At 71.3% G+C, this 204,217-nt stretch carries 176 protein-coding genes, 9 pseudogenes and 1 riboswitch; of the genes and pseudogenes, 82 read left to right on the forward strand and 103 right to left on the reverse strand.

From position 1 onward, the window contains the following. Window positions 1-54: 54 nt before the first annotated feature. Together ACTYVM_RS21370 and ACTYVM_RS21375 are read left to right on the forward strand one after the other, a co-directional pair. Window positions 55-2,160: an ISAzo13 family transposase gene (locus ACTYVM_RS21370; RefSeq protein ID WP_445527459.1), complete on the forward strand. Its 2,106-nt coding sequence runs from the start codon at window positions 55-57 to the stop codon at window positions 2,158-2,160. Window positions 2,161-2,173: 13 nt separating this feature from the next. Continuing rightward, a pseudogene (locus ACTYVM_RS21375) lies at window positions 2,174-2,644 on the forward strand (transposase); the annotation flags it as partial. A 446-nt stretch (window positions 2,645-3,090) separates the two neighbouring features. Here ACTYVM_RS21375 and ACTYVM_RS21380 read toward each other — a convergent pair. Beyond that, window positions 3,091-3,723 (reverse strand): HAD family hydrolase, encoded by a 633-nt coding sequence (locus ACTYVM_RS21380; RefSeq protein ID WP_445527460.1) that lies wholly within the window; start codon window positions 3,721-3,723, stop codon window positions 3,091-3,093. Between the two features lie 266 nt (window positions 3,724-3,989). Then, complete coding sequence (locus tag ACTYVM_RS21385) at window positions 3,990-6,038, reverse strand: tetratricopeptide repeat protein (protein WP_445527461.1); 2,049 nt, start codon at window positions 6,036-6,038, stop codon at window positions 3,990-3,992. A gap of 179 nt (window positions 6,039-6,217) precedes the next feature. On the opposite strand from ACTYVM_RS21385, the gene ACTYVM_RS21390 reads away from it, so the two are divergent. After that, on the forward strand, window positions 6,218-6,442 hold the full coding sequence (locus ACTYVM_RS21390) for a dTMP kinase (protein WP_445527462.1): 225 nt from the start codon (window positions 6,218-6,220) through the stop codon (window positions 6,440-6,442). Between the two features lie 123 nt (window positions 6,443-6,565). Here ACTYVM_RS21390 and ACTYVM_RS21395 read toward each other — a convergent pair whose 3' ends face one another. Next, the gene (locus ACTYVM_RS21395) at window positions 6,566-7,642 is read right to left on the reverse strand and encodes a tyrosine-type recombinase/integrase (RefSeq protein WP_445527463.1); all 1,077 of its coding nucleotides are present in this window, start codon (window positions 7,640-7,642) and stop codon (window positions 6,566-6,568) included. A 355-nt stretch (window positions 7,643-7,997) separates the two neighbouring features. On the opposite strand from ACTYVM_RS21395, the gene ACTYVM_RS21400 reads away from it, so the two are divergent. The 10 genes from ACTYVM_RS21400 to ACTYVM_RS21445 all read left to right on the forward strand — a co-directional run bounded on the left by ACTYVM_RS21400 (window position 7,998) and on the right by ACTYVM_RS21445 (window position 21,325). Further along, window positions 7,998-8,141 (forward strand): hypothetical protein, encoded by a 144-nt coding sequence (locus tag ACTYVM_RS21400; RefSeq protein WP_390877456.1) that lies wholly within the window; start codon window positions 7,998-8,000, stop codon window positions 8,139-8,141. A gap of 343 nt (window positions 8,142-8,484) precedes the next feature. Then, window positions 8,485-9,636: a helix-turn-helix domain-containing protein gene (locus tag ACTYVM_RS21405; protein WP_445527464.1), complete on the forward strand. Its 1,152-nt coding sequence runs from the start codon at window positions 8,485-8,487 to the stop codon at window positions 9,634-9,636. A gap of 310 nt (window positions 9,637-9,946) precedes the next feature. Then, entirely contained in the window at window positions 9,947-13,237 is a 3,291-nt protein-coding gene (locus ACTYVM_RS21410) for a Tn3 family transposase (RefSeq protein ID WP_445527465.1), read from the forward strand. A 92-nt stretch (window positions 13,238-13,329) separates the two neighbouring features. Next, the gene (locus tag ACTYVM_RS21415; protein WP_445527466.1) at window positions 13,330-16,347 is read left to right on the forward strand and encodes an NACHT domain-containing protein; all 3,018 of its coding nucleotides are present in this window, start codon (window positions 13,330-13,332) and stop codon (window positions 16,345-16,347) included. 145 nt (window positions 16,348-16,492) lie between these two features. Beyond that, window positions 16,493-17,092, forward strand: coding sequence for a recombinase family protein (locus ACTYVM_RS21420; RefSeq protein WP_445527467.1), 600 nt, complete (start codon window positions 16,493-16,495; stop codon window positions 17,090-17,092). Further along, the gene (locus ACTYVM_RS21425; protein ID WP_445527468.1) at window positions 17,089-17,664 is read left to right on the forward strand and encodes a hypothetical protein; all 576 of its coding nucleotides are present in this window, start codon (window positions 17,089-17,091) and stop codon (window positions 17,662-17,664) included. Before ACTYVM_RS21420 ends, ACTYVM_RS21425 begins: the two co-directional genes overlap by 4 nt. A gap of 117 nt (window positions 17,665-17,781) precedes the next feature. Further along, entirely contained in the window at window positions 17,782-17,922 is a 141-nt protein-coding gene (locus ACTYVM_RS21430) for a hypothetical protein (protein WP_445527469.1), read from the forward strand. A gap of 115 nt (window positions 17,923-18,037) precedes the next feature. After that, on the forward strand, window positions 18,038-18,343 hold the full coding sequence (locus tag ACTYVM_RS21435; RefSeq protein ID WP_445527470.1) for a hypothetical protein: 306 nt from the start codon (window positions 18,038-18,040) through the stop codon (window positions 18,341-18,343). A gap of 180 nt (window positions 18,344-18,523) precedes the next feature. After that, the gene (locus ACTYVM_RS21440) at window positions 18,524-20,047 is read left to right on the forward strand and encodes a serine/threonine-protein kinase (protein ID WP_445527471.1); all 1,524 of its coding nucleotides are present in this window, start codon (window positions 18,524-18,526) and stop codon (window positions 20,045-20,047) included. A gap of 600 nt (window positions 20,048-20,647) precedes the next feature. Next, window positions 20,648-21,325, forward strand: coding sequence for a hypothetical protein (locus ACTYVM_RS21445; RefSeq protein ID WP_445527472.1), 678 nt, complete (start codon window positions 20,648-20,650; stop codon window positions 21,323-21,325). A gap of 216 nt (window positions 21,326-21,541) precedes the next feature. Here the strand turns inward: ACTYVM_RS21445 and ACTYVM_RS21450 are convergent, their stop codons facing one another. The 13 genes and pseudogenes from ACTYVM_RS21450 to ACTYVM_RS21510 form a co-directional block, all read right to left on the reverse strand. After that, entirely contained in the window at window positions 21,542-22,267 is a 726-nt protein-coding gene (locus ACTYVM_RS21450) for a hypothetical protein (RefSeq protein ID WP_445527473.1), read from the reverse strand. 111 nt (window positions 22,268-22,378) lie between these two features. Then, window positions 22,379-22,837: a hypothetical protein gene (locus tag ACTYVM_RS21455; protein WP_445527474.1), complete on the reverse strand. Its 459-nt coding sequence runs from the start codon at window positions 22,835-22,837 to the stop codon at window positions 22,379-22,381. A gap of 275 nt (window positions 22,838-23,112) precedes the next feature. After that, window positions 23,113-24,120: a thiopeptide-type bacteriocin biosynthesis protein gene (locus tag ACTYVM_RS21460; protein ID WP_445527475.1), complete on the reverse strand. Its 1,008-nt coding sequence runs from the start codon at window positions 24,118-24,120 to the stop codon at window positions 23,113-23,115. Next, on the reverse strand, window positions 24,102-25,334 hold the full coding sequence (locus ACTYVM_RS21465; RefSeq protein WP_445527476.1) for a lanthionine synthetase C family protein: 1,233 nt from the start codon (window positions 25,332-25,334) through the stop codon (window positions 24,102-24,104). The genes ACTYVM_RS21460 and ACTYVM_RS21465 overlap by 19 nt, the downstream gene beginning before the upstream one ends. Then, complete coding sequence (locus tag ACTYVM_RS21470; RefSeq protein WP_445527477.1) at window positions 25,331-28,396, reverse strand: lantibiotic dehydratase; 3,066 nt, start codon at window positions 28,394-28,396, stop codon at window positions 25,331-25,333. Before ACTYVM_RS21470 ends, ACTYVM_RS21465 begins: the two co-directional genes overlap by 4 nt. Before the next feature lie 88 nt (window positions 28,397-28,484). Continuing rightward, complete coding sequence (locus ACTYVM_RS21475) at window positions 28,485-28,676, reverse strand: FxLD family lanthipeptide (RefSeq protein ID WP_445527478.1); 192 nt, start codon at window positions 28,674-28,676, stop codon at window positions 28,485-28,487. Between the two features lie 51 nt (window positions 28,677-28,727). Continuing rightward, complete coding sequence (gene fxlM / locus ACTYVM_RS21480) at window positions 28,728-29,963, reverse strand: methyltransferase, FxLD system (RefSeq protein ID WP_445527479.1); 1,236 nt, start codon at window positions 29,961-29,963, stop codon at window positions 28,728-28,730. 179 nt (window positions 29,964-30,142) lie between these two features. Beyond that, complete coding sequence (locus ACTYVM_RS21485; protein ID WP_445527627.1) at window positions 30,143-30,277, reverse strand: hypothetical protein; 135 nt, start codon at window positions 30,275-30,277, stop codon at window positions 30,143-30,145. Window positions 30,278-30,293: 16 nt separating this feature from the next. Beyond that, a pseudogene (locus ACTYVM_RS21490) lies at window positions 30,294-30,446 on the reverse strand (DUF6302 family protein); the annotation flags it as partial. Further along, on the reverse strand, window positions 30,446-30,862 hold the full coding sequence (locus ACTYVM_RS21495) for a DUF6415 family natural product biosynthesis protein (protein ID WP_445527480.1): 417 nt from the start codon (window positions 30,860-30,862) through the stop codon (window positions 30,446-30,448). The gene ACTYVM_RS21495 and the pseudogene ACTYVM_RS21490, both read right to left, overlap by 1 nt. Before the next feature lie 8 nt (window positions 30,863-30,870). Continuing rightward, window positions 30,871-31,359, reverse strand: a complete 489-nt coding sequence (locus ACTYVM_RS21500) for an ATP-binding protein (protein WP_445527481.1) — start codon at window positions 31,357-31,359, stop codon at window positions 30,871-30,873. A gap of 181 nt (window positions 31,360-31,540) precedes the next feature. Then, complete coding sequence (locus tag ACTYVM_RS21505; RefSeq protein ID WP_445527482.1) at window positions 31,541-31,705, reverse strand: hypothetical protein; 165 nt, start codon at window positions 31,703-31,705, stop codon at window positions 31,541-31,543. Window positions 31,706-31,873: 168 nt separating this feature from the next. Then, window positions 31,874-33,091, reverse strand: coding sequence for a helix-turn-helix domain-containing protein (locus ACTYVM_RS21510; RefSeq protein ID WP_445527483.1), 1,218 nt, complete (start codon window positions 33,089-33,091; stop codon window positions 31,874-31,876). Window positions 33,092-33,266: 175 nt separating this feature from the next. Here ACTYVM_RS21510 and ACTYVM_RS21515 point away from each other — a divergent pair, with 175 nt between their 5' ends. Continuing rightward, entirely contained in the window at window positions 33,267-33,902 is a 636-nt protein-coding gene (locus ACTYVM_RS21515) for an HAD-IA family hydrolase (protein WP_445527484.1), read from the forward strand. Between the two features lie 290 nt (window positions 33,903-34,192). On the opposite strand, the gene ACTYVM_RS21520 is transcribed toward ACTYVM_RS21515, so the two are convergent. Further along, window positions 34,193-35,398 carry a site-specific integrase gene (locus tag ACTYVM_RS21520; RefSeq protein ID WP_445527485.1) on the reverse strand — a complete coding sequence of 402 codons (1,206 nt, stop codon included), beginning with the start codon at window positions 35,396-35,398 and terminating at the stop codon, window positions 34,193-34,195. 249 nt (window positions 35,399-35,647) lie between these two features. Between ACTYVM_RS21520 and ACTYVM_RS21525 the strand changes: the two genes are divergently transcribed. Then, the gene (locus tag ACTYVM_RS21525) at window positions 35,648-36,091 is read left to right on the forward strand and encodes a hypothetical protein (RefSeq protein WP_445527486.1); all 444 of its coding nucleotides are present in this window, start codon (window positions 35,648-35,650) and stop codon (window positions 36,089-36,091) included. A gap of 1,380 nt (window positions 36,092-37,471) precedes the next feature. On the opposite strand, the gene ACTYVM_RS21530 is transcribed toward ACTYVM_RS21525, so the two are convergent. Together ACTYVM_RS21530 and ACTYVM_RS21535 are read right to left on the reverse strand one after the other, a co-directional pair. Beyond that, a complete protein-coding gene (locus ACTYVM_RS21530) occupies window positions 37,472-37,621 on the reverse strand; it encodes a hypothetical protein (protein WP_445527487.1) in 150 nt (49 codons plus the stop codon). Window positions 37,622-38,451: 830 nt separating this feature from the next. Then, window positions 38,452-39,090, reverse strand: a complete 639-nt coding sequence (locus ACTYVM_RS21535) for a hypothetical protein (protein ID WP_445527488.1) — start codon at window positions 39,088-39,090, stop codon at window positions 38,452-38,454. Between the two features lie 141 nt (window positions 39,091-39,231). Here ACTYVM_RS21535 and ACTYVM_RS21540 point away from each other — a divergent pair, with 141 nt between their 5' ends. Further along, complete coding sequence (locus ACTYVM_RS21540; protein ID WP_445527489.1) at window positions 39,232-39,936, forward strand: hypothetical protein; 705 nt, start codon at window positions 39,232-39,234, stop codon at window positions 39,934-39,936. Between the two features lie 236 nt (window positions 39,937-40,172). Here ACTYVM_RS21540 and ACTYVM_RS21545 read toward each other — a convergent pair whose 3' ends face one another. The 3 genes from ACTYVM_RS21545 to ACTYVM_RS21555 all read right to left on the reverse strand — a co-directional run bounded on the left by ACTYVM_RS21545 (window position 40,173) and on the right by ACTYVM_RS21555 (window position 42,614). Further along, window positions 40,173-40,727, reverse strand: a complete 555-nt coding sequence (locus ACTYVM_RS21545) for a GNAT family N-acetyltransferase (RefSeq protein WP_445527490.1) — start codon at window positions 40,725-40,727, stop codon at window positions 40,173-40,175. 115 nt (window positions 40,728-40,842) lie between these two features. Continuing rightward, the gene (locus ACTYVM_RS21550) at window positions 40,843-41,979 is read right to left on the reverse strand and encodes a site-specific integrase (RefSeq protein ID WP_445527491.1); all 1,137 of its coding nucleotides are present in this window, start codon (window positions 41,977-41,979) and stop codon (window positions 40,843-40,845) included. Then, a complete protein-coding gene (locus ACTYVM_RS21555) occupies window positions 41,976-42,614 on the reverse strand; it encodes a hypothetical protein (protein ID WP_445527492.1) in 639 nt (212 codons plus the stop codon). Before ACTYVM_RS21555 ends, ACTYVM_RS21550 begins: the two co-directional genes overlap by 4 nt. A gap of 111 nt (window positions 42,615-42,725) precedes the next feature. Here ACTYVM_RS21555 and ACTYVM_RS21560 point away from each other — a divergent pair, with 111 nt between their 5' ends. Then, window positions 42,726-42,950 (forward strand): hypothetical protein, encoded by a 225-nt coding sequence (locus ACTYVM_RS21560; RefSeq protein ID WP_445527493.1) that lies wholly within the window; start codon window positions 42,726-42,728, stop codon window positions 42,948-42,950. 98 nt (window positions 42,951-43,048) lie between these two features. On the opposite strand, the gene ACTYVM_RS21565 is transcribed toward ACTYVM_RS21560, so the two are convergent. After that, window positions 43,049-43,738, reverse strand: coding sequence for a hypothetical protein (locus ACTYVM_RS21565; RefSeq protein ID WP_445527494.1), 690 nt, complete (start codon window positions 43,736-43,738; stop codon window positions 43,049-43,051). A 443-nt stretch (window positions 43,739-44,181) separates the two neighbouring features. On the opposite strand from ACTYVM_RS21565, the gene ACTYVM_RS21570 reads away from it, so the two are divergent. Both ACTYVM_RS21570 and ACTYVM_RS21575 read left to right on the forward strand, forming a co-directional pair. After that, window positions 44,182-44,823 (forward strand): hypothetical protein, encoded by a 642-nt coding sequence (locus ACTYVM_RS21570; RefSeq protein ID WP_445527495.1) that lies wholly within the window; start codon window positions 44,182-44,184, stop codon window positions 44,821-44,823. A 373-nt stretch (window positions 44,824-45,196) separates the two neighbouring features. Next, the gene (locus ACTYVM_RS21575) at window positions 45,197-45,499 is read left to right on the forward strand and encodes a hypothetical protein (protein WP_445527496.1); all 303 of its coding nucleotides are present in this window, start codon (window positions 45,197-45,199) and stop codon (window positions 45,497-45,499) included. A 4-nt stretch (window positions 45,500-45,503) separates the two neighbouring features. Here the strand turns inward: ACTYVM_RS21575 and ACTYVM_RS21580 are convergent, their stop codons facing one another. The 7 genes from ACTYVM_RS21580 to ACTYVM_RS21610 form a co-directional block, all read right to left on the reverse strand. After that, window positions 45,504-48,170: an ABC transporter substrate-binding protein gene (locus ACTYVM_RS21580; RefSeq protein WP_445527616.1), complete on the reverse strand. Its 2,667-nt coding sequence runs from the start codon at window positions 48,168-48,170 to the stop codon at window positions 45,504-45,506. A gap of 291 nt (window positions 48,171-48,461) precedes the next feature. Beyond that, the gene (locus tag ACTYVM_RS21585; protein ID WP_445527497.1) at window positions 48,462-48,584 is read right to left on the reverse strand and encodes a hypothetical protein; all 123 of its coding nucleotides are present in this window, start codon (window positions 48,582-48,584) and stop codon (window positions 48,462-48,464) included. A 385-nt stretch (window positions 48,585-48,969) separates the two neighbouring features. Then, window positions 48,970-49,818 (reverse strand): hypothetical protein, encoded by an 849-nt coding sequence (locus tag ACTYVM_RS21590; protein WP_445527498.1) that lies wholly within the window; start codon window positions 49,816-49,818, stop codon window positions 48,970-48,972. Between the two features lie 235 nt (window positions 49,819-50,053). Further along, complete coding sequence (locus ACTYVM_RS21595; RefSeq protein ID WP_445527499.1) at window positions 50,054-50,947, reverse strand: hypothetical protein; 894 nt, start codon at window positions 50,945-50,947, stop codon at window positions 50,054-50,056. Continuing rightward, window positions 50,937-51,710 carry a hypothetical protein gene (locus tag ACTYVM_RS21600; protein ID WP_445527500.1) on the reverse strand — a complete coding sequence of 258 codons (774 nt, stop codon included), beginning with the start codon at window positions 51,708-51,710 and terminating at the stop codon, window positions 50,937-50,939. The genes ACTYVM_RS21595 and ACTYVM_RS21600 overlap by 11 nt, the downstream gene beginning before the upstream one ends. Window position 51,711: 1 nt before the next feature. Next, entirely contained in the window at window positions 51,712-51,951 is a 240-nt protein-coding gene (locus tag ACTYVM_RS21605; RefSeq protein WP_445527501.1) for a hypothetical protein, read from the reverse strand. A gap of 108 nt (window positions 51,952-52,059) precedes the next feature. Further along, window positions 52,060-52,881: a hypothetical protein gene (locus tag ACTYVM_RS21610; protein WP_445527502.1), complete on the reverse strand. Its 822-nt coding sequence runs from the start codon at window positions 52,879-52,881 to the stop codon at window positions 52,060-52,062. Between the two features lie 316 nt (window positions 52,882-53,197). On the opposite strand from ACTYVM_RS21610, the gene ACTYVM_RS21615 reads away from it, so the two are divergent. From ACTYVM_RS21615 to ACTYVM_RS21630, 4 genes and pseudogenes are all read left to right on the forward strand, one after another. After that, window positions 53,198-53,416: a hypothetical protein gene (locus tag ACTYVM_RS21615; RefSeq protein WP_445527503.1), complete on the forward strand. Its 219-nt coding sequence runs from the start codon at window positions 53,198-53,200 to the stop codon at window positions 53,414-53,416. Beyond that, window positions 53,382-53,555: pseudogene (locus ACTYVM_RS21620) on the forward strand (NUDIX hydrolase); the annotation flags it as partial. The gene ACTYVM_RS21615 and the pseudogene ACTYVM_RS21620, both read left to right, overlap by 35 nt. Before the next feature lie 683 nt (window positions 53,556-54,238). Beyond that, window positions 54,239-56,248 (forward strand): S9 family peptidase, encoded by a 2,010-nt coding sequence (locus ACTYVM_RS21625; RefSeq protein WP_445527504.1) that lies wholly within the window; start codon window positions 54,239-54,241, stop codon window positions 56,246-56,248. 295 nt (window positions 56,249-56,543) lie between these two features. Continuing rightward, window positions 56,544-56,807 (forward strand): hypothetical protein, encoded by a 264-nt coding sequence (locus tag ACTYVM_RS21630; protein WP_445527505.1) that lies wholly within the window; start codon window positions 56,544-56,546, stop codon window positions 56,805-56,807. An 84-nt stretch (window positions 56,808-56,891) separates the two neighbouring features. On the opposite strand, the gene ACTYVM_RS21635 is transcribed toward ACTYVM_RS21630, so the two are convergent. Together ACTYVM_RS21635 and ACTYVM_RS21640 are read right to left on the reverse strand one after the other, a co-directional pair. Next, window positions 56,892-57,440, reverse strand: coding sequence for a hypothetical protein (locus tag ACTYVM_RS21635; RefSeq protein ID WP_445527506.1), 549 nt, complete (start codon window positions 57,438-57,440; stop codon window positions 56,892-56,894). 150 nt (window positions 57,441-57,590) lie between these two features. Then, entirely contained in the window at window positions 57,591-57,854 is a 264-nt protein-coding gene (locus tag ACTYVM_RS21640) for a hypothetical protein (RefSeq protein WP_445527507.1), read from the reverse strand. A 778-nt stretch (window positions 57,855-58,632) separates the two neighbouring features. Here ACTYVM_RS21640 and dhaK point away from each other — a divergent pair. From dhaK to ACTYVM_RS21665, 5 genes are all read left to right on the forward strand, one after another. Next, a complete protein-coding gene (gene dhaK, locus ACTYVM_RS21645) occupies window positions 58,633-59,625 on the forward strand; it encodes a dihydroxyacetone kinase subunit DhaK (protein WP_445527508.1) in 993 nt (330 codons plus the stop codon). 44 nt (window positions 59,626-59,669) lie between these two features. Continuing rightward, a complete protein-coding gene (dhaL, locus tag ACTYVM_RS21650) occupies window positions 59,670-60,275 on the forward strand; it encodes a dihydroxyacetone kinase subunit DhaL (protein ID WP_445527509.1) in 606 nt (201 codons plus the stop codon). Between the two features lies 1 nt (window position 60,276). After that, a complete protein-coding gene (locus ACTYVM_RS21655; RefSeq protein WP_445527510.1) occupies window positions 60,277-60,687 on the forward strand; it encodes a PTS-dependent dihydroxyacetone kinase phosphotransferase subunit DhaM in 411 nt (136 codons plus the stop codon). A 335-nt stretch (window positions 60,688-61,022) separates the two neighbouring features. Continuing rightward, window positions 61,023-61,973, forward strand: a complete 951-nt coding sequence (locus ACTYVM_RS21660) for a fibronectin type III domain-containing protein (protein WP_445527617.1) — start codon at window positions 61,023-61,025, stop codon at window positions 61,971-61,973. 207 nt (window positions 61,974-62,180) lie between these two features. Continuing rightward, the gene (locus ACTYVM_RS21665) at window positions 62,181-62,771 is read left to right on the forward strand and encodes a hypothetical protein (protein WP_445527511.1); all 591 of its coding nucleotides are present in this window, start codon (window positions 62,181-62,183) and stop codon (window positions 62,769-62,771) included. A 6-nt stretch (window positions 62,772-62,777) separates the two neighbouring features. Here ACTYVM_RS21665 and ACTYVM_RS21670 read toward each other — a convergent pair whose 3' ends face one another. From ACTYVM_RS21670 to ACTYVM_RS21680, 3 genes are all read right to left on the reverse strand, one after another. Beyond that, window positions 62,778-63,329 (reverse strand): PadR family transcriptional regulator, encoded by a 552-nt coding sequence (locus ACTYVM_RS21670; RefSeq protein ID WP_445527512.1) that lies wholly within the window; start codon window positions 63,327-63,329, stop codon window positions 62,778-62,780. Between the two features lie 65 nt (window positions 63,330-63,394). Further along, on the reverse strand, window positions 63,395-65,410 hold the full coding sequence (locus tag ACTYVM_RS21675) for an oxidoreductase (RefSeq protein WP_445527513.1): 2,016 nt from the start codon (window positions 65,408-65,410) through the stop codon (window positions 63,395-63,397). Between the two features lie 87 nt (window positions 65,411-65,497). Beyond that, a complete protein-coding gene (locus tag ACTYVM_RS21680) occupies window positions 65,498-65,869 on the reverse strand; it encodes a hypothetical protein (RefSeq protein WP_445527514.1) in 372 nt (123 codons plus the stop codon). 252 nt (window positions 65,870-66,121) lie between these two features. On the opposite strand from ACTYVM_RS21680, the gene ACTYVM_RS21685 reads away from it, so the two are divergent. Beyond that, the gene (locus ACTYVM_RS21685; protein WP_445527515.1) at window positions 66,122-68,200 is read left to right on the forward strand and encodes a SpoIIE family protein phosphatase; all 2,079 of its coding nucleotides are present in this window, start codon (window positions 66,122-66,124) and stop codon (window positions 68,198-68,200) included. Between the two features lie 44 nt (window positions 68,201-68,244). On the opposite strand, the gene ACTYVM_RS21690 is transcribed toward ACTYVM_RS21685, so the two are convergent. Next, window positions 68,245-69,099 (reverse strand): putative protein N(5)-glutamine methyltransferase, encoded by an 855-nt coding sequence (locus tag ACTYVM_RS21690; RefSeq protein WP_445527516.1) that lies wholly within the window; start codon window positions 69,097-69,099, stop codon window positions 68,245-68,247. A 268-nt stretch (window positions 69,100-69,367) separates the two neighbouring features. On the opposite strand from ACTYVM_RS21690, the gene ACTYVM_RS21695 reads away from it, so the two are divergent. Beyond that, window positions 69,368-69,856, forward strand: coding sequence for a MarR family winged helix-turn-helix transcriptional regulator (locus ACTYVM_RS21695; protein ID WP_445527517.1), 489 nt, complete (start codon window positions 69,368-69,370; stop codon window positions 69,854-69,856). A 149-nt stretch (window positions 69,857-70,005) separates the two neighbouring features. Then, a complete protein-coding gene (locus tag ACTYVM_RS21700) occupies window positions 70,006-70,974 on the forward strand; it encodes an acetylxylan esterase (protein WP_445527518.1) in 969 nt (322 codons plus the stop codon). Window positions 70,975-71,070: 96 nt separating this feature from the next. Here ACTYVM_RS21700 and ACTYVM_RS21705 read toward each other — a convergent pair whose 3' ends face one another. Beyond that, on the reverse strand, window positions 71,071-73,191 hold the full coding sequence (locus tag ACTYVM_RS21705) for a peptidoglycan recognition protein family protein (protein ID WP_445527618.1): 2,121 nt from the start codon (window positions 73,189-73,191) through the stop codon (window positions 71,071-71,073). Window positions 73,192-73,699: 508 nt separating this feature from the next. Between ACTYVM_RS21705 and rho the strand changes: the two genes are divergently transcribed. Then, a complete protein-coding gene (gene rho, locus ACTYVM_RS21710) occupies window positions 73,700-74,848 on the forward strand; it encodes a transcription termination factor Rho (RefSeq protein WP_445527519.1) in 1,149 nt (382 codons plus the stop codon). 157 nt (window positions 74,849-75,005) lie between these two features. Beyond that, a complete protein-coding gene (locus tag ACTYVM_RS21715; protein WP_445527520.1) occupies window positions 75,006-76,193 on the forward strand; it encodes a D-alanyl-D-alanine carboxypeptidase family protein in 1,188 nt (395 codons plus the stop codon). Window positions 76,194-76,240: 47 nt separating this feature from the next. On the opposite strand, the gene ACTYVM_RS21720 is transcribed toward ACTYVM_RS21715, so the two are convergent. From ACTYVM_RS21720 to crcB (ACTYVM_RS21740), 5 genes are all read right to left on the reverse strand, one after another. Beyond that, on the reverse strand, window positions 76,241-77,173 hold the full coding sequence (locus ACTYVM_RS21720) for a glutaminase (RefSeq protein WP_445527521.1): 933 nt from the start codon (window positions 77,171-77,173) through the stop codon (window positions 76,241-76,243). A gap of 87 nt (window positions 77,174-77,260) precedes the next feature. Then, window positions 77,261-78,097: an undecaprenyl-diphosphate phosphatase gene (locus tag ACTYVM_RS21725; RefSeq protein WP_400034876.1), complete on the reverse strand. Its 837-nt coding sequence runs from the start codon at window positions 78,095-78,097 to the stop codon at window positions 77,261-77,263. A 124-nt stretch (window positions 78,098-78,221) separates the two neighbouring features. After that, window positions 78,222-78,590, reverse strand: coding sequence for a fluoride efflux transporter CrcB (gene crcB / locus ACTYVM_RS21730; RefSeq protein WP_400034874.1), 369 nt, complete (start codon window positions 78,588-78,590; stop codon window positions 78,222-78,224). Further along, window positions 78,587-78,949 (reverse strand): DUF190 domain-containing protein, encoded by a 363-nt coding sequence (locus ACTYVM_RS21735; RefSeq protein ID WP_400035210.1) that lies wholly within the window; start codon window positions 78,947-78,949, stop codon window positions 78,587-78,589. The genes crcB (ACTYVM_RS21730) and ACTYVM_RS21735 overlap by 4 nt, the downstream gene beginning before the upstream one ends. Beyond that, window positions 78,949-79,410 carry a fluoride efflux transporter CrcB gene (gene crcB / locus ACTYVM_RS21740; RefSeq protein ID WP_400034872.1) on the reverse strand — a complete coding sequence of 154 codons (462 nt, stop codon included), beginning with the start codon at window positions 79,408-79,410 and terminating at the stop codon, window positions 78,949-78,951. The genes ACTYVM_RS21735 and crcB (ACTYVM_RS21740) overlap by 1 nt, the downstream gene beginning before the upstream one ends. A gap of 399 nt (window positions 79,411-79,809) precedes the next feature. On the opposite strand from crcB (ACTYVM_RS21740), the gene ACTYVM_RS21745 reads away from it, so the two are divergent. Then, window positions 79,810-80,154, forward strand: a complete 345-nt coding sequence (locus tag ACTYVM_RS21745; protein WP_445527619.1) for a VOC family protein — start codon at window positions 79,810-79,812, stop codon at window positions 80,152-80,154. 69 nt (window positions 80,155-80,223) lie between these two features. On the opposite strand, the gene ACTYVM_RS21750 is transcribed toward ACTYVM_RS21745, so the two are convergent. The 3 genes from ACTYVM_RS21750 to ACTYVM_RS21760 all read right to left on the reverse strand — a co-directional run bounded on the left by ACTYVM_RS21750 (window position 80,224) and on the right by ACTYVM_RS21760 (window position 83,147). Then, window positions 80,224-80,631 (reverse strand): SseB family protein, encoded by a 408-nt coding sequence (locus ACTYVM_RS21750; RefSeq protein WP_445527522.1) that lies wholly within the window; start codon window positions 80,629-80,631, stop codon window positions 80,224-80,226. Window positions 80,632-80,804: 173 nt separating this feature from the next. Further along, window positions 80,805-81,896, reverse strand: a complete 1,092-nt coding sequence (locus tag ACTYVM_RS21755; protein ID WP_445527620.1) for a PP2C family protein-serine/threonine phosphatase — start codon at window positions 81,894-81,896, stop codon at window positions 80,805-80,807. Between the two features lie 243 nt (window positions 81,897-82,139). Next, window positions 82,140-83,147, reverse strand: coding sequence for a LacI family DNA-binding transcriptional regulator (locus ACTYVM_RS21760; RefSeq protein WP_445527523.1), 1,008 nt, complete (start codon window positions 83,145-83,147; stop codon window positions 82,140-82,142). Between the two features lie 188 nt (window positions 83,148-83,335). On the opposite strand from ACTYVM_RS21760, the gene ACTYVM_RS21765 reads away from it, so the two are divergent. Next, a complete protein-coding gene (locus ACTYVM_RS21765) occupies window positions 83,336-84,490 on the forward strand; it encodes a Gfo/Idh/MocA family protein (RefSeq protein ID WP_445527524.1) in 1,155 nt (384 codons plus the stop codon). Window positions 84,491-84,501: 11 nt separating this feature from the next. Here ACTYVM_RS21765 and ACTYVM_RS21770 read toward each other — a convergent pair. Then, window positions 84,502-84,801, reverse strand: a pseudogene (locus tag ACTYVM_RS21770) (GNAT family N-acetyltransferase); the annotation flags it as partial. Window positions 84,802-84,926: 125 nt separating this feature from the next. Here ACTYVM_RS21770 and ACTYVM_RS21775 point away from each other — a divergent pair. Both ACTYVM_RS21775 and ACTYVM_RS21780 read left to right on the forward strand, forming a co-directional pair. Next, window positions 84,927-85,733, forward strand: a complete 807-nt coding sequence (locus tag ACTYVM_RS21775; RefSeq protein ID WP_445527525.1) for a thioesterase family protein — start codon at window positions 84,927-84,929, stop codon at window positions 85,731-85,733. Window positions 85,734-85,865: 132 nt separating this feature from the next. Further along, on the forward strand, window positions 85,866-86,891 hold the full coding sequence (locus ACTYVM_RS21780) for an alcohol dehydrogenase (protein WP_445527526.1): 1,026 nt from the start codon (window positions 85,866-85,868) through the stop codon (window positions 86,889-86,891). A gap of 43 nt (window positions 86,892-86,934) precedes the next feature. On the opposite strand, the gene ACTYVM_RS21785 is transcribed toward ACTYVM_RS21780, so the two are convergent. Continuing rightward, on the reverse strand, window positions 86,935-87,882 hold the full coding sequence (locus ACTYVM_RS21785) for an MIP/aquaporin family protein (protein ID WP_445527527.1): 948 nt from the start codon (window positions 87,880-87,882) through the stop codon (window positions 86,935-86,937). A gap of 475 nt (window positions 87,883-88,357) precedes the next feature. Here ACTYVM_RS21785 and ACTYVM_RS21790 point away from each other — a divergent pair, with 475 nt between their 5' ends. From ACTYVM_RS21790 to sbnA, 5 genes are read left to right on the forward strand one after another with little or no spacing between them, the layout of a single operon-like run. Beyond that, window positions 88,358-90,886: a Pls/PosA family non-ribosomal peptide synthetase gene (locus tag ACTYVM_RS21790; RefSeq protein ID WP_445527528.1), complete on the forward strand. Its 2,529-nt coding sequence runs from the start codon at window positions 88,358-88,360 to the stop codon at window positions 90,884-90,886. 14 nt (window positions 90,887-90,900) lie between these two features. Then, window positions 90,901-94,176 (forward strand): non-ribosomal peptide synthetase, encoded by a 3,276-nt coding sequence (locus ACTYVM_RS21795; protein WP_445527529.1) that lies wholly within the window; start codon window positions 90,901-90,903, stop codon window positions 94,174-94,176. A gap of 53 nt (window positions 94,177-94,229) precedes the next feature. Next, the gene (locus ACTYVM_RS21800) at window positions 94,230-95,234 is read left to right on the forward strand and encodes a TauD/TfdA family dioxygenase (RefSeq protein WP_445527530.1); all 1,005 of its coding nucleotides are present in this window, start codon (window positions 94,230-94,232) and stop codon (window positions 95,232-95,234) included. After that, the gene (gene sbnB, locus ACTYVM_RS21805; protein WP_445527531.1) at window positions 95,231-96,310 is read left to right on the forward strand and encodes a 2,3-diaminopropionate biosynthesis protein SbnB; all 1,080 of its coding nucleotides are present in this window, start codon (window positions 95,231-95,233) and stop codon (window positions 96,308-96,310) included. The genes ACTYVM_RS21800 and sbnB overlap by 4 nt, the downstream gene beginning before the upstream one ends. A 37-nt stretch (window positions 96,311-96,347) precedes the next feature. After that, complete coding sequence (gene sbnA / locus ACTYVM_RS21810) at window positions 96,348-97,400, forward strand: 2,3-diaminopropionate biosynthesis protein SbnA (protein ID WP_445527532.1); 1,053 nt, start codon at window positions 96,348-96,350, stop codon at window positions 97,398-97,400. A gap of 134 nt (window positions 97,401-97,534) precedes the next feature. Here sbnA and ACTYVM_RS21815 read toward each other — a convergent pair whose 3' ends face one another. Both ACTYVM_RS21815 and ACTYVM_RS21820 read right to left on the reverse strand, forming a co-directional pair. Next, a complete protein-coding gene (locus ACTYVM_RS21815) occupies window positions 97,535-99,274 on the reverse strand; it encodes an MFS transporter (RefSeq protein ID WP_445527533.1) in 1,740 nt (579 codons plus the stop codon). 52 nt (window positions 99,275-99,326) lie between these two features. Further along, a complete protein-coding gene (locus ACTYVM_RS21820; protein ID WP_445527534.1) occupies window positions 99,327-99,785 on the reverse strand; it encodes a MarR family winged helix-turn-helix transcriptional regulator in 459 nt (152 codons plus the stop codon). A gap of 383 nt (window positions 99,786-100,168) precedes the next feature. On the opposite strand from ACTYVM_RS21820, the gene ACTYVM_RS21825 reads away from it, so the two are divergent. The 4 genes from ACTYVM_RS21825 to eno all read left to right on the forward strand — a co-directional run bounded on the left by ACTYVM_RS21825 (window position 100,169) and on the right by eno (window position 104,546). After that, on the forward strand, window positions 100,169-100,912 hold the full coding sequence (locus ACTYVM_RS21825) for a CAP domain-containing protein (protein WP_445527535.1): 744 nt from the start codon (window positions 100,169-100,171) through the stop codon (window positions 100,910-100,912). 161 nt (window positions 100,913-101,073) lie between these two features. Further along, a riboswitch (Fluoride riboswitch) is annotated at window positions 101,074-101,136 on the forward strand. A gap of 35 nt (window positions 101,137-101,171) precedes the next feature. Next, the gene (locus tag ACTYVM_RS21830; protein WP_445527536.1) at window positions 101,172-102,587 is read left to right on the forward strand and encodes an MFS transporter; all 1,416 of its coding nucleotides are present in this window, start codon (window positions 101,172-101,174) and stop codon (window positions 102,585-102,587) included. Window positions 102,588-102,725: 138 nt separating this feature from the next. After that, the gene (locus tag ACTYVM_RS21835; RefSeq protein WP_445527537.1) at window positions 102,726-103,229 is read left to right on the forward strand and encodes an inorganic diphosphatase; all 504 of its coding nucleotides are present in this window, start codon (window positions 102,726-102,728) and stop codon (window positions 103,227-103,229) included. A gap of 39 nt (window positions 103,230-103,268) precedes the next feature. Next, a complete protein-coding gene (eno, locus tag ACTYVM_RS21840) occupies window positions 103,269-104,546 on the forward strand; it encodes a phosphopyruvate hydratase (RefSeq protein WP_445527538.1) in 1,278 nt (425 codons plus the stop codon). A 211-nt stretch (window positions 104,547-104,757) separates the two neighbouring features. On the opposite strand, the pseudogene ACTYVM_RS21845 reads toward eno, so the two are convergent. The 6 genes and pseudogenes from ACTYVM_RS21845 to ACTYVM_RS21870 form a co-directional block, all read right to left on the reverse strand. Further along, window positions 104,758-105,300 (reverse strand): annotated as a pseudogene (locus ACTYVM_RS21845) (dioxygenase family protein); the annotation flags it as partial. Window positions 105,301-105,306: 6 nt separating this feature from the next. Continuing rightward, entirely contained in the window at window positions 105,307-107,454 is a 2,148-nt protein-coding gene (locus ACTYVM_RS21850) for a zinc ribbon domain-containing protein (protein WP_445527539.1), read from the reverse strand. Next, window positions 107,447-108,097 carry a recombinase family protein gene (locus ACTYVM_RS21855; protein ID WP_445527540.1) on the reverse strand — a complete coding sequence of 217 codons (651 nt, stop codon included), beginning with the start codon at window positions 108,095-108,097 and terminating at the stop codon, window positions 107,447-107,449. The genes ACTYVM_RS21850 and ACTYVM_RS21855 overlap by 8 nt, the downstream gene beginning before the upstream one ends. Window positions 108,098-108,243: 146 nt before the next feature. Next, a pseudogene (locus ACTYVM_RS21860) lies at window positions 108,244-108,645 on the reverse strand (dioxygenase); the annotation flags it as partial. Further along, entirely contained in the window at window positions 108,642-109,697 is a 1,056-nt protein-coding gene (locus tag ACTYVM_RS21865) for a maleylacetate reductase (RefSeq protein WP_445527541.1), read from the reverse strand. The pseudogene ACTYVM_RS21860 and the gene ACTYVM_RS21865, both read right to left, overlap by 4 nt. 125 nt (window positions 109,698-109,822) lie before the next feature. After that, entirely contained in the window at window positions 109,823-111,157 is a 1,335-nt protein-coding gene (locus ACTYVM_RS21870; RefSeq protein WP_445527542.1) for an MFS transporter, read from the reverse strand. Between the two features lie 114 nt (window positions 111,158-111,271). Between ACTYVM_RS21870 and ACTYVM_RS21875 the strand changes: the two genes are divergently transcribed. Beyond that, a complete protein-coding gene (locus ACTYVM_RS21875) occupies window positions 111,272-112,156 on the forward strand; it encodes a LysR family transcriptional regulator (RefSeq protein ID WP_445527543.1) in 885 nt (294 codons plus the stop codon). On the opposite strand, the gene ACTYVM_RS21880 is transcribed toward ACTYVM_RS21875, so the two are convergent. The 4 genes from ACTYVM_RS21880 to ACTYVM_RS21895 form a co-directional block, all read right to left on the reverse strand. Next, window positions 112,128-113,282 (reverse strand): PP2C family protein-serine/threonine phosphatase, encoded by a 1,155-nt coding sequence (locus ACTYVM_RS21880; RefSeq protein WP_445527544.1) that lies wholly within the window; start codon window positions 113,280-113,282, stop codon window positions 112,128-112,130. The genes ACTYVM_RS21875 and ACTYVM_RS21880 overlap by 29 nt on opposite strands. Window positions 113,283-113,363: 81 nt before the next feature. Further along, on the reverse strand, window positions 113,364-114,860 hold the full coding sequence (gene fumC / locus ACTYVM_RS21885) for a class II fumarate hydratase (protein ID WP_445527545.1): 1,497 nt from the start codon (window positions 114,858-114,860) through the stop codon (window positions 113,364-113,366). After that, the gene (locus tag ACTYVM_RS21890) at window positions 114,857-116,530 is read right to left on the reverse strand and encodes an NAD-dependent malic enzyme (RefSeq protein WP_445527546.1); all 1,674 of its coding nucleotides are present in this window, start codon (window positions 116,528-116,530) and stop codon (window positions 114,857-114,859) included. The genes fumC and ACTYVM_RS21890 overlap by 4 nt, the downstream gene beginning before the upstream one ends. 226 nt (window positions 116,531-116,756) lie before the next feature. After that, on the reverse strand, window positions 116,757-117,962 hold the full coding sequence (locus ACTYVM_RS21895; protein ID WP_445527547.1) for an MFS transporter: 1,206 nt from the start codon (window positions 117,960-117,962) through the stop codon (window positions 116,757-116,759). A gap of 38 nt (window positions 117,963-118,000) precedes the next feature. Between ACTYVM_RS21895 and ACTYVM_RS21900 the strand changes: the two genes are divergently transcribed. Together ACTYVM_RS21900 and ACTYVM_RS21905 are read left to right on the forward strand one after the other, a co-directional pair. Then, window positions 118,001-118,645, forward strand: coding sequence for a CGNR zinc finger domain-containing protein (locus ACTYVM_RS21900; RefSeq protein ID WP_445527548.1), 645 nt, complete (start codon window positions 118,001-118,003; stop codon window positions 118,643-118,645). Between the two features lie 89 nt (window positions 118,646-118,734). After that, window positions 118,735-119,343, forward strand: coding sequence for a TetR/AcrR family transcriptional regulator (locus tag ACTYVM_RS21905; protein ID WP_445527549.1), 609 nt, complete (start codon window positions 118,735-118,737; stop codon window positions 119,341-119,343). Window positions 119,344-119,599: 256 nt separating this feature from the next. On the opposite strand, the gene ACTYVM_RS21910 is transcribed toward ACTYVM_RS21905, so the two are convergent. From ACTYVM_RS21910 to ACTYVM_RS21925, 4 genes are read right to left on the reverse strand one after another with little or no spacing between them, the layout of a single operon-like run. Beyond that, on the reverse strand, window positions 119,600-120,886 hold the full coding sequence (locus tag ACTYVM_RS21910; RefSeq protein ID WP_445527550.1) for an FAD-dependent oxidoreductase: 1,287 nt from the start codon (window positions 120,884-120,886) through the stop codon (window positions 119,600-119,602). A 33-nt stretch (window positions 120,887-120,919) separates the two neighbouring features. Beyond that, a complete protein-coding gene (locus ACTYVM_RS21915) occupies window positions 120,920-121,627 on the reverse strand; it encodes a maleylpyruvate isomerase family mycothiol-dependent enzyme (protein WP_445527551.1) in 708 nt (235 codons plus the stop codon). Beyond that, on the reverse strand, window positions 121,627-122,475 hold the full coding sequence (locus ACTYVM_RS21920) for a fumarylacetoacetate hydrolase family protein (protein ID WP_445527552.1): 849 nt from the start codon (window positions 122,473-122,475) through the stop codon (window positions 121,627-121,629). Before ACTYVM_RS21920 ends, ACTYVM_RS21915 begins: the two co-directional genes overlap by 1 nt. Beyond that, entirely contained in the window at window positions 122,472-123,641 is a 1,170-nt protein-coding gene (locus ACTYVM_RS21925; RefSeq protein WP_445527553.1) for a cupin domain-containing protein, read from the reverse strand. The genes ACTYVM_RS21920 and ACTYVM_RS21925 overlap by 4 nt, the downstream gene beginning before the upstream one ends. 306 nt (window positions 123,642-123,947) lie before the next feature. Between ACTYVM_RS21925 and ACTYVM_RS21930 the strand changes: the two genes are divergently transcribed. Next, window positions 123,948-125,591: an MFS transporter gene (locus tag ACTYVM_RS21930; RefSeq protein WP_445527554.1), complete on the forward strand. Its 1,644-nt coding sequence runs from the start codon at window positions 123,948-123,950 to the stop codon at window positions 125,589-125,591. Window positions 125,592-125,647: 56 nt separating this feature from the next. Here ACTYVM_RS21930 and ACTYVM_RS21935 read toward each other — a convergent pair whose 3' ends face one another. Continuing rightward, a complete protein-coding gene (locus ACTYVM_RS21935) occupies window positions 125,648-127,306 on the reverse strand; it encodes a penicillin-binding transpeptidase domain-containing protein (RefSeq protein ID WP_445527555.1) in 1,659 nt (552 codons plus the stop codon). Between the two features lie 346 nt (window positions 127,307-127,652). Here ACTYVM_RS21935 and ACTYVM_RS21940 point away from each other — a divergent pair, with 346 nt between their 5' ends. Then, window positions 127,653-128,354, forward strand: a complete 702-nt coding sequence (locus tag ACTYVM_RS21940) for a haloacid dehalogenase type II (protein ID WP_445527556.1) — start codon at window positions 127,653-127,655, stop codon at window positions 128,352-128,354. A gap of 133 nt (window positions 128,355-128,487) precedes the next feature. Continuing rightward, on the forward strand, window positions 128,488-129,003 hold the full coding sequence (locus ACTYVM_RS21945) for an HPP family protein (protein ID WP_445527557.1): 516 nt from the start codon (window positions 128,488-128,490) through the stop codon (window positions 129,001-129,003). A 44-nt stretch (window positions 129,004-129,047) separates the two neighbouring features. Here the strand turns inward: ACTYVM_RS21945 and ACTYVM_RS21950 are convergent, their stop codons facing one another. After that, the gene (locus tag ACTYVM_RS21950) at window positions 129,048-129,749 is read right to left on the reverse strand and encodes a hypothetical protein (RefSeq protein ID WP_445527558.1); all 702 of its coding nucleotides are present in this window, start codon (window positions 129,747-129,749) and stop codon (window positions 129,048-129,050) included. 121 nt (window positions 129,750-129,870) lie between these two features. Further along, the gene (locus tag ACTYVM_RS21955; protein WP_445527559.1) at window positions 129,871-130,353 is read right to left on the reverse strand and encodes an RrF2 family transcriptional regulator; all 483 of its coding nucleotides are present in this window, start codon (window positions 130,351-130,353) and stop codon (window positions 129,871-129,873) included. A 32-nt stretch (window positions 130,354-130,385) separates the two neighbouring features. On the opposite strand from ACTYVM_RS21955, the pseudogene ACTYVM_RS21960 reads away from it, so the two are divergent. The 10 genes and pseudogenes from ACTYVM_RS21960 to ACTYVM_RS22005 all read left to right on the forward strand — a co-directional run bounded on the left by ACTYVM_RS21960 (window position 130,386) and on the right by ACTYVM_RS22005 (window position 140,396). Further along, a pseudogene (locus ACTYVM_RS21960) lies at window positions 130,386-131,477 on the forward strand (FAD/NAD(P)-binding protein). A 116-nt stretch (window positions 131,478-131,593) separates the two neighbouring features. Next, window positions 131,594-132,142, forward strand: coding sequence for a GNAT family N-acetyltransferase (locus ACTYVM_RS21965; protein WP_445527560.1), 549 nt, complete (start codon window positions 131,594-131,596; stop codon window positions 132,140-132,142). 64 nt (window positions 132,143-132,206) lie between these two features. Then, window positions 132,207-133,115 (forward strand): IS982 family transposase, encoded by a 909-nt coding sequence (locus ACTYVM_RS21970; RefSeq protein ID WP_445527561.1) that lies wholly within the window; start codon window positions 132,207-132,209, stop codon window positions 133,113-133,115. A gap of 520 nt (window positions 133,116-133,635) precedes the next feature. After that, entirely contained in the window at window positions 133,636-134,505 is an 870-nt protein-coding gene (locus tag ACTYVM_RS21975) for a class I SAM-dependent methyltransferase (RefSeq protein ID WP_445527562.1), read from the forward strand. After that, window positions 134,492-134,908 (forward strand): SCO4983 family protein, encoded by a 417-nt coding sequence (locus tag ACTYVM_RS21980; protein WP_445527563.1) that lies wholly within the window; start codon window positions 134,492-134,494, stop codon window positions 134,906-134,908. The genes ACTYVM_RS21975 and ACTYVM_RS21980 overlap by 14 nt, the downstream gene beginning before the upstream one ends. A gap of 193 nt (window positions 134,909-135,101) precedes the next feature. Next, a complete protein-coding gene (locus ACTYVM_RS21985) occupies window positions 135,102-136,190 on the forward strand; it encodes a substrate-binding domain-containing protein (protein ID WP_445527564.1) in 1,089 nt (362 codons plus the stop codon). After that, complete coding sequence (locus tag ACTYVM_RS21990) at window positions 136,187-137,359, forward strand: toxic anion resistance protein (RefSeq protein ID WP_445527565.1); 1,173 nt, start codon at window positions 136,187-136,189, stop codon at window positions 137,357-137,359. Before ACTYVM_RS21985 ends, ACTYVM_RS21990 begins: the two co-directional genes overlap by 4 nt. After that, window positions 137,356-138,900 (forward strand): substrate-binding and vWA domain-containing protein, encoded by a 1,545-nt coding sequence (locus ACTYVM_RS21995; RefSeq protein WP_445527566.1) that lies wholly within the window; start codon window positions 137,356-137,358, stop codon window positions 138,898-138,900. The genes ACTYVM_RS21990 and ACTYVM_RS21995 overlap by 4 nt, the downstream gene beginning before the upstream one ends. Beyond that, complete coding sequence (locus ACTYVM_RS22000) at window positions 138,887-139,489, forward strand: hypothetical protein (protein ID WP_445527567.1); 603 nt, start codon at window positions 138,887-138,889, stop codon at window positions 139,487-139,489. The genes ACTYVM_RS21995 and ACTYVM_RS22000 overlap by 14 nt, the downstream gene beginning before the upstream one ends. Window positions 139,490-140,024: 535 nt before the next feature. Beyond that, the gene (locus ACTYVM_RS22005; protein ID WP_445527621.1) at window positions 140,025-140,396 is read left to right on the forward strand and encodes a GNAT family N-acetyltransferase; all 372 of its coding nucleotides are present in this window, start codon (window positions 140,025-140,027) and stop codon (window positions 140,394-140,396) included. Between the two features lie 8 nt (window positions 140,397-140,404). Here the strand turns inward: ACTYVM_RS22005 and ACTYVM_RS22010 are convergent. Beyond that, window positions 140,405-140,888, reverse strand: a pseudogene (locus ACTYVM_RS22010) (transposase); the annotation flags it as partial. 155 nt (window positions 140,889-141,043) lie between these two features. On the opposite strand from ACTYVM_RS22010, the gene ACTYVM_RS22015 reads away from it, so the two are divergent. Continuing rightward, complete coding sequence (locus tag ACTYVM_RS22015; protein WP_445527622.1) at window positions 141,044-141,565, forward strand: GNAT family N-acetyltransferase; 522 nt, start codon at window positions 141,044-141,046, stop codon at window positions 141,563-141,565. 288 nt (window positions 141,566-141,853) lie between these two features. Here ACTYVM_RS22015 and ACTYVM_RS22020 read toward each other — a convergent pair whose 3' ends face one another. Both ACTYVM_RS22020 and ACTYVM_RS22025 read right to left on the reverse strand, forming a co-directional pair. Continuing rightward, entirely contained in the window at window positions 141,854-142,429 is a 576-nt protein-coding gene (locus ACTYVM_RS22020) for a DUF1990 domain-containing protein (protein ID WP_445527568.1), read from the reverse strand. A gap of 189 nt (window positions 142,430-142,618) precedes the next feature. Then, the gene (locus tag ACTYVM_RS22025) at window positions 142,619-142,828 is read right to left on the reverse strand and encodes a hypothetical protein (RefSeq protein WP_445527569.1); all 210 of its coding nucleotides are present in this window, start codon (window positions 142,826-142,828) and stop codon (window positions 142,619-142,621) included. Window positions 142,829-142,958: 130 nt separating this feature from the next. Here ACTYVM_RS22025 and ACTYVM_RS22030 point away from each other — a divergent pair, with 130 nt between their 5' ends. Then, window positions 142,959-144,341, forward strand: coding sequence for an MFS transporter (locus ACTYVM_RS22030; RefSeq protein WP_445527570.1), 1,383 nt, complete (start codon window positions 142,959-142,961; stop codon window positions 144,339-144,341). 55 nt (window positions 144,342-144,396) lie between these two features. Here the strand turns inward: ACTYVM_RS22030 and ACTYVM_RS22035 are convergent, their stop codons facing one another. From ACTYVM_RS22035 to ACTYVM_RS22060, 6 genes are all read right to left on the reverse strand, one after another. Then, window positions 144,397-146,337, reverse strand: a complete 1,941-nt coding sequence (locus tag ACTYVM_RS22035; RefSeq protein ID WP_445527571.1) for a helix-turn-helix domain-containing protein — start codon at window positions 146,335-146,337, stop codon at window positions 144,397-144,399. Between the two features lie 80 nt (window positions 146,338-146,417). Then, window positions 146,418-147,212 carry a 3-hydroxybutyrate dehydrogenase gene (locus ACTYVM_RS22040; RefSeq protein ID WP_400029764.1) on the reverse strand — a complete coding sequence of 265 codons (795 nt, stop codon included), beginning with the start codon at window positions 147,210-147,212 and terminating at the stop codon, window positions 146,418-146,420. A gap of 54 nt (window positions 147,213-147,266) precedes the next feature. After that, a complete protein-coding gene (locus ACTYVM_RS22045) occupies window positions 147,267-147,746 on the reverse strand; it encodes an NUDIX hydrolase (RefSeq protein WP_445527572.1) in 480 nt (159 codons plus the stop codon). Window positions 147,747-147,824: 78 nt separating this feature from the next. Then, entirely contained in the window at window positions 147,825-149,435 is a 1,611-nt protein-coding gene (gene lnt / locus ACTYVM_RS22050) for an apolipoprotein N-acyltransferase (RefSeq protein ID WP_445527573.1), read from the reverse strand. A gap of 72 nt (window positions 149,436-149,507) precedes the next feature. Beyond that, on the reverse strand, window positions 149,508-150,047 hold the full coding sequence (locus tag ACTYVM_RS22055; protein WP_445527574.1) for a hypothetical protein: 540 nt from the start codon (window positions 150,045-150,047) through the stop codon (window positions 149,508-149,510). Window positions 150,048-150,155: 108 nt separating this feature from the next. Further along, the gene (locus tag ACTYVM_RS22060; RefSeq protein ID WP_445527575.1) at window positions 150,156-150,941 is read right to left on the reverse strand and encodes a glutamate racemase; all 786 of its coding nucleotides are present in this window, start codon (window positions 150,939-150,941) and stop codon (window positions 150,156-150,158) included. Between the two features lie 39 nt (window positions 150,942-150,980). On the opposite strand from ACTYVM_RS22060, the gene ACTYVM_RS22065 reads away from it, so the two are divergent. Then, complete coding sequence (locus ACTYVM_RS22065; RefSeq protein ID WP_445527576.1) at window positions 150,981-152,180, forward strand: glycosyltransferase; 1,200 nt, start codon at window positions 150,981-150,983, stop codon at window positions 152,178-152,180. 11 nt (window positions 152,181-152,191) lie between these two features. Here ACTYVM_RS22065 and ACTYVM_RS22070 read toward each other — a convergent pair whose 3' ends face one another. Beyond that, window positions 152,192-153,601: a TerD family protein gene (locus ACTYVM_RS22070; RefSeq protein ID WP_445527623.1), complete on the reverse strand. Its 1,410-nt coding sequence runs from the start codon at window positions 153,599-153,601 to the stop codon at window positions 152,192-152,194. A gap of 296 nt (window positions 153,602-153,897) precedes the next feature. Here ACTYVM_RS22070 and ACTYVM_RS22075 point away from each other — a divergent pair, with 296 nt between their 5' ends. The 3 genes from ACTYVM_RS22075 (at window position 153,898) to ACTYVM_RS22085 (ending at window position 156,021) form a co-directional block, all read left to right on the forward strand. Continuing rightward, on the forward strand, window positions 153,898-154,377 hold the full coding sequence (locus ACTYVM_RS22075; protein WP_445527577.1) for a DUF6643 family protein: 480 nt from the start codon (window positions 153,898-153,900) through the stop codon (window positions 154,375-154,377). Between the two features lie 41 nt (window positions 154,378-154,418). Further along, the gene (locus ACTYVM_RS22080) at window positions 154,419-155,243 is read left to right on the forward strand and encodes an MOSC domain-containing protein (protein ID WP_445527578.1); all 825 of its coding nucleotides are present in this window, start codon (window positions 154,419-154,421) and stop codon (window positions 155,241-155,243) included. A gap of 178 nt (window positions 155,244-155,421) precedes the next feature. Next, a complete protein-coding gene (locus ACTYVM_RS22085; protein ID WP_445527579.1) occupies window positions 155,422-156,021 on the forward strand; it encodes an Rv1733c family protein in 600 nt (199 codons plus the stop codon). A gap of 52 nt (window positions 156,022-156,073) precedes the next feature. Here ACTYVM_RS22085 and ACTYVM_RS22090 read toward each other — a convergent pair whose 3' ends face one another. Next, window positions 156,074-157,291, reverse strand: coding sequence for an RNA-guided endonuclease InsQ/TnpB family protein (locus tag ACTYVM_RS22090; RefSeq protein ID WP_445527580.1), 1,218 nt, complete (start codon window positions 157,289-157,291; stop codon window positions 156,074-156,076). 233 nt (window positions 157,292-157,524) lie between these two features. On the opposite strand from ACTYVM_RS22090, the gene ACTYVM_RS22095 reads away from it, so the two are divergent. Then, entirely contained in the window at window positions 157,525-159,960 is a 2,436-nt protein-coding gene (locus ACTYVM_RS22095) for a right-handed parallel beta-helix repeat-containing protein (protein ID WP_445527581.1), read from the forward strand. Here the strand turns inward: ACTYVM_RS22095 and ACTYVM_RS22100 are convergent. Further along, window positions 159,930-162,338: a hypothetical protein gene (locus ACTYVM_RS22100; RefSeq protein WP_445527582.1), complete on the reverse strand. Its 2,409-nt coding sequence runs from the start codon at window positions 162,336-162,338 to the stop codon at window positions 159,930-159,932. The two genes, ACTYVM_RS22095 and ACTYVM_RS22100, sit on opposite strands and share 31 nt — an antisense overlap. 309 nt (window positions 162,339-162,647) lie before the next feature. Here ACTYVM_RS22100 and ACTYVM_RS22105 point away from each other — a divergent pair, with 309 nt between their 5' ends. Then, window positions 162,648-163,475 (forward strand): DeoR/GlpR family DNA-binding transcription regulator, encoded by an 828-nt coding sequence (locus tag ACTYVM_RS22105; RefSeq protein ID WP_445527583.1) that lies wholly within the window; start codon window positions 162,648-162,650, stop codon window positions 163,473-163,475. Between the two features lie 64 nt (window positions 163,476-163,539). On the opposite strand, the gene cds1 is transcribed toward ACTYVM_RS22105, so the two are convergent. Beyond that, entirely contained in the window at window positions 163,540-164,664 is a 1,125-nt protein-coding gene (gene cds1, locus ACTYVM_RS22110; protein ID WP_445527584.1) for an L-cysteine desulfhydrase Cds1, read from the reverse strand. Window positions 164,665-165,065: 401 nt separating this feature from the next. Here cds1 and ACTYVM_RS22115 point away from each other — a divergent pair, with 401 nt between their 5' ends. Both ACTYVM_RS22115 and ACTYVM_RS22120 read left to right on the forward strand, forming a co-directional pair. Then, complete coding sequence (locus ACTYVM_RS22115; protein WP_400029734.1) at window positions 165,066-165,389, forward strand: hypothetical protein; 324 nt, start codon at window positions 165,066-165,068, stop codon at window positions 165,387-165,389. A 182-nt stretch (window positions 165,390-165,571) separates the two neighbouring features. Next, window positions 165,572-166,114, forward strand: a complete 543-nt coding sequence (locus tag ACTYVM_RS22120; RefSeq protein WP_445527585.1) for an ATP-binding protein — start codon at window positions 165,572-165,574, stop codon at window positions 166,112-166,114. A gap of 145 nt (window positions 166,115-166,259) precedes the next feature. On the opposite strand, the gene ACTYVM_RS22125 is transcribed toward ACTYVM_RS22120, so the two are convergent. The 5 genes from ACTYVM_RS22125 to ACTYVM_RS22145 all read right to left on the reverse strand — a co-directional run bounded on the left by ACTYVM_RS22125 (window position 166,260) and on the right by ACTYVM_RS22145 (window position 172,140). Beyond that, a complete protein-coding gene (locus ACTYVM_RS22125) occupies window positions 166,260-168,821 on the reverse strand; it encodes an ABC transporter permease (RefSeq protein WP_445527586.1) in 2,562 nt (853 codons plus the stop codon). Continuing rightward, on the reverse strand, window positions 168,818-169,519 hold the full coding sequence (locus ACTYVM_RS22130) for an ABC transporter ATP-binding protein (RefSeq protein ID WP_445527624.1): 702 nt from the start codon (window positions 169,517-169,519) through the stop codon (window positions 168,818-168,820). The genes ACTYVM_RS22125 and ACTYVM_RS22130 overlap by 4 nt, the downstream gene beginning before the upstream one ends. A 101-nt stretch (window positions 169,520-169,620) precedes the next feature. Further along, window positions 169,621-169,926 carry an SHOCT domain-containing protein gene (locus tag ACTYVM_RS22135; RefSeq protein WP_445527587.1) on the reverse strand — a complete coding sequence of 102 codons (306 nt, stop codon included), beginning with the start codon at window positions 169,924-169,926 and terminating at the stop codon, window positions 169,621-169,623. A gap of 264 nt (window positions 169,927-170,190) precedes the next feature. Continuing rightward, the gene (locus ACTYVM_RS22140; RefSeq protein WP_445527588.1) at window positions 170,191-171,429 is read right to left on the reverse strand and encodes an ROK family protein; all 1,239 of its coding nucleotides are present in this window, start codon (window positions 171,427-171,429) and stop codon (window positions 170,191-170,193) included. A 60-nt stretch (window positions 171,430-171,489) separates the two neighbouring features. Continuing rightward, entirely contained in the window at window positions 171,490-172,140 is a 651-nt protein-coding gene (locus tag ACTYVM_RS22145; RefSeq protein ID WP_445527589.1) for an alpha-ketoglutarate-dependent dioxygenase AlkB family protein, read from the reverse strand. A gap of 67 nt (window positions 172,141-172,207) precedes the next feature. On the opposite strand from ACTYVM_RS22145, the gene ACTYVM_RS22150 reads away from it, so the two are divergent. Continuing rightward, entirely contained in the window at window positions 172,208-173,341 is a 1,134-nt protein-coding gene (locus tag ACTYVM_RS22150; protein WP_445527625.1) for a methyltransferase, read from the forward strand. On the opposite strand, the gene ACTYVM_RS22155 is transcribed toward ACTYVM_RS22150, so the two are convergent. Together ACTYVM_RS22155 and ACTYVM_RS22160 are read right to left on the reverse strand one after the other, a co-directional pair. Beyond that, window positions 173,331-174,203, reverse strand: a complete 873-nt coding sequence (locus ACTYVM_RS22155; RefSeq protein WP_445527590.1) for a ketose-bisphosphate aldolase — start codon at window positions 174,201-174,203, stop codon at window positions 173,331-173,333. The two genes, ACTYVM_RS22150 and ACTYVM_RS22155, sit on opposite strands and share 11 nt — an antisense overlap. A gap of 38 nt (window positions 174,204-174,241) precedes the next feature. Next, a complete protein-coding gene (locus ACTYVM_RS22160; protein ID WP_445527591.1) occupies window positions 174,242-175,123 on the reverse strand; it encodes an SIS domain-containing protein in 882 nt (293 codons plus the stop codon). 130 nt (window positions 175,124-175,253) lie between these two features. Between ACTYVM_RS22160 and ACTYVM_RS22165 the strand changes: the two genes are divergently transcribed. After that, window positions 175,254-176,033 carry a DeoR/GlpR family DNA-binding transcription regulator gene (locus tag ACTYVM_RS22165; protein WP_445527592.1) on the forward strand — a complete coding sequence of 260 codons (780 nt, stop codon included), beginning with the start codon at window positions 175,254-175,256 and terminating at the stop codon, window positions 176,031-176,033. A 20-nt stretch (window positions 176,034-176,053) separates the two neighbouring features. Here the strand turns inward: ACTYVM_RS22165 and ACTYVM_RS22170 are convergent, their stop codons facing one another. Next, complete coding sequence (locus tag ACTYVM_RS22170) at window positions 176,054-176,434, reverse strand: luciferase domain-containing protein (RefSeq protein ID WP_445527593.1); 381 nt, start codon at window positions 176,432-176,434, stop codon at window positions 176,054-176,056. 214 nt (window positions 176,435-176,648) lie between these two features. On the opposite strand from ACTYVM_RS22170, the gene ACTYVM_RS22175 reads away from it, so the two are divergent. After that, window positions 176,649-177,221: an Rv1733c family protein gene (locus ACTYVM_RS22175; RefSeq protein WP_445527594.1), complete on the forward strand. Its 573-nt coding sequence runs from the start codon at window positions 176,649-176,651 to the stop codon at window positions 177,219-177,221. 140 nt (window positions 177,222-177,361) lie between these two features. Beyond that, a complete protein-coding gene (locus ACTYVM_RS22180; RefSeq protein WP_445527595.1) occupies window positions 177,362-177,934 on the forward strand; it encodes a MarR family winged helix-turn-helix transcriptional regulator in 573 nt (190 codons plus the stop codon). A 39-nt stretch (window positions 177,935-177,973) separates the two neighbouring features. Here the strand turns inward: ACTYVM_RS22180 and ACTYVM_RS22185 are convergent, their stop codons facing one another. The 10 genes from ACTYVM_RS22185 to ACTYVM_RS22230 form a co-directional block, all read right to left on the reverse strand. Next, window positions 177,974-178,690 carry a gamma-glutamyl-gamma-aminobutyrate hydrolase family protein gene (locus ACTYVM_RS22185; protein ID WP_445527596.1) on the reverse strand — a complete coding sequence of 239 codons (717 nt, stop codon included), beginning with the start codon at window positions 178,688-178,690 and terminating at the stop codon, window positions 177,974-177,976. After that, window positions 178,687-180,177, reverse strand: coding sequence for an aldehyde dehydrogenase (locus ACTYVM_RS22190; RefSeq protein ID WP_445527597.1), 1,491 nt, complete (start codon window positions 180,175-180,177; stop codon window positions 178,687-178,689). Before ACTYVM_RS22190 ends, ACTYVM_RS22185 begins: the two co-directional genes overlap by 4 nt. Window positions 180,178-180,229: 52 nt before the next feature. After that, window positions 180,230-181,681, reverse strand: a complete 1,452-nt coding sequence (locus tag ACTYVM_RS22195) for an APC family permease (protein ID WP_445527598.1) — start codon at window positions 181,679-181,681, stop codon at window positions 180,230-180,232. 169 nt (window positions 181,682-181,850) lie between these two features. Beyond that, entirely contained in the window at window positions 181,851-182,555 is a 705-nt protein-coding gene (locus ACTYVM_RS22200) for a TetR/AcrR family transcriptional regulator (protein ID WP_445527599.1), read from the reverse strand. 28 nt (window positions 182,556-182,583) lie between these two features. Further along, complete coding sequence (locus tag ACTYVM_RS22205) at window positions 182,584-183,429, reverse strand: fumarylacetoacetate hydrolase family protein (protein ID WP_445527600.1); 846 nt, start codon at window positions 183,427-183,429, stop codon at window positions 182,584-182,586. A gap of 11 nt (window positions 183,430-183,440) precedes the next feature. Continuing rightward, window positions 183,441-184,376, reverse strand: coding sequence for a 3,4-dihydroxyphenylacetate 2,3-dioxygenase (locus ACTYVM_RS22210; protein WP_445527601.1), 936 nt, complete (start codon window positions 184,374-184,376; stop codon window positions 183,441-183,443). Further along, window positions 184,369-185,835: an aldehyde dehydrogenase gene (locus ACTYVM_RS22215; protein WP_445527602.1), complete on the reverse strand. Its 1,467-nt coding sequence runs from the start codon at window positions 185,833-185,835 to the stop codon at window positions 184,369-184,371. The genes ACTYVM_RS22210 and ACTYVM_RS22215 overlap by 8 nt, the downstream gene beginning before the upstream one ends. A gap of 34 nt (window positions 185,836-185,869) precedes the next feature. Continuing rightward, complete coding sequence (locus ACTYVM_RS22220; RefSeq protein WP_445527603.1) at window positions 185,870-186,676, reverse strand: acetoacetate decarboxylase family protein; 807 nt, start codon at window positions 186,674-186,676, stop codon at window positions 185,870-185,872. 12 nt (window positions 186,677-186,688) lie between these two features. Continuing rightward, window positions 186,689-187,897 (reverse strand): NAD(P)/FAD-dependent oxidoreductase, encoded by a 1,209-nt coding sequence (locus tag ACTYVM_RS22225; protein WP_445527604.1) that lies wholly within the window; start codon window positions 187,895-187,897, stop codon window positions 186,689-186,691. Between the two features lie 3 nt (window positions 187,898-187,900). Continuing rightward, the gene (locus tag ACTYVM_RS22230) at window positions 187,901-188,089 is read right to left on the reverse strand and encodes a ferredoxin (protein WP_445527605.1); all 189 of its coding nucleotides are present in this window, start codon (window positions 188,087-188,089) and stop codon (window positions 187,901-187,903) included. A 358-nt stretch (window positions 188,090-188,447) separates the two neighbouring features. On the opposite strand from ACTYVM_RS22230, the gene ACTYVM_RS22235 reads away from it, so the two are divergent. Together ACTYVM_RS22235 and ACTYVM_RS22240 are read left to right on the forward strand one after the other, a co-directional pair. Then, complete coding sequence (locus tag ACTYVM_RS22235) at window positions 188,448-189,803, forward strand: glutamine synthetase family protein (protein WP_445527606.1); 1,356 nt, start codon at window positions 188,448-188,450, stop codon at window positions 189,801-189,803. Window positions 189,804-189,946: 143 nt separating this feature from the next. Continuing rightward, the gene (locus tag ACTYVM_RS22240) at window positions 189,947-191,233 is read left to right on the forward strand and encodes a cytochrome P450 (RefSeq protein ID WP_445527607.1); all 1,287 of its coding nucleotides are present in this window, start codon (window positions 189,947-189,949) and stop codon (window positions 191,231-191,233) included. A 31-nt stretch (window positions 191,234-191,264) separates the two neighbouring features. Here ACTYVM_RS22240 and ACTYVM_RS22245 read toward each other — a convergent pair whose 3' ends face one another. The 4 genes from ACTYVM_RS22245 to ACTYVM_RS22260 form a co-directional block, all read right to left on the reverse strand. Then, window positions 191,265-193,775: an ATP-dependent Clp protease ATP-binding subunit gene (locus tag ACTYVM_RS22245; protein WP_445527626.1), complete on the reverse strand. Its 2,511-nt coding sequence runs from the start codon at window positions 193,773-193,775 to the stop codon at window positions 191,265-191,267. Window positions 193,776-194,063: 288 nt separating this feature from the next. Further along, complete coding sequence (locus tag ACTYVM_RS22250) at window positions 194,064-194,729, reverse strand: response regulator transcription factor (protein ID WP_445527608.1); 666 nt, start codon at window positions 194,727-194,729, stop codon at window positions 194,064-194,066. Beyond that, the gene (locus ACTYVM_RS22255; RefSeq protein WP_445527609.1) at window positions 194,726-195,958 is read right to left on the reverse strand and encodes a sensor histidine kinase; all 1,233 of its coding nucleotides are present in this window, start codon (window positions 195,956-195,958) and stop codon (window positions 194,726-194,728) included. The genes ACTYVM_RS22250 and ACTYVM_RS22255 overlap by 4 nt, the downstream gene beginning before the upstream one ends. A gap of 129 nt (window positions 195,959-196,087) precedes the next feature. Next, the gene (locus ACTYVM_RS22260) at window positions 196,088-196,777 is read right to left on the reverse strand and encodes a TetR/AcrR family transcriptional regulator (RefSeq protein WP_445527610.1); all 690 of its coding nucleotides are present in this window, start codon (window positions 196,775-196,777) and stop codon (window positions 196,088-196,090) included. A gap of 144 nt (window positions 196,778-196,921) precedes the next feature. On the opposite strand from ACTYVM_RS22260, the gene ACTYVM_RS22265 reads away from it, so the two are divergent. Continuing rightward, entirely contained in the window at window positions 196,922-197,371 is a 450-nt protein-coding gene (locus ACTYVM_RS22265) for a nitroreductase family deazaflavin-dependent oxidoreductase (RefSeq protein WP_445527611.1), read from the forward strand. Here ACTYVM_RS22265 and ACTYVM_RS22270 read toward each other — a convergent pair. After that, entirely contained in the window at window positions 197,361-198,605 is a 1,245-nt protein-coding gene (locus tag ACTYVM_RS22270) for a geranylgeranyl reductase family protein (RefSeq protein WP_445527612.1), read from the reverse strand. The genes ACTYVM_RS22265 and ACTYVM_RS22270 overlap by 11 nt on opposite strands. Window positions 198,606-198,821: 216 nt before the next feature. Between ACTYVM_RS22270 and ACTYVM_RS22275 the strand changes: the two genes are divergently transcribed. After that, window positions 198,822-200,177, forward strand: coding sequence for a dipeptidase (locus tag ACTYVM_RS22275; protein ID WP_445527613.1), 1,356 nt, complete (start codon window positions 198,822-198,824; stop codon window positions 200,175-200,177). 156 nt (window positions 200,178-200,333) lie between these two features. Here ACTYVM_RS22275 and ACTYVM_RS22280 read toward each other — a convergent pair whose 3' ends face one another. Continuing rightward, the gene (locus tag ACTYVM_RS22280; protein ID WP_445527614.1) at window positions 200,334-201,374 is read right to left on the reverse strand and encodes an NUDIX hydrolase; all 1,041 of its coding nucleotides are present in this window, start codon (window positions 201,372-201,374) and stop codon (window positions 200,334-200,336) included. 475 nt (window positions 201,375-201,849) lie between these two features. Here ACTYVM_RS22280 and ACTYVM_RS22285 point away from each other — a divergent pair, with 475 nt between their 5' ends. Beyond that, window positions 201,850-203,802, forward strand: a complete 1,953-nt coding sequence (locus ACTYVM_RS22285; RefSeq protein WP_445527615.1) for a S9 family peptidase — start codon at window positions 201,850-201,852, stop codon at window positions 203,800-203,802. A 49-nt stretch (window positions 203,803-203,851) separates the two neighbouring features. Further along, window positions 203,852-204,070 (forward strand): annotated as a pseudogene (locus ACTYVM_RS22290) (hypothetical protein); the annotation flags it as partial. Between the last annotated feature and the right edge of the window lie 147 nt (window positions 204,071-204,217).

Here is a 204,217-nt window from a genome sequence, read left to right on the forward strand (position 1 = left end):
GAAGCTGTAAAGAATCAAGGTGTTGCTTCTCGTCTGTGGGCTCGTTGCCTTGGTATGGCGGTTCCAGAGGATGTCTGCTCCCAACTCCGTTGCAGATTCGCCGTGTTGTTGCCGCATCTGAACGAGAGACAGCGGCGACTGGCCCTGGCGACGGAGGCCCGGCTGCTCGGGCACGGCGGCATACGCACGGTGGCGCGGATCGCCGAGGTCAGCGAGACCACCGTGCGCCGGGGAGTGTCGGAACTCGATGCGGGTGCCGGGTTGCCCAGCGGTCGTATCCGTGCGCCGGGTGGTGGCCGCAAGCGGGCCGAAGAGATCGATCCTGCACTGTTGAAGGCGTTGCTGGGGCTGGTCGAGCCGGACGAGCGGGGTGATCCGGAATCTCCGTTGCGGTGGACGACGAAGTCCCTGCGCAATCTGGCCGAAGAGCTGAGCAGGCAGGGGCACCCGGTGTCCGCGCCGACGGTGGGCCGGCTGCTGCGGCAGGAGGGCTTCAGTCTGCAGGCGAACGTCAAGACCCTCGAAGGCGCCCAGCACCCGGACCGGGATGCTCAGTTCCGCTACATCAACGAGCAGGTCAAGCAGCACCAGGCCGACGGCGAGCCGATGATCAGCGTGGACACGAAGAAGCGGGAGCAGATCGGGCGGCTGCCGATGGCTGGGCGGGAGTGGCGCCCGAAGGGCGAGCCGGTTCAGGTCGAGGACCACCACTTCTTCTTCAGCGGCCCGGATGTGCAGCAGGCGATCCCGTACGGGATCTACGACATCACCCGCAACACAGGCTGGGTCAACGTCGGCGTCGACCACGACACCTCCGTCTTCGCCGTGGAGTCGATCCGCCGCTGGTGGCAATCACGAGGCAGCCTCGACTACCCCCACGCCACCCGGCTGCTGATCACCTCGGACGCAGGAGGCTCCAACGGCTACCGCTACCGGGTCTGGAAGAGTGAACTGGCCGCCCTGGCCGCAGAGACGGGCCTGAGCATCACGGTGTGTCACTTTCCTCCGGGTACCTCGAAGTGGAACAAGATTGAGCACCGGCTGTTCTCGCACATCACCCACAACTGGCGTGGGCGCCCGCTGACCAGCCACGAAGTGGTCGTCAAGACGATCGCAGCGACCCGCACCCGCGGCGGTCTGCGCGTCGAAGCCGTCCTCGATACCGATGACTACCCCACCGGCATCGCCATTAGCAAAGAGCGTTTCCAGGCCCTACCGCTGGAACGGCATGCCGTCCATAGCACCTGGAACTACACCCTCCACCCTCAAGACGCCTCCGACGCTGCCGCCCCGGCTCCCGTCGGCGAGGCGGGCGGCCCCGCCCGGCGCCGCCAGGCCATGTTGCACCGCCTGGCCGATGAGCGGCTGACCGGCCTGAGCAGCGCACGGCTTGAGGAACTCGCCACCGCCCTGGCTCCGGCGCAGGCCGCCCGCGCCCACCAGCGATACAGCGAACAACGCGGCGGCCGGGCCCGCCGCGCGACTGGCAAGCTGCGAGGCAGCAAGCCCCTGTTCGATGATGCCGCCCGCCTGCTGCTGACACTCCTCTACCAGCGCCAGGTGTGCTCCTTGAACGTGCTCGCCGACCTGCTGGAGGTCACCGCCACCTGCATCGCCGACCACGTCAAGGAGACCCGCGAAGTCCTCGAAGACCACGATCACGATCCCGGCGTGGCCGCCGTCCGCTTCCCCACCACCGATGCCCTGCTCACCTTCCTGGACAGCGATCAACGACCGGCCCGATACGGGATCATCGAGCGGCTGTCGCATCCCGTGCTGACTGGTCTCACCCGAGACGAACTGCACCAGCTCACCCAGCGGCTCGCTCCACGGCAGACCGCCCTGGCCGAGCGCCTCGGCCATCAACGACGCGGCGGCCCGCGCCAGCCCGGTACCCGCAGCGGCGTCTTCCCCCAGAAGATCAGCAACAGTGAACGCGTCCTGCTGACCATCCTCTACATGCGGAAGCTGTGCACACTCGACGTCCTCACCGAGGCACTCGGCGACGTCTGCCGATCCTCGACCGGCAATGCCGTCCGCGAAACTCGCCCCCTCCTCCAGCAGGAAGGACACACCCCTGTCCCCGCACCTACCCGCTACCGCACCGCGGACGAACTCTTCGCCGCAGTCCCACCGGATAGCGACACGCCAACAGGTTGATTCTTTACAGCTTCACTACGCCCGCAATCTGCTGAGCCAGGTCCCAAAATCGGCCCAGCCCTGGGTCGCCACCCTGCTGCGGACCGTCTTCGAACAGCCCGACACCGACGCGGTGAAGGCCCAGATGACACACGTCCTGGACGCACTGGAGGCCAAGTTCCCCAAAGCCGCCGCCCACTTGGACGCCGCCCAGCACGACCTGCTGGCCTTCACCGCCTTTCCCCGCGAGATCTGGCGGCAGATCTGGTCGAACAACCCGCAGGAGCGGCTGAACAAGGAGATCCGCCGTCGCACCGACGTGGTCGGCATCTTCCCCGACCGCACCGCCGTGATCCGGCTCGTCGGCGCGGTCCTGGCCGAGCAGAACGACGAGTGGACCGAAGCCCGCCGCTACATGGGCCGCGAACTCCTCGCCAAAGCCCGCCTCCACCCGATCGAGTCAGAAACCGACGAGACCGCCCTGCCCACCGAACTCACCGCATAGCCTCAAAACGAGATCACCGAGTGGCCGTCGATACACCACGCCAGCGGACGTGACCTCCACCAGGACCCCGTCTACGTCGAAGAGCACAGCAGAAATCGTCATACCGGCATGATCCCAGGCAAGGACAGGCACCAGGGGGCGACGTCATTTCTCGTGAAGATCCCCGCTTCTGAACGTGAATACCTGCCGTCCGAACCCATTGTCCCTTCTCATTCGATCTTGCCGGTGGTCGGTGCTGTGACGTGGGCGGATGCAACGATGCGTGAGACGGACTCGGGGCCGCGTCTCAGTTGATGTTGTCTCTCAGACGTACCTTGGCGACGTTGTCTCACTTGACGTTGTCGGTGAATGAGGCGGTGGGCTACGCCGTGCGTTCGCGCCAGGCCGGTTTCCTGCATCGAGGTGAGCACTAACGGTCACGGCACCTGTCGGTCGCTGTGGCGCTCTCAGCTGTTCAGCAGGAAGCTCAGCGACTCGCGGAGATCAGCAGGTCCGCGGTAGTGAACGCTGGTCATCCCGAGCGCGACTGCCGCTTCGATGTTCTCCAGCCGGTCATCCACGAAAAGGCACCGGTCCATGGTGACACCCGCCCGCTCGGCCGCGATCTCGTAGATCTTCCGGTCCGGTTTGACCGCCTGCACCCGCGCACTGCTGACGACGTGGTCCGCGAGATCCGCCAGCCCCATCGACGCCAGGTCGTTCTCCAACTCCAAGGTTGCGTTCGTCACCAGGACCAGGGGCATGTGTGCCCGCACCCGGCGAAGCAGGGCCACCACGACGTCGTCCGCCCGGAACGGTGCCCTGGCGAGTGCCGTACCCAGCTCACGCGCCTGCACCTCCGGCACCTGGCCCGCAAGGCCGACCACGATGGACTCCACCCACTGCTGCTGAGTGATCTTGCCTAGGAGCAGTGGCAGATCTATCTCAGGTGCATAGGCCACCTTCGCGGTCGTGCCCTCCGCCAACCCCGCAGCACGCTCCAGTTCTGCCAGCTGGCTCGAGTCGTAGAAACGGATCACGTTGTCGAGGTCGCACAGCACCGCGTCGAAGGGGCGGCTGGGGATCTTGAAAGTCGTCACTGCCCTTGGATAGCACAGCGATCAGCGAGCGGTCGGTGTCTCGTGTGACCTTGTCCCTCACGCGCGAATCGGACAACGTCAGATGAGACAGAGGCAAGGTCGCATGAGACAGGACACCCATCAAGAAACGCTGTCACTCGAGGTCAACGAAGCCACCCGTTTCATTGCGTGTCCAACAACCGATCGGTTGATGGACAAGGGACTCGCTCGCCCCTGCGGGCTGCGGCGTGTGTGCAACAAGGGTGTTCAGCGGCACGGTGAGCCGGTTACGGACGCCGCAGCCAGCTCGCCTTGGCACGAGGGCGGGCCCGACTTGCTGTGTCCCCCTCCCGCCAGCGAGCCAGCTCGTGCTGGGCGGCGAGGGTGTTGTGGTGCTCAGGACCGAGCACCCGCTCCCAGAGGGGCAGCAGCTCGGCGAACGCAGCGGCGGCCCCGGACACGTCCCCCGCCTTCCCCCGCCAGCGAGCCAGCTGGTGCCGGGTGGTGAGGGTGCCGGGGTGCTCAGGACCGAGCACCCGCTCCCAGAGGGGCAGCAGCTCGGCAAGCGCGGCGACGGCCCCGGACGCATCCCCCGCCTTCCCCCGCCAGCGAGCCAGCTGGTGCCGGGTGGTGAGGGTGCCGGGGTGCTCAGGACCGAACACCCGCTCCCGGAGGGGCAGCAGCTCGGCAAGCGCGGCTACGGCCCCGGACGCATCCCCCGCCTCCCCCCGCCAGCGAGCCAGCTCGTGCCGGGTGGCGAGGGAGTTGGGGTGCTCAGGACCGAGCACCCGCTCCCAGAGGGGCAGCAGCTCGGCAAGCGCGGCTACGGCCTCGGACGCATTCCCCGCCTCTCCCCGCCAGGCGGCCAGGTTGTGTCGGGTAGTGAGGGTGTTGTGGTGTTCAGGACCGAGCACCCGCTCCTGGAGGGGCAGCAGCTCGGCAAGCGCGGCGGCGGCCTCGGACGCATCCCCCGCCTGCCCCCGCCAGCGAGCCAGCTCGTGCCGGGTGGCGAGGGTGTTGTGGTGTTCAGGACCGAGCACCCGCTCCCGGAGGGGCAGCAGCTCGGCAAGCGCGGCTACGGCCTCGGACGCATTCCCCGCCTCTCCCCGCCAGGCGGCCAGGTTGTGTCGGGCGGTGAGGGTGTTGTGGTGTTCAGGACCGAGCACCCGCTCTAGGAGGGGCAGCAGCTCGGCAAGCGCGGCGGCGGCCTCGGACGCATCCCCCGCCTCCACCCGCCAGGCGGCCAGGTGGTGCCGGGCGGCGAGGGTGTTGGGATGCTCGGGACCGCGGAGGCGCGTGGTGGCGTCGACAAGGGCGGTGTACAGCGAGATGGCCTTGCGGTGGTCGGCTGCGGCTGCGGCTGCGGCCTGCAGGATGGGCAGGTTGTCCGCGGTGATGGGGCCGGACACGGGGTTGTCCGGCAGGTTGTCCCGGACAACCGCGTCCGCAGGGGGGTCTGGGATGAGGTCGTAGGTGATGCGCTCCAGCACCTGGTCGTCCTGGTCGTTGACCGCAGCGGCCCGGGCCAGAGCCTGGTCGATGTCGTCACCGACCGGATCGCCGGACATGGCGGACTGTGCGTGCCGGCGGACCAGGAGGTCGTCTCCGGTGTCGGTCGTGTCGTGGGTCGTGCCGGTGCGGAGCCGGTCGAGTTCGTCGGTGAGCTGGTCGACCTGGGCCTGGACCCGCGCGGCGAGTTCTTCGGCCTGGCGTTGTTTCTCCTGCGCGCGCTGGAGTTCCTGCTCGGCGCGCTTTTCTTGTTCCTGCGCGCGGGTGAGCTGCTGTTGGGTCTGGCGCAGGGTGTCGGGGTCGGCATGTGCTGCGCGGAGCTGGTCGCGTTCGCCGGTCAGGTCGGTGATCCGCCGCTCCAGCTTGTTGATCATCGCGAGGAGGACCATGACGAGTTTGGCGGAGTTCCCGGCGGCCTCGCGAAGTTGGTTCTGCTGTTCCAGGGAGCGGGTGAGCCGGTCGTAGATCTCAACCTGCTGGGCCCGGGCCTCGGCAAGTTCCAGGGGCGAGGCGACAGGGGGCGGTGGTTTCATCGGCGAGGGGTGGGCGGCCGCCCGCAGCAGTTTGGCGGCTTCGGCCAGGCGCCGCTCGCGCAGCCGCGGCTCCGGGATCGTCGCGCGGATCAGGGTGGTCACGAACGTCTGGTCGGGGACCTTCCCGGCGAGCCGCTCGCTGATCTGGGTCTTGGAGAGGTGAATCTCGCCGGCCAGCGTCTTCAGCGTCTTGCCGCTGGCGTCGACTTGCGCCCGCAGGAAGCCGGCGAGCATCTTCGCCTCTTCGCTCTCGGCCCGGATCGGGCCCCAGGGCCTGCCTCCCCGCCCCGCCATAGGTGCTCCCCCTTGCCGTGTCCGGGACGCGGTTGTCCCGCCCGTCCCGGGACAACACCGCCGTTTTCCGGACCCTACCTGCGGCAATGCCCGGGACGAGCCTGAACTACCCAACACAGCTGCAGAGTTTCCTCAGCCCACTTCGAGCCCCACCGATCCCCCGGTCACAGGAGACTCCCATGCTGTTGTCCTGGCTTCCCTCCCCGCGCGCCCTGGGCGCGCTCCATCGCGTCCTGGTCGTCGCCCTCCTTACCCCCGCCGTGCTCCTCGGTCTCGCCGCCGCGGTCCCGGCCCTGGTCGTGCTGCCGTTCCTCCCCGGCGGCACCGACCGCGCCACCAGGCTCCTCACCGCCCACACCCGGTACTTGAGCACTCTGCTGACCAAGAGTCGTCCCGCCCCGTAAAACGGTCCCGCGAGCGTGAGGCGCGCACATCGGCTCGTGGGTGGGTCAGCTCCCGGTAGCGTGCGGCCCGAAACGGGACCGTGGTTGGCGGCAGTGGCGGTTCCATTGATCCCCGAGGCCGTCTTACAGGCCGATGCCGTACAGCGGGTTCGTCTCGTCCCACATCCCGGCCTGCTCGAAGTACCCGGCCAGGGACTTGGAGCCGTCGACCCAGCCGCCGTGGCGTCCGGTCTCGATGAGGTCGGCGCCGGCCTGTTTGGCGGCGGTGGCGAAGCCGCGGCGCAGGCTGTGTCCGCTCCAGCGGGGTGGGAGGTCGGGCAGCAGCTGGGTGGGGGCGGTCAGGGCGGCGCGGGCGGCGGCACGGGTCACCGCGTCTCCGATGCCTTCGCCGGTGATCCGGCCGGTGGGGTCTCCGATCTGTTGGCCGTGCCGGTGCATCGGGTGGGCGATGCGGCCGTGCCGGTCGATGCGCACGAAAAGGGGGCCGACCGGCTGGCGGCCGTGCTCGATCAGGCACTGGCGCCAGGAGCGGACCGCGCGGACGGGGCAGGTGGCCGGGTTGGAGCCGTAGGGCATGCCGAGCGGGCCTTCGTGGTTGACCTTCGGTCGCCAGACCTCGACGGCCAGGCCCTCCTCGACCTCCTCGAGGTCGGTCCAGTCCAGCAGCCGCAGTTCGGAACGGCGGGCGGCGAGGGCGAAGCCCAGCAGCAGGACCGCGAGGTCCCGGCGGCCGATGGCGGTGGTGGTGTTGGTGGCGGCGACCATCTTCCGGAGCACGGGCGGGGTGGCAGCGGCCGCCCGACGGGGCCGGCGGCGTGGGTCCTTGCTCTTCTTGCGCTCGGCCTCGTGGCCTTTGAGCACGCGGCGGGCGCCGACGGTGGAGGGCTTGGGCAGATCGGCGGCACGGTGCGCGACGGCGATGGAGGCCAGCGCCCGGCCCATGGTGGACGGACTCTTGTCCTCGCCCTTCAGGTGGGTCATGTACTCGGTGAGGGTGTCGCCGGTCGCGGGCAGGGCCTGACGGCCGGTGTCCGCGCACCAGGCGGTGAAGCGCGCCCAGTCGCCGGCGTAGCCGCGGCGGGTCTCGGCGGGGATGCCCTCCTCGACCGCGGCGCGGGCCTCGGCCGACAGCCCGCCCGTCCGGCTCGCCGGGACGACGGCGGAGACGGCGTTCTCCACGGCGATGGGCGTGGTCTCCATGGGCGGCTCCCTGGGGCGTTTCTGACTCTTGTTAAGACAAGTTACCGGGAGCCAGAGGGTTTCCGCAGAAATCTCCGCTTGCGACTGGCAATCTTCGTAACGAGCCCGAGGGTGGTCCAGTTCCCGATCCGCCCCTGTCCTGCGGCAGGGTGACTCTCTGCCATGGGTGACGGACATTCAGGAGCTAAAAACCGCTGTTCAGTTGGTGCATGCGCCGGTCTGCGCGCGTAGAGAAGGGGGGGCCGCCTGTGTAGTGGATTTGACGGTCGTGGTAGCCGCTACGATGGTGCGAACCTCCTTCCCGTCAGGGGCCGGCCGGCTCCGTACGGGTTGACCGAACCCGGGTAAGGAGGTGATGACCGTGTCGGACGACGACTCGCCCACCGAGGGTGAGAAGAAGCCCGACAAGAAGGCGTTCCTCCGGCGGCTCGCCGAACTGGCGCTGAAGGCGGCTCTCGTAGCCGTTCTTCGCTTCCTGTTCGAGAAGCTCTGGCAGTAACGAAAAACGGTCCCGGCTGAGCCAACAGCCGAGACCGCCTTCGGTCGGACACAAGGTGCCGTGTGCTCGATCCGTGGCAGGGGAGGGCACGCGGCATCTTGCTTTTTTCAAGTCAGCAGAGAGCGTGATCTCCAAGAGGAAGACCCCGCTCCGGCTGTGCAATCCCGTACGTGCAGGATTGCACGTGGCCCCCAGCATGGGTACTCAAAGGCTCTCTGCCAACCATCTTTTGGCTCTCAACAGTACCTAGAACCGGGTCCAGCGTACACTTCCACCGCAATATCACGCCCTACGGGGAACCTGAAGTGAACTTGAACAGTTCCATCGATCGATCAGGGTGAGCATGACACGGGGTGTCACCGGCTTCAACGGCGCGGCCCTGCGAGTCGCCCGCTTGAGTGCGAAATGTGAGGAACATGCGCATCCTCTGACCGCTGCGTGCCTGGCACGCAAGGTCGGCACGTCGAAAGCGCTCATCCTCAGCTACGAGCACGGCCGCAGCAGCCCGTCCCCCCAGCGCCTCGCGCAGCTGGCCGCAGCGGTCGGAGTGCCGGCAGCTTCCTTGATGACCAGGGACACCCAGCTTTCCGACTTGCGGGTAGCGAGCGGGCTGACCGTGAACGACCTCGCAGCTCGACTGGGGATCGCGGTAAACACCTACCGGCGCATCGAGCGCGACGGTGTGATGCCCAAGCGTCGTCCGGGAGTGATCTGGGACCTCGCCAACGTGCTCCGCGTCGACTACACCAGGCTGCGCGTTGCTCTGCAGCGGATACCCGCAGTACAGAGGCGCTGGTTGGCGGCTGCCGCAGTTCTGAAGGACGTAAGCAAGCGCGCGGTGACCCCCGGTCCCTTCGCCCCTGTAGAGGACACCTCCTTCGAGGCGGAAGCGCTGGCCGTCCTGTTCAGGGCACGGTCAGCCGCGGTCAGCCAACTCATGAACATCTATCTAGCGGAGCTGCGGCAGCTTGCCTCACAGCTGGCTCAGGCCCAGGCACGGCTCGACTTCACGACGTCCACCAGGTGGAACCACCACTACGAGTCCGACGTAGGCAGTTTCGGGCGCGAGATCGAGCAGGCACGGGACCACGGAGCGGAACTGTTGGAGCAGTACCTGGTCAACCCCATGGCACAGCAGTGCTGGCACACCCTGACCGTGCTCTACCTGGCTGGACCTGGTGGCCTGGAGCCTTCGCTGCTGGACGGCGCAACGATCTCTGTGCTGGAGAAAATCTTTGACTCCTACCTCATCGAGAGATCCCTCACCAGCATCAGCCTCTCGACGCCCGGTGTGCTCTTCTTCGTGGACACCCTGCCCTACTACCGAGCTATTTACCCAGTTCAGGGAGCAATCCGGCCGGACATGCAGTACTATGGCTGGCCAACCATTGCCTCGCGGTCCATACCCCCCCGCCGGCGTCTGCGTACAGCGCACATCATGGGACACGACCCCCACGCGCACTGGAACGACATCCCCCGACGCTATCGCTATTGATGCGCTGACCTGCGCCGTCCTAGTCAGCGGAGGGCAGTGCGACACCGGAGTGGCCCTATCGGGCCGTCAGCGGCAGATGGTTGAGGGCAGGTCAGGAGGAGGGGCGGGGCGGTTCCTGATCGGCGCGGCCGCCGGCTCCAAGAGTCCGTCGCGGGCTCGCGAACGTCGTCGGGTGCGCCCCGAGCACTCCACGGGCCCGCAGTTCGTCAAGGTCCGGGTGTCATTAACGAACGTGTCACCAGCCCCAAATCGGTAGAGCTTTGATGGATCTGCCGTTCGGACCTGGGGTGCTTCGGCATGATGTGCGGCCATGGGGCGGCAGTCGGCGGGGATGGACGAGCTGGTCGAGTACTGGACGGTGCTCGATGACGAGTTGGAACTCGTGGCGGGGAAGCGCGGCGCGACGCGGCTGGGCTTCGCGTTGCTGCTGAAGCACTACACGCAGCACGGACGGTTCCCCAAGGGACGGGCGGAGTTCCCGGACGAGGTGGTCGCCTTCGTCGCCAGGCAGATGAAGGTGTCGGCTGCGGAGTTCGACTCCTATCAGTGGACCGGCAGCACGATCGAGTACCACCGGGCCCAGATACGCGAGCACCTGGGGTTCCGGGTGTGCTCGGTGCAGGACGCGGAGAAGCTGACGGCCTGGCTGGCTGCCAACGTCGCGCATGCGGAGCGGAACGCCGACCGGGTGCGGGAGGAGTTGCTGAAGCACTGCCGCGAGGAGTCCATCGAGCCGCCGACGCCGGACCGGATCACCCGGATGGTCCGCTCGGCCCTGCACACTGCGGAGGAGACCTGGTTCGCGCGCATCGCGGCTCGGCTGACGGAGGAGGTGCGGGCCCGGGTCCTCGCCCTGGTCGCCGCCGCTGACGATGCCGAGGAAGACCGGGACGGCGCCGAGGCAGGGGGCAGCGAATCGGTGCTGTCCCTGGTCAAGGCGATGCCGGGCAACGTCAGCCTGGAGTCGATGCTGCGGGAGATCCGCAAGCTGACCGCGATCCGGGCGATCGGCCTGCCCGAGTCGCTGTTCGCCGACGTGGCGCCGAAGGTACTGGCCTCCTGGCGGCAACGGGCGGCCGTCGAATCGCCGTCTCACCTGCGGCGCCGGTCGGACGAGGCGGCCGTGACCCTGCTGTCCGCGCTGCTGGTGGAGCGGGAGCGCGAGGTCACCGACTCGTTGGTGGACCTGCTGATCGCCACGGTGCACCGGATCGGCGCCCGCGCCGAGCGGAAGGTGACGAACGAGCTGATCAACGCCTTCAAGCGGGTGTCGGGCAAGGAGAACATCCTGTTCGCCGTCGCCGAGGCGTCGCTGGCCGAGCCGGACGGCGAGGTGCGCGAGGTGGTCTTCCCGGCCGTGCGGGGCGGCGAGCAGACGCTGAGGGAACTGGTGCACGAGTACAAGACGAAGAGGCCGGTGTATCGGCGGACGGTGCAGACCACGCTGAAGGCGTCGTACACCAACCACTACCGCAAGGGTTTGATCGAGTTGCTGGGCGTGCTGGAGTTCCGCTCCAACAACTTTGCGTACCGCCCGGTCATCGACGCACTGGAGCTCGTGCAGCGGTACGCGAAGGCGGGGAACACCACCTACTACCCGCTGGGCGAGGTGGCGCCGGCCCATCGCGGGACCACTGGGCAGTGGGCGGAGCTGGTGCACCGGGCGGACCGGCGCGGCCGGCAGCGGATCGTGCGCATGGTGTACGAGGTAGCCACCTTCCAGGCCCTGCGTGAGCAGCTGCGGTGCAAGGAGGTGTGGGTGGTCGGTGCCGGGCGGTGGCGCAACCCGGACGAGGACCTGCCCAAGGACTTCGAGGCCCGGCGCACCGAGCACTACGGCGAGCTGCGCAAGCCGCTGGAGGCGGCGGTGTTCACCACCTCTCTGCGCCAGGAGATGGAGCAGGCCCTGGCTGATCTCGATGAAGCACTGCCGGAGCTGGACTGGGTGCAGGTCACCGAGCGCAAGGCCGGGGCGATCAAGTTCACCGCGCCGGAAGCACAGGAGGAGCCGCGCAACCTGCGCCGGGTCAAGAGCGAGGTGAGCCGCCGTTGGAACGCGGTGCCGCTGATCGACATGCTCAAGGAGGCGGTGCTGCGCACCGGCTGCGTGAAGGCGGTCGCCGCGGTGGCCGGCAGCGGGCACCTGGCGCCCGAGGTGCTCGCCGAGCGGCTGATGCTCGCGATCTACGCCTATGGGACCAACGCGGGGATTCGGTCGGTGGCTGGCGGCGCCCACGGCCATACCGAGGAGGAGATCCGTTACGTCCGCCGCCGCTACCTGACCCCGGAGGCGGCCCGGCAGATCGCCGTGGAGATCGCCAATGCCACCTTCGCCGCCCGTGATGCGGGGCTGTGGGGTTCCGGGTCGACGGCGGTGGCCTCGGACTCCACGCACTTCCGCTCGTGGGACCAGAACCTGTTCACCGAGTGGCACTCCCGCTATGGCGGCCGGGGCATCCTGGTGTACTGGCACGTCGAGCGGGGCTCGGTGGTGGTGCACTCCCAGACCCTGCGGGCCTCCGCCTCGGAGGTGGCGGCGATGGTCGAGGGCGCCATCCGGCACGGCACCACGATGAGCGTCGAAGGCAACTATGTGGACAGCCATGGCCAGTCCGAAATCGGCTTCGGGGTGACGCGGCTGTTGAACGTGGACCTGCTGCCGCGGATCAAGCAGATCAACCGGGTGCGGCTGTACCGGCCGAACGTCGGCGAGCCCGGCGCCTACCCGAACCTGCAGGCGGCGTTGACCCGGCCGATCCGCTGGGACGTCATCAACGCCAACTACGACCAGGTCATCAAGTACGCCACCGCGATCCGCACCGGCACCGCCTCCACCGAGGCGATCCTGTCCCGCTTCACCCGGGCCGCCGCCCACCCGGCCTACCAGGCGATGCTGGAGATCGGCCGCGCCCAGCGCACCTGCTTTGTCGCCCGTTACCTGCTCGACCGGGATCTTCAGCGGGAGATCGAGGAGGGGCTGAACGTGGTGGAGTCGTGGAACGCGGCGAACGCGGTGATCTATTACGGCAAGGGCGGAGAGATCTCCACCAACCGGCGTGAAGAGGTGGAGATGTGCCGCGCTGTGCCTGCGGATCCTCCAGGCGTCGCTGGTGTACGTCAACACCCTCATGCTCCAAGACGTCCTGGCCGAACCCCGGTGGGCCGGGCTGCTCGGCCCGGCCGACCGGCGCGGCCTGACCCCGCTCTTCTGGCAACACGTCCGCCCCTACGGCGAGGTCCGCCTCGACCTCGGTACCCGGCTGGCCATCGGCACCCGCGCCGCGGCCGGGGAAGTCCGGTGACGCGGACCCGGCCGGCGCCGCGGAGGCCGATGGCAGGCCGTCACCTGCGGCCCCGCACGGCACGGATCACCTCGGCGACGGCGCTGAGGACCGTGGCGCGGTCCCGCGAGGCAGTGTCCTTCAGCGCGACGACGACGATCAGCACGGCCGCGGTGGCCGCGACCAGCATGCCAGCCACGGGCACCAGGGCCCAGGCGATGACGTCCATAACAGTCCCTCCGTCCGTGCCGCCGTCCGGCGAACGGCACGAGGGCCATCCCACAAGAGCGGCCCGGGGCGGCGAAGACGTGCCGGACTGAGCGGACGGCATCGACAAAAGGCCAGGTCATGCACGTATCCGGTCCCGCTCTGAGCGGATCCGCCGGATCCGGGGCGAGCAGGAGGGAGCGCGGTGAGCAAGAAAACGGACCTCAGCGCGGGACGGCAGGCGCTGCGCGCGGCACTGCGGGAACTGGAGCAGACGGCACTTCAGAGCAGAACCCGCACAGAGGCGATCGACGCGGCAAACCGCCGTCTGGAGCAGGCCGGGCTGGCGAAGCTCGGGCCCACCACGGTGGGCGGCTGGTTCGAAGCGGGCAGCCCGGCCAAGGACTTCCGCTCCCTGTGGGCCCTGGTCCGGGTGCTGCTGGAGTGGTCCGGACAGCCGTCACCGGACACCCTCACCGGCCCCTCCCGCGGCCAGGCAACAGCACGGTGGATGGCCACCGAGGCACTGTGGAAGACCCGCTGGGAACAGGCCAAAGACACCCAACCCCGCACCCCTGCACCCGTCAACGCCCCGTTGGTGACCGCGTACCTGACGGCGGCGCGCAACGCCGCCAGACAGCATCCCTATCCCGGCGTCCCGGGCGCCCCGAGCCTGCCCGCGCTCGCCGATGTCTACGTGCACCAACAGACTCATGCCCGGGCAGCGGACGACCAGGACAGCCCGAGCCCGGGCAACGCCGCGATGGGCGGGAACCAGACCGGCCCCGTGGTGCCCGCCACCGAGGTCTTCCGGGAAAACGCTGCGACGTGCGTGCTGCTGGGCGGACCCGGCGGCGGCAAATCCACACTGCTCCGCGCTACCCTGGCCGACTCCGCCGACAGCTGGCTGAGCGGCACCACCGGGAAAACGATCCCGGTCATGGTGAGCGCATCCGCCCTGACCGGCACGGACTCCCTACCCACGGCCCTCGCCAGAACCATAACCGGCGACCTGCGCCAGGCCGGGCTGCTCGACGAGCTGGGCGCGGACTTCTTCCGCCACCCGCCACGCGCCGGGGTGTCCTGGCTGGTGCTGGTCGACGGCCTCGACGAGATCCCCGACACCGATACCCGCAGCACTGTTCTGACGATGCTCGCCAACACGGCCGCGGCCGGGACGGGACTGTACCGGTTCGTCGTAGCGACCCGACCCCTGCCCGCGACAGAACTCGGCGCACTGGGCCAGCCCGTGCCGCGCTACGAACTACAGCCCTTCTCCCCCGATGACCTGCTCACCTACGCCACACACTGGTTCCGCACCCTGGACGACCCCGGCCTCCACGCCGACGCTTTTCTGGCCGGGCTTGAGCGCTCCCGTCTGGAGGTCCTGGCCCGTACCCCGCTGATGGCCTCCATGCTGTGCCAGCTCTACGCGGCCGACCCCGCCCGTCCCCTGCCCGACGGACGTACCGGGGCCTACCAGTCATTCATCGAACTGATCTACGAGCAGAACGCCCACAAGAACATCAAGAACACCCATGACCAGGCCATCCGCCGGCTGAAGGACCGCCACCAGATCCCCAGGGACAACCAGGCCGCCGAACAGGCCGCCGAACAGGTACGCGATCACCTGCCAGAGCTGATCGACCACCTCGCCCACGAAAGGGTCCACGGCAGCACCGCGTTCGCCGTCGAAATAGTGGCCTCACACCTGCAGGCCAGCCGCCCGCAGAAGGTGAAACAGCACCTCTGGCACTCATTTCTGAGCGATCTCTTGCGGCCCACCGGCATCCTGGCCCAGCGCGCGAACGACTTCGACTTCCTCCACCAGACCCTCCTCGAATACCACGCCGCCCGCCACGCCACCCGCGACGAGCAGGCCCGTAGCCGACTCCTGCACGACCTGATCGCGTCCCGTCGTCCTGCCGATGGCCGGCTGGCACTGCCCACCCTGGACGACTCCTACCTCGGCTTCCTCCTCGACGGACTCCTCGCCCCCCAAGACCGCATCGCCGCCGAGACCACCCAGTACGTAAAAGAACTCACCGCACACGGAAGAGTGGAAGCCTGCCAATTCCTCATCACACAGGTGAACCTGAGGACCAACCTCCCTCTCCGCTCCACCGCCGCCCAACTGGCCCGCTTCGCCAACGACACCACCCTCGACGGCTACGTCCGTGTGCGGGCGGCCGGGGCTCTGTCCCGGGTGGACCGGGAGGCCGGTACAGCCCTGCTGGCCCGCTTCGCCAACGACACCACCCTCGACGACCGCGTCCGTGTGCAGGCGGCCGGGGATCTGGCCTGGGTGGACCGGGAGGCCGGTACAGCCCTGCTGGCCCGCTTCGCCAACGACACCACCCTCGACGGCTACGTCCGTGTGCAGGCGGCCGGGGCTCTGGCCTGGGTGGACCGGGAGGCCGGTACAGCCCTGCTGGCCCGCTTCGCCAACGACACCACCCTCGACGGCTACGTCCGTGTGCAGGCGGCCGGGGCTCTGTCCCGGGTGGACCAGGAGGCCGGTACAGCCCTGCTGGCCCGCTTCGCCAACGACACCACCCTCGACGGCTACGTCCGTGTGCAGGCGGCCGGGGCTCTGTCCCGGGTGGACCAGGAGGCCGGTGCAGCCCTGCTGGCCCGCTTCGCCAACGACACCACCCTCGACGGCTACGTCCGTGTGCAGGCGGCCGGGGCTCTGTCCCGGGTGGACCGGGAGGCCGGTGCAGCCCTGCTGGCCCGCTTCGCCAACGACACCACCCTCCGCGGCTACGTGCGTGTGCAGGCGGCCGGGGCTCTGGCCTGGGTGGACCGGGAGGCTGGTGCAGCCCTGCTGGCCCGCTTCGCCAACGACACCACCCTCCGCGGCTACATCCGTGTGCAGGCGGCCGGGGATCTGGCCTGGGTGGACCGGGAGGCCGGTGCAGCCCTGCTGGCCCGCCTCGCCAACGACACCACCCTCGACGACCGCGACCGTGTGCATGCGGCCGGGGATCTGGCCCGGGTGGACCGGGAGGCCGGTGCAGCCCTGCTGGCCCGCCTCGCCAACGACACCACCCTCGACGACCGCGACCGTGTGCATGCGGCCGAAGATCTGGCCCGGCTGGACCGGGAGGCCGGTGCAGCCCTGCTGGCCCGCCTCGCCAACGACACCACCCGACGACAACGTCCGCATGCGGGCGGCCGAGATTCGGGGGTTGATAATGGCTCGAATGGATCGGAAGCATGAGGACGTAGAAATGTTCGGTAGGGGATCCCCCAACGAACACCAGCAGTCGTCGGCCCCTGGAGACGGTGACCAGCCCGGACGCCGTCTCATTTAGGGTGTCCGGTGATCTGTACGGTCAGCGGGGGCTATCCGTACACTCCGCGCTGTGACCGGACTCCTCACGGGCTACGTCCGCTGCTCGACCGACGCCCAGGACCTCACCGCCCAGCGGGAGATCCTGATCGGTCTCGGCGTCCCCGAAGACCGGATCTACCTCGATCGTGGACTGACCGGCACCCACCGCAACCGGCCGGGCCTGGACCAGGCGCTCGCCTCCGTGCGCGCCGGTGACACCCTCGTGGTGCCCAAGCTCGACCGCCTCGCCCGCTCAGTGCCCGACGCCCGCGACATCGGCGACTCCCTCGTCGCGCGCGGCGTCCGGCTCTCCCTCGGCGGCAGCCTCTACGACCCGGCCGACCCCATGGGCAAGATGTTCTTCAACATCCCGGCCACCTTCGCCGAGTTCGAGGTGGACCTCCTGCGGCTGCGGACCCGGGAGGGAATGGCGGTCGCCAGGGCGAAGGGCAAGCTGAAGGGCAAGCAGCCCAAGCTGACGGCCCGACAGCGGGCCCACCTGGTCGAGCAGCACGCCACCGGCGAGCACGCCATCGCCGATCTCGCCGAACTGTTCTCCGTCAGCCGGGCGACGGTATACCGCGTGCTGGAACGCGCCGCCGCGGCGACCTCACCGGGAACCCGCGCGTGACCACGCAAGCATGCGACACCGACGACAACACCCTCGACGGCGCCTGGTGGGCCGAGGATCCCGAGCGCTGGGACCTCCTGGGGTTCGAAGCAGCCCACGACGAGGCCGGCCTGCCCCTGGACCGGTGGTGGAAGGACCGCCGGGACGTCCTGGACACGCTCATCCTCGCCCCAGGCCTGGTGGACCACGACTTCGCCCGCTTCCTGCTGGACCAGGAGGCACAGTTCCATCGCCATTGCTGGGGCTTCAGCCACAGCATCGAAATCGCCGCGCTCCTGCTCGCCGAGCACCGCCAGCCCGACGACGTCTGGCACCTGTGGCGGGTGATCACAACCAACTTCGACACCTGGTGCGGCCTCCCACACCGGCTGCTGCTCGCCGGAGGAGGAACGGCCCGCACTGTCGCCCACGTCGCCAACTCCGGCCACGAACAGCGCGACAACCTGCTGCAGCACCTGCACGAGATCCCGGAGGCAACTGACGACGACGTCACTGCGCTCATTGCCGAACGCCGCCGGTACTACTCCGACGCCCTCCGCGAGCCGGACGCGACCGCCCGCACCACCGCCTGAATCCACAGGTCAACGGAGTCGGCAGGCGCCATTTGGGGCTGGTGCCAGATCCGTTAACGGCACCTCAAGAAGTTCCGATTCGGCGACAGCCCGCCGCGGCGCTCGTAGGATGCCTGGATGCCCAAGCCGCTACGGATGAGCCGCCGCTCGTGGGTTGCCGCGTGGGCGGTGCTGTGCGCGGCTGGCCTCGCCGCCACCGCCGAACTGAACGCCTCCTTGGCACCGGCCCCGCAGCACGAGAAGTCCGTCAGTACCTAGTGCGCCGAGCGCATCGCGGACATCGAGACGCAGCTGGCCAAGGCCAAGCAGGAAGGCAAGGGAGACGGAGTGCTGGTCTTCTCGCGAGTCCAGGTCGGCACCGAGGACGACTGCCGTGACGATCTCCGTAACCACTTCCGTGGCGATCAGTGAGCCGCGCTACCTGGCTCGCCGCGATGGCAGGGCTGACCTTCGTCTGTGCTTGGGCAAGCCGGCACGCGGGGAGGAGTTCGGCGGCGAGCTGGGCGCGTGGCGCGGGCGGCAGCTCGGTGTCTCGCGTGCGGGAGACGTCGGCGCGGTCGGGTCCGGTGCCCAGCGGGCGGCGGTCGGTCATCGCCCGATTCTCGCGGTGCGGCAGGAACACGCGAAGGCGCGTTGCCGCCGGCGCCCTTCCCACCCGGCAGCCACCCTGCCGCGGTGATGGCTCTCCACTCGAGTGGATCATGGCCTGATAGCCTGCCGAGGCCTTGGCGAGCGGGCCTCATCAGCATTGGCTCGCGACCCGGCCACCGCACGGTCAGCGGTCCTGACCGGGCGGTGTCTCATCTCGTGAACGAAATGTGCTCCCGATGCCGTGGTGAGCCGGCAGCTGCGATCCGGCATGGTGCGTACCTGTGAGTTCGGTTCTGACGGCTATGTGGGGGCGTTCGGCGTGTGGTTGGCGGGTCGGTACCAGCTCGAGGAGCTCCTCGGCCGAGGTGGAATGGGAGAGGTCTGGCGCGCACGCGACCAGCTTCTCGGCCGCCCGGTCGCGGTCAAGTTGCTCCTGGCCGGTGGCGTTGACCCGACGGCCGCGGCCCGCTTCCACCAGGAGGCGCAGACGACCGCTCGCTTGAGCCACCCCAACGTCGTCGCCGTATACGACTTCGGCCAGGCCGACGGCCGCCTGTACCTGGTCATGGAGATGGTCCAGGGGCACAGTCTCGCCGAGCGGCTGGCCTCGGGGAGACCTCTCACGCCCCACGAGGTGGCTGCCATCGGCAGCCAGACCGCCTCGGGCCTGGCCACCGCGCACCGGCAGGGCATCATCCACCGCGACATCAAGCCTGCCAACCTCCTTCTGGTTCCGGACGGCACGGTCAAGGTGGTGGACTTCGGTATCGCCCGTCTCGCCGATGACACGGCGGCCGCGCTCACCAGCGCGGGCATGATCGTGGGAACGGTTTCCTACCTTGCCCCCGAACGCGCCCTCGGAAAGGACGCCGGCCCTGCCTCCGACATGTACGCCCTCGGCTGCGTACTGTACGAGCTCCTCGCCGGGCACCCCCCGTTCCGCGCGGACACTCCGACGGCGCTGCTCTACCAGCATGTCCAGGAGTCGCCGTTGCCCCCGCACAGCGTGGGGGCGGAGCTTCCGGCGGAACTCGAACAACTCGTCTTGTCGCTGCTCGCCAAGGAGCCGGAAAACCGCCCGGACGCCGAGGCGGTTGCCGACTGTCTGTCCGCCCCCGAGAGGTGGAGCGCGACGCCGTCGGCGGGGCTCACACCACCGCCTGCCCCGGGGCGGGGCTCCGTGGTGGACCGTACAGCCGTGCTGCCGGCCCCCACGACACGACGATCTCGCAGCCGTAGCCGCCGGCCACGCACGGTCGCGATCTCCGGGATCGCAGCGGCTGTCCTGGCGGCCGTGGGTTTCTTCCTGTTCCAGCCCGACCCCGCGGACCTCGCCTCCGATTCGCCCGCCCTGCCGCCCGTCACCGATGCTTCAGTGTCAGCCGCCCCGCCCCAGGGGACTGCGCCGTCCGCCGCCGATGATTCAGCGTCGCCTCTGCCGGAGCGTGGGTCAGCCACCGCCACTGCCGTGGCCGTCGACGCACCCGCCGCATTGTCGGACGATCCCGGGGTGCTGCTGAGCCAGTTGTCCCAGGCGCTGAGCGACGCCGCGAACCAAGGCCGCCTCGACCCGAACCTCGCCGACGATCTGGAGCACAAGCTCTCCGGGGCCGGGGACAAGCTGGCCGAGGGCAGGGAGAAAGGAAAGGACAAGACCAAGGACGTACGGAAACGGGTCCGCGACGTCCGGCACAAACTCGCTGACGCCGAAAAGCATCACGAGTTCACCAGTACCGCAGAGCTCGACCAGCTCCTCAACCACCTCGCTTCCCTGGTAGGGGATGACTCCTAGCTAGCAGCCCTAGAGAGTTGAGGGGGAAACAGCGTCCTATGCGACATCCCGCGGGTTCGTCCTGGCTTTCATCTCCCGTTGCCGCAGGTCAGCCCGGCAGACGGGAGCAGTGGATCCGCATAGATCATGATGGACCTTCGGGATTCCTGAAGAACCATCATGATCCCTACACAGACGCACAGGCAGAGGGCAACAAGGTGCCTGGTCAGGCCCCATGCCGAGGAACCGAGGGGCACGGCAAACTCGCGGGATGTTGCACATGCCGGACCGCGCTGTTCCTGGCGTTCCCGCTGTGCGGTCTTCGCGGCAATGGACTGCTGGATCCATGCGTCCAGCAACGCTCCGCCTACACCTACGACTGCGCCCCCGAAGCCGATCAGTCCCGCCAACGTCTCTGCCTGCATGGGGATCATCCTGCCGGGATAGGGGATTGATGGGGTTGATTCCGGCAGGTCCTTCGAGGGTCTACCTACACTCAAGGGTCGCGATCTCTTCACAGCTCGTCCACATGTACGATCACACGTCACGGACGAGGGGGACTCCTACCTGCGGTGACGCCTGTCGGTGACCCCTCCAGCACTGGTGATGGAGATCGTGTACGTGAGCAACAACGAATCGGCCCTGGGGTGTGGCGCCCTCGTGATCATCGCGCTCATCTGGTCGATGGCGTCTCAGTGTGGCGGCAGCGACGACAAGTCGGACGCTGCGTCAACGGCCAAGCCCAGTGCTACCGCGAGCGTCGAAAGCCCGTCGGTCAGCCCCACCCCCGAGCACACACGCCCGTCGGTCAGCCCCACCCCCGAGCACACACGCCCGTCGGTCAGCCCCACCCCCAACCGCACCAGCCCGCCGGCCAGCCTCACCCCGGAGCGACCGAAGAAGGTCACGATGACCCTCGCGGAGATCGCCGACACCCCTGGCACCTTTGAACAGTTCAGGAAGTTCGTGGCCAAGCACGGGACCGCTCGCCAGAAGAAGGCTGTCAAGCACCTCAAGGGATGGCGGGGCTACGAGCGCAAGTTGTTCCGCCCGGCCCTGGAGGTCAGCTCCGATTACCCGACCATCGACTACGAGGCCATAGACGACGGCGACGTGGTGGAGCTGGACAAGATGATGGACCTGGAGAAGCAGTCCCAGTACATCGCCGAGGCCTTCGCGGCCTGGTGGGAGATCGATGAGACGGCGACCCTCCAGGTCCTCGACCGGGGCGGCGAGTACGCCGCTGGCACCGCCTGCATCCGGCCCGACAGTGCCGAGAAGGAGGGCTCCTGCCTCTGACCCTTCACGCGCAGCGGAGCCCGGGACCAGGAGGCGATCCTCCAACGGTCCCAGGGCTCCTGTCATGACGGCCTTCAGACAGGCGGCAGCTTCTTCAGCTCCCGCTCCTTCGCCTCGACGCGCTTCCGGGCGGCTCGACACGTTCCGTCAGAGCCGCGGCGGAGTCCGACGTCACGAAGGGCGTGATGCGCCTGGTCTGTTCCTGGCTGGCAGAGCTCACCAGCGGCCTCGTGGCATGTCGTCTATGGCGCTACGGATCGCCGTGGCGGCGTTCTCCATTCGCTGCGCGGCCTTCATCAGCAGTGCGGCCCTGCCGTCCAGGTTCCCGAGGCTGTCGGCAGCCGACGCCAGGAGGCCGACGTTGTCCTCGAAGCTGCCCAACGACCGAGCAGCGTCACTGAACAACTCGATGGAGTCGGGGTCGATGCCGAAACCGTGGATGCGAGGATCGGCCAGCTCATCCAGCAGGGTGTTGAGGAGGCCGGCCAGCTCCGGGGCGGTCTTGGAGAACTCGGCCAGTGCCGGACGGACCTGGTCCAGGAACTGCCCCTGCGCCTCGGCGAGCATCTCGCCCAGACGGGCTTCGGTCAGTCCGGTGAGGCCCTCCAGCGCCTCGACGCTCTCGCCCTCGCGGCTGGCCTTCCACTTTTCGAGGATCTCCACCGGGTAGTCGGCGCTGCTGGCGCCGTCGATGGTGGTGTGGTGGGGAACGCACAGCAACAGCAGGTTCTTGAAGCTGTTGCGCTCCGGCACGGACCACGTGGCGTCGAACCGTTTCCCGCCACGGTTGATGGCCCTGATGTGGGCGATCTCCGCGTTCAGCTTGGGCACACCGTTGACCACCGTGATGACGCGGCTTGTGCACCTGGGCCAGTAGCAGTAGCCCCTGCACAGGGTCATCAGCCCGGCGAGTGTGGCGTTGTCGTACTTCCTCTGTGCCATGCGCCCCCCTCTGTGACAGTTCCTCCGGAATGTAGGTCCGCAGACGGCACCACGCCATGGCGCCTCTCAGTGGTCGTGCACCTCACGGTCGTCAGGCGGGCGGCATGGCCTTCAGTTCCGGCTCCCGCGCCTCGACGCGCTTCCGGGCTTCCCGGCAGAGCAGGCGAGTTCGTGTCGTTTCAAGGCGTCAGCGATGTGGCGGGTCCCCGGACGCCTGCCGCCGGGTTCGTCGTAGAGCGCTCGGACCGCGCCGAGTCCGGCGGCAATGGCCAGCCATTCCCCGCGATCGTCCCTGGGGGCGACGGCGGCAGTACGGGCCGCCCCACCAGCGCCTGCCACGAGCGCCAAGAGGAGTGATCGGCCGGTCTCCTTCCATCTGCCCCACAGCAGCTTGTTGGCCCCGGCCATGGCGCGTACCTCGGAGACCGCGACGATCAGGGGGTCGGCTTGCGCCCTCACCATGGCCCGATCCGCCTTTGTGTCCGTGCGCCTCTTGGTGGCCGTCGTCAGACACCAGGTCAGGACCGCGCTGAAGAGCGCCGTGCCGGCGCCACTGAGGAACTGGATCATGGCGCGATCCTGCCGCCGACCGCCTCCTCGGGTGGCCCGTTTCGAAAATCTTCCGTCCCGGAAGCCGTGTCTGAGAGAAGAGCGGAACGCCGACATCGGCCACCTCGACGGCCCGCCCGGTCGGGGAGGGCCGCCATGGAGCTGCCGGGCTGGCGCGCTGAAGCGTGGGCCATGCCTTGGCCTTCAAGTACTCGCCGCAAGTGCCTTCGGGTCCCCGGGGATTTCGCAGGGCCGCGTAGCCCAGGTAGTCGGTCGGTGTTACGGCCGCAGCCGGTCTACGTCCCGCTCTCGTTGTGCAGGGTCGCCGCCCTGGCTGCCCAGGCCAACATGCTCTGACCCCGCATGGACAGACCGAGCCGGTTCCAGTGGAAGAGCACGTGGTAGCTGAGTATCTGCCTCAATCCGCGGTCGAGCGTCCCGGATTGGACGGCATGGCTGAGCGCCTGGCCGGTGTGGTGGAAGGCGGCGCCCCATTCGGCGACGGGCTCCAGCGGCCCGCCGGTACGCAGGAGGGCTTCGCTGTCGGCGAGGAGTAGGGGCCGGATCTCCTGGGCGCGAGCCTTGAGTCGGTCCGCCGGGACATCGCCGATGGCCGAGCGGTGCTCGTTCGTGATGACTCGGTGCCAGACATCCCCCTGCTCGTACCACTCCAGCCCGGCGGCGCGCATCATGATCGTGCACAGGAAGACGGACAGTTCCCTTGGCCCCACAGCCAGGTCGCCGCGTTGCCGCAACTGCTGTGCCTCCCGGCTGTCGATGACGAACAGGGCGTGGGCGGCCGTCATACCGGCCTCACCCCCGAACGCTGCCGTCTCCGGCTCGTAGATGCCGGGCCACCAGCGTTGCAGGTGCCCGTCGGCGACGAGACGGTGGAAGCCGTCGCCGACGGTCGGCTTGGTCCCGCTCCCGATCGCGGTCCCGGTCCTGGGCCGCAGGTGAAGGCGCAGGCGCCAGCAGGGGTGCTTTCTGGTGTACCACCAGCCGTCGATGGTGCCTGCGGCCTCCGCCTCCCGCAGGAGGGGCAGGACGTACGTGGTGAAGGTGGTGTCGGCGTCCGCCCAGTCGGCGAAGTGGAGGTAGACCTGCCACCAGCCGGTAGTGGAGGCGTGGCGGGCCAGGGCCTCGCGGCCGGCCTGGTCGTAGACCGCCACGGCGTCGGACAGGTTTACGGGATCCATCCGGTACTGGTGTGCGGCGTCGGCGATCGGCAGACCGGTGAGGACGGCAAGGACCGCGCGCTGGGTCGGGCTCGGATCGGTCTGGATCAGTTGATCAAGAGACATGCGTCCCATCCGGTGGTCGGTGCCTGCTCCGAGGCGAAGGTGGTGAGAGCGAGCGCGGTGCCGGCGTCGCCGTTGATCAGCCCAGTCGCCGGGAGGTTGCCGGGCCGGGCCTGCGCGGCGAGGGTGTCGCCGAGGCGCTCCGGAAGTGCCTGGAGACGGAGGTCAAGGGCGTCGGAGGCGGCACGGGTCGCGGTTTGGTAGATGCCCGCCCACCCGTGGCACAGGCCGGTGTCGGTGACGTGGGCGAGCTGCGCGGGGTCGGTCAGGGCCCGGTACAGGGCGTCTTCGTAGAACGCCTGGAGGTCGGGTGCGCGCAAGGCGATCCCGGCGAGTTGCCCGGCCCGCGCAATGCCTGTCGTGCCGTAGCACCAGCTCGGGCGTGCGGGGGCCTCGTGGTGAGGGCGTCCGCGTTCGAGGTCGCGGCGGGAGACGTGCTCGGGCCACCACGGGCCGGATGGTGCGTGCTGGCACCAGGTGTCGAGGTATTCGCAGATGCTCAGCATGGCCTCTCGGTGGCCGCTGACGGTGATGTCGCGGCGCAGCGCCTGGGCCAGGAGGAGAAGGGGACCGGTGATGCCGTGCGCAGCCCCGAAGTTTCCGTGGCCGCCCGGGAAGAGGGGCGATTCGCCGCGGGCCGGGTCATGACGAACCCACCAGCCGGGCAGTCCGCGGCCCCCGGGAGCGAGCGGGCGGGTCAGGGCGACCAGGTACTGCAGGACTCTTTCGAGCGCGGCGCCTTCGGGCTCGGTGCGCAGAAGGTAGGCGCCGATGCCGGTGAGGCCGTAGAAGAGGTCGTACTCCGCGAAGGTAGGCAGATCGCGGCTGCTGATCCGAGCGAGCGCCGCATCCACGCGGCGGTGGGCAAGCGCGGTGATGTGCTGGTGGAGGGTCCTGCGCGCCGGGCCGTACAGGTGCTGAAAGGTTGGGGGGACGGCGGTGAGGAGGAAGCCGACGGCTGGGGCGCCCAAGAAGAGACCGGTGGTGTCGGCTGCGCTGATGTGCCCGGAGGCGGCGGCGGTGATCCACCGGTGGGCGGGGCGCCAGGGGCCGCCGAACCGGTCGGCCATCTCGATGTGCAGCAGGCTGATCCCGGCCGCTCCGTCGGCGAGGGAATGCACCGGCCAGGGGTCGTCCGGTGGCGGGAGAGGGGGTTCTGCCAGATGGCCGGCGTACTGCTCGAGGAGCGACACGGCGGTGGCGGTCGGTGCGGTCATCGGCTCGTCATCCGGTGCTGAAGGGCCGCGTTGCGTACAAGCCGCAGCGTGGCCGCCTCGGTGTTCGGGCTGACGCCCAGAGCCCGGACGTGGTGCTGGTGCAGCAGGGATCGGGCGACGGCGAGCGGGTCACGGTCCTGGGGCAGGGTGTTCCGGTAGACGTCCAGGGCGGCGGCGCGGGTCCGCCATGCTTCGGCAACCTGCGAGCCTTCGGGAAGGGCTGCGAGAGCGGATGCCCCTGCGGGCGCCGCGAGTTCGAGCACCTGGGTCCGCAGAGCCCGGTCCAGCCGCCCCGTGCCCTGGGGAAGGTTGTGCACCAGCCACTTCTCGGCCTCGGCGGCGCTCGGTGCGAGGTGGGTGACGAGGTCGAGGGCACTGGCCGCGGCGAGGGCCTGCGGGGCGAAGGCATCCGTGCGCTCGGTGAGCTGGATCTGTGCGAGGGCGGCGGCGGAGTCCGCTGCGAACACCTGGTGCGCGGCGTCCATGGCCGCCGCGTGGCCGAAGCGCCCGGTCTGCGGTTGGTAGGTGGCCAGGACGAGACCGGACGCCAGGCCGAGGGCGTGAAGAGTGTTCGCCCAGGCGTGGGCGCGTTCGGCCGCGGTGCCGTACGTGCCCTGCGGCAGGTGCAGTGTGAGGTCGAGGTGCTGATCGGTGTCCGGGCGGGCCATCTCCCGGTACCGGGTGAACCACCAGATCGGCGGCGTGTCGCCGAATGCGGTGAGAAGGCGGGGCAGGTGCCTGCTCAGGATCTCGTCGTACCGGCTTGGGTGGGCGTGGAGTTGGGCGTGGAGGATGTCGCCGCCGCCGGGCAGGTGCCGCCTGGGAGCGGAGGGGATGGCCGAGCGCGGTCGGGGCACGCCGGCGTGCTCGGACTGAGGAAGACCGAGGGGGAGCCATATCTCGTGCGCCCGTCCGATCCAGCCGTGGGCGTCGCCGTCGGGGACCTCCCGCAGATCCAGACGCCGCAAGTTGTCGAGGGCGGAGCGCAGCACACGGCGGTGGACTGGGTGGGTCAGGTCCAGTGGAAGGCGCTGGTCGTACTCGATCATGGCGAGGTGGTTCGGGACGCGGAGGCGGTCTCGCCAGGCGTCGAAGGCTTGATCCCACTGCGCCGCCGAGGCTGTCCGGCCGGGCAGGTCTTCGGCCGTCAGCAGCCATCGGGCCTGGGTGAGGATGGTGCGGCGGTAGCGCACCCGAGGCAGGAAGGGCAGCCGGGCGGCTGCGCCGAAGTCGAACGGCTTGTAGGCGGCATACCGCGCGGTGGCCACCTCGGCGAGGAAGCGAGCCAGCGGCGGGGTCTGGGTGCCGGCTTCGAGGGCGTGCAGGACTCGCACGTCGATGTGGCTTCCGGTGGAGAGCTGCACGAGGTGGAAGGTGCGGGCGTCGGCGGTGACGGCGATGTCCGCGAGCTGGATCGTCGTCCCGTCGGCCGCCTGATGGCCGGACAGTTCGATGACGTGGGGCAGCAACCGGGGTGTGCGGGTGACGTTCTCGTTGCGGCGGCGGCGCGGAGGGAAGACGAGCTGAGCAGGGAGTGTGCCCGGGGCACTGCGATACGTGGCGGCGAGCGCGTCCTGCTGCGACGGCGGCAGGACGTGGGCGAACCGGCCGGCCATGCTGCTGCCGGGGCGCGGGACCGACGTCAGCAGTACGTCGAAGGCTCCGCGGGCGAGCGCCGTGCTGCTGGACGCGTGGACCTCGAAGGCGACTTCCACCCGGGGCACGAACAGCCGCTCGTCACTTCCGGCGGCCTTCTCCAGGGCGTCGATCGTCGCGTCGGTGAGCCGGAGTTCGTCGCGGCCGTCCATGAGAACTTGCTGCACCAGGGCGAGCAGCACCTCGTCGCGGTCGGTGAGCGGCTTCGGCGCGGGGCCGCGCTCGGAACCGACGTACCCCGCGGGCAGTCCAAGGCCGCTGTCGGCCACCAGGTCCATCACCGGTACCAGGGCACCGACGCCGTACTGGGCTCGGAAGCGGCGGTGGTAGTCGCGCCAGTACTGGTAGCCGTAGGGCTGCGGCGTGGTCCGGTACAGGCCCGCTACGGCCGCTTGCACCTCCGCGACCACGGCCTGCGGAAGCTGCACCTCGCCGTCGAGGGCGACGTCGATGAGCAGAGGCGTCGGGGTCACCGGGGAGAGGTCGCGCATCCGCGCTGCCACGGCGCTCACGCCGGGGCCGGAAAGGACAGGCTGGAGCGTGGAAACGTCCTCGCACACCGTGTTCAGCGCATGAACCAGGTCCCGGACATCCGGCACGGTCTCCGTCTGGTGCCTCTCCAGCTCACGACACAGGTACTGGAAGGCGTCCACGGTGGTCATGGAGGCCCACAGGCTGGTGATGAGGAGTTGCTGTTCGATCAGGCTGCCGAGGAGGGCGTCGACCTGCTCTGCCTTGGCCTGCGGGAAGTGGTCGCGCAGATGGGTGTGAAGGTCGAGGTAGGTGATGGGGGTACGGGCCGCGTCCATGGCGGCGGCCACCGGCCGCGCGTGGCGGACGGATATCTCGACGGGGGCCAGGAGCCGGGCGTAGCCGTCGGCGGGCGGGCCCGGCGCCACAAGCCGGTCGCCGCGGGTGCGGGCGGCGTTGTTGGCGATCAGCGGTAGCCGCTTCAGCAGCTCGGGGCTGCGCTGGAGGCGCAGGATGATGTCGGTCACCCACTCGGCATCGGGTCGGATCGCCACACGGTGCTTGTTTCGCCATCGCACGCTTGCCCGGGGCCCGACCGACAGGGGAGCGGTGCCGGCGAACAGGCCGAGCGGCGTGGGACGGTGCTGCCACCGCAGGAGGTAGGAGGCGGCGGACATCGCGGTACGGCGGACGTGGCGGGGGTCGCTCCGCTTGCCCTGGCCCACGGACTCGATCGCGGCAGACAGGACGGGGGTGGCCAGCTCCAGCGCAATGCGGACCTCTTCGCGCTGCCAGATGCGGTTCAGCCAGCCGCGGGTGACGGCCACGTCGTCCAGGTTGAGGGTGCGGGGTACGTCCGCCGGTCCGGGGCTGGTGGTGGCGCGCAGCATCGCGGCGCCCTGCCACTGGTAGTTGGCGACTGCTCGGGGAGCCATGGTCCCTTCCTTCAGGCGACGCGCGGGAGGGGAGGGCCGGGGGCCGGGCGCGTCTCTGCGCCCGCCCCCGGCGAGGGAGTGGCCTGGATCAGGCCGGGTCCTCCACGAAGGAGTTGCAGGCGGAGGAGTTGGTCGCGCAGGTGGTGCCGCAGCCGTCGCCGGTGGAGCACATGAGCTTGCCGTACGCGTGCTCGGCAATGACGACCTTCACGTCCAGGGGCGCGAAGTCGTCGTCGAGGTCCGCCGGCGGGGCGGGCGGGGCCAGAGTGGCGCTCGTCATGATGGTGCCCTTCCTTCCATTCGGTGGTGCGGGACGGCCTGGCTCCGGGTGTTACGCCGAGGGCCAGGAGAGCGAGATCCGGCTGTGCACCTTGTCGATGAGCCGGTCGGCCGGGATCTGGTCGTCGGGGGTGTTCGCCGGATAGACCCGGATGACCGGGCTGGGGCCGCCGCGCCGGTTGGCTTCCCAGTCGTGCAGCACGTCGGCGATCTTGTCGGCGAGCTGCTTCGCGTTCGGGCCGAGAGCGTGCACGCCGTACTCGACGTGCTTGTTGTCCTCGGTGCGGCGGGTGACGAGGTAGGCGAAGGTGTCGTCCTCGACGGCAGCGAGGGCGAACCGCTTGTTCGACGGGGCAACCAGGCCCGTGTCCAGGTCTTCGTCGACGGCCATCGTGCAGAAGCCCGGCAGGCTGATCGCCATCGTCATCTGGAGGGTGTCGAGGAGTTCCTGGAGGCCGATGGTGACGCCGGTCCACAGCTCGTGGCGCGGTGTCTTGACGGCGTTGTCCAGCCGGTGTGGGTCGGCCGGCAGACCGTCATCGAACCGCAGCCCGATCTCCGGGGTGCCGTTGACCAGCAGGAGTTCTTCCCGGTGGGCGGTCGATCCCTGCATCGGGACGAAGCCGCAGATCTGCGCCGACTCGCTCTCCAGGTAGTCGCCGTGCTCACCCGTGACCTGGGTGAAGGCGACCGAGCGGGTCAGGCCTCGCATCCGCAGCGGTACCACGAGCCGGCCGCCCTGCTTGAGCTGCGAGGTCCAAGCCGGGGAGATGTCCCACGCTCCGGCGGTCACCATGACGACGTCGACCTCACCGAGGTCCGGGATCGGCTCGGCCGCGTCGGCGGTGACGACGCGCACCCTGTCGTAGCCGTGCTCGTCCAGGAGCCGAAGAGCGCGTTCGGTGACGACGTGGTCGATGTCCACGGTGACGACCTCACCGTCCTCGCCGACGAGTTCGGCGAGGTAGGCCGCGTTCAGCCCGCCTGAGCCGATCTCCAGCACCCTCATCCCGGGCCGCACCCAGGCCTGTTCCAGCATCATGGCCTGGATCTGCGGGGCGGAGACGGAGCTGAGCTGCATGCCGTGCTCGTCCGTCTTGGTGATCACGGCGGCGTACGTGTCGTACGCCTTGTCCAGCGGTGTGTCGGGGGTGAACGCGTGGCGGGGCACCTTGCGCATCGCCGCTTCGATCTGTGGCGAAGAGATCGTGCCGTCCGCGCACAGCTCGTCCACCACCTTGTTGCGCAGGCTGGTCGCCTCGTCGGGCTCGAGGGTCGTGTTGGTCATGAAGTTCCTTCGGTCGTACGTGTTCGAGGGGGAGGCCGGCACGAACGTGCCGGTGGGCCGGGAGGCTGTGGCGGCTGTTCTCCGTTCTCGTCGGCACATCCAGGGCCGGCGGTGTCGTGGTGGACGGCGCGCGAGGGTTCGGGCGCTGGTGAAGCACCGCCCGACGGCCCGATCCGCGCTCAGGACCGCCGGGCGGCCGTCTGGGCGGCGGGCAGGTTGGGGAAGCCGGGCTGCTCCAGGAGGACGTCACGGGCCTTGAGCCCGAAGCAGAAGGGACGGCACAGGGAAGTACCCACCTCGTCGCGTGCCTCCAACGGGAGCAGCGAAGAACGGCATGCGCGGGGTTCGCACAGCGACGCTCTTGTCCAGGAGCCAGGTGCCGGCGACTCGCTGCTCGTTGTAGTCGAAGTCGTACGCGTGTTGCGGGGCGGCCACCACCGTGGCGGTCACCGTCGGGTGCTTGACGGCGTTGGGGGCGTGCATCAGTCGGCCCCCTTGATGTAGCGGGCCTCGATCAGCTCTTCGACCAGATCGGAGGTCACGAAAGCCAGGCGGCGGGCGAGGCCGACGGCTTGCTGGTGGTCCGCCGGCGTGCGCTCACTCCGGATGGGCAGCCCTCGCTCAACGAACCCGACGATCTCCGCGGTGGGCGGGTACCTCTCGTCAGCGACAGCGATGTCGCTGAGCTGCTTCAGGTGGCCGCGAAGGCGTTCAACCAGCGCCTCGGTCGTGGCCACGGGTGGGGGCTGGTTACCGATCGCCATGTCGAGGTCGTCGAAGATCGCTTCGACGTCCAGCGGCTGCCAGGCGGCGATCCGCGCCAGGACGAACCTCAAGCCGTCCTCGTCGAGCGGGGGCTCCCACGCCGGGACGTCGCGCTCTGCCTTCGGGGCGGTCATGGTGGCGTTCACTGATCTCCCTGGGGGAGAACCGGGATCGTGCACCAAGTGTTCGTACCGTCAGGACGGGTGCCCCACTCGCCACCGTGCTGCTCAGTGATGGCCTGGACAAGAATCAGGCCGCGTCCGTTCTCCGCATCGTCGGCCGGCTGCCTGATCTCGGGATGGCGACCGGTCTCGTCCTTCACTTCGAGGGTGAGAAGTCCGTGGTCGAGCCCGAGCATCATGGTGATCGAACTGCCGCGGCTGTGCGCGATGGCGTTCGTCACCAGTTCGGAGACGATCAGCTCAATGTCGTCGGCGAGCGGGGAGAGGCGGCAGTACTCCAGGCGCGCCCTGGCGAGGCGGCGCATCGCGGAGACGCGTTGGGCGTCACGATCGGGGATGTCCTGGCCTTCGCTCCGCGCGCTGATGGCGAAGCACGCTGCCATCGCGTCGTGGGTACGGGGGAGCACGTGTCGAGAGGGCAGCACGGGGGCTGCCATCGTCGCCGTCACGACAGTTCCCGTGCTCTGGCGCTCTGCTCGTGGAACGACGAACTGAGGCCACCGCCCCGGCGACGCTGGGCAGGCAGGGCGGTGGGCAGCGAGGCAAGGGACGGAGGAAACGGCGTGACCGAAGCATCGGCCAAGGCTCGTCGCCGGGCGAGATCGCCAGCGGTGCGGCGGGGGCGGCCGTTCACACTGCATCACCGCCCGGCTCGCCGACGAGGAAGGCGCCGAGCTGGGTGCGGATGTCGGCCGCTTCCTCGGCTGTGAGGATGAGACGGAGCGGCGTGCACTCCGCGGACCCCTCGCACAGGTCGAGGGGAACCGTGAAACGTCCGGCCTCGGTGTGACTCACCTCGGCTCCGGCCGAGAGACGCAGGTGGCGCTTCTCGGCCGGTAAGGGTGTTGCGACGCCTTCCGCTGGAACGTGACTCGTCGTCATAGCCCGTAACTTAGGGCTATTTGGAGCGTTCACCCCTGAGAAAAACTCAGGGCTGAGTAACGCTCAGGGGTCACATGATCACTAAGCGGCGAACCCGACGTGCTGTGCGACTTCGCGCAGGTCGTCCCGCCACAGCGGCTTCTCCCGCTTCAGCAGCTCGGCGACAGCCTCCCTGACCAGCGGAGAGAACACGATCTCCTCGGGGGACTGCTTCTTGAGCTTCCCGAGGATGTGCACCGTGGCATAGTCGTCACGCTGGACCCGGTTGAGGTTCATGACCTCGATCAGGTAGCGCGTTCGGCGTTCCAGGGGCAGATCCCCGTTGACCTCTACCGAGTCGGCGACGCGAAGAGCCTCGCTGATGTCTCCTTCCTCGGCCATCAGGTGAACCTCGTGCATCGCCACGTTGGTGGGGCCGAAGCAGGTGTGCCAGTGGTTGAGGTCTCCGCCGACCCTTGTCACGGCCTGCTGGGCTCCTCGGTACAGGTCCCAGGCCACGGGACTGGTCGCCCGGACCGCGGCGACGGCGCCCTGCAAATGCAGCGCTCCGTACGCCGACCAGTGCTCGGGCGAGGCGTCGTCGGCCGGCTTGCACTGCGCGATGGTCTGCCTGGCCAGTTCGAGGCTGTCAGCCACATCGCCGGTGGAGGTCAGCACGCAGGAGAGGTTCCAGGCCGCCGCGGCGAGGAGCGCAGGGTCGCCCGTGTTGTCCGCGAGGGCCAGACCACGGTCTGCGGCGACCCTCGCGAGGGTGGGTTCGCCGACGCGCCGAAGCCAAATCTGGTGGAGGCCGTACAGGCTGATGAGCTGTCGGAGGATGGTGGACTCGTCCTCGGCACTCGCGTCTCGGAGCGCCGCGTGCCCCTGCCGCAGTAGCTTCGGCAGACGCCCGCCGACGTCCCGGTAGCGCGCTTCCGCCTGTGTCTCGTACACCTTCCAGGCGTCGTTGACCGACTCCACGAAGTCCTCTGCGGTGACGCCCTCAACCCGCAGCGGGAGCAGCGACGAGGGCAGAGAGAGGGCCTGGCGGATCGCCGGGACGTGCTCGTGCTCAGCTTCGCCGGTGGCGATACCGGACACGTAGCCACCGGTCAGATCCTCCATGCTGCACCGAAGCGCCTGACACAGAGCGACGAGGACCGTCACACGGTCAACCGGCATCCGGTCGGCTTCGATCTTGTAGACCCAGTTCTCTGACCTGCCGATGAAGTCGCCCAGGGCCTTCTGCGACATGCCGCGTCGCTCTCGGTGCCACTTGATCCTTTGGCCGATGCTGAACAACTCTCCGTTAATAGGCATCCGTTGACCGTTCCTCGTCTCAGACAGGGCACTCGTAAAGAGCGTATGCCCGGCCGCATCGGACAGGGGTGATACTGGTCTTCTCTCCCCTTGGGAGGGCACTCACGGTCCCCCGGCGGCACGCGCGGCCGGGGGACCGCTTCCGGTACCCACGCACATCCGCAGGGAGCCCGCATTGACCACCTCCTACCGTGGCCTGATCCTCGACTTCGGCGGCGTCCTGACCACCCGCATGAGGCTCAACGGCGAGGCGTTCGAGAAGTCCGAGGGGCTGGAGCCCGGCGCCTACTTCCACGCCCTCAACGAGAACTCCGAGGGTGTCGCGGTCTACTCGGCTCTCGAGGTCGGCGAGGCCACCCAGGAGGATTGGAACCGTGTGATCGGCGGAATCCTCGGCATCGACCCGACGGATCTGATGCGGCGCGCTCTGGCAAACTTGCGCCCCGAGCCGCAGATCGTCGCCGCGGCCCAGCGGGCTCGCGCGGCGGGCATCAAGGTCGCGATGCTGAGCAACAGCTTCGGTATCGAGCCGTACAACCCGTACGAGGACAAGGGCATGTGGAACGACTTCTTCGACGCGGTCGTCCTGTCGGAACTGGAAGGTGTCCGCAAGCCCTCCCCGCTCATCTACCAGCGTGCGCTCGACAGCCTTGACCTGACCGGGCCGGAGTGCGTGTTCGTGGACGACCACGCCGAGAACCTTCCGCCGGCCGAGGCCCTGGGCATCCGGACGGTTCACCACACCACGGACCCCGAGGCCACGGCCAAGCTGCTTGATTCCCTATTGTTGGACTGGACTTCCGCCGCCTGACGGCGTCGTCGCTCGGGCCTTCGCAACTGCTGCTCGGGCGGGTCCGCCGGTACTGCGGGACGACGGCGAGCGGGTCACGGGTGCCGACACCGTGACGGCGGTCGTACGCCGTGTCGGCGGTGTGGAAGCCGTCCGCCCACCGGCCGGCCCGGTTTCGTTGTCGAAGAGAACACGATCCATGAGCACGTGCTGAAGGCCGGGCAGTGGCGGGACTCCGTCGTGCACGCGATTCTCGACCGTGAGTGGCAGTTCGCCCCCTGAGGGGCTCGCTTTGGGGGCGGACTGCCCGCTCAGCCTGTGGTGTTGAAGCCCCCGAGGGGCACCTTGGACAGCGGGTCGTCCTGTGTCCGGTGGTGGGGCCGGTCGTACACCGTGTCCGCGGTCTTCGACTCGGGGGACCAGCGGCCCCGGCGGTTGCGCTCCGCCAGGGGCACGCCCGCCGCGATCATGTCGGTGTTGGGGCCGGCCCGCAGGGAGTGCGCCGTGACCTTCTTTCCGGCGATGTAGGGGATGCCCGCCAAGTCGGCGAGGCGCTGGAGGCGTTCGTTGATCGCGCCGCCCTTCATCCGCTCCCCCCGCTTGGTCGCAAGAGTGCGGTTGGCCAGGTTCCCCTTGACCGTCAGGGCCCGGAAGACAGGTTGATCCGCCCCGTCCGCGCCGAGCCGTCTGAGCACGGCGAACCAGGCGCGGGCCCGGGCGACGAGCTGAAGGTCCGGGCGGTCGGCGATGAACTCCGTCGAGCCCTTCGCCTGCTTGTCCGTCTTACTGGTCGCCGTGGTGACGATCAGGCCCATCGGCACGATCTTCACATGCTTGACCAGGAGATCGGTCAGCTCCCGGCGGCGGTGCAGGTTGCAGTAAGCCAGGACCAGGGCGAAAGCGTCACGGATGCCGATGTGCGTGGTCTCATCGCACTGCTCCAGGCACACGAGCAGGTACGGGATGGTGAGCGCGGCCGACCGCTCGATCTCACCGCCGGCCCCCTTCCACTCCTGCCGCCACAGCCGGATCTTCCCGCGCACGCGCGACGGGTCCGGCCGCATGTCTTCGGACTGCCAGTTGTAGATCCGGCTCATGTACTGGCGGACCGTGTCCGGCTTGAACTCCCCCGCCTTGCCACGGCGGATCAGGTGCAGCCCGTACGCGGTGTACGTCGCGGTGGTGCACGGCCGCGCGATCCGTGGCGGGTCCTGCCGTGCGCACCAGTGCTGGAAGGCGCGCACCGTGGAGTCCCGGTTGAGCAGCGTGTTCTCGGCGAGGTCCGGCTGGTCGAGTTCCTCCTTGTCCGCCGCGGAGACGCGGAAGTCGGCCTCGGTCCACGGTGGCCGCGCCTCGGCGCGCGGCGGCATCTCGCCGGGCCCGAGCACAGTGTGCCGGTTGACGAGGTAGCGGACCGGCTCCACCGCCTGGCCATCCACCAGCTCGGCGTCGTAGACCTCCAACTCGGCGGCGGCTGCAGTGTCGGCGGTCAGTCGGTCCAGTCGCTCTACGCTCACCGCCGGGTGCTCGCAGTGGCCCTCCGGGCGGTATCCGTCGCCTCTGTTCATGAGCGTTTCCCCTCCCCTAGGTACCGGCTATTCCAGGCAGAATAGCCGGTAAGGGCGGCTTAACGGGGGAGCGGCATGCCGGAGCTGGATCGCCTGTGAGTGGTAACCCTGATTAAACCCTGGACTCGCAAGCGGAGTTGTGGCAGCGTGTGTGTATCCCGGGTATTTCCCGGGTCAGTTCTGTGAGAGGGATCCTCCGTGGAAATCACCATCCGCCTCCCCGACCCGCCATCGCCGGAGATCGTCACCGCGCTAGCCGACCTCATCGCCCGTATCGGACCCGACGCCACGGTGTCCACCGACATCCAATGGACCGTGGACCGGGCTGTGAAGCTGCTGCGGGACACCAACGCCCGCACTCTCCTGTTCGTTGAGGCAGCGATCGAAGGCAACGGCTGGGTGGATGGACCGGCCTACCGCGAGAAGTGGGGCGAGACCGCGCTGCGCGGACCATCGCAGACGATCACCAAGGCCATCAAGCGCGGCGCCGAACAAGGACATTGGTCACCCGACATCACCCCGCCGTTCCGGCCAACCACCCCCGACAAGAGCGGGTGGTCCAAGACTGGCGGTTACTACCTCGCCGACGGGCTCCTGCCCATCTTCACCGAGGCCATGAACATCCTGGGAGAGCCATCATGACGCGGATTCCGTTATCCGGGCTTCGGCACACGCCCGAACTCCTCCTCGCCTCGTTGCGCCCTGGCCGTCGGCAATGACATGGCGGCCCACCTGGGCAACGGCCGCTATATAGGGCTCCGTCGCAGTAAATCCTGTATTTACTGCGATACCACCATGACGAGTCATTAGACGCGAGAAGTCCGATAAGCGGCCCTCGAAGCGGAACCTCTGTTACCGCCTATCGCTGTCACACGCTGGCCCTCGCCCCCGGTCCAGCCCCGAGCATCACCCTGCGCTACATGTCCGTTCGCCGTAGCTATACAAGAACAGGGCCCAGGGGTGCAGGGCGCTGCAGGCCGGGGAGCCGACACGGCTGTCACACCGCGGCGGCGGACTGCGCCTGGTACTCGACATCCAGCCGAACGAGGGGCCCGCCGGCGTCCGGCTGGAACGGGAGGACACCCCGGCGCGGCCGCCACGGGCTCCGCGGCTGACCAGCGGTTCTCCTGGCCCTACGAGAGAACGATCCAGTCCGGAGCAGTGGAACCCGGCGTCCACCCGAGACGACACTCGGGACCTCGGCCTGCCCAGCATCAGCCATCGACAACGAAACGGACCACCGACTCCGTCGGCGGCCCGTCAAGAAAGATCGAGGCTAGGGCACCTACTGGTGGACGTCTTGGCAGGTCAGAGGCAATTTGAGGCAGCACAAAATAGCCGGATCCTGCGGTCCTAAGCAGCCTAGAAAACGCGGAAGTTGAGCGTTTTCTGAGCCGCTGGCATCATGCCGACGGCCTGGAAAGAGCCTGCATCCCGCGTCAGACCAAGCGGTCTCCAACGGTCAGAAGGGGTTCGGGGATGGCCGTTCTAGGGGTTGCCTGGCTTCGAGCCGAAGGCATCCCCCTAGGACAGGTCGCTGCTCGTTCCCGGCGTCCATCTCCCGACCCATCCCCCCTCTGAACAGCTCGTATACGCCCCACTACAGGTGCGGCGGGGCGGACCAAGACGCCTGGGGTGGCATCGGCATGGCGAGACGAACCGTGGTGGGGATCCCGGAGCCGAATACCGCGTGACAAACCAAGACTGGCGACCGCCGAAAAACTTCACGGCCATTCCCGGGAGGTGTTGCGCTGCTGGACCAAATCTCAACGCGCAAAGTTTTCGCCAGTTGAATTAGGCGTACCACAAGGATAGTTTGCGGGCATGCGGCAAAAAAATAATCCGGGAAAAAATCGGAGGGATGTTCGTTATTGCGTAATTGGATTTATGCTACCGTGGGGGTCGCAGTCCATGAGGGAGGGCTCCGCACCCGCCGGCCAGCGAACGTACGGAGCCCTCGGAGCGGAGTGCATCGGAGGGCCCGCCGTTGGCGGGCCCTTCGTGTCGTTCCAGGTCAGGTCTCTACAACTCCCGCCACACGCAAAGCGCGTAGTAGACGAGCTGCGCGACCACGACCGCGGGCTTCAGTGCACGGCGTACCCGTGCCCAGAGACCCTGACGCTGCCTCTCCGCCGCCCTCGGGCCCTCCTCGGGCTCCAGCACGGCAGTCATCCGCTCTTCACCCCCCTTCATGAAATAGGGAGCGAGGATCACGGTACACCATGAGGAAGGGCGCGCGGCTGCGTCCCGAGTCCGGCCCAAAACCAGTACCGTTTTCCGGGTTGGAAGGCGGTAGAAATGACAGCGTAGATAAACTCTCGCGGTCCTGAGAAAAAGCCTGGTCAGATGTAATATCACGTCCTTCTCTGGCGAGCCAAGAGGTAACAACGCGGTAACAACACCTATGCGCAGAGATTTCCCACTGTGTGGCGCGCGTCACATTCCAGGTCGCCAACGGCTCGCCGGCGCTCGTTCGACATCGTGGCCGACTACTTCGACGACCCGGTGCGCACCCCTTCAAAAACCGAGGCCATTCAACAACCTCGGACTACCGTTTTAAGGGCGGCGGCCGGAAAAAGAAGCCGATCCCACCGGTGGCGTGGGGTGCGCTGCAGGACTACCTCGACGGCCGCACCGAGGGGTGGCTGTTCCGCACTGCCAGCGGCGGCCAGCTTGACGAACCAGCGTGTGGCGACTGCTCCAGTCTCTGTCCAAGCGCGCCTAGCTACCCCTGCGCGGCCCCCACGGCACCAAGAGCGACGCCATCACCCACGCCCTGGCGAAGAACGACGCCCGCCCGGACAAGGTGCAGCGCTGGGCCGACCACAAGGACAGCCGGACCACCCAGCGCTACAACCGGCGCAAGAAACTGCTTGACGACAGTCCCGGCTACGGCCTCGGCAGCGACGTAGCTGGCGCCCTTGCGCACAGCACGTCCTGAGCCAGCGGAGACATACCTAATAGCCCGATCTGTGTTGAGTCCAGGCCATGCCTTCTATCGGCTAACGCTGGTCCGTGCCCGGGGAGTCCAACGCAACCTTCGCCTGCTCTCGGAATTCCCCGCACAGCCTCCTGTAGTGATCGACCTCCGCGCGCAACAGTTCGCTCGCGGCGACATCGCCGCCCGCGGCGGCCTCTTGCGCCGCCTCTGTCTCGAAGAGCTCGGGCCCCGCCGCCAGGCGGCACGCCGCCTCGACGATCTCCCGCGCGGTGTTCACGACCTTGGCGGGCCCCTCCATATCGACGGGATCGAATGCGGCAATCAGACCGTGAAGCAGCTCCGGCGCCCGTTCACGCCATTCATCGCTCGGCTCCGCAAAGAAAGTCTGGACTCCGAGGAAGTGCGCCCATGTGTCCACCTCCACCAGGTCATCGTCAGCGGCAGTTACGGGGGTAGTCAGGCGGGCGACGGTGACACGTTCCTGGTCGAGGAATACCGGCTCGGTGAGCGGCAGGAAGGCCCGCGCGGCAGCGAGGAAGGGAAGGTAGGCCTCTTTGCGGCGGTCGTATCTCCGCTCGGCCCGCTGTTCCCGGCGTGCTTGGCGCTGGTTGCTGGCGGTAACCCATAACACGCTGCACAGGCCTATGAGCGCCGCGGTCAGCGTGGCGGCCCCAGTGATGATTGCAGAGTTGGTCGGCATGCCCGCATTGTGTCCGTCGGCGCGGCCACGGGGGTGCGCTTCGCGGCATGACGTCAATTTCGCAGGTCAGAGCCACCTCTGTCGCCTCGGATGGTTGTACGCGCGGTTCACCGCCGGGCACGGCGAACAGGCCATCGCCGGATGAGGGCCGCGGCCCTGGTGCTCGTCGAGCCCGGCGCCCACCGGCCGGGCGGGCACCGTGAACACGCCCTGACCGCGCTCGCGGCCGCCCACGGCAACGCGGTGGTCATCGCCCCGTACGGCATCGCCGGACAGGCCCGGGCCGCCCTGGCGGGTGCCGGAGCCCACGTCGCCGCCCCCACCGGGGCGGTGGCCGCGGTGCTCGCGGCGGCCGGGACATACACGGCGGCACTCGCGGTGGCCGGGCGGCGCACGTTCGCCTCCCGCCGCTGGCCCGATGCCGTGCGACGTCTCCCGCACCAGGTCATGCTGCTGTCCCGCTGCCTGACCGAGGCCGCCTGCGTCCGTACCGGCCACCACCTCACCGGCGGCACGGACACGGTGGTGGTGCTCAGCGCCAGCGAGGCCCTGCACGGCGCCACCGGGCTGCTGGGCGGCCCGCACCTGCGGTTCGTGCACGAGCTGGTCACCACCGAGGACGCCCCGCTCCGCATCCTCGGGCGCCTGACCCGCCGCGGTGAGCGGCGGGTCGTGGCGCTCGCCCCCACCGGTGCCATACACGGCGACCTGGCCCGCCGTTTCCCCCGCCTGCCACTGAAGGTGCGGCCGTTCGCCGTCGCCGACCGCGGCGACCGGCTCACCGACACCGCCTTCGCCGGCCCCAGGACCCCCGCTCCCGCGGCACCGACCGGCGCGGCAAGGTAGCGGGGAGTGCGGCCCGGTGCGCGCCGGACGGCACCGCGGCCCGTGCACCGTCGCCGGGAACGGTGGGGTGGACGGGCCGCGAGGGGTACCGTCAGCCGTCTGTGGCCGGGGCCGACTTGGCGGGCAGCGGGACGTCGGGATGGAACTCGGCGTACCGTCGCGATGCTCGGCGAGATGGTCCCGCCCGGCCTGGGTGACGTGCAGCAGCGGCCAGTAACGCTGGCCACAGTCCATGTTCAGCCCTTCTTGATCTGCTTGTAGAAGTAGAACGCGGGCTGCTGTTGCATCGGAGGTATCCACGATCGGCCCATGAGGTCTGGCAGCGGTTGGCCATCGGGTTGGACGGTGAAGCCGTGTCGAGCGTAGAAGGTACGCAGTTTTGCGGTCTCCAGATCGGATGTGGCGTTGCCGAACCAGATCCGGACACCCCGCTCCCGCAACCGGTCCTCCATAGCGCGTACCAGCTCACCGCCGATGCCGCGACCACGGAACTCCGGGGCAACGGCCATGAGATCCAGCTCGCTGTGCCGGTCCATCACCGGCTCGTAGTGCCCCTGCTTGAGCATCGCCATGCTGATGGCGACCTGGGCGCGACAGGACAGTGCGGCACCGGCAAGTCGGCCGGTGGCAGGATCGTGGTAGCGCAGGACTACTGGCGCGTAGAGGTTGTCGTGCTCCACGGCCGGTACCGTCGTCGGTGCGATGTCGTGGAATGTCTGCTCGAACAGAGTTTGTACATCTGCCCGCTGGGTGTCCGTCTTGGCCTCAGATATCGCTTCTGCAGTACTCATGCGGCTTACCGTAGGACACCTTTGTCCTGTTGCGACGTCGCATGGGATCAGCGCTCGCCCCATGGCGAGCGGCCGACAAGACATTGCCGACGATCCGCCATGAATGCCCCGCTCACTACAGGCCGATGCCCTCGGTCGGGGCGTCCTCGAAGGCCTCGCCTTCGTCCACGTACTCCCAGAACACCGGGCTGTTGGGGGACCAACCGCCCTGTTGGCGGAGCATTTCGACGCGCTTGCCCTTCTTGCGGCCGGTGGTGACCAGCCCACGGCGGGAGGAGTGACCGGTGATCCGGCGACCGGTCAAGCCTGCATAGTCCGCGTAGCGCGCGAGGGCGCGTCCGACGCCGTCCGGCGACAGCCGTGTGGTGCCCTGGTTCCCCCACTGATCGACCGACAGGAACGCCGGGCCGTCGGAATCAGCGCCGGCGGCCAGGCTGGCCTCCTTGTACGCGAGCCAGCACCGCACCGGGCAGGTGGCACGGTGCTCGCCGTAGGTGACCGGCACGTGCCGGGCCGGGCGGCCCTTGACCGAGGGGACGTGCACCATCAGCCCCTCCTCCACCTCTTTGATGTCCGGGTCGTCCAGCCCGGACATCTCCTCATTGCGCCCGGCGACGGCGAACTTAAGGGCCTGGAGTGCCTGATCCCGCAGCCGGGCCAGCTCCGGAATTCGGTAGACGCGGCGCCGCCGGGCGGTCGGCCGCGGCTGCCGCTCCAGCGGGGCGGTCGCCATCTTCCGCAGGTCGTCCGGGCTGATCGCGGCCGCCTTGCCGCGGCCCCGCTTCTGCCGCTCCTTATCCAGCTTGAGCGGCTTCAGCGCCCGCCGGGCCGCCTCGGTGGCTTCCTTGGGCACGGTGTAGCCGCGGCTGCGGGCCTCGGAAGTGGCTCCGGTGATACGGCGCTCGATCGTGTTCGGTGGCGCCTCGACCACCTGATCCAGGTAGGTCACGAACGACACGAAGGTGCCGACGGTGATGGAACTGAGCGGCAAGGGCGTGCCGGTCTGCTTGGCGAGCCAGCCGTGGAACTCCTGCCACACCTCCCAATCCCGGGCGTAGCCGTCCCGGGTCTTCTTCGGCCGGATGCGGTTCAGGTGGTCCTTGGCGTCCATGTCCAGAGCCGCCAGGACGGCGGCCACCGGATCGGGCACGGCGACCTCGCCGGCGCCGGGGACGTCGTCGTCCACCAGTTCGGCGTCGACCACCTCCACAGGCTCCAGCGCGGTCCCGTACTCCTCTTCGACGGCGGTCACTTGGGCGGCTCCTCGCCTGCGCGCTCCAGCGCCAGGCGCAGGGTCTGGCGGGCCTGGGCTACTTCCTGGGCTGCTTCCTCCAGCCGATCAAGCGCGTGGTCCAGGGCGGCGGTCGCCTCGGCGACTCCAGGGGCGGCCGTCCGCTCAGCCCGTGAAGTCCGCTCCGCCCGTGCCTGGTCGGCGAGAGCGTAGACCGTGTCGACGTCCAGGATGCCGGGAACGCCGTCGATCAGGCTGGGGACCTGCTGCTCCCCGCCCATGATCCCGTAGGCCACCGACCGGGTCTTGCCGGATCCCGTAGAGAGGAAGAAGCTCTCGCCGTCGAGCAGGCGAGAGGTCACGTCATGCTTCGCTCTCCACTCGGCGAGCAGCCTCCGGTGCCCCGCGGGCGGCAGGGTCTTGTACTTGGCGATCGAGTCGATGATCCCGTCCACGGTCTGACGGGTCGGCATGCGCTGCCCGCTGAGCGCGTGCATCAGGGTGGAACGGCCCAGCGGGCCGTACTCGGCGAGGACACTCACCGACTCGTCCTGCAGGGTTTCGTCGACCAGCTCGCGGAGTTCGATGACGAACTGAGCGACCATCGGGTCGGCGTCGTCGGGGATCGGCTTCCTCGGTCGTCCGGGTCCGGCCATCACGCCTCCCCCTCCTCTACCAGCAGACTTAATAGTCTCGGTTTTTCCATGCTATTTTCCACGACACGAGAAAACTCGTCCAGTACTACGGTCCGACCTCGAGGGGTCCCCGTGTTCCTGCTCGCCGCTTCTGCCAACTCGTCCAGCGCTGCATGGATCACGGTCGCCACCCTGGCCGCCCTGGTGGTCTTCCTCGTGGGCTTCTACGGCTCCCAGAAGCCCAAGCCGGTCGGCTTCGAATTCGGCTTCTACCCGGCGCTGTTCCTCGGCGCGGGCGGCGCCGGGGTCACCTTCTTCGGCCTGTTCGAGGTGTTCAGCACGCTGCACCTGATCTGACCGCAACTCCTCGCCGACCACGGCCGGTTGGATCCTGCGCCGTAGCGCCCGCACCTGGGGCGCGGCGGCGCACTTCTGCGCGGTGCGTACGGTCGGGCTCATCGGGTCGGCTCCGATCCGTGGCCCGGAACGGGGGCGCGCTGCTGGCCGAGCAGGTCCGTCTGCGTCTGCGGCGTTCCCGCGCGGGCCGCCGTCCCGTCAAGCGCGGTGGCCCGGGACTTCAGGCGGCGGGCGAAGCGCTGGTGGGCGGCCTGCTTGGTGGTGCCCACGGCCTTGCCGATGTCAGTCCAGGAGGAGCCGCGCTGCTGGGCGGCGGCCGCCGCGGTGATGCCAGCGGCCGCCGTGACGGCCTCCAGCCGGGCGACCGCGGCCAGCGCGGCGAGCGGGCGTTCCTCGGCGAGCACGGCCAGGCGCTCACGCACCTCGGCCAGCAGCTCGGTGACGTCGTCGGGCACTGCGGCGCGCTCGGCGGGGGCGACGTGGACGTTCTCCCACTCGGCGTACGGACTGCCCTCCTTGCCGGGCCCCTCGGTCGCCTCCCAGTCGCCGAAGACGACCGGGTAGACAGTGCTGCCACGCCAGGTCGTCACGACGCGGGAGTCGTTGACGGCGTAGCAGTCGCATCCGGCCCGCACCCCGACGGCGAGGGGCCTGCCGTCCTTGCCGTCGAAGCACCACCATGCCGAGTTGCCTGAGGCGGGGTTGTCCTCAGCGGTGGCGTCCCGCCCGTCGGCGAGCACCGCCACGGCATACCCCTCATGGCGTCCATCCTTGGTCACCCAGCCCATGAGCACTCCCCTCGCACCGGACCGTCAAGGACCCTTGACGTCGAGGACAATCCCACGGCCACCACCCCCTCGCCAAGAAGCCTTGACGGCGATACGCGCGTGCCCGGTTTGTCGCCTCGGATATGGCACATTATCCGAGGCGAGACGCCCCGGTCCACGGAACTCGGCAACTCACGTCATGCCCGCCTTGCGCCTGCTGTCCGCGTCAAGCCGTGCTTGTCATTTGCTGCCTGGCAAGTCCGCCTTGACGTGTCCGGTCGCCGGGTCTGACGTGTGAGCCTGCCCGAAGCCGGAACGGGGTGGTGATCCCTGTACGGCGGTGCTGGCAGCCCATCAATCTCCTTGCATTGAACGTGGATAGATGCTGGGCGAACGAGGCACCCTCCGCTACGGTGGTCTCGTTAGATCTACATTCATTCACGTTCATTGCAGCGGGAGACCTGTTGAAGATCGTCGTGACCATCGACCAGCCCACAGGCGACTTCCAAAAGCGCCTCCTCGCCCTCCTCGCCGAACACGCCTCCCAGGTGGAGGTGGACGCCACCTGGACCATGCAGCGGGCCGAGCAGTACTACCGGTCCCTGCCCAAGCGCGCTCGCCGCATCATCAAGCTCTGTGTCGCCGGTGACGGCTACGTCGCCTCCGAGGACCTTCGCGACGACGAGAACGCCAGCCTCCGCGGGCACAGTGCCTCCCTGAAGCGCCTTCTCCAGCGAGGCGCCATGCGCGGTCTGTGGCCCGAGAGCATCCACCCGCCGATCACCCCCGTCGGGCCCGGCTTCGGCAAGGTGGTCGGGTACGCCATGGACGAGGACCTCGTGCCGGTGTTCTTCACCGCGATCCGGAACGTCGAGACCGAGCCCGAAGAGTGGGCAGAGCAGCGCCTCACACAGGCCGCCGCCCTGGAAAAGGCCATCCGGACGCAGGGTGGCACCTGGGACACCCGGCGCGCCGTCACCGCACTCAGCGACGCCGGCCACGAGGCGAGTGACAAGCGGGCCCGTCAGATCCTCAGGGACCTGGCCGCATCCGGTCTCCTCGTCAAGACCGATCCCGACCGCGCCGTCTACGACACCAGCGCTTGATTCCTGCCGGCGTCCGCGCCCTGCAGACGCACACGGCCCGAAGTCCGAGACCGTACACCAGACCGCACGGAGGGCGCACAGCCCGCAGCATCCAGCCGACGAGGAGAAGTTGCCCCGCTAACCCCCTGGCGGGGCAGCGGCCGCGATTCAAGCCGTACGGAGATAAAAATCCGCAGGCCGCAAGGCCTTGAATCCAGATTTCCCGGTGGCAACGCGGGGACTTGCCACCGGGGCTTGCGCGGCTAACCCCCCGCTCCCCCACGCTTCGGCACTGCCAGCTCCGCTGCCCGCCGCACAAGGGCGGGGACTGCTGCACACTCCGCCCCTCACGCGCACCCGGCGCGTCTGCTCTCCGAGCTCGAAGGACCCCGACATGACCACCCGCCAGGCCCACCGTCTCCTCATCTGGGCCGCCCCGCTCGTCGGCCTGGGAGCCGCGGTCCTAGCCGCCAGGACCTACCCCGGGATGGGATGGGGCGTTGCCCTCACTGCCGTGGCCGGCGCCGTCATCGGCGCCCTGGCGGCCCTCCTGCCGCAGGAGTCCGAGCATCGGCGTGACCTGTGGCGGGACTGGCTCCGCCACAGGGAGCGGATGGCGCGTCTGCGGATCGCTACCGAAGCGCGCCCCGGCGCCCAAGACCCGCACATGATCACGAACCGCCCGGCCGATCAGTAATTTCCTATTTTACGCCCAACGACACATAGTCATAGCGGCCATAATAGGAGTCGGCAGTGTATGCGTTGGTCAATCGGGGGCCGCGCCACATCATGATCTTCTCATAAGTGATGGGCATGTATGCTGCATTCTGGGAGACTTTGCGGTTGATTTGTTGGTAGATTCTTCCCGCCTTGACCGGATCCTGTTCGGCAATTGCATCGTCGAACAGGGCGTTGATCTCCGGATCGTTGAGCTCGCTGTAGTTGACGTTACCCGTCTCCAGGATGAATCGCCCGTCAACCAGGGATCGCAAGAAACCCTGACCGGTTGGAAAATCTGCAGCGAAACCCTCAAGGATGATGCCGTACCCTCTATCCTTCACCGCCTTGGGTGACTTAAATACTCCAAAGGTCGCTGCGCCGTCGATCCGGTCGATCGTGGTGGTGATATTAACTTTCTTCAGTTCCTTCTGCAGGGCCGCAGCAGTGTCCAGCTCGGCTGGTATGTTTTTACGCACGGCAATGGTCGTGGAGAAACCGTTCGGCTTGCCGCATGCCTGGAGTTCCCTCCTGGCTCTTTCAAGGTTCTGCTTGCCGTTGTTGTCGAGCACGCCGTAAAGATCGTAGGTCCGGTCGGATCCTGCAATGGATGGAGGGAGCATATTCGGAGCGATATCGCCACCGACGACTGGCCCACCTCGGGCCGTTTGGAGCTCCTTATGGTCGGCGGCGAAGATGATGGCCTTGCGGCAGTGAATATTATCCAGCGGCTTGACTGATTTCGGAAAGGCTGCGTATCTGATGTATCCGGTCCTCGGATTATCCAGATACTCTTTGAGGTCAGCGTTCCCCAGCACCTTGGAGATGGCGGCCTGACTGAGTCCTGTCCCGTTCAAGTCGAGATCAAATTCACCGCTGAGGAGACGGCTGTCCATATCGTTCGCATCGGTGACGAAAGTGACCTCAATGCGGTCGGGTAGCGCCGGACGGATCGGATCGGATTCCTTGCTCCACTGTTCGTTGCGGACCAGGACCAGCTTGCGGTGCGGGTCATATGCGGCGAACTTGTATGGACCTGACGAAAATGGTTTCAGTTCGTATAGGCGGCCAGTGTCACGCTCGCGTTTGACCGGGGACGCCGTCGGCAGAGCAAGCATCTGCTCGAAGTCGCCGTTTGGCTCGGGCAGATGGAAGACGATCGTCTTCTCGTCAGGGGTCTCGATGGCCTGCAGGCCCAGCTTCCGTGGATCCTTGTCGTTATATGGCCCCTTGTAGGTTTTGTTCGGGTCGAGGGCCTTCTGGAGGTGGGCGGGGCCGCCGGAGATGACATCGTCTGCCCAGCCCCGCTCAATGCCGTACTTGATGTCCTGGGAAGTGATTGGCGAACCGTCTTCCCAGGTGATGCCGTCACGTAGTGCGTAGGTGTACGTCGTGCCACTGTCCGAGACCTTGGCCAGGCCGGAGGCAAGGTCAGGCACCAGAGCGGTGCTCTTGCGCCCTGGCTGCGGGGCGAAGGTGACCAAATTGCGGGTGTAGTAGCGGGCGAAGTCCCACACGAACCCGTAGTAGGTGCGCTGAGGGTCCCAGGAGTCGGCCTCCTGGGCGGAGACAAACCGCAGCGTACCGCCCTTGGTCTCCGATGCGTTGGCGATGCCCTTGGTGGCGGCGTTGTACCCGGCGCCGGAGTCGGTTGTCCGCTGGGCTGACTCATGTCGCCAGTTCAGCGCGACTGGAATCCCCACGGCCAGCAGACTGATGGCTGCGAGCCCAGACGTGAGGGCACGTGTGAAACCGTGCTTGCTGCGACGCCTGTACCGCACGCTCGCCGCATCCTGGCCCGTCGGGTCCTGCGCAGTAATGGTGGCGCGGCGAGAGTGCACCACGGTAAGCAACTCATCCGGGGTGGGCCGACGGGTCGGGTTCTTCTCCAGGCACTTTTCGACGATGGGCCGCAGCGAATCGGGTAGGGCGCTCAGGTCGGGGTCGTGATGGACGATCTGGTAGGCGGTCACATATGGATGATCCGAGTCGAAGGGTCCGCGGCCGGTGGCCGCGTAGACCAGGAGCGAGCCGAGCGCAAAGACATCGGCGGCCGGGCTGATTGCCGGCGGTACCTGCCACTGCTCGGGGGCCATGAACGGCGGAGTTCCGATTACTTGGCCGGTTTTGGTGTGCACTTCGCTGGCGCTGCAGTCGATGGCTTTGGCGATACCGAAATCGATGACCCGTGGCCCGTCATCGGTAATGAGTACGTTGCTAGGTTTCAGGTCCCGGTGGATCACTTGGGCCCGGTGGATGTCGCGCAGAGCCTCGGCTAATCCGGCAAAGAGTTGCCACAGTTCGTCCACAGGTATGGGGCCATTGTCCTGGATATGCCTCGAGAGCGTCGGGGCAGGCACATAAACCGTGGCCATCCAGGGTTGCTGGGCGTCCGGGTCAGCGTCCACCACTGGGGCGGTAAAGGCCCCACTGACTCGCCGGGCGGCCGCCACCTCTTGACGAAACCGAGCCCGGAACAGGGAGTCCTCCACCAGTTGTGAGTGCACCACCTTGACGGCCACACGGCGACCCGACGGGGAGTGGGCCAGGTAGACCTCACCCATGCCACCCGCACCGAGTCGGGAAATCAGTCGATAGATGCCGATTGATCGATTTTCAATGCCTTCGGCGTCATTGCCTGGAATTGGCATATCCTCCCCCTGCCCCACGCTTGCCGTCGGACAGAGTACGGTGCCCGCGTACACCCAGGAGCCCGATCACCCAGGCGTGGGCAGTACCGTTACAGAAAAGCGGGATCGTGCCGCACGTAGTTGTCGCTGAACCCGAATCCACCGGTTTGATTCCGGAGTGATCGTTTCGGGGTTGCCTGTGGCGGTGGTCGAGATGATCCGGCCGTTCGGGCAGGGAGTATCCGCTGGTCTGTCCAGCTCTTCCAATGTTCGGCGGTCTCGGGCCCTTGTGGGCGGGGTGGTCAGGGCTTCTCAGGCGGTGGGAAGCAGTCCGTGCACCAGGTCGAAGAGCTGTGTGAAGTCGTCGGTCCAGGGCCAGTGTTCGGGCAGGTGGAGGGTGAGGCGCCCTGCCGAACGGGCCAGGCGGGCCGGCACGTTGATCAGGTGGTCACGGATCGTTGCGGTGGTGGCCTTGGCGTGGAAGGCGGACGCCAGGGCGCGCGCCGACGGCGCGGGTCAGATGGTACGCAAGGGCGGCCGGCGCGAGCCAGGCGGCATTTGCCTGGAAGTGCCCGGAAGGAGCATGGGCGAACGGACCGTTCTCCAAGTCCGCGATCACCTGCTCCACGACAGCGTGCTGCCTGTGATCGCCTTCGGCATCCGTCAGCGGGAGCGGAGAGTCGGTGAACGCGGCGTGGTAGCGCCAGATGTCGAAGAGCGTGCCCTGTCCCTCGGGCAGCGCCGCCGGAAGGAACGCCTGGCTTTGTTCACGAGAACGGGTTCTGGCTCACTTTCCGTGGAGCACACACAATGAGTGACGTTAGGCGTGGCAGTGGAGCCGGACGAGGATTGTGTCGCCGGGAAGGTCCGCGAGGTACGCCTCGCTGCCCGGCCACACGGTGGGCGTCGGAGGGTCGTGAGGGCAAAGGTCAGGCTCGCAGAAGGCGTGGACGGCAGTGGTGGCGCCCTCCAACCACCAGCCGTCCAGGGTGAGCACGTCCGTATCCAGCGGGTTTGACGAAGTGAGGTCACGGATGTACGCGGCACGGGTTCCGTCATAACTGATGACGGGGTGCTCCAGGGGATCGTCAGGGCCCAGGAAGCCCAGATACCCCATGCCAAGGCTGAATGGGTGGTCGAGGTATGCCCCGATCAACGGCTGGGCCTGGTAGGCGGAGAACATCTCGTCTCCCCACCGGTCACCGGGGAATGCGTCCGGATCGTTCCGCCAACGGTCCACGAAGACCGCAAGGGGAACGGCCGGAGGGTGTACGGCGGACAGGCTGTGCCACAGGTCCCAGGACGCAGCGACCGCACGCTCGGAGACAAGGTGCGGCTGCGAGAAATCGAGCAGGGCACGCGGTCCTCCGGCGCAGACACCCGGGGCACTGGGGCGTGGCGCGCCGTCGTATCTTGGGTCGTCGTGGATGAGCCTCGGATCGTCCATGTATCCGGGGGCGATCGCAAAACCCATTCCGTTGCTGCCGCCACGGATGCGGCGTTCGTCCCACATGCCACGGTCGGCGGGGTTGTCATCCGTGTCTAGGTAGAAAGGCGCGAGGGCCTCTGCAAGCGCCCCTTCGATATCGCCTGCGGCCTCGGCCGGCAGACAGACCGTCACCCATACGCTGGCCATCCACCCCTCCTTTGCCGTGTCGGCGAACAGCATGATTGCACGCGTGCCAGCGGCACGTGGACGCCCAGTGGGAGGTGCAGCCCGAACCCCTGCCGCCGGAGGACATCAGGGCACTCACAGTGCCCGCGTCACGGAATGTGTGCCAGAACCCATTCTCATGAACATAACCAGAACGCCCATGCTCCCCACCGCTACACGCTGCTGCGCACCACCAACCCGGACGGCACCCCCGTGCAGTACGAGACCACCCGAGTGCCGGGCACCGTCATCACCCACCCCGTGGAAGGCCACCCACAGCGGTTCGAGCTGACCAACGTGCACCCCGGCGGACGCCTCGGGACCCGCGTTGCCGGGCCGCTCGGACTCGGGCCGCGGGGCCGCCCTGGTGAGAGATCGATACCTTGCCGAACTGCAGCAGCAGGAGGAACACGGCGATGACCACGGACAGCGCGGTGGCGATCCCCAACGGCTGGCTAACGCCGGTGGAGTCGAGGTTGATCACCGACGCCTTGTTGAAGTCGTCCGCGAACTCTTCCAGCAGCCAGACGACGGCGTTGCCGATGTACTGGGCGGCCTCCTCCAGCGCGTCGCGCGCCAGCTTGCTGATCTGCTTGCCGATCCAGTGGCCGAGGGTCTGTCCGCCCATCGGTCCGTACTTCCTGTACGCCTGGTCCTTGCAGAAGCTGAGCGAATTCCCCTTGTCGACGCACTTCTCCATGAAGCCGTACCACTTGTCGTAGTCGGCCTTGTCGAGTTCGCCCTTCCTCACCAGCTCGAGGTTGGTCTGGCGCCACTTCTCCAGCTTCTTCTTCTCGAGCGCCTTCCAGGCTTCGTCGCTGCACTCGGGCGACTTTTCACCGGCGGCGGTTTCGCACTCTCCGATCGTGCCTGGTATCTGGCCGGACTCTGGAAAGGGGCAGATGTCGTTGTCATCGATCTCGCGGTACTCGCAGTACTTCCCCTGCTTGTCGACGCCACACTCGCCCTGCCAGTCCGTCGGACAATCCTTGCCGTCATCCGGGCCGTAGTCGACGTGCCACCGAGGATCGTCCTTCGCCTGGGCCTGTGGAGCTGTACTCAAACTGGTGCCGAAGCAGAGCAGCACGGCGATGAGTACCACGAGAAGACGGGCGAACGGACGAGCCCCGCCTTCAGTCCGCATGCCTCACCTGCTGCCAGCCGTCCGTCCAGGAGACGTGCGCATCGGGGAAGTAAGCCCGAGGGAAGGAGCGCTTCTCCCAGTACTGGGCTTCGTTCGTGATCTTCCAAGCGCCGTCCTGCCACTTCAGCAGCAGGTCCGTGTCCTCGTCCTTGAGCGGGTCGTCATCCGGGCTGCCGTCGGCCTTGGTGGCGTACCGGTCGTAGTTCATCCAGACCTGCACGACCTTCCCTCCGGTTCCCGCCAGGGAGGTCGCCCGGACGGCGTTGACCGACGTGCTGAAGGTGATCCCGGCCGGGGTGCCACCGGACGGCGGAAGCCCAACCTGCTCCCGCAGCTTGCGCACCTCCGAAACCTGCTCGTCGACGTACCCCTCGGCGTCCGGCGATACGATCGCATCCAGCTGCTGGCGAGCCTTCTGGTCATCCAGGAAGGCGTACTCCTCCCAGAAGTACACCGCGGTGGAGACCGCACCGACGGGCCCCTTGGAGAAGCCCACGGACAGTCCGGCCTTCTGCCCGGTGGGCTTTTGGAGAACGAACCTGCGCGCCTTTTCCGGCGTCATTCCGGCCTGTCCGCTGTCAGGCGAGGCCGACGGCTCGGCAGTGGGGGGCTCAGACGACTCCGCACTGGATGTGGGCCCATCGTCTCCGAGCAGCGCGACGGCTGTCACGCCGCCGCCGACCAGTGCACCGACCACCAGAACGCCGAGCGTGGCGAGCGTGAGCCGGGCCTTGCGGGTCTTGCTTTCGCTCACCACGCCCACCTCACTTGGTCATGTTGTAGAAGGTGGTCACCAGGGCGGCGGTGACACCGATGCCTCCGGCGCCGAACAGGCTCCAGAGGATGGCCTGCTTGCCGCGGGCGGCAAGGGCGGCACGTTCGCTGTTGTGACCGACGGCGACCGCGGCCCAGCCGAGGAGACCGCCGAGGACGGCTCCGGCCAGACCGAGCCCGGCCGTCCAGTTCAGGATCGACTGCACGGGCTTGTCGACGTCCTTGGGCATCTGGGGGGGGTGACCCCGGGAACCGCACCATCAGCGAGGGTGTGCCAATGAGGTTCGGCGGCAACCGCATGCAGGGTGGTCAGAAGCTGGCTCATATCCGATTCCTCGTCAAGAAACAGGTAGTGCGTGGGAGAGCGGGGCGGGCTGCGGCGCGTCCGGGAGCGGCCGGCCCCAGGTGGTGTGCGCCGCGGCGAGGACGGCCCCGGTGAGCTGGGCGGCCGCCTGCCGGGTGCGCGTGCGCAGGCGGGCGGCGCGGAGGCCGTGCGCCCGGATGTTCGGGTCGTACGGCAGGTGCACCACGGCTGCGGTGCGGGCGGTGAGCATGGTGGCCCCGGCGCGGACGGGGGCCGGCGGGCGGCCGTCACCGGTGGCGATCAGGACGACGACGGTGCGGTTGAGAGGCAGGCCTTCGGCTTGCAGGGCCATCACGGCCTGCTGCAGGGCCTGGATGCCGCTGGCGGTCGCGGCTGCGCACAACACGGGTACTGCGTAGGGAAGTTCGAACCAGCCACGGGTCTGTCCCTGCTCTCCGGCACAGCGCGCGGCGAGGAGGTCGTGAGCGAGCGGGTGCACGGTGTCGGCGACGACGACCTGCCAGCCGCCGATCGCAGCCAGCTGGTACCAGGCGGCTGGGGAGTTCGGCAGCGCGAGCGGCGGCGTGTGCCATTCCCTGCCGTCCGACAGGACCTGCCAACGGGTCCCGTCGGCCGCCGTGTTGATGGCGCATGCCTGCTGTACCGCGCTGCGGGTCAGGGGCTGATCGGGCGGCAGCACCGCCAGCCCGCTCGCACCCTGGTCGGCGAGCTGGGCAGGCCAGGGCGACGACAGGCGAGGGGCGAGGTCCAGAACGACGGCGGGGCCGCAGGCGGCGAATCCGGCGGCCAGCAGGCTCGCGACGGTGGTGCGGCCGCTGCCGCCCGTGGCGGCCATCACGGGCACCAGGAGCCGTGCCCCTACAGGCAGTAGCGGAGCCGAAACAGGCTGTTTGCCCACCATTTCCCCCGTACGTTCCTTTGGTGTTTGCGCAGGCTAACCATCCCCTCGAGCGCGGCCACCACATCCCCGGCCGGAACCTTACACGCGCAACTAGTATGCCCAGCAAGGAGATTCACCCGTCTCACTGAGATGTAGAGATGGCGTACTGTCACACTCCATCACGCACACATTCGGACACTGGTTCCCATGCCGCCATCCAATTTTGTGATGTGCGAGAGCAAAGCTGAATGCAGGTCAGGAGGGGGACTGCATGAGGGGCAAGGCGGCGAAGCGCCTGCTGCTGGCCCTGGGCCTCGGGTTCGTCATGACGCCGGTCGCACTGGGGGTGGGCGTGGTGCTGCTCGTCGCCGCCTTCGACGACGACGAGGCCAGTGCGGGCAATCCGGTCGGGGGCCTGCGCATCGGCAAAGGCGGGGTTCCCGCCGAGTACGCCCCGGCTGCGGCCGGAGCCGAACGGCGAAATCGCTGAGTCGGTCTGGACTCCGATTCCCGATGTCGCTCGCCTGCGCCGGTCATCGCTGGTCGATGTCGGCCTCGCCCTGGCTCAGACGCTTCCGGCGACAGGCCACGTCGCTGCCGTCCCGGTCGGCGGCCTGATCCAGCACTGAGGCGCGATCAACATCCGAACCGGCTGCTCCGCTGGCGGTGCCGTTCGCCAGCGGATCGGCAGGCAGGTCCGCGAGTCGAGCCGGGTCGGCAACCCTCCACGCACCCGTCGGGGATGCGCTGACGGAGGTCCACCGAGGCTTCAAAACTACCGTCAACACCCCCTACCCGGGCCAGTGGAACCGCCCGATCGAAGTGGGGCCAAATCACCTTGCTACCGGGACGTTAATCACACCAATACACGCCCCCTTCACCCCGGCCGTGAAGCCAAAACAACTCCGTGCACTGGAGCCAAAACAAGTGCTTAGAGACAGACCGCGTGAGGAGGCACTCGCGGAGCTGGAACGGCGCGCGCGAGGCCACTCACCCGAGCACCCCAGAAGTCCCAAGCGCCGTCGGCTCCTGCGGCAGGACGACGGGTTCCTGCTCGTCATAGACGGGGCGTGGTGATGGCGCTTCCTGAATTTCCCCGCTCTACGCTCAGGGCTTCCCCAGACCCGCTCACCTTGCCTCCTCACCCACGGCCCGCTGACCTGCGGACGGGATGGGACGGATACGGCTCGGGACGCCTGCTGCGGGCGATGGATGCGCCCGCTGACGGGGGGCGCGCCCCGGTGCGGGCTTCCGAGGCCGGGACGTCATGCTCCCTGGCCGTCCGCGTCGCGCGCGGGCGACAATCGTCCGCATGACCGAGTCCTCCGGTGGTGCGTCCACCTTCCGTGACCTGTCCGCCCTCGTCGCCTGCCCCCGCGTCAACACCCTTGCCTTGTCCGTCGATGGCTCTCGTCTCGTCGCCGCCGTGCAGTTGCTGTCCGGGGACGGGACGCGGTTTGTGTCCGGCCTGTGGGAGATCGATCCGACCGGGGAGCGCGACGCGCTGCGGCTGACCCGGTCCGACAAGGGTGAGTCGGGGCCGGTGTTCGGTCCGGACGGGACGCTGTACTTCCTGTCCGGACGCGCCGCTTCGGACAGCGACGAGGACGAGGGCGCCGCGCTGTGGGCGCTGCCGCCGCGCGGGGAGGCCGTCGTCGTGGCCCGGCACCCAGGTGGGATCGCCGCAGTCACCGTCGCCCGGGACTCCGGCGCGCTGTGCCACACCGCGGGGCTGCTGCCGGGTGCCGCCGACGCCGAGGCGCACGGCAAGTTGCTCGCGGCGCGAAAGGACGCGAAGGTCACCGCGATCCTGTACGAGGCCGGGCCGACCCGCGCCTGGGACCACGACCTCGGCCCGGCGGAGCCGTACACGTTCGTCCGTGCCGGTGCTGGCGCGGAACCGGTGGTCGCCGGTGGGCAGGGGATCGGTCTGGAGGACTCGGGGGATGCGGCGTTGTCGCCGGACGGCACACGGGTCGCGTACCGCCGGTTCGTGCCCGGGCGGGTCCCGGACGAGCATCGCTCTGCCGTGGTGGTGGCCGACGCGGTGAGCGGTGAGGAGATCCACGTCGTCGGTGATCTGGAACACCTCTACGAGGCGCCGCGGTTCACACACGATGGCTCGGCCGTCGTGTGCTGCCGGATGCGCTACCCGACATACGACGACCCCTGGGATGCGACTCTCGTCCGGGTCGACCTGGCCGACGGCGCGGTGCGGGACCTCCTGCCCGGGTTCGACAACTGGCCCGGTAACGTGGCCTGTTCGCCAACGGACGACACGCTCTTCTTCACATCCGACGAACAGGGGCACGCCCCCGTCTTCCGGCGCGACCCAGATGGTGGCGTCACGCGTCTCACCGCTTCGGGCGCGTACGGCTCGCTGACCGTCGCCCCCGACGGGCGGACGCTCTACGCCCTGCGCCACGCGGTCGACGCGCCGCCGACGCCCGTCCGGATCGACGCCGACGTCGTCGACCAGACTCCGGCCCGGCTGCCCGCCCCCGGTGGCGTGGGGGAACTGCCCGGCACGCTCACCGAGGTGCACGCGGAGGCGGACGACGGGTTCGTGCTGCGCGCCTGGCTCGTGCTGCCGGAGGGCGCGTCCGCCGAGCGGCCCGCTCCGCTGCTCGTCGCCGTCCACGGCGGACCTCAGTCCAGCTGGAACGGCTGGACCTGGCGGTGGAACCCGTGGCCGTTCGCCGCGCGCGGCTATGCGGTACTGCTGCCGGATCCGGCCCTGTCGACCGGCTACGGGCAGATCAACCACCGGCGCGGCTGGGGGCAGTGGGGCGGGCGCCCCTACACGGATGTGATCGCGCTGACCGACGCGGCCGAGGCCCGCAACGACATCGATGCCTCACGTACGGCGCTCGCGGGCGGCTCGTACGGCGGGTACATGGCAAACCGGGTCGCCACCAGCACAGACCGGTTCAAAGCGATCATCAGCCATGCAGGTCTGTGGGACCTGCGAATGTTTCAGGGCGACACCGATGTGCCCTGGTACTTCCAGCGGATCTTCGGCGACCCACTGACCCGCCCCGAGCGGTACGAGGCCGACTCGCCGCACCTGGACGTCGCGAAGATCCGCACCCCGATGCTGGTCATCCACGGCGCCAAGGACTACCGCGTGCCCGTCGGACAGGGTGCCACTCTCTTCCAGGAACTGCAGCGGCACGAAATCCCCGCGAAGTACCTCTACTTCCCGGACGAGAACCACTGGATCCTGAGGCCGAACCACACGCGCCTGTGGTACGAGACGTTCCTCAACTTCCTCGACCACCACGTCCTCGGCACCGAATGGCAGCAGCCCGGCCTGCTGTGACCGGGCCGAGCCCGCCAGCCATCGGCTCAACCGAATTGCGTCACCATGGGTGACCGGCATGCCGGACTTCCGACGGCCCGGAGGGGACGGCGGAGCCCATCGTGCCATCAAGCGCTCCGCAGCCACGCCCGGGAGGGGCCGCCCGACAAGTCAGCCGGGTCCAGGGGCCACAGACGCCCGTGAACCGGCCAGCACGGCCGGCACGAACGAGCGACCCTCCGCCGACAACTCGCGCCCCACTCATTGAAACTCCCCACTCCGTTGAACTCCGGACCAAGTGGGGCGACGAGTAGACATGGTGATTTTCAAGAATCCCCATCAGTGGCAGTCGTTCGTCACCCGGTTCACGGTGGCGGAGCTGCTCGAGGACTCCGACGCGCCCGCCGCCCCAGAACCTGCGGTGGAGACGCTGGGTGCGCCCGCCGCTCCGGAATCCGTGGTGGAGGCGACGGGTGCCCCCGTCGCCGCAGCGGCTGAGCCTGTGGAGCAGCAGGTCGAGCGGTACTCGGACGGGGTAGCGGTCAAGCCGACGTGGCTGGGTCGCAACGACCTGCCGTGAGGAGGTCCAGGCGCTATCGGCGGCTTCCCGGAGTCGAGGGGAGCCGGAAAACCGAGCCCGGTTCAGAGCGAGAAGGCCATCCGGTCAGCCAACGCGAATGCCACCCCTCGGGTGCTGGTGCGGAAGCCCGCGTTGGGCCTGTTCGCGGGTCTGCCGGGTGCGCAGGGTGCTCTGCCGTCGTTCCTGCTGCAGCGCGGCGTCGCGGGCCGCTTCCTCGGCCGCATGCCACTGCGGGGCCTGGCCGCTGATCTGCCGGCGCAGTTGCTGCTCGGCCTGGAACTGCTCAGCGGCCGCCCGCAGGTCGTGGGCCTTGGCTCGCAGCGCGACGGCCTCGTGGCGGGCGTCTTGGGCGGCCTCGGCGCGGGTGGTGTCGATCCGAGTGGCCAGGGCGGGCAGGTGCGCGCGCATCTCGGCGAGCCGCTGTCGCATGACGGCCGGGTCGTCGGGGGCCTCTTCGAGCGCGCCGTGGGTGCGGAAGGCATCGGCGTACGCGGAGGTGCGCAGCGTCTGCCAGGCTTGGTGCACCTCGGCCGGGATCGGGTCGCCGTAGCGCCTGGCGAGGCCCTTGAGGCACTCCTTGCGCAGCCAGGTCTCCTGGGTCTCCCCCTCCGGCACGTCAGGGTACTGCGGCATCTCGTCGACGTTCTCGAAGACACTGTCTCCATCTTGACCAGCCCCATGTTTTCGCAACTGGGGTAGTCGAAGCCGGTGATCTTGACGCCGTCCTTGGCGCGCATGTGCAGCGGGATGCGCTCGGTCAGCGGGGCGCGCATGCCGCCTCCGTCAAGCTGGAACACGCCGAATGTATCGCCGCGTTTCCTGGAGCTGATGGATCACGGGCTGTCCATCGTCGCGGGCGTACTGGCAGATGTCGGCGACCACGAGGAAGTATGAGGAGAACCCCATGGGGCCGATGACCGACATCTCGGTCTCGAAGCGCTCGACGAGAAGCGCTTCCGCCTCCAGGGCAGCGGCTACTACCTCAAGACCGCGGCCGAGATGCGGGAGCTGTTCTCGGAACTGCCGGCGGTCGCGGGAAGCCGCCACCCTATCCCTCAGACGAAGATCGAATTCACTTCTAACACCCCTTGCTCATCTGCCCCGACGGAGCTGAAGCCAGTGACCTTGCCTCATCACAGAGGGGCATCAGAAGGCTTCATGCCGTGTCGCCTCCCGCGTGTCTCGCCCGCGTCCTGGGCCAGCGCAGCTGGCCGTTGGCGTTCCCCCGCAGTGATCCGGAGGAATGGCGACAACCGCGACACCCCCTCTCGCCCGAGACGGGCCGCTCCCGCTTGCAGGAGAAGCCTGTTCGCCTGGGTTGAGCCCGATCCTCCACGCCGGTCACGCCCCAGCTGCCGGGAGCGAGCCCCAGGGCCGCCTTGGCCCGTCGGGCGCGTTACCGACGTGCGCGGTCACGTACAGGTCGCCGGGCGCGCCCCTCCAACGAAAACAGGGGGGTCGGTCATTGTGCGAAGCATGCGAACTGACTTGCGAAGCAGGCGCATCCCGTGGGGAGGTGGGCTGCTGCACAAGATCGCCGAAAAGCCCGTAGGCGCCCATTCGCTCGTTCGCCTGACTGGTCGCCACGGGTGACCTTCGCTGCCGCAAGGCCGATACTGCCGGTAGGGACGCTCCGGCTTTCCCGTATCCGCCTGCCCAAGTTCACTGATAACCCGTCAGTAAAGTCAGCATGAAGTCAGCACCAGTACCGCCAAAGACCGCTCTCGACCGTCACGGACCGGCAAGATCAACACCGGCCGCCATGCACCCTGACCAGCAAAGACACAGGTCGGACCACACCCGCTAAGATCACTCGGAGGTATCCATGAGGATGCTCATCAACGTCGCCGAAACCGTCGTGGCGGACGCGCTGCGCGGTATGGCGGCGGCCCACCCCGAGCTGACGGTCGACGTGGAGAACCGGGTCGTCGTGCGGCGGGACGCTCCCGTGGCGGGGAAGGTCGCCCTGGTCTCCGGCGGCGGATCGGGGCACGAGCCGCTGCACGGCGGGTTCGTCGGGCCCGGGATGCTCTCGGCGGCCTGCCCGGGGGAGGTCTTCACCTCACCGGTGCCGGACCAGATGCTGCGGGCGGCGGCAGCCGTGGACAGCGGGGCGGGCGTGCTGTTCGTCGTGAAGAACTACACCGGCGACGTGCTCAACTTCGACATGGCGGCCGAACTCGCCGAGGACGAGGGCATCCAGATCGCGAAGGTGCTCGTCAACGATGACGTGGCGGTGACCGACAGCCTCTACACGGCCGGACGGCGCGGCACCGGCGCGACCCTGTTCGTGGAGAAGATCGCGGGCGCCGCCGCCGACGAGGGTCAGCCGTTGGAGCGGGTGGAGTCGATCGGCCGGCAGGTCAACGAGAACTCCCGCAGCTTCGGCGTCGCGCTGAGCGCCTGCACCACCCCGGCCAAGGGCAGCCCCACCTTCGACCTGCCGCCCGGTGAGCTGGAACTCGGCGTCGGCATCCACGGCGAGCCGGGCCGGGAGCGGCGGCCGATGATGACCTCGCACGAGATCGCCGACTTCGCGGTGCACGCCGTCCTGGAGGACATGAGCCCGCGCAACCCGGTGCTGCTGCTGGTCAACGGCATGGGCGCGACCCCGCTGCTGGAGCTGTACGGCTTCGGCGCGGAGGTGCACCGGGTGCTCGCCGAGCGGGGTGTGGCCATCGCCCGCACTCTGGTGGGCAACTACGTCACCTCCCTGGACATGGCGGGCGCCTCGGTCACCCTGTGCCAGATCGACGAGGAACTGCTGCGGCTGTGGGACGCGCCGGTGAGCACACCGGGCCTGCGCTGGGGCAGGTGACGTCGCGAGCGCCTCGACCGTACCTACCACGCAAGGGAGATCCAGTGCTCGACGCCGACTTCTTCCGCCGCTGGATGACGGCGACCGCCGCGTCCGTGGCCCGCGAGGCGGAATGGCTCACCGCCCTCGACTCGCCGATCGGGGACGCCGACCACGGCGCCAATCTTCAGCGCGGGTTCACGGCCGTACGGGCCGCGCTGGAGAAGGAGGCTCCACCGGCACCCGGCGCGATCCTGGTCCTCGCCGGGAAGCAGCTGATCTCGACGGTCGGCGGCGCGTCGGGGCCGCTGTACGGGACGCTGCTGCGGCGGACCGGCAAGGCGCTCGGGGACGCCGCCGAGGTGAGCGAGAAGCAGTTCGCCGAGGCCCTGCGGGCCGGGGTGGAGGGGGTCATGACGCTGGGCGGGGCCGCACCGGGCGACAAGACCATGATCGACGCGCTGGTCCCGGCGGTCGACGCGCTCGGTGACGGTTTCGAGGCGGCCCGCGCCGCCGCCGAGGCGGGCGCCGAGGCGACCACTCCCCTGCTGGCCCGCAAGGGCCGGGCGAGTTATCTGGGCGAGCGCAGCATCGGGCACCAGGACCCGGGGGCCACCTCGTCCGCCCTGCTGATCGCGGCCCTGGCCGAGGCCGCCGCGGCGGAGGTGTGACGTGAGCGGCGCGAAGGCGGTCGGGATCGTGCTGGTCTCGCACAGCGCCGAGGTGGCGTCCTCGGTGGTCGAACTGGCGAAGGGGCTGGCGGGCGGTGCGGCGAGCGTGCCGGTGGCTGCGGCCGGCGGCCGGGAGGACGGCGGGCTGGGCACCAGTGCCGAACTGGTCTCCGCCGCGGCCGCGTCCGTGGACCGGGGCGCCGGGGTCGCCGTGCTCACCGACCTCGGCAGCGCGGTGCTCACCGTGAAGGCGCTGCTCGCCGAGGGCGACGAACTGCCGGGGAACACACGGCTGCTGGACGCCCCGTTCGTCGAGGGCGCGGTCGCCGCGGTGGTCACGGCGGCGGCGGGAGCCGACCTGGACGCCGTGGAGGCCGCGGCCTCGGAGGCGTACGGCTACCGGAAGGTGTGAGCAGCGGCCGGGGGCCTGGATCCATGCCGACCCGGCCCCCGGACCGCCTGCGACGACGCGGGAGGCAGCGACGACAGCTGCCCGCGCCACGGCGTGAACTCCCCTGCTCTGCGGGGTGGTTCAGCCCGGAAGGAGCTTCAGCATACGTAATGCCCCGGCACTCCCACCAACTCCGGCCCTCTTGATGCGCTCCCCTCAACACGCCATATTGGTCCGGACCATTGTTCGTGCGGTGTGCGGGCCGTCCACGCCGCCGTTCCCGGGGAGGCAGACCCGTGCGACGCGATCCCGCCCCCGCTTCCCGCCGTCCCCGCGCGCCCGCTCGTGTCGTGGCACTGTGCGGTGCGCTGGCACTGCTCGCCGCCTGCGGCCGGAGCGTCGCGGACGACGGGGAGGGCGGCCGGCTGCCCGGCGCTCCGACCGGCGTCACCGCCGCCGCGGGGAGCGCGAGCAGCGTGCACGTGATGTGGAACGCGCTGCCCGCGGCCTCGGACATCGGCAGGTACGAGGTGTATCGCGGCACCACGAAGGTGAAGGCTGTACCGGCCCGTGAGCACATGGTGGACATCACCCGGCTCAGCCCGTCGACCACGTACGTCTTCACCGTTCGGGCGCGGAGCACCGACGGCCGGCTCGGCCCGCGCAGCCGGCCGGTGCGGGCGACGACACCGGCCGCCGTCGCGGCCGACCACTCGGCCCCGAGCCGCCCGCTCGACGTGCGCGGCCGGACGGTGGGCAGCCGGGCCGTCCAGCTGTCCTGGTCCCGTTCGACGGACGACCGGGGCGTGGTCTCCTACGAGGTCTACCAGGGCGGAACGAAGATCCACAGCGTCGGCGGCAGTCAGAGCGCCGCCGTGGTCACCGGCCTGCGGCCGGGCACCTCCTACGTGTTCACCGTGCGGGCCCGCGACGCGGCCGACAACCTCTCCCCCGCCGGCGCCGCCGTCCGGCTCACCACCGCGCCGGGATCCGACGACGGCCGCGCCACCGCGCCGTCCTCCTTCCGCGCCACGACCCACCGGACGGACGGGGCCTACTACCTCGACCTGAGCTGGGTCCCGCCGCGCACCGACGGTGTGGTGACGCAGTACCAGGTACAGCTGGACGGACAGCCGGCCACCTCCCTCGTCTGGGGCGGCACGGCACCGCGTGCGAAGGCCTCGTACAGCTTCTACCTGGGGCGCGAGGCCGGGGTGGGCCACCGGGTGCGGATCCGGGCGATGCTCCCGGACGGCACCTGGGGCGGCTTCTCGCCCGAGCGCTCGGTGACGACCGGGAAGCCCTGAGCGCCCGACCACACCGCCGCAACCGGGGGCAGCCCCGAGCACCCGACCGGGCGTCGGCCGCCCGGGCGGCGCCCACCCGTACGGACGCGCCCCGCATGCGGGCGGCCGCGGCGGGACGTTGGCTGGCACCGAGGCAGCACGGGCGATTCCCCTATCTCCGGCGGCACATGGGATGGTCCGCCGACCGTGCCGTCGGAGGACAGTCCCATGCGCCACACTCAGCCCCCCTCACACTCCGCGGCCGTCGCCACGGCGGCCGCCCTCCTCGCCCTCGGTCCCGCGGCCGGCACCGCCGACGCCGCCGGCACCGGGATATCCGTCTCCGCCAACGGCTCGACCGTGACCGTGACGACCAGCGTGTGCAGCCAGGTCAACGGCCGCTGGGGCACCGCCTCGCTGCTCGCCGGCAACCAGACGAACTTCACCCAGGGACGCCAGGTGGCGCTCACCGGGACGGCCGGCGGCCAGGCGGCCGCCTGGCAGAGCGTGAGCCCCGGCACCTACACCGTGGCCGTCGTCTGTGCGAACAACATCACGGCGGGCACCCAGTCCATCAACGTCACCGGCGGCCGCGTCGGGCCGACCGTCGCACCGAACGTCGCACCGAACGTCGTCCCCCCGAACACACCGAACATCGCGCCCACGGCCGCCCCGACCCGGGGTGTGCTGGGCGGCCTGGGCGGGGGCGTCAAGGACTACGGGACCCTCACGCTCACGGTCGGCGGGACCCTGGTCGGGGCGGCGGTGGTCGCCACCGGGTGGGCGCTGCGCCGCCGTTCGAGGCCACAGCGGTTCTGACCGTCCTCACTGCGGGTCCTGCCCGGGCAGCTCGACGAACTCCTCCAGCGCGTGCCGGAGCCATTGCGCCCAGAAGGTCTCCAGGTCGATGCCGGCGCGCAGGACCAGGTGCCGCAGCCGGTCCTCGGGGCTGTCCCTGCCGGGCGGGAAGTCACGCTCCTCGATCTCCCGGTACTTCGCCAACTGCCGCTCGTGCAGCTCCAGATGGTGCTCGAGGTCGGTCTGAAGGCCCGCGGTGCCCACCACGGCCGCCGCGCGCAGCCGCAGCAGCAGGGCGTCGCGGTACGGCTTCGGTTCCTGGGAGGCGGCGGTCCAGCGGGCCAGTTCCGCGCGGCCCGCCGGCAGCACCTCGTAGTCCTTCTTCTGCCCGCGGGCCGGCTCCTTCGCCGGCAGGCCGCGGATCAGGCCGCCGGCCTCCAGCCTTCCCAGCTCGCGATAGATCTGCTGATGCGTCGCCGACCAGAAGTAGCCGATGGACTTGTCGAAGCGGCGCGTCAGCTCGAGCCCCGACGACGGCTTTTCGAGCAGGGCCGTGAGGATCGCGTGCGGAAGTGACATGGCGATCATCCTAGGGACGGACCGCACACCGGCGGCGGTCCCGCGGGGCCGCCGCCGCTCCATTCCTACAGGGCCGCCGCCAGTTCCGTGCCCTGCCTGACGGCGCGCTTGGCGTCGAGTTCGGCGGCCTGGTGCGCGCCGCCGATCAGATGCGCGCGGCGCCCGGCGGCGACCAGCTCCTCGTACAGGTCGCGCCGCGGCTCCTGCCCGGTGCACAGCACGATCGTGTCGACCTCCAGGACCGTGCTCGTGCCGTCGACGGTCAGGTGCAGGCCCCGGTCGTCGATCCGGTCGTAGCGCACCCCGGGCACCATGGTGACCCCGCGGTGCCTCAGCTCGGTGCGGTGGATCCAGCCGGTCGTCCTGCCCAGCCCGGCGCCGACCTTGGTGGTCCTGCGCTGGAGCAGATGCACCGTGCGCGGCGGCGCGGGCCGCCGCGGCGCGGTGAGTCCACCGGGCGCGCGCTGGTCCATGTCGACTCCCCAGAGCCGGAAGTACGCCGCCGGGTCCTCGCTCGCCCTGTCGCCGCCGTCGGTGAGGTACGCGGCCACGTCGAAGCCGATGCCGCCGGCTCCGAGGATCGCCACCCGGTCGCCGACGGGTGCGCCGTCCCGGAGCACGTCGAGGTAGCCGAGGACGCTCGGGTGGCCGACGCCGGGGATGTCGGGGGTGCGCGGGGTGACGCCGGTGGCGACGACCGTCTCGTCGTAGTCCGCGAGATCACCGGCGCTCACCCGGGTGTCCAGTCGTACGTCCACGCCGTGCGCGTCGAGTTGGTGGCGGAAGTAGCGCAGCGTCTCGTCGAACTCCTGCTTGCCGGGGACCTTGCGGGCCACGTTGAGCTGTCCGCCGATCTCGCCCGCCGCGTCGAACAGGGTGACCGGATGGCCGCGTTCGGCGGCCGAGACCGCGCAGGCGAGCCCGGCGGGTCCGGCACCGACCACGGCGACCCGCTTGCGCCGCCGGGTCGGGGTCAGGACCAGCTCGGTCTCGTGGCAGGCGCGCGGGTTGACCAGACAGGAGGTGATCTGCCCGCTGAAGGTGTGGTCGAGGCAGGCCTGGTTGCAGCCGATGCAGGTGTTGATGGCCTCGGGGCGGCCGGCTGCGGCCTTGGCGACGAAGTCGGGGTCGGCGAGCATCGGGCGGGCCACGGAGACCATGTCGGCGTAGCCGTCGGCGAGCAACTGCTCCGCGACTTCCGGGGTGTTGATGCGGTTGGTGGTCACCAGGGGGACGGAGACCCGGCCCATCAGCTTCTTGGTGGCGAACGCGTAGGCACCGCGCGGTACGGAGGTGGCGATGGTGGGGATGCGGGCCTCATGCCAGCCGATGCCGGTGTTGATGAGGGTCGCCCCGGCGGCCTCGACGGCCCCGGCGAGCGCGACGACCTCGTCCAGGGTCGAGCCGTCGGGCACGAGGTCCAGCATGGACAGCCGGTAGATGATGACGAAGTCCTCGCCGACGGCCTCGCGCACCCGGCGCACGATCTCGACCGGGAAACGCGTCCGGTTCTCGTAGGAACCGCCCCACCGGTCGGTGCGGTGGTTGGTCCGCGCGGCGATGAACTCGTTGACGAGGTAGCCCTCGGAGCCCATGATCTCGACGCCGTCGTACCCGGCCCGGCGGGCGAGGCGGGCGGTGCGCGTGTAGTCGTCGATGGTCCGCTCGATGTCGGCTTCGGTGAGCTCGCGGGGCACGAACGGGCTGATGGGAGCCTTGAGGGGGCTGGGCGCGACCAGGTCGCGATGGTAGGCGTAGCGGCCGAAGTGCAGGATCTGCAGGGCGATCCGGCCGCCCTCGCGGTGCACGGCGGCGGTGACGGTCGCGTGCTGCTCGGCCTCCTGCTCGGTGGTGAGCTTCGCGCCGCCCTCGTACGGCCGCCCCTCCTCGTTGGGCGCGATGCCGCCGGTGACGATGAGCCCCACTCCGCCGCGGGCCCGGGCGGCGTAGAACGCCGCCATCCGCTCGAATCCGCGCTCGGCCTCCTCGAGGCCGACGTGCATCGAGCCCATGAGGACACGGTTCGGCAGCGTGGTGAAGCCCAGGTCGAGCGGGCGCAGCAGATGGGGGTAACGGCTCATGTCCGTAGTTGTAGAGGACGCCGAGGGGGTTGTGCAACTAGTTGCATAAACCCCTCGGCGTCTCCTGCGTCTCCTCGGCGGCCCGCGTCAGCGACCTTCCAGGCGGACGTGGAGTTCACGTTCCTGATCGCCGGAGGCCATGCACAGGTCCTGGACGGTGAACAGGGAGTCCAGGGTGGTGCGGAAACGGTCGATCGCCCAGTAGCCGCCCTGCACGTCAACCACGACGGACGACCCGAGCCGGGCGGGCCCGCGCTCCGCCCCGCGCCGTTCGGCCACGTCGAACGTGCCGAGCCATACGGTCGGGCGCACCTCGTGGTAGTCCCTGGGCACGTCGTCCGCACACCGGTCGGAGGAGAAGCAGGCGCACAGCACGTCGAACACGGTCCGGGCGTCTTCCTTGGTGCATCCGCTCAGCTCCACCGAGACGGATTCGGGGTGCTCCGGCTCGTTCGCCATCACGATCACTCCCTCTCGTGGCCGGGGTACCGCACGAAGTTCCCTCCGCGCGGCCCTCCACTCACAAGAACCAGCAAAGCACCGTTTCCCGGCAGAACACCACCGCCGGCCGATTCGGCGCGAAGGAGCCCTTGCGGTGCGGGATGGTGGAAGGAAGCGGTGGACCGCCTCGACGACGGGTGCGGGCGCGGTACGCCAGGGGTGCCCGCACCGGGACGACGGGCCGCGCGGACAGGCGAAGGCGGTGCGTGGATGACTGCTTCCGGGGCCCCCTCTGCCGAGGGTGAGGAGCCGGCGGGCCGGGACGCATGGCCGGGCGGACTGCTCGACGTGCTGGGCGTCGCCTCCGTGGTCCTGGATGCCCGGGGACGCATCGTGCTGTGGAGCCCGCAGGCCGCGGAGCTCTTCGGCTACTCGGCGCGGGAGGCACTGGGGCGGTACGCGGCCCAGCTCATCGTCCACGAGCGGCACCTCGACCTGGTGATCGAGCTGTTCTCGGACGTGCTGCGGACCGGCCGGGGCTGGGCGGGCACCTTTCCCGTCCGGCACAAGGACGGCAGCACCCGCCTGGTGGAGTTCCGCACCATGCGGCTGCTCGACGACCGCGGGGAGGCCCACGCGCTCGGGCTCGCCGCCGACCAGTCGACCGTACGGCGACTGGAGCGGGACGTGGCGCTGTCGGAGCGGGTTGTCTCGCAGTCCCCGATCGGCCTGGCCGTGCTGGACAACGGGCTGCGGTACGTCTCGGTCAACCCGGCCCTGGAACGCATCAACGGCCTGCCCGCCGAGGAGCACGTGGGCCGCACGGCCCGCGCGCTCCTGCCCGGGTTGGACGCGGAGGCCCTGGAGTCCGAGGCTCGCCAGGTACTGGAGACCGGGCAGCCGCTCGTCGGCCTGTCCACGGTCGGCAGGACCCCGGCCGATCCCGGCGAGGACCACGCCTGGTCGTACTCGCTGTACCGGTTGGAGGACGCCGGCGGCACCGTGCTGGGCGTGGCCGTGTCGGTCGTCGACATCACCGAGCAGTACCGGGCGGGCGTAGAGGCGGAGGCCGCGCGCCGCCGCCTGGCCCTCATCGCCGACGCCTCGGCCCGCATCGGCACCACCCTGGAGCTGGAGCGCACGGCCCGGGAGCTGGCCGACGTCGCCGTACCGGAGCTGGCCGACGTGGCCGCGGTGGACCTGCTGGAGGCCGTGGTCGAGGGGCGCCGCAGCGGTCTCGGACCGGCCGAACCGGCGGTGATCCGGGCCCTGGCCGTCCGGGCGGACCACGCCGCGGACGCCCTGGCGGCGGCCGATCCGCCCGGGCAGATCGCCCACTACGGCCCCGAACGGCTGGTCACGCTGTGTGTGCGTACCGGGCGCCCGGTCCTGGTCGCGCGGGTCAGGAACGAGGACCTGCCCAGGATCGCCAGGTCCCCGAAGGCGGCCTGGCTGCTGGGCCGGGCGGGCGTGCACTCGTATCTGGCCGTGCCGCTGATCGCGCGGGGCGAGGTGCTGGGCGCGCTGGACCTCAAGCGCACCCGCAATCCGGAGCCGTTCAGCGCGGACGACGTGCTGCTGGCCGGAGAGCTCGCCGCCCGCGCGGCCGTGCAGATCGACAACGCCCGCTGGTACCAGAACGCCCGGGACGCCGCCCTCACCCTCCAGCGCAGCCTGCTGCCCCGGCACCCGTCGGTCACGGGCGGGTTGGAGGTCGCCTCCCGCTACCAGCCGGCGGGAGCCACCGTCGAGGTGGGCGGCGACTGGTTCGACGTGATCCCGCTGGAACGCGACAGGACCGCCCTCGTCGTCGGCGACGTCATGGGCAGCGGCATCAACGCGGCGGCCACGATGGGCCGGCTGCGCACCGCGACGAAGGCCCTGGCCTCGCTGGACCTGGACCCCGCACGGCTCCTGGAACACCTCGACCGGATCACCGACGGCCTGGACCACTCCATAGCCACCTGCCTCTACGCCGTGCACGACCCGCACCTGCGGCGGTGCCTGATCGCCAACGCCGGGCACCTCCCCCCGGCCCGGATCCCGGTGGGCGGTCCCCCGGAGCTGCTCGACCTGCCCACCGGGGTTCCGCTGGGCGTCGGCGGCATCCCGTTCTCCACCACGACGGTGCGCCTGGAACCGGGCGACCGGCTGGTGTTCTACACCGACGGGCTCGTCGAGACGCGCCGGGAGTCCCTGGACGAGCGCCTGGCGACGCTGCTGACGCTGCTGGGCGGCCCGGCCCGGCCGCTGGAGGACCTCTGCGACCTCCTGCTGCGCACCCTCCACCGGCCGGACAACCACGACGACGTGGCCCTGCTCGTCGCCCACGCCCAGGCACTGCCGTAGTCCCCCGGCCGCGCCGACGCCACGGCCTCACCGCGTCCGTGTCGTCAGTGTCGTGAGTGTCTGGTCCCGGTCACCACGTTCGCGCAGAGGTCTTCCGAGACGGCGAGGTGTGCGGTCAGGCCCGCCCGGGTGAAGGCGGCGAGGGCCTGTGGGGCCTGGTGTTCGCTGGTCTCGACCAGGAGGCAGCCGCCGGGGGCGAGCCAGTCGGCGGCCTCGGCGGTGACACGGCGCAGGACGTCGAGGCCGTCGGCACCGCCGTCCAGGGCGACCAGCGGTTCGTGGTCGCGGGCCTCGGGCGGCAGGAGGCCCACCTCTCCCGTGGGCACGTAGGGCACGTTGGCGGCGAGGATGTCGACGCGGCCCCGCAGACGGCCCGGGAGCGCGTCGAACAGGTCACCCTCGTGCACCGTGCCGCCCCTGGGGACGACGTTGCGCCGGGCGCAGCGCGTCGCGGCCGGGTGGATGTCGGCGGCGTGCAGTTCCACCGGGCCGAGCGCGGCGGCCAGCGCCGCGCCCACCGCGCCCGAGCCGCAGCACAGGTCCACGACGACGGACGCCTTCGGCGACCGGGCCACCGCCTGGTCGACCAGGAACTCGGTACGGCGCCGTGGCACGAAGACACCCGGGTCCACGGCGATCCGCAGACCGTGGAACCCGGCCCAGCCGAGGACCTGCTCGAGGGGGAATCCGGCGACGCGCCGCTCCACCAGGACGGCGAGCTCCCGTGGCGTGCGCGCGCCGGTGAGGATCAGTTCGGCCTCCTCCTCGGCGAACACGCAGCCGGCGGCGCGCAGCGCGGCGACCACCCCGGCACGCGGGGGCGGGGAAGCGGGAGAGGGAGAAGAAGAACCGGAAGAGGGAGTGGAGGACGAGGCGGGAGGGGGAGGAAGTGCGGGCATGGAATGCCGGGGCCTTTCGGGAGCCGAAGGGCGCTCCCGCGGTCACCTACCGACGGTGATCCGCGCCGTTGCGAGGGGAGAGCACCCGAGCTGACACAGCGGTAATGGGTCTCACCTCCTCGGTTTCCTGCGACCGGGACCCTCCGCGGCCGCAGGTCACCCTACCCCAACGCTCGGCCGCAGGCCCCCTCTTCGGCCCCACCGGTGGCCGGCCCCCATCCCCCAGGGCAGTTGTACTATGCAACCGGGAGAGCACGGGAGGCACTCGGTGACCGCAGCGACAGAACCGGACGAGGGCGCCGTCACACGGCGGACGCCCGCCGGGGAGACGGCCGTCGAGACCATCCACCGCGAGATGACGGTCTTCGCCCGCCGGGCCCGGGCCTCGGCGGGGCGCATGCACCCCGAACTGTCGCTGGTGTCGTACACGCTGCTCGGGCATCTGGAGGAGAGCGGCGGCTGCCGGGCCACGGACCTGGCCGCGCACTACGCGCTGGACAAGTCCACCGTCAGCCGGCAGGTGTCCGCCCTGGAGCGGGCCGGGCTCGTCGAGCGCCGTACCGACCCCGGCGACCACCGCGTCCAGGTGCTCCACCTGACGGCCGCCGGCCGGCGGATCCTTGCCCGGGTCACCGAGAGCCGCCGTGCGGCCTTCCACGAGCGCCTGGCCGGCTGGCCGGAGGACGACCTCGAGCGGTTCGCGGGCTACCTCACCCGTTACAACGCCTGGCACCACCGGGTCGACGACGGCGCCTGACACGCCCGGGGCTGCCCGCGCACCTCGTCCGGAACGAACGCCTCGGCCGACGGCGGACCGCACCGGGGCCGTACGGTGTGGCGTCCGCAGTCTCTTCACATGTCTCTACGCATGCCTCTACGCATGTCTCTACGCAAAGGCGGTTGGTGATGGCCCTGTTCGACCTCCCTCTCGACGAGCTCCGCGAGTACCGCAGTTCGTCCGTCGAGCCCGAGGACTTCGACGCCTTCTGGTCCAAGACGCTCCAGGAGGCCCGCGAGCACGACCTGGACGCCCGGTTCGACCTGGTGGACGCGGGGCTGGCGACGGTGAAGGTGTACGACGTGACCTTCGCCGGCTTCGGCGGGCACCCGGTCAAGGGCTGGCTGACGCTGCCCGCGCGGGTCGACGCGCCGCTGCCGCTGGTCGTGGAGTTCGTCGGCTACGGCGGCGGGCGCGGCCTGGCGCACGAACACCTGCTGTGGGCGTCGACGGGCCGCGCGCACTTCGTGATGGACACGCGCGGGCAGGGCAGCGTCTGGGGCGGCGGAGGCGGCACCCCCGATCCGGTCGGCGGCGCGCCGGCGCATCCCGGATTCATGACCCGCGGTCTGGACGCGCCGGAGAACTACTACTACCGCCGGGTGTTCACCGACGCGGTCCGGGCGATCGAGGCGGCGCGCTCGCACCCGCTGACCGATGCCGGGCGGACCGTGGCGACCGGCGTGAGCCAGGGCGGCGGCATCACGATCGCGGTGGGGGCCCTGGTGCCGGACCTGGTCGCGATAGCGCCGGACGTGCCGTTCCTGTGCGACTACCCGCGCGCGGCGACGCTGACCGACCGCCACCCGTACCGGGAGATCGGTCTCTACCTCAGGACCCACCGCGGCCGCACCGAGGACGCCCTGCGCACGCTGTCCTACTTCGACGGCGTCCACTTCGCGGCCCGCGGCCGGGCCCCCGCGCTCTTCTCGGCGGCCCTGGAGGACCAGACCTGCCCGCCCTCCACGGTGTTCGCCGCGTTCAACGCCTGGGCGCACCAGGACAAGCACATCGAGGTGTACGACTTCAACGACCACGAGGGCGGCGGCCCCTACCAGGAGGCGGCCAAGCTCCGCTGGCTGCGGTCGTACGCCTGACGCCCCGGGGCCGCGCACGCCCGCGAGCCCGGCAGTCGCCGGTGGGCGGCTGCCGGGCTCGCGGTGCTGCCCGCTCCCGGGCGCGGGAGGGACGGGCTACTTGATGTAGACGAGGCCGTCCGTGGTGATCGTGGGCCGGCCGGAGGTGCCGACGACGACGATCTTGACGGTGTGCTTGGCGCTGCTGGACCAGGTCTTGGTCCAGACGGCCTGCCGGTACTGGGTGGTGGAGGACTTCAGGTCGACCGTGGCGACCTTGGTGCCGTCGACGTAGACGTAGGCCTGGCCGGAGGTCGAGGCGCGGGAGACCACCCAGGCGGCGGAGCGGCCGGTGAAGGTCCAGGTGAGGGAGGCGCCCTTGGAGCCGCTGGAGTACGACTTGCCGCCGAGGTAGCTGGTCGACGAGCGGGTGGTCCAGCTGCCGGACTTGGTGGCGGAGCTCTCCTGGAGGATCACGGGCGTGTACGACGGGGACGACGTGCGGGAGTTGCCGGCGTAGTCATTGGCGCGCATCGACCAGGTGGAGGCGGCGCCGGACTTGGCGGTGCGGCTGGAGCTGGTGGTGGTCGGGCCGAAGGTGGCCGTGGTCGGGGACAGCAGCTCCACGGAGCGCAGGGCCGTTTCGTCCACCGCCTTCCAGCTGAGGGTGACCGGGACGGCGGCGGTGTTGACGGTGCCGCCGCGCAGGGCGAGCTTCGGCGTGGTGGTGAAGGTCGGGGCGGTCGTCTCCGCCGTGACGTTCAGCGCGGCCGTGGTCGCGGTCTTCCCGGACTGGTGCACGGCCCGCACGGCGACGGTGTGCTTGCCCGCGGCCACGGTGGCAGAGGCGGAGGTGGCGGTGCCGGACGTCGTGGCGACCGTCTTGCCGTCCACCAGCAGCTCGAAGTTCTTGATGAGCAAGCCCGGTGTGGTCGCCGTCCACTTCACGGTGAGGGCGCCCTTGGTGTAGTACGTCGAGCCCGACAGGGTCGCGCCGGTGACCGAGCCGATCTTCAGGCCCTGCACCGGGCCGGCCGCCCAGGAGCGGATGGTGGGCAGCTGGGCGTACAGGGAAGCGCCGGGGCACTCGGTGGCGTAGCCGTCGCGGTGACCGGAGATCCGGTTGAAGGTGTACGTGCTGCCCGCGGTGAAGCTGGCGCCGGAGAGGTTCTTCTGAGTGGCCGCCGTGGTGAGCTGGACGGTACCGGCGGGGTCGGCTCCGTACTGGCCGAGCTTCCACGCCGCCACACGGGCGACGGAGGCCAGCGCGGCGTCGGAGGCGCCGGTGGAGGTGTAGTCGCCGAGCACCGCGATGCCGGTGGACTCCCGGTTCCAGCCGTAGGTGTGGGCGCCGAGGACCGGCAGGCCGACACCGCCCTTGCGGCCCTCGAAGACGGTGCCGCACTTGTCGACCAGGAAGTTGTAGCCGATGTCGTTCCAGCCGTTGCCGCTCGGCTCGGCGTGCGTGTGGAACGCGTAGATACCGCGCACGATCGACGCCGACTGGTCGCAGGTGTAGGCGGCACCGTCCGTGTGGTGGACGAACACGGCCTTCACATCGGCGTTGTACTCCGACGGGTCGGGGCTGAGCGACTCGTCGGCGCCCCAGTCGGCGCGCGAGACGATCGGCGGCTGGGGGACGGTGGACGGCGGCGCCGACGGGGTGGCGGGCGGCGTGTCGGTGCTCGTCGCGTCGGGGCTGGTCCCGGCGACGAAGGCGGCCGGCTCGCTCCCGGTGGGAGCCTTGGTCTCGGCGTCGGTCACCACGCCCGGATCGACCAGGTTGACCTTGAGCCCCTTGGGCATCGGGCCGGTGGTGCCGTTCTTGCGGACGATCTGCACCTGAACGCCGTCGGAGGGCCCCACCCACAGCGGCTCGGACGCGCCGCGCACGCGGCTGCCGGGCTTCTCCAGCGGGTCGGCGTCCAGTTCGAGGTCGCGCCAGGCACTCCACTCGCCGGTCGCCGTGCTCCGGGTGCGCACCTGCGCCGTGCCGTGCAGACGCTGGGTGGCACCCGTCCAGGTGACGCCGAGCAGCGAGAACTGCTGGGTGTCCGTGCGCGGCAGCTCGCGCCTGGCGTCCGTGTCGCCGTTCAGCGCGAGGTCGTAGACCTTCGGCGGACGCTTGGCCCGGCCCGTGGCGCCGTGGTCGGCCGAAGGACTGGCGACGGCATACGTCACGATGCCCCCACCCCCGAGGACCACGGCACCGAGCGTCAACCACGCCCGTCTCTTCAGGCTCAGCGGTCTGTACGCGTGCGACGTACGACGGCTCACGGCGAATCCACCCCCACAGGGCCCGAAACGGACCGAAGAAGAAAATCAGGAGGCACACCCGTCACGCGGATGGCCCGGTTCATTCAGCGCTTCGCTGTCGGCGAACGTCACGGACAGATGGGTGACAGTGGCGCAGATCACTCCGACCGTCGTGCGGCGGCGCGCTCCCGCGCGGGCGGGAACTCCACGGCAGGCGAGCCGGGTGGTATGGTTCTGTCAGCACTTGTGTACGCCCTGTTGCGGGCGCCGGTGCGTTTCTTCATCAGTTCGCCGGTTCGCCGCGCCTGTCGCGGTCGACGCGATCTGCTTCTTCTCACCCTCTCCACGAGCGGCGATCCGCCCTCCCCGGGCAGCACGCCGCGGCCGAGATGGTGTCTCCCGCCGCAGGCCCTGCTCCACGCCTCCCTGCCGCGGCTTCTCCTTCCCCCCGCACGCCCCGTGCCGTCCGTCCGCGAAAGGACCTCCCTCCATGACCATCACCCTCGAACGCCCCGCCGCACCGCGGCAGCCGTCCGCGGCTGCCCGGTCCGTCACCGGTGTCCTGGACATCGACGCGTCCGGCAAGGGGCACCTGCGCGGCGAGGACTGCCTGCCCACGCCCGCCGACCCCCGCCTCTCCCCGGCGCTGATCCGCCGCCACGGCCTGCGCAAGGGCGATGCCCTCACCGGCGTACTCGGGCAGCAGCACACCGTCAGCGAGGTCACGCGCGTGGCCGGCCGCGCGCCGGACGAGGCCCGGGCCCGGCGCCGCTTCCACGACCTCACTCCGCTGCACCCGAGCGAGCGGCTGCGCCTCGAACACCCCGCCGCCGGGCTCACCGGCCGCGTCACCGACCTGATCGCGCCCGTCGGCAAGGGGCAGCGCGGGCTCGTCGTGGCACCACCGAAGACCGGGAAGACCGTGCTGCTCCAGCAGATCGCCGCCGCCGTGACCGGCAACCACCCCGAGTGCCGGCTGATGGTGGTGCTGCTCGACGAACGCCCCGAGGAGGTCACCGACATGCGGCGGCGTGTGCGCGGCGAGGTGTACGCCTCCACCTTCGACCGGTCCCCGAGGCAGCACATCGCGCTCGCCGAACTCGTCGTCGAGCGGGCCAAACGGCTGGTCGAGGCGGGCGAGGACGTGGTCGTCCTGCTCGACTCGCTCACCCGGCTGTGCCGGGCCCACAACAACGCGGCCGCGGCGGGCGGCCGCACCCTCAGCGGCGGGGTGGACGCGGGCGCGCTCCAGGGACCCAAGCGGCTCTTCGGAGCAGCGCGGTCGGTCGAGGAGGGCGGCTCGCTCACCATCCTGGCCACCGCGCTGGTGGAGACCGGCTCCCGCGCCGACGACTTCTTCTTCGAGGAGCTGAAGAGCACCGGCAACATGGAGCTGCGGCTGAGCCGCGAACTCGCCGACCGCCGCGTCTTCCCGGCCGTCGACATCGACCCCTCGGGCACCCGCCGCGAGGAACTCCTGCACAGCCCGGCCGAGTTGACGGCGGTGCGCGGCCTGCGACGCGTACTGCGCGGCCGCGAGGGCAGAACGGGCCTGGAGACCCTCCTGGAACGGCTGCGCGACACGCCCGACAACGCCACGTTCCTGCGCCGCGTCCAGCCGACCCTGCCCCGCGGCTAGCCGGCCGGGCGCTCGACACCCCTCCCCTTCGCGCCCGCTGCGCGTCCGTCAGCACATGCGTCCGTCAGGGCGTGCGCTAGGACATCCGGGTGCTCGCGAACCCCGTTCGGCTCTGGACAGCGCCCCACTTGCGCCCTTTTGTCCCTAGGTTTGCGATATGAAGATCAGATTTCCTATGCGCGCCTCCGTAGCGGCCTGCGCGCTCTGCGCCGCGACCACCCTGGCGCCGGCCTCTCCGGTCGCGGCCCTCGGCCCGACCGGCGGGGGCCCGGGCGCGATAGTGCGGCCCGAGGCGACCGTGCCGCAGCCGGCCGTGCTGTACGGCGAGGGCACGCAGGTCCGGCTCCGCAGCGGCGCGCACGCGGTTCCGGACGTCACCGCGCTGTCCTGGGTGGTGGCCGACGCCGCATCCGGCGAGGTGCTGGCCGCGCACGACGCGCACCGCAGGCTGCCGCCCGCGAGCACGCTCAAGACGCTGTTCGCGCTGACCGCGCTGCCGGCCTTCCCCGGAGGCATCCGGCACACCGTCAGCGCCAAGGAGCTGCTGGGCATCGGCGAGGGCAGCAGCCTGGTGGGGGTCGTCGAGGGCCACACGTACCAGGTGGCCGATCTGTGGCGGGGGGTGTTCCTCAACTCCGGCAACGACGCGGTGCACGTGCTCGCCGCGCTCAACGGGGGCTGGGAGCACACGGCCCGGCAGATGGAGGACAAGGCCCGCTCCCTGGGTGCCCTGGACACCACGGTCGTCTCCCCCGACGGGTATGACGCCGACGGGCAGGACTCCTCGGCGTACGACCTGGCCGTGTTCGGGCGGGCCGGACTGCGCGACCCGGACTTCGCGCGGTACTGCTCCACCGCGCGAGCCGCCTTCCCCGGCACCGAGGGCACGTTCCAGATCGCGAACACCAACCGCCTGCTGACCGGCGCCGACGGCGTGGCGCCGTATCCGGGTCTGATCGGGATCAAGAACGGTTACACCACCAACGCGGGCAACACGCTCGTCGCCGCGGCCCACCGCAGCGGGCGCACCCTCGTGGTGACGGTGATGCACCCCCAGGCGGGCGGCCACGCCGTCTACGAGGAGGCGCGCGCGCTGCTGGACTGGGGGTTCGCCGCCGCCGGGCACGTCGACCCGGTCGGCTCGCTCGACGCCCTGCGGCCCGTCCCGCGCGGGGCGACGACCGGGGCGAAGCCCAAAACGGCGGTCGTGGCCTCCACCGGGGCACCCCGGCCCGCCGAGCCGGACTGGACGCAGACGGGGACCATCGCGGGCGCCGCCGGGCTGGGCGCGGGGGTCCTGCTGCTCGGTCTGCGGTTCCGGTACAAGCGTGCCTCGCGCGCCTGACCGGCCGACGACCGGGCACGGTCCGCACGGCGTCGCCGGGCTGCCCCTCAGAACACCGACAGGCCGGTGAGGGTCGTGAAGCGGTCCAGGGCCGCCACGCCGGCCACGGAGTTGCCGCGCTCGTCCAGGCCGGGGCTCCACACGCACAGCGCGATCCGGCCCGGTACGACGGCGACGATGCCGCCGCCCACGCCGCTCTTGCCGGGCAGGCCGACCCGGTAGGCGAAGTCGCCGGCCGCGTCGTACGTCCCGCAGGTCAGCATGACCGCGTTGACCTGTTTGGCCTGGCTGCCTTCGAGCAGCCGGGTGCCGTCCGCCCGTATGCCGTGCCGGGCGAGGAACGAGGTGGCCAGCGCGAGGTCGGCGCAGGAGGCCGCGATCGAGCACTGGCGGAAGTACTGGTCCAGCAGGACAGGCACCGGATTGTCGACGTTCCCGTAGGACGCCATGAGGTGGGCGAGGGCGGCGTTGCGGTCGCCGTGCGCGGTCTCCGACGCGGCGACCTCCTCGTCGAAGTCCAGATCCGGGTTGCCGCTCTCGGCGCGCAGGAAGTGCAGCAGCTCGCCCGCCGCGTCGCCGGTACGGGTCTGGAGCCGGTCGGTGACCACCAGGGCGCCGGCGTTGATGAACGGGTTGCGCGGGATGCCGTTCTCGTACTCCAGCTGCACCAGGGAGTTGAACGGGTTGCCGGAGGGCTCGCGGCCCACGTGCTCCCAGAGTTCGTCGCCCTCGCGCGCCAGGTCGAGGGCGAGGGTGAACACCTTGGTGAGGGACTGCGTGGAGAACGGCTCCCGCCAGTCCCCCACTCCGTACACCGTGCCGTCCAGCTCCGCGACGGCCATGCCGAAGGCGCGGGCGTCACGGGCGGCGAGCGCCGGGATGTAGTCGGCCGGACGCCCGCGGCCGGGCGTGTGCCCGATCTCCTCGGCGATGCGCTCCAGGACCGGCAGGTAGGTCGGGGACGACGTCATGATCGCCATTCTGCCTCCGGGCCGGTCCCCGTGCGCTGCGACGGCGGCCGGCCGACGGGCACGGCAGTGCCGCGCGACTCGGCCGCCACCCGGTGCTCAGCTGCTGAGGACACCCGTGCCGAGCAGGCCGAACAGCAGCAGGCCGACCAGGATCCGGTAGACGACGAACGCGTTGAAGGAGTGCTTGGCGACGAACTTCAGCAGCCAGGCGATGGAGCCGTAGGCCACCACGAAGGACACCACGGTGCCGACGGCGAGGGGGACGGCGCCCACGTTCTCGCCGAGCGCGTCCTTGAGTTCGTAGATGCCGGCGCCGGTCAGGGCCGGGAGGCCGAGGAAGAAGGACAGGCGGGTGGCGGCGACGCGGTCCAGGTCCAGGATGAGCGCGGTCGACATGGTGGCGCCGGAGCGGGAGAAGCCGGGGAAGAGCAGGGCGAGGATCTGGGAGCTGCCGACCAGCATCGCGTCCTTGAAGGAGGTGTCGTCCTCACCGCGCTTGTGCCGGCCCATCTGGTCCGCGCACCACATCACCACGCTGCCCGCGATCAGCGAGCCGGCGACCACCCACAGGGAGCCGAGCGGCCCCTCGATGAAGGGCTTGGCGGCCAGGCCCACCACCACGATCGGCATCGTCGCGAAGATGACCCACCAGGCGAACTTGTAGTCGTGGTGGTAGCGCTCCTCCCGGTGCGCCAGTCCGCGGAACCAGGCGGACATGATCCGCACGATGTCCTTGAAGAAGTACACCAGCACGGCGGCGATGGCGCCGACCTGGATGACGGCGGAGAACGCGACGACCGACGCGTCGTCGACGGGGATGCCCATGAGCCCCTCGGTGATCTTCAGGTGGCCGGTGGAGGACACGGGGAGGAACTCGGTCACCCCCTCGACGACTCCGAGGACGACGGCCTGACCGACGGAGATGGCGCTCATGGGATCCAGTTCTGGGGACGGTGATCGACAGTGGTGGTCACACACTTACGGTGCCGAGGTGACAGCCCGGTGACGGGCACCGGAATCCCGTGGCAACCGTCGGAGGCTTCCGGCGGTCCGCGCCTCAGAGGACTCCGGCGATCCACACCCCGGCGAAGGCCGCGCCGAGACCCGCCGCGACGCTGGCGACGACGTTGGCGAGGGCGTAGGAGCCGGCACCGGTCTCGGTGAGCCGCAGCGTCTCGTAGGAGAAGGTCGAGTACGTGGTCAGGGCCCCGCACAGACCGGTGCCGAGGAGCAGTTGCAGGTGCGGTCCTGCGACGCCCCCGGCCGCCGCGCCGGTCAGCAGGCCGAGTATCAGACAGCCTGAGACGTTCACCACGAAGGTGCCCCAGGGGAACACCGAGTCGTGCCGGGACTGCACCGCACGGTCGGTGAGGTAGCGCAGGGGCGCGCCGACCGCCGCCCCGGCGACCACCAGCAGCCAGTTCACGACGGCGCCCCGCCCTTCGCGGCCGCGCGGCCGACGTACCGGATGACCTCGCAGTCGTCGAGCATCACCAGCCCCTCGGCGACCAGCTCGTCCAGCTGCGGCAGGAACGCCCGCACCCGCTCCTCGGTGTCCACGATCACCACCGCCACCGGCAGGTCCTCGCTCATCGACAGCAGTCGCGAGGTGTGGATCAGTGAGGTCGCGCCGAACCCCTCCACACCACGGAAGACGCTGGCGCCCGCGAGGCCCGCCGCATGGGCCCGGTGGACGATCTCGGAGTACAGGGGCCGGTGGTGCCAGGTGTCGTTCTCCCCGACGAAGACGGTCACGCGCAGTGCGCTGCCGGTGAGCCTGGTCATCATCCCTGCCTCCACTTCAGAACACGGCGGGCCGCCGTCATGGCGAGCCACACCGCCGCGAGCGCCGCGCACGGCGTCGCGGCGAGGTACGCCAGCCCGGTGCCGGCGTGGCCGGAGTCCACCAGCCGCTGGATGTCGACGGCGTACGTCGAGAAGGTGGTGAAACCACCGAGCACACCGGTACCGAAGAACGGGCGGACCAGCCGGTGGGCGCCCCACACGTCGGTGATGACCACCATGAAGACACCGATCACCGCGCATCCGAGGACGTTGACCCAGAAGATCGCCCAGGGGAAGCCCCCGGTCGGGGCCGGCAGCCACTGCGAGACGGCGTAGCGGGCGGTGGCCCCGAGCGCTCCGCCGAGCGCCACCACCGCGACCACCGGTGTCTGCGTCCGCCAGGCACGCCGCCGCGCGGGACTGGTCCGCGCCCGCAGGCTCTCTTTTTCCGGGACGGTCATGCTGCTGCGTCTCCTGCTCGCCCGCGTCCGGGCACCCCGGAACGCTCCTTGTACGCGAGTAGGGACCGTTGGCGGCACCAGTGCCACGGTTTCGGTACGGCGGGCCCCACCGCCGCGCCGCGAGGTCGTCGCGGCCGGGGTCCAGGCTAACCCCACCCGGATCCGTACCGCACGCGCCGACGGGGGTGTGTACGGCGAGGGGGTGACGCCTGCCGCAACCGGTCAGGATCGGAGAAGCCGCGCGGCACCCGACCGCCCTAGCGTGGAACCGTCGACGCACACGTCGGCCCCCCTCCTCTGTCGAGGGCGGAGACATTGCTCTGCCGAGTGCGAAGCCTCTGCCGAGTGCACGGCCTCCGCCGACCACAGAGCCGAACACCAAGGAGCACCACCATGGCCCTGACCGCCGGCCTCCAGACGATCATCTACCCCGTCAAGGACCTCGACCGGGCCAAAGCCCTGTTCAGCGCGCTGCTGGAGGTCGAGCCGTACGCCGACACGCCCTACTACGTCGGGTACAAGGCTGCCGGGCAGGACGTCGGGCTCGACCCGAACGGACACGGCAAGGGCATGACCGGACCGGTGCCGTACTGGCACGTCGACGACATCAGGGCCCGGCTGGCGGCGCTGGTGGCCGCGGGCGCCGAGGTGCTCCAGGACGTGCAGGAGGTGGGCGGCGGCAGGCTGATCGCCTCGGCGAAGGACGCCGAAGGTAACCTGATCGGTCTCCTCCAGGACGCCTGAGCCGGCCGCCGCGGCGGTGCCGCCCACCGCGGACGGCCGGGCGGGTTCGGCCGGTCCTCGCGGCACCGCTCAGCCCTGCGGCCGGGCCAGCAGGTTGCGCACTCCCTCCGAGGTGAGCGTCAGACCGTGGGGCGAACTGGCGTCTATGGTCAGCGACAGGTCGTCGGCCGGCCACTGGGACGCCAGCGCGCCGAGCGGCACGAGGCGGTAGCGGGAGACGAAGGGCAGCAGGTCGGACATCTCCAGTTCGGAGGTGAACACGGGCACCACCGGCGCCCCGCCCGGCTGTTCGAGCACGGGCAGGGCCACCGCCGTGGGGTTGGTGGCGTCCTCCTCGCTCGCGTCGTCCGGCACGGGGACCAGCACGTCGCTGCTCGCGAGCGTCTCCAGTGCCCTCGTGTCCTCGGCGTTCTCGACGAGCACGTCCAGCGCTTGCTGGGCGGGCGTCGGGGTGTTGTCGTTCGCTGGTGTCTGCATGGCGGTTTTCCCTGGTCGCGGCAGTCGAGCGGCCCACCCGGCAGCTGACCGGCCGGGCACGGGCTCTGCTCGCGTACCCGATCGCACACCGCGCAATCACAGGGTGCCGGGAGATTCCACGAGCCGTACCGGCCGACGGCGGTGACCGGCGGTCCGCGAGGCGGCGCCCGGTGTCACCACGGGGTGCGGCAGATCGCGACGGCCGCCGCGTCGTCGCCCAGGTGGCCGTGGGTGTGGGCGAGGAGGTCGTCGTGGAGCCGGCGCAGGACGAGGTCCGGCGGTTCGCCGGCCCAGGCGCCGGCCCGGTCGGCGAGGGGGTAGAAGTCGCCCCGCGCGTTGCGCGCCTCCAGGACGCCGTCGGTGTGCAGGAGCAGGGTGTTGCCGGGCAGGAAAGGGAACGAGGCGACCATGTAGTCCACGGCGTCGGACAGTTCGCCCAGTCCCAGTGGTGGTGCGACGACCTGCGCGGTCAGGGGCTCGGCACTCGCCCCGCCGATGAGCAGCGGGGCGGGGTGGCCGCAGTTGAGCAGGTGCAGCACGGGCTCGGTGTCGGGGATGTCCACCAGCAGCGCGGTGGCGAAGGACTCGTCGATGTCGAGCATCTGCGCGGTCTGCCACTGCCGGAACTCCCAGCGCATGGCACCGTCCAGATGTACGGCCAGCCGCGGCAGCGAGGGCCGGCGGTGCGCGGCCGCGCGGAAGGCGCCGAGCAGCAGTGCGGCATGGCTGATCGCGGGCAGGCCCTTGCCCCGCACGTCGGCGATCAGCAGCCGGGTGCTGTGTCCGGTGCGGGCGGCGGCGTAGAGGTCCCCGCCCATGGTGGCCTCGTCCTGGGCGGCGAGGTACAGGCAGGCGATCCGCAGGGGGCCGCTGCGCTCGGGCAGGGCCGGGAAGAGCACGTTCTGGACGGCCTGGGCCACGAACCGGCTCTGCGCCAACTGGTGCTCGCGCCGGTCCCGGAACAGGCAGAACACCACGATCAGGCCGGAGACGATGACCAGGGACGCGACCTCCGCCTGGAGGTTCTGGGTGCCCAGCGTGCCCTGGACCCCTCCGATGAAGAGTTCGGTCCCGACGGTGAGCGCGCCGATCAGCGCGGTGAGCCAGGGCCCGGAGAACGCGGCGGTGAAGGCGGGGGCCGCGACCAGCAGCGGGCCGAGGTGCACATCCGGCGGGGTGAGGGCGTCCACGACGCCCACCACAGCGATCAGCACCAGGGGGATGAGGATCAGGAGCCGTCCCGATGGTGAACGCCGTAGGTCCATGAGCGACACACGCCATGTTCTCACCCCTGGGCCGACCCGGCGAGGCGGTGGTCGCCGCGGGCCGCGCCGCCGGAGTCGGGGCGGTGGACGGCGCCGTGCGCGGGCCCTCCGCGACGCGGAGGCGCGGAGGACCCCGGTGGGCTCACTGCCGAACCCCGGGGTCCGGGTAACCAGCGACCGGGGGCCGATGCGCGGGGCCTGCCCCGGCCGTCGGTCCCGGCCGTCGGACCGGGAGGGTGCGCGTCAGTCGGTTGCGGCGGGTGGTGCGGTCGTGCCGCGCACTTCCAGGACCGGGCTGGTCAGCTCCACCGTTCCGGGCGAGTCCGGATCGTCGATGCGGTCGAACAGCCGCTGGGCGGCGCGCCGGCCCACGTCGTGGCCGGCGTTGTCCACGGTGGTCAGCCACAGGTGGCGCAGACGCGACAGGTAGGTGTTGTCGTAGCCGGCCAGGGAGAGGTCCCGGGGGACCCGAAGGCCGCTCTCCTCCGCGGCGGACAGCGCGCCGACACAGGCCATGTCATTGACCGCGAACACGGCGGTGGGCCGCCGGGCCCGGCTGAGCAGCCGTACGGTGGCCCGGTAGCCGCCCTCCTCGGTGAGGTCGCCCTGCTCGACGACCGCCGTGCCGGCCAGCCCGTGCAGGCGCATGGTGGCCTCGAAGCCGCGGCGGCGCAGCTCGCCGACGGCGCCCCGGCCGGCGATGTGGGCGATGTGCCGGTGGCCGAGGGCGATGAGGTGCTCGGTGGCCAGTCGGGCGCCCTGCTCGTCGTCGCCCGCGACGACGTCCACCCGCGGCAGGTCGGGTTCACGGGTACCGGCGACGACGGTGGGCACCCGGCCGGCCGCGACGCGCAGGGCCCTCGGTTCCCACAGGGTTCCGACGGCGACCAGGCCGTCGACACGCAGTTCGGTGAAGGTCCGGGTAAGGTCCTCCCCCAGGCGCCGGTTGAGGTGGCCGTCGGCGAGCAGCACGTGCAGACCGCGGTCGTACAGGCGGGAGTTCAGCCCGTCGAGGAGTTCCACGAACCAGGGGTTGCGCAGGTCGTTCAGCAGCACGCCGACGGTGCGGGTGCGGCGCTCGCTGAGGCTGCGGGCGGCCGCGTTGGGCCGGTAGCCGAGTTCCTCGACCGCGGCGAGGACCGCCTGCCGCTTTTCCGGACGCACGCTGCCGGAGCCGCGCAGCACCAGCGAGACCAGGGACTTGGACACACCGGCACGCGCGGCGACGTCGCGGATGGTGGGTGGGCGCACGGTGTGGACCGTTCCACGGGGGCAGGCCTCTTGTAAAGGGCCAGGAAGCGGTCCGGAGGCGCCGGAAGGGAGCTTCACACGGCGGATCGACCGGTGTCCCGCCTGCCTTGCCAGGTGGCTTGACACCCTGCGAGGGACGGCCCCATGGTGAGCCACCAGGTTGTGGATCGGTCCAAACGAGGGGTGTCATGGTGCCTACGCTCGGCGTCGCCGTCGTCGGATTCGGCTGGATGGGACGGGTGCACACGCAGGCGTACTCCCGTGTGGCCCACCACTTCCCCCGGCTCGCGGTACGTCCGCGTCTGGTCGCCGTCGCCGACGAGGTCCCCGGCCGGGCCGAGGAGGCGGCCGAGCGGTACGGCTTCGACTCCGCCACCCGCGACTGGCGGGAGGTCGCCGCCGACCCCCGGGTGCGGGCGGTCAGCGTCACCGCCCCGAACTTCCTGCACCGCGAGATCGGTCTGGCCATGGCCGCGGCGGGCAAGCACATCTGGATCGAGAAACCGGTGGGCCTGAGCGCCGACGACGCCCGCGCGGTCGCCGAGGCCGCCGCCGAAGCCGGTGTGCGGGGCACGGTCGGCTTCAACTACCGCAACGCCCCCGCCGTCGCCGCCGCCCGCGAGCTGATCGCGGCCGGCGAGATCGGCCGGGTCACCCATGTGCGCATCCGGCTGTTCAGCGACTACGCGGCCCATCCTGAAGGTGCCCTGACCTGGCGCTACGAACGGGAACGCGGCGGCAGCGGGGTACTGGGCGACCTGGCCTCGCACGGGGTCGACCTGGCCCGTCATCTGCTCGGCGAGATCGATTCGCTGGCCGCCGACACCGCCGTGTTCGTGCCCGAACGGGCCCGGCCCACCGGCGCCACCGCCGGTCACACCCGGGCGGCGGGTGGCGAGCTCGGGCCGGTCGAGAACGACGACTACGTCAGCTGCCTGCTGCGGTTCGCCTCCGGCGCGCGCGGCGTCCTGGAGGCGTGCCGGGTCTCGGTGGGCGAGCAGAACGCCTACGGCTTCGAGATCCACGGCACCCGGGGCGCGCTTCGGTGGGACTTCCGGCGCATGGGCGAACTCGGCGTCAGCCGCGGCACCGGATACCAGGACCAGCCCGTCAGCACCGTCTACGTGGGGCCCGGCCACGGCGAGTACGAGGCCTTCCAGCCGGGTGCGGCCAACGCCATGGGCTACGACGACCTCAAGGTCATCGAGGCGTACCACTTCCTGCGCTCGGTCGCGGAGGGCGCGGCCCACGGCGCCACCCTCGACGACGCCGTGGCCGCCGCGGTGGTCCTGGACGCGATGGCACGCTCCGCCGAGCGGCGCGCGTGGGTGACGCTCGGCTGACCCGCGCCGCCTCATCGCGGCGTCAGGTCCGTGCGCGGCGTGATCGCCCAGTGGTCGGTGCGCAGCACCCGGCCGGCGAACGCCGTCTCGCGCTCGCCCACGAACCGGAAGCCGAGCGAGCGGCAGATGCCGTTCGAGGCCGCGTTGGTGGTGGCCGGGAAGGCGTGCACCACTCCCCAGCGGTCCTCGTCCCGCGCCCGTTCCAGCAGCGCGCGGGCCGCGCGCCCGCCGAGGCCGCGGCCCTGGTACCGGGGCAGCACCATCCAGCCGATCACATCGTCGGGGGTGACGTCACGCAAGAGCACGGGGCCTCCTGAGCGCAGGTGGGTGTAGGTGCCATGTACGGACTGGGTCATGATGGGGCCTGCCCGGCCGATCCGGCGCGCGAACCCGTGCCTGTTCGGCTTCCTGTGAACAGCCTGAGGAGAAGCCCCCGTTGAACACCGGCGCCCCGGTTCCCGACAGCTACTACGAGCGCATCGACGAGCGCCGTTTCAAGCCCACCGCGCACGCCGGCGGCGCGTGGGACGTGCGCGAGCAGCACTTCAGCCCACTGGGCGGACTGGTCGTCCACGCGGTCGAGGACCATCTGGCCGCGTGTGGGGGCAGCGCGCTGATACCGGCCCGGATCAGCTACGACATCCTGGGCCGCCCGGCCCTGGACGAGTGCGAGATCGAGGTGGAAACCCTCCGCCCCGGCCGCACCATCGAACTCCTGGAAGCCGTCGTGCGCATCGCCGGCCGTCCGGTGGTCCGGGCCCGCGTCTGGCTGCTGTCGGCCCAGGACACCGCGGCCGTCGCCGGGGGCGCCGGCGACCGGCTCGCCCCGCCCGAGGGGCTCTCGTCCTGGGCGATGGACGAGCTCTGGCCGGGCGGTTTCATCGCGTCCCTGGACATCCGCCCGCTCGCCCCGCCGAGCCCCGGCCGCACCACCGCCTGGGTCTCCACCCCGCTCACCCTGGTCGCCGGCGAGCCCAGCGGCCCGCTCGCCTCGTACCTCTCCCTCGTCGACACGGCGAACGGCATCGCCGCACGCCAGTCGCCCACCGAGTGGATGTTCCCCAACGTCGACCTGACCGTGCACCTGCACCGCCGCCCGGAGGGCCGCTGGACCGGTCTGGACACCACCGTCGCCTTCGGCCCGACCGGCGTGGGCCTGACCAGCACGGTCCTGCACGACCTGCACGGCCCGGTCGGTCACGCCCAGCAGATCCTGACCGTGCGCCCCATGCCCGGCGGCTGACCGCGCCGGGCCCCACGCCGTCGCGGGCCGGCCGCCCGTCGCGGCCCGGTCCGTCGCGTACGGCGCGCGCGATCGACGCGGAACTGATGTCCTGGTTGCGGGGGCCGTCGTACCCGCTTCCGGGAGAGACAGATGAGTACCTACACAGTCGCGCAGGCGACCGCCGCGGGAGGTCCGTTCGAGATCGCCGAGCGCGAGGCGACGGAGCCGGGCCCCGGCCAGGTGGCGATCGCCGTGGAGGCGTGCGGAGTCTGCCACAGCGACAGCTTCTTCGTGGACGCGGCGCTGCCCGGCATCACGTTCCCGGTGGTTCCCGGGCACGAGATCGCCGGGCGGATCGAGCAGCTCGGCGAGGGGACGCGGGACCAGGACTGGCGGGTGGGCGACCGGGTGGCGGTGGGCTGGTTCGGCGGGAGCTGCCACCACTGCACCCCGTGCCGGCGGGGCGACTTCGTCGTGTGCCCGAATCTGAAGGTCCCCGGCTGGTCCTACGACGGCGGCTTCGCCGACCGGGTGATCGCGCCGGTCGACGCCCTGGCCCGGATCCCCGACGCGGTGGCGGCGACCGACGCCGGACCCATGGCGTGCGCGGGCGTGACCACGTTCAACGGACTGCGGCGCAGCTCCGCGCAGCCGGGTGATCTGGTGGCCGTGCTCGGCATCGGCGGCCTGGGACACCTCGGGGTGCAGTACGCGGTGGCCATGGGTTTCGAGACGGTGGCGATCGCACGCGGGGCCGACAAGGCCGACTTCGCCAAGCAGCTCGGCGCGCACCACTACGTCGACAGCACGACGGACACGCCCGTCGCCGACGCGTTGCAGTCGCTGGGCGGCGCCAGGACCGTACTGGCCACGGCCGGCAGTTCCGAGGCCACCGCGGCGACCGTCGACGGACTGTCGCCCCGCGGTGAGCTGGTGGTCATCGGTGCGGCACCCGAGCCGCTGGGGATCAGCCCGCTCCAGCTGATCACGGGCGGCCGGATCGTCCGCGGCCACCCGTCGGGCACCGCGCGGGACGTGGAGGACACCATGGCGTTCAGCGCCCTGCACGGGATCCGTCCGATGACCGAGGTCGTGCCGCTGGACCAGGCCGGTGAGGCATACCGGAAGATGCTCGCCGGTGCGGCCCGGTTCCGCATGGTGCTCACGACCGGATGACCGACCGGCCCACCAACCTGACGGAACGTCCGGACGAGAGGGCCTAGCTGTCGTCCTCGCTCTCGGTCAGGCGGGTGGTTCCGGGCTCCGGGAGTTCGTCCTGCTGACCCCGGATGTGCAGGACGTCGCCGATGAACAGGTCGTACACGAGGACACCGACGACCCCGCCCACGAGCGGCCCGACGATCGGGATCCACCAGTAGTGGCTGAACGACCCGGCCTGGCTGCCGGGTAGGGCCAGGTCTCCCCACCCGGCGAAGTACGTGAGAAGACGCGGTCCGAAGTCACGGGCCGGGTTGATGGCGTACCCGGCGTTCGCTCCGTAGGAGAAGCCGACGGCGGCCACCACGAAGCCGATGACCAGCGGGCCCAGGTTGGCCATCACGGCGGTGTTGCGCAGGTCGATGACCGCCACGATCAGCATGACCAGGAACGCGGTGCCGACGATCTGGTCCACGAGCGGACCCCAGGAACCGCCGTGGAAGTAGGGCGCCGGGAACGTGGCGAAGATGGAGAACGAGGCGACGGTGTGCCCGTGCGTCTTCGGGGCCTTCATCGCCTGGTCGAAGGTGTTGATCGCGTCGTGATAGACGGCGTACACCAGCGCCGCGCCGACGAAGGCGCCCACCACCTGCGAGATCCAGTACGGAATCACCTTCGCCCAGGGGAACCTGCGACGCACCGCGAACGCCAGCGTCACCGCCGGGTTGAGGTGCGCCCCGCTGACACCTCCGGCAACGTAGACGCCGAAGGCCACCGCGAAGGCCCAGCCCCAGCCGACCAGCAGCCAGTCGCCGGAGCTGACGAAGAACGTCGTGGGGCCGGCGGTGCGTCCCGAGCCGGGCAGCGCCGCGACCGCCATGGCCACCGAGCCGCATCCGAAGGCGATGAGCACCAGCGTCCCGAGGAACTCCGCCATGCATTCGCCCCAGAGCCCGCCACGGCGCCTGAGCCGTGAGGGTCTCAGCAGGGGCGGGATTTCCACGGCCATATCGGCCCCTTCGACGAACGGTCCGGCGAACGGCCCACAGACCCGCACAGGGTGGCCACGCGTCACCGCCCGGCCCCGGGCGGTGACACCTCACTGCCCAGTCTGCGCGCCGGTACTGGCCCGGGCCACTCGGCCCGGCCCGGGACAACGGCCCCGCCGTCCCCGGCACTCGGCGCGCCGGACGGGGGATTCCGCGACCCGCCGACCACCGCGCCGACCTGCCCGCGAACGTGCCGGGTCCCCCTGAAGAGTGAACCCCCATATGGGTGAGATTACTTGTCCCCGCGGCGCGAAGAGCCGAAGTACAAAGGCGCACGGAACACTCCGCCCGCCTCAACATCACCGCATCCGAGTGGCACCGCCGCAGGGAGCGAACAAGACTGTCCATGGTTTCGTGATCAGGCGAAAACGCACGGTCCCTGGAGACCGGGCACCGCCGGCCGATGGTTTTCGACCTTTTCTTCAGGGAGCTCGCATGGTGGAGAAGTCTGCCGACATCTTGATGCCCGGTCCTGACGAACCCGTGATCGCGGGGCATGCAGGCACCATCCCGGCGGCCACGGAGACCGAGCGGGAGCTCGCGGGAATCCTGGCGGGCGTCGTCCACGCCGAGCACGTCCCGCCCGACAGCCACTTCTTCGACGACCTGGGCGCCAACTCCCTGGTCATGGCACAGTTCTGCGCACGGGTCCGGAAAAGGCCGGATCTGCCGACGGTGTCCATGAAGGACATCTACCGCAACCCCACGCTCCGCGGCCTGGCCGAAGCCCTCGCGGTCAACACGCCACCGCCCGCGGACACCCCCGTACCGGCGGCCCCGACGACGCCCGCGGACACCACGCCGGCGCCGGCCCGGACGGCACCGAGCACTGTGCGCTACGTGCTGTGCGGAACGGCCCAACTGCTCATTTTCCTCGGGTATTCCCTCGTCGTCGGAGTGACCACCGCCCGGGCCTACGAGTGGATCGGCTCGGCATCGGGCTTCGTCGACATCTATCTCCGGTCGCTGGCGTTCGGGACCGGCGGTTTCATCCTCGTCTGCCTCTTCCCGGTCGCGGCGAAGTGGATTCTCGTCGGCCGCTGGAAGCCCGGCGAGTTCCCGGTGTGGAGTGCGGCCTATCTCCGCTTCTGGATCGTCAAGGTGCTCCTGCACGCGAATCCGATGATTCTCTTCACCGGTAATCCGCTGTACGTCATGTATCTGCGGGCCCTGGGCGCGCGGATCGGCAAGAACGTCACGATCCTCTCCCACTCCGTGCCGGTCTGCACCGACCTGCTCACCATCGGCGCGGACACGGTGATCCGCAAGGACACGTTCTTCCAGTGCTACCGCGCGCACGCCGGGCACATCCAGACCGGCCGGGTCGACATCGGCCGGGACGTCTTCGTCGGCGAGAAGTCCGTGATCGACATCGACACCTCGATGGGCGACGGCTCCCAGCTCGGCCACGCCTCCGCCCTGTACCAGGGCCAGCACGTGCCGGCCGGAGAGCACCGGCACGGCTCCCCGGCACAGCCCACGCCGGTCGAGCACATCAGGGTCGAACCGACCCGCTGCGGCACGCTGCGGCGGGCCGTCTTCGGGGTGACCTCCCTGCTCCAGCTGTTCCTGCTGTACCTGCCGCTCACCGTCGGCGGTGTCTACATCGTGTTCGCGGCGGTGCCGGCCCTGCAGGGCCGGCTGGACGCGGGCACGACCCTGTCCACGGTTCCCGAGTTCCTCACCGACACCCTGGCCGTGTCCGCCGTGGTGTTCTTCGGCGGGGTCGTGGTGGGTCCGGCCCTGCTGTTCACGGTGCCGCGGCTACTGAGCCTGGCCGTCAAGCCCGACCGGGTCTACCCGCTCTACGGCTTCCACTACGCGATGCACCGGGCGGTGGCGGGCCTGACCAACCTCAAGTTCTTCCCCTGGCTCTTCGGGGACAGCTCCTACATCGTCTTCTACCTGCGCCGACTCGGATACGACCTGTCCCGGGTGGAACAGACCGGCTCGAACTTCGGCACCGAGGTGCAGCACGAGACACCGTTCCTGGTGTCCGTCGGCAGCGGGACGATGGTGGCCGACGGGCTCTCCCTGCTCAACGCCGAGTACTCCAGCACGTCCTTCAAGGTGAGCCGGACGTCGATCGGCGCGCACAACTTCCTCGGCAACAACATCGCCTTCCCGGCGGGGGCCAGGACGGGCGACAACTGCCTGCTCGCGACGAAGGTGATGATCCCCCTCGACGGCGAGCTGCGCGAAGGGGTCGGGCTGCTCGGTTCACCGTGCTTCGAGATCCCCCGTTCGGTGGAGCGGGACACCCGCTTCGACCACCTCAGGACGGGCGACTCCCTGCGCCGCAGCCTCGCCGCGAAGAACCGCTACAACCTCCGCTCCATGGCGCTGTTCCTGCTGCTGCGCTGGGTGCTGGCCGCCGTGCTCACCGGGCTCGGCCTGGCCTGCGTCGACCTGTACGGCACGCTGGGCCACGTGGTGATCGCCGGCTACCTGGCCCTCACCCTCGCCGTAACGGCCGGCTACTTCATCCTGGTGGAGCGGGTCATCACCTCCTTCCGGCCCCTGAGCCCCCGCCTGTGCTCCATCTACGACCCGTACTTCTGGTGGCACGAGCGGCTGTGGAAGGTGCCGGACAAGTGGCTCGAGCTGTTCAACGGGACGCCGTTCAAGAGCCTGGTCTGGCGCCTGATGGGCGTCCGCATCGGTCGCAGGGTCTACGACGACGGCTGCTACATCACGGAGCGGACGCTCGCCGTCATCGGGGACGACTGCACGCTGAACGCGGGCAGCAAGATCCAGTGCCACTCGCAGGAGGACGGCACCTTCAAGTCGGACCGCATCACGCTCGGCTCCGGCTGCACGCTCGGGGTCGGCGCGCACGTGCACTACGGCGTGACGCTCGGCGACGGGGCCGTACTGGCGCCCGATTCCTTCCTCATGAAAGGCGAGGAAGTCCCCGCGAAGGCGGAGTGGGGCGGAAACCCCGCCGCGCCGACGGCGAAGTGAGGAAGGGCCATTCCATGGGAGCGCTCGTAGCAGCGGACAGGGACTTCTGGGGCGAGGTGCTGACCGCCGGCGGCTTCACCGCCGTTCCGCGGTGGACATGCGAGCCGGTGGCCGGCGAGGCCGAGCACGAGCAGACCGTGCCGGCCGCCACGGCGCGGGCGGTGCGCACCCTGGCGGCGGAGCTGGGAGTGCCGTCCAGCGCGGTGCTGCTGGCCGCGCACGCCAAGGTGCTGGCCGCGCTGTCCGGTGAGCCGGACGTGGTGACGGGCTGGGTCACGGGCCGCGGCGCCGTACCGCTGCCCTGCCGGCTGGCCGTCGCGCCGGCGTCCTGGCGCCGGCTGGTGCTCGACGCCCACCGTGCCGCGGCGGACCTGCTCGCACACCGGGACTTCCCCGTCGACGAGCTGCGCCGGGAACTCGGGCTCCCGGGACCGTCGTTCGAGACCGTCTTCGACCCGGCGGACACCGGGGGCGGCACCCTGCCCGCCGAGGCGGTGCTGCGGGTGGCCTTCGGCGAGCGGGACGGGCTGCCGACGGCACGGCTGCGGTACCGCACGGACGCGCTGGACGCCGGGGCCGCGGCCCGGGTCTGCGGCTACCACCTGACCGCGCTGCGGCTCATGACCGCCGACGTGGACGCCGAGCACTCGCGGCAGAGCCTGGTGTCACCGGAGGAGAAACGCGACCAGTTGGAGGGCCTGGCCGGGCCCCACCGGGAACTGCCGGCCGCACGGGCGCACGAGCTGTTCGAGGAGCGCGTACGCGCCCACCCCGAGGCGGTGGCGGCGGTGCACGGCGACCGCTCGTGGACGTACGGGGAACTGAACGCGCGGGCCAACCGGCTGGCCCGGGCGCTGCTGGCGCGCGGGCTGAGCCGTGAGGACGTGGTGGCCGTGGTCACCGAGCGCACGCTCGACTGGCTGGCGGCGGTGCTGGCGGTGTTCAAGGCCGGCGGCGCCTACCTGCCGATCGAGCCGCACTTCCCGGCCGGGCGCATCGAGGCGACGCTCGCGCGGGCCGGCTGCCGGCTGGTGCTGACCGAACCGGGCAGCACCGCCACCCTGGACGCCGCGCTGGCCGCGCTGCCGCCGGGAACCGAGAAGGTGCTGATCGAAACGGCGTACGCGGAGCGGCACGCGGACGACGACCTCGGAGTGGAGGTCGCCCCCGGCCAGTTGGCGTACATCTACTTCACCTCCGGCTCCACCGGCGAGCCCAAGGGTGCGATGTGCGAGCACGCGGGCATGCTCAACCACCTGTACGCCAAGATCGACGATCTGGGGATCGGACCCGGGCGGGTGGTGGCGCAGACGGCTCCGCAGTGCTTCGACATCTCGCTGTGGCAGTTGCTGGCCGCGCTGCTGGTGGGCGGGCGGACCCTGCTGGTCGAGCAGGACGCCGTCGTGGACGTGGAGCGGTTCGTCGACACGCTCGTGCGGGGCCGGGTCGCCGTGGCGCAGGTCGTGCCCTCCTATCTGGAGGTGGTGGCCTCGTACCTGGAGCGGCATCCCCGCGAACTGCCCGACCTCGTCTGCGTGTCGGTGACGGGCGAGGCGCTGAAGCGGGAGCTCGTCCAGCGCTGGTTCGCCCTCCAGCCGGGCATCAGGCTGGTCAACGCCTACGGCCTGACCGAGACGTCGGACGACACCAACCACGAGGTCATGGACGCGGTCCCGGACCGGGTCCTGCTGGGACGGCCGGTCAACAACGTGCGCGTCCACGTCGTCGACGAGAACCTCTCGCCGGTGCCGCTCGGCGCCCCCGGGCTGATCGCGTTCTCCGGCGTGTGCGTGGGACGCGGATACGTCAACGATCCCGAGCGGACCCGCGAGGCCTACCGCGAGGACCCGCACCGGCCGGGCGAGCGGCTGTACCTGGCGGGCGACTGGGGGCGCTGGCATCCCGGCGGGAAGCTGGAGTTCCTCGGCCGCCGGGACAGCCAGGTCAAGATCCGCGGGTTCCGCATCGAGATCGGGGAGATCGAGAACACCCTGCTGCGCGTTCCGGGGGTCCGGGACGGCGCGGTGGTCGTCGCCGAACTCGCGGGCGGCAGCACGCACCTGATCGCCTTCCACACCGGACGGCGGCTCGAGCCGGAGGAGTTGCGCGAGGCGCTCGGTGCCGCGCTCCCCGCGTACATGGTCCCCTCGGCCTTCCACTGGCAGGACGGGCTGCCGCTGACCGGCAACGGGAAGATCGACCGCAAGGCGCTGACCGCGCTGGCCGAACGGAGCGCGCCGGCGCCGGAGCAGGCCGGTTCAGGGAAGCCCGACGACGCCCCACGCACCCCGGCCGAGCAGCGGCTGGCGGATGCCTGGGCGGAACTGCTGGGGGTGCCCCCGCAGGCGATCGGCCGGCGGGACCACTTCTTCGACCTCGGCGGCACCTCCCTGTCGGCCGTGAAGCTCACCATCGCGCTGAACCGCGAGGTGTCCCTCAAGGACATCACCCGGCACCCGGTGCTCGCCGAACTCGCCGCGTGCCTCGACGGTTGTGCCCGGCGGCGGACGGAGTTGCTCCAGCCGCTGTCGGAGGCCGGGACAGAGGCCTCCGCGGCGTACGTGCTGGTGTGCTTCCCCCACGCGGGCGGCAACGCGGTCAACTTCCAGCCACTGGCGAGCGCCCTGGCCACCAGCGGTGTGGCCGTCCACGCGGTGGACCTGCCCGGCCACGACCTGGCCGCGGGCGAGGAGCCGTTCGCCGCGCTGGAGCAGGTGGTGGAGCGGGTCGCCGCCGAGATCGCCGGGCGCGGTCCGCGGCGGGTCATGCTGTGGGGCCACTCCTCCGGCACCGCGCCCGCCCTGCTGACCGCCCGCAGGCTCGCCGGGCTCGGGGTGGAGGTGACACGGGTGTTCCTCGGCGCGCAACTGCTCGGCACGGCCGCCGAACGACGCGCCGCCATCGCCGAGTTGACGATGCGCAGCGACGCCGAGATCGCCGCCCGGCTCGGTGCGGACGGCGGCTACCTGGAGCTCGGCGAGCTGAACGCGGAGCACGCACAGCGCGTCGGGGCCGCCTACCGGCACGACTGCGTGTCGGCGCACCGCTGCTTCGCCGAGGCCCTGGACGGCACCGCGGCGGTGAGAGTGGCCGCTCCGGTCACCGTGGTCGTCGCCGCCGACGACCCGAGCACCGCGGGTTTCCGGGACCACTGGCGGGACTGGGAGTTCCTGGCCGAGCAGGTGGAGCTGCGTGAACTCACCGACGGCGGCCACTACTTCCCCCGCACCCGTCCGGCCGCCGCGGCGGCGGCCGTTCTGGACGCCGCCGAACTGCTGGCCCCCTCCTGAACACCGCTGAGGTCCGCCCTGGCCTCGTTGGTGACGAACGAAAGGAAACCGAGATGTCGTTCTCGTCCCCGGCTTCGGTACTGGAGGTGGAGCTGCGACCGGGTAGACCGCCCGTCCTGAGCGTCGAGCCCCCTGCGGACGCGACCGGATGGGCGGCCGAGCACCGCGAGGCACTGCGGGCACGGGTCGCGGAGCACGGAGCGCTGCTCGTGCGCGGCCTGAAACTGCGGGAGCCGGAGCAGATCTCCTCCGTCTTCACGGTCCTGGCCGGCCCCCTGATGCCGGAACGGGAGGCCTTCGCCCCCCGCGAGTCCTACGGAGCCGGCCTGTACTCCTCGACCGCCTGGCCCGCCAACCAGCCCATGTGCATGCACCACGAGCTGAGTTATGCGCTGAAGGTGCCCGGGTTGATGCTCTTCGCGTGCCCGACCGCGCCGGCCGAGGGCGGGGCGACCGCGGTGGCCGACGCGGAGGCCGTGCTCGGCGCGCTGCCCGCTGAGCTGACCGAGCGCTTCGAGCGCGAGGGCTGGCTGCTCACCCGCAGCTACAACGACGAGATCGGGGCGTCCCTGGCGGAGTCGTTCGGGACCGAAGACCGCGAGACCGTCGAGAACTACTGCCGCGCCCACGCCATCGACTTCGCCTGGCAGCCCGACGGCGGCCTGCGCACCCGGCAGCGGCGCTGCGCCGTGGTCCGGCACCCGGTCACCGGCCGGCGCTGCTGGTTCAACCAGATCGCCTTCCTCAACGAGTGGACGCTGGCCCCGGAGGTGCGCGAGTACCTGGTGGACGAGTACGGCCCGGACGGGCTCCCGTTCAACACCCGCTTCGGCGACGGGGCACCGATCGGCGAGGACGTCGTCCAGCTGCTCAACGAGACCTACGAGGCGCAGACCCTGCGCGAGCCCTGGCAGTCCGGCGACCTGATGCTGGTCGACAACATCCGCACCGCGCACAGCAGGGAGGCCTTCAGCGGTGACCGGCAGGTGCTGGTCGCCATGGCCGAGCCCCAGCGCCTGGCCGAGTACGGCCCGACTCCGAAGGGAAGCCGGCGATGACCTCCGTCACCTCCCCCGCCACCGATCCGACCGCCTCCCGATCGGCCCCGGTGCCGACCTTCGCCGTGATCTCCGGCGCCCAGGTGCGGCAAGCGCTCGAGGGGCGCGAGAAGGAGCTCACGGAACTGGTCGAGGCGACCTACCGGCTGCACGGCTCCGGCAGCACGGTGAACCCGCCCTCGTACTTCCTGCGCTTCCCCGACCGTCCCACGGCGCGGATCATCGCGCTGCCGGCCTCCGTCGGCGGGCCGGTGGGCGTGGACGGACTGAAGTGGATCTCCAGCTTCCCGGCCAACGTCGGTTCCGGTCTGCCCCGGGCCTCGGCGGTCCTGGTCCTCAACGACCACGACACCGGCTACCCCTTCGCCTGCCTGGAGAGCTCCATCATCAGCGCCACCAGGACCGCCGCGTCCGCGGCGCTGGCCGCCGACTGGCTCACCCGCAACCGGCCCCGCCCCACCCGGGTCGGCTTCTTCGGCACCGGCCTGATCGCGCGTTACATCCACGCCTTCCTGGCCGGCACCGGATTCGGCTTCGGCAGCGTCGGCGTGTACGACGTGTCCGCCGACAGCGCCGCCGGGTTCTGCGGCTACCTGCGCCGGACCGGCGCGGCCGGTCACACCCCGGAGATCACCGTCCACGAGAGCCCCGAGGACCTGATCCGCTCCAGCGACCTGGTGGTCTTCGCGACGATCGCCGGCGAGCCGCACGTCACCGACCCGTCCTGGTTCACCCACCATCCGGTCGTCCTGCACGTGTCGTTGCGCGATCTCGCCCCCCAGGTGCTGCTCTCGGCGGCCAACTTCGTCGACGACGTCGAGCACTGCCTCAAGGCCGGCACCTCGCCGCACCTGACCGAGCAGCTCACCGGCGGCCGGGACTTCCTGCACGGGACCCTCGACGACGTCATGACCGGGCGGGTGGACCCGCCCACCGACCGGCCGGTGATCTTCTCGCCGTTCGGCCTGGGGGTCCTCGACCTCGCCGTCGGCAAGTACGTCTACGAGGAGGTGGCCCGCGCCGGAAACCTGCACGTCATCGACGACTTCTTCCATGAGCTGCACCGGTACGGCTGAAAGTTCCTTCCCTCGGCCCAGGCATCAGGAGGCCAGCGTGCCCGTCATCTCAGCCCCCCACGCCTTCAACGAAGGCCAACTCTATGTTGATCTCCGGTCGATCTTCGGGCGCTCGCTCTACCTGAAGTGCGAGGGTTTCAACTTCGCCGGCTCGATCAAGATGAAGGCCGCGACAGAGATGGTGGAGGCCGCGGAACGGGACGGCCTCCTGACGCCCCGCTCGATCCTCATCGAGTCCTCGTCGGGAAACCTCGGTGTGGCGCTCAGCATGATCGCCGCCAGCAAGGGCTACCGGTTCCTGTGCGTGACGGACTCGCGCTGCAACCTGTCGGCCCGGCTGCTGATGGAGGCGCTGGGCAGCGAGGTGCACGTCATCGCCGACCAGGACGCCAACGGAGGGTTCCTCGGCGCACGGCTCGACTACGTCCGCGCGCTGTGTGCCTCCGACGACCAGTACGTCTGGCTGAGCCAGTACACCAACCCGAACAACTGGGGGGCCCACTACCGCAAGACCGCGCCGGAGATCGCGCGTCAGTTCCCCCGTCTCGACGTGCTGTTCGTCGGCTCGGGCACCACCGGCACACTGATGGGCTGCGCCCGCTTCTTCCGCGACTGGCACCGGCCGGTGCGGATCGTCGCGGTGGACACCGTCGGCTCGGTGGCCTTCGGCGGCAAGCCGGGCCGGCGGATGATCCCCGGACTGGGCATGAGCATCCGCCCGCCGCTGCTCGACGAGTCCTTCGTCGACGAGGTGGTCCGGGTCGAGGAGGCGGACACCATTCGTGCCTGCCACCGGCTGGCCCGGCGCGGCTTCCTGTTCGGCGGTTCCACCGGGACGGTGGTCAGCGGCGCGATGGAGTGGCTGTCGCGCAACGACACACGCGAACTGACCGCCGTGGCCATCGCCCCGGACCTCGGAGAGCGCTACCTCGACACGATCTACCAGTCCTCCTGGCTGGAGGACCTGTACGGCGACGCGGTCCTCGGCGACCTGCACGGCCAGGAGGAGTCCGACACCGAGGAGGTCCCCGCCGGCTCCCTGGCCGTCGACCCGCGCTCCCGCCGGCAGCGCGGGCCCCGCGACCCGTAGGGCCTCTCGTTCGGATCACGCCGGGCTCACGGGCCCTGGCACCGCTCCCCCAAGCTCTTCGAGCATCCCGCCGCGCGGACGGGACCGCGCGGCGCACGGCCGGCCCGCGGTCCCCTCCTGAAGCCCGGCGCCGGTCAGCTCGCCGCGCCGCGCAGTTCGGACAACGTGGCCGCGGTCAGCGGCCGGGGCTCGCTGCCGGCGTCGACCAGGACCACCGTGCAGGTGGCGGCATGGGTCAGGGCCGCGGTGAAACTGCCGTCGGCGAACTGGGCGAGCGCGCCGCGCGGCGAACGGCCCACCGCCACGGCACGCGCGCCCACCTCGGCGGCGTGCCGGGCCAGGGCGCGGCCGGCCGCCGCGTGGTCGCCGACGCTGCCGAGGATCTGGCCCCGCGCGACGACGCCCTGGGCGGCGAGGCGGTCGAGGTGGCCGGTGACGGTGGCACGCGCCTGCGCGAAGTCCTCGGCGTCGGCCGCCTGTTCCTCGACGACGGCGGTCTGCTGGACGTGCACGACCTCCAGGGGGCTGCCGGTGTCCCGGGCGAGCCGTGCCGCGGCGTCGACGATCACGGCGGCCCCTTCGTGGGCGCCGACGGCGACGACCACGGGCGGCGTGGCGGTGGACGGCACGGTGCCGACGGGCGTGAACGTCGGCGTGACGGGTTCCCCTTCGGCGGTGTTCGTCTCGGCCTGTCGCAGCAGCCGGTGGCCGCAGGCCAGCACCGGAATGGCGAGGAGGAAGGTCGCGGCGCCGAGGTAGAACGGGACGCTGAGGTCGGTGGCGTCGGCGAGCTTGCCGGCGACGTAGGGGGCCAGGCCGCCGCCGATGAAGCGCAGGAAGCCGTACGCCGAGGAGGCGACGGGCCGCTCGACCGGGGAGACGAGCATGACGGCCTGGGTGGTCAGGGTGTTGTTGATGCCGATGAACGCGCCGCTGACGACGACCGCCACGATGACCACGGTCGGGGTGGCGACGCCGGCGGCTATGACGGCCATCACGATGCTCAGGCCGACCAGGTTGGCGTAGAGCACGGGGGCGGTGCCGTAGCGAGCCTGGAGGCGCGGGGCGAAGAAGACGCTGAAGGCGGCCACGAGCAGGCCCCAGCCGGTGAAGACCAGCCCGAGCTGGTGGGCGTCCAGCTCCATCGGGTACGGCGCGTAGCCGAGCATGGTGAAGAAGCCCCAGTTGTAGAGCAGGGCCATGATGCCCATGGTCAGCAGGCCGCGGTGGCGCAGCGCCTTGAGGGGGGCCAGCGGCGAGGTGCGGCGTGCGGGCTTCGGCAGGTTCGGGACGAAGGCCAGGGTGGCCACGAGCGCGATGGCCATGAGGACGGCGACGCCGAAGAAGGGGCCGCGCCAGCTGATGGAGCCCAGTTCGCCGCCGAGCAGCGGGCCCACGGCGATGCCGAGGCCGAGCGCGGTCTCGTAGAGGATGATCGCGCCGCCGAAGCCGCCACTGGCGGAGGCGACGATGACGGCCAGCGAGGTGGCGATGAACAGGGCGTTGCCCAGTCCCCAGCCGGCGCGGAAGCCGACGATGCCGTCGATGGAGCCCGATGTGCCGGCCAGGGCGGAGAAGACGACGATGACGGCCAGGCCGGTGACGAGGGTGCGCTTGGCCCCGAAGCGGCTGGAGAACCAGCCGACGATCAGCATCGCGACCGCGGTGACGATCAGGTAGCTGCTGAACAGCAGGGAGACCTGGCTGGGCGTGGCGTGCAGGTTCTTGGCCAGGGCGGGCAGGATCGGGTCGACCAGGCCGATGCCCATGAACGAGATGACGCAGGCGAACGCGACCGCCCAGACGGCCTTGGGTTGTTTGAAAGGACTGGCGGCCTTTCCGTGGCCGGCGGGCTTTGCGTGCGGTGCACTCATGTGCGCCTCTCCTGTGAGATGGGCTGAGGTGGTCGGCGGTGGCGTGGGCGGGTCAGGAGCGCGCCTGGCGGTCCTCGATGACGCGGGCCAGGGCCGGCAGCGCGACACGCACCGCGCGCTGTTCGACCTCGGGCAGCTCCTCGACGAGCTGCTGAAGTGCCCGGGCGCGTTCGGCGCGGCGCCGGCGGAAGAGCTCCAGCCCCGCGTCGGTGACCTCGACCAGCACGCCCCGCCCGTCGCTGTGGTCCGCGGTGCGCCGCACCAGGCCCGCACGCTCCAGCCGGGTCACGAGCTGGGTCATGTTGGGCTGGGACACGCTTTCCGCCCGCGCCAGCTCGGTCAGCCGGTACGGACCCTCGCGGCCCAGCCGGGACAGTGCCGAGGAGGCGGCGGTACTCAGTCCGCCGGCGGTCGCGCTGCGTCGCACGTAGCGGACCATCTGCTCGACGGCGATCATCAGGTCCTCGGGCGACGCCTCGGGGTCCACTGGGTCCATAACCCGCTTATGCATAAGTGCATTATGCACTTAGCTGTAGGGCGAAACAAGATTCCACGGTTCCGTGACATCCGTCACGCCCCAACTCGCAACTAAGCGTCCGGCATAGTAGCCGCCCCTCAAGTGACATATGGGATATGTCCGCCTTCGTGCAGGCGGCGCGCCGCAGTGGCGCGCCGACGCTTCACTCCCCCGCCGTCGGCGCTCGTTCCGTGCCTTTCAGCACTCCTGACCGGGCGTCAGGAGTGCTGATACCGGGAGGAGGCGGGAACAGCACGTTCACATTCGCTTTCGCAAGGACTTCGCGAAACTACGAGGTGAGGTAGTACCGAGGACCCTTTGCGCCCTTTGCGGAGCCGTCCCAAGAATGACGACCCCCACCCCGAGCGAGGTCACGCATGGGCACGCACCGCAAGAAGCAGCACTACCGGCGCATAGTCGTCGCCGCCGTCGCCGTGGGCGCCGTCGCCGTCCCTTCCACCGCACTGGCCTGCACCGGCAGTCCCGCCGCCCCCGGAGGCAGCCCCTCCTTCGGCGCCGGGAACCAGCCGGGCGGGTCCGGTGGATCCCAGCCGGGTGGACCCGGCTGGGCCTGGCACGGCCACCCCTTCTCCCCGATCAGCCCCGCTTCCCCGGCGCCCCCGGCCGAGCCGTCCGCTCCCGCCGAACCGAGCGCACCGGACGCCGGAGCACCCGCCCAGCCGAGCGCGCCGGACGCCGGGGCGCCCGCCCAACCGAGCGCGTCCGAGGACGCCAGCACGTCGTCCGGGGCCACGGACCGCATCGTGGAACTGGTCAACTCCGAGCGCGCCAAGGTCGGTTGCTCGGCCCTGACCGTGAACGACAAGCTGGCCAAGGCCGCCCAGGCACACAGCGACGACATGGCGGCTCAGCAGAACATGTCGCACACCGGGTCCGACGGGTCCAACCCGGGCGACCGGATCACGCAGGCCGGCTACACCTGGCAGAGCTACGGCGAGAACGTCGCCTACGGCTATGCCACTCCGGAGCAGGTCATGGCGGGCTGGATGTCCAGCGCCGGCCACAAGGCGAACATCCTCAACTGCTCGTTCAAGGAGATCGGCGTCGGTCTCGCCCAGCCCGGCAACTACTGGACCCAGGACTTCGGAGCCGCCCGCTGACCCGTGGCGGGACAGAGGATTCCGCCCTTCGGCGGCCACGTCGTTCGGCGCGGACCGGCATTGTTCGGGCCGGACCGCGCCGGACGTGGGCACCCGGTCCCCGCCGCGGGCGGCCGCCCGTCAGCGGGCTGGCGGGTACGTCCCGCACGGGGGCACCATGGACGGTGACGGGCGATGAGGCTCGCCCTTGACCGCACGTCCGTGCCGATGGCCTCTGCGAGCACGGCCGCCGCCCGGCGGCCCGGCTGCGGAGGCGACCATGGCCCTGCCCCACCGCCGCGAGCGAACACCGGCACCACGTACCGGGCGCACCGCCACGGACCGGAGCGCTGCTCTGCGCTTCGTGCTGCTCATCGGCGTGGTGAGCATGTTCTCGGACATGACCCACGAGGGCGCTCGCGGTGTCACCGGCCCCTTCCTCGGCTCGCTCGGCGCCGGCGGCCTCAGCATCGCCCTGGTCGCGGGAGCCGGTGAACTCCTCGGCTACGCACTGCGTTTCGTGTTCGGCTGGGCCGCGGACCGCACGGGCGGGTACTGGCCGATCGCGGCGGTCGGCTACACGGTGCAGATGCTGGCCGTGCCGCTGCTGGCGGCGGCCGGCCACTGGCTGGTGGCCGCCCTGCTGATCGTCGCCGAGCGCAGCGGCCGCGCGATGCGCACCCCGGCCCGCGACGCGATGCTCGCGCACGCCACCGCCGAGCTGGGCCGCGGCCGGGTCTACGGCGTACGGGAGGCCCTCGACGCCGCCGGCGCGACGGCCGGTCCCCTCGTCATGGCCGGGGTCCTGGCCCTGCACGGCGGTTGCCGCCTCGGTTTCGCCGTGCTCGCCGTTCCGGCCGTCCTCACGCTCCTCGTCCTGGCCGGCGCGTGGCGGCGGTACCCCGATCCGGCGGGCCTGGACACCGCCGAAAGCGTGCCCGGCCGCCGGGGCACCCCGAGGGCCTTCTGGATCTACCTGGCGGGCATGGGACTGATCGCCGCCGCCTACGCCGACTACCCGCTCATCGCCTACCACTTCGGCCGGGCCCATGTCGTCGCCACCCCCTGGATTCCCGTGCTCTACGCGGGCGCCATGGCCGCCGAGTCGGTGGCCGCCCTGGTGCTCGGCCCCGCGTTCGACCGGTGGGGCGTACGCACGGTGGTGGGGGCGACCCTGCTGACGGCGTGCTTCCCGCCGCTGGTCTTCCTCGGCGGCGCGGTACCCGCGGTGATCGGTGTGGTGCTGTGGGGACTTGGGGCGGCCGTTCAGGAGTCCGTGGTCAGGGCCGCCGTCACCGGCATGGTCGGCCCGGACCGGCGGGCCTTTGCCTTCGGCCTGTTCGACACCGGCTTCGGACTGTGCTGGTTCGCCGGCAGTCTCGCCCTGGGCGCCCTCTACGACCGTTCGGTGACCGATCTGGTGGCCTTCTCGGTCGTGCTGCAACTGGCCGCCGTCCCCATGCTGCTGGCCGTGCGGCGGCCGACGAACGGCGGTGGGGCGGGCCGGCCGGGAGCTGCACCGGCGACCGGCCGCGGGCGTGCCCGGCGCGACGCCGGGTCGCGGACCTCGTCACGGTGTCGACGAGGCCCGTTCGGCGTAGGCTGGACGCGGCCACGGCGGTCCGCCGGGCACCTGACGAGCGCGCCCAGCGCGCCGGTGACGGGGCTCACCGCAACCGCGGCACGACGCCGCTGACGGTCCCTGGTCCAAGGATGCGACCAGGAGGAACGACGCCCGCGCCGACCGACCCGCGCTCCCCGTCCGTGGCTCCGCCGCCTCTACCCGCCCGGCAGGTACGGCCGGCGAGACGGCTTACGCCGTCAGGAGGACACCATGGAGTTCGACGTGATCGTGGAGATCCCCCAGGGATCCCGGAACAAGTACGAGATGGACCACGAACTGCACCGCATCCGGCTGGACCGGCTGCTGTTCACCTCCACCCAGTACCCGGCGGACTACGGCTACATCGACGGCACGCTCGGCCGTGACGGCGACCCGCTGGACGCGCTCGTGCTGACCGGCGAGCCGACGTTTCCGGGCTGCACCATCGAGTGCCGGGCGGTCGGCATGTTCGCCATGAGGGACGAACACGGCCCCGACGAGAAGGTCCTCTGCGTCCCCGCCCACGATCCGCGGTACGCGCACGTGCAGGACATCGACGACATCCCCGTGTTCGACCGGCTGGAGATCACCCACTTCTTCGAGGTGTACAAGGACCTGGAACCCGGCAAGTCCGTCGAGGGCTCGCACTGGGAGGGCCGCGAGCAGGCCTACGCGGAGATCGACGCCTCCCGTGCCCGCGCCGCCACCGCTGAGCGCAGGCCCGTCCACGGCTGAGGGGCGCTCGGGGGTCGGTCCGAGGGGAGGAGGAAGGCCATGACCGTGCGCATCACCCGGCTGCATGCCGTCGAGATCCTCGACTCCCGAGCCCGCCCCACGCTCGCCGTCACCCTCACCACGGCCGACGGGACCCGCGTCCGGGCCGGTGTCCCCGCGGGTGCGTCCACCGGCACCCGGGAGGCCGTCGAACTGCGCGACGGCGACCGGTCCCGATACGGCGGGCAGGGAGTGCTGGGGGCCGTCGGACACGTCAACGGGGAGATCGCCCAGGCCCTGACCGGCCGCGGCTTCGCCTCGGCCACCGACGTCGACCGGGCGCTGATCGAACTGGACGGCACCGGCACCAAGTCCCGGCTGGGAGCCAACGCCGTCGTCGGTGTCTCCCTGGCCGCCTGGCGCGCCGAGGCCGCCCTCGCCGGGCAGGAGGTGTGGCAGCACCTCGCCCGGGTCGCGGGCACCGCCCCACGCCTGCCGGTGCCGCATTTCAACGTCGTCAACGGCGGCGCACACGCCGCCGACGGACTCGACTTCCAGGAGTTCATGCTCGCCCCGCTCGGCGCACCCGACCTGCCCGAGGCCGTCCGCGCGGGCGCCGAGGTCTACGCGCGGCTCAAGGCCCGCCTGTCCGCCGGTGGGCACGCCACCGGCCTGGGCGACGAGGGCGGCTTCGCCCCCGCCCTCGACCGTCCCGAGGACGTCCTGCAGCTCCTCGTCGACGCCATCACGGACACCGGTCGCACACCGGGCCGCGACGGCATGGCCCTCGCCCTGGACCCCGCGGCCAGCGCGTTCCGCGACGCGGCCGACGGCCTCTACCACGTGGCGGGCGACGCGCTGACCGGCGACCGGCTCATCGACCGCTACGAGGAGATCACCGACCGCTTCCCGGTGTGGTCCCTGGAGGACGGGCTGGCCGAGGACGACTGGGACGGCTGGGTCCGCCTGACCGCACGCCTCGGCGACCGCGTGCAGGTGATGGGCGACGACATCTTCGTCACCGATCCCGCCGTCATCACCCGGGCCGTCGGCGGGAACGTCGCCAACTCCGCCCTCATCAAGGTCAACCAGATCGGCACCGTCACGGAGACCCTCGACGCCCTGCGGGTCTGCCGCGACGCCGGCTACGCGCAGATGGTCTCCCACCGCTCCGGCGAGACCGACGACGCCTTCGTCGCCGACCTCGCCGTCGGCAGCGGCTGCGGGCAGATCAAGTCCGGGGCCCCGGCGCGCGGCGAACGCGTCGCCAAGTACAACCGGCTGATCGAGATCGCCGACTCCCACCCCGCACTGCCGTTCGGCCTCGCCGCCCGCTGACCCGGGTGGACCGCCGGTGGGCAGGTCCGGGCACCCCGCTCAGCCCGAGATCCCGCCGGGATGGCGAACGCGTAGAAGACCCAGTTGCCCAAGAGCGAGCCGTTGTCGACCCGGGTGAGGACGTAACCGCCGTAGGTGGGGCCGATGATGGCGCCGATCCGGCCGACGCCGAGCGCCCATCCGAGGGCGGTGACCGTCGCTCGGCTGCCGGTCAGGCGCCGGTGGGTGCCAGGACGATGTCGAAGCGCACCTTCGACCAGGTGCCCTCGATCGGGCGGCCGTCCGGGGTGGCGGTGCCGGGGGCCTGCTGTTCGAAGTCCTTGACCAGCGACTCCTTGACGCCGAAGACGCTGTCGCATGGGAGCAGTTCGTCGCCGCGCACGAAGATGTGCGTGACGAGCCGCCGGTGGCCGTCCGCCGTGACCGTGAAGTGCAGGTGCGAGGCGCGGTACGGCGAGCGGCCGACGGCCTGGAGCATCCTGCCGACCGGCCCGTCGTGCGGGATCGGGTACGGCGTGGGGGTGATGCCCCAGAAGCTGTAGCGGCCCTGCCGGTCGGTGAAGAGGTGGGCCCGGGCGGCGGTGCGGCCGTCGTCGTACTGCACGTCGTAGAGGCCGTCCTCGTCGGCCTCCCACACCTCGACACGGGCGCCGGCCAGCGGAGCGCCGTCGGGTCCGGTGACCGTGCCCTCCACCCAGCACGGCTCCCCCGTCGCGCCGAACGCCATGTCGCCGCCGATCGCAATCCTCGGGGAGCGTCTCTAGAACTCTGTGTGTGCCTGTGGTTTCCAGGCTTTTCGGGCGCGGCGTGGCCGTCTGCGGTCGCCGTCCGGTGGTCCGAACCTCGGGTTGAGGGGGTGGACCTCGGTGGTGTGCAGGTGGTGGAAGCCGGTCCGCTCGGCGGCGCGGGTGCGTCGTCGACAGGTTCTGCGTGAGAGTCGCATCCGGCCGGATGGAAGAAGGTCTTCTTCGATCCGGTGGGGTGCGGGTCCTCCATGACCTGGCACTGGCCGGGATACGGCGGGTGTCGTGGTGTCATGCCCCGCCGGACGCTGGACTACCCCCGGGGCGGGGGTGGTGGCGGGGACCATGCGCGCATCGGGCATACGGCGGGAAGTCTCTGAGCCGGGGGTTGGGTCTGCGGTGGCGCGCCGGGTATCTCGGTGCCGGGTGCCGCTCGGCCTGCCCGGGGTTGGGCACCCCTTGCCCTTGGTGTCTTTCGGCCCGCGTGGCCGGGGCGGGGCCGTCTCCGCGCGGCGCAGTCGGCGCAGGTGGCGTGTGGTCTTCTTCGGGCGGCGGACCGAAGCCACCGTGCCCTCCACCGTGGTGCGGATGGTGCGGGCACCGGTGGCGCGTTCCGTGGTGGTGTGGGCCTGGGCGAGCAGGCCGCGGGAGACGATACGGCGGGCGGCGGCGTGATCCCGGTCCGTGGACAGCCCGCACCCCGCACAGTGCGCCCACTTCCAGCCTCGCTCGTGCAGCCGGTCGGGGGCCGGGTGGTGAGTGAGCTCGCCCAGACAGCCGGGGCACAGCTTGGAGGTGCCCCGGGCCGGGACGGTGACCACCGCGATCCCCGCCTTCGCGGCCAGGTGCCGCATCGCCTCGGCCACGGTGCCACGCACCTGCCCGGACAGCCGGGCGTTGCCCTTGCGATGTCCCTGTGCTTCGAGGGTGGCGAGGTCTTCGAGGTAGATGACGCTCGCGCCGAGCGCTACCGCCTGGTCGACGGCCCAGCGGGCGGCCGCCCGGGCCAGCGCGGCATTCAGTTGCCGGATCCGGGCACACACCCGCCCGTGCTCGACCTCCAGCGCCCGCGCCCGGTCGCGGTGTTCACCCCAGGCCAGGTGTGGGGAGCCGAGCCCGTCCGCCAGCGCCTGGTAGTGATCGCGCTTGGCAGCGAGGTACTCGCGGACGCCGCGCAGCCGGTGCAGGGCGGCGCTGATCACCGTGGCGTCGAAGACCAGGGGGCGCCCGTCGGTGACCACCCGGCGGATGGGGCCGCGTCCGGTCAGGCGGCCCAGGACGCCGGTGAGCAGGGTGTTGACGCCCCAGTCGAAACCGAGCGCCACCCGATGCCCGCTCGCCCTGGTGGCCGGGGCGGGCCGGGAGTGCGGCAGGTCGACGGCGACCCTCCCGGCCGGGGTGGGGCGCAGGGTCGGGGTGTGCAGCACCGCATCCGGCGCGATGGTACCGGGCAGCCGGATGTCGATCACGTGCCAGGCCCAGTCACGGCCCGTGGCGGGGGCGGCGCGCAGGGGGAGCTTGACCCGCAGCCGGGCGGTGGCCGCATCCACCCGGGCCAGGGTGACCTGCTGGCGGTCCATCGCGGCAAGGAGCACCTGGAGGGCCACCCGCGGCGGGCCCTCCAGTGCGCACAACCCGGCGGGCAACTTCCCGTGCTCGGCTGCGTACGCACGCACCTGGCGGGTGCGGTTGCGGATCTCCGCGCCACTCACTCCGGCAGGCAGCGCCGTCCGGAGCGCCGCCCATTCCGCATCGGTGCGCCGACTGGGATCGGCCGGCCAGGCGGCCAGGACGGCGGCCACGATACGGCGCCGGTGCAGGGCCAGGCGCAGGGTGCGCGCCGCGTACTCCTCAGCACCCCGGCGCACCCGGTCCGGGACGTACACCCCGGCCGGGGCCGTGACAGTCTGCGGCCAGTTCAGCCGGCGCATCGCCATCCAGCCCTTGGACGGGAGGTCTTCGCCCCGCTCGTCCACCCCGGCGGCCAGCAGGTCCAGGGAGCCCTCGTCCCACCGGGCGGCCACCAGAGCACCGGCGAGCTCTCGACTCAACTGCGCCAGAAAACCCACCCGTTCCAGCAAGACCCGCTGCCCGACCCGCTCGCCATTGTCCTCCAGGATGCCGCGGAAAGCGGTACATGTCGCCGTCGCCATCAACCTAGCCACGACGCTCACCCCCAACTCCGGCTCCGGGGACAGGATGCTCCATGCGACACTCGGCTTCGGCCAGAAGCCGCCGACGCGTCTCGCGTGAGCGCATCCCGTACATGCGACCGGCGAAGGTGGCCACCAGCGACATGAAATCGTCCAGCAGCTCCTCCATCCCCCCGGCCGCTCCCTTGGCATGCAACACCTCGACACAGACCCGGTGATGGGCCAGAACCTGGATCAACCAGCCCGCACCGAAGCGGGCCAGCCGATCGCCGTGAGTGACCCGCACATGAGTGAACTCACCCTGCGCGGCCCGTTTCAACATTCGGTCAAGCCCCGGCCGTGACTCCCGCAGCCCCGAGGCGCGGTCCTTGAAGACCGCGACCACCACCCCCCCCCAAGCGGATGCCCTCAGCTCGGCCTCCTGCGCGGCCGGCGACGACTCCTGCCCGCTGGTGCCCGAAACCCGCACATACCGCGCCTCACGCCGCCCGGCCACATCCGGGCAGCCGGTCAGAACGTCCAAATCCTCGCTGGAAAAGCGCCGTTCACGCCCCACCCACACCACCGGAACTCTGCCCTCGTTCGCCCACAGCCGCAGCGTGCCAGGGTGCACACCCACCCGGCGCGCAGCCACCGCCAACCGAAGAAGTTCCATGCGGAGAGAACCTACGGCCCCTGCCGCACCCATCGCCCCAAACCGGCATAAACATCACGCCATCGCAGGGAGCGGGGCGGAACTACCCACAAATCCACACGCGTTCTGCTACACAACATCCACAAGGATTCTTAAGCGAAACCCCCAACAGTTGAAGACCCTTCGACGAAGAAGGGTCCGAACACGGTCGCCTCGGTGGCGTCGCCGCAGGCCCGGTTGTTGATCGCGACGGTCTGCATCGAGGCGCCGAGGGTGTCGGAGAGCAGGATGAACTCCTGCCGCCTGTCGTCGGTGATGTGGCCGACCTCGGTGAGGAACGCGATCGCCGCGGCCCACTCCTCCTCGGTCGGGCGGACCTCCCGCAGGAACGCGTGCAGATGCTCGACCAGCGAGACCATCACCTGCTTCAGGCGCGGGTCCCCGCACTGGCCAAAGGAGCGGACGACCCGCTGAAGGAGTTCCTCCTCCCGGGCCTCCTGCTCGACGGACACGGGCGGCCGGGGCGTCTCGTGCTCGGCCCCGGCGGACCCGGTGCGGACGTCGGTCATGACGGTTCGCTCCCTTCCCAGGCTGCGTGCAGCAGCGCGGTGATGTCGCCCTCCGTGACGGGTGCGGGGTTGCCGGCGGGGATCGCGGCCAGGATCGGCGCGAGGGCCTTCGCGATTCCTTCCTCGGGCATGCCGTAGTCCCTGAGTGCCTTCGGCGCGTCCAGCCTGGCGCGCAGCGCGGCCAGGCCTTCCGAGGCGGTCGCGCTGCCGAAGGCCTGCGCGATGCGCCGCTCGGCCTCGGGGGCGTGGGGTGCGTTGAAGGCGAGTACATGGGGCAGGACGACGGCGTGGGTCTGGGCATGCGGGAGATGGAACATGCCCCCCAGCACATGGCAGATCTTGTGGTGCAGGCCCGAACCGGCGCCGGCGAAGGAGACCGCGGCGAGGTAGGCGCCGTAGAGGGTCTGCCCGATCCCCTCCGTGCTCGCCGGGTCCGCGGCCACCACGGGCAGGCCGACGGCCAGGGCGCGGACGCCCTCCCCCGCCAGCACCCGGTCGATCGGGTCGGCGCGCGGCCCCCAGAAGGCGTCGACGCAGTGCGCCATCGCGTTCAGGCCCGACGCCACGGACAGCTCGCCCGGGAGGCCGGTCAGCAGGTCGGCGTCGTACACGATCGAGCGGGGCAGCACCGCGTCGTCGACCCCGGTGGTCTTGGTCTCGCCCTCGGTCAGGCCCCACACGTTGGTCGCCTCGGATCCGGCGTAGGTCGTGGGCACGGCGACGATCGGCAGGCCGGTGGTCAACGCCACCGCCTTGGCCAGACCCGTGGTCGAGCCACCGCCGACGCTGACCAGTACGTCGGCGCCGGACGCGGCGACCGCCTCACGGGCACGCCGGGCGACCTCGACCGGCACGTGCATCACGACCTCGTCGTGGCGCACGGCGACCGGGATCTCCCGCGCGATCGGGTCGGCCAGGGCCGCCCCCCGGTCGGAGGCGATCAGCATGGCCTTCCGCGCCCCCAGCGCCGCGACCTCGCCGGCCACCGCGCCCGCCGCCTCGCCCGGAGCGAACACCACGCGCTGCGGCAGCGTCTCGTGAAGGAACTTCATGGCACGTTCTCACCTCTCGGAGGGGTCTCACCCAGGGGGCCCGGCACGCGTCACCGCCGGGCGGTGGTCATGTCGTCCGGCTCCCTGTCCGGGTCGTACTCGTACGAGGTTCTACCCCGCGAGGCTCACCGCCCGTGCCGTGGAACGGGCTCGCCGGCCGCGGTGGGTTCCCGGCGGCGGCCGCGTACGGCGACGGCGGCGAGCAGCGCGAGGACGACGGCGGCGAACCACGTCGTCGCGTCGGACAGGCTCATGGACCGGCTGGCGGCGCCGAGGCCGACGGGCAGCAGCGCGACGCCGAGGTAGGAGGCCAGGAACAGGCCGGCGAGGGCTTCGCCGCGCCGGGCCGGCGCCGCCGCGTCGGCCACCTGTCCGACGGCGGACTTGAACAGCACGCCCGCGCCGGCCCCGGCGATGATCCCGGCGAGCAGGAACACGGGCAGGCTGGCGAGGTGGATACCGGCCGCGAGGACGGCCATGCCCAGGGCCTGGGCGAGCAGCCCGACGTACCAGCGCGCCCGGACGCCGAGCCGGCCGGTGCCCGTCTGGGCCGCCGCCGCGGCCGCGAACACCGCGAACACGACCAGTCCGGCGAGCGCCCGGGACGGGTGGTGCAGGGTTCCGCCGACGAAGCCGGGGACCACGGAGGTGAACAGGCCGAAGACGGCCATGGAGGTGAAGCCGGCCGCGGCGGCGGTGAGGAATCCGGGTACGCCGAGAGCGATCCCGGCCCGCTGCGGGCGGTAGGCCGGCCGGACGGCGGGCCTGGCGACGGTCTCGGGCATCGGCGCGAGGGCGGCCGCACCGGTCAGCAGCAGCACGACGAAGACCGCGTACGGCAGCCGCAGCGGCGCACCCAGGTACTGGGCGAGGACCCCCGTGACGACGGGTCCGAGGCCGAGTCCGCCGATGTTGGCCGCGGTCGACACGACCTCGAACCGCCGTGCCGAGGCGCCGGGCCGGTGGGCGCTGTGCAGCTCGTGGAGATACGCGGTGGCGGTCGCCGTGAGGATGCCGACGCCGAGACCGGTGACCAGCCGGGCGACGACCAGTACCGGCAGGGACGGCGCGGACAGGAACAGGGCGGCGGCGAGCAGCTCCAGCGCCAGAGCCGACGTCATGACCTTCTTGCGGCCCAGCCAGTCCGAGACGTGCCCGGCGAGCAGCAGACTGACCAGCACTCCGACCGCGTAGACCGCGAACACGATGGTGACCGTGAACGTGGAGAACCCGTCATGGGCCTGGTACAGGGGATACAGCGGGGTGGGAACGGTGGAGAACGCCATGGCCGTCACGAACACCGCGGCGACCGTCCAGAACCCCGCGCCGTACCGCAGTGCGGTGCCCGGACGCTCGGGCGCCCGGGACTTCCGGGCGGACCCGCCGCGCTCCGTACGGAATCCACCGTCCAGGACGGGAGTGCTCCGAACCGGCCCTGCCCCTTCGTTCACCTCGTTCACCGCCTTTCCGTGCTTTTCCTGCCAACAAGCGGATGGAGTCGCTTTTTCCCTTTACGCGGAGATAATCCGAGATGATGGTTATCTGTGGGGGAGATGGCCCAGGGAAGGCCGGCCATGGATCTTCGCGAGATGACGGTCGTCGTCGCGGTCGCCGAGGAAGGCGGGTTCAGCGCCGCGGCCCGGCGTCTGCACGTCGCGCAGTCCGCGGTCTCCAGCACCGTCCGCACGCTGGAGCGCGAGCTCGGCGCGGCGCTGTTCCACCGCACCACCCACCGGGTGTCCCTGACCCCCGCGGGGCGCGCCTTCCTGCCGGCCGCCCGCGCCGCCCTGCGCGCCGCCGAGGAGGCCAGGGTCGCGGTGGACGTCGTCCAGGGCGAGTTGCACGGAGAGATCACGATCGGCGTGATGCAGGGCCTGCACGGCGGCCTCGCCGCGGCGCTGGCGGACTTCCACCGGGAGCATCCGGGGGTGGTGGTGCGGCTGTGCCAGGCCCCGGCCGGGGACATCCCGCAGGCGCTGCGCGAGGGTGCCGTCGACCTGGCGGTGACCGCCCTGGACACCCCGGTGCCGCGCGGTCTGACGACCCGGCTGCTGTCGCGGGAGGAGATGGTCCTGGTGACCGCCCCGGCGCAGGACGGCCTGCCGTCCGGGGGTCCGGTGACGCTGGCCGAGGCCGCCGGGCTGCCGCTGGTGGACTTCTCCCCCGGCTGGGCGGTGCGGCACCAGGTCGACAGGGCCTTCCGGGCGGCGTCCCTGGACCGTACCGTCACGTTCGAGGTGAACGACCTGCTCGCGGCCGCCGATCTCGTCCGGCACGGCCTCGGCGTGTGCATCATGCCCCCGTCGCTCGCCGCCCGGTTCCCGGAACTGCCGGTACGCCCCTTCGCCGGGCGCGCACCGGCCTGGACCGTCAGGGTCGTCCACCCGCGCGGAGACCTGTCGCCCGCGGTCGCCGCGTTCCTGCGCCACGTCAGACAGCTCCGTGTGCCCGATGGCTGAGGTGGAGACCGGTGTGCGGCCCGGGTGCGCGCCGGATGGCGAGGAGCGCGGCGTCGTCCCCGAGAGCCCCGTCGGTGTGGGCGAGGAGATCCTCCACCACGTGCTGCACCAGGGTCCCGGGGCCGCACCTGGCCCACTGGGCGACCCGTTCCTCCAGCGGGTAGAAGGCCCGGCTGCGGTCGCGGGCCTCCACCACACCGTCGGTGTAGAGGAGGAGGGTGTCACCGGGCCGGAACGAGAAGGCATGCAGGTCGTAGGCGCCCGGACGCAGGCCCGACATGCCCAGCGGAGGCGCCGGGCGGGGGCTCGTCATGGCGACGACGTGCCCCTGTCTGATCAGGAAGGGCGGCGGGTGCCCGCAGTGGACGACCCGGGCCACGGGGCGGTGTTCGGGGATCTCCAGCAGCAGCGCGGTGATGAAGTGCTCCTGGGCCTCCTCGTCGGCCTCCGGGTATTCGGCGAGGTAGCGGCAGACGCTGCGGTCCAGGGCCTCCGCGAGGGCGGGCAGCGTGGGGTGGTGGTGCGCGGCCTCCTGGAACGAGCCGAGCAGCGTGGCCGCCTCTCCGATCGCGGCCAGTCCCTTGCCCCGCACGTCGCCGACGATCACCCGCGCACGGTCGCCGGTGCGGGTCACCGCGTACAGGTCGCCGCCGATGCACGCCTCCTTCTCGGCTGCCAGGTACGAGGAGGCGATGTACAGGTCACCGAGGTGGTCGGGCAGCGGCCGCAGCAGGGCTCTCTGGGCGGCCTCGGAGACGGACCGCACCCGGGCCAGTTCCTCCGTCCGCAGGTCCCGGATGTAGCACACGACCACGGAGAAGGCCGAGAGGATGGCGAGCGCGACGAGCTGCGAGATGTGGTTGGCGTCGTCCAGTCCGCCGTTGAGTACGGCGATGACCGCCTGCGCCCCCACCGCCAGGGCTCCGATCAGCCCGGTGAGCAGGTAGCCGCCGAACGAGGCGGTGATGGCGGGTGCCACGACGAGCAGGGGCCCGAGGTGGATGGATTCCGGCGAGTGGAGATCCGCCAGGGTGATCACGACGATCAGCGCCAGCGGGATCGTCACCAACGCGTGCCGCGACGGCCATGGCTGCCGCGGCCGGACGAGGCGCTGCCCGATGTGCATGGTTCCAATGTGCCCCACTCGCGCGAAACCTGACCCGGCGCTCTCGCGTCCGACGGGCCGGCCCGGAGCGTGGCGGCGTGTTCACCCGCGCTGCCGGGCCGTGCCGACCATGGCGGACGGGTCGACGACGCGGTCGAACTCCTCGGCGGTGACGTAGCCGGAGGCGAGTGCGGCCTCGCGCAGGGTGGTGCCCTCGTCGTCGGCTCGGTGGGCGATGGCCGAGGCCTTGTCGTAGCCGATGACCGGGGAGAGCGCGGTGACGAGCATCAGTGACCGGTCGACGTACCTGTCGATCCGGTCACGGTTGAGCCGCGTGCCCTCGATGCAGTACTGGCGCAGCTTGGTGCAGGCGTCCGTGAGGATGGTGGCCGCGTGCAGGAAGTTGTTGATGACGATCGGGCGCATGGCGTTGAGCTCGAAGTTGCCCTGGGAGCCGGCGAAGGCGACGGCGGTGTCCTCGGACAGCACCTGGATGCAGACCATGACCATCGCCTCGCACTGGGTCGGATTGACCTTGCCCGGCATGATCGAGGAGCCCGGCTCGTTCGCCGGGAGGTTCAGTTCGGCCAGGCCGCAGCGGGGTCCGGAGGCCAGCCAGCGGATGTCGTTGGCGATCTTCATCAGTGGCACGGCCAGCGCCCTCAGCCCGGCGGAGGCGCCGACCATGGCGTCCAGACCGCCCTGGGCCGCGAACTTGTTCTCGGCCGTGGTGAACGGGAGGCCGGTCGCGGAGGCGATCTCGGCGGCGACCTGCTCGCCGAATCCGGGCGGGGCGTTGAGCCCGGTCCCGACCGCGGTGCCGCCCATGGCCAGCTCGTACAGCCCCCGTGCGGAACCGGTGACCCGGTCGGCCGCCTGGTCGAGCTGGTGGGCGTAGCCGGACCACTCCTGTCCGGCGGTGAGCGGCACGGCGTCCTCCAGGTGGGTGCGACCGGTCTTGACGACGTCGCGCCACTGCTCCGCCTTGGCCTCGATCGCCTGCTGGAGTGCGCGCACGCTGGGCAGCAGGCGCTCGCGGACGGCCTTGAGGGCGGCGATGTGCATGGCGGTGGGAAAGGTGTCGTTGGAGGACTGCCCCATGTTGACGTGGTCGTTGGGGTGGACGGGTGTCTTGCTGCCCAGTTCGCCGCCGACGAGCTGGATGGCGCGGTTGCTGATGACCTCGTTGGTGTTCATGTTGGACTGCGTGCCGGACCCGGTCTGCCACACGTACAGCGGGAAGTGGTCGTCGAGTTCACCGGCGATGACCTCGTCCGCGACCTTCTCGATCAGGCTGGCCTTCCAGGCCGGCAGCCGTCCGGCCCGCCCGTTGACGATCGCGGCGGCCTTCTTGACGTGGCCGTAGGCGTGGTAGACGGCCTTGGGCATCCGGTCGTCCCCGATGGAGAAGTGGATCAGCGAGCGCTGGGTCTGCGCGCCCCAGTACCGGTCGGCCGGGACGTCCACGGCGCCCATCGAGTCGGTCTCCCGCCGGGTACCGGCGGCGTGCAGGCCGACGGGCAGGTCGAGGATCTTCGGAGCGCGGTCTGCCCGCGGGTCGCCGTCCGGGGTCGCGCCGGGGCCGGGCGGCGGTGTCATGAATCCGCCCCGCCCGGGTAGACCGGCTGCCACATGGCTTGACGGACCGCCTGGTCGGCGTCGGCGGGTTCGCGGGCGGCGACGCCCTCGCCGACCGCCGCGCGGACCACGGCCGCCGCGGTGAGCGCCGACGACTCCCGCAGGTTCTCCACCGGCGGAAGCAACGAGGCTCCCGGCACGGAGACGTCGACCTGGTCGGCCACCGCCTGCGCGGCCGCGAGCAGCATGCCGGCGGTCACGTGCGACGCACGCGAGACGATCGTGCCCAGCCCCAGGCCCGGGTACAGCAGCGCGTTGTTGGCCTGGGCGATCCGGTAGGTCACTCCCGCATGGTCCACGGGCGCGGTGGGGATGCCGACGGCGACCAGGGCCTTGCCCCGGGACCAGGCGATGACGTCGGCGGGCATGGCCTCGATGCGCGACGTGGGGTTGGAGAGCGGGAAGACGATCGGCCGCTCGGTGCCGGCGGCCATGGCCTCGACGACCTCGCGGGTGAACGCGCCGTGCACGGTGGAGGTGCCCAGCAGGATGGTCGGCTCGACCCGGCGCACGGTCTCCAGCAGGGTGATCGCGCCGCCGTCGCCCGCCCAGCCGGCGACCTCCCCCGGGTCGCGGGCGTACGGCCGCTGGTAGTCCCGCAGATCGGCCATGTCCCCGGTGAGCAGACCCTGTTTGTCGATCAGCCACACCTGTGCGGTGGCCTGCTCGCGGCCGGCGCCGTCCCGGATCATGGCGTCGCGCAACTGGTCGGCGATGCCGACCCCGGCGGTGCCGGCGCCGAACACCACGAGCCTTTGGTCGCGCATCGGCACACCGCTGACCTTGACGGCCGACAGGGCCGCGGCCAGGGTGATCGCCCCGGTGCCCTGCATGTCGTCGTTGAAGATCCGGTAGGCGTCGCCGTAGGTCTCCAGGATCCGCCGGGCGTTGCTGGGGCCGAAGTCCTCGAAGTGCAGCAGCGCGCCGGGGAACATCGACGCGGCGATGCGCAGGAACCTCCCGATGAACGCGTCGTAGTCGGCGCCGCGCACCCTGTGGTGCCGGTTGCCCAGGTAGAGCGGATCGTCCAGCAGGGACGCGCGGTCCGTGCCCACGTCCAGCGACACGGGGATGACGCGGCGCGGGTCGATGCCGGCGGCGGCCGTGTACACGGCCAGCTTGCCGACCGAGATCTGGATCCCGCCCACACCCCAGTCACCGATGCCCAGGATCTCCTCCGCGTCCGTGCACACGATCAGGTCCACGTCCTCGGCCCCGAGTCCGAGCGTGGCGAAGGCCTTCTCGATGTCCTGCGGGCGGTCGACGGACAAGAAGACACCCCGGGGGCGGCGGTACTCGTGGGAGTACTTCTCGATCGCCTCGCCGACCGTGGGGTCGTACACGATGGGCAGCAGATCCACGAGGTGGTCGGTGAGCACCCGGTAGTAGAGGGTTTCGTTGCGGTCGTGGAGCTGCTCGAGGAACACGTTCTTGGCCAGGTCCCCGTCCTGGGCCTGCAGCTGCTCGTAGGCGCGCCGCGCTTGCTGCTCGAGCGTCAGCACCCCCGACGGCAGGCGCCCGGTCAGGCCCAGCTCGTCCCGTTCCGCCTCGGTGAACGCCACCCCGTGGTTCAGCAGTGGATCCGCCAGGGCGTTCGGAGGGGCGGAAGTCCGCACGATGCTCTTGGTCATGATGGTTTCCCCATGTGCGTAGCGATGCGCGCGCCGCTCGGCGGCCCCGCACCAGGACAGTCGTCCGCCGGTATCTCCACCGTGCGCACACAGCTCCCACCGGCGCTCGTCGATCTTGGGTGGGTCGCGCGGCAGGAGCAGCAGGCGGGGCGCCGCCGGAGGGGACGAGCCGCCGGACGCAGATCCGGGCGGGGTCCGACTGACCAGGCGGCAGTGGGGAGTTGGCTCAGGAGGCGGGCTCCCCGCGGTCTGCGGACGAGGAGGCCGTCGCCGACGGGACGGCGAAGAAGACCAGCGCCGCGAGGGCCGCCACGGTCGCCGCGAGCGCCAGGGCGCCGGGGAGGGACCAGGTCGCGACCGGTCCGGCGACCGCCGCGCCGACGGCGAAGCCGGTGATCTTCAGGCTGGCGCCGGTGGTGAAGATCTGGCCGCGCAGGTGCTCCGGGGCCTCCCGGTGGCGGACCGCGAACAGGGCGGCCAGCTGCGGTCCTTCACCGGCCCCGAGGACGACCGCGGCCACCATGAGCACAGTCGGTCGACCCGATGTGGCACAGGCCAACGCGGCAGCCTGGACAAGGGCACCGGCCCAGACGACGGTGTCGGGCGCGAGCGGGCGCGGGGACCGGGCGAGTACCGCGTTGGCCACCAGGGCGGAGACCGCCGCGCAGGTGAGCAGTACCGCGCCACGGGCGGCTCCGCCCAGGGCGCGTTCGCCCAGGAGCGGGACGCAGGCCGTCAGCATGCCCTGGGCGGCACAGGTGACGATCGAGGTGAGGGTCGCCCGGGCCAACGACGGCCTTCCGGCGACGACCCTCAGTCCGGCGGCGAGATCGCCGATCACCGAGACGGCCCCGGCGTCCCGCGCCCGACCGGGACGGGCGGGCAGCAGCCACGCGGCGGGCAGTGCCGAGACGATGAGCGCCGCGGAGACCGCCACCGCCGACGGGGCTCCCAGCCCCTGGGCCACGACACCGGCGAGTGCCGGACCGGCCAGGCTCGCCAGGCTGAACGTCATGGCGTCGAGCGCGTTCGCCCGGGGCAGCCGGTCGCCCGTCACCACCCGGGGAAGCTGGGCTGTCCACCCACCCGACAGGGCAGGTCCCAGCAGCCCCGTCACCACGGCGATCAGGACGGTGGCGGCGAACGGCAACCGGCCGAGCCCGACCAGGATCAGGCCCAGGCCCGCCGCGTACAGGAGAAGGGTCGCGGCCACCAGGCGGCCCGGTCGTCGCGCTCTGTCGAGGAGCACCCCGAGCACCGGCCCTCCCGCCGCCGCGGAGACGGTGACACCCGCGAGCAGCGACGACGCGTCCGCGGTCGACCCGGTCAGGGCGAACCCCGCCAGCATCAGCGCCGGTCCCGACATCTCGTCCCCGGCACGGGCTGCCACCGCTCCGGCGAGATAGGAGCCCACCGAGTAACGCTTCTTCATCGCAGAGACGTTACGGAGGTAACTCAAAGGTCGGCAACATGCGTTACATTGCGCGGGTGTCCCCCACCCCCGACGCCCCCGGAACCCACGGCGCCCCCAGCACCCCGGGCACCCCCGACGACGGGTCCACCCGGCACTCCGTGCTGACCACGGCTCGACGAACCGCCGCCCTGCTCAACGTTCTCGCCGACAACCGCCCCGACCCGGCCGCCGTCGCCGACGTGCTCCGCGCATACGGTGAGGCGGAGCCCCTCGACCTCACCCCCCTGGATGTCAGCGGGATGTGTGCCGCCGCCGCCCTGCTGCGCGAGGTCTTCGCCGCCGAGCACGCCGACGGCGCCGCCGCCGTTCTCAACCGTCTTCTGCGGGAGCACACCGGGCCGCTCCGCCTGACCTCGCACGGCGGCGACAGCCCCTGGCACCCCCACCTCGACGGCGACGACGACGCCCCCTGGGACGAGTGGCTCCTCGCCTCGTCGTGCATGGCCCTGACCATCCTCGTCTGGGACAGCCAGCGTCCGCCCGGCGGGGTCTGCGCCTCCCCCAGTTGCCGGAACGTCTTCATCACCCGGGGCAGCGGTTCCGAACGCCGCTACTGCTCCCGGCGGTGCGCGACCCGCGAACGGGTCGCCGCCCATCGGCGCGGCCGCTCCGCCGGGCGGCGGGGTACACAACGTCAATGAAATAGACGCGATGAAAAAATAATGGTCAGAGAGCCTGCCGGGTGGCCGGACTGCCCGGTGACAGCCTTCGGGCGCGTTAGGATCCCGGCATGGCGAACCTTCGTGAGGCGCAGAAGCAGATGACGCGCCGACTGCTCCTGGAGTCGGGACTCGAGCTGTTCAAGACGAAGGGGTACGCCGCCACCACGGTCGACGACATCGCGACCGCGGCGGGCACCACACGGGTGACCTTCTACGCGTACTTCCCCTCCCGCAGCGAACTGATGAAAGCCCTCATCGACGAGCAGCTCAACGAGGCGCTGGAGCGGGTGCGCTCCCCCGAGCACGGCTCCACCGCGCAGGGCCTCGTCGCGACCGTCGCCGACGGTTCACCGGAGGCGATCACGGCGTGGCTGCGGCGAACGGCCGACAGCTGGCCGGCGATCCGGCCGATCATCCGCGTCGCCCGTGACGCCGCGGCGGTCGATCCGGAACTCACCGATCTGGTCGAGCGATGGCTGGAGGAGGCCATCAGCGACATCGAGGACGGGCTGGCGAGGGCCGGCCGTCTCGAACCCCACCAGCGCCACTTCCGGGGCGTCCTCGCGATGGCCGAGCTCGACTTCGTCGCGCAGAACTGGCATCGCGCCGACTGGGGGCTCAGTCGTGACCAGATGCTCGACGAGCTCAGCGCCAGCTGGGTGCGGCTCCTGACCTGACCGGACGCGCGGCCGGGCACGCGGCCGGCGTCGACGGTGCGTGACGACGCCGAAGAGCAGCGCCCGAAGACCAACCCGATCGCGGTCGAGGAGTTCATGTCCGCGTAGGAGCACGGAAGCCGGCCCGGATGTCCGGGCCGGCTGTCCTGTCGTACGGGGGTGCGGGCCGCCGCTCAGCGGCGGGTGTCCCTCACGGAGCGCCGCTCCCCGTCGCCGTGACCGCTTCCCGCAACGGCTCGTCCCCCGCGTCCTCGAATCAGTCCTGGAGGGAGTCCTCGAGGGCCGCCGAGGACAGCGGGATCGGCGTGAACATGGGGGGCTCCTCGTCCGGTTGCAGCGCGGTCGGGCCGTACACCCAGTCGGTGAAGGAGTAGTCATAAGGGTCCCGCGCCCGCATGATCGCGTTGCGCTGGAGCCGGGACCCTCCATCGAGGTGCCACAGCTCGCCCCACGCGCGGGCCGTGGTCTGCACCCGACGGCAGTGCTCCACCCGCACCGCCTCGTAGGCCGCCAGCGCGGCGTCCCAGTCCGGTCGGACGCCCGCCGGAGCCGCCTCGGCCTGCCGGGCGTAGTGCCGGGCGAGCACCCAGCCGTCCTCGATCGCCATGATCGCGCCCTGCGCCATGTACTGCAGCGGCGGGTGCGCAGCGTCGCCGAGCAGGGCGATGCGCCCGTGCACCCAGGTCGCGACGGGGTCGCGGTCGAGCATCTGCCACCAGCGGTCCCGCCACATCAGCGGAATGCCCTTGCGCACGGTGTCGCAGGTGGCCTCGAAGGCGGCGTCCAGCTCGTCGGGAGTGCCCCAGTCGGCCCGACCGGCCAGGGCCTTGGGCGACCGGAACACGGCGACCTGGTTGAACATGTCGCCGCCGCGCAGGGCGTACTGCACGAAGTGGCAGCGGGGGCCGACGTAAACGGTGACGTCCTTCTCCGCGACACCGTTGTCCCGGACCTGCTCGATCGGGACGGCTGCGCGGTAGGCGACGTAGTCGGAGCTGACCACGTCGTCGCCGACGAGCTTGCGGCGGGCCACCGAGTGCAGCCCGTCGGCGGCGACGACCAGCGGCGCCTCCTCGGTGCTGCCGTCCTCCAGACGGATCAGGGCGCCGTCCTCGGTGTGCTCGTAGTCGACGACCGTCCGGTCGGTCAGCAGCTCGACACCGGCGCGCTCGCAGGCACGCAGGAAGATGCCGTGCAGATCGCTGCGGTGGATCACCATGTACGGGAAGCCGTAGCGCCGTTCGAGGTCGCGCAGGTCCAGCCGGGTCAGCTCCCCGGAGTCGAGCGCGTCCCGCATCACCATGTTCTCCGGGACGACGCCGAGTGTCCTGGCCTCGTCCAGCAGTCCGTACTCGGCGAGGATGCGGGTGCAGTTGGGCGCGACCTGCAGGCCGGCGCCCACCTCACCGAACTCCGGGGCCCGTTCGAGGACCCACACCCGCAGTCCCTGGCGGGCCAGGGCGTAGGCGGTGCTGAGGCCGCCGATGCCGCCGCCGACCACAAGGACGTCGGGCCGCCCGGCGGGGCTGGTTTCAGGGTTCATGATCTGTTCCTTCGGTCGCGGGGCGGGCCCCGGTCAGAGCCAGGCGCCCAGCGTGGGGGCGGGCGTTCCGTCCGCCGCGAGCAGGCCGGCGTCCCGGCCGGTGAGGTAGGCCGCGAGGTCGGGCAGGGCGCCGTCGACCAGGGCGGCTTCGCCCTCACCCGGCAGCTCCCAGGTGGCGCCCCCCGGTTCCCGCAGGATCACGGCCGGGCCGGGAGCCGCGGCGCGCTTGGTGGCGACGTCGTCGCACAAGGCGGCGAGGAAGTCGGGCGGCAGATCGGCGAAGGACACGCCGTTCGCCATGTCGACGGCGTGCACGCACACTTCGCGGGAGCGCAGCCAGGGCACCTCGGTGGCCGGCACGGTCCTGCCCTGTGCCGTGACGACCGGCGTGTGCCACTGCCTCTCGCCGAGCGCGGCCATCTCCGTCTCCAGCACCTCCGCCGAGTCGCCCAGCCACGCGGCCAGTTCGGCGGCCGGCAGGGCGCGGCCCCGTTCGATGCCCGCGGCGCGCTCCTCGGGTGAGGCGTACATCGGGGTGGGTTCGCCGGTGGCGGCCCAGTGCACCAGGTTGGACAGCGCCTCCGCGTTGGCGGCGACGTGTGCCGCCAGGTGCGCCCGGCTCCAGCCGGGCAGGGCGCTGGGCGCGGCGAAGGCGCCGTCGTCGAGGCCGTCGGCGGCCTTGAGGATCAGCTCGGTGCCGAGCCGGGCCCAGCGGCGGGCGTCGTCGAACGTGCGGGACATCAGGCGGACTTCTCCTCGACGACCCGGTTCTCCAGCCGGCCGATGCCCTCGATCTCGGTGACGACCGTCTCGCCGCCCAGCAGGTAGCGGGCCGGCTTGCGGGCGTGGCCGACACCGCCGGGGGTACCGGTGGCGATGATGTCACCGGGGTTCAGGCGGACGATCGTGGAGACGTACTCGACCAGGTCGACCGGGTCGAAGAGCAGGTCGCCGGTGGTGTCGGACTGCATGACCTCGCCGTCGACGGTCAGCTTGACGTCCAGGGCGGGGCGGACGCCCCCGGGCAGTTCGTCGGGGGTGACCAGGCAGGGGCCGACCGGGGTGGTGGAGTCCCACATCTTGCCCTGGAGCCACTCGCGGGTGCGGAACTGCCAGTCCCGGCAAGTGATGTCGTTCAGCACGGTGAAGCCCGCGATCGCCCGCTCGGCCTCCTCGCCCCGGGCGCGGCGCACCCGCTCGCCGACGACCACCGCCAGCTCGACCTCCCAGTCGAACGCGTCGGTCTCCTCCGGCCGGACGATGTCGTCGCCGGGGCCGATGAGCGAGTCGGCGAACTTGGCGAAGAGGGTCGGGTGTTCGGGCAGGTCCCGGCCCATCTCCTGGATGTGGTTACGGTAGTTGAGGCCGACGCACACCACCTTCGACGGGGCGGGCACCACGGGGGCGAAGTCCGCTCCGTCCACGGGGTACGTCGTCGCGCCGTCGGCGGTGACCGCGGCGGCGCGCGCGGCCCAGTCGTCCTGCTCCAGCAGGGTGCCCAGGTCGGGGACGCCGAGGTCGACCAGGACGTCGCCGTCGAGCCGGACGGCCCGGGTGGTGCCGCCGGTGCGGAGGGTGGCGAGCTTCATCGGGTGGTTCCTTCCACGTGCGTACGGTCCAGCCGGAGGGCCTCGAAGATTGGCGCGTCGCTGAACCGGAACAGGTCCAGGGCTCCGGAGTCGGAGTCGGTGGAGCCCGCCTCGGAACGGACCGAGAGCGGCTGCCAGGAGGGGACGGCGAACAGGTCGCCGCGGGTGACCGACCAGGTGCGGTCGCCGACGGTGACGGTGCCGGAACCGTCGAAGACCTGGTAGACCGACGAGCCGGCCTCACGCACCGGCGTGGTCTCGGCCCCGCGCGCGATCCGGTGCATCTCGGCCCGGATGGTGGGCAGTACGTCGGCGCCGGTGGCCGGGTTCGTGAACCGGACGGCGGCGTGGCCGGATTCGACGGTTCCGCCGAAGCCCTCGGCGTCCAGCGCGAGCTGGTCGTTCAGGGCGCGGTCGGTGTGCTCCCAGCGGTAGGCCAACAGGGGCGATCCGGGGGCGGGTTCACCGGCCGAGACCGGGCGCAGGCCGGGGTGGCCCCACAGGCGCTCGGCGCGCGAGCGGTCGGGGGTGATCCGCTCGGCGTCGCTGATCTCGTCGCGGCCGAACTCGAAGAACTGGGTCTCGGTGGCGTACTGGAACGGGATGTCCAGCCCGTCGATCCAGGCCATGGGCTCGGCGGTGGCGTTGTGGTGGGCGTGCCAGTTCCAGCCCGCCTGCGGGAGGAAGTCGCCGCGCCGCATGGCCACCGGGTCGCGTCCGACGACCGTCCACACGCCCTCGCCCTCGACCACGAAACGGAAGGCGTGCTGCGTGTGCCGGTGCTCCGGAGCGTCCTCGCCGGGCATGAGGTACTGGATGGCCGCCCACAGCGTGGGCGTGGCGAACGGCCTGCCGCCGAGGGAGGGGTTGGCCAGCGCGATGGCCCGGCGCTCACCGCCGCGGCCGACGGGGACCAGGTCGCCGGCCCGGGCGGCCAGTTCCCGCAGCCGGTCCCAGCGCCACAGGTGCGGCACGGCACGCGAGCGCGGGTGGGCCGGCATCAGGTCGCCGATCTCGGTCCAGAGGGGGACGAGCAGTTCCTGCTCGAAGCCCCGGTACAGCTCTTCGAGCGCCGGGGTGACCTCGGGTTGCCCCTCCGCGGCGACGGCCTGGAGCCGGACCGGGGAACCCGTGTCGATGTCTTGGGCTAGGGAGGACTGAGTCACGGACCACAGCGTGCGCCGTGCCTCCCTGAAGAACATGCGAATTCTGGTCAGCAGAATCTCAGCGGAATCCGTCGCCCGTCGACGTCGACCTTACGAATACGACACTTGCTTTAGATCACGAATGAAGTATTGACGGCACGTAAAGCGAATGTCATCCTCCACGGCATCACAGCGGACTCGCGTCGTGCCCCCTCTCCCCCACCGCGTACGCAGAGCCGAGCCCTTCAACGCTTCACGCTTCACGCTTCACGCTGCCGAGGCTCCCGCTTCGGGGACGCCTCTCCTTCCCAGCCAGGGAGAACGACCATGACGCTCGACAACGGGACGACGACGTCCCAGGGCCCGACCGCGGGGGCCGCCCGGACACCGGGCTACGCGGGAACACTGGCTGCCGCCTGCTGCGCGGTCTTCGTGGCCCAGGTCGCGAACGCGCTGCCGGCCTCGCTCAACGGGCTCTTCCAGGAGGACCTGCACACGCACGGATCCCAACTCACGTGGATCACCGCCGCGTTCATGATCGCCGTGGTCTGCTTCGAGTTCACCTTCGGTGTCCTCGGCGACCTCTTCGGACGGCGCAGGCTGGTCGCGGCCGGGACGGCCCTGGTCGCCGCGGGCAGCGCCGTGGCCGCGCTCGCGCCCACCGTCCAGGTGCTGTGGATCGGCGCCGCCCTGAACGGACTGGGCGCCGGCGCCATGTTCCCCGGCTCGCTCACCGCGATCAGCGCCGTCACGCGCACCACGCGGCAACGAGCACACGCGGTGGCGGTGTGGAGCGGCTTCCTGTCCGCGGGCGCCGCCGTCTCGCCCCTGCTCGGGGGCATGTTCGCCAAGATCGGGTCGTGGCGGGGCTCCTTCTGGGTGCTCGTCGGACTCGCGCTGGTCAGCATGGTGCTCACCCTGGTGCTGGCCACGGAGTCGAAGGCGCCCGAGGGCCGCAGGCTCGACGTGCCCGGTCAGATCACGTTCGCCGTCGGTCTCGTCCTGGTGCTCTACGGCGCCGTCGAGGGGCCCGAGTCGGGCTGGACCACCCTTCCCGTCATCCTCGCCTTCCTGCTCGGCACCTGTGTCCTCGCCGGGTTCGTCGTCGTGGAGCTGGGAGCCGAGTCCCCGATCTTCGACCTGACCCTGTTCCGCAACCGGGCCTTCACCGTGTCGTCCGTCGTCGCGGTCATCGGCATGATGGCCTTCCTCGGCGCCTGCTTCGCGACGAGCATGTGGCTGGGTCCCGTGCAGCACCAGGACCCGATCCGCGTCGCGGTACCCTTCCTGCTCCTCCAGGGACCCGCCTTCGTGCTGATCCCGGTCGTCTCGCGCCTCCTTCACCGGGTCGCCGCGACCTGGCTGCTGACCTCCGGATTCGCCCTGATGGCGATCGGCTGCCTGCTGTGCACCCGACTGGACGTCACCGACCCGGGGCTCGGCGCGTTCGTCGCCCCCGCCCTGCTGATCGGCGTCGGTTTCGCCCTGACCGTCAGCTCGGTGACGGCCGTGGCGCTGAACAGCGTGCCCCCGAAGCTGGCGGGCATGGCGAGCGCCACCACCAACATGCTGCGCGACCTCGGTTTCGTGCTCGGCCCCGTCGTCGTCGGCGCGGTCGCCCTCAGCAACGCGGGCTCGGCGTTCGCGAAGAACCTCCCCGCCGCGGGCCTGCCGACCGGTCAGGCGGCAGCGGCACGTGAGATCGCCCAGGCCGCGGGGCCCATCGCGGTGAACAGCCTGCCGCCCGGCACCCCCGGATCCGCGGCCCACGCCATCGCCCTGGACGCCCTGGGCAGCGGCTTCGGCACCGCCTACCTGGTGTGCGGCGCGGCGGCAGCGGTCGCCGCGGCGCTGACCGCCTTCGGCATGATCGGGGTCCACGCCCCCCGTTCCGCCGACGACGAGCACGAGGGGGCCGCGCCCCTGCCGCCCGGACGCGACGGCATGCCCGCAACGGCTCCCACGCGGTAGGCGGCCCCGCCACCGGGTGGCGCGTCGGGGCACCGGTCGTGGTGACCGGGGACGCGTCAGCTCGCGGTCAGCAGCGGACGGACGACGTAGCCGGCGGAGTCGACGCCGGAGCGGCCGCCTTCGACCAGCGCGGCCACGGCGATACGGGAGTTGTACGCGGTCAGCCAGCCGTTGGTACCGTCGCCTTCCTCGGCGGTGCCCGTCTTGGCGCCGACGCCCGCCAGCCCGCCCAGGCGCGGTGCCGCGGTACCGCTGGTGGCCACGCTGCGCATCATGGATTGCAGGTATCCGGCCGTACGGGCGGAGATGGGCCGCGGCGCGGTGTCCTGCTGCTGGTCCGGCAGGATGATCGGCTGCTTGAAGCCGACGTTGCGCACGGTGGCCGCCACGGACGCCATGAAGAGCGGCGTGGCCGCGACCTTGCCCTGGCCGATGAACTGGGCGGCCTGGTCGCCGCCCTGAACGTCCGCCGGAATGCTCGGGTCGCTGGTGGCGACCCCGCCGCCGATCGACCAGCTGCCCATGCCGAACACGTTCACCGCCTCGTCGTGCAGGGCGGAGGCGTCCCCGTCGTGCACCAGGTGGCGGAAGCCGTCCTTGATGAAGGAGGTGTTGCACGACACGGTGAACGCCTGGGCGATCGTGGCGGCGGCGTTGGCCCTCACGCCCGAGTCGTTGTGGAAGGACTGACTGTTGGCGACCAGCGAGTCCGTGCACGGGGCAGGACTGCTCGGGGTGAGGCCCACCTGGTCGAACAGGGCGGCAGAGGTGATGATCTTCATGGTGGAGCCCGGCGACTTGATGCCGTTGATGGCGATGTCACCGTCCGCGCCCGTGTGGGCGATCGCGAGGATGTGGCCGCTCCTCCAGTCGAGCGCCACCGCGCCGGCCGCCTTCTCGCCCAGGTGATCGTCCTTCACGGCGCCCTCGGCCACGGCCTGGAGGCGCGCGTCGATGGTCGTCCTGATCACCGGGGCCTTCCCTTTGGTGAAGACCTGCACCGTCTCGACGAGCGCACCACGGGCGTCGACCACGGCCACACCGGTGCCGGGGCTGCCACCGGTGGGCGTGGCGTTCTCGCGGATGGTCGCCGTGATGTCCTCGAGCGAGGGGAACGTGGCCAGGTCCGTCTTCCCGTCGCGGGCGACGACCCTGGCGGTGCCGGCGTCGGCGGGAAGCGCGCCCGCGGTCAGCGACTGTTCCTCACCCAGGCCGGGGTAGAGCACCGAGTTGTTCCAGTGCACGGCCGCTTGGCCGCCCGTACTCCGCACCACCGCCACAGCGCTCGGGTAGGTCCAGGTTCCGCCCGCCACCTGGGCCGTGACGAGGAAGGTGACCTTGGTGGCGCCCGGCGTCACCGTCGACCGGCCCACCGCGACGACCTGACCGAAGGTCACCTTCTTCAGGTCCAGTTCGTCGGTGTACCGCTGCAACGCCCGCCCGGCCGTGTCCGGAGCGTCGGTGTCGCTCGCCGCGCCGTCGAGGTGCTGCTTGGACCAGCTGTCCAGGAACGCCCGGGTCAGCTTCACGGCGTTGGCCTCCGACGGCGGTGAGCTCGACACGGCCGCCTCGTCGACGGAGTGCCCGGCCTCGGCCCGACCGCCGCCCGCAACTCCGGAGGTCAGCCCATGCACGATGTTGTACGCGCCGATTCCCCCGGTCACGAGCAGCGCCGTGCAGGTACCGGCGATGCCGATCTTCACAGCTCTGTTCATGCGACGGATCGTATGTTTGCCGCGCGCGGTGCAGGCAGCGGCTTTCGATGGATCGTTATCGGACCGTCAAGTTGCCCCTTGACGACGTCAACGGCCGGAGCTCCGCCTGTGCGAGGACCCACACGGCGGAGCGCTCGCTGGTACAGGCGAGTGACACGGCACAACGACGCGTGGCGCCCTCCTGCGCGGTCTCCCACCGCGTCGCTCGCACCCCATACAGTCGATGGCGTCCTTGCTGGGGAGTTCCGGCAGGCCCGCACGGCCCTCAGGCGCCCGGATTGGCCACCCCAATGGCGATGGGGGCGGTCCACATCTTCTGCCCCCACGGATGAAGGAAGGCCCACTTGTGTCCGAGCGACCGATGGTGGTTTTCGACGTCAACGAGACCCTGCTCGATCTGGACGTGCTCCACCCCACCTTCCAGAGGATCTTCAACGACCCCGCCGCGATGCGCCTGTGGTTCGCCAACCTGATCACCTACTCCGAGGCGCTCACGCTCAGCGGAGTGTACGTTCCGTTCACCGACATCGGCGGCGCCGTGCTCCGGATGCTCGCCGCCACTCGCGGCATCACGATCAGCGGCGCCGACAGTGCCGAGCTGACAGACCGGTTCGCCGCCATGCCGCCCCATCCCGAAGTCCCAGCGGCCCTGCGCCGACTCCACGACCACGGCTTCCGGCTGTTCACGCTCACCGACAACACGCTGGAGATCTCCGAGCGGCAACTGGAGGGGGCGGGCCTGATCGACCTGTTCGAACGCCGCTTCAGCGTCGACGTGACCGTGCGACGCCACAAGCCGGCCCCGGAGGCCTACCATTCGGTAGCCAGTGCGCTCGAAGTCGAGCCCGGCGACATCTGCCTGATCGCGTGCCACGTCTGGGACACGATCGGCGCCGCGGCGGCCGGCTGGCAGGCCGCGCTCATCCTGCGGGAGGGCAACGCGCCACTCGACGTCGGCCCCCAGCCCCACTACGTCGGGCAGGACCTTGACGCGATCGCCGACCAGCTGATCGAGCGCTACGGCGCGCGCGGCCCGGACCGAGGGTGACCGCCCTGGGCGTTGGCTTCCGCCGCTCGAGGACGGCCGGCCGCCTGACGCTGCGGCGTGCGCCGGGGTTCCACCACGCAGGGCGCCAGGCAGGGCAGGCACGCATCGGGAAGTGCTCGGACGGTGAGGACCGTTGAGGATCCGGCTGCTGGTGGGGGGACGGCTGTTCGTGCTGGCCGCCGCGCTGCTCACCGCGACCGGCCTCATCGGTCATCTGATCGGGCTGATGATGCTCACCACGACGGTCGGTCCCACCGCCTACCTTCTGCTGGCCCACCCGGACACCGAGGCCGCCCAGGTGCGCAGCGCCGTGCTGGGCCACGCCGCGGCGACCGCCGGCGGACTGGCCTGCCTCGCAGCCTTCGGACTGTGGAGGCGCCCCTCGATCATCGAGCAGCACATCGACACACCGGCGCAGATCGGCGCCCAGGCCCTGGGGGTTGGCCTGACGCTGCTCGCCCTGGTCGTGCTGGACGCCCACCATCCGCCGGCCGCCGCGACCGCGCTGATGATCACGTCCGGCATCGCCCGACCCGGCCTGCCGCTGTTCGGCATGCTCACCGGCCTCACCGTCGTGATCACGACGGCGGTCGCACTGGCCAAGATCCCGTGGCTCCGCGTGCCCACCCGCCGGACCTTCCACGACTGAGGCCGTGGTGGATGTGGTGTCGCCGACGGCGCGGGAGCAGGCCCTCAGACTGCTGTGCGGCGATCCTCCGGCCAGACTTCCGGGGGCCTGCGCCGCATGGGCGGGTACAGCATCACCGCCGCGCACACCACGGGTATGGCGGGAGGCACGCACCACCACGGGATGCCCAGCCACATGGCCGGGATCCCCACCCCGAAGGAGGCGACGAAGATCGCCACCAGGATCCGCCAGCCGAACGGCTCCCAGGTGAAGGGCTCGCAGGAACGAGGCCGGACAAGGCGTACCGCGCCGAACACCAGCAGCTGAGCCGCGAGGAGCCCGACGAGCGTGCCCAGGGCGGCGTACATCTGGAGCTCGTCCCGGGGCACATCCACGGTGTTCTGCTCGACGCCGTCCTTGCTGAGCCCCACGATGTAGCGGCGCCAGAGGGTGGCGGTGACCTGGTCGCCCGGCTTCAGCCGCTCGAAAAGCGGCCGCTCGTGGTTGAAGTCCACGGCCCCCTGCCAGGAGCCCTCGTCCTTCAGCGTCACCTTGTACCAGTGGGATCTCGTGCCGGTCACCTCCGTCTTCACGACGGTGATCTGCCAGGTACTCAGGCAGTTCTCGCGTACCTGTGCCGTCGCTCGAACGGGGCAGGGCTCGGCTGCGCGGTAGCCACGGAGTTGCTCCCCGTTGGAGGGCAGCCATGCGGTGAACGCGAGACAGCTGAGCACCGCCGGTATCGCAGCCAGCAGGATCAGCAGCACGCCTGTGAACCGCGTCCGGCCCGGCGACTTCCGGCTCGCACTGTCCCTGTTCGGCTGTCTGCCCGCGCTGTGAGCCATCGTCCGCGCTGTCATCGACTCCCCCGTTTTCGATCAGCCGGAGTCAGCGTACGACGACCCCACAACCGGCCATCCGGCTCCGATCGTGATCGAGGAGACAGGAACTACGAGTGATGCCGTACGTCATCCCGGTACTCTTGGGCCTGTTGCTGCTCACAGGGAGGCAGTTCGCCGACCGCGAGTCGGCCAGCGTCACGCGTTCTAGAACCTTTCGCAGGCTCACGCGCACCGCGCGCCACACGTCCGGCAGAGCGGCGGCCGCGCCGGGATAACTGAGGTCGCTGAGTTTGAGATCCCGGAAGCTGGCAAGTGAACCGTCAATGGCGCGGATGACGTCGGCGATGGAGATCTCCGCCGGCGGCCTGGCAAGCCGGTAACCCCCGTCGGGGCCGCGGTTGCTGAGTACCAGCCGATGCTGTCGCAGCTCGCGCAGGATCGACCACAGGAATCGCACCGGTATGTCCTGGGAAGCGGACAGTTGCTCAGCCTTCTGCGGTGACTGAGGACTGCGCGCGAGTTCGGCCATCGCACGTATGGAGAATCCTTGTGAAGGCGCAGATGCCCGGCACACGCGCTCGTGATCCTCACCAACTGGTGGTGGTTGGCGCCGGAGCCTCCGGGACCATGGTCGTCGTACAGGTCGCCGACGAGGCCGTCCGGCGGCGCAAGCCGGTGGAGCTCACGGTGGTCGATCCAAGCCCGCGGACCGGAGTCGGCATGGACTTTGCGACGGACGATGCGCGGCATCTTCTGAACGTGCCCGCAAGTGGTATGAGTTGCCTGCCACATCAGCCGGACCACTTCGTCGACTGACTCGTCCGGCACCGCGACCCCACCGCGACCGCCCGCTCCTTCGTCCCCCGAGGCCACTACCACGACTGTCTCGCCGCCACTTCGGCCGCCTTCGTGGAACGGGCGGCCGACCTGATGACCTACCGGCGGTTACACGCACGTGCGACAGCATGTGCCTGGCATGGCGACCGCGCCGAGGTGACCCTGGCCGACACCTCCCGCCTCGCCGCCGACAGTGTCGTGCTCGCGACCGGACCACTGGCCGGCTCGGCCCGGTGGGCACCGCCAGAACTCCGTGAAACGAGCCGGTTCCTGAGCGATCCCTGGAGTCCCGGGGCACTGGCGGGGCCCCTCGCGGGCCGCGAGGACGTGCTGTTGGTCGGCAGCGGCCTTACCGCCGTGGACGTCGCTCTGACCCTTGACCGTCCCGGTCGCACCATCCATGTCCTGTCCCGCCACGGTCTCCTGCCCCACGCCCATGCCATCGCGTCGCTGCCACCGGTGCAACCGGCCGAGCATCTGGACGGGTTGCCGTTACCTCGACTGCGAGCGGCCGTCGTGCGGCATATCCGGCGGGTGGCCCGCGCACAGGGCGACTGGCGGCCAGCCGTCGACGGCCTGCGGCCGCTGACCGCCCGTTTGTGGGGCGCCCTGGCAGAGGAGCAAGGAGCGGAGTTCCTGCAGACCGACCAGCATCGACGGAACGTGCTCCGGCACCGGATGGCACCAGAGACGGCAGAGACGGTCACCCGGCTCCGAACTGCCCGGCGACTGCGTCTGCACATGGGCGAGGCCACCGGAACCCGGATGGAGCCGGACGCACTGACCGTCACGGTGACGGGTTCGGCACACCCCTAGATGATGAATTCCAAGGGGTCAGTGCGACCGCCTGGCCCAATTGACGCAGAGGTGTCGAGGACATCCGCGCATGGATCGCCAGCCTTGAGCGGTTCTGCGATCGATAGGGTTGCTCAATGCTCGAAGGAAAGTTGGTAAGGCTGCGCGCGCTGCGCTCCGAAGACGCTGAGCACCATTTCCGGTGGCGCAATGACCCGGAGGTGGTGCGCTGGGCCGCAGGTGGTGACCCGTGTTTCGGCCCTGTCACGGCGGAGGCGATCGGGCTCGGCTTCGACACCATGCTGCGACTGAGCCCGAGGGAGTCGGCCGTGTTCACGGTCGAGGATCTGGCAGGCGGGAGGGTGATAGGCATGGCCGACTACCGGGATCTGGACCCCTACGCCGGAGTGGCCACGCTGGGAGTCACCATCGGCGAGCAGGAGTTCTGGGGCTGCGGCCATGGCAGTGACGCGTTGCGGCTGCTCGTGGGCCACCTGTTCGGTGCGTACTGCCTGAGCCGACTGGAGCTGGACACCTGGAGCGGCAACGAGCGCGCCGTGCGCGCCTTCACCAGGCTGGGCTTCCGTGAGGAAGGCCGCCGTCGGTCGGCTGTGCTGGTGGAGGGGAAGCGCTACGACTGTGTGCTCTTCGGGATGCTTCGCGAGGAGTGGGCGAACCCCGCGTGACGCCATAGATGATCTTCCAGGGGGCGTTTGCGGAGACGAGAACGAGGAAGCCCAAGATCGTTGTGTGACGAACAACCTGGACACCCTCGCGACAGCACTCTATGTGACAACCGACGACCTGCTGAAGGAGCGTCCGGACTTGGCGCCGTGGCGGCCTGCTGTGGGGATCACGCCGCAGCTCACCGACGCCGAACTGGTCACCCTTTCGATGATGCAGGCCGTGCTCGGGTTCACCTCCGAGGCCAGGTGGCTCCGGCATGCCCGGGCTCACCTGCGGCACCTCTTCCCGTACCTGCCGCAGCAACCCGGCTACAACAAGCGGCTACGGAAGGCCGCTGAGCTGCTCCGTCAGGTCACCCGGATCTTGGCCACCAACACCTCGGTGTGGAGCGACGAGGTGTGGATCGTGGACTCCACACCCGTGGAGTGCGGCCGCTCCCGGGAGACCGTGAAACGCTCCGATCTGCCGGGATGGGCCCAGTACGGGTACTGCGCCAGTCACAGCCGGTTCTTCTGGGGCCTGAGGCTGCACCTGGTGTGCACCCTCCAGGGCCTGCCCGTCGCCTTCGCCCTGACCGGGGCCAAGGCGCGCGAGACCCTGCTGGACCTGCTCGCGGCCGAACTGCACCTCGCCAGCGCCCGGCCCGGCCAGACACTGATCGGCGACAAGAACTACTTCGGCCGTGACTTCGAACACGAACTCGCCCAACAGGGCATCCAGTTGCTACGGCCCACCCGCAAGGACGAACGGCAGCGGGCCGGCGGATCCCTGTTCAAGCCGCTCCGGCAGTTCATCGAGTCAGTCAACGAAACCTTCAAGGGACAGCTCAACCTCGAACAGCACCGAGGACGCACACCCCGCGGCGTCATCGCCCGCGTCATGCAGCGCATACTGGCGCTGACCGCCGCCATCTGGCACAACGACCACACCAGACAAGCCACCCTCCGCTCGATCACCTCGTACGATCACTGACCCCTTGGAATTGATCATCTAGGAGTCGGCTGGGTGGTGGACTGTTCCGGTCCTGCTCTGCGTCCGATCGACTCCCGTGATCCCTCCTGGCCTGCCTGTTGTCCTCGGGGCTGGCCGTTCCGGGGCCGCTGGGCATCGGGCTCGCCAGCACCGCCGGGGGACGGCTCCCGTCCCGCGACGGACAGATCCGCTCCTTGTGGACTCTCGGAGCCCATCGGCGTGGCGAGATGTGGGAGACGACCGCTGTCCCCGAGATCCGGGAGCAGGCTGCGGGCCTCGCCCGGTCGATGTGCCGGAGGTGGAGTGGCGGCGACTGGAGCTGTTCCTGCCGGTGGGCGACAACTGCGGGCGGTAGCGCGACCAAAGGTTCCTGCGCCGACGTCTACTGCTGGCGGCGTCTCCCAGCATCCCGGCGCGCTCCGGGCCCTGTCCCTGAGCGCGGTGCCCTAACAGCAGCAATGGCCGACTCCGCCGTTCAGAGGAGGGGTGCGTCCGGCAACTGCCTTGTAGGGTCCGGGGGATGACCACAACTCCCTCGTCCCGCAGATCCAGTTCCGACGCCCCCGAGATGTTCTTGCGCGACTTCCACAACAACGGACCCGGGCGCCAGTCGGTCAACACGGAGCGGGCCCCGCTCGCCGACGGCCGCACCAGTTACCAGGTTCTGGCCGCCGAGGTCGCCGGAGCCCGCCGGGTGCTTGACCTGGGCTGCGCGGACGGCGCGCTGCTGGAGGTGCTGGCCGCGGCCGGTGCCGAGGAGCTGGCGGGCATCGACCTGGCGGACCAGGAGCTGGCGCTGGCCCGGATGCGTCCTGCTCTCACCTGTGCGGACCTGCGGCAAGGGCGGGCCCAGGAACTGCCCTTCGCCGACAACTCCTTCGACGCCGTGGTGTCGCACATGGCGCTGATGCTGATGCACGACGTGGACCGGATAGCCGCCGAGGCGGCTCGGGTGCTGGCGCCCGATGGCCGGCTCGCCATCGCCGTCGGGGGCGGGGCCGTCGACGGCCAGGCCATGAGCCTGTTCCTGACTCTCGCCCGCCCCTACTTCAAGGCGGCGTCGCCGGAGCGGTCCATACCGCGGCTCGGCGATGGCAGGGCCCGCAGCCGGGAGGGCCTGGACGAATTGTTGGGCCCAGCCGGATTCGCGCCGGTGAGCTGGGACACCGTCGTCATCGACTTGGGCGGCACCCCGGAACAGGTCTGGGATTACACCACCGAAGCCTTCTACGACATGGTGGTGCTCGACCCGGAGCAGACCGCGAGCCTACGCGCCGAGTTCCTCGCCGCTGCCCCAGCCCTACTGGATGCCGACGGCCGTATTCCCTCCGGCATGCGCCTCAACATCGCCACCACCCGGCTGCTCCCCACTCACCATGGGGCGAACTGACTGCCACAGGGCCTACCCCTTGGAATCGATCATCCAGCTCGCCGGCCATCTGGCGGCCGTGCTCGCGGTGGCGGAGGAACTGCGCGCGCAGGAACCCTCCGCGGAGCTGGGCGAGGCCGCCGGGCGGCTCACCGAGCAGGTGGCCAGGCTGCGCTGGGGCTCCCCGTTGCCCGGGCGCGACCGGCAGTTCGTGGAGGACGCCCCGCCGGCCCGCACGACGGAGAACGCGCACGGCCCCGAACCGCGCTTCGCCGCGCTGCACCGGCGTGCCCACGCTCTGACGGGCCGCGCCCTGGTGGTGGCGTCGCGCGAGGACACAGCGGCGGCGATCCTGACGGCGGAACGGATGGACGCGCACACCGCCGCCCTGGCCGAGCCGCGGGAACCGGTCACCTCCGGCTGACGGCCGTCGCCGCCCCGCCGGGAGGCTCCGACCGGCCACACGGGTCCGCGTCCGCCGACCGTTCCGGCTCGCCCCGGCCCCGGGGTGCCGCTTCCGGAACGCTTCATTCCTGTTGCATACCGGGATCGGCCTGTCACCTTCCCTTCACCCGGGCGCAGGGGGAATGTCGGGTTCCGGGAGCACGCTCCCGGGCGTGAGACGTATCGCAGGAATAGTCCTGGCGGTGCTGCTGATCGGCGGAGTGGTGACCGCCGTCGTCGCGGGCCGTGAAGGACAGGACACGAGCACGGCAACGAAGACCGTGCGTGGCGTGATCGGATCGGAGAAGTCGGACTTCTTCGCCGACCCCGCCGTGGTGAAGGCCCTCGCCGCCAAGGGCTACACCGTCAGGACCGAGACCTCCGGGTCCTGGGCCATGGAGGGGCTCGACCTCGAGGGGTACGACTTCGCCTTCCCCTCCAGCCAGGCCCCGGCCGACGCGCTCGCCGCCAAGTACCACGTGCAGAAGCCCCTGCCGCGGCCGTTCTACTCGCCGCTGGTCGTCGTGGCGCACCGCAGCGCCGCCGAGGTACTGGCCGCGAACGGGCTCGCTACCCTGGACCGGCACCGCGGCACGCTGCACACGGCCCGCTACCTCGACGCCGCCGCGCACGACCGGACCTGGCAGCAGCTCAAGGGGGCCGAGCGGCACGGCGAGCTGACCGGCACGCTCTACATCGCCAGCACCGACCCGGAGACCTCCAACTCCGGCGCCCTCTACCTCGCCGCGGCCTCGTATGTCGCGGGCGGCGGGCGGGTGGCGGCGAGCAAGGCCGACATCGGGCGCACCGCGCCCCTGATGCACAAGCTGATCAGCGTCCAGGGCGCTCAACAGCCCAGTTCGGACGCCGCGTTCCGGGACTTCGTCAGCGGTGTCGGCAATCCGCTCGTCCTCGTCTACGAGTCCCAGGTGGCGGCGCTGCTGACCGACGGCCAGGGCCTGGACGACCTCACCGTCCTCTACCCGGACACCACCGTCAACAGCGACCACACCGTCGTGCCCCTCACCCCGGCCGGCCGTAACCTCGGCGATCTGCTGAGCACCGACCCGACCTTGCGCCGGCTGGCCGTCCGGCACGGATTCCGGCCGCAGGGCGACACCGCCGAGTTCACGGCGGCGACCGCCTCCCACACCTCGTACCTCAACCAGAAGCTGACCGGTGTCCGGCAGGCGCCCGTGCCCACCTCCGCGGTGCTGCACGAGATGGCGCGCCGGGCCCGGGGCCAAGGGGAAAACACGTGACCGACAACGACACCTTCACCCTCACCCCGCCGGAGCCCGTCGCCCCGGTGCCGCGCGAGAAGGCGGGCGGAGTGGTGCCGCTCGACGACTCCGTACGCGCGGACATGGCCAGGAAGGCCGCGGACTATGTCACGGGGCTCGCCGGTCTGGACGCCCGCTCCCCCGAGTTCGCCGGCAAGGTCGGGGAGATCACCGCGCTGGGCGCGAGCGAGATGCGCGGCGCGTCCGCCCAGTCCAACCGGATGCTGGAGCGCTCGGTCCGGAGCCTGCCCGGCAAGGGCGACGACGCCCAGTCCCGGGTCGGCACCTCGCTCGTCGAACTGAGGCGGGTGGTGGAGGACCTGGATCCCCGTGATCTTCCGGCCGGCCGCGGGCGGCGGTTCCTCTCCCGGCTGCCCGGCGGCAACCGGCTCCGCGACCATCTCGCCAAGTACGCCTCCGCGCAGGGGACGCTGAACAGGATCGTGGGCTCGCTGCGCGGCGGCCAGGACGAGCTGCGCCGCGACAACGCCGCCCTCCAGACCGAACGCGTCCGCCTCTGGGAGACCATGGGCAGGCTCCAGGAGTACGTCGTGCTCACCGAGGCCCTGGACACGGCCGTCGAGCGGCACATCGCGGACGCCGAGGCGGCGGACCCCGCCCAGGCCGACACCCTCCGCGCCGATGTGCTCTTCCCGGTCCGCCAGAAGCACCAGGACCTGCTGACCCAGCTCGCGGTGTGCGCACAGGGCTATCTCGCCATGGACGTGGTGCGCCGCAACAACGACGAACTGATCAAGGGCGTCGACCGGGCGGCCACCACCACGGTCTCCGCCCTGCGCATCTCGGTGATGCTGGCCTCCGCCCTCGACAACCAGCGCAAGGTCGTCGACCAGGTCAACGCCCTGCGCGGGACCACGGAGGACCTCATCCGCGGCAACGCCGAGATGCTCGCCACCCAGAGCGGGGAGATCCAGCGGATCGCCGCCGACCCGGCGGTCGGCGCGGAGACCCTGCGCTCGGCCTTCCAGCAGATCTACCGCACCCTGGACGCCATCGACACCTACAAGGTCCAGGCGACGGAGACCATGGCCGCGACGGTGGAGTCCCTCAGCACCGAACTCCAGCACGCGAGCGCCTATCTGGCGCGCAGCCGCTCCCAGGGTGCGCTGGAGGGCGGTTCCGCATGAGGCTGCGTCTTGGCGGACCGGCCGTGCTCGCCGGGCTCGCCGTCCTGCTCACGGCGTGCACGACGACCCCCGAGCCCCGGGACACGGACGAGGCCGCCCGGCCCGGCACCCTGCGGGTGCTCGCCTCCAGCGAGCTCGCCGACATGACCCCGGTCCTCGACGAGGTCCGCAAGAGCACCGGCATCACGGTCCGCCCCACCTATACGGGCACCCTGGACGCCGTGGACCAGCTCGCCGAGGGCGCGGTGGACGGCCGCTACGACGCGCTCTGGCTCTCCTCCGACGACTATCTGCGGCTGCGCCCCGAGGCGGCGAAGAAGGTCGTCTCCGAGACCCCGGTGATGTCCAGTCCGGTCGCCCTCGGCGTCAAGCCCGCGACCGTGAGCGCGCTCCACTGGAAGCCCGACGACGTCACCTGGTCACAGGTCGAGCAGGCGGTGCGGGACGGCAGGCTGACGTACGGCATGACCGACCCGGCCCGCTCCAACTCCGGGTTCTCCACACTGATCGCGGTGGCCTCCGCGCTCTCCGACGCCCAGTCCGCGCTCACCGACGCGGATGTCGCCAAGGCCACCCCGAGGCTGAAGGAGTTCTTCAAAGGGCAGAAGCTGACCTCGGGTTCCTCCGGGTGGCTGGCCTCCGCCTACGCCCGCCGCGGCGACGTCGACGCCCTGCTCAACTACGAGTCCGTACTCCAGGGCATCCCGGGGCTCACCGTGATCCGCCCCCGCGACGGCGTGGTCACCGCCGACTACCCGCTCTCCTCCCTCTCCTCGACGAGCCAGGACACCCGCGAGGACGTCCGCCGGCTCGCCGAGGCCCTGCGTGCCCCGGCGGTGCAGCGGCTGATCACCGAACGCACCCATCGCCGTCCGGTGGTCGCGTCCGTGTCACCGGCCGCGGGACTCGACACCGGCCGGCGCCGCGAACTGCCCTTCCCGGGCACCCGGTCCGTGGCCGACGGCCTGCTCGGGGCGTACGAGAACACGCTGCGCCGCCCCTCCCGCACCGTCTACGTCCTGGACACCTCCGGCTCGATGGCCGGCGACCGTCTCGAGAGGCTCAAGAGGGCCCTCACGGGCCTGACCGGCGACTTCCGCGCCCGGGAGGAGGTCACCCTGATGGCGTTCGGGTCTGCGGTGAAGTCCGTACGGACCCATGTGGTCGATCCGTCCGATCCGCGGCAGGGGGCGGACGCCATCCGCGCGGACACCGAGGCGCTGACCCCCGGCGGCGACACCGCCCTCTACACCTCCCTGGAGAAGGCGTACGAGCACCTCGGGACGGACCGTGACGCCTTCACCTCGATCGTGCTGATGACGGACGGCGAGAACACCACCGGGGCCGAGGCAGGCGACTTCGACGCCTTCTACCGACGGCTGGACGCCCACCAGCGCGACATCCCCGTCTTCCCCATCCTCTTCGGCGACTCCGACCGCAAGGAGCTGGAACACATCGCCGAACTGACCGGCGGCCGCCTCTTCGACGCCCAGAAGGGTTCGCTGGACGGAGCCTTCGAGGAGATCCGTGGCTACCAGTAGGGCGCTCGGCTATCTCGAGTCACGCAAGAACATCGCCGGCAGCGCCTGCGGGATCGTCGGACTCGCGCTCACCTTCACCGGGGTCGCAGGCCCCTACTGGCCCGTCGTGGTGGCCGGTCTGTACGGCGCGGGCGCGCTGATCGCCCCGCCGGAGCGCCCTGCGGTGCCCGACTTTCCGGATGCCTCGGCCCAACTGGACGAACTGCGGGCCGACTTCGGGACGCTGCGCGCCTATCTGGCGGATGTGGAGCTGCCGCCCGCCGCCTCCGGCCGCCTCACCGAACTGACCGAGCTGCTGGCGGCGCTGCTCGATCCCGGCTGGGTCGCCGATGTCCTCGTCCAGGATCCGGAGGCCGTGCACACGCTGTCGCGGGCCGTGCGGCAGGACGTCCCGGAGGCCGTCGACACGTTCGTACGGACCCGCTGGTGGAGCCGGCTGACCCCCGGGCAGGAGCCGCCCGAGCGCCATCTGGAGAGACAGCTGTCCCTGCTGCACGAGGAGGCGGACCGACTGGCCTCGGCGCTGCGCGAGACGGAGGCACGGCGGCAGGAGACCCATACGCGGTATCTGGAGGACCGCTCGAAGTGACGACGGACCGGGGCCGCCTCGTCGCGCCAGACCTCCTTGTCCACGGTGAGCAGGAGGTCCAGGTCGGACTCCGACAGCTCCAGGCCGAGCGAAAGCGGCCAATCCTTCAAAGTTCGGAAAGACTCTCGAGATCAACACATACGCCGCAGACCAGGCGGGCGTGCCGGCTCACTATGACCTGGACGCCTCCAACACGCCCGAAAGTGCATGCTCTAATCACCGGATGACGAAGATCGAATCAGAGCTGATACGACGTTGGCTGAACGGCTGGACCGTGGCTCGCCACCTGCCCGAGGCCGAGCCGGTCGAGTCCGCCGGGGACGGCCTGCGGTCCAAGTGCGACCAACCCGGCCGCGAGGTCGAGGTGTTCGCGCTGCGTGCGGACGAGGAGCCCGCGTCCCTGGCACGGCTGGCGGCAGCCGTCGCCGCCGCGAGGCAGATCACCTGGCTCACGGTACCTACGCTGCGCCCCGGCACCGTCGAAGCCGTCGTCCGCGCCGCCGGACTGGAGTTGCTCCACCGGTCCGAGTGGTTCATGACGACCGATCTGGCCGAGCACCCGCAGTACGCGCCGGCCGCGCCGTACAAGCGCGAGGTCCGCACGGAGGGACCAGTCACGGTCGTCTCCCTCCGTGACTCCTCCGGAGAGGTGGCGGCGCGTGGCACCATCGCCGTGGTCGGTGCTGATGCGGTCGCCGATCGCATCGAGACGGACGCGGCGCACCGGCGACGCGGCCTGGGCCGCGCCATGATGAGCGCTCTGGCGGAGGCCGCCGTGGCCCAGGGCGCCCGTACCGGTCTTCTCATCGCCAGCGAGGAAGGCCAGCGCCTCTACTCCTCCCTCGGCTGGCGCCACGAAGCCGACGTCCTGATCGCCCGGGGGCCGGTGGTTCCCTCCGACCGGTAGGACTCGCTCGTCGGCGGCTTCGGACTCGATCGGCGCGCGGGCGGCCTGCGACCTGGCCAGGCGCTTCTCGCGGCGGGCCGGCTCGGCGGGCAGATCGGTGTCCTTGCCGTCGATACGGAAGGCCCCGCCCTCGGTGGTGTCGGCGGCCCCGGCGTCTGCGAGCAGGGCGGCGGCCTGGGCCTCCAGAGCGGCGATCTCGGCCTCGATCCGCTCCTCCTTGACGACCAGGCGGCCGTAGCTCGTCGCCTTGTGCTTGGAGGCGTTCGCTTCGAGCTTGGTGCCGTCCAGGGCAACGCGGCCCCTCTTGACCATGCCGAGCTTCTGCGCGAGGTGCAGCGACTGGTGGCGGCGGCGGAACCGCGAGATCGAGCGGAAGTCTGAGGCCTGGTCAGCGGCCAGGAACCGGAACGCGATGTCGTCGGCGCACCTGCGCTCGATCGCCCGAGAGGAGCGCCCCCCGGTGGTGTAGCCGTAGATCAGCAGGCGCACCAGCTGCTGCCTTTCCACCGGCTCGACCTCGAACAGCCCATCCCCACCGCCCATATCGCGATTCTTCCGTACCTGTGATCATCAACCGGAGGTGGGGCGCTGCCCGGTCGGATAATCCAAGTGCGTTCTGGCCACCCCGCGTGATACTCCTCCCTGCCATGGGCGATCTTGTGACAGCGCGGCTCGTGCTTCATCCGATGACCGTCAGCGAGGCTGAGGAAGTGGTGGCGGGCGAGCCGCACAGCGGTGCCCGATGGGCGCCCGGGTACCCCACCGATGGGGACGTGTCCGCCGCCAGTCGCTTCCTGCGCACCTGCGCGAACACCGGTGATCCCCAGCCGTTCGGCAACTATGAGATCCGTCGCCGTGAGGACGGTCGGGCGATCGGCGGCCTGGGCTTCCACGGACCTGCGGACGAGAACGGCAGCGTCACGATCGGCTACGGCCTCATCCCGTCAGCGCGAGGCAAGGGATACGCCTCCGAAGCCCTCCGCGGACTGCTGCTGTTCGCGCGGGCACGCGGTGTCACCTGCGTGAAAGGCGACGCCGACCACGACAACATCGCGTCCCAGCACGTCATGATGGCAGCGGGCATGCGGCCGGCCGGACAAGATGAACGCGTCAGGTACTTCGAGATCGCCTGGACTGACACGACGGCGAATACCGACCCCCACTCCTAGTGCCGCGGCGGGCAACGTTTGCCCGTCAAGGAGCGGCGTCCGGTGCGTGCTCTGGGGGTCCCCCCTGCTCGAAGAGCTTGGGGGTGTGCCGGCCGGAAGTCCTCGTACTGGATGTACTAGGGCTTTCGGCCGGTGCGGCGAGTGGGGGTCCCCCCTGCTCGAAGAGCTTGGGGGAGTGCCGGGCGTCGCGACGGGGCAAACGTTGCCTGTCGCGGCACTAGCTTCGGGTCCTCGTGGGTCGGGTGCTGCTGACGGCGGCCCGTCGCCCGCACTCCGCGGGGCGACGGGTCACCGCACGCCCGCTCGACGAGCAGGCAGCAGGGCGCGCAGATAACGCCGCCGGAAGAACCGCTGCGCGACCAGCAGCACCGGGAACACCAGGCGCCACGGCCCGTGCGGGGCGGCACGGGTCAGGGAGCGGATCGTCAGTGCGACCGTGCCGTCGGGGGACCGGTGGACGACGAAGGCCTCCTCGCCGCTCACGGGATGACCGGGCAGGGTGCCGTAGGCGAAGCCGCAGCGGTCCGGGGTGTCGACGACGGCGACGACCCGGACGGGCTCCCGCACCGCAAACGGACCGAACGCCGCGGTGATGCGGTACTCGGCCCCCTCGACGACCCGGCCCCCGGCACCGTCGCGGCCCGTCACTGTGAAGCCACTGCGCCGCTTGACGCCCCAGCGCAGCACCGCGTCCGCCGCAGCGTGCCAGTCGGTGTCCCCGCGCCCGATGACGACGGTGCGGGCGTAGGGGCGCAGACCTGTGATCCCCACCGGCCAGGGCTCTTCGGCGGGCCGGGTCGCACCGGCCTGCCCGTAAGTGAGTTCACCCGACGACGGGCCGCGTCTCGTACGGCTGTTGGGCATGGCATTCCTGTTCGGAAGGGTCGACGGGCCATGAGCCTAACGTGACCCTGGTGCTGGACCATGGGAAAGAGGCGGGGCCCCGGTACTCGCCGAGGCCCCGCTCCTTGGCCGTGCGCGCGCTTCACTCCCCCTCGCGGACGGCGTCCCGCCCCTCCTTGATGAACCGGGCCGGGTTTGACTTCTTGGCAATCATGTCGCCTCTCGCGCCGACTCGGTCACGTCGAGCTCGATGATGGCTGCGGCGATGATGTAGAACCCAGCGGAGTCCTTCTCCTGGAACGACTCGAGGGGTCGGGGTAGATGGGCGGTATCACGGGGCTGGATCCTCCTGCAGCGGCTGATTCCTCGCCCCTCGTCGGCGACGATCGTGCTCCACGGCGGCCTGGACCGAAGCTTCACCCGGCCATGGTGGCCGCACGCATAGCCAGCCGCCAGACTATGTTGGCTCGCCACATGTGCGCCTGACCTGCATGTTCCTACCGTGTGCCGACACGTACCCGTCCCCACGGCAGACGAGGAAGTGGCGCACATGGCCTCCCCGACCACCTCTCCCCCACCCCCGGCGAACCTCCCCCGCATCGTCGCCGCGAGCCTCATCGGCACCACCATCGAGTGGTACGACTTCTTCCTCTACGGCTCGGCCGCCGCGCTCGTGTTCAACAAGCTGTTCTTCCCGGACTCGGATCCGCTGGTGGGGACGCTGCTGTCGTTCCTGACCTATGCGGTCGGGTTCGCGGCGCGACCGCTGGGCGCGCTGGTGTTCGGGCACTACGGTGACCGGCTGGGACGCAAGAAGCTGCTCGTTCTGAGCCTGCTCATGATGGGCGGGGCCACCTTCGCGATCGGGTTGTTGCCCACCCACGCGACGGTGGGCTCGGCGGCACCGGTGCTGCTCACCGTGCTGCGTCTGGTCCAGGGGTTCGCGCTGGGCGGTGAGTGGGGCGGGGCCGTGCTGCTGGTGTCCGAGCACGGCGACGCCCGGCGGCGCGGGTTCTGGGCCTCCTGGCCGCAGACCGGCGCGCCCGCGGGGCAGTTGCTCGCCACCGGTGTGCTGTCGCTGCTGACCGCGGTGCTCTCCGACAGCGCCTTCGGGACCTGGGGATGGCGCATTCCGTTCCTGCTCTCCGGTGTACTCGTCGTCGTCGGTCTGTGGATTCGGCTCTCCGTCGATGAATCGCCCGTGTTCCAGCAGGCGTTGGCGCAGGCCGAGACCCGTAGGGCGGCGCAGGACCGGACCGAGAAGGCGCCGCTGGTGTCCGTGCTGCGGCATCACTGGCGTGATGTGCTGGTGGCGATGGGGGCGCGGATGGCGGAGAACATCAGCTACTACGTGATCACCGCGTTCATCCTCGTCTACGCCACCACCTCCGCCGGCGTCTCCAAGCAGACCGCGCTGAACGCCGTGCTGATCGCGTCCGCGGTGCACTTCGCGGTGATCCCGGCCTGGGGTGCCCTGTCGGACCGGGTCGGGCGCCGCCCGGTGTACCTGCTGGGCGCCGCCGGGGTCGGCCTGTGGATGTTCCCGTTCTTCTGGCTCATCGACACCGGCGGCTTCGGCCCGCTCGTCCTCGCGGTGACCGTGGGCCTGGTGCTGCACGGGGCCATGTACGCCCCGCAGGCGGCCTTCTTCGCCGAGATGTTCGCGACCCGGATGCGCTACTCCGGCGCCTCCATCGGCGCCCAGTTCGCCTCCGTCGCCGCCGGCGCGCCCGCCCCGCTGATCGCGACCGCGCTGCTGGCCGACTACGGCAGCTCCACCCCGATCGCCCTGTACGTGATCGCGGCGGCCGTGCTGACGCTGATCGCCGTGGGAGTGGCCAAGGAGACCCGGCACCGCGACCTCGCCGACGTCGACGCCTCCGCGGGCGCCGACACCACGTCCGCCCGCGCCGCCGGCACGCGCACCATCTGACGCCAGCCCGCCCCCTGGTCCGGCCGGCCCCCGTGCGTCCGCTCGCGTACGGGGGTCAGCTCTGCGCCGGTGCCGACAAGCGGTGCAGGCGCAGGGCCAGTTGGATCTCCAGGGCGCGGGCCGGGGTCTGCCAGTCCTGCCCGAGCAGCCGGCCCACGCGCTCCAAGCGCTGGGCGACGGTGTTCACATGGACGTGCAGTGCGTCCTTGGTGCGGGCCGGGCTCGTGCCGCAGGCGAAGTACGCCTCCAGGGTGCGTATCAGCTCCGTGCCGCGCCGCTCGTCGTAGGCCACGACCGGGCCGACGGTGCGGTCGACGAAGCCGGCGATGTCCCGGTCACCGGCAAGGAGCAGGCCGAGGAAGCCGAAGTCCTGGCCAGCGGCGCCGTCGCCCGTGCGGCCCAGGAGCCGCAGGGCGTCGAGGCAGCGCCGCGCCTCCTCGTAGGCGGCGGCGACGGTTTCGGGGTGGGCGGCCAGGTTCTCGACGGGGGCGGAGGCGCCCACGGTGACCGCCTCGCGCACCGCGGTGCCGAGGTGACGGGCGGTGCGGCGGGCCAGTTGGGTCGCGCTGTCCCCGCGGCGCAGCGGCAGCAGCAGGACCGTGCCGCCGTCGCGGGCGGCTGCCAGGCCGTGCCGGGTGGCGGCCAGGTGGAAGGCCGCGGACCACAGGCGGTGGCGGGCGGCGGCCTCCTGCTCGGCGTCGGCGGACGGGGTGTCGAGGCGGGCGGCGAGCACGACGTGCGTGGCGTCGAGGTCCGCGTGCAGTCTGACGGCGCGCTCGCGCAGCAGGCGGGGGTCGCGGTCGCGGGCGTCCAGAAGGTCGTCGAGCAGTTCGCCGCGGACGCGCTGTTCGGCCTCGGCGGCGGACCGTCTGGCGAGCAGGAGGAGTGAGGTGACCATCGCGGCCCGCTCCAGCGTGCGCTGGTCGACGGGGTCGAGGCCGGGGTGGCCGCGCAGCACGAGCGCGCCGAGCAGTTCACCGCCCGCGGCGACGGCGGCGATCCAGTCCGGGCCGTGCGGCACCGCGTGTCCCTCGGCCCGGGAGGCCTCCAGGGCGTCGGCGGGTGCGGCGGTGGCCTCGGTGAACTCGACGGTGCCGTCGAGCACCTGGGATACGGCGGCGGCCACGTCGTGCACTTGGCCGCCGCGCAGGACGAGTTCGGCGAGCCGGTCGTGGACGTCGGAGGCGCGCTCGATGACGCCGCTGCGGTCGCGGATGATCTCGTTGGCCCGCTCCAGGCCGGCGAGTGCCGAGCGGGTCTCGGTGAGCAGGTTGGCGCTGTCGATGGCCGCCGCGGCGAGGGCGGCGAAGGAGCCGAGGAGGGCTATCTGCTCCCGTTCGAAGACGCGGGCCCGCCGGTCGGCCGCGAACAGGACGCCGATCACCTGCGGTCCGAGCATGAGCGGCACGCCGAGGATCGCGACCAGGCCCTCGTCCTGCACGCCCGCGTCGATGGTTCCGGTGTGCTGGAAGCGGGCGTCCTTGAAGTAGTCGTCGGTGACGTAGGGGCGGGCCGTCTGCGCGACGAGTCCGCCCAGCCCCTCCCCCATGCCCAGGCGCAGTTGCTGGAAGCGGGCGGCCACCGAGCCCGCGGTGACGCGCATGTAGGTGTCGCCGCGGGCGGGGTCGTTGAGGGTGAGGTAGGCCACGTCCGTGCCGAGCAGCGAGCGGGCGCGCTGCACGATGGCCTGGAGCACCGCGTCCACGTCGCGCAGGCCGGCCAGGTCGTGGGCGGTCTCGAACAGCGCCGACAGCTCCGCCTCGCGGCGCCGCCGGCCCTCCAGTTCCGCGCGGACGCGCAGGGCGAGCAGTCTGGCTTGTTCGAGCGCGTCGATCGACTCGGCCGGCCGGCCCTCGGCGCGGGCGAGCAGCACCGGCTGTTCGTAGGCGGCGGTGGGCGCGCCCCGGGCCAGCAGTTCGAGAAAGGGGGTTTCGGCGCTACCGGCCGGAGTCCTGGCGGCGGGGCGCCGGGTGGACTGCACGTGATCGCTGGACATGCCCACAGGATCGCCCATCGGCCGGTCCTCTCGTGGAGCCTGTGGAAAACCCGGATGCGGAGGGGGACCGGGGTGGTCGGTCAGTGCGCGGTCCAGCCGCCGTCCAGGACCAGCGAGGTGCCGGTGACGAAGGAGGCCTGCGGGCCGCACAGGTATGCCACGGCCTCAGCGACCTCCTCCGGTTCGAGCAGCCGTTTGACCGCGCTGTCCTTGAGCAGCACCTCGGACAGCACGCGCTCCTCGGAGATGCCGTGGGCCCGCGCCTGGTCGGTGAGCTGCGTCTCGACCAGGGGCGTGCGCACGTAGCCGGGGTTGACGCAGTTGGAGGTGACGCCGTGCGGGGCGCCTTCGAGGGCGGTGGTCTTGGACAGTCCCTCCAGGCCGTGCTTGGCGGCCACGTAGGCCGACTTGTAGGCGGAGGCCCTCAGCCCGTGCACCGAGGAGATGTTGACGATCCGGCCCCAGCGCTGCCCGTACATGTGCGGCAGGGCGCCGCGGACGAGCCGGAAGGGCGCCTCCAGCATCACGGTGAGCACGGTGTGGAAGACCTCGGGTGGGAACTCCTCGATGGGGCGCACCAGTTGCAGCCCGGCGTTGTTGACGAGCACGTCGGTGCCGGCGGCCGCCCGCTCGGCGGCGTCGAGGTCGGTGAGGTCGAGCGCCAGGAGTTCGAGGGAGTCGGCCAGCGCGCCCGCCCGTTCGGCGAGCGCGTCCAGTCCCGACGCGTCCCGGTCGACGGCTCTGACCCTGGCTCCGGCGGCGGCCAGCCGCAGCGCGCAGGCGCGGCCGATGCCGCCGGCGGCGCCGGTGACGAGGGCGATGCGGCCGCCGAGGTCGAGCGAGGGAGTGTGCGGAGCGGGAAGCGGCGAGGTCATGGGGTGACCCTAGGCAGGCCGCCCGCCGCGCCACATATGGGCACGGCCCATACTTCAGTTCAATTCCGTGGGGTTGAACCACGTGGGTGCGTCGGACATGGCTTGCTTGATCCGGAACAGGCCGAACTCGTCCAGTTTGGGCAGCGCGTCCACCGCGAACCAGCCCACCTCCAGCGACTCGTCGTCGTTGACCCGCGCCTCGCCGCCCACCGCACGGCAGCGGAAGGTGATGTCCATGTACTGGCAGATGTCGCCGTTGCCGTAGGTGACCGGTTTCAGCGCCTGGACGAGGACCACCCGCTCGGGGACGCAGTGCACCGCGGTCTCCTCGTGGACCTCCCGTACGGCGCAGGCGGCCGGCTGCTCGCCCGGGTCCGGGATGCCGCCGATCACCGACCACCTGCCGGTGTCGGAGCGGCGCCCCAGCAGCACTCTGCCGTCGTCGTCGAAGACGATGGCGGTGACCCCGGGCAGCCACAGCAGCTGGGTGCCGGCCGAGGCCCTGATCGTACGGATGAAGTCGGGAGTGGCCATGGAGCCGACCCTAGCGGGCGGGCACCCGGGACCACGGCATGCCGCGAGGCATCCGCGGGGCGCACGTCCGGCGTACGGTCACACGCCCCGGGCGCGCCGCCCGCGCAGTCCGGCGCCGACGGCCCAGCCCAGGCCGCCGGCCGCGACCAGTACCAGGGCGGCCTCCGGCAGGGTGCCCAGCCGGGTGGCGGGCGTCTCGGAGGAGCGCAGCGGCACCTTCTGGACCAGGTAGCCGGGCACGAACATGCCGGTCTTCTGCGTGATCCGCCCGTCGGGCATGATGATCGCGCTGACGCCGCTGGTCACCGGGACGGTGACGGTACGGCTGTGCTCGACGGCGCGGATCCGGGACATGGCGAGCTGCTGGTAGGTCATCTCGCTGCGGTCGAAGGTCGCGTTGTTGCTCGGTACGGAGATCATCTGCGCGCCGGCGGTGACCGTGTCGCGCACGGCCCAGTCGAAGGCCGCCTCGTAGCAGGTGGCCAGGCCCACCTTCGTGCCGTCGATGGTGAACACGCCCGGCTTGTCGCCGCGGCTGAAGTCCTGCCGGACCATCGACGTCCAGTTCTTGTTGACCGCTCCGAGCAGCGAGCGCAGCGGAAGGTACTCGCCGAACGGCTGGATCTGCCGTTTGTCGTACGTCTGGGTGGGCCCCTGGACCGGGTCCCACAGGATCTGCTCGTTGAACAGTGCGCCGTGCCGCTCCACGACGCCGCCGACGGACACCGGCACCCCGACCGCCCTGACGGCCATGTCGATCACGGCCCGCGCGTCGGGGTTGACGAAGGGGTCGATGTCGGAGGAGTTTTCCGGCCAGAGCACGAAGTCCGGCTTGGCTGCCTTGCCCGCCTTCACCGCCTGGGCCAGCCGCTCCGTCTCGCGCGCGTGGTAGTCGAGGACCGCACGCCGCTGGGCGTTGAACTCCAGGCCCGCCCGGGGCACGTTGCCCTGGACGAGGGCGACGGTCGCGGTGCCGTTCTCGGCCTTGTCGCTGACCAGGGGCCGCGCGGCCACCGCGCCCACCACCGGTACGGCGACGCTCAGCAGGGCCGCGGCCGCGGCCGGACGCCGTACCGCTCCCCGGCGCCGCCCCCGCACTGCCAGGCGCACGGCCTCGCACAGGCCGAAGCCGCACAGGACGACTGCGAAGCCCAGCACCGGGGTGCCGCCCACCGCGGCCAGCGGCAGGAACACCCCGTCGGCCTGCCCGAAGGCGATCTTGCCCCAGGGGAAGCCGTGGAACGGCACGCGTGCGCGTACCGCTTCGCCGGCGATCCACACGGCGGCCGCCCACAGCGGCCAGACGGGCAGTCGGGACACCGCCGCGACACCCGCGCCCACCAGTGCGACGAAGACCGCCTCCACGGCGACGAGCGCCAGCCACGGACCGGGGCCGACCTCGACTCCCGTCCACACCAGCAGCGGCAGCAGGAAGCCGAGGCCGAAGAGGTAGCCGAGGCCGAGGCCCGCCTTCCAGGTGCGGCCGCGCAGCACCCCGCCGAAGACCGCGAAGGCGGGCAGGGCCAGCCACCACAGGGGGCGCGGGGGGAAGCTGAGGTAGAGAAGGAAGCCCGACAGGGCCGCCGCGGCGGCGGGCAGGAGCCGGAGGAGCCTCGCCCTCCAGGGCGCGGGGGCGGCCCGCGGGTCGAGCCGGTCCGACTCGTCGACGGAAGTTGCGGTGACGGTCATTCCGGGAGTGTACGGCCGGTCATCCGCGACGGACCGATCAGGCCGGTCGTCCTCCACGGCTGGTCAGGCCGGTCATGGCCGAGGGGCCGACGGGTGGAGGCGGGCCCTGATCACGTGCACCGCCGTCTCGGCGTTGTCGATGGTGATCGTGAACGTATGGCCGTCCCACAGGCGCAGCACGAGGCCCTCGCCGCGCCGGACGACGACCGCGGTGCCCTTCTCGGGTCGCCACCGGTAGCCCCAGCCGCCCCAGTGGCGCGGGGTGACATGGGGGGCGAACTCGGCGCCCGCGACATGGGCGAGCGGGATGCGGCGGCGCGGCAGGCCGATGTGCCCGCAGCGCACCTCCAGGCACTCGTGGTCGACCCGCACGGCGACGTGCACGAAGGCGAGGGTGCCGAAGAGAACCAGCAGCCCGGCCGCGATGCACCCGACGACCGACATCACCAGCGGGGCGACGCCGGAGGTCCAGGCGGAGTCGACGGCCAGCTCGACGCCCAGCGCCATGCAGGCGGCGCCGACGAGTGCCAGCACCCATTGCATCCGGTTGGTGGCCCGTCCGGTCCACACCTCGGGATGGGGAGTGTTCTCGGGGTGGGGGTGGTCCCTCATACCCACGAGGTTACTCAGGTTTCGCCGCGCGGGTAGCGTTGTGTCGCACAGGGTGACGGGACCGGGCCGCCGCACTCGGACGGGACTCGTCCGGCGGTCGGCCCGACCTCAGCGGGCCGGGGCGATCTGCTGGAGGAGACGGCCCTCCGCGTAGGTCAGGGCCGGCAGGGGCAGGTCGCCCTCCCGGCCGTTCAGCAGCACGGTCACGCTGCCCTCGGCCTCGGCCTCCGGTTCGGGCCGGGCGCCGATCCGGCGCAGCGCCTGGGCGACGACGGCGCCCGCCGAGCCGTGCAGGGCCGGCGGCGGGCCGTCCGGTCGCCGGACCGCGACCCGGATGCGGTCGGCGACCAGTTCGTAGTGGGTGCAGCCCAGGACGACGGTCGTCACCTCCGCGGGGGTGAGCGCGGCGGCCGCGGCGACGGCCTCGTCGATCGCCGACTCGTCCGCGTGCTCCACGGCCTCGGCGAGGCCCCAGCAGGGCACCTCGGTGACGGGTACGCCGTCGGCGAAGTCGCGAATGAGGTTCCGCTGGTAGAGGCTGCCGGTGGTGGCGGGCGTCGCCCAGATGGCGACGGGCCCGCCGCCGGCCGCGGCCGGTTTGATCGCCGGCACCGTGCCGATGACCGGCAGACCCGGTTCCAGGGCGGCGCGCAGGGCGGTGAGCGCGTGCACGGTCGCGGTGTTGCAGCCGACGATCAGGGCGTCCGGGCGGTGCGCGGCAGCGGCCTCGGCGACGGCCAGGGCGCGCTCGGTCAGGTTCTCCGGCGTGCGCGCGCCCCACGGCATGCCCGCGGGGTCCAGGGAGAGCACGAGTTCCGCGTCGGGGCGCAGCCGCCGTACCGCGGCCGCGGCCGCCAGCAGCCCGATTCCGGAGTCCATGAGCGCGATCTTCACCCGGCCACGATAGTCGATCCCCTCGTACCGGCCGTCCGGGTGGGGCAGACTGCGCGGGTGAGCGTGATCGAGTGGAGTGCCGTCGGATCACTCGCCGCCTGGCTGTGGCTGCTGCTCGGCCAGGGCTTCTTCTGGCGTACGGACGTCAGACTTCCGCCCCGCGCGGATCCGGCAACGGACGACTGGCCGTCGGTGTGCGTCGTCGTTCCCGCGCGGGACGAGGCCGCCGTCCTGCCGGAGAGCCTTCCCTCGCTGCTCGCCCAGGACTATCCGGGGCGGGCGGAGGTCGTCCTGGTCGACGACGGCAGCCGCGACGGCACCGGGGAGCTGGCCCGCGAACTGGCGCGGCGGCACGGCGGACTGCCGCTGACCGTGGCCTCACCGGGTGAGCCGCCCGCCGGCTGGACGGGCAAGCTGTGGGCCGTGCGGCACGGCATCGGCCTGGCACGCGCGCGTGGCCCCGCCTACCTGCTGCTGACGGACGCCGACATCGCCCATGCCCCGGACAGCCTGCGCCTGCTGGTGGCGGCGGCGCGCACCGGGGGCTTCGACGTCGTCTCGCAGATGGCGCGGCTGCGCGTGCGGAGCCTGTGGGAGCGGCTCGTCGTGCCGGCCTTCGTCTACTTCTTCGCGCAGCTGTACCCCTTCCGCCGGATCGGCCGCCCGGGGACGCGGACGGCGGCGGCCGCGGGCGGCTGCGTGCTGCTGCGCGCCGAGGCCGCCGAACGGGTGCGGATCCCGGACGCGATCCGGCAGGCGGTGATCGACGACGTGGCGCTCGCCCGGGCCGTCAAGGCCGGCGGCGGCCGCGTCTGGCTGGGGCTCGCGGAGCGGGTGGACAGCGTGCGCCCCTATCCGCGGCTGCGGGACCTGTGGCGGATGGTCTCGCGCAGCGCCTACGCGCAGCTGCGCCACAACCCGTTGCTGCTGCTCGGCACGGTCGCCGGGCTGACGCTGGTGTACCTGGTGCCGCCGGTGGCGCTTGCCGCCGGCCTGGCGGCGGGCGACGCGGTGGCGGCGCTCGTCGGCGGTGCGGCCTGGCTGGTGATGACGGCGACGTACGTGCCGATGCTGCGTTACTACCGGCAGCCCTTGTGGCTCGCTCCCCTGCTGCCGTTCACCGCGTTCCTCTATCTGCTGATGACGGTCGACTCGGCGGTGCAGCACTACCGGGGCCGCGGTGCGGCCTGGAAGGGCCGCACGTACGCGCGTCCGGACGCCCTGCCCGACGAGGGGTGAGCGGGGGCGGTTCACTTGCGGCCCGGGGTCCAGTTCATGCCCCAGCCGTAGGCGCGGTCGATGGTGCGCTGCGGGCTCACTCCGCGTTCGGGCACCAGGTAGCGGGCCTCCCGCTGGACCACGAGATCGCCGCCGATGTTGCTGATCAGGGCGAGTGCGCACACCGTCGAGGGCACCGTGCACTCGTCGAGGGAGAAGTCGACGGGGGCGCCGTGCTGCGGCTGGAGGGTGACCGTGGCGTGCAGGTCGGCGAAGGAGCGGGCGCCTTCGTAGATGGTCACGAAGACGAGGATGCGGCGGAAGTCGCCGCGGTGGTCGAGGTTGATGGTGAGGTTCTCGCCGTCGGTGACGGCGCCGGTGCGGTCGTCGCCGTCGAGGTGGATGTACGGCGGCCGGTGCAGCGATCCGAAAGCGTTGCCGAGGGCCTGGACGACGCCCTTGCGGCCGTCCGACAGCTCGTAGAGGGCGCACAGGTCGAGGTCGAGGTCGCTGTGGGTGGCCACCGCCCGGCCGCGCTTGCCGCCCCAGCCGGAGAACTGTTTGCGCGTCTGCCAGTTGAGGTTCACCCGCATGGCGCCCCCGGTTCCGCCCTGCTTGGTCAGCGACACCGAGGGGGCCGCCTTGGTGAGCGTCACCTTGCTCAGGCGGACCGGGGCCGCGGCGGACGCGGGTGTGGCGAACGCGGGCACGGTGGGCGCGGGTGCGCCGGACGGGGAGGCGGGTGTGCCGGGCCGCTGCGGGGTGACGGGGGGTGCGACCGGCGGCGGCAGGGGAACCGGCGGTCCGACCGGCGGCGGGGGCGCGGCCGGGTAGGGTGCCGGCGCGGGGGGTGGCGGCGCCATCCCGGGTGCCCGCGTGCCGGGTGGCGGCGGGGCGGGTGCCGGGGGCGGCGGCGTGTGCTGCGGCTCGTCCACGGTGATACCGAAGTCCGTGGCCAGGCCCGCGAGTCCGCTGCCGTAGCCCTGGCCCACGGCCCGGAACTTCCAGGCGCCCTGGCGGCGGTAGAACTCGCCGAGGACGAACGCCGTCTCGACGCTCGCCCCGGTGCTGTCGAACCGCGCGGCCACCGTGCCCCGAGCGGTGTCCCGGACCTCGATGTAGAGGCCGGGCACCTGGGCGAAGGTGCCGCCGTCCGCGGAGGCGGCCAGCACCACCTTCTCCACCGTGGGCTCCACCCGCGCGAGGTCGACGAGCAGGGTGTCGGTCACCTGGCCGCCGAGGGTGTTCTTGCCCTCGTGCCGGACCGCGCCGGAGGGATGGGCCGGCTGGTTGTAGAAGACGAAGTCCGCGTCGGAACGGACCTTTCCGCCCACCAGCAGCAGCGCCGAGACGTCGGCGTCGGGGACGCCCGGCCCGCCGCGCCAGCCCACCTCGACGCGCAGGGCGCCGGCGGGCACCGGCGTGTTCGACCCCTTCGGCATGGACATCTTCGCCCCCATCACGTGTCGGACCGGCCGTGACCCGGCGGTCCCCGTCGGCTCACTACCCGACCAACCTAAGCCCGGTGACGCGGAACTCCCATGAGAAGCACCGCAACACCCTGGCCGACCACCGGTAACCCCGGCCTGGAGGTCGGCCTATACATCATCCAAACCCCGCCTGCTGCCCCTTTTTGGCCAAGTTCGCTCATATTGAGGACCTCACGTCACCGCCGACACGGAAAACAACCTTCTTATCGGTCTCCCCAACCAGCACATCGTGGGCTTTACTTATGGCCATGACCTCCCCCCGCTCCAGTTATGGCGGCGGCTACTACTCCGCCTCCTTCCCGGACACCCCGATCTACGACTCGCTCGTGGCCGAGCGAGGAACCCCGCAGATCGCCCCCATCCGTGTTCCAGGGCCCTACGACGCGGGCAGCCACCTGCCCACGAGCAGCCCCATGAGCACCGGCAGCCACCTGCCCGCGCTGCCCTCCGCGCTCCCAGCACTGCCGGCGGCCCCGTCCCAGCACTCCTACGGCTACCCGCAGGCGCCGCAGCCGGTCCCCCCGCAGCCGGCGCCCACGGCCTACATCCCGCAGCAGGCCTCCGCGCCGCGCGGGTACCCCGGCCAGCAGCAGCCGCAGCCACCGCGCCCGATGGCGGCCGGCACGGGCTACGAGGCCATGCGTCCCGCCACCCCGCGCCCGGCTCCGGCCCCGGCGCCCGGGCCCTACCCGGACCCGTACGGGAACCAGCAGTACCGCGGTTACTGATCCACTCCCCGGCCGTCCGTGCCGACTGGCAGGATGAGGTCATGGGGAACGCGGAACTGCACGCGATACACATCCATCCGGTCAAGGCGCTGCGAGCCGTCACGCTCGTGGAAGCCGTCGTCCAGCCCTGGGGGCTGGCCGGGGACCGGCGCTGGGCGCTGATCGACGACGGGGGAAAGGTCGTCACCCAACGCCAGCAGCCACACCTCGCGTTGGCCGCCGCCGAGCCCGGGCCCGGCGGCGGCCTCCGCCTTTCCGCGCCCGGGCGCACCCCGGTCGTGGTGCCCGTCCCCCCGCAGGGCGACACGGTGACCGTGGACATCTTCGGCGAGAAGGTGGAGGCCGTCCCGGCGGACGAGGCGGCCCACGCCTGGTGCAGCGGCCTCGCCGGGGAGGACGTCCGCCTGGTCCACCTCGACGACCCCGCCACACGGCGGCCTGTCGACCCGGACTACGCCCTGCCGGGCGAGACGGTGAGCTTCGCCGACGCCTTCCCGCTGCTGCTCACCTCGCTCTCCTCCCTCGCCTCCCTCAACTCCCTGATCGCCGAGGGGGATCACGCCGACGAGGGCCCGCTGCCCATGAACCGCTTCCGGCCCAACGTGGTGGTGGCGGGCACCCCCGCCTGGGCCGAGGACGACTGGACGCGCATCGCGATCGGGGACGTCTCCTTCCGGGTGGTCAAGATGTGCGGACGGTGCGTGGTGACCACCACCGACCAGGCCACCGGCGCCCACGGCAAGGAGCCGCTGCGCACCCTCGGCCGCCACCGCCGCTTCGGCGGCGAACTGATCTTCGGTCAGAACCTGGTGCCCGAGTCCACCGGCGCCATCCGGCTCGGCGACCCGGTCACCGTCCTCGAATGACCTCCGCCGGCCCCCGGCCGCCGGTGGGAACCCCGGCACGGGGAACGGTCGTTGGACCTTCGTGAGGAGTCCGTGAGAATTCACGGCCCGAGGTGATTTCCCTCTCTCTTCGGCCGACAAGAGGGCGAATCGGTCCGGGGCGGGGTTATCACGGAGGGGAAGGGGGGTGCGGCAAACGGTGGGAGCGATCAGCGGACTCTGGCGCTGGCGGCACAACCCGCTGCGTCGCGGGACCGACCTCGTCGAGGCCTGGGTGGCCCTGGTGGCGCTGCTGCTCGTCCTGGCCGCCGCACCCGTGGTCGGCTGCCTCGTCGGTTCCGTGGCGCAGGACGCCCTTCAGCGGTCCGTGCGCGAACAGCTCCACGCCCGGCACCCGGTGACGGCCACGGTGGTGCGCGGGCTCAGCCGGCTGGATCCCGACCCGGAGATATCCCCGGCACGGGACCTGCGCAGCCGTGTCCTCGCCCAGTGGACCGCCCCGGACGGCACCCGGCGGCACGGCCCGGTCACGACGGGCCTGGGCTCCCCCCACCCCGGTGATCACTTCACGCTGTGGACGGACGCGCACGGCGACGCGGTGACCCGCCCCCTGGACTCTACGACGGCCACGACCCACGCCGTGCTGGCCGGATGCGGCGCGGCCGCGCTGGCCGCGGGCCTGGTGGAGGGGATACGCCGGCTGATCGTCTGGCGCCTGGTCCGCCGCAGGTACGCGCGCTGGGACCAGGCCTGGGACCGCGCGGGTCCGGACTGGGGCCGTACCGGCACCGGCAGCTGACGGCCTTTGGGCTCTGTTGACTTCCTCCCCGGGTTGAAGCTCGGGGATTGCCCTATGAGGGGGTTCGGCCGGTCGCCCGGCTTACGGGTTCCTGCTTCACGGACCGGCTGGTGCCAAGGTCTCCACAGGCTGAGACCGCATGTCCTGCGGCCTTGATGTTCTTCGCGGCGTTCACGTCGGCATGGTCGCGGTATCCGCAGCCTGCGGCTTTGCACCGGAAGACCGCTTGGCTCTCGCGGTTCCCTTCCGTGACGAAGCCGCAGGCGGAGCACCGCTGCGACGCGTACGCGGGGTTGACCTTCACCACGCGCGTGCCCGTGTACCGGGCGGCATTGGTAAGGGCGAGTTCGAGGCGGTGCCATCCCTTGTCCAAGATGGCCCGGTTGAGCCCGGCCTTCTGACGGACGTTGTGGCCGGGCTCGGCCACGGTGCCGGACGCGCTGGCGGACAGGTTCTTGATCCGCAGGTCTTCGAGGACCACCAGGGCGTTCCTCGCGACGATCCGCGCAGCGGCCTGCGCGCAGAAGTCCCCACGCCGGTCCGACACCCGGGACATGATGCGACCCATGGCCATGATCGTCTTGTGCCGGTTCGCGCTGCCGCGCTTCGACCGGGCGAGGCGCTGTTGCAGACGCCGGTACCGGACGCTCTCGCCAGCCGTGATGAACGGCCGGCCGTGGAAGTCGCCGTCCGAGGTGACGACGGCGGTCTTAACCCCCCGGTCGATACCCACGGCGGTACCGGGCATGGCGTGCTGCTCGGGAGTGGCGGCCTGGTCGTCCACGAGGAACGACACAAACCACCGGCCGCCCTTGCGGGACACGGTCGCACAACGGATCTCACCACCGAGGAGACGGGACCAGCGAAAGCGAACCCAGCCCAGCTTTGGCAGCTTGACCCGGCCCCACTTGCGTCCCAGCCGCTCCACGCTGATCTGCTTCGCGTCGGGGAACCGGAACGATGGCGACCAACGCGCCTTCGACCGCCACCGCACCTTGAACGTGCCGTGATCCCGGCAGGCCCGGTCCAGATCCTTGAGCGTCTGCTGCAATGCGTGCGACGGGGCCGCCCTCAACCACGGGTGCTCACGCTTGGCATCGGCCAGCTCGGTACACTGCGGCACGTAGTTCATCCACGCCCCGCGCCGCCGGTATGCCCGACGCTGCTCCAGGGCTGTGTTCCACACCGACCGGCAGATGCCGCCGAACTCCTCGCACATCTCCTCTTGTTCAGGCGAGAGGTCGAGCAGGTAGCGGCGACCGGACAGCATGAGAACACCCCCCTTCAACTGGTGCGATCAACATAGCGCCCGCCACTGACAACGCAGAGAACTCCGCCGCTGCGCGGCTCCACGCCAAGGAAGAACTAACCCCATCCTGAAGAACGGGGCCTGCGCTCAAGAGATCCGGTCAACCGAGCGTCCGCGCGCACGCTACGGTGGACCGGCCGACGCACTCGGCATCAACCAACCCGCGTACGACGAGGTGGGGGCACAGCAGCGCCATGGCACAGGGCACGGTCCAGGTGACGCACACCGGCACATCGCGGTGGCGGCGCCGCACGGGTGAGTACACATCGCTCGCCGCCGCCCTGGAGGCCGCGGCCGACGGTGACGTGCTCACCGTCGCCCCGGGCACCTACCGGGAGAACCTCGTCGTACAGCGGGCGGTGACCCTGCGCGGACCCGAGGGCGCCCCCGGTTCGGTGCGCATCGCCCCCACGGAGGGCGTGCCCCTGACCGTGCGCGCCTCCGCGGTCGTCCAGGACCTGCACGTCGAGGGCCAGGACGCCACCGCGCCCGCCCTGTTGGTGGAGGAGGGCGCGCCGGAACTCAGGGACGTGCGGATCGTGACCCGGTCCGCGGCCGGCATCGAGGTGCGCGGCGGCGCCCGGCCCACCGTGCGGCGCTGCACGATCGACAACCCGGCAGGCATCGGCATCGCCGTGCTCGACGGCGGCGGTGGGGTGTTCGAGGAGTGCGAGGTCGTCGCGGCCGGGCAGTCGGGCGTGGCCGTCCGCGGTGGTGCCCACCCCCGCCTCGAGAACTGCCGCATCCATCACACCTCCGGCGTGGGTCTGACGGCGACCGGTGACAACTCCGCCCTGGAAGCGGTGGGTTGCGAGGTCTACGAGGTCCGGGGCAGCGGCGTCCAGATCAGCGGCCGGGCCACCGGGCACCTCACCGACTGCGATGTGCACCGCACCGCCTCGGACGGGGTCACGCTCGAGACGGACGCCGTGCTGACGCTGGCCGACTGCCGTATCCACGACATCCCGGAGAACGCGGTGGACCTGCGTTCCCGGTCCGTGCTGACGCTGACGCGGACGACGGTGCGTCAGTTCGGGCGCAACGGCCTTTCGGTGTGGGATCCGGGCACGCGCGTGGACGCCAACCAGTGCGAGATCTTCGACAGCACCGGCGACTACCCCGCGGTGTGGGTCAGCGACGGCGCCACCGCGGTGCTCGACTCCTGCCGGGTGCACGACGTGCCCGACGCGCTGTTCGTGCTGGACCGCGGGTCCCGTGCGGACGTCGTGGACAGCGACCTGTCCCAGGTCCGCAACACGGCGGTGTCGGTGAGCGACGGCGCCACCGCGCAACTCGACGACTGCCGGATCAAGGACGCGGCCACGGGCGCCTGGTTCCGCGACCACGGCAGCGGTGGCACCCTCAACAACTGCACCGTGGACGACACCCAGACCGGAGTGATCGTCACCAAGGGCGCCGACCCCACCATCGAGCGGTGCACGGTCGCCTCCCCCGCCGAGGCCGGTTTCTACGTCTCCGCCGGGGGGCGCGGCAGCTTCCTGGACTGCCGGGTGATGGGCAGCGGAGGCTACGGCTTCCATGTGATCGACGGCTGCCGTACGACGCTCAGGAAGTGCCGTACGGAGCGGTGCGCCCGCGGGGGTTACGAGTTCGCGGACGGCGGGCCGGACGCCGGGACCGGGTCGGGCCCCGTGGTCGAGGACTGCACCAGCGACGAGAGCGGCGGTGTGCGTCCGCTCGTGGCCCGGGAGACGGCCGTGCAGACCGCGCCCCCGGCCTCGGGCCTGCTGGGCGCGATCCCCGGGCAGCGCACCACCGAGCAGGAGCCGTTGGTGACCGCTGAGCCGGAGGCGCCCGCGCGGACCGCGAAGGACGTCCTCGGCGAACTCGACACGCTGGTCGGCCTGGACAGCGTCAAGCGGGAGGTGCGCGCGCTGACCGACATGATCGAGGTGGGCCGCCGCCGCCAGCAGGCCGGGCTGAAGGCCGCCTCGGTCAAGCGGCATCTGGTGTTCACCGGCTCCCCCGGTACCGGCAAGACCACGGTCGCCCGCCTGTACGGCGAGATCCTGGCCTCCCTCGGTGTCCTGGAGAAGGGTCATCTCGTCGAGGTGTCCCGCGTCGACCTGGTCGGCGAGCACATCGGATCCACCGCGATCCGCACCCAGGAGGCGTTCGAACGGGCCCGCGGCGGCGTGCTGTTCATCGACGAGGCGTACGCGCTCTCCCCGGAGGACGCCGGGCGCGACTTCGGCAAGGAGGCCATCGACACGCTGGTGAAGCTGATGGAGGACCAGCGGGACGCGGTGGTGGTGATCGTCGCCGGCTACACGGCGGAGATGGAGCGCTTCCTGTCCGTCAACCCGGGTGTGGCCTCCCGTTTCTCCCGCACCATCACCTTCAGCGACTACGGGCCCGACGAACTGCTGCGGATCGTGGAACAGCAGGCGGAGGAGAACGAGTACCGGCTCGCTCCGGACACGGCCGAGGCCCTGGTGGCCTACTTCACCGCGGTCCCCAAGGGCCCCGCGTTCGGCAACGGACGCACGGCGCGGCAGACCTTCGAGGCCATGGTGGAGCGACACGCCGGCCGGGTCGCCCAGCTCGCCGAACCGAGCACGGACGATCTGACGCTGCTCTACGCCGAGGACCTGCCCGCGCTGCCCTGAGCACCGGGTCCGCCCGGCGGCTCCGGACCGGTGTGCGGTTCACCGGCCGGGACGCCGGGCCGGCCGTGGCGGGGCGCCGGCAGGTCCGGGCGCAGCCGGGCCAGCAGCCACCGTCGTTCCTCGTCGAAGGCCGGGTCCGCCTGATAGTCGGAGTGGCCCAGGATCGGGGCGGGCAGCGGATGGCGCGCGGTGCGGCCGTAGGCGAGCGGGTCCTTGAGCAGGGCACGGTCCACCTCGGGGCCGCAGTCGCCGGGCAGCCGGACCGGGCCGCCGATGGGGTCGGTGAGCCGGTACAGGTTGCGCCAGCAGTCCACGTCCCGGTGCAGGGCACCCAGCGCGGCCGGGCCGAAGTGGGCCGGGAACCAGCGCCCGTAGAGCCGTTCCAGCGGGGATCCGTAGGTCAGCAGGGCGACCCGCTTGCGGACCGACGGGGTGAGCTGCCAGGCCGCGGCGGCGGCCAGCACACTGCCCTGGGAGTGCCCCGACAGCACAAGCCGTCCGCCCGTGGCCCGGGTCCAGGTCGCCATCCGCCAGGTGAGGTCGGGCACGGCACGTTCGGCGTAGCAGGGCGGGGCGAAGGGGTGCGCGGCGCGCGGCCAGAAGGTGCCGACGTCCCACAGGATGCCGATGGTGCGCCGGGCGGAGGCGTCCTTGTAGGCGCGCCGGCCCCAGGTGACGAAGAGTATGAAGCCCAGTCCGATGAGCCAGGAGCCCAGCGCCTGCGCGAGCTGGGCCGCGCCGTGCAGGACGGGGTGGGTTCCCGCCGCGGCCCCGGCCGGTGTCCGGTCGGTGCCGAGGGCGCCGACGAGCGCGCCGGCGCCCAGGAGGAGGGTGACGGCCGAGGTCGCGCCGACCAGGAGGGGCCCGTCGTCGGTGAGCGTGGCCATCGCCCGGGTGCGGGCGATCCGGCGGGTGCGCTCCGGGTCGGACGGCTCGCCGGGATGGTCGCGTTCCACCGCGGGACGCTGGGCGCGGGCCAGCCGCCGGGCGCGCCGGGCCAGCCGGCCGCAGAGCAACAGCAGCACCGCGAGCAGCGGCGGGATGACGGACGCCTGCCAGGTGAGCAGGACCGGTGGGCCCGGGATCGACGTGCCGGTGCCGTCCAGCCAGTCGGCCACGCGCTGGCAGACCCCGCCGGACATCACGCCGCCGAGCGCACAGGCCAGCATCGCGACCGCGGGTCCGCCCAGGCCCCGCAGCGCGGCCCGGGGGTCGGGGCGGGTGCGGTACAACTCGTGGGCGACGGCGGCGAGGGCGACGACCAGGAGGCCCTGGCCCAGCGTGATGCCGCCGAAGGCGGTGTCGCCCGCCAGCCGGCCGGTCGACTCCCAGCCAGGGCGCGACCATCCGGCGTACACGGCGGTGAGCAGGAGCAGCAGGAGGGCGCCGAGCGGCAGCCGCCGCACGAGATGGCGGTCCAGCTGCCGGTCGAGCAGGTGCTCGGTGCGGCCGCGACGGCAGACGACCCAGACGACGGCGGCGGAACAGGCGAGCAGGGCGGTGAGCAGGAGCCGGCCCGCCGTGTCGAGGGCCGGGGAACCGCCGGGGCCGCGGTCGAGGGCCGCCGTGGGCACGGCGATCGTGGCGGTGACCGTCAGCAGGCCCGCGGCGGTGTGCGCGGCGCGCAGCCGGGCGACCAGGCGGCGCCCGTACCAGAAGCCGGGACGGCTCAGGGATCCACTGCCGGTGTCGTCCTCGGGCTCCGGGTCGCGGGAGATCGGCTGTGTGGACTCGTAGGCGCTCCAGGTGCGGTGCGCCAGGTACCACAGCAGCCCGGTGAGCGCGGCCGGCACCACGGCGGCCAGGGCGAGGCGGCGGCCGGGGGCGCTCCACCAGCCGCCTGCCGCGGGCGACAGGAAGCCCAACCAGGAGTGCCGTGCGGCACACGCGTGCGTGCCCGCGCACTGCCAGGCCGTGAGGTCGAGGGCGACCTCGCAGGCCGCGGCGACGAGCAGCACCGTCAGGGTCAGACCGGCCAGCCGCACGAGCAGTCCGTACAGGCTCACGGCGCGCGGGCGGCCCGGGGCGCCGGGGCGCATCCAGTGGGCGAGGTTGACGACCATGAACGGCAGCAGCAACAGCCACAGGGCGCGGGCTCCGTTGCCCGACGTGAGGTTGCACCAGACGTACGCCTCGGGCACCGGCGTGCCGCGCTGCTCCTCCGGCCGGTCCTCGGCGTCGACGTCCTCGGCGCGCCGGAAGACGGCCGCGGTGTCGTCGCCGGTGATCCGCACCGTGCGCGCGGCGTCGAGCATCTTCTCGGGCGTGGTGCCCCCGACGCCGTGGACCAGGAGTTCCAGGGCACACTCGGCCGGCTCGTCGGGTGCGGCGGGGCCGTCCGCCCCGGCGGTCCGCGGATGCCGCTGCGCACGTTCCACTGTTCGCACTTCCCCCGTACCGCGTCCGTCGGTCTGTGTCCGTGTCGGTCCGTGTGCGAGCGGACACCAGGATCGCCTCCCGTGGCACGCGACACACCCCTCGTCACCGAATCTCCCCGATCCGGGTGACCGGAGCCGCGCACGGGGAGGACAAAGGTGGCATGTTCGCGTCGGTCGGGTGCCGGCGCGGCGGGGACCGCCCCGTGAAAGGATGGGACGTCCGCGTACCGGGGCAGGGCGGACCTTCCCGTCGTCGGCGGGTGCGCGGGGCGGGTCGGACGGCTTGAGGCGAAAGGAACCGGAGCACACGTGAGTGAGAATCAGAACCTCCTCGCGGAGCAGCGGCGGGCCCTGATCCTGGACGAGGTCCGGCGCCGCGGCGGTGTCCGGGTGAACGAGCTGACCCGGAGGCTCGGCGTGTCGGACATGACGGTGCGCCGTGATCTGGACGCGCTGGCCCGGCAGGGCGTGCTGGAGAAGGTGCACGGCGGCGCGGTTCCGGTGGTGGAGGCCAGTACGCACGAGCCGGGCTTCGAGGCCAAGTCGGGTCTGGAGCCGACCGCCAAGGAGGACATCGCGCGGGCGGCGGCAAGTCTGGTCGTGCCGGGCACGGCGATCGCCCTCTCGGGCGGTACGACGACGTACGCGCTCGCCCAGCACCTGCTCGACGTGCCCGATCTGACGGTGGTCACCAACTCGGTCCGGGTCGCCGACGTCTTCCACTCGGCGCAGCGCACCTCCGGTCAGCGGCAGGGCGCGGCTACGGTCGTGCTGACCGGCGGGGTCCGCACGCCGTCCGACTCGCTGGTGGGTCCGGTGGCCGACCAGGCGATCGCGGCGCTCCACTTCGACATGCTGTTCCTGGGTGTGCACGGGATATCGGCCGAGGCGGGCCTGTCCACGCCGAACCTGGCGGAGGCCGAGACCAACCGGCGCCTTGTGCAGTCGGCGCGCCGGGTCGTGGTGGTCGCCGACCACACCAAGTGGGGTGTGGTGGGCCTGAGTTCGTTCGCCGCGCTGGACCGGGTCGACACACTGGTGACGGACGCGGGGCTGCCCGCGGAGGCCCGCGCTGAGGTCTCGGAGCACCTGCGGCTGGTGGTGGCGGGCGAGCCCGGGGACGAGGCGGACGACTGAGGGGGCTGTCGGCGGGAGCCCGGCGTGTCCGACCGCCCCGGACCGTCCGGCCGTCCGTACCCTCTCAGGCCGGCCACGCCCCGGTCGTCAGGAACGACTCCAGCGTCCGCGTGTACGGGGCGCTGTCGAGGCCCTGTTCGGCCAGCCAGGCGTCGGAGTAGTACTTGTCGAGGTAGCGGTCACCCGGGTCGCACAGGAGGGTCACGACGCTGCCCCGGCGGCCCTCCCGAAGCATCTCCGCGACGATCTTCAGAGCGCTCCACAGGCCCGTCCCGGTGGAGCCGCCCGCCTTGCGGCCGATGGCCCGCTCCAGGGCCCGTACGGCGGCCACGGCGGCGGCGTCCGGCACCTTCATCATGCGGTCGACGGCCCCGGGCACGAAGCTCGGTTCCATGCGCGGCCGCCCGATGCCCTCGATGCGCGAGCCGCTGTCGCAGGTGACGTCGGGATCGCCGGTGGTCCAGCCCTCGAAGAAGCAGGAGTTGTCCGGGTCGGCGACGCAGACACGGGTGTCGTACTGCATGTAGTGGACGTAGCGCGCGATGGTCGCGGAGGTGCCGCCGGTGCCCGCGGTGGCGACGATCCACGCCGGCTCCGGAAAGCGCTCCAGCTCCAACTGCCGGAAGATCGATTCGGCGATGTTGTTGTTCCCGCGCCAGTCCGTGGCCCGCTCGGCGTAGGTGAACTGGTCCATGTAGTGGCCTCCGGTCTCGGCCGCGAGGGCGGCGGAGGCCTCGTACATCGTGCGCGGGTCGTCCACGAAGTGGCACCGCCCGCCGTGGAACTCGATCAGGCGGCACTTCTCGGCGCTGGTCGTGCGCGGCATGACCGCGATGAAGGGCACGCCGATCAGCTTCGCGAAGTACGCCTCCGAGACGGCCGTCGAGCCGCTGGAGGCCTCGATGACCGGGCGGTCCGGGCGGATCCAGCCATTGCACAGGCCGTACAGGAACAGCGACCGCGCCAGCCGGTGCTTGAGGCTGCCGGTCGGATGCGTCGACTCGTCCTTCAGGTACAGGTCGACGCCCCACTCCTCGGGCAGCGGGAAGCGCAGCAGGTGGGTGTCGGCCGAGCGGTTGGCGTCCGCCTGCACCTTGCGGACGGCTTCTTTCAGCCAGTTCCGGTATCCGCTGTCGCTGCGGTCGACGTCGAGGGTTTCGCCGGTCCGGCGCTGCTCGGTGGTGCTCACGGCGGGCTCCTTACGCTGTGCGCCGGCGGCGTCCCGCGCGGCCGGACGCCCTCGATGATAGACAGCTTCAACACGCTTCTCACCTGCATAAACGCATCTTTGAGAGGCTCAAGGAGAGGCTTGGGAACGCACCACGCCGAAGCGGCCCGCAGCGCGGGGGCGTACGGGTCGGGGGCGCGTTCGGGCGAGTGCGCCGGATGCCACCCGCGAGTGCTCCCCACGCACTGGTGCTCCGTGCCGATGGCGTGCAGACTGCACCACGGCGGGACGAAGTACCCGACGGGCCCGTGAGATCTCGAAGGAACCTCGAAGGGACCCCCAGGCATCTCGAACGAGCCGGGCCGGCTCGGGGACGGACCGGGCGGAGCGGGAGCCGGCGACACGCACGAAGGGGCGGGGAGATGGCCGAACCGGAGTTCACGGCCACGGGCGTACGGATCGACAAGCGCCTGCGCTCACTCACCCGGGCCGGACTGGTCCGGATCCGCGACGGCAGGCTGGAGCTGCTGACCAGCTACGGCAGTGAGATCGACAGCGCGCCGGTGCGGTCGGTGCGCGCGTCCCAGCCCTGGTACGCCCCGGACGACCGGGCGCTGGCCGACCTGGGCGGCAACCGGTACCTGCTGACCCTGGGCGACCACGACCCCGCACCGGGCGAGACGGGGCCGCCCGCGGCCCGCCGGTTCGTCGAGGCCGTCCGCCGGGCGGCCCGGCGCGGCGGCTGAGCGAGGCGAGTTGCGTGACCCCACCCCGTGGGTCACGCTGGTCTCACGTCACTCAGGGTTTACCGGCGATAACGCTGCGAACCAGCCCGCCGGCCAGACAGCAGGCGGCAATGTCACGCAGGCGTCCTGCTGCATCCGAAACGTCGTGTTCTTCCGGACCTCAACGTCGGGGAGTCGCAGCCGTGATCAGTCACCCAAGCAGGCACTGCACGGTGGAGCTCCAAGCCCTGCCGTCGCGGATCGGCCAGGTCCGCAGAATCGTATCGGCGCACCTGCGCTACTGGCATCTGGACCCTTTGATAGACCGGGCCGCGCTCGGTGTGACGGAGCTGTTGACCAACGTCCACCAGCATGCCCGGCCCGACAAGCTGTGCACCGTGGAGCTCGAACTGCTGCTCGAGCGGCTCACGGTCTCCGTGCGCGACCACGACCCGCGCCTTCCGGTGGTGGAGGACATGGGTGACATCGCGCCGCTGGCCACCGAGGGCCGGGGGCTGGCGATGGTGGCCGCGATGAGCGAGAGCTGGGGCGCGCGGCCGGACGGTGAGCAGGGCAAGGTCGTCTGGTTCACCCTGCCGACCGCCGCCCCCTCGATAGCGGTGCCTGCCCTGGTGCCGGCGCTGGTGACCGCGGACCAGGCCGCGCGCCGCCTGGCCGAGGCCGCCTCCGCGCTCGACGGTATCCGACCCGTCCACGCTCCGGCCGGGTCCGCCGTCGTCGGCTGACGGCGTCGGCCTCGTCTGCCGCGCTCGGCCGAGCGGACGTCCGCCACGCCCCGGCCGACCCTGTGGCGGGCAGGGAGTGGTGGGCCGCGGGTGGTGACCGGGGGGCGACCCGGCCACCGCCCCCCGGTGGCCCGCGGGAGTCGGTTCACTCGGTGGCGATGGCGTGCAGCACGTCCAGTCGAGCCGCGCGTCGAGCCGGGCGCAGTCCCGCGAGTGCTCCCGCGGCGATCCCCACCAGGGCCACCACGAGCAGGGGCGCCGGTGGCAGCGCGAAGGCGAACGCGGTGCCGCTCTCGCCGTCGGAGGCCCTCACCAGCACCCAGCCGAGGAAGGCGCCCAGGACGAGCCCGCCCGCCGTGCCGAACGCGGCTACCAGGACCGATTCCCAGCGGACCATGGCCCGCAGCTGGGACCGGGTCTGGCCGACGGCCCTGAGCAGACCCAGTTCGCGGGTCCGCTCGTGGATCGCCAGGGTGAGGGTGTTGGCGATGCCGAGGAGCGCGATGAGCACCGCGAGGGCGAGCAGCGCGTAGACGAGCGTCAGCATCATGTCGATCGCGCCCGCGGAGGACTGCGCGTACTCGTCGCGGGTCTGCACCTGCGGGTCGCCGTACCGGGCGGCGACCCGTTCGACGGCTGCCTTGCCGGCCTCGGCGCTCACGCCGGGCCGGAGGGACACGGCGACGAGCCGGTCGGAGTCCTGTGTGCGGTGCGGGGCCCAGGCGGAGCGGCTGACGACGTAGTCGCCGGCGAGTTCCGACCGGCCGTAGACCGCGCGGACGGTGAAGGTGCTCGTGGTGCCGTCGGTGAAGGTGAGCCGTGTCCGGTCGCCCGTCGTCAGGCCCCGCCGGTCGGCCTCGTCGCGGGTGACGGCGATGCCGTCGGTGCCCAGGCCGTTCAGGGAGCCGCGCACGGTTCCGAGGTCGAAGGTGCGGGCGAGCGCGACCGGGTCAGTGACCGTCAGGGCCCGCCCCTCGCCGTCGACTTCGGCGACGCCCCGGCCGAGCCCGACGGCCGTGTCCACCTCGGGCAGCCGCTGGATCGCCCCGGCCAGCCGGGGGCTCAGGCCGCTGCCGCCGGCCCCGAAGGAGGGGGTGCTCACGGCGAGGTCGCCCGCGAAGGACCGCGAGACGGTCTGGTCCATGGTGGCCTTGAGCGAGGCGCCGAAGACCGTGAACAGCGACACCACGGCGACCCCGATCATCAACGCGCTCGCGGTGGCCGCGGTGCGCTTCGGGTTGCGCAGCGCGTTGCGCCGGGCCAGAGCACCGGTGACGCCGCGCAGCCGGCCGAGGGGGCTGCCGAGCAGACGCACGGCGGTGGCGGAGGCGACCGGGCCGAGCACCACGAAAGCGGCCAGGGCGAGGACGGCGCCGACTCCGGCCGCCCATACGGACGGTGACACCAGGACACCGGTGAGGGTCACGGCCACGGCCGTCGCGGCGAGGACCGCTCCCGCCACGGCGCGCGGGCGGGAGGCGCCGGAGGTGTCGACGGCCGTCTCGCGCAGCGCGGCCATGGGAGCGGTGCGGCCGGCCCGTACAGCGGGTGTCAGCGCGCAGCCGAGGCAGACCACGACGCCGACCGCCGGCGGCAGTGCCATGGACAGCGGCTGGACGACCAGACTGCCGTCGGGGAAGGGGAATCCGATCGCCGGGAACAGTGCCTGAAGCCCGGCGGCGATCCCGATCCCGCCCGCCAGTCCGGCGGCGGACGCGGTCAGCGCGACGGCGCTCGCCTCCACGAGGGTGGCGGCGGTGACCTGGCGGCGGGAGGCGCCCAGCGCGCGCAGCAGGGCGTTCTCGCGGGTGCGCTGGGCGACGACGATCGCGAACGTGTTGTGGATGGAGAAGGTCGCCACCAGCAGCGCGACACCCGAGAACACCAGCAGGAAGGTGGTGAAGACGGTCAGGAACTGGCTGGAGACCATGTCGGTGTTCTCCCGAGCGGCCTCCTGGCCGGTGAGCGCCTCGACGCCCTGGGGCAGCGCGGGCGTCAGCCGCCGCACCAACTCGGCCTGGCTCACCCCGGGTCCGGCCCGCACCTGGATGCTCGCCGCCTCCCCCGGCCGGGCGGTCAGGTACTTCTCGGCGTCGGCCCGGGTCAGTCCGGTGAAGGTCACCTGCGCCATGCCGTCCTCGCCGCCGAAGGTCGCGAGGCCCACGATCGTCACCTCGACGGGGTCGGGGGTGCGCAGCGTCGTGGTGTCGCCGATCCGCAGGCCGCCCTTCTTCGCGGCGCCGCGGTTGACGACGGCCTCGCCCGGCTTCGCGGGGGCGCGCCCCTCGGCGAGCCGGTACGGGTTGAGCCGGGGGTCGCTGATCCAGTTGCCGGCGAGGGTGGGTGGACCCTGGCCGCCGATGGGCTTGCCGTCGCGGCCGAGGAGCTGGCCCGCGCCCTGGATGTCCGGGGCGGCGGCCGCGACCCCGGGGAGCCGCTCGATGGTGCTCACCAGCGCGGTGTCCACCGGCCGGCGTACGCCCTGGCCCTCGCCTGGCGCGGTGATGACGGAGGCGCTGCGGACGACGGCGTCCGTGCCGTCGGTCGCCCGGCCGAACAGGGAGTCGAAACTGGCGCGCAGGGTGTCGCCCATGACTAGGGTCCCGGCCAGGAAGGCGACGCCGAGGAACACGGCGAGGAAGGTGCCGGCGAAGCGCCGTCCGTGGGCGCGCAGGGAGGACAGGCTCAGGCGGAGGGAGGCGTTCACGTCCGCACCTCGAAGGCCTTCATGCGGTCCAGGACCCGGTCGGCGGTCGGGGACTCCATACGGTCGACCAGGCGCCCGTCGGCGAGGAAGAGCACCTCGTCGGCGTGGGCGGCGGCGACCGGGTCGTGGGTGACCATGACGACCGTGCGGTCCGTCTCCCGCACCGCGCGGCCGAGCAGGCCGAGCACCTCCTGGCCGGAGCGGGAGTCGAGGTTGCCGGTGGGCTCGTCGGCGAAGACGACGTCCGGGCGGCCGGCGAACGCGCGGGCCACCGCGACGCGTTGCTGCTGTCCGCCGGAGAGTTCGGCGGGCCGGTGGTGCAGGCGGTCGCGCAGGCCGACGACCTCGACGAGCGCGTCGATCCACTCGGGGTCGCCCCGGCGGCCCGCCAGGTCGAGGGGCAGCGTGATGTTCTCGGCGACGGTCAGGGTCGGCACCAGGTTGAACGCCTGGAAGACGAAGCCGACGCGGTCGCGGCGCAGCAGGGTCAGCCGGCGGTCGTCGAGACCGCCCAGTTCGGTGTCGCCGATGTACGCGCTGCCGGAGGTGAGCGTGTCGAGCCCGGCCGCGCAGTGCATCAGGGTGGACTTGCCGGAGCCCGAGGGGCCCATGATCGCGGTGAAGCGCCCGGCCGGGAAGCCGACGCTCACGCCGTCCAGGGCGGTCACGGCGGTGTCGCCGGCGCCGTGGACCTTCACGGCGTCGACGACCCGCGCGGCCGTCCTGGTGGCCGCTGTGCCGGCCGAGGCGGTGGCGGTGGAAGAGGTGGTGGAAGGGGCGGTGGAGTCGGGCGTGGTGGTCACCGGGCACCGCCGGTGCGGCCGAACTGCTCCTCCAGGACGGACAGCCGGCGCCAGTACTCGTCCTCGTCGATCTCGCCGGAGGCGAAGCGGCGGCCGAGGACGGCGAGCGGCGAGTCGGCGGCGGGGCGCCCGTCCGGGCCGCGCCAGGGCCCGGTGTCCCTGCCGTGCCAGGATGGGCCGCGGCCGCGCCGGGCGGCACGGCGCAGGAGGGTGACGGCGCCGACGACGGCGGCCGCCCAGAACAGCGGGACGAAGAGAATCCACGGCCCGGGGCCGCCGTCCCAGTTCGCCAGGGTCTGCATCTTGGTTCCTCTCCCTCGAGGGGTCTGCCGATGGGCTGCGGAGAGTTCTCCGCTCCTGCGTCGACAGTGGCTCGGGAAGGGGCTCCGGGGCGTCGTACGGCCAGCGGCAGTGCGGCTACCTCCCGGGGAGTACGGGGCGGCGCGGCGGCTGCTCCGCGCGGCCCGCCCCGTCCTGCGGGGCGGATCCGGCGGGGCCGCGCTCCGCAGGTCGGGTGGGCGGATGCGGCCTACCTCGTGGGGAGTACCGGGAGTGCCGGGACCGGGTCAGGTCAGGGCCGCCAGCGGGTCGTCCAGGACCGGCTGCCAGGCCAGTTCGGCCGCGCCGACCAGGCTGTTGTGGTCGAGGGTGCAGGAGAGGATCGGGACGACGCCGCTTCGGCCCCACAGGCTGCGCTCGGCGACGACGGCGCGCAGGCGGTCGGGGGCGGCGTCGAGCAGGGTGCGGTGCAGTCCGCCGAGGATGATCCGGTCCGGGTTCAGGATGTTCACCAGGCCGGCCAGGCCCTGCCCCAGGCGGTCGACGAGGGTTTCGACGGCCCCGCGGACGGCCGGGTCGTCGTAGTGGTGGCGGATCAGGTCCTCGGCCTGTCGTAGCAGGGACATCTCGGGGCCCGGTTCGCGGCCCGCGGCGGTGAGGAAGGCCAGCGGGTCCGTCTCGACGTCCAGACAGCCGCGGCTGCCGCAGTGGCAGGGGCGGCCCTCGGGGTTGACGGTGAGGTGGCCGACCTCCAGCGCCAGTCCCGAACTGCCCGTGTGCAGCCGCCCGTCGAGGACCAGCGCGCCGCCCACGCCCCGGTGCCCGGTCGCCACGCACAGCAGGTCGCGCGCGCCACGCCCGGCGCCGTGCCGGTGCTCGGCGAGCGCGGCGAGGTTGACGTCGTTGGCGGCGAAGACCGGTGCGGTGATCCCGGCCGCGCGCACGCACTGCGCGAAGACGCGGCGGACCGGCGCCCCGGCGGGCCAGTCCAGATGGAGCGGGTTGAGGGCGAGGCCCTCCGGTTCGGCGACCGCGGACGGCACGGCGAGTCCGGCGCCGACGCAGCGCCGGCCGGTCGCGCGCAGCAGCTCGGCACCGGCCTCGACGACGGAGCCGAGCACTTCGGCCGGGTCGGCGTCGACGGCCCCGCAGCCGGGCGCGGTCGCCACGATCCGGCCGCCGAGGCCGACCAGGGCGGCGCGGAACCCGTCGGCGTGCACCTGCGCGGCGAGGGCGACGGGACCGTCCTCGGCGACCGCCAGACGGTGCGAGGGGCGCCCCTGGGATCCGGCCGCCGCGCCGGGCCGGGCGTCCACCCTGATCAGGCCCAGCGCCTCCAGTTCGGCGGCCACCGCACCGGCCGTCGCCCGGGTCACCCCCAGCTCGGCGGTGAGGACCGCACGGGTCGGGGCGCGCCCGGTGTGCACGAGTTCCAACGCGGGCCCGAGCGCGCCGCGCCCCCGGTCCAGCCGTGTCCTGGAGGTGCTCCCTTCCCCCGGCGTCCGGGGGTCCGCCTTGCCGTTCATGGGGGCGAGTCTCCCATGATCCGCACATCGGGTGAGCGGCGACTCGTTCAGCGGGCCGGGTCAGAGGCCGCTCACCCTGAGGGTGATGTTCAGTCGTCCGGTCAGCCCCAACTCGGCTGGTGCCGTGCCCGGCTGAACGCGCGGCACCCCGTGGTACGCGAGGCGGGACGGTCCGCCGAACACGAACAGGTCTCCGCTGCGCAGTTCGACGTCGGTCCAGGGCCGGGTACGGGTCTCGGTGTTGCCGAACCGGAACACGCAACGGTCGCCGAGGCTCAGCGACACCACCGGCGCGCCGGACTTCTCGTCGCTGTCGCGGTGCAGGCCCATGTGCGCCTCGGCGTCGTAGAAGTTGATCAGGGCGATGTCGTACCGGGCCTGGCCGGCCGCGCCGGGTCCCAGCGCGTCGGTCACCGCGTCGCGGGCCAGGTCGTCCAGCCACGCGGGGAACGGCTTCACCGGGGCGCCGTCGCCGTCGACGGCGGTGCGGGCGTAGCCGTACGGGTACCAGTGCCGGCCCAGGCAGACCTGCCGGGCGGTCATCGTGCCGCCGCCGGGTGTGCGCACCGTGCGCAGGCCGGCCGGCGGGTGGGCCCACTCCCGGCAGGCGGCGAGCAGCGCGCGCTGCCGGGCCGGATCCAGCCAGTCCGGTACGTGCACGGCGCCCGGCGCGATCTGCGTGCGGCCGCGTGGAAACAGCTCGGCGTCCATGTCTCCCATCCTGCCGGACATGGCATGAGCTGCGGCTCCGCTAGCCTTGACGGCGATGAACGACCGTATGACGACTCCCTGGGGCGAGCTGGAGCTCGCCCGGTTCCCGCAGGACCCGCGTGACCGGCTGCGGGCCTGGGACGCCTCCGACGAGTACCTGCTGGGGCACCTCGACGAGCAGGGGACCGACCTGTCCGGGACCGTGGTGGTCGTCGGCGACCGCTGGGGTGCCCTGGTCACGGCGCTGGCCGCGCACCGGCCGACGCAGATCACGGACTCCTTCCTCACGCAGGAGGCGACCCGTGCGAACCTCGCCCAAAGCGGCGCGGAGCCCGGCGCGGTACGCCTGCTGACCACCCAGGACACCCCGCCCGGCCGGATCGACGTGCTGCTGGTGCGGTTGCCCAAGAGCCTGGCACTGTTGGAGGACCAGCTGCTGCGCCTGGCGCCCGCGGTGCACGAGGGCACGGTCGTCGTCGGCACCGGGATGGTGAAGGAGATCCACACCTCCACGCTGACGCTGTTCGAGCGGATCCTAGGCCCCACCCGGACCTCGCTCGCGCGGCGCAAGGCCCGCCTGATCCTCTGCTCGCCGGACCCCTCCCTCGAGCGGCCCGTGAACCCGTGGCCGCACACGTACACGCTGCCCGACGGCATCGGCGCCGCCTCCGGGCGGACCGTCGTCAACCACGCGGGGGTCTTCTGCGCCGACCGGCTCGACATCGGCACCCGGTTCTTCCTGCGGCACCTGCCCGCGGGCGGCGGCGCCCGCCGGGTGGTGGACCTGGGGTGCGGGAACGGTGTCGTCGGTACGGCGCTGGCGCTGGCCGACCCCGGCGCCGAGGTGCTGTTCACCGACGAGTCGTTCCAGGCCGTGGCCTCGGCGGAGGAGACGTACAAGGCGAACGGCGGGCCGGGGCGGGCCGAGTTCCGGGTCGGCGACGCGCTGGCCGGGGTGCTGGCCGGCAGCGTGGACCTGGTGCTGAACAATCCGCCCTTCCACTCGCACCAGGCGACCACGGACGAGGCGGCCTGGCGGATGTTCACCGGGGCGCGGCGCGCGCTGCGCCCCGGCGGCGAGCTGTGGGTGATCGGCAACCGCCACCTCGGCTACCACGTCAAGCTGCGCCGCCTGTTCGGCAACAGCCGGCTGGTCGCGAGCGACCCGAAGTTCGTGGTGCTGCGGGCCGTCAAGAGGTAGGCGCCGTACCGCGTGAGCCGATCACGCCGATGAGCCGCTCCACCTCTCCCACCATCGCCTCGCGGCCCACACTGAGGTACTTGCGGGAGTCGACCGCCTCCGGGTGCGCGGCGAGGAAGTCGCGGATCGCGCCGGTCATCGCGATGTTGAGGGCGGTGCCGACGTTGACCTTGGCGATGCCCCCGGTGACGGCGGCGGCCAGTTCGCCGTCCGGGACGCCGGAGGAGCCGTGCAGGACGAGCGGCACGTCCAGTGCTCCGGCGAGTCGCTTGATGAGGTCGTGGTCGAGGGCCGCGGTGCGCTCGGTCATGGCGTGGGTGTTGCCGACCGCCACGGCCAGGGCGTCCACCCCGGAGCCGGTGACGAACGCGTGCGCCTCGGCGGGGTCGGTGCGCGCGCCGGGGGCGTGGGCGTCCAGCGGCGGCGCGCCGTTCTTGCCGCCGACCTCGCCCAACTCGGCCTCGATCCACAGTCCTTGGGCGTGTGCCCAGGCCGCGGCGGCACTGGTCGCGGCGAGGTTGTGCGCGTACGGCAGCCGGGAGGCGTCGTACATCACGGAGCTGAAGCCGGCGTCGGCCGCCTGGCGCAGCAGGTCGTCGCTCTGCACATGGTCGAGGTGCAACGCAACGGGCACGGTGGCGCGTTCGGCCGCGGCGGCGGCGGCGCGGGCGAGCGGCAGCAGCCGCCCGTAGCGGAACATGACGGCGTTCTCGCTGACCTGGAGGACGACGGGCGCGCCGGCCGCCTCGGCCCCGGCGACGACGGCCTCGACGTGTTCCAGCGTGATGATGTTGAAGGCGACGACGGCGGAGCGCGCGGCGGCGGCGCCGGCGACCAGCTCACCGGTGGCTGCAAGCGGCACGGTCTGTCCTTTCCGGTGCCGAACGGGGTGACGGGGCGTCAGGGGGCGAGGATGACCGAGCGGGTGAGGTGGCGGGGCCGGTCCGGGTCCAGGCCGCGGGCCGCGGCGACGGCGACCGCGAGCCGCTGGGCGCGGATCAGTTCGGCCAGCGGGTCGAGTTCGCCCTCGATCCACAACGCGCCTGTGGCGCGGACCTGTTCGGCGAGCCCTTCGGGTGCCCGGCCGAGCATCCAGGTCGCGGTGCCGTCGGTGGAGACGCTGATGGGGCCGTGCCGGTACTCCATCGCCGGGTAGGCCTCGGTCCAGGACAGCGAGGCCTCCCGCATCTTCAGCCCGGCCTCGTTGGCCAGTCCGACGGTCCAGCCCCGGCCGAGGAAGGTGAACTGCGCGCAGGCCAGGAGCGGTTCGGGCAGCGCGGCGGACAGGGCGGCCCGGGCGTCCACGACGACCTCGTCGGTGTGCAGTCCGAGGTGGGCGCGCACCAGGGTGAGGGCGGTGGTGGCGAACCGGGTCTGCACCACGGAGCGTTCGTCCGCGAAGTCGAGGACCACGGCCTCGTCGGCGGCGTCCATCACGGGGGTCGCGGGGTCCGCGGTGACCGCCGTGGTGCGGGTGCGCCCCTTCAGCTCCCGCAGCACGTCGAGCACTTCGGTGGTGGTGCCGGAGCGGGTGAGGGCGAGCACGCGGTCATAGGAGCGCTCGTAGGGGAACTCCGAGGCGGCGAAGGCGTCGGTCTCGCCCTGTCCCGAGCCCTCGCGCAGCGCGGCGGCGGCCTGGGCCATGAAGTACGAGGTGCCGCAGCCGACGATCGCGACCCGCTCCCCCGGGGCGGGCAGCGCCCGGCCGTGGACGGCGACGTCGGCCGCGACCCGGGCCCAGCACTCGGGCTGACTGGTCAGCTCGTCCTCGACATGGCTCATGGCCCCTCCTCCTGCTCCCATGGAATGCGTGTTCCTGCAAGATAGCGCCGACTTTCGAGCACAATCAAGCATCCGGAGGAGGTGTCGGGTGCGCTAGGGTCGCGGAGGACCGAGGGAACGGAGGAGGCGGATGTCGCGCGACGCCCGCTGGAAGGCGCTGCTGGAACTGCTCGTGGAGCGCGGCCGGCTGGACGTCGAGGAGGCGGCGACCGGACTGGGGGTGTCGGCCGCGACGATCCGGCGGGACTTCGACCAGCTCGCCGAGCAGCAGATGCTGGTCAGAACCCGGGGCGGCGCGGTGGTGCACGGCGTCTCCTACGAGCTGCCGCTGCGCTACAAGACCGCCCGCCACGCCTCTCAGAAGCAGCGGATCGCCAAGGCGGTCGCGGATCTCGTGGCACCCGGCGAGGCGGTCGGCCTGACGGGCGGCACCACGACCACCGAGGTGGCCCGCGCCCTGGCGGTGCGCGCCGACCTCGCGTCCGGCTCCCCCGCGCTGACCGTGGTGACCAACGCCCTCAACATCGCCAACGAGCTCGCCGTCAGGCCCCAGTTCAAGATCGTGCTGACCGGAGGGGTGGCGCGACCGCAGTCCTACGAGCTCATCGGGCCACTGGCGGACGGGGTGCTGAGTCAGATCACGCTGGACGTGGCGGTGCTCGGGGTGGTCGGCTTCGACGTCGCGCACGGCGCGGCGGCGCACGACGAGGCCGAGGCCGCCGTCAACCGGCTGCTGTGCGAGCGCGCCGAGCGCGTCGTCGTGGCCGCCGACTCCAGCAAGCTGGGCCAGCGGGCCTTCGCCCGCATCTGCTCGGCCGAGTCGGTGGACACCCTGGTCACGGACGCGGCGGCGGCACCGGAGACGGTGCGTGGGTTCGAGGAGGCGGGCCTGCGGGTGCTGGCCGTCTGACGGCGCCGGCCCGCTTCGCGTCACAACCGCAGGAAGCCCACGCCTCGGCCGTCGTTGCAGCCGCAGGGGGTGGCACGGCCGTCGTCCGGTGGCGCCTGCTGGGCCTTGAGCGCCACGCTCATCAGGCTCAGCAGCAGATCGACGTCGGCCGAGGCGTCGAGGCGGACCGTCACCCACGAGGAGCCCGGCACGACCCGGATCGCGGCGAAGCGCCGCAGGTCGCTCTCCAGGCGGCGGATCGCCCGGACGGTCAGGCGGAGGTCGACGTCACGGCCGGAGTGGAAGTGGGCGATCTCCCCGCCCGCCGAACTGAGCGCCTGCCCGCTGCCGCAGCTCGGCACCGCCTCCTTGAGATCGGGCCAGGTGACCAGCTGGGCGAGAGCGCGCGCGGCGAGCGTCATGGTGCCATCATGGCGCGCTCACCGTGCGGCAACGGCCACGAGGGAAACCCTTAACCAATCCGTGTCAAAGGTCCCGGCGCGGTCCGGCGGCCTGGCTCGGGGGCGGCCCCCGCCGACGGCCCCCGCCCGCTTTTCCGGGCTCCGGAAGCCTTGGGCCGTCCCTGGAGGCACACTGGCAGAAGGGGCCGTCGATGCTCATGAGGGGGTGTCGAAGGTGACACGTCGTGCGGGACTGTGGCTGTGGCGATGGCGGCGCAATCCGCTCAGGCGGACCAGCGACCTGGTGGAGGCGTGGATCCTGCTCGTCGCCTGGGTCCTCGCCGTGGCCGGCGGCGTCCTCGCGGGCGTGGTGACGGCGGGCGCGCTGCAGCGGGCGGCGGACCGGGTACGGGCCGAGAGCCGGCCGGTGTCCGCCGTGGTGACGCAGGATGCGGCCCACGGGTCGGTCCGGCCCGCGGGAGGCGCCCTGGGTTGGGGCACGGTCCGCTGGACGGACGCGGACGGCTCGGCGCGCACCGGCCGGACCAGGGTCCCGGTCTCCGCGACACCCGGCGCCCACGTCACGGTGTGGACGAACGGACGGGGCGTGCTGATCCCGCCGCCCGCCTCATCGGCCGACATCGCCTTCCAGACGGCTCTCGGCGGCCTCTGGGCGGGGACGACCACCGTGGGCGTCGTCATCGGCGGTGCCAAGCTGGCCCGGGCCCGGCTCGACCGCCGGCGCTTCGCCCGGTGGGACGAGGAGTGGGCGCGCGTGGACACGCCCTGGGGGTGGAAGACCGGCTGAGGGCGGGCCGAGGACGCGGGAAGCCGAGGGCGGGGAAGGGGCGGGTCGCCCCGGGGGCTGATCGCCGTACACTTTGAGCCCGAATGACGGCGGGCGGCACCGGCCCGCCCGGTCCCGGCGATCAGAGCGAGGGAGTGCCCGTGCCCGGCCACCGTTCCATCACCGAGGCGGAGAAGCTCGCGCAGGCGAAGCTCGGCGGCATCCGCGTGCGCCGGGAGCAGATGGCGGCGGTCGCCAACATCTACCGGGCCGCCTCCGCGGTCCGCCAGCACCTGGAGAACTCGGTGCTGCGCGGCTCGGACCTGACCTGGACCGCGTTCGTCGTGCTGTGGGTGGTCTGGGTGTGGGGCGAATCGGAGACCCGGCACGTGGCCGAGGAGGCCGGCATCTCCAAGGGCACCCTGACGGGTGTCTCGCGCACGCTGGAGTCGCGCGGGCTGCTGCGCCGCACCGGGCATCCCACCGACGGCCGGCTCGTCCTGCTCTCGCTCACCACCGGGGGCGAGGAGTTCATGAGCCGGGTCTTTCCGGAGTTCAACGAGGAAGAGGCCTTCGTCACCTCGCAGCTGAGCGGCGAGGAGTGCCGGGGGCTGGCGGAGATGCTGCGGCGTGTGGTCCTCCAGGTCGAGGAGCACGGCGAGGAACGCCGCCGGTCGCTGCTGGACGGCGCGGACCCGGCGCCGCGCCGCAGCGGGCGCCGCGCCAAGGGCTGACCCGGCGCGGACCGCGCCGCCCCACGCGGACCGGGGCGCTCAGGCACGGGCGGCGCCCACCAGCGCGTCGAACAGGCGCTGCTGCGCCGGATCCTCGTGTGCGGTGTCCTCGGGGTGCCACTGCACGGCCGCGAACCAGCCAGGACCGCCCGCGCGCTCCACGCCCTCCACGGTGCCGTCGGCGGCGCGGGCGGTGACCGTCAGGCCGTCGCCGAGCCGGTCGATGTGCTGGTGGTGGTAGCAGGAGGCCTCGGCCTTGTCGGCGCCGATGATCCGGGCCAGTGCCGAACCGGGGGCCAGGGAGACGGGGTGCCGGACGTGCCGGTGGTCCTGTCCGGGCCCGCCCATGTCCTGGTGCAGCGTGCCGCCCAGCACGGTGTTGACCACCTGAAGTCCTCGGCAGATCGCCAGCAGCGGCAGGCCTGACTCCAGGGCCCGGCGGGCCACCTCCAGGTCGAAGGCGTCCTGGAGGTCGTCGACGTCGTAGACGCTGTCGTGAGTGCCGGCGGCGCCGTACCGGTGCGGCGCGAGGTCGCCGCCGCCGGGCAGCAGGACGCCGTCGAAGCGGGCGAGCCGCGCGGCGACGTCGTGCTCGGCGGGGTCCGCCGGGTGGATGTTCGCCGGTTCGCCGCCGGCCCGCCACACCGCCTCGATCAGGGCGCGGGCGTTGACCTCGGCGGCGAAGCGCAGCGCGGAGGTGGTGGCGGAGAAGCGGGCGGGGACCGCGATCAGGGGACGCACGGGGGTTCGGCTCACAGCTGGATCCAGGTGGTCTTCAGTTCGGTGTACTTCTCCAGGGCGTGGACGGACTTGTCCCGGCCGTTGCCCGACTGCTTCATCCCGCCGAAGGGGACGGTGAGGTCGCCCTCCTCGTAGCAGTTGACCCAGACGGTGCCGGCCCGCAGGGCCCGGGAGACGCGGTGGGCGGTGGACAGGTCGGAGGTCCACAGGCCGGCGGCGAGGCCGTACTCGGTGGCGTTGGCGAGCGCGACCGCCTCGTCGATCCCGTCGAAGGTCAGGACGGACAGGACCGGGCCGAAGATCTCCTCGCGGGCGAGCCGGCTGCGCGCGTCGACGCGGTCGAAGACGGTGGGCTCGGCGTAGACGCCGCCGGTCTCCGCCAGCACGCGCCGGCCGCCGGTGCGCAGGCGGGCCCCGTCGTCGGCGCCCTGCCGGACGTGGTCCAGCACGCGGCCCAGGTGGGCCTCGCCGACCAGGGCGCCCATCTCGGTGGCGGGGTCCAGGGGGTCGCCCACCCGCAGCTCCCGTGCGCGTGCCACGACCGCCTCGGTGACCTCCTCGGCGATCGAGGAGTGCACCAGCAGCCGGGAGGGCGCGGTGCACATCTCGCCCTGGTTGAAGAAGATGCCCCAGGCGGCGGTGGCGGCGGCCTTCGCCAGGTCGGGCGCGTCGGGCAGGACGATGTTCGGCGACTTGCCGCCGAGTTCCAGCCAGACCCGCTTGAGGTTGGAGTCGGCGGAGTAGCGCAGGAAGTGGCGGCCGACGGCCGTGGAGCCGGTGAACGCCAGCACGTCGACGTCCGGATGGAGGCCGAGGGCCCGCCCGGCCACAGGACCCTCGCCGTTCACCACGTTGAGCACCCCGGGCGGCAGCCCTGCCTCGGTCGCGATCCGGGCCAGCAGCAGCGCGGACAGCGGCGAGTTCTCCGAGGGTTTCAGGACGACGGTGCAGCCGGCCGCCAGCGCGGGGGCGACCTTCCAGCCGGCGAGCGTCAGCGGGAAGTTCCAGGGCACCACCGCGCCGACGACACCGGCCGGCTCGCGGGTGACCAGGGCGAGCGCGTCCGCGGCGGTGTGCGGGGACTCGTCCGTGAGCTTGTCGGCGAGCTGCCCGTACCAGCGGAAGGTGCTGATCACGGCGCGCAGTTCGATGTCGTGGGCGTCACTGATCGGCTTGCCCATCTCCAGGCTCACGGCGAGGGCGAGTTCCGCGCGCCGCTCCTGGAGGAGATCGGCGATGCGCAGGAGGACCCGGCCGCGGTCGGCGGGCGCCCACCGCGGCCACGGTCCGCTGTCGAAGGCACGGCGAGCGGCGGCCACGGCGGCGTCGACCTCGGCGAGGCCGGCGTCGGCGACCTCGGTCAGCACCCGGCCGTCCCGGGGCGAGACGACCCGGAAGGCGGCGCCGCCGCCGGGCTCCTCGACACCGTCGACATGGTGCGCGCGAGGCGGCTGGAACTCCTTGGCCCGGTGGAGCCATGCGTCGTGGGTGACAGCGGACATGCGGTCCTCCAGACCACGTTGATCGTTCGTCGCTTCGGAGCGGGTGAGGGGGTTACGGCCTCGTCGCGCGCCGCCTGACCCGTTCGTTGACCGCGCCGAGCGCAAGAACCAGGGGCACCAGGAGGATGAGGCTCACGGCCGTGCCGGTCGAACCGTCGATGAGGGTGGTGAAGTTGGCCAGGATCAGCCAGATGGCGCCCGCCAGGCCGAGCACGCCGAGTGTCGGGGCGACGAGGGTGTTCCACACCCGGCGGTCCAGGCGCTCGCGGCGGAAGAAGGCGATCACCGACACCGAGGTCAGCAGGTACAGCAGCATCATCGCCAGGACGGCCACCCCGCTGAACCAGGAGAAGAGGGTCAGCACCGGGTCCTTGCCGGTCAGCGCGAAGGGGACGACCAGGGCCAGGGCGATCACGGTCTGCACCCAGCCGGCGGCCGCGGGGGCGTGGCGGGCGTTGAGCCGGCACAGACCCGCCGGCAGCAACCCGTCCCGGCCGAGCGAGAACAGGTAGCGGTTGGCGGAGTTGTGGAAGGTGAGGATGCCCGCGAACAGGGAGGTGGCGAGCAGGATCGGCAGCACCTGGTTGACCCAGCCGCCGAACTCCGCGGCGATCGGCGCGAAGACGAAGTCGGTGGAGTCCCCGTTCTCCAGTGCCTTGCCCGCGGCGGCCGACGCGTTCGAGGCGCCGTAGGAGGAGATCAGCATCCAGGAGGTCAGCGCGAAGAAGCCGGTGACCACGACCACGGACAGGTAGGTGGCCCGCGGGACGGTCCTGCGGGGATCGCGCGCCTCCTCGCCGTAGATCGCGGTGGCCTCGAAGCCGAACATGGAGGCGACGGCGAACATCACGGCGACACCGGGTGCGCCCTGGAGCGCCGCGGACGGGGAGAAGCTGTGGGACATGTCGAGTCCGGTCGGCCCACCGCCCTTGAACAGCATGACCAGTCCGAACACCAGCAGGATGCTGAACTCGGCGGTGACGAAGACGGCCAGCAGGCGAGCGCCCATCTCGATGCCGGCGGCCCCGAGCACCTTCACCACGGCCATGGTGGCCAGGGCCCAGACCCACCACGGCAGGTCCAGGCCGGTGTGGTGGTCGACCAGTCCGCTGACGATGGAGCCGTACAGCCCGTACATGGCCGCCTGGATGACGCAGTACGAGAACAGGGCGAGGCCCGCGCTGCCGGCTCCGGCGGTGCGGCCGAGCCCGGTGCCGATGTACGTGTAGAAGGCGCCGGCGTCGACGACGTGCCGTCCCATGGCGACGAAGCCGACCGAGAACAGCAGGATCATGGCGCCCGCGAGCACATAGGCGGCCGGGGTGCCGGCCCCGTTGCCGATGGCGACGGAGATCGGGGCCGCCCCGGCGATCCCGGTCAAGGGAGCCTGCGCGGACAGGACGAAGAAGAGGATGCCCACAACACCCAACGCATTGGGCTTGAGTGTGGCTGCGGTGGATGTGTCCCGTACGGTCCGCTGCGCGGAGGCCGTCTGACTGTCCACTCGGATCACCTGCCAGAGAAAGAGGGTCGTTTCAGGCCAAACGAGTTGCCCTATCGTGAGGGGGGAACTATCCGTTTGACAAGGGGGCGAGGGCGGTGAATTCGCGCTGATCGCCGATCCTTACAGCACCGTGATCTACGGCCGTGACCACGCCGGTCGGGCGTACGGTTCAGGCCTCGTCCGGGTCGGTGGCGAGCCGCTGGAGGAGGTCGCGCAGGTGGGCGAGGGCCTCCTCGGTGACCTCGCGCTCGCCGAACACGAGCTGGTGCAGCACGAGGCCCTCCAGGGCCGCGAAGACCAGCCGGTACAGGCCCCGGTCGACCGGCCGGGCCAGCATCTGGGAGAGCTCCCGCCGGGTGGCGCCGAAATACTCCTCGTACAGGGCGCGCAGGTGCGGCATGAGCTCGGGCCGGCGACGCGCCTCCAGCAGCAGCTCGTACTGGAAGGCCTGGAGGTCCGGGTCGGCCTCCACCATGTCCGACAGCCCGGCGGAGAAGTCCGCGACCCTGCCCGTGCCGGGCTCGAGCGCGCTGCTGTTCAGGGAGGACCGTACGGCGTGGGCGAGCGCCTCCTCGATCAGGGCGTCGCGCGAACCGAAGTGGTGCACGACGAGCCCGTGGGTGACGCCGGCCTCCTGCGCCACGGCCCGGTAGGTGAGCTTGCGCAGCCCACCGCGGGCCACCACGCGCACGGCGGCGTCGAGCAACGCGTCCCGCCCGGCCCCGTAGTTCCGCACCCGCTTGCGCGGCCGCCGCCCGGGGCCGACCCCGGCGGGCGCGGCGGGGCTGCTGGGAGCCTTGGGCTCCGTGCTCGGCGCAGGCTCCCCAGGATCCCCGGGCTCCGTGGGATTCACGGGGTGTCCGGGCTCGGTCATGGCACCGACCCTATCGACCGCGGGCCGGTCAGCGGCGCGGCGGGCGGATGCCGCGGAACTCCCAGTCGCCGCCGAGCGCGGTGGACAGCACCTCCTCGGACTCGGTGGGCTGGGCCCCGACGTCGTTCCGGATCGGGGTCGGACCGGTGACGACGTGGTTGGTGAGGCGGCCGAGACCCTCGACCTCGACTTCGACGACGTCACCCGGCTCGACGGGGCGCGAGTTGGCGGGGGTGCCGGAGAGCAGCACGTCACCGGGGTGAAGGGTGATCGTGCGGGCGATGTCGGCGACGAGGTAGTGCATGTCCCAGGTCATCTCGTCGGTCGAACCGTCCTGGACGACCTCGCCGTTGACGTAGGTCCGCAGCCGCTTTCCGTGGAAGTCCCAGTCGGTGACCAGGCCGGGACCGAGCGGACAGAGGGTGTCGGAGCCCTTGACGCGCAGCATGGAGCCGGCGTCGGTGTCGCGGAAGTCGTGCAGGCCGTAGTCGTTGGCGACGGTGTACCCGGCGATGTACTCCCCCGCCTCGGCCGGCGAGATGTTGCGCGCCGTCCTGCCGATGACGATGGCGACCTCGCCCTCGTAGTTGAGCCACTTGCAGCCCTCGGGGCGCACGATCGCGCCCCGGTGGGAGTTGAGCGCGGAGGTCGGCTTGTGGAAGTACGTCGGGGTGTCGGGCAGGCCGATCCGGAACTCGTCCACCCGGCTGCGGTGGTTGAGGTGGACGGCTATCACCTTGGAGGGGACCACCGGGGGCAGGTGCCGAGCGTCGTCGATCTTGACGCGGCGGCCGTCCCCGGCGACCAGCTCGTCCCCGTCGACGGTGACCTGGACGGCTGCGCCGTCGAGCAGGATGCGGCGGTACTCGGGCATGGGGGGCCTTTCTAGGCGGTCGTGTGCGGGGCGGTGGACGTGGGCAGACCGCTGCCGGTCCAGCCCTCGGCCGGGCGGTCGAACCACAGGTGGACCTGGCCGGTGCCGATGGAGTTCTCGTACTCGCCGTACTGGCGGGCCTTCGCGACGCAGGCCCGCTCGCCGAGTGCGCCGGCCATCATCAGGTAGTGGAAGAACCTCGCCTCGGGCTTGTACTTCCAGAACTCGTCCATGGTGTCGAGGACCCTGTCGTGGCGGCCCTCCTTGAACCAGGCGATGCGCTCGTGGTCCGCCTCGCGGGCCTCGGGCGTGAAGATGTGGGCCGGGTCGCTGGCCTCGTGGTCGCGCAGCTCGCGCAGCGGCCAGAAGGTGTGCGACAGGGCTCCGGAGGCGATGAGCAGGACCCGGCGGCCGGGGGTGGCGGCGATACCGTCGGCGAGGGCGCGGCCGAGGCGCAGATGGTCCTCCATGTCGCCGGTCTGGCAGACGCCGATGGTCACCCACCGCTTGTCGGGCAGTCCCTCGCCGAGGTACTTCCACAGATTGATGGTGGCGTAGTAGATCGGCAGGTACTCGTCGTCGATCGCCGTGATCCAGGTGCCGTGCTTGCCGGCGAACGAGGCGATGTTGTGCGCGAGTTCGGGGTCGCCGGGGAAGTCGAAGGGCATCCGGCACATGCCCCGCGGCAGCTCCTCGGAGGTGAACAGGCCCGCGCGCCGGTGCTGGGCGGTGACGACGAACTCGACGGTGGTCGCCCAGTGGGAGTCCAGGACCACCACCGTGTCGTACGCGTCGGCGGCGTCGCGTGCGAAGACGTCCTCGCGCAGCTGCTTCAGGCCGGTGACGAGGGTGATCTCCTTGCCCTCGTTCAGCTCCAGCCGGGTCGCCTTCGGCAGCACGACGGTGGGGACGTGGGCGAGCAGCCCCGCCCCGACGATCTCACCCATGGTCCTTCCATCCCTTCGGGGCGGTGACGGTGTTCTTCAGGTCGCAGTAGAAGTCGAAGCTCCAGTCGCCGCCCTCCCGGCCGACGCCGGAGTGGCGGCAGCCGCCGAAGGGTGCCTGGAGGTCGCGGACGAAGAAGCAGTTGACCCAGACGGTGCCGGCGACGAGCTGTGCGGTGACGCGTTCGGCGCGCTCGTGGTCGCCGGTGGCGACGGTGGCGGCCAGGCCGAAGCGGGTGTCGTTGGCGAGGTGGACGGCCTCTTCCTCGGTGCGGAAGGTCTGGAGGGTCAGGACGGGTCCGAAGACCTCCTCCTGCACGATCTCCGAGTCCTGGGCGACGTCGGTCAGCAGCGTCGGCGCGTAGAACTGGCCGTCCCCGCGGTGGCCGCCGATGACGGCCCGGGCCCCGGCCGCCAGCGCCCGCTGCACGAAGCCGTCGATCTTCTCCAGCTGGCGGGGGTGGATGTTGGGGCCGATGTCGGTGGCCTCGTCGCGCGGGTCGCCCTGCACCAGCCGGGAGGCCTTCTCGACGAAGCGCCGTGTGAACTCCTCGGCGACCGGCTCCTCCACCAGCAGCCGGGTGCCCGCGAGGCAGACCTGGCCGGCGTTGTCGTACTGCTCGACCGCGAGGTCCACGGCCAGGTCGAGGTCGGCGTCGGCGAACACCAGCAGCGGGGACTTGCCGCCGAGTTCGAGGCTGAGCGGGGTGAGGTTCGCGGCGGCCGACGCGGAGATCCGCTGGGCCGTCGGGACGGAACCCGTGAAGCTGATCCGGCGCACGTCCGGGTGCGAGGTGAGCGCGTCGCCGATCTCCGAGCCGAGGCCCTGGACGACGTTGAGGACACCGGCCGGGAGCCCCGCCTCGGCGGCGATGTCGGCGAGCAGCGAGGCGGTCAGCGGGGACCACTCGGCGGGCTTCAGGATCACCGTGTTACCGGCGGCGAGAGCCGGGGCGACCTTCCAGGTGGCCAGCATCAGCGGCGCGTTCCACGGAGTGATGAGCACGCAGGGGCCGGCCGGGTCCCAGCTGACGTGGTTGGTGTGACCGCGCGTGGCGAAGTCCTCGTGGTCGAGCCGGAGCAGCCAGTCGGCGAAGAAGCGGAAGTTGTGCGCGACGCGCGGCATGACGCCGCGGCGGTGCGAGCGCAGCAGGGCGCCGTTGTCGGTGGTCTCGACGATCGCGAGGTCTTCGAGCCGTTTCTCCACGCCGTCGGCGACGGCGTGCAGGAGGCGGGCGCGTTCGGCGCGCGGGGTGGCGGCCCAGCCGGGGAAGGCGGCCTTGGCGGCGGCCACGGCGGCGGCGGCCTCCTTCGCCGTACCCCGGGAGATCTCGCCGAGGGCCGCGCCGTCGATGGGCGAGACGTCCGTGAAGGTCTCGGCGGAGGCGACGCGTTCGCCGCCGATCCAGTGCCGGGTGTCGACGGCGACCGAGGCGACGGTGGTGGTGTGGGTGTCGGTCATGTCCGGTCTCCAGGGTGTTTCGTCTGCGGGTGCGTCACTCGGCGCCGGACGTGCCGGACTCGAGCAGGCGGCCGCCGTCCCACACCACGCCGACCTGGCGGTAGTACGCGGCGATGGGCTCGCGGACCTCCAGCCGGGCCAGTTCCTCGGTGGGCGACTCGAAGAGCTCCAGATCGGCGTCGCCGACCCACGGCCGCCCGCCCTCGAAGGAGGCGGCGCCGGACTCGATCAGCTCGTCCAGGGCGAGGCCCTTGCCCTTCTCGATGGACGGCAGCCAGCGGTGGTGGGCCATGGGGTGGCCGTTGACGAAGCCGTTGGTCTCGGACGGCTCGCGCAGGGTGACCACGGCCTGGGCGATACGGCGGTCGGCGGCGGCGAGCGTGGCGCCGAAGCGGGCGCCCGCCTCGATCCGCGGGGCCGGACCGTAGGGGTGCGGGCGGGTCTGGTGGATGGAGCCGAACTTCTTCGGATAGCCCTGGTGCAGCCCGCGGGCGATGGCGAAGTCCTTGTCGACCCAGATGTGGACGCAGCGCGTGTACGTCTGCCCCTTGTACGCGCAGCGGACGACGGCGAAGGCCTCCTTGTACTGGGCGCGCACCGGGTCCAGCAGTTCCTCTCCCGCGGCGGCGCAGGACTGCCAGTCGGCCCAGATCAGCGCCACGGCGCCGGGGTCCTCGTCGGCGAGTTCCAGCGGCTCGGGCAGCAGTTCGCGCACGCGTGCCGGGTCGGTGCGGTACTCGACGGTGAGCAGGTCGCCGGAGTAGTGCCAGGGCGGGGAGGGGATCAGCGACGAGGCGCCCGTCGCCGTCTTGGGGGGGAAGAATCCGCGGACGGTGGTCATGGCAGGCGTTCCTTAGGCGGTGAGGGCGGGCAGGCTGAGGAGTTCCGCGCGGCGGCGGGCGGCGGCGGCCGCCGCGGCCTGGCCGCCGAGGGCGACGACGCCGACCAGGCGGCCGCCGGTGTGGTAGCCGACGAGCACGTCCCCCTCCGGGTCGCCGTCCAGGATCCGTACGTCGCCGAGGCCGAGCCCGGGCGCCCCGAAGGACTGCAGGCGGAAGTCGTGCTGGTCGCTCCAGAAGGTGGGCAGCGGCGCGAACGGGTCGAGGCCGGCGTCGGTGCCGCCGAGGTGGGCGGCGAGCACGCGGGCGGCGTGCTTGGCGGTGTCGGTGGGGATCGACCAGTGCTCGACGCGGCGGGGTACGCCGTCGTAGCGGGCGTTGGGGAAGCGGGCGACGTCGCCGACCGCCACCACCTCGGGCCGTGAGCCGACGCGCAGGTGCTCGTCGGTGAGTACGCCGTCGGTGAGGTCGAGGTCGTTGCCGTCGAGCCACTCGGTGTTGGCGACGGATCCGACCGACTCCACCACGACGTCCGCGGGGAGCACGGTCCCGTCGCCGAGTTCCACGCCGGTGATCCGGTCCGTGCCCTCGAAGCCGGCCACGCCGGTGCCGAGCGCGAAGCGCACTCCGCGTTCCTGGTGCCGTTTCAGCAGGGCCCCGGCGAGCAGTTCGCCGAGCGGTCCGGCCATGGGCAGGGGCAGCGGGTCCACGACGGTCACCTCGGCGGCGCCGAGGGCGACGGCCGTGGCGGCGACCTCGCAGCCGATGAAGCCCGCGCCCACCACGACCACCCGGGCGTCCGGGCGGATCAGGGCCTCGCGCAGCCCACGGGCGTCGGTGACGGTACGGACGGTGTGCCGTCCGCGGAGGGGTCCGGGGCAGCGCAGCCGGCGGGGCCGCATCCCGGTGGCGACGACGAGTCCGGCGTAGGACAGCCGCTCGCCGTCGTCGAGTTCGACCAGGCGCCGGTCGAGGTCGGCGGCGACGATCCTGGTGCCCAGGCGCCATTCGGCGTCGGCGACCGCGGCACGGGGTCTGAAGGCCAGCGTCTCGAAGGCCGCCTTGCCGGCCAGGACCTCCTTGGACAGCGGCGGCCGGTTGTAGGGCATGTGCGGTTCCTCGCCGACCAGGGTGATCGGGCCGAGGTATCCGGCGGCCCGGAGCTGCTCGGCGGCGCGCAGGCCGGCCATGGAGGCGCCGGCCACGACGACGGGTGCGCTCACGGCTCAGTCCTCGATCCGGATGGCCTGGAGCGGGCACACGTCGGCGGCCTCCTCGACCTCCTCGCGGAGCTCGTCGTCGGGGTCGCTGACGTAGGCCAGACGTCCGGCGTCGTCGAAGCTGAAGACGTCAGGCGCGGCGAAGACACACTGACCGTGGTCCTGGCACTTGTTCATGTCGACGACGACCTTCATGGCCGGTCCTCCTGGTGCTGAGGGCGTCGGGCGCGGGGCTGGGGCGCGGGACTGGAAGGAAAAGGGGCCCGGACCGGATACGGCCGGGCCCCGGCCAACGGGGTGGGTGACACCGCACCCCGGACTCGTTTGGCGTCAAACAACATAGGAACCGGACGGACCCTGGTCAAGAGCTATCCGGATGGATAAATTTTTGCGACCAACCTCTTGCGGCGAGGTGACGGGATCCATACCGTTTGGCCTCAAACATCGAGCGGCCCCTGCTCCTACCCGCAGTGCGGCGCCGCCCTCTTCCCACCCTTCTCCCAGCGCCCGCTCCGGCCTGGGAAGCGCCCCACATTCCCCAGAGGAGACACCGGTGAGCGCAACCGACTCCCCATCCGTCCGCCGGCACCAGGACCGGCTCGCCGCCGAGGGCGTCGACGTGGTCCGGGTGACCTACCCCGACCTCATCGGCACCGACCGCGCCCGGGACGTCCTGCTGGAGCACCTTCCCTCGGCCTGCGACCACGGCCTGGCCTTCTGCCGCGCCGTCTACCACACCAGCCCACAGGGCGATGTCGTCCCGGTCGCCGGCGGCCTGGACGCGGGACTGCCCGACATCTGCGTGACACCGGATCTCGACACCCTCGTGTCCCTGCCCTGGGAACCGGGTGTGGCGAGCTGTCTGGGCGACGTCACCGACCCGGCCACCGGGCTGCCCGCCCCCGAGTCGCCCCGCGACCTGCTCCGCGCCGTACTCGACCGGTGCCGCGAGCACGGACTGCACCCGGTGATCGGCCCCGAGCTGGAGTACTTCCTGTGCGAGCCCGCGCCCGGCTCCCCGCGCGGCTGGCGCCGCTACAGCGACGCCCGGGGCGTCGTCTACACCGCGGGCCTGCGCGCCGACGACGACAACCACCTGCTGCGCACCCTGCGCCTGCTGCGCGCCGCCGACCTCGGCGTGAGCAGCGGGAACCACGAGTTCGACGGGGGCCAGTTCGAGATCAACCTGGTCCACTCGGAGGCGCTGTCGGCCGCCGACCGGGCCTTCCGCTTCAAGTCGGCGGTCAAGGAACTCGCCCGCAAGGAGGGACGCCTGGCCACCTTCATGGCCAAGCCGTTCAACGACGCAGGAGGCTCCGGCTTCCACCTGCACCTGTCCTGCGAGGACGACGACGGCGGCAACGCCTTCGACGACCCGGCGGCGCCCTACGGCCTGTCCGCGACCGCCCGGCACGCCGTCGCCGGCGTCCTCGCGCACGCCCCCGCGCTCGCCGCGCTGGCCAATCCGACGGTCAACTCCTACAAGCGCTTCGGCCCGGACACCCTCGCACCGTGGCTGATCGACTGGGGCCTGGACAACCGCAGCGCCATGGTCCGCATCCCGCCCGAGCGGGGCGCCGGCTCCCGCCTCGAACTGCGCCTGGGCGACGCCGGCGCCAACCCCTACCTGCTCATCGCCGGGACCCTGGCCGCCGCCCTGCTCGGCGTCCTGGCCGGCGAGGAACCGCCCGCCCCGCTGGACGGATACGGCTACGACACCGAGCGGTCCGCCCTGCTCCCGGCCACCCTGTCCGCCGCGCTGGACGCCCTGGAGGCGGACACCGCGCTGGCCGACGTGCTCGGCAAGGACTTCACCGCCTCCTACCTCACCTACAAGCGCGACGAGGTCGAACGCTTCGGGCGGCACGTCACCGACTGGGAGTTCACCGAGTACGCCTACCACCTCTGACCGCGCCTGAGCGCGCCTGACTGCGTCCGAACACGCCCGCCCACCACCTCCGACCCAGTCCGCCCCGCCCAGGGCACCGGCCGCCGCCCTTCGACACCGCGCCCGCCGGCACCGAGCCCCGTGACGCCGAGGAGACACCACCCATGACCATCCCGATCCTGTCCGACGCCGTCCGCGAGCCGCTGCCGCTGGCCGACGTGAACCTCGCCGACCTGGACAACTTCAGCGACGGCGTCACCCCCTGGCGCATGTTCCACACCCTGCGGCACGAGGACCCGGTGCACTGGCAGCCCGAGGAGGCGCCCAACTCCGGCTTCTGGAGCGTGACCCGGCACGCGGACATCGCCCGCGTCGACCGCGACGCCGAGACCTTCACCTCCACCCGGTTCGTCAACCTCGAGGAGGTCGACGACGACCAGATCAAGAAGCGCGCCTCCATCCTCGAACTCGACGGGGTCCGCCACCGCGCGCTGCGCAGCCTGATCCAGCGCCAGTTCGGCGCGAACGTGATCAACAGCTACGGCGACTTCCTGCGCGGCCTGACCGCGACCACCCTGGACGCGGCCCTGGCCAAGGGCGCCTTCGACTTCGTCAAGGAGGTCTCCGCCGACTTCCCCATCAACGTGCTGGCCCGGCTGCTCGACGTGCCCCCGGAGGACAACCAGCAGCTCATCGACTGGGGCAACCGCATCATCGGCAACACCGACCCGGACTACGCCGACGTGCTCCTGCACAGCGAGGAGAGCGAGAAGTACCGCGACCTGCCCTTCCGCTCCCCCGCGTCCCTGGAGGTCTTCGCCTACGGCCGGGAGCTGGCCCGGCAGCGGCGCGGCGGCGACGGCACCGACCTCGTCTCCCAGCTGGTCAACGGCACCCCGCGGGACGGCGTCCCGCTCTCGGCGCAGGACTTCGACAACTACTTCCTGCTCCTGGTGGTGGCGGGCAACGAGACGACCCGTCACACCATCAGCCACACCATGCTGGCCCTGCTCCAGCACCCCGAGCAGCTGGCCCGCCTCCAGGAGGACCCCTCCCTGATCCCCGCCGCGGTCGAGGAGTTCCTGCGCTGGGCCTCCCCCGTGTACCACTTCCGCCGCACCGCCACCCGCGACACCGAACTCGGCGGCAAGGGGATCAAGGAGGGCGACAAGGTGGTCATGTGGTTCGCCTCCGGCAACCGCGACGAGGAGGTCTTCGGCAACCCGTACGACTTCGACGTCACCCGGCAGGACAACGACCACGTCACCTTCGGCAAGGGCAGCCCGCACCTGTGCCTGGGCAACCTCCTGGCCCGCACCGAGATCCGGATCATGTTCGAGGAGCTGATCCCGCGCCTGGCCGGCATCCGCCTGACCGGGGACGTGCCCCGGGTCCGCTCCAACTTCGTCAACGGCATCAAGAGGCTGCCGGTGGAGGTGACCCTCGCCTGACGGACGCCGACGGCCGGGCCGCCCTGCTTCGTCAGGTCATCCGGCCGGGGACCTCCGGGTGTTCGACCCGGCAGACCAGGGCGTCCTTCTCGACGTCCGCCACGATCGTGTCACCCGGGTCGGCCGAGTCGCTCAGCAGCAGGGAGGCGATGCGGTTGTCGAGTTCGGCCTGGATGGTGCGGCGCAACGGGCGGGCCCCGAACTCGGGCTGGTGACCGTGAGCGACCAGCAGCTTCTTCGCGGCGTCGGTGACCTCCAGCTCCAGGCCCTGGGCGCGCACCCGACGGCGGCTGTGGTCGAGCAGCAGGTCCAGGATCCGGCTGAGGTCCTCCTCGCTCAGGCCGTGGAAGATGATGATGTCGTCGATGCGGTTGAGGAACTCGGGCAGGAACCTTCCGCGCAGGTCCTGCATCAGCTGGTCCTTGATGGCGGCGACGTTCCCGTGGTGGGCGAGGATCCGCTGGGCGCCGATGTTGGAGGTCATGATGACCACGGTGTTGCGGAAGTCGACGGTACGGCCCTGGGCGTCGGTGAGCCGGCCGTCGTCGAGCACCTGGAGCAGGGTGTTGAAGACGTCCGGGTGGGCCTTCTCCACCTCGTCGAAGAGCAGCACGCTGTAGGGCTGGCGGCGCACCTTCTCGGTGAGCTGGCCGGCCTCCTCGTGGCCGACGTACCCGGGCGGCGCCCCGACGAGCCGGGAGACGGTGTGCTTCTCCTGGAACTCGCTCATGTCGAAGCGGACCATCCGGTTCTCGTCCCCGAACAGCAACTCGGCCAGCGCCTTGGCCAGTTCGGTTTTGCCGACCCCGGTGGGGCCGAGGAACAGGAAGGAGCCCACGGGCCGGCCCGGGTCGCCCATGCCGGCGCGGCTGCGGCGCACCGCCTGCGCGATCGCGGTGACCGCCTCGTCCTGGCCGACGACCCGGGAGTGCAGCGCCTCCTCCAGCTTCAGCAGCCGCGCCTTCTCGCTCTCGGTCAACTGGGACACCGGGATGCCGGTGCGCCGGGACAACACGTCGGCGATGTCGTCGACGGTCACCTCGAGCACGCCCTCGCGGCGTTCGGCGAGCCCCTCCAGTTCCGTCTCCACCTCGGCAATCCGGTCCTTGAGCTCGGAGGCCCGTTCGAAGTCCTCCGCGGCGACGGCCTGGTCCTTCTCGCGGCGCAGCTTGGCCAGCCGGTCCTCACGCTCGACGACCTCGGTGGACCGGCCCAGGGACCGCAGGCGCACCCGGGCGCCGGCCTGGTCGAGCAGGTCGATGGCCTTGTCGGGCAGGAACCGGTCGGTGACGTAGCGGTCCGACAGTTCCGCCGCGGCGGCGAGGGCGTCGTCGCTGTAGCGGACCTGGTGGTGGGCCTCGTAGGAGTCGCGCAGCCCCTCCAGGATCTGCACGGTCTCCTCGACGCTCGGCTCGGGCACCATGACCGGCTGGAAGCGGCGCTCCAGGGCGGCGTCCTTCTCCACGTACCGCCGGTACTCGTCGAGGGTGGTGGCTCCGACGACGTGCAGCTCCCCGCGGGCGAGGGCCGGTTTGAGGACGTTGCCCGCGTCCATGGAGCCCTCGCCGGTGGCGCCCGCGCCGACGACGGTGTGCAGTTCGTCCAGGAACAGGATCGTCGACTCGGAGGCCGCCTTGACCTCGTCAATGACGTTCTTCAGCCGCTCCTCGAACTGGCCCCGGTACTGGGCGCCCGCCACCAGTCCGGTGAGGTCCAGGGCGATCACCCGCTTGTTCTCCAGGGTCTTCGGCACGTCCCCGTTGACGATCCGCTGGGCCAGTCCCTCGACGATCGCGGTCTTGCCGACGCCCGGCTCGCCGATCAGGACGGGGTTGTTCTTGGTGCGGCGGGAGAGGACCTCGACGGTCTGCTCGATCTCGGTGGCCCGCCCCACCACCGGGTCCAGCTTCGCGGCACGGGCGTCCGCGGTCAGGTCGCGCCCGTACTGGTCCAGGGTCGGGGTGTCGCTCGGGGGCTCGGCCCCACCCGGCGCGGTGTCGGGGCGGGAGGCCGTGTCGGCGCTGCGGCGCAGCTGGTCCGCCTCGATGCCGTGGGCGCTCAGGACGCGCGCCGCGGCGGCGCCCGGGGTGTCGAGGAGCGCGCCGAGGATGTGCTCGGGGCCGATGTACGACACTCCGGCCGCCCGGGAGTGCTCGTAGGCGCGCAGCAGCACGCGCTTGGCGGCCGGGGTCAGGCCGGGCTGCGCGGAGGGGGTGCCGCTCTCGCCGGGCAGCGCCTCGGCGAGAGCCGCGCCGAGCCGGTCCGGGTCGGCTCCGGCCTGGACGAGCAGGCCGCGGGCCGGCTCCACCTGGGTGCACGCCCAGAGCAGGTGCTCGGTGTCCAGGTCGGAGCTGCCGTCCTCGGCGGCCCGACCGGTGGCCTGGTTGATCAGCTCCCGTGCGGAGTCGGTCAGCAACCGTCCGATCGGTACCCGCTGCACCTGCGGGGGCGCCGCGCCCGGCGTCATGCCGAAGAAGCGGTTGAGGATCTCGGAGAACGGGTCCGGGCCGCCGAAGGAGGCGCCGAAGGGGGACATCGTCATGATCGCCGTCCGGAACGTGGGCAATGAGTCACCTTCCAGCCCAACCCGCCGAATGGAGTAGCGCAACGCGGCCTACGCCGGTCCGGTGCCGAGGGCGGCGAGGACGGCCCTCCCCGGGCCGTGCCGCGGCCGGCAGAATCCCCGCCCGACGGCGGGGTGAGAGGGCGGTCCACCGCCGGTCCACCGCCACGACGCCGAGGCCGCGCGGTGGCACTCCGAACGTGCTCGGCACGGCCCGCTCCGTGGACGGCGGCGACGAGCCGCGGCGCGGCTGCCACGCCCGGGTGCTCAGCCCAGCCAGCCCGGGCGTACCAGGCCCGATTCGTAGGCCAGGACGACCAGTTGGGCGCGGTCGCGGGCGCCGAGTTTCACCATGGTGCGGCTGACGTGGGTCTTGGCGGTGAGGGGGCTGACGACCAGGCGGCGGGCGATCTCCTCGTTGGACAGGCCGATCCCGACCAGGGCCATCACCTCGCGTTCGCGTTCGGTGAGCTGCGCGAGGGCGTCGGCGGCCGCCGGCTCCTTGGAGCGGGCGGCGAACTCGGCGATCAGGCGGCGCGTCACGCCGGGGGACAGCAGGGCGTCGCCGCTGACCACCGCCCGTACCGCACGCAGGAGCTCGTCGGGCTCGGTGTCCTTGACCAGGAAACCGGAGGCGCCCGAGCGGATCGCCTCGAAGACGTACTCGTCGAGTTCGAAGGTGGTGAGCATGACCACCTTGACGTCCTCGAGACGTGGCTCGCCGGTGATGCGGCGGGTCGCTGCCAGTCCGTCGAGCAGCGGCATGCGGATGTCCATGAGCACCACGTCGGGACTCAGGTCGCGCACCTTGCGCAGGGCCTCCTCCCCGTCCGCGGCCTCCCCCGCGACCTCGATGTCCGGCTGGGCGTCGAGCAGCGCCTTGAAGCCGGCCCGTACCAGCGACTGGTCGTCGGCCAGCAGTACCCGGATCACCGGTTCTCCTCCTCGGTCGTCAGGGGCAGCACGGCGAGCACCCGCCAGCCGCCGTCGGGGCGCGCGCCCGCGTCGATGGTGCCACCGAGCGCGGCGGCGCGCTCCCGCATCCCGGCCAGGCCGTTGCCGCTGCCGCCGGCGTCCGCCCCGGTCGCGGGCCCGTCGTCGTCGACGCGCAGCCGCAGCGCGCGACGGTCGTGGTCGAGGCGGACACGCGCGTGCCGTGAGCCCGAGTGGCGTACGACGTTGGTGAGGGCCTCCTGGACGATGCGGAAGGCGGCGAGGTCCGTGCCGGGCGGAAGGCGGGGCGGTGCCCCCTGCACCTCGACGGTGAGGCCGGCCGTCGCCGCCTGGTCCACCAGCTCGGGCAGCCGGCCGAGGCCGGGCGCGGGGGCGCGCGGGGCGTCGCCCGGGGTGCGCAGGGTGTCGAGCACCTGGCGCACCTCCCCCAGCGCCTCCTTGCTGGCGGCCTTGATGGTGGTCAGCGCCGTGCGCGCCTGCTCCGGGTCGGTGTCCAGCAGGGCGAGGCCGACGCCCGCCTGGACGTTGATGACGGAGATGCTGTGGGCGAGCACGTCGTGCAGTTCCCGGGCGATCCGCAGCCGTTCCTCGTCGGCCCGGCGCCGGGCGGCCTGGGCACGCTCGGCACGTTCCTTGGCCCACTGCTCGCGGCGGACGCGGGCCAGCTCCGAGACCGCGACGAAGGCCACCACCCAGGTGGCGATGGCCAGTTCCTGCCCCCAGGAGGCAGCGGTGTTCCCGGGGGGCGGCAGCCAGCGGTACAGCCACAGCGCGATCAACACGTGCCCGGCCCACAGCATGCCCACCGACGCCCACGCGGCCCTGCGGTGCCCGGCGACGACGGCGCTGAAGCAGCTGACGGCGACGGCCAGGAAGACGGGGCCGTACGGGTACCCGGCGGCGTAGTAGGCGAGGGTGGTCGCCGCCGTGCCGAACGCCACGAACGCCGGATACCGCTTGCGCCACAGCAGCAGTCCCAGGGTCACGAGCAGCAGCGCGAACCCGAAAGCGTCCAGGGGCTCCCGGTGGCCGTGCTGGTTGCGGGCCGAGAAGTGCGTGCCGACGAGCACGAAGGCGGTGAACAGCGCGGTGGAGAGCCAGGGCCAGCGGCGGCCGCGCGCCTCCTCCTCGTCGGCGCGGTGCCACCACGCAGGGCCGTGCCGCCACCACTGCGGCGGGCCGCCCCGGCGTACGCGCTGCTCCGTCATGACCGCCACGCTAGACGCCCGTCGCCGCCGGGGGCGTCAGCCGGGCGAGGTGATCACGTGTACTCCCCGGGGAGTACACGGCCTCGCGGGTGCGCGAGTAAGCGGGCGCGCGGCCGGTCACGGCGGCGGTCAGCCCCGCAGGCCGATCCCGCGCGCGAGCTGCACCACCGTGTGCCTGAAGAACGGCTCGCGGTCCTCCACCACCCGGTTGAACTGCCCGAACAGCTCGAATCCGACCAGCCCGAAGAGCTGCGCCCACGCGGCGACGAGCGCGGCCCCCGCCTCGGGCGGCAGTCCGGGCGCCAGGTCCGCGGTGATCCGCTCGGCCTCGCCGCGCACCTCGGCGGCAAGCGGCGGCACGGTCAGCCCGTACCGCTCGTGGGCGTCGCGCACGATGCCGATGAGGACCAGAGCGACGCGGGCCGCGGCCGGGACGGTCGTCATCGGGGCGGTGTAGCCGGGCACGGGGGAGCCGTAGATGAGGGCGTACTCGTGCGGGTGGACGAGCGCCCAGGCGCGCACCGCCTCGCACACGGCGGTCCAGCGCGCCAGGGGCTCGGCGCCGGACGCGTCCGCGTTCGCGGCCTCCGCGGCCTCGCCCACGGAGTCGTAGGCGTCGATGATGAGCGCGGTCAGCAGGTCGTCACGACTCGGGAAGTACCGGTACAGGGCGGAGGAGACCATGCCGAGTGCGCGGGCCACGGCCCGCAGCGAGAGTTTCGCGGCACCCTCGGCCGCGAGCTGCCTGCGGGCCTCGTCCTTGATCGCCGCGGTGATCTCCGTCCTGGCCCGGGCACGGGCGCCTCGTGTGGTGCTCATGAGAACGAGTCTTTCACTTTTCCGGAGCGGTGAACACAAAAGAGAGCGCCGCTCTTGCTCTGGATCATCGATCTGCCCCACACTGATGACGAGCGAGAGCAGTGCTCACACTTTCTGCTTCCAGAGCAGGTCACGGAGGAAGTCATGTCCACACACGTGCAGAAGCCCGGCTGGTTCACCGTCAACGTCTTCAACCGCGCCGTGGCCTGGATGACCCGCCGCGGCATCAGCGTCTGGGGCTCCCGCGTCCTGGCGGTCCGTGGCCGTAAGAGCGGGCAGTGGCGGACCACCCCCGTGAACCTGCTGACCGTCGACGGACAGCAGTACCTGGTCGCCCCGCGCGGTCATGTCCAGTGGACGCACAACATGCGGGCGGCGGGCGGCGGCGAACTCCACCTGGGCAAGCGGGTGGACACCTTCACCGCCACCGAGGTCGCCGACGACGACAAGGCACCGCTCCTGCGCGCCTACCTCGCGCGGTGGAAGGCCGAGGTGGGGGTCTTCTTCAACGGCGTCGGCCCCGGCTCCTCCGATGCCGAGCTGCGCCGTATCGCCCCCGACCACCCCATCTTCCGCATCACGGTCACGAGCTGACCGGGTCCTCGGCCGGGGGCGGGGTCGGCCGCCGGTCCAGCGCGGTCAGGGCGCGGTGGGCCATGGGGTGGGTGCGGACGAGCTCACCGAGCGAGGTCGCACCCCGGGTGATGTCCTTGAACGCCTTCCAGGCGGGCCGGAAGCCGGTCAGGACGGCGTGGAAGACCCCCGGCCGACGCGAGAACACCGAGAGCATCCGCTTGCCGACGGCCATCTCCACGCCCAGTCCCGCCTTGATCGCGAACGCGTAGTTCAGGGCCTGGCGCCGGGCGTCCACCGCGTCGTGCGCCTCGGCGACGCGCACCGCCCACTCCCCCGCCAGCCGCCCGGACCTGAGCGCGAAGGAGATGCCCTCACGCGTCCACGGCTCCAGGAGTCCGGCCGCGTCCCCGCACACCAGCACCCGTCCGCGCGAGAGCGGCGAGTCCTCCGCGCGACAGCGCGTCAGATGGCCGGAGGAGATGCTCGGTTCGAAGCCGGCCAGGCCCAGCCGGGCGATGAAATCCTCCAAGTACCGCTTGGTGGCGGCGCCTTCGCCGCGCGCCGAGATCACCCCGACGGTCAGCGTGTCCGCCTTGGGGAAGACCCAGCCGTAACTGCCCGGCATCGGGCCCCAGTCGATGAGCACCCGCCCGCGCCAGTCCTCGGCGACGGTCTCGGGCACCGGGATCTCCGCCTCCAGGCCGAGGTCCACCTGGTCCATCTTCACCCCGACATGGGCTCCTATGCGGCTGGCGCTGCCGTCGGCGCCGACCACCGCGCGGGCGAGCACCGTCTCACCGCCCTGGAGCACCACGGCGACCGTACGCCGGTCCGGGACCGCCGAACCGTGTTGCTCGACCCTCGAGACCGCGGCGCCGGTCCGCAGTTCGGCGCCCGCCTTCTGCGCGTGCTCGACCAACTGCTGGTCGAACTCGGGCCGGTTGATCAGTCCGAACAGCGTCTGCCTGGAGCGGCGGGTCCGGGTGAAGCGGCCGTTGTGCGAGAAGGTCACCGCGTGCACACGGTCCTTCAGCGGGAGCTCGAAGCCGGGCGGCAGCGAGTCGCGCGAGGGGCCGATGATCCCGCCGCCGCACGTCTTGTAGCGGGGCAGCTCCGCCTTCTCCAGCAACAGCACGCGCCGCCCCGCGACCGCCGCCGCGTAGGCGGCCGAGGCCCCCGCGGGTCCCGCGCCCACCACGACGACGTCCCACACCCGCCGCACGTCGTCCGCCGAAGAGTTCTCGCTGCTCACGATGGTCTACCGCTCCCGATCAAGCCGCCTGCCGCTGCTGTCTCCCGCATCCTACGGCCGCCTCGGCAGTGGGCCGCTGTGGGAGGATCAGCAGCGTACGTGCCCCGTGCACGGGGTCGCGTCTACGCTGACACGATCATCCGGAATACAGAAGCGCTCGGAAGTATCCCCCCGGGTACCCACGAGTGCGCCGTCGCACCTACAAGGAGCGTGCCCATGTCGTCGAATCCGGTCGCCGTGACCGTCGCCTCCCTCATGCCCGGGGCGCGCGCGGAACTCGCGCAGCTGGTGGCCTTCCAGTCGGTGGCGGACTTCGACCAGTTCCCGAAGAGCGAGAGCGAGGGCGCCGCGAACTGGATCGCCGACGCGCTGCGCGCCGAGGGCTTCACGGACGTGGCGCTGCTCGACACCCCGGACGGCACCCAGTCGGTGTACGGCTACCTGCCCGGGCCGCAGGGCGCGAAGACGGTCCTGCTCTACGCCCACTACGACGTTCAGCCGCCGCTGGACGAGGCCGGCTGGACCAGCCCGCCCTTCGAGCTGACCGAGCGTGACGGCCGCTGGTACGGGCGCGGTGCCGCCGACTGCAAGGGCGGCGTCATCATGCACCTGCTCGCCCTGCGTGCCCTGAAGGCCGACGGCGGCGTACCGGTCAACGTCAAGGTGATCGTCGAGGGCTCCGAGGAGCAGGGCACCGGCGGCCTGGAGCGCTACGCCGAGGAGCACCCCGAACTGCTGGCGGCCGACACCATCGTGATCGGTGACACCGGCAACTTCCGGGTCGGGCTGCCGACCGTCACCAGCACCCTGCGCGGCATGACCCTGATCCGGATCCAGGTCGACACGCTCGAAGGCAACCTGCACTCCGGCCAGTTCGGCGGTGCCGCCCCGGACGCGCTGGCCGCGCTGATCCGTGTGCTGGACTCGCTGCGCGCCGAGGACGGCTCGACGACCGTCGACGGGCTGGCCGGCGACTCCGTCTGGGACGGCCTGGCCTACGAGGAGGAGCAGTTCCGCACGGACGCCAAGGTACTGGACGGCGTGGAGCTGATCGGCTCCGGCACGGTGGCCGACCGCATCTGGGCCCGTCCGGCCGTCACCGTGCTCGGCATCGACTGCCCGCCGGTCGTCGGCGCCACCCCGTCGGTGCAGGCCGGCGCCCGCGCCCTGGTCAGCCTGCGGGTGCCGCCGGGCGTCGACGCGGGCGAGGCGACCAAGCTGCTCCAGGCCCACCTGGAGGCCCGTACGCCGTGGGGCGCCCGGGTGCGCACCGAGCAGATCGGCCAGGGCCAGGCCTTCCGCGCCGACACCACCAGCCCGGCCTACCGGGCGATGGCCGACGCGATGGCGGTCGCCTACCCCGGCGAGGACATGCAGTACGCCGGTCAGGGCGGCTCCATCCCGCTGTGCAACACCCTCGCCGCGCTCTACCCGCAGGCCGAGATCCTGCTGATCGGCCTGAGCGAGCCGGAGGCGCAGATCCACGCCCTGAACGAGAGCGTCTCCCCCGAGGAACTGGAGCGCCTGTCGGTCACGGAGGCCCTGTTCCTGCGCAACTACGCGGCGGGCTGAGCAACCCGCGCCCCGTACAGGGCCCTCGCTGAGCTGCGGGGGCCCTGCCCGAAGCGGTGGACGGGTACGGGGTGGCCGACCTGGGGCGACGACGGCGGCGCCCCTGCCCGGGACGCCCTGCACACGAGACGGCGAGCCGCACTCGGCGAGGACGGGTCAGCCGACCGGGGCTCCCGCCTCCAGGTACACCGCCGCGCCGCGCTCGCGGGCCCGTAGCGCCCGGCACAGGCGGGCGTAGCGGACGGGTGGGAGCAGGTCGGCGGCCTCCTGCTCGGTGACGAAGCGGCAGTCGCGCAGCTCCGGGCCGGGCAGCAGCAGGCGCCGGGCCGCCGCGGAGTCCAGCCGGCCGCCGTCGAAGAGGAAGCGCAGACCGCCGAAGGCGGGGGGTACGGGCGGCTCCCAGTCGACGACCAGCAGCCGGGGCACCTCGTCCAGCCGTACCCCCGTCTCCTCGGCGACCTCGCGGATACCCGCGCGGGCCGGGGCCTCACCGGGTTCGACGACGCCGCCGGGGAACTCCCAGCCGGGCTTGTAGGTAGGGTCGACGAGCAGCACACGGTCCCGTTCGTCGAACAGGAGCACTCCGGAGGCGACGGTCTCGGCCGTGGGCTCCGGGGTCTGCACGATGTCGCAGACGGGCACGGCACCGCTGCCGACGGCCTCGGCGATGCGGACGGCCGTCTCCCGCGGGGTGAGGGCGCTGGTGTCGACCGGGTACGCGTCGGCGGTGAGCCAGGAGGCCAGGGCGGTCCGGTAGGGCTCGATGTGGTCGTAGGACCACTGGCGGACGCGCATCTCGCCGTCGGGCAGGTCGGGCGGGACCTCCCGACGGGCTATCCGCTCCCGCAGGATCGTTTCGGCCGGGGCCAGGAGGACGTGCCGCACGGGGATACGGCGGGCGGCGAGCCCCCCGAAGATCTCGTCGCGGTACTCCTGGCGCAGCAGGGTCATGGGCACCACGAGGGTTCCGCCCAGCTCGGCGAGCATCGCGGCCGCCGTGTCGATCACCATCCGCCGCCAGATCGGCAGATCCTGGTGGTCGCCGACCTCGGCGAGGTGTTTGGGCGGCAGCAGATACGTCAGCGCACCGCCGATGACCTCGGGGTCGAAGAGCGTACTGTTCGGGATCAGCTCGATCAGTTCCCGCGCGGTGGTCGTCTTCCCCGCACCGAAAGCGCCGTTGATCCAGACGATCATTGATACTCCAGGACGGGTAGGCCGCTGAACAGCGGCGGAGCGTCGGACAGTAGATCATCTGGGAGAGGCATGGGAAATGACGCCACCCAGAGGCCCGCCCCCTCTACTTCCTTCTCCCGGACGCCCCGCAGATACTCCACGTTCCGCTCCTCCATCGAGACCGTCACCTCACCGCAGACGCCCTCCACCCCGGGCAGCCCCGGAGGCGCCACGCCCCCAACCACACCCGCGACGCCCACCAGGGCCCCATACAGCCCCCACGGCGAGGCATCCACAGGGCCTGCGCCCTCACCGGCCCTTGGGTCGGTGTCAGTGAGCCCCTTTCCACCAGTGCATGTCCGCTCTGTGCCATGGGCTGTGGCAGGGCGTCCGGGGCAGGTTCGCATGCGGCCCGTTCTCCGAATTCCGACTGACGCCGACCCGATAGTGCGACAGGATGTCCGCTTGCCGTACTGACAAGCGAAAGGCAGTCTGCATGCCGCAGCCGACTCCCGAACCGACCGACCAGCTCACCGCCGAACTGGTGGTGGACGTTGCCGCCCCCGTGGCACCGGCCATCTCGCCGGATGGCCGCCTGGTCGCCCACGGAGTGGTCGCGAACGGCGGAAGGGACGGTCGTCCGCACGGGTCCATCTGGGTCACCGCAGCCGACGGCAGCACATCCCCGCGCAGGCTCACCGACGGCACGGCCCGCGACCTCGCCCCGAAGTGGGCGCCGGACTCGGCCTCTCTCTTCTTCACCTCCGACCGCGAGGAGCAGGGCACCGCCCAACTCCAGTGGATCCGTCTGGATGGCAGCGAGGACATCGCCAAGGCCGAGGCCTTGACCAGTTGGCGCGGCGGCATCTCCGACTACTGCCCGCTCTTCGACGGCCGCACTGTCGCTCTGCTCGCCGAGGACGAACCCACCGCCGAGGACGAACGCCGGGAAGCCGAGCGTGACGACGCCAAGGTCTGGGGCCGGCACCTTCCCCCCACCCGGCTGCGCCTGCTCGACCTGGAGACCGGCGTGCTCCGCACCGTGGACGGCCTCGGTGACCGGCATGTGGTCGAGCTGGCCCAGCGTCCGGACGGCGGACCACTGGCCGTGCTGAGCTGGTCCACCCCTGAGCTCGACCCCGGCGTCGTGACGGCACGACTGCATGTGGTCGACCCGGACTCGGCAGGCGTCCACGACCTGGGGCCGGTCGGGATCGAGGCTCAGTCCCCGGCCTGGTGGAACGACAACGGTGTCTGGCATCTGGCCCACCTGGCAGTGACCCCTGCGCATCTGGTCGGCGGGCTCGCCGTGATCGACACCGTCCCTCCGGCGAACGGCCCGGCCGTCGAACACCGCAACCTCACCGCCGGCATGTCCGTCAGCCCGACCGAGCTGGTGCAGGTCGCGGACGGGCCCCCACTTGCGCTGTTCGCCGACGGGCTGGATACCGCGCTGTACGAGCTCCACCCGGAGTCCCTGCGGTTCCATCAGTTGTCCTCCGCCCCCGGCATGCTCGCCGGGCTCACCGCGAGTCGCTCCGGGGAAACCGTCGCCCTGCTGGCGAGCACGGCGTACGAGCCCAAGAACGTCCACGCGGGACCCACGGGCGGGCCGCTGGTCCGGCTCAGCGACACCAGGCCAGAACTGCGCAGGATCCGCTGGGGGGTCCAGGAGCGCCTCGGCTACCAGGCTGCCGACGGAATCCAGTTGGACGGCCTGCTGATCCTGCCGGCCGGCCGGACTCGGGACAACGGTCCGTTTCCGCTCGTCACCCTGGTCCATGGTGGCCCTTACTCCCGCTACGCCGACGAATTCGCCCTCAATGCGGTCGATTGCGGTCAGTGGCTGGCGACCGCCGGGTACGCGGTCTTCTTGCCCAACCCCCGAGGCGGCTCGGGGCACGGCCACGAGTTTGCCGCCATGGTCGCGGGCGCGGTCGGCGGCGATGAGTGGACCGACATTCTCAGCGGAGTCGACCTGCTGGTGGCACAGGGAGTCGCCGACCCCGAGCGTCTGGGAATCTCCGGATGGAGCCACGGGGGCTTTATCGCGGCCTGGGCGATAGGCCGTACGGACAGGTTCAAGGCCGCCATGATGGGTGCGGGCATCAGCGACTGGGGCATGCAGGCCGGGACGGGCGACTGGGGAATCCTCGACGCGGCGCTCGGCGGCAGCACCGGATGGGAGTACCCGGGACCACACGTCCACGACCGGCACAGTCCAATCTCCTACGCCTCCAGGATCCGCACCCCGGTGCTGATCCTGCACGGCGAAGAGGACACCAATGTTCCGCTCGGCCAGGCGATCCACTTCCATCGTGCCCTGCGCCACTTCGGGGTCGAGCACGAGTTTGTCGTCTATCCTCGCGAGGGCCACGGGCTCGCCGAGCGCGCCCACCAACTCGACGCCCTTCGGCGAATCCGCGCCTGGTACGACCACTGGCTATAGACCCGAGCCGGGGCATGTACCAAGGCGTGATCAATCTGCGGATTCTCCTTCTGCCAACCGGAAGGAGAAGGGCCACAAGGGCGGCCGACCCATCAGTCACAACGCAGATCTGTACAAGGAGCCGAACACCGTCGAACGGCTGATCAACCAGCTGAAGGCATGGCGAGGCAACGCCACGGTACGACAAGTCCCCGGAGAGCTACTCGCCAGCCTCCATTTGCGCGCTTCGGTGATCTGGATCAAAGACCTCACCCGGACCACCCGTTGATCACGACTCGATACGCGCCCTAGTACTCCAGCAGGATTTTGCTGTCTGGCCTGGGGTTTCGCTGGGCGGCTGGAGTGTAGCGGGCCGCGGAGTGGTCAGGGGTGGCCTTCGGCAGGCCGCCCCTCGATCGTGCGACAGCGTCGCAGG

The organism is Streptomyces cyslabdanicus (genome assembly GCF_052663305.1).

Bases quoted from the DNA above. Each gene is read 5' to 3' on its own strand.
- ACTYVM_RS21370 (WP_445527459.1), top strand. From the start codon at position 55: ATGGCGGTTCCAGAGGATGTCTGCTCCCAACTCCGTTGCAGATTCGCC.
- ACTYVM_RS21385 (WP_445527461.1), bottom strand. From the start codon at position 6,038: ATGGCGGGGCGGGGAGGCAGGCCCTGGGGCCCGATCCGGGCCGAGAGC.
- ACTYVM_RS21390 (WP_445527462.1), top strand. From the start codon at position 6,218: ATGCTGTTGTCCTGGCTTCCCTCCCCGCGCGCCCTGGGCGCGCTCCAT.
- ACTYVM_RS21395 (WP_445527463.1), bottom strand. From the start codon at position 7,642: ATGGAGACCACGCCCATCGCCGTGGAGAACGCCGTCTCCGCCGTCGTC.
- ACTYVM_RS21400 (WP_390877456.1), top strand. From the start codon at position 7,998: ATGACCGTGTCGGACGACGACTCGCCCACCGAGGGTGAGAAGAAGCCC.
- ACTYVM_RS21405 (WP_445527464.1), top strand. From the start codon at position 8,485: ATGACACGGGGTGTCACCGGCTTCAACGGCGCGGCCCTGCGAGTCGCC.
- ACTYVM_RS21410 (WP_445527465.1), top strand. From the start codon at position 9,947: ATGGGGCGGCAGTCGGCGGGGATGGACGAGCTGGTCGAGTACTGGACG.
- ACTYVM_RS21430 (WP_445527469.1), top strand. From the start codon at position 17,782: ATGCCCAAGCCGCTACGGATGAGCCGCCGCTCGTGGGTTGCCGCGTGG.
- ACTYVM_RS21440 (WP_445527471.1), top strand. From the start codon at position 18,524: ATGGTGCGTACCTGTGAGTTCGGTTCTGACGGCTATGTGGGGGCGTTC.
- ACTYVM_RS21450 (WP_445527473.1), bottom strand. From the start codon at position 22,267: ATGGCACAGAGGAAGTACGACAACGCCACACTCGCCGGGCTGATGACC.
- ACTYVM_RS21455 (WP_445527474.1), bottom strand. From the start codon at position 22,837: ATGATCCAGTTCCTCAGTGGCGCCGGCACGGCGCTCTTCAGCGCGGTC.
- ACTYVM_RS21460 (WP_445527475.1), bottom strand. From the start codon at position 24,120: ATGTCTCTTGATCAACTGATCCAGACCGATCCGAGCCCGACCCAGCGC.
- ACTYVM_RS21465 (WP_445527476.1), bottom strand. From the start codon at position 25,334: ATGACCGCACCGACCGCCACCGCCGTGTCGCTCCTCGAGCAGTACGCC.
- ACTYVM_RS21470 (WP_445527477.1), bottom strand. From the start codon at position 28,396: ATGGCTCCCCGAGCAGTCGCCAACTACCAGTGGCAGGGCGCCGCGATG.
- ACTYVM_RS21475 (WP_445527478.1), bottom strand. From the start codon at position 28,676: ATGACGAGCGCCACTCTGGCCCCGCCCGCCCCGCCGGCGGACCTCGAC.
- fxlM (WP_445527479.1), bottom strand. From the start codon at position 29,963: ATGACCAACACGACCCTCGAGCCCGACGAGGCGACCAGCCTGCGCAAC.
- ACTYVM_RS21495 (WP_445527480.1), bottom strand. From the start codon at position 30,862: ATGACCGCCCCGAAGGCAGAGCGCGACGTCCCGGCGTGGGAGCCCCCG.
- ACTYVM_RS21510 (WP_445527483.1), bottom strand. From the start codon at position 33,091: ATGCCTATTAACGGAGAGTTGTTCAGCATCGGCCAAAGGATCAAGTGG.
- ACTYVM_RS21530 (WP_445527487.1), bottom strand. From the start codon at position 37,621: ATGACTGCCGTGCTGGAGCCCGAGGAGGGCCCGAGGGCGGCGGAGAGG.
- ACTYVM_RS21535 (WP_445527488.1), bottom strand. From the start codon at position 39,090: ATGCCGACCAACTCTGCAATCATCACTGGGGCCGCCACGCTGACCGCG.
- ACTYVM_RS21540 (WP_445527489.1), top strand. From the start codon at position 39,232: ATGAGGGCCGCGGCCCTGGTGCTCGTCGAGCCCGGCGCCCACCGGCCG.
- ACTYVM_RS21545 (WP_445527490.1), bottom strand. From the start codon at position 40,727: ATGAGTACTGCAGAAGCGATATCTGAGGCCAAGACGGACACCCAGCGG.
- ACTYVM_RS21555 (WP_445527492.1), bottom strand. From the start codon at position 42,614: ATGGCCGGACCCGGACGACCGAGGAAGCCGATCCCCGACGACGCCGAC.
- ACTYVM_RS21565 (WP_445527494.1), bottom strand. From the start codon at position 43,738: ATGGGCTGGGTGACCAAGGATGGACGCCATGAGGGGTATGCCGTGGCG.
- ACTYVM_RS21575 (WP_445527496.1), top strand. From the start codon at position 45,197: ATGACCACCCGCCAGGCCCACCGTCTCCTCATCTGGGCCGCCCCGCTC.
- ACTYVM_RS21580 (WP_445527616.1), bottom strand. From the start codon at position 48,170: ATGCCAATTCCAGGCAATGACGCCGAAGGCATTGAAAATCGATCAATC.
- ACTYVM_RS21590 (WP_445527498.1), bottom strand. From the start codon at position 49,818: ATGCTGTTCGCCGACACGGCAAAGGAGGGGTGGATGGCCAGCGTATGG.
- ACTYVM_RS21595 (WP_445527499.1), bottom strand. From the start codon at position 50,947: ATGCGGACTGAAGGCGGGGCTCGTCCGTTCGCCCGTCTTCTCGTGGTA.
- ACTYVM_RS21605 (WP_445527501.1), bottom strand. From the start codon at position 51,951: ATGCCCAAGGACGTCGACAAGCCCGTGCAGTCGATCCTGAACTGGACG.
- ACTYVM_RS21610 (WP_445527502.1), bottom strand. From the start codon at position 52,881: ATGGCCGCCACGGGCGGCAGCGGCCGCACCACCGTCGCGAGCCTGCTG.
- ACTYVM_RS21615 (WP_445527503.1), top strand. From the start codon at position 53,198: ATGAGGGGCAAGGCGGCGAAGCGCCTGCTGCTGGCCCTGGGCCTCGGG.
- ACTYVM_RS21625 (WP_445527504.1), top strand. From the start codon at position 54,239: ATGACCGAGTCCTCCGGTGGTGCGTCCACCTTCCGTGACCTGTCCGCC.
- ACTYVM_RS21630 (WP_445527505.1), top strand. From the start codon at position 56,544: ATGGTGATTTTCAAGAATCCCCATCAGTGGCAGTCGTTCGTCACCCGG.
- ACTYVM_RS21635 (WP_445527506.1), bottom strand. From the start codon at position 57,440: ATGCCGCAGTACCCTGACGTGCCGGAGGGGGAGACCCAGGAGACCTGG.
- dhaK (WP_445527508.1), top strand. From the start codon at position 58,633: ATGAGGATGCTCATCAACGTCGCCGAAACCGTCGTGGCGGACGCGCTG.
- ACTYVM_RS21665 (WP_445527511.1), top strand. From the start codon at position 62,181: ATGCGCCACACTCAGCCCCCCTCACACTCCGCGGCCGTCGCCACGGCG.
- ACTYVM_RS21670 (WP_445527512.1), bottom strand. From the start codon at position 63,329: ATGTCACTTCCGCACGCGATCCTCACGGCCCTGCTCGAAAAGCCGTCG.
- ACTYVM_RS21675 (WP_445527513.1), bottom strand. From the start codon at position 65,410: ATGAGCCGTTACCCCCATCTGCTGCGCCCGCTCGACCTGGGCTTCACC.
- ACTYVM_RS21680 (WP_445527514.1), bottom strand. From the start codon at position 65,869: ATGGCGAACGAGCCGGAGCACCCCGAATCCGTCTCGGTGGAGCTGAGC.
- ACTYVM_RS21685 (WP_445527515.1), top strand. From the start codon at position 66,122: ATGACTGCTTCCGGGGCCCCCTCTGCCGAGGGTGAGGAGCCGGCGGGC.
- ACTYVM_RS21690 (WP_445527516.1), bottom strand. From the start codon at position 69,099: ATGCCCGCACTTCCTCCCCCTCCCGCCTCGTCCTCCACTCCCTCTTCC.
- ACTYVM_RS21700 (WP_445527518.1), top strand. From the start codon at position 70,006: ATGGCCCTGTTCGACCTCCCTCTCGACGAGCTCCGCGAGTACCGCAGT.
- rho (WP_445527519.1), top strand. From the start codon at position 73,700: ATGACCATCACCCTCGAACGCCCCGCCGCACCGCGGCAGCCGTCCGCG.
- ACTYVM_RS21715 (WP_445527520.1), top strand. From the start codon at position 75,006: ATGAAGATCAGATTTCCTATGCGCGCCTCCGTAGCGGCCTGCGCGCTC.
- ACTYVM_RS21720 (WP_445527521.1), bottom strand. From the start codon at position 77,173: ATGGCGATCATGACGTCGTCCCCGACCTACCTGCCGGTCCTGGAGCGC.
- ACTYVM_RS21725 (WP_400034876.1), bottom strand. From the start codon at position 78,097: ATGAGCGCCATCTCCGTCGGTCAGGCCGTCGTCCTCGGAGTCGTCGAG.
- ACTYVM_RS21735 (WP_400035210.1), bottom strand. From the start codon at position 78,949: ATGACCAGGCTCACCGGCAGCGCACTGCGCGTGACCGTCTTCGTCGGG.
- crcB (WP_400034872.1), bottom strand. From the start codon at position 79,410: ATGACCGTCCCGGAAAAAGAGAGCCTGCGGGCGCGGACCAGTCCCGCG.
- ACTYVM_RS21750 (WP_445527522.1), bottom strand. From the start codon at position 80,631: ATGCAGACACCAGCGAACGACAACACCCCGACGCCCGCCCAGCAAGCG.
- ACTYVM_RS21755 (WP_445527620.1), bottom strand. From the start codon at position 81,896: ATGGACCTACGGCGTTCACCATCGGGACGGCTCCTGATCCTCATCCCC.
- ACTYVM_RS21765 (WP_445527524.1), top strand. From the start codon at position 83,336: ATGGTGCCTACGCTCGGCGTCGCCGTCGTCGGATTCGGCTGGATGGGA.
- ACTYVM_RS21780 (WP_445527526.1), top strand. From the start codon at position 85,866: ATGAGTACCTACACAGTCGCGCAGGCGACCGCCGCGGGAGGTCCGTTC.
- ACTYVM_RS21785 (WP_445527527.1), bottom strand. From the start codon at position 87,882: ATGGCCGTGGAAATCCCGCCCCTGCTGAGACCCTCACGGCTCAGGCGC.
- ACTYVM_RS21790 (WP_445527528.1), top strand. From the start codon at position 88,358: ATGGTGGAGAAGTCTGCCGACATCTTGATGCCCGGTCCTGACGAACCC.
- ACTYVM_RS21795 (WP_445527529.1), top strand. From the start codon at position 90,901: ATGGGAGCGCTCGTAGCAGCGGACAGGGACTTCTGGGGCGAGGTGCTG.
- ACTYVM_RS21800 (WP_445527530.1), top strand. From the start codon at position 94,230: ATGTCGTTCTCGTCCCCGGCTTCGGTACTGGAGGTGGAGCTGCGACCG.
- sbnB (WP_445527531.1), top strand. From the start codon at position 95,231: ATGACCTCCGTCACCTCCCCCGCCACCGATCCGACCGCCTCCCGATCG.
- ACTYVM_RS21815 (WP_445527533.1), bottom strand. From the start codon at position 99,274: ATGAGTGCACCGCACGCAAAGCCCGCCGGCCACGGAAAGGCCGCCAGT.
- ACTYVM_RS21820 (WP_445527534.1), bottom strand. From the start codon at position 99,785: ATGCATAAGCGGGTTATGGACCCAGTGGACCCCGAGGCGTCGCCCGAG.
- ACTYVM_RS21825 (WP_445527535.1), top strand. From the start codon at position 100,169: ATGGGCACGCACCGCAAGAAGCAGCACTACCGGCGCATAGTCGTCGCC.
- ACTYVM_RS21830 (WP_445527536.1), top strand. From the start codon at position 101,172: ATGGCCCTGCCCCACCGCCGCGAGCGAACACCGGCACCACGTACCGGG.
- ACTYVM_RS21835 (WP_445527537.1), top strand. From the start codon at position 102,726: ATGGAGTTCGACGTGATCGTGGAGATCCCCCAGGGATCCCGGAACAAG.
- eno (WP_445527538.1), top strand. From the start codon at position 103,269: ATGACCGTGCGCATCACCCGGCTGCATGCCGTCGAGATCCTCGACTCC.
- ACTYVM_RS21855 (WP_445527540.1), bottom strand. From the start codon at position 108,097: ATGGAACTTCTTCGGTTGGCGGTGGCTGCGCGCCGGGTGGGTGTGCAC.
- ACTYVM_RS21865 (WP_445527541.1), bottom strand. From the start codon at position 109,697: ATGAAGTTCCTTCACGAGACGCTGCCGCAGCGCGTGGTGTTCGCTCCG.
- ACTYVM_RS21875 (WP_445527543.1), top strand. From the start codon at position 111,272: ATGGATCTTCGCGAGATGACGGTCGTCGTCGCGGTCGCCGAGGAAGGC.
- ACTYVM_RS21880 (WP_445527544.1), bottom strand. From the start codon at position 113,282: ATGCACATCGGGCAGCGCCTCGTCCGGCCGCGGCAGCCATGGCCGTCG.
- fumC (WP_445527545.1), bottom strand. From the start codon at position 114,860: ATGACACCGCCGCCCGGCCCCGGCGCGACCCCGGACGGCGACCCGCGG.
- ACTYVM_RS21890 (WP_445527546.1), bottom strand. From the start codon at position 116,530: ATGACCAAGAGCATCGTGCGGACTTCCGCCCCTCCGAACGCCCTGGCG.
- ACTYVM_RS21895 (WP_445527547.1), bottom strand. From the start codon at position 117,962: ATGAAGAAGCGTTACTCGGTGGGCTCCTATCTCGCCGGAGCGGTGGCA.
- ACTYVM_RS21900 (WP_445527548.1), top strand. From the start codon at position 118,001: ATGCGTTACATTGCGCGGGTGTCCCCCACCCCCGACGCCCCCGGAACC.
- ACTYVM_RS21905 (WP_445527549.1), top strand. From the start codon at position 118,735: ATGGCGAACCTTCGTGAGGCGCAGAAGCAGATGACGCGCCGACTGCTC.
- ACTYVM_RS21910 (WP_445527550.1), bottom strand. From the start codon at position 120,886: ATGAACCCTGAAACCAGCCCCGCCGGGCGGCCCGACGTCCTTGTGGTC.
- ACTYVM_RS21915 (WP_445527551.1), bottom strand. From the start codon at position 121,627: ATGTCCCGCACGTTCGACGACGCCCGCCGCTGGGCCCGGCTCGGCACC.
- ACTYVM_RS21920 (WP_445527552.1), bottom strand. From the start codon at position 122,475: ATGAAGCTCGCCACCCTCCGCACCGGCGGCACCACCCGGGCCGTCCGG.
- ACTYVM_RS21930 (WP_445527554.1), top strand. From the start codon at position 123,948: ATGACGCTCGACAACGGGACGACGACGTCCCAGGGCCCGACCGCGGGG.
- ACTYVM_RS21935 (WP_445527555.1), bottom strand. From the start codon at position 127,306: ATGAACAGAGCTGTGAAGATCGGCATCGCCGGTACCTGCACGGCGCTG.
- ACTYVM_RS21955 (WP_445527559.1), bottom strand. From the start codon at position 130,353: ATGGCCGAACTCGCGCGCAGTCCTCAGTCACCGCAGAAGGCTGAGCAA.
- ACTYVM_RS21965 (WP_445527560.1), top strand. From the start codon at position 131,594: ATGCTCGAAGGAAAGTTGGTAAGGCTGCGCGCGCTGCGCTCCGAAGAC.
- ACTYVM_RS21975 (WP_445527562.1), top strand. From the start codon at position 133,636: ATGACCACAACTCCCTCGTCCCGCAGATCCAGTTCCGACGCCCCCGAG.
- ACTYVM_RS21980 (WP_445527563.1), top strand. From the start codon at position 134,492: ATGGGGCGAACTGACTGCCACAGGGCCTACCCCTTGGAATCGATCATC.
- ACTYVM_RS21995 (WP_445527566.1), top strand. From the start codon at position 137,356: ATGAGGCTGCGTCTTGGCGGACCGGCCGTGCTCGCCGGGCTCGCCGTC.
- ACTYVM_RS22005 (WP_445527621.1), top strand. From the start codon at position 140,025: ATGACGACCGATCTGGCCGAGCACCCGCAGTACGCGCCGGCCGCGCCG.
- ACTYVM_RS22015 (WP_445527622.1), top strand. From the start codon at position 141,044: ATGGGCGATCTTGTGACAGCGCGGCTCGTGCTTCATCCGATGACCGTC.
- ACTYVM_RS22020 (WP_445527568.1), bottom strand. From the start codon at position 142,429: ATGCCCAACAGCCGTACGAGACGCGGCCCGTCGTCGGGTGAACTCACT.
- ACTYVM_RS22030 (WP_445527570.1), top strand. From the start codon at position 142,959: ATGGCCTCCCCGACCACCTCTCCCCCACCCCCGGCGAACCTCCCCCGC.
- ACTYVM_RS22035 (WP_445527571.1), bottom strand. From the start codon at position 146,337: ATGTCCAGCGATCACGTGCAGTCCACCCGGCGCCCCGCCGCCAGGACT.
- ACTYVM_RS22040 (WP_400029764.1), bottom strand. From the start codon at position 147,212: ATGACCTCGCCGCTTCCCGCTCCGCACACTCCCTCGCTCGACCTCGGC.
- ACTYVM_RS22045 (WP_445527572.1), bottom strand. From the start codon at position 147,746: ATGGCCACTCCCGACTTCATCCGTACGATCAGGGCCTCGGCCGGCACC.
- lnt (WP_445527573.1), bottom strand. From the start codon at position 149,435: ATGACCGTCACCGCAACTTCCGTCGACGAGTCGGACCGGCTCGACCCG.
- ACTYVM_RS22055 (WP_445527574.1), bottom strand. From the start codon at position 150,047: ATGAGGGACCACCCCCACCCCGAGAACACTCCCCATCCCGAGGTGTGG.
- ACTYVM_RS22070 (WP_445527623.1), bottom strand. From the start codon at position 153,601: ATGCCGAAGGGGTCGAACACGCCGGTGCCCGCCGGCGCCCTGCGCGTC.
- ACTYVM_RS22075 (WP_445527577.1), top strand. From the start codon at position 153,898: ATGACCTCCCCCCGCTCCAGTTATGGCGGCGGCTACTACTCCGCCTCC.
- ACTYVM_RS22080 (WP_445527578.1), top strand. From the start codon at position 154,419: ATGGGGAACGCGGAACTGCACGCGATACACATCCATCCGGTCAAGGCG.
- ACTYVM_RS22090 (WP_445527580.1), bottom strand. From the start codon at position 157,291: ATGCTGTCCGGTCGCCGCTACCTGCTCGACCTCTCGCCTGAACAAGAG.
- ACTYVM_RS22095 (WP_445527581.1), top strand. From the start codon at position 157,525: ATGGCACAGGGCACGGTCCAGGTGACGCACACCGGCACATCGCGGTGG.
- ACTYVM_RS22115 (WP_400029734.1), top strand. From the start codon at position 165,066: ATGGCCGAACCGGAGTTCACGGCCACGGGCGTACGGATCGACAAGCGC.
- ACTYVM_RS22135 (WP_445527587.1), bottom strand. From the start codon at position 169,926: ATGCAGACCCTGGCGAACTGGGACGGCGGCCCCGGGCCGTGGATTCTC.
- ACTYVM_RS22140 (WP_445527588.1), bottom strand. From the start codon at position 171,429: ATGAACGGCAAGGCGGACCCCCGGACGCCGGGGGAAGGGAGCACCTCC.
- ACTYVM_RS22145 (WP_445527589.1), bottom strand. From the start codon at position 172,140: ATGGACGCCGAGCTGTTTCCACGCGGCCGCACGCAGATCGCGCCGGGC.
- ACTYVM_RS22150 (WP_445527625.1), top strand. From the start codon at position 172,208: ATGACGACTCCCTGGGGCGAGCTGGAGCTCGCCCGGTTCCCGCAGGAC.
- ACTYVM_RS22160 (WP_445527591.1), bottom strand. From the start codon at position 175,123: ATGAGCCATGTCGAGGACGAGCTGACCAGTCAGCCCGAGTGCTGGGCC.
- ACTYVM_RS22165 (WP_445527592.1), top strand. From the start codon at position 175,254: ATGTCGCGCGACGCCCGCTGGAAGGCGCTGCTGGAACTGCTCGTGGAG.
- ACTYVM_RS22170 (WP_445527593.1), bottom strand. From the start codon at position 176,434: ATGACGCTCGCCGCGCGCGCTCTCGCCCAGCTGGTCACCTGGCCCGAT.
- ACTYVM_RS22190 (WP_445527597.1), bottom strand. From the start codon at position 180,177: ATGTCCGCTGTCACCCACGACGCATGGCTCCACCGGGCCAAGGAGTTC.
- ACTYVM_RS22200 (WP_445527599.1), bottom strand. From the start codon at position 182,555: ATGACCGAGCCCGGACACCCCGTGAATCCCACGGAGCCCGGGGATCCT.
- ACTYVM_RS22205 (WP_445527600.1), bottom strand. From the start codon at position 183,429: ATGCCCGAGTACCGCCGCATCCTGCTCGACGGCGCAGCCGTCCAGGTC.
- ACTYVM_RS22210 (WP_445527601.1), bottom strand. From the start codon at position 184,376: ATGGGTGAGATCGTCGGGGCGGGGCTGCTCGCCCACGTCCCCACCGTC.
- ACTYVM_RS22215 (WP_445527602.1), bottom strand. From the start codon at position 185,835: ATGACCGACACCCACACCACCACCGTCGCCTCGGTCGCCGTCGACACC.
- ACTYVM_RS22220 (WP_445527603.1), bottom strand. From the start codon at position 186,676: ATGACCACCGTCCGCGGATTCTTCCCCCCCAAGACGGCGACGGGCGCC.
- ACTYVM_RS22230 (WP_445527605.1), bottom strand. From the start codon at position 188,089: ATGAAGGTCGTCGTCGACATGAACAAGTGCCAGGACCACGGTCAGTGT.
- ACTYVM_RS22240 (WP_445527607.1), top strand. From the start codon at position 189,947: ATGACCATCCCGATCCTGTCCGACGCCGTCCGCGAGCCGCTGCCGCTG.
- ACTYVM_RS22245 (WP_445527626.1), bottom strand. From the start codon at position 193,775: ATGACGATGTCCCCCTTCGGCGCCTCCTTCGGCGGCCCGGACCCGTTC.
- ACTYVM_RS22255 (WP_445527609.1), bottom strand. From the start codon at position 195,958: ATGACGGAGCAGCGCGTACGCCGGGGCGGCCCGCCGCAGTGGTGGCGG.
- ACTYVM_RS22260 (WP_445527610.1), bottom strand. From the start codon at position 196,777: ATGAGCACCACACGAGGCGCCCGTGCCCGGGCCAGGACGGAGATCACC.
- ACTYVM_RS22265 (WP_445527611.1), top strand. From the start codon at position 196,922: ATGTCCACACACGTGCAGAAGCCCGGCTGGTTCACCGTCAACGTCTTC.
- ACTYVM_RS22275 (WP_445527613.1), top strand. From the start codon at position 198,822: ATGTCGTCGAATCCGGTCGCCGTGACCGTCGCCTCCCTCATGCCCGGG.
- ACTYVM_RS22280 (WP_445527614.1), bottom strand. From the start codon at position 201,374: ATGATCGTCTGGATCAACGGCGCTTTCGGTGCGGGGAAGACGACCACC.
- ACTYVM_RS22285 (WP_445527615.1), top strand. From the start codon at position 201,850: ATGCCGCAGCCGACTCCCGAACCGACCGACCAGCTCACCGCCGAACTG.